The organism is Prevotella ihumii (assembly GCF_900155655.1).
GTDB lineage: Bacteria > Bacteroidota > Bacteroidia > Bacteroidales > Bacteroidaceae > Prevotella > Prevotella ihumii.
Window position 1 is genome coordinate 1,563,139 of the sequence record NZ_LT706987.1, and the last position, 207,761, is coordinate 1,770,899.

Annotated in this window: 163 protein-coding genes, 1 other RNA gene, 6 pseudogenes and 1 riboswitch; of the genes and pseudogenes, 89 read left to right on the forward strand and 81 right to left on the reverse strand. The window is 41.7% G+C overall.

The window, feature by feature from the left end; translation table 11 throughout:
* Nucleotides 1-219: 219 nt before the first annotated feature.
* Genes CZ367_RS07165 through CZ367_RS07175 form a run of 3 tightly spaced genes read right to left on the reverse strand, consistent with a single transcriptional unit; the run spans nucleotide 220 to nucleotide 2,484 of the window.
* The gene (locus tag CZ367_RS07165; RefSeq protein ID WP_077196234.1) at nucleotides 220-1,197 is read right to left on the reverse strand and encodes a hypothetical protein; all 978 of its coding nucleotides are present in this window, start codon (nucleotides 1,195-1,197) and stop codon (nucleotides 220-222) included.
* Nucleotides 1,194-1,979, reverse strand: a complete 786-nt coding sequence (locus CZ367_RS07170) for a hypothetical protein (protein ID WP_077196235.1) — start codon at nucleotides 1,977-1,979, stop codon at nucleotides 1,194-1,196. Before CZ367_RS07170 ends, CZ367_RS07165 begins: the two co-directional genes overlap by 4 nt.
* A 4-nt stretch (nucleotides 1,980-1,983) precedes the next feature.
* Entirely contained in the window at nucleotides 1,984-2,484 is a 501-nt protein-coding gene (locus CZ367_RS07175; protein ID WP_237581585.1) for an RNA polymerase sigma factor, read from the reverse strand.
* Nucleotides 2,485-2,688: 204 nt separating this feature from the next.
* Between CZ367_RS07175 and CZ367_RS07180 the strand changes: the two genes are divergently transcribed.
* The gene (locus CZ367_RS07180) at nucleotides 2,689-4,416 is read left to right on the forward strand and encodes a glycoside hydrolase family 25 protein (protein ID WP_077196237.1); all 1,728 of its coding nucleotides are present in this window, start codon (nucleotides 2,689-2,691) and stop codon (nucleotides 4,414-4,416) included.
* Between the two features lie 441 nt (nucleotides 4,417-4,857).
* On the opposite strand, the gene CZ367_RS15870 is transcribed toward CZ367_RS07180, so the two are convergent.
* Complete coding sequence (locus tag CZ367_RS15870) at nucleotides 4,858-5,049, reverse strand: hypothetical protein (protein WP_144005951.1); 192 nt, start codon at nucleotides 5,047-5,049, stop codon at nucleotides 4,858-4,860.
* Between the two features lie 6 nt (nucleotides 5,050-5,055).
* Here CZ367_RS15870 and pepT point away from each other — a divergent pair, with 6 nt between their 5' ends.
* Entirely contained in the window at nucleotides 5,056-6,279 is a 1,224-nt protein-coding gene (pepT, locus tag CZ367_RS07185; protein ID WP_077196238.1) for a peptidase T, read from the forward strand.
* A 132-nt stretch (nucleotides 6,280-6,411) separates the two neighbouring features.
* Nucleotides 6,412-8,688: a monovalent cation:proton antiporter family protein gene (locus CZ367_RS07190; RefSeq protein WP_077196239.1), complete on the forward strand. Its 2,277-nt coding sequence runs from the start codon at nucleotides 6,412-6,414 to the stop codon at nucleotides 8,686-8,688.
* A 72-nt stretch (nucleotides 8,689-8,760) separates the two neighbouring features.
* Here CZ367_RS07190 and CZ367_RS07195 read toward each other — a convergent pair whose 3' ends face one another.
* Entirely contained in the window at nucleotides 8,761-9,411 is a 651-nt protein-coding gene (locus tag CZ367_RS07195) for a SprT-like domain-containing protein (protein ID WP_077196240.1), read from the reverse strand.
* A gap of 282 nt (nucleotides 9,412-9,693) precedes the next feature.
* Nucleotides 9,694-11,184 (reverse strand): ATP-dependent DNA helicase, encoded by a 1,491-nt coding sequence (locus tag CZ367_RS07200; protein WP_077197390.1) that lies wholly within the window; start codon nucleotides 11,182-11,184, stop codon nucleotides 9,694-9,696.
* A 198-nt stretch (nucleotides 11,185-11,382) separates the two neighbouring features.
* Here CZ367_RS07200 and CZ367_RS07205 point away from each other — a divergent pair, with 198 nt between their 5' ends.
* Together CZ367_RS07205 and CZ367_RS07210 are read left to right on the forward strand one after the other, a co-directional pair.
* The gene (locus CZ367_RS07205) at nucleotides 11,383-12,195 is read left to right on the forward strand and encodes a DUF3822 family protein (RefSeq protein WP_077196241.1); all 813 of its coding nucleotides are present in this window, start codon (nucleotides 11,383-11,385) and stop codon (nucleotides 12,193-12,195) included.
* Between the two features lie 14 nt (nucleotides 12,196-12,209).
* On the forward strand, nucleotides 12,210-12,740 hold the full coding sequence (locus CZ367_RS07210) for an RsmD family RNA methyltransferase (protein ID WP_077196242.1): 531 nt from the start codon (nucleotides 12,210-12,212) through the stop codon (nucleotides 12,738-12,740).
* Between the two features lie 124 nt (nucleotides 12,741-12,864).
* Here the strand turns inward: CZ367_RS07210 and CZ367_RS07215 are convergent, their stop codons facing one another.
* Nucleotides 12,865-14,091: a transposase gene (locus CZ367_RS07215; protein ID WP_077195746.1), complete on the reverse strand. Its 1,227-nt coding sequence runs from the start codon at nucleotides 14,089-14,091 to the stop codon at nucleotides 12,865-12,867.
* Nucleotides 14,092-14,606: 515 nt separating this feature from the next.
* On the opposite strand from CZ367_RS07215, the gene CZ367_RS07220 reads away from it, so the two are divergent.
* Nucleotides 14,607-14,990, forward strand: coding sequence for a YccF domain-containing protein (locus CZ367_RS07220; RefSeq protein ID WP_077197391.1), 384 nt, complete (start codon nucleotides 14,607-14,609; stop codon nucleotides 14,988-14,990).
* Nucleotides 14,991-15,208: 218 nt separating this feature from the next.
* Here CZ367_RS07220 and tamL read toward each other — a convergent pair whose 3' ends face one another.
* The gene (gene tamL, locus CZ367_RS07225) at nucleotides 15,209-17,479 is read right to left on the reverse strand and encodes a translocation and assembly module lipoprotein TamL (RefSeq protein WP_077196243.1); all 2,271 of its coding nucleotides are present in this window, start codon (nucleotides 17,477-17,479) and stop codon (nucleotides 15,209-15,211) included.
* Nucleotides 17,480-17,562: 83 nt separating this feature from the next.
* Between tamL and CZ367_RS07230 the strand changes: the two genes are divergently transcribed.
* From CZ367_RS07230 to CZ367_RS07260, 7 genes and pseudogenes are all read left to right on the forward strand, one after another.
* Entirely contained in the window at nucleotides 17,563-18,282 is a 720-nt protein-coding gene (locus tag CZ367_RS07230; RefSeq protein WP_077196244.1) for an RNA methyltransferase, read from the forward strand.
* A gap of 5 nt (nucleotides 18,283-18,287) precedes the next feature.
* Nucleotides 18,288-18,869, forward strand: a complete 582-nt coding sequence (locus CZ367_RS07235; RefSeq protein WP_077196245.1) for a hypothetical protein — start codon at nucleotides 18,288-18,290, stop codon at nucleotides 18,867-18,869.
* A 34-nt stretch (nucleotides 18,870-18,903) separates the two neighbouring features.
* On the forward strand, nucleotides 18,904-19,950 hold the full coding sequence (locus CZ367_RS07240; RefSeq protein WP_077196246.1) for an aminotransferase class I/II-fold pyridoxal phosphate-dependent enzyme: 1,047 nt from the start codon (nucleotides 18,904-18,906) through the stop codon (nucleotides 19,948-19,950).
* 48 nt (nucleotides 19,951-19,998) lie between these two features.
* Nucleotides 19,999-20,541, forward strand: a complete 543-nt coding sequence (locus tag CZ367_RS07245; RefSeq protein ID WP_077196247.1) for an HDIG domain-containing metalloprotein — start codon at nucleotides 19,999-20,001, stop codon at nucleotides 20,539-20,541.
* A 65-nt stretch (nucleotides 20,542-20,606) separates the two neighbouring features.
* Nucleotides 20,607-23,444: a putative LPS assembly protein LptD gene (locus CZ367_RS07250; protein ID WP_077196248.1), complete on the forward strand. Its 2,838-nt coding sequence runs from the start codon at nucleotides 20,607-20,609 to the stop codon at nucleotides 23,442-23,444.
* Between the two features lie 520 nt (nucleotides 23,445-23,964).
* Nucleotides 23,965-25,116 (forward strand): hypothetical protein, encoded by a 1,152-nt coding sequence (locus CZ367_RS07255; RefSeq protein WP_077196249.1) that lies wholly within the window; start codon nucleotides 23,965-23,967, stop codon nucleotides 25,114-25,116.
* Nucleotides 25,117-25,596: 480 nt separating this feature from the next.
* Nucleotides 25,597-26,620: pseudogene (locus CZ367_RS07260) on the forward strand (porin).
* A 106-nt stretch (nucleotides 26,621-26,726) separates the two neighbouring features.
* On the opposite strand, the gene CZ367_RS07265 reads toward CZ367_RS07260, so the two are convergent.
* The 9 genes from CZ367_RS07265 to CZ367_RS07305 form a co-directional block, all read right to left on the reverse strand.
* Nucleotides 26,727-27,272 carry a TFIIB-type zinc ribbon-containing protein gene (locus tag CZ367_RS07265; protein WP_077196250.1) on the reverse strand — a complete coding sequence of 182 codons (546 nt, stop codon included), beginning with the start codon at nucleotides 27,270-27,272 and terminating at the stop codon, nucleotides 26,727-26,729.
* Between the two features lie 147 nt (nucleotides 27,273-27,419).
* The gene (locus CZ367_RS07270) at nucleotides 27,420-29,117 is read right to left on the reverse strand and encodes a putative transporter (protein ID WP_077196251.1); all 1,698 of its coding nucleotides are present in this window, start codon (nucleotides 29,115-29,117) and stop codon (nucleotides 27,420-27,422) included.
* A 248-nt stretch (nucleotides 29,118-29,365) separates the two neighbouring features.
* Nucleotides 29,366-30,772 (reverse strand): chromosomal replication initiator protein DnaA, encoded by a 1,407-nt coding sequence (gene dnaA / locus CZ367_RS07275; protein WP_077196252.1) that lies wholly within the window; start codon nucleotides 30,770-30,772, stop codon nucleotides 29,366-29,368.
* Nucleotides 30,773-31,559: 787 nt separating this feature from the next.
* On the reverse strand, nucleotides 31,560-32,540 hold the full coding sequence (locus tag CZ367_RS07280) for an MlaD family protein (RefSeq protein WP_077196253.1): 981 nt from the start codon (nucleotides 32,538-32,540) through the stop codon (nucleotides 31,560-31,562).
* 14 nt (nucleotides 32,541-32,554) lie between these two features.
* Nucleotides 32,555-33,796 carry an N-acetylmuramoyl-L-alanine amidase family protein gene (locus tag CZ367_RS07285; protein ID WP_077197392.1) on the reverse strand — a complete coding sequence of 414 codons (1,242 nt, stop codon included), beginning with the start codon at nucleotides 33,794-33,796 and terminating at the stop codon, nucleotides 32,555-32,557.
* 236 nt (nucleotides 33,797-34,032) lie between these two features.
* The gene (gene purN, locus CZ367_RS07290; protein ID WP_077196254.1) at nucleotides 34,033-34,611 is read right to left on the reverse strand and encodes a phosphoribosylglycinamide formyltransferase; all 579 of its coding nucleotides are present in this window, start codon (nucleotides 34,609-34,611) and stop codon (nucleotides 34,033-34,035) included.
* A gap of 27 nt (nucleotides 34,612-34,638) precedes the next feature.
* Complete coding sequence (locus tag CZ367_RS07295) at nucleotides 34,639-35,061, reverse strand: RNA-binding S4 domain-containing protein (RefSeq protein ID WP_077196255.1); 423 nt, start codon at nucleotides 35,059-35,061, stop codon at nucleotides 34,639-34,641.
* On the reverse strand, nucleotides 35,061-35,633 hold the full coding sequence (gene pth / locus CZ367_RS07300) for an aminoacyl-tRNA hydrolase (RefSeq protein ID WP_077196256.1): 573 nt from the start codon (nucleotides 35,631-35,633) through the stop codon (nucleotides 35,061-35,063). The genes CZ367_RS07295 and pth overlap by 1 nt, the downstream gene beginning before the upstream one ends.
* A 49-nt stretch (nucleotides 35,634-35,682) precedes the next feature.
* Nucleotides 35,683-36,273, reverse strand: coding sequence for a 50S ribosomal protein L25/general stress protein Ctc (locus CZ367_RS07305; protein WP_077196257.1), 591 nt, complete (start codon nucleotides 36,271-36,273; stop codon nucleotides 35,683-35,685).
* 264 nt (nucleotides 36,274-36,537) lie between these two features.
* On the opposite strand from CZ367_RS07305, the gene nusB reads away from it, so the two are divergent.
* The 7 genes from nusB (at nucleotide 36,538) to CZ367_RS07340 (ending at nucleotide 41,130) form a co-directional block, all read left to right on the forward strand.
* Nucleotides 36,538-37,500 carry a transcription antitermination factor NusB gene (nusB, locus tag CZ367_RS07310; RefSeq protein ID WP_077196258.1) on the forward strand — a complete coding sequence of 321 codons (963 nt, stop codon included), beginning with the start codon at nucleotides 36,538-36,540 and terminating at the stop codon, nucleotides 37,498-37,500.
* Nucleotides 37,501-37,564: 64 nt separating this feature from the next.
* Nucleotides 37,565-37,894, forward strand: a complete 330-nt coding sequence (gene yajC, locus CZ367_RS07315) for a preprotein translocase subunit YajC (RefSeq protein ID WP_077196259.1) — start codon at nucleotides 37,565-37,567, stop codon at nucleotides 37,892-37,894.
* A gap of 53 nt (nucleotides 37,895-37,947) precedes the next feature.
* Nucleotides 37,948-38,955 (forward strand): CdaR family protein, encoded by a 1,008-nt coding sequence (locus tag CZ367_RS07320; RefSeq protein WP_077196260.1) that lies wholly within the window; start codon nucleotides 37,948-37,950, stop codon nucleotides 38,953-38,955.
* Between the two features lie 39 nt (nucleotides 38,956-38,994).
* Nucleotides 38,995-39,564, forward strand: coding sequence for a dephospho-CoA kinase (gene coaE / locus CZ367_RS07325; protein WP_077196261.1), 570 nt, complete (start codon nucleotides 38,995-38,997; stop codon nucleotides 39,562-39,564).
* A 25-nt stretch (nucleotides 39,565-39,589) separates the two neighbouring features.
* Entirely contained in the window at nucleotides 39,590-40,045 is a 456-nt protein-coding gene (locus CZ367_RS07330) for a DUF5606 family protein (RefSeq protein ID WP_077196262.1), read from the forward strand.
* A 238-nt stretch (nucleotides 40,046-40,283) separates the two neighbouring features.
* The gene (tnpB, locus tag CZ367_RS07335; protein WP_077195453.1) at nucleotides 40,284-40,628 is read left to right on the forward strand and encodes an IS66 family insertion sequence element accessory protein TnpB; all 345 of its coding nucleotides are present in this window, start codon (nucleotides 40,284-40,286) and stop codon (nucleotides 40,626-40,628) included.
* Between the two features lie 145 nt (nucleotides 40,629-40,773).
* Complete coding sequence (locus tag CZ367_RS07340; RefSeq protein ID WP_077196263.1) at nucleotides 40,774-41,130, forward strand: IS66 family transposase; 357 nt, start codon at nucleotides 40,774-40,776, stop codon at nucleotides 41,128-41,130.
* Nucleotides 41,131-41,207: 77 nt separating this feature from the next.
* Here CZ367_RS07340 and CZ367_RS07345 read toward each other — a convergent pair whose 3' ends face one another.
* The 4 genes from CZ367_RS07345 to nhaD form a co-directional block, all read right to left on the reverse strand.
* The gene (locus CZ367_RS07345; RefSeq protein ID WP_077196264.1) at nucleotides 41,208-41,858 is read right to left on the reverse strand and encodes a thiamine diphosphokinase; all 651 of its coding nucleotides are present in this window, start codon (nucleotides 41,856-41,858) and stop codon (nucleotides 41,208-41,210) included.
* On the reverse strand, nucleotides 41,845-42,465 hold the full coding sequence (gene pnuC, locus CZ367_RS07350) for a nicotinamide riboside transporter PnuC (protein WP_077197393.1): 621 nt from the start codon (nucleotides 42,463-42,465) through the stop codon (nucleotides 41,845-41,847). Before pnuC ends, CZ367_RS07345 begins: the two co-directional genes overlap by 14 nt.
* A 71-nt stretch (nucleotides 42,466-42,536) precedes the next feature.
* Nucleotides 42,537-44,888 (reverse strand): TonB-dependent receptor, encoded by a 2,352-nt coding sequence (locus CZ367_RS07355; RefSeq protein ID WP_077197394.1) that lies wholly within the window; start codon nucleotides 44,886-44,888, stop codon nucleotides 42,537-42,539.
* Nucleotides 44,889-44,908: 20 nt separating this feature from the next.
* Nucleotides 44,909-45,008: riboswitch (TPP riboswitch) on the reverse strand.
* A 334-nt stretch (nucleotides 45,009-45,342) separates the two neighbouring features.
* Nucleotides 45,343-46,725 (reverse strand): sodium:proton antiporter NhaD, encoded by a 1,383-nt coding sequence (nhaD, locus tag CZ367_RS07360; protein ID WP_077196265.1) that lies wholly within the window; start codon nucleotides 46,723-46,725, stop codon nucleotides 45,343-45,345.
* 143 nt (nucleotides 46,726-46,868) lie between these two features.
* On the opposite strand from nhaD, the gene CZ367_RS07365 reads away from it, so the two are divergent.
* The 3 genes from CZ367_RS07365 (at nucleotide 46,869) to ligA (ending at nucleotide 50,175) form a co-directional block, all read left to right on the forward strand.
* Entirely contained in the window at nucleotides 46,869-47,276 is a 408-nt protein-coding gene (locus CZ367_RS07365) for a (deoxy)nucleoside triphosphate pyrophosphohydrolase (protein ID WP_077196266.1), read from the forward strand.
* Between the two features lie 110 nt (nucleotides 47,277-47,386).
* Nucleotides 47,387-48,052: a B3/B4 domain-containing protein gene (locus CZ367_RS07370; protein WP_077196267.1), complete on the forward strand. Its 666-nt coding sequence runs from the start codon at nucleotides 47,387-47,389 to the stop codon at nucleotides 48,050-48,052.
* Between the two features lie 149 nt (nucleotides 48,053-48,201).
* On the forward strand, nucleotides 48,202-50,175 hold the full coding sequence (ligA, locus tag CZ367_RS07375; protein ID WP_077196268.1) for an NAD-dependent DNA ligase LigA: 1,974 nt from the start codon (nucleotides 48,202-48,204) through the stop codon (nucleotides 50,173-50,175).
* Between the two features lie 108 nt (nucleotides 50,176-50,283).
* Here the strand turns inward: ligA and aroB are convergent, their stop codons facing one another.
* From aroB to CZ367_RS07405, 6 genes are all read right to left on the reverse strand, one after another.
* Complete coding sequence (gene aroB / locus CZ367_RS07380; protein ID WP_077196269.1) at nucleotides 50,284-51,336, reverse strand: 3-dehydroquinate synthase; 1,053 nt, start codon at nucleotides 51,334-51,336, stop codon at nucleotides 50,284-50,286.
* Nucleotides 51,337-51,884: 548 nt separating this feature from the next.
* The gene (locus tag CZ367_RS07385; protein WP_077196270.1) at nucleotides 51,885-52,547 is read right to left on the reverse strand and encodes an ABC transporter ATP-binding protein; all 663 of its coding nucleotides are present in this window, start codon (nucleotides 52,545-52,547) and stop codon (nucleotides 51,885-51,887) included.
* A gap of 54 nt (nucleotides 52,548-52,601) precedes the next feature.
* Nucleotides 52,602-54,986, reverse strand: coding sequence for an ABC transporter permease (locus CZ367_RS07390; RefSeq protein ID WP_077196271.1), 2,385 nt, complete (start codon nucleotides 54,984-54,986; stop codon nucleotides 52,602-52,604).
* 22 nt (nucleotides 54,987-55,008) lie between these two features.
* A complete protein-coding gene (locus CZ367_RS07395) occupies nucleotides 55,009-57,393 on the reverse strand; it encodes an ABC transporter permease (RefSeq protein ID WP_077196272.1) in 2,385 nt (794 codons plus the stop codon).
* 64 nt (nucleotides 57,394-57,457) lie between these two features.
* Nucleotides 57,458-58,711: an efflux RND transporter periplasmic adaptor subunit gene (locus CZ367_RS07400; RefSeq protein ID WP_077196273.1), complete on the reverse strand. Its 1,254-nt coding sequence runs from the start codon at nucleotides 58,709-58,711 to the stop codon at nucleotides 57,458-57,460.
* A complete protein-coding gene (locus tag CZ367_RS07405; protein ID WP_077196275.1) occupies nucleotides 58,696-60,021 on the reverse strand; it encodes a TolC family protein in 1,326 nt (441 codons plus the stop codon). Before CZ367_RS07405 ends, CZ367_RS07400 begins: the two co-directional genes overlap by 16 nt.
* Before the next feature lie 386 nt (nucleotides 60,022-60,407).
* Between CZ367_RS07405 and CZ367_RS07410 the strand changes: the two genes are divergently transcribed.
* Together CZ367_RS07410 and CZ367_RS07415 are read left to right on the forward strand one after the other, a co-directional pair.
* Entirely contained in the window at nucleotides 60,408-61,742 is a 1,335-nt protein-coding gene (locus tag CZ367_RS07410) for a sigma-54-dependent transcriptional regulator (protein ID WP_077196277.1), read from the forward strand.
* Nucleotides 61,743-61,746: 4 nt separating this feature from the next.
* Nucleotides 61,747-62,886, forward strand: coding sequence for a sensor histidine kinase (locus CZ367_RS07415; protein ID WP_077196278.1), 1,140 nt, complete (start codon nucleotides 61,747-61,749; stop codon nucleotides 62,884-62,886).
* Between the two features lie 258 nt (nucleotides 62,887-63,144).
* Here the strand turns inward: CZ367_RS07415 and folB are convergent, their stop codons facing one another.
* Complete coding sequence (folB, locus tag CZ367_RS07420) at nucleotides 63,145-63,513, reverse strand: dihydroneopterin aldolase (RefSeq protein WP_077196280.1); 369 nt, start codon at nucleotides 63,511-63,513, stop codon at nucleotides 63,145-63,147.
* 12 nt (nucleotides 63,514-63,525) lie between these two features.
* The gene (locus CZ367_RS07425) at nucleotides 63,526-66,120 is read right to left on the reverse strand and encodes an adenosylcobalamin-dependent ribonucleoside-diphosphate reductase (RefSeq protein ID WP_077196282.1); all 2,595 of its coding nucleotides are present in this window, start codon (nucleotides 66,118-66,120) and stop codon (nucleotides 63,526-63,528) included.
* 94 nt (nucleotides 66,121-66,214) lie between these two features.
* On the opposite strand from CZ367_RS07425, the gene CZ367_RS07430 reads away from it, so the two are divergent.
* Together CZ367_RS07430 and CZ367_RS07435 are read left to right on the forward strand one after the other, a co-directional pair.
* The gene (locus tag CZ367_RS07430) at nucleotides 66,215-66,952 is read left to right on the forward strand and encodes a nitroreductase family protein (protein WP_077196284.1); all 738 of its coding nucleotides are present in this window, start codon (nucleotides 66,215-66,217) and stop codon (nucleotides 66,950-66,952) included.
* 14 nt (nucleotides 66,953-66,966) lie between these two features.
* A complete protein-coding gene (locus CZ367_RS07435; RefSeq protein ID WP_077196286.1) occupies nucleotides 66,967-67,479 on the forward strand; it encodes a GNAT family N-acetyltransferase in 513 nt (170 codons plus the stop codon).
* A gap of 288 nt (nucleotides 67,480-67,767) precedes the next feature.
* Here CZ367_RS07435 and CZ367_RS07440 read toward each other — a convergent pair whose 3' ends face one another.
* A complete protein-coding gene (locus CZ367_RS07440; RefSeq protein ID WP_077196287.1) occupies nucleotides 67,768-69,744 on the reverse strand; it encodes a KUP/HAK/KT family potassium transporter in 1,977 nt (658 codons plus the stop codon).
* A gap of 901 nt (nucleotides 69,745-70,645) precedes the next feature.
* Between CZ367_RS07440 and CZ367_RS07445 the strand changes: the two genes are divergently transcribed.
* The gene (locus CZ367_RS07445; protein ID WP_077196289.1) at nucleotides 70,646-71,128 is read left to right on the forward strand and encodes a hypothetical protein; all 483 of its coding nucleotides are present in this window, start codon (nucleotides 70,646-70,648) and stop codon (nucleotides 71,126-71,128) included.
* Between the two features lie 286 nt (nucleotides 71,129-71,414).
* Here CZ367_RS07445 and CZ367_RS07450 read toward each other — a convergent pair whose 3' ends face one another.
* On the reverse strand, nucleotides 71,415-71,864 hold the full coding sequence (locus CZ367_RS07450) for a type I restriction enzyme HsdR N-terminal domain-containing protein (protein WP_077196291.1): 450 nt from the start codon (nucleotides 71,862-71,864) through the stop codon (nucleotides 71,415-71,417).
* Nucleotides 71,865-72,338: 474 nt separating this feature from the next.
* On the opposite strand from CZ367_RS07450, the gene holA reads away from it, so the two are divergent.
* The 8 genes from holA (at nucleotide 72,339) to CZ367_RS07490 (ending at nucleotide 81,845) form a co-directional block, all read left to right on the forward strand.
* The gene (gene holA, locus CZ367_RS07455; protein ID WP_077196292.1) at nucleotides 72,339-73,364 is read left to right on the forward strand and encodes a DNA polymerase III subunit delta; all 1,026 of its coding nucleotides are present in this window, start codon (nucleotides 72,339-72,341) and stop codon (nucleotides 73,362-73,364) included.
* Between the two features lie 839 nt (nucleotides 73,365-74,203).
* Nucleotides 74,204-74,662, forward strand: coding sequence for a helix-turn-helix domain-containing protein (locus tag CZ367_RS07460; RefSeq protein ID WP_077196293.1), 459 nt, complete (start codon nucleotides 74,204-74,206; stop codon nucleotides 74,660-74,662).
* Between the two features lie 668 nt (nucleotides 74,663-75,330).
* Nucleotides 75,331-75,741 carry a PaaI family thioesterase gene (locus CZ367_RS07465; protein WP_077196294.1) on the forward strand — a complete coding sequence of 137 codons (411 nt, stop codon included), beginning with the start codon at nucleotides 75,331-75,333 and terminating at the stop codon, nucleotides 75,739-75,741.
* A 27-nt stretch (nucleotides 75,742-75,768) separates the two neighbouring features.
* Entirely contained in the window at nucleotides 75,769-76,803 is a 1,035-nt protein-coding gene (locus CZ367_RS07470; protein WP_077197395.1) for an isochorismate synthase, read from the forward strand.
* 325 nt (nucleotides 76,804-77,128) lie between these two features.
* A complete protein-coding gene (gene menD / locus CZ367_RS07475) occupies nucleotides 77,129-78,811 on the forward strand; it encodes a 2-succinyl-5-enolpyruvyl-6-hydroxy-3-cyclohexene-1-carboxylic-acid synthase (RefSeq protein WP_077196295.1) in 1,683 nt (560 codons plus the stop codon).
* 48 nt (nucleotides 78,812-78,859) lie between these two features.
* Nucleotides 78,860-79,687, forward strand: coding sequence for a 1,4-dihydroxy-2-naphthoyl-CoA synthase (gene menB / locus CZ367_RS07480; RefSeq protein WP_077196296.1), 828 nt, complete (start codon nucleotides 78,860-78,862; stop codon nucleotides 79,685-79,687).
* Between the two features lie 54 nt (nucleotides 79,688-79,741).
* The gene (locus CZ367_RS07485) at nucleotides 79,742-80,788 is read left to right on the forward strand and encodes an o-succinylbenzoate synthase (protein WP_077196298.1); all 1,047 of its coding nucleotides are present in this window, start codon (nucleotides 79,742-79,744) and stop codon (nucleotides 80,786-80,788) included.
* A 25-nt stretch (nucleotides 80,789-80,813) separates the two neighbouring features.
* Nucleotides 80,814-81,845 (forward strand): AMP-binding protein, encoded by a 1,032-nt coding sequence (locus CZ367_RS07490; RefSeq protein WP_077196299.1) that lies wholly within the window; start codon nucleotides 80,814-80,816, stop codon nucleotides 81,843-81,845.
* Between the two features lie 143 nt (nucleotides 81,846-81,988).
* Here CZ367_RS07490 and ssrA read toward each other — a convergent pair.
* The 7 genes from ssrA to CZ367_RS07525 form a co-directional block, all read right to left on the reverse strand.
* Nucleotides 81,989-82,387, reverse strand: a transfer-messenger RNA (tmRNA) gene (gene ssrA, locus CZ367_RS07495).
* 448 nt (nucleotides 82,388-82,835) lie between these two features.
* On the reverse strand, nucleotides 82,836-84,197 hold the full coding sequence (locus CZ367_RS07500) for a dipeptidase (protein WP_077196300.1): 1,362 nt from the start codon (nucleotides 84,195-84,197) through the stop codon (nucleotides 82,836-82,838).
* Nucleotides 84,198-84,525: 328 nt separating this feature from the next.
* The gene (locus CZ367_RS07505) at nucleotides 84,526-85,791 is read right to left on the reverse strand and encodes an acyloxyacyl hydrolase (protein ID WP_077196302.1); all 1,266 of its coding nucleotides are present in this window, start codon (nucleotides 85,789-85,791) and stop codon (nucleotides 84,526-84,528) included.
* Nucleotides 85,792-85,843: 52 nt separating this feature from the next.
* A complete protein-coding gene (locus tag CZ367_RS07510) occupies nucleotides 85,844-86,614 on the reverse strand; it encodes a TatD family hydrolase (RefSeq protein ID WP_077196304.1) in 771 nt (256 codons plus the stop codon).
* A gap of 6 nt (nucleotides 86,615-86,620) precedes the next feature.
* Complete coding sequence (locus CZ367_RS07515) at nucleotides 86,621-87,319, reverse strand: hypothetical protein (RefSeq protein ID WP_077196306.1); 699 nt, start codon at nucleotides 87,317-87,319, stop codon at nucleotides 86,621-86,623.
* A gap of 63 nt (nucleotides 87,320-87,382) precedes the next feature.
* Nucleotides 87,383-88,357: a polyprenyl synthetase family protein gene (locus tag CZ367_RS07520; RefSeq protein WP_077197396.1), complete on the reverse strand. Its 975-nt coding sequence runs from the start codon at nucleotides 88,355-88,357 to the stop codon at nucleotides 87,383-87,385.
* A gap of 838 nt (nucleotides 88,358-89,195) precedes the next feature.
* The gene (locus CZ367_RS07525) at nucleotides 89,196-89,996 is read right to left on the reverse strand and encodes an energy transducer TonB (protein WP_077196307.1); all 801 of its coding nucleotides are present in this window, start codon (nucleotides 89,994-89,996) and stop codon (nucleotides 89,196-89,198) included.
* A 165-nt stretch (nucleotides 89,997-90,161) separates the two neighbouring features.
* Here CZ367_RS07525 and porQ point away from each other — a divergent pair, with 165 nt between their 5' ends.
* The 11 genes from porQ to CZ367_RS07580 all read left to right on the forward strand — a co-directional run bounded on the left by porQ (nucleotide 90,162) and on the right by CZ367_RS07580 (nucleotide 105,358).
* Nucleotides 90,162-91,106, forward strand: coding sequence for a type IX secretion system protein PorQ (gene porQ, locus CZ367_RS07530; protein WP_077196365.1), 945 nt, complete (start codon nucleotides 90,162-90,164; stop codon nucleotides 91,104-91,106).
* 114 nt (nucleotides 91,107-91,220) lie between these two features.
* Nucleotides 91,221-91,913, forward strand: a complete 693-nt coding sequence (gene cmk / locus CZ367_RS07535; protein ID WP_077196366.1) for a (d)CMP kinase — start codon at nucleotides 91,221-91,223, stop codon at nucleotides 91,911-91,913.
* Nucleotides 91,914-92,437: 524 nt separating this feature from the next.
* Nucleotides 92,438-93,943: a glutamine synthetase family protein gene (locus CZ367_RS07545; RefSeq protein WP_077196368.1), complete on the forward strand. Its 1,506-nt coding sequence runs from the start codon at nucleotides 92,438-92,440 to the stop codon at nucleotides 93,941-93,943.
* 181 nt (nucleotides 93,944-94,124) lie between these two features.
* The gene (locus tag CZ367_RS15875; RefSeq protein WP_154669301.1) at nucleotides 94,125-94,295 is read left to right on the forward strand and encodes a hypothetical protein; all 171 of its coding nucleotides are present in this window, start codon (nucleotides 94,125-94,127) and stop codon (nucleotides 94,293-94,295) included.
* Nucleotides 94,279-95,529: a nucleotide sugar dehydrogenase gene (locus CZ367_RS07550; protein ID WP_077196369.1), complete on the forward strand. Its 1,251-nt coding sequence runs from the start codon at nucleotides 94,279-94,281 to the stop codon at nucleotides 95,527-95,529. The genes CZ367_RS15875 and CZ367_RS07550 overlap by 17 nt, the downstream gene beginning before the upstream one ends.
* Nucleotides 95,530-95,561: 32 nt before the next feature.
* The gene (locus CZ367_RS07555; protein ID WP_237581589.1) at nucleotides 95,562-96,470 is read left to right on the forward strand and encodes an alpha/beta hydrolase; all 909 of its coding nucleotides are present in this window, start codon (nucleotides 95,562-95,564) and stop codon (nucleotides 96,468-96,470) included.
* Nucleotides 96,471-96,603: 133 nt separating this feature from the next.
* Nucleotides 96,604-99,333, forward strand: coding sequence for a TonB-dependent receptor (locus CZ367_RS07560; RefSeq protein WP_077196371.1), 2,730 nt, complete (start codon nucleotides 96,604-96,606; stop codon nucleotides 99,331-99,333).
* Entirely contained in the window at nucleotides 99,330-99,713 is a 384-nt protein-coding gene (locus tag CZ367_RS07565; RefSeq protein WP_077196372.1) for a hypothetical protein, read from the forward strand. Before CZ367_RS07560 ends, CZ367_RS07565 begins: the two co-directional genes overlap by 4 nt.
* A 96-nt stretch (nucleotides 99,714-99,809) precedes the next feature.
* Nucleotides 99,810-101,222: a DUF6850 family outer membrane beta-barrel protein gene (locus CZ367_RS07570; protein WP_237581591.1), complete on the forward strand. Its 1,413-nt coding sequence runs from the start codon at nucleotides 99,810-99,812 to the stop codon at nucleotides 101,220-101,222.
* A gap of 34 nt (nucleotides 101,223-101,256) precedes the next feature.
* Entirely contained in the window at nucleotides 101,257-102,489 is a 1,233-nt protein-coding gene (locus CZ367_RS07575) for a DUF4876 domain-containing protein (protein ID WP_077196374.1), read from the forward strand.
* Between the two features lie 58 nt (nucleotides 102,490-102,547).
* Nucleotides 102,548-105,358, forward strand: a complete 2,811-nt coding sequence (locus CZ367_RS07580; RefSeq protein ID WP_077196375.1) for a M16 family metallopeptidase — start codon at nucleotides 102,548-102,550, stop codon at nucleotides 105,356-105,358.
* A 252-nt stretch (nucleotides 105,359-105,610) separates the two neighbouring features.
* Here the strand turns inward: CZ367_RS07580 and mfd are convergent, their stop codons facing one another.
* The 5 genes from mfd to ftcD all read right to left on the reverse strand — a co-directional run bounded on the left by mfd (nucleotide 105,611) and on the right by ftcD (nucleotide 115,991).
* Nucleotides 105,611-109,081 carry a transcription-repair coupling factor gene (gene mfd / locus CZ367_RS07585; RefSeq protein ID WP_077197397.1) on the reverse strand — a complete coding sequence of 1,157 codons (3,471 nt, stop codon included), beginning with the start codon at nucleotides 109,079-109,081 and terminating at the stop codon, nucleotides 105,611-105,613.
* 262 nt (nucleotides 109,082-109,343) lie between these two features.
* Nucleotides 109,344-110,591 (reverse strand): imidazolonepropionase, encoded by a 1,248-nt coding sequence (hutI, locus tag CZ367_RS07590; RefSeq protein WP_077196376.1) that lies wholly within the window; start codon nucleotides 110,589-110,591, stop codon nucleotides 109,344-109,346.
* Entirely contained in the window at nucleotides 110,591-112,066 is a 1,476-nt protein-coding gene (gene hutH / locus CZ367_RS07595) for a histidine ammonia-lyase (RefSeq protein ID WP_077196377.1), read from the reverse strand. The genes hutI and hutH overlap by 1 nt, the downstream gene beginning before the upstream one ends.
* An 82-nt stretch (nucleotides 112,067-112,148) precedes the next feature.
* Nucleotides 112,149-114,146, reverse strand: coding sequence for a urocanate hydratase (locus CZ367_RS07600; protein ID WP_077196378.1), 1,998 nt, complete (start codon nucleotides 114,144-114,146; stop codon nucleotides 112,149-112,151).
* A gap of 141 nt (nucleotides 114,147-114,287) precedes the next feature.
* Nucleotides 114,288-115,991 carry a glutamate formimidoyltransferase gene (ftcD, locus tag CZ367_RS07605; protein WP_077196379.1) on the reverse strand — a complete coding sequence of 568 codons (1,704 nt, stop codon included), beginning with the start codon at nucleotides 115,989-115,991 and terminating at the stop codon, nucleotides 114,288-114,290.
* Between the two features lie 729 nt (nucleotides 115,992-116,720).
* Here ftcD and tnpC point away from each other — a divergent pair.
* The 3 genes from tnpC to CZ367_RS07620 all read left to right on the forward strand — a co-directional run bounded on the left by tnpC (nucleotide 116,721) and on the right by CZ367_RS07620 (nucleotide 120,241).
* The gene (gene tnpC, locus CZ367_RS14505) at nucleotides 116,721-118,136 is read left to right on the forward strand and encodes an IS66 family transposase (protein WP_237581593.1); all 1,416 of its coding nucleotides are present in this window, start codon (nucleotides 116,721-116,723) and stop codon (nucleotides 118,134-118,136) included.
* 196 nt (nucleotides 118,137-118,332) lie between these two features.
* Nucleotides 118,333-119,715: a hypothetical protein gene (locus CZ367_RS07615; protein ID WP_077196381.1), complete on the forward strand. Its 1,383-nt coding sequence runs from the start codon at nucleotides 118,333-118,335 to the stop codon at nucleotides 119,713-119,715.
* Between the two features lie 205 nt (nucleotides 119,716-119,920).
* Complete coding sequence (locus CZ367_RS07620) at nucleotides 119,921-120,241, forward strand: hypothetical protein (RefSeq protein ID WP_144005953.1); 321 nt, start codon at nucleotides 119,921-119,923, stop codon at nucleotides 120,239-120,241.
* Nucleotides 120,242-120,299: 58 nt separating this feature from the next.
* Here the strand turns inward: CZ367_RS07620 and CZ367_RS07625 are convergent, their stop codons facing one another.
* The 4 genes from CZ367_RS07625 to CZ367_RS07640 are packed head-to-tail and all read right to left on the reverse strand — an operon-like array spanning nucleotide 120,300 to nucleotide 122,499.
* The gene (locus tag CZ367_RS07625) at nucleotides 120,300-120,962 is read right to left on the reverse strand and encodes a tetratricopeptide repeat protein (RefSeq protein ID WP_077196383.1); all 663 of its coding nucleotides are present in this window, start codon (nucleotides 120,960-120,962) and stop codon (nucleotides 120,300-120,302) included.
* A gap of 13 nt (nucleotides 120,963-120,975) precedes the next feature.
* The gene (gene def, locus CZ367_RS07630; protein WP_144005954.1) at nucleotides 120,976-121,536 is read right to left on the reverse strand and encodes a peptide deformylase; all 561 of its coding nucleotides are present in this window, start codon (nucleotides 121,534-121,536) and stop codon (nucleotides 120,976-120,978) included.
* A 43-nt stretch (nucleotides 121,537-121,579) separates the two neighbouring features.
* Nucleotides 121,580-121,999, reverse strand: a complete 420-nt coding sequence (gene ruvX, locus CZ367_RS07635) for a Holliday junction resolvase RuvX (protein ID WP_077196385.1) — start codon at nucleotides 121,997-121,999, stop codon at nucleotides 121,580-121,582.
* Nucleotides 121,999-122,499 carry an SPOR domain-containing protein gene (locus CZ367_RS07640; RefSeq protein WP_077196386.1) on the reverse strand — a complete coding sequence of 167 codons (501 nt, stop codon included), beginning with the start codon at nucleotides 122,497-122,499 and terminating at the stop codon, nucleotides 121,999-122,001. Before CZ367_RS07640 ends, ruvX begins: the two co-directional genes overlap by 1 nt.
* A gap of 232 nt (nucleotides 122,500-122,731) precedes the next feature.
* On the opposite strand from CZ367_RS07640, the gene CZ367_RS07645 reads away from it, so the two are divergent.
* The 3 genes from CZ367_RS07645 to CZ367_RS07655 are packed head-to-tail and all read left to right on the forward strand — an operon-like array spanning nucleotide 122,732 to nucleotide 123,616.
* Entirely contained in the window at nucleotides 122,732-122,947 is a 216-nt protein-coding gene (locus CZ367_RS07645) for a YtxH domain-containing protein (protein WP_077196387.1), read from the forward strand.
* Between the two features lie 11 nt (nucleotides 122,948-122,958).
* Nucleotides 122,959-123,312 carry a phage holin family protein gene (locus tag CZ367_RS07650; RefSeq protein WP_077196388.1) on the forward strand — a complete coding sequence of 118 codons (354 nt, stop codon included), beginning with the start codon at nucleotides 122,959-122,961 and terminating at the stop codon, nucleotides 123,310-123,312.
* 4 nt (nucleotides 123,313-123,316) lie between these two features.
* On the forward strand, nucleotides 123,317-123,616 hold the full coding sequence (locus tag CZ367_RS07655; protein WP_077196389.1) for a hypothetical protein: 300 nt from the start codon (nucleotides 123,317-123,319) through the stop codon (nucleotides 123,614-123,616).
* A gap of 805 nt (nucleotides 123,617-124,421) precedes the next feature.
* Here the strand turns inward: CZ367_RS07655 and CZ367_RS16240 are convergent.
* Both CZ367_RS16240 and CZ367_RS07670 read right to left on the reverse strand, forming a co-directional pair.
* Entirely contained in the window at nucleotides 124,422-124,742 is a 321-nt protein-coding gene (locus tag CZ367_RS16240) for a hypothetical protein (RefSeq protein ID WP_237581595.1), read from the reverse strand.
* Between the two features lie 275 nt (nucleotides 124,743-125,017).
* The gene (locus CZ367_RS07670) at nucleotides 125,018-125,233 is read right to left on the reverse strand and encodes a hypothetical protein (protein WP_077196392.1); all 216 of its coding nucleotides are present in this window, start codon (nucleotides 125,231-125,233) and stop codon (nucleotides 125,018-125,020) included.
* Nucleotides 125,234-125,520: 287 nt separating this feature from the next.
* Here CZ367_RS07670 and CZ367_RS07675 point away from each other — a divergent pair, with 287 nt between their 5' ends.
* The 7 genes from CZ367_RS07675 (at nucleotide 125,521) to CZ367_RS07715 (ending at nucleotide 134,347) form a co-directional block, all read left to right on the forward strand.
* Complete coding sequence (locus CZ367_RS07675; RefSeq protein WP_077196393.1) at nucleotides 125,521-126,756, forward strand: IS4 family transposase; 1,236 nt, start codon at nucleotides 125,521-125,523, stop codon at nucleotides 126,754-126,756.
* 209 nt (nucleotides 126,757-126,965) lie between these two features.
* Entirely contained in the window at nucleotides 126,966-127,175 is a 210-nt protein-coding gene (locus tag CZ367_RS07680; RefSeq protein WP_084793495.1) for a hypothetical protein, read from the forward strand.
* Nucleotides 127,176-127,483: 308 nt separating this feature from the next.
* Nucleotides 127,484-128,689, forward strand: a complete 1,206-nt coding sequence (locus CZ367_RS07690) for a fimbrillin family protein (RefSeq protein ID WP_077196395.1) — start codon at nucleotides 127,484-127,486, stop codon at nucleotides 128,687-128,689.
* Between the two features lie 830 nt (nucleotides 128,690-129,519).
* Entirely contained in the window at nucleotides 129,520-130,812 is a 1,293-nt protein-coding gene (locus tag CZ367_RS07695; protein ID WP_077196396.1) for an O-acetylhomoserine aminocarboxypropyltransferase/cysteine synthase family protein, read from the forward strand.
* On the forward strand, nucleotides 130,809-131,822 hold the full coding sequence (locus CZ367_RS07700; RefSeq protein ID WP_077196397.1) for a homoserine O-acetyltransferase family protein: 1,014 nt from the start codon (nucleotides 130,809-130,811) through the stop codon (nucleotides 131,820-131,822). The genes CZ367_RS07695 and CZ367_RS07700 overlap by 4 nt, the downstream gene beginning before the upstream one ends.
* 7 nt (nucleotides 131,823-131,829) lie before the next feature.
* Complete coding sequence (locus tag CZ367_RS07705) at nucleotides 131,830-133,017, forward strand: homoserine dehydrogenase (protein WP_077196398.1); 1,188 nt, start codon at nucleotides 131,830-131,832, stop codon at nucleotides 133,015-133,017.
* A 463-nt stretch (nucleotides 133,018-133,480) separates the two neighbouring features.
* The gene (locus tag CZ367_RS07715) at nucleotides 133,481-134,347 is read left to right on the forward strand and encodes an IS110 family transposase (protein ID WP_237581598.1); all 867 of its coding nucleotides are present in this window, start codon (nucleotides 133,481-133,483) and stop codon (nucleotides 134,345-134,347) included.
* On the opposite strand, the gene CZ367_RS07720 is transcribed toward CZ367_RS07715, so the two are convergent.
* The 5 genes from CZ367_RS07720 to CZ367_RS16560 form a co-directional block, all read right to left on the reverse strand.
* Nucleotides 134,326-134,571, reverse strand: coding sequence for a transposase (locus CZ367_RS07720; protein WP_077196400.1), 246 nt, complete (start codon nucleotides 134,569-134,571; stop codon nucleotides 134,326-134,328). The two genes, CZ367_RS07715 and CZ367_RS07720, sit on opposite strands and share 22 nt — an antisense overlap.
* A gap of 372 nt (nucleotides 134,572-134,943) precedes the next feature.
* Nucleotides 134,944-136,248, reverse strand: a complete 1,305-nt coding sequence (locus CZ367_RS07730) for an MFS transporter (RefSeq protein WP_077196402.1) — start codon at nucleotides 136,246-136,248, stop codon at nucleotides 134,944-134,946.
* 53 nt (nucleotides 136,249-136,301) lie between these two features.
* Complete coding sequence (locus CZ367_RS07735; RefSeq protein WP_077196403.1) at nucleotides 136,302-137,630, reverse strand: SpoIID/LytB domain-containing protein; 1,329 nt, start codon at nucleotides 137,628-137,630, stop codon at nucleotides 136,302-136,304.
* 85 nt (nucleotides 137,631-137,715) lie between these two features.
* Nucleotides 137,716-138,615, reverse strand: coding sequence for a DUF4922 domain-containing protein (locus CZ367_RS16555; RefSeq protein ID WP_317041834.1), 900 nt, complete (start codon nucleotides 138,613-138,615; stop codon nucleotides 137,716-137,718).
* Between the two features lie 2 nt (nucleotides 138,616-138,617).
* Nucleotides 138,618-140,132, reverse strand: a complete 1,515-nt coding sequence (locus tag CZ367_RS16560; protein WP_317041825.1) for a glycosyltransferase family 2 protein — start codon at nucleotides 140,130-140,132, stop codon at nucleotides 138,618-138,620.
* A 913-nt stretch (nucleotides 140,133-141,045) separates the two neighbouring features.
* Here CZ367_RS16560 and CZ367_RS07750 point away from each other — a divergent pair.
* The 4 genes from CZ367_RS07750 to thrS all read left to right on the forward strand — a co-directional run bounded on the left by CZ367_RS07750 (nucleotide 141,046) and on the right by thrS (nucleotide 146,346).
* Nucleotides 141,046-141,924, forward strand: a complete 879-nt coding sequence (locus CZ367_RS07750; RefSeq protein ID WP_077196406.1) for a tetratricopeptide repeat protein — start codon at nucleotides 141,046-141,048, stop codon at nucleotides 141,922-141,924.
* A gap of 216 nt (nucleotides 141,925-142,140) precedes the next feature.
* The gene (locus CZ367_RS07755) at nucleotides 142,141-143,208 is read left to right on the forward strand and encodes a bifunctional 3-deoxy-7-phosphoheptulonate synthase/chorismate mutase type II (protein ID WP_077196407.1); all 1,068 of its coding nucleotides are present in this window, start codon (nucleotides 142,141-142,143) and stop codon (nucleotides 143,206-143,208) included.
* Between the two features lie 66 nt (nucleotides 143,209-143,274).
* Nucleotides 143,275-144,258, forward strand: a complete 984-nt coding sequence (locus tag CZ367_RS07760; RefSeq protein WP_077196408.1) for an endonuclease/exonuclease/phosphatase family protein — start codon at nucleotides 143,275-143,277, stop codon at nucleotides 144,256-144,258.
* Between the two features lie 138 nt (nucleotides 144,259-144,396).
* Nucleotides 144,397-146,346: a threonine--tRNA ligase gene (gene thrS, locus CZ367_RS07765; protein ID WP_077196409.1), complete on the forward strand. Its 1,950-nt coding sequence runs from the start codon at nucleotides 144,397-144,399 to the stop codon at nucleotides 146,344-146,346.
* A 350-nt stretch (nucleotides 146,347-146,696) separates the two neighbouring features.
* On the opposite strand, the gene CZ367_RS07770 is transcribed toward thrS, so the two are convergent.
* Nucleotides 146,697-147,593 carry a GYF domain-containing protein gene (locus tag CZ367_RS07770; RefSeq protein ID WP_077196410.1) on the reverse strand — a complete coding sequence of 299 codons (897 nt, stop codon included), beginning with the start codon at nucleotides 147,591-147,593 and terminating at the stop codon, nucleotides 146,697-146,699.
* Between the two features lie 993 nt (nucleotides 147,594-148,586).
* Between CZ367_RS07770 and ffh the strand changes: the two genes are divergently transcribed.
* The 9 genes from ffh to CZ367_RS07820 all read left to right on the forward strand — a co-directional run bounded on the left by ffh (nucleotide 148,587) and on the right by CZ367_RS07820 (nucleotide 156,400).
* Nucleotides 148,587-149,984: a signal recognition particle protein gene (gene ffh, locus CZ367_RS07775; protein ID WP_077196411.1), complete on the forward strand. Its 1,398-nt coding sequence runs from the start codon at nucleotides 148,587-148,589 to the stop codon at nucleotides 149,982-149,984.
* Nucleotides 149,985-150,023: 39 nt separating this feature from the next.
* Nucleotides 150,024-150,908 carry a bifunctional methylenetetrahydrofolate dehydrogenase/methenyltetrahydrofolate cyclohydrolase FolD gene (gene folD / locus CZ367_RS07780; protein ID WP_077196412.1) on the forward strand — a complete coding sequence of 295 codons (885 nt, stop codon included), beginning with the start codon at nucleotides 150,024-150,026 and terminating at the stop codon, nucleotides 150,906-150,908.
* A 44-nt stretch (nucleotides 150,909-150,952) separates the two neighbouring features.
* Complete coding sequence (locus CZ367_RS07785; RefSeq protein ID WP_077196413.1) at nucleotides 150,953-151,132, forward strand: tetratricopeptide repeat protein; 180 nt, start codon at nucleotides 150,953-150,955, stop codon at nucleotides 151,130-151,132.
* Nucleotides 151,133-151,146: 14 nt separating this feature from the next.
* Nucleotides 151,147-151,380 carry a 4Fe-4S dicluster domain-containing protein gene (locus tag CZ367_RS07790; protein ID WP_077196414.1) on the forward strand — a complete coding sequence of 78 codons (234 nt, stop codon included), beginning with the start codon at nucleotides 151,147-151,149 and terminating at the stop codon, nucleotides 151,378-151,380.
* A gap of 2 nt (nucleotides 151,381-151,382) precedes the next feature.
* A complete protein-coding gene (locus tag CZ367_RS07795) occupies nucleotides 151,383-152,468 on the forward strand; it encodes a 3-methyl-2-oxobutanoate dehydrogenase subunit VorB (RefSeq protein WP_077196415.1) in 1,086 nt (361 codons plus the stop codon).
* Between the two features lie 18 nt (nucleotides 152,469-152,486).
* Nucleotides 152,487-153,257, forward strand: a complete 771-nt coding sequence (locus CZ367_RS07800; RefSeq protein WP_077196416.1) for a thiamine pyrophosphate-dependent enzyme — start codon at nucleotides 152,487-152,489, stop codon at nucleotides 153,255-153,257.
* 23 nt (nucleotides 153,258-153,280) lie between these two features.
* The gene (locus tag CZ367_RS07805; RefSeq protein WP_077196417.1) at nucleotides 153,281-153,823 is read left to right on the forward strand and encodes a 2-oxoacid:acceptor oxidoreductase family protein; all 543 of its coding nucleotides are present in this window, start codon (nucleotides 153,281-153,283) and stop codon (nucleotides 153,821-153,823) included.
* Between the two features lie 531 nt (nucleotides 153,824-154,354).
* Nucleotides 154,355-155,458, forward strand: a complete 1,104-nt coding sequence (locus CZ367_RS07815) for an OmpA family protein (RefSeq protein ID WP_077196419.1) — start codon at nucleotides 154,355-154,357, stop codon at nucleotides 155,456-155,458.
* Nucleotides 155,459-155,620: 162 nt separating this feature from the next.
* The gene (locus CZ367_RS07820; protein WP_077197399.1) at nucleotides 155,621-156,400 is read left to right on the forward strand and encodes an acyl-[acyl-carrier-protein] thioesterase; all 780 of its coding nucleotides are present in this window, start codon (nucleotides 155,621-155,623) and stop codon (nucleotides 156,398-156,400) included.
* A 202-nt stretch (nucleotides 156,401-156,602) separates the two neighbouring features.
* On the opposite strand, the gene CZ367_RS07825 is transcribed toward CZ367_RS07820, so the two are convergent.
* The 5 genes from CZ367_RS07825 to trmD all read right to left on the reverse strand — a co-directional run bounded on the left by CZ367_RS07825 (nucleotide 156,603) and on the right by trmD (nucleotide 164,346).
* On the reverse strand, nucleotides 156,603-158,513 hold the full coding sequence (locus CZ367_RS07825) for a RecQ family ATP-dependent DNA helicase (RefSeq protein ID WP_077196420.1): 1,911 nt from the start codon (nucleotides 158,511-158,513) through the stop codon (nucleotides 156,603-156,605).
* Nucleotides 158,514-158,530: 17 nt separating this feature from the next.
* A complete protein-coding gene (gene recJ / locus CZ367_RS07830) occupies nucleotides 158,531-160,261 on the reverse strand; it encodes a single-stranded-DNA-specific exonuclease RecJ (protein ID WP_077196421.1) in 1,731 nt (576 codons plus the stop codon).
* A gap of 143 nt (nucleotides 160,262-160,404) precedes the next feature.
* Nucleotides 160,405-161,616, reverse strand: a complete 1,212-nt coding sequence (locus CZ367_RS07835) for a C1 family peptidase (RefSeq protein ID WP_077196422.1) — start codon at nucleotides 161,614-161,616, stop codon at nucleotides 160,405-160,407.
* Between the two features lie 89 nt (nucleotides 161,617-161,705).
* On the reverse strand, nucleotides 161,706-163,109 hold the full coding sequence (locus CZ367_RS07840; protein ID WP_077196423.1) for an aminopeptidase P family protein: 1,404 nt from the start codon (nucleotides 163,107-163,109) through the stop codon (nucleotides 161,706-161,708).
* Nucleotides 163,110-163,668: 559 nt separating this feature from the next.
* Nucleotides 163,669-164,346 (reverse strand): tRNA (guanosine(37)-N1)-methyltransferase TrmD, encoded by a 678-nt coding sequence (trmD, locus tag CZ367_RS07845; protein ID WP_077196424.1) that lies wholly within the window; start codon nucleotides 164,344-164,346, stop codon nucleotides 163,669-163,671.
* A 448-nt stretch (nucleotides 164,347-164,794) separates the two neighbouring features.
* On the opposite strand from trmD, the gene CZ367_RS07850 reads away from it, so the two are divergent.
* From CZ367_RS07850 to CZ367_RS07865, 4 genes are all read left to right on the forward strand, one after another.
* A complete protein-coding gene (locus tag CZ367_RS07850) occupies nucleotides 164,795-165,544 on the forward strand; it encodes a nucleoside-specific channel-forming Tsx family protein (protein ID WP_077196425.1) in 750 nt (249 codons plus the stop codon).
* Between the two features lie 663 nt (nucleotides 165,545-166,207).
* Complete coding sequence (locus CZ367_RS07855; RefSeq protein ID WP_008446638.1) at nucleotides 166,208-167,437, forward strand: site-specific integrase; 1,230 nt, start codon at nucleotides 166,208-166,210, stop codon at nucleotides 167,435-167,437.
* Between the two features lie 61 nt (nucleotides 167,438-167,498).
* The gene (locus CZ367_RS07860; protein WP_008446491.1) at nucleotides 167,499-168,794 is read left to right on the forward strand and encodes a site-specific integrase; all 1,296 of its coding nucleotides are present in this window, start codon (nucleotides 167,499-167,501) and stop codon (nucleotides 168,792-168,794) included.
* Between the two features lie 23 nt (nucleotides 168,795-168,817).
* A complete protein-coding gene (locus CZ367_RS07865; protein WP_008446589.1) occupies nucleotides 168,818-169,207 on the forward strand; it encodes a hypothetical protein in 390 nt (129 codons plus the stop codon).
* 181 nt (nucleotides 169,208-169,388) lie between these two features.
* On the opposite strand, the gene CZ367_RS07870 is transcribed toward CZ367_RS07865, so the two are convergent.
* From CZ367_RS07870 to CZ367_RS07900, 8 genes are all read right to left on the reverse strand, one after another.
* Entirely contained in the window at nucleotides 169,389-169,868 is a 480-nt protein-coding gene (locus CZ367_RS07870) for a hypothetical protein (RefSeq protein WP_008446501.1), read from the reverse strand.
* Nucleotides 169,869-169,886: 18 nt separating this feature from the next.
* On the reverse strand, nucleotides 169,887-172,088 hold the full coding sequence (locus CZ367_RS07875) for a peptidase domain-containing ABC transporter (RefSeq protein WP_008446692.1): 2,202 nt from the start codon (nucleotides 172,086-172,088) through the stop codon (nucleotides 169,887-169,889).
* A 56-nt stretch (nucleotides 172,089-172,144) separates the two neighbouring features.
* On the reverse strand, nucleotides 172,145-173,650 hold the full coding sequence (locus CZ367_RS07880) for a DUF6734 family protein (protein WP_009434704.1): 1,506 nt from the start codon (nucleotides 173,648-173,650) through the stop codon (nucleotides 172,145-172,147).
* Nucleotides 173,651-173,862: 212 nt separating this feature from the next.
* A complete protein-coding gene (locus tag CZ367_RS07885) occupies nucleotides 173,863-175,119 on the reverse strand; it encodes a DUF6734 family protein (RefSeq protein WP_008446699.1) in 1,257 nt (418 codons plus the stop codon).
* A 7-nt stretch (nucleotides 175,120-175,126) separates the two neighbouring features.
* The gene (locus CZ367_RS07890) at nucleotides 175,127-176,485 is read right to left on the reverse strand and encodes a radical SAM/SPASM domain-containing protein (protein WP_008446465.1); all 1,359 of its coding nucleotides are present in this window, start codon (nucleotides 176,483-176,485) and stop codon (nucleotides 175,127-175,129) included.
* A gap of 97 nt (nucleotides 176,486-176,582) precedes the next feature.
* Entirely contained in the window at nucleotides 176,583-176,738 is a 156-nt protein-coding gene (locus CZ367_RS15405; RefSeq protein ID WP_009434700.1) for a hypothetical protein, read from the reverse strand.
* Nucleotides 176,739-176,821: 83 nt separating this feature from the next.
* Nucleotides 176,822-179,116 (reverse strand): TonB-dependent receptor, encoded by a 2,295-nt coding sequence (locus tag CZ367_RS07895; protein WP_231551773.1) that lies wholly within the window; start codon nucleotides 179,114-179,116, stop codon nucleotides 176,822-176,824.
* A 178-nt stretch (nucleotides 179,117-179,294) separates the two neighbouring features.
* The gene (locus CZ367_RS07900) at nucleotides 179,295-179,924 is read right to left on the reverse strand and encodes a hypothetical protein (RefSeq protein WP_008446642.1); all 630 of its coding nucleotides are present in this window, start codon (nucleotides 179,922-179,924) and stop codon (nucleotides 179,295-179,297) included.
* A gap of 190 nt (nucleotides 179,925-180,114) precedes the next feature.
* Between CZ367_RS07900 and CZ367_RS07905 the strand changes: the two genes are divergently transcribed.
* On the forward strand, nucleotides 180,115-180,870 hold the full coding sequence (locus CZ367_RS07905) for a response regulator transcription factor (RefSeq protein WP_077196426.1): 756 nt from the start codon (nucleotides 180,115-180,117) through the stop codon (nucleotides 180,868-180,870).
* Nucleotides 180,871-180,879: 9 nt separating this feature from the next.
* Here the strand turns inward: CZ367_RS07905 and CZ367_RS07910 are convergent, their stop codons facing one another.
* The 3 genes from CZ367_RS07910 to CZ367_RS07920 form a co-directional block, all read right to left on the reverse strand.
* Complete coding sequence (locus CZ367_RS07910) at nucleotides 180,880-181,629, reverse strand: ThiF family adenylyltransferase (RefSeq protein WP_077196427.1); 750 nt, start codon at nucleotides 181,627-181,629, stop codon at nucleotides 180,880-180,882.
* A gap of 127 nt (nucleotides 181,630-181,756) precedes the next feature.
* Entirely contained in the window at nucleotides 181,757-182,047 is a 291-nt protein-coding gene (locus tag CZ367_RS07915; RefSeq protein ID WP_008446653.1) for a helix-turn-helix domain-containing protein, read from the reverse strand.
* A 27-nt stretch (nucleotides 182,048-182,074) separates the two neighbouring features.
* Nucleotides 182,075-182,362 carry a helix-turn-helix domain-containing protein gene (locus CZ367_RS07920; protein WP_007574553.1) on the reverse strand — a complete coding sequence of 96 codons (288 nt, stop codon included), beginning with the start codon at nucleotides 182,360-182,362 and terminating at the stop codon, nucleotides 182,075-182,077.
* A gap of 431 nt (nucleotides 182,363-182,793) precedes the next feature.
* Between CZ367_RS07920 and CZ367_RS07925 the strand changes: the two genes are divergently transcribed.
* The 7 genes from CZ367_RS07925 (at nucleotide 182,794) to CZ367_RS07960 (ending at nucleotide 193,141) form a co-directional block, all read left to right on the forward strand.
* Nucleotides 182,794-184,059, forward strand: coding sequence for a virulence-associated E family protein (locus CZ367_RS07925; RefSeq protein ID WP_008446599.1), 1,266 nt, complete (start codon nucleotides 182,794-182,796; stop codon nucleotides 184,057-184,059).
* A gap of 182 nt (nucleotides 184,060-184,241) precedes the next feature.
* Nucleotides 184,242-185,216 (forward strand): toprim domain-containing protein, encoded by a 975-nt coding sequence (locus CZ367_RS07930; protein ID WP_008446543.1) that lies wholly within the window; start codon nucleotides 184,242-184,244, stop codon nucleotides 185,214-185,216.
* A gap of 2 nt (nucleotides 185,217-185,218) precedes the next feature.
* On the forward strand, nucleotides 185,219-185,653 hold the full coding sequence (locus CZ367_RS07935; RefSeq protein WP_036854278.1) for a DUF3408 domain-containing protein: 435 nt from the start codon (nucleotides 185,219-185,221) through the stop codon (nucleotides 185,651-185,653).
* A gap of 338 nt (nucleotides 185,654-185,991) precedes the next feature.
* A complete protein-coding gene (locus CZ367_RS07940) occupies nucleotides 185,992-186,423 on the forward strand; it encodes a plasmid mobilization protein (protein ID WP_008446711.1) in 432 nt (143 codons plus the stop codon).
* Nucleotides 186,407-187,468 (forward strand): relaxase/mobilization nuclease domain-containing protein, encoded by a 1,062-nt coding sequence (locus CZ367_RS07945; RefSeq protein ID WP_008446581.1) that lies wholly within the window; start codon nucleotides 186,407-186,409, stop codon nucleotides 187,466-187,468. Before CZ367_RS07940 ends, CZ367_RS07945 begins: the two co-directional genes overlap by 17 nt.
* Before the next feature lie 84 nt (nucleotides 187,469-187,552).
* A complete protein-coding gene (locus CZ367_RS07950; RefSeq protein WP_023926014.1) occupies nucleotides 187,553-187,834 on the forward strand; it encodes a hypothetical protein in 282 nt (93 codons plus the stop codon).
* A gap of 837 nt (nucleotides 187,835-188,671) precedes the next feature.
* On the forward strand, nucleotides 188,672-193,141 hold the full coding sequence (locus CZ367_RS07960; RefSeq protein WP_237581603.1) for a choice-of-anchor J domain-containing protein: 4,470 nt from the start codon (nucleotides 188,672-188,674) through the stop codon (nucleotides 193,139-193,141).
* 298 nt (nucleotides 193,142-193,439) lie between these two features.
* On the opposite strand, the pseudogene CZ367_RS07965 reads toward CZ367_RS07960, so the two are convergent.
* Nucleotides 193,440-194,264 (reverse strand): annotated as a pseudogene (locus CZ367_RS07965) (IS1380 family transposase); the annotation flags it as partial.
* A 658-nt stretch (nucleotides 194,265-194,922) separates the two neighbouring features.
* On the opposite strand from CZ367_RS07965, the pseudogene CZ367_RS07975 reads away from it, so the two are divergent.
* A pseudogene (locus CZ367_RS07975) lies at nucleotides 194,923-195,261 on the forward strand (DUF5020 family protein); the annotation flags it as partial.
* Between the two features lie 89 nt (nucleotides 195,262-195,350).
* On the opposite strand, the gene tnpB (CZ367_RS07980) reads toward CZ367_RS07975, so the two are convergent.
* On the reverse strand, nucleotides 195,351-195,542 hold the full coding sequence (gene tnpB / locus CZ367_RS07980) for an IS66 family insertion sequence element accessory protein TnpB (protein WP_237581607.1): 192 nt from the start codon (nucleotides 195,540-195,542) through the stop codon (nucleotides 195,351-195,353).
* A gap of 183 nt (nucleotides 195,543-195,725) precedes the next feature.
* On the opposite strand from tnpB (CZ367_RS07980), the gene CZ367_RS07985 reads away from it, so the two are divergent.
* A complete protein-coding gene (locus tag CZ367_RS07985; RefSeq protein WP_237581609.1) occupies nucleotides 195,726-196,031 on the forward strand; it encodes an IS66 family transposase in 306 nt (101 codons plus the stop codon).
* Here the strand turns inward: CZ367_RS07985 and CZ367_RS07990 are convergent.
* The 3 genes from CZ367_RS07990 to CZ367_RS16250 all read right to left on the reverse strand — a co-directional run bounded on the left by CZ367_RS07990 (nucleotide 196,015) and on the right by CZ367_RS16250 (nucleotide 199,669).
* Nucleotides 196,015-196,515: a hypothetical protein gene (locus CZ367_RS07990; protein ID WP_144005957.1), complete on the reverse strand. Its 501-nt coding sequence runs from the start codon at nucleotides 196,513-196,515 to the stop codon at nucleotides 196,015-196,017. The genes CZ367_RS07985 and CZ367_RS07990 overlap by 17 nt on opposite strands.
* Nucleotides 196,516-196,578: 63 nt before the next feature.
* Entirely contained in the window at nucleotides 196,579-198,258 is a 1,680-nt protein-coding gene (locus CZ367_RS07995) for an ATP-dependent nuclease (RefSeq protein WP_077196430.1), read from the reverse strand.
* Between the two features lies 1 nt (nucleotide 198,259).
* Nucleotides 198,260-199,669, reverse strand: coding sequence for a restriction endonuclease subunit S (locus CZ367_RS16250; RefSeq protein WP_237581611.1), 1,410 nt, complete (start codon nucleotides 199,667-199,669; stop codon nucleotides 198,260-198,262).
* Between CZ367_RS16250 and CZ367_RS08015 the strand changes: the two genes are divergently transcribed.
* Nucleotides 199,663-200,964, forward strand: a complete 1,302-nt coding sequence (locus CZ367_RS08015; protein ID WP_077195397.1) for an IS1380 family transposase — start codon at nucleotides 199,663-199,665, stop codon at nucleotides 200,962-200,964. The two genes, CZ367_RS16250 and CZ367_RS08015, sit on opposite strands and share 7 nt — an antisense overlap.
* Nucleotides 200,965-201,212: 248 nt before the next feature.
* On the opposite strand, the gene CZ367_RS08025 is transcribed toward CZ367_RS08015, so the two are convergent.
* From CZ367_RS08025 to CZ367_RS08045, 5 genes and pseudogenes are all read right to left on the reverse strand, one after another.
* Nucleotides 201,213-203,486, reverse strand: a complete 2,274-nt coding sequence (locus CZ367_RS08025) for an N-6 DNA methylase (protein WP_004356627.1) — start codon at nucleotides 203,484-203,486, stop codon at nucleotides 201,213-201,215.
* 13 nt (nucleotides 203,487-203,499) lie between these two features.
* Nucleotides 203,500-203,703, reverse strand: a complete 204-nt coding sequence (locus CZ367_RS08030) for a helix-turn-helix transcriptional regulator (protein WP_004356629.1) — start codon at nucleotides 203,701-203,703, stop codon at nucleotides 203,500-203,502.
* 142 nt (nucleotides 203,704-203,845) lie between these two features.
* Nucleotides 203,846-204,202, reverse strand: a pseudogene (locus CZ367_RS08035) (IS30 family transposase); the annotation flags it as partial.
* Nucleotides 204,203-204,260: 58 nt separating this feature from the next.
* Nucleotides 204,261-206,139: pseudogene (locus CZ367_RS08040) on the reverse strand (IS1634 family transposase).
* Between the two features lie 206 nt (nucleotides 206,140-206,345).
* On the reverse strand, nucleotides 206,346-207,155 hold the full coding sequence (locus CZ367_RS08045; RefSeq protein WP_077197402.1) for a transporter: 810 nt from the start codon (nucleotides 207,153-207,155) through the stop codon (nucleotides 206,346-206,348).
* A 139-nt stretch (nucleotides 207,156-207,294) separates the two neighbouring features.
* Between CZ367_RS08045 and CZ367_RS15885 the strand changes: the two are divergent.
* Nucleotides 207,295-207,663: pseudogene (locus tag CZ367_RS15885) on the forward strand (IS1380 family transposase); the annotation flags it as partial.
* Between the last annotated feature and the right edge of the window lie 98 nt (nucleotides 207,664-207,761).

Genomic DNA, 207,761 nt, shown 5'->3' on the forward strand with positions numbered 1-207,761 from the left:
TGCGGCGTACCAATTGGGACAGGCGAAGAATACCCTGACGCATATCCACAGGAGTGCAACAAACCCGAAAAACATTTGTTTCGTTGAGTACAAACATAAGTTTTTCGGGCAAAGGTAGTAAAGTAAGAATGTTACACAAAGGCGGCTAATATTGGATGCTTACGCTATTACTTCTTATTGGCGGTCTCTTACAGCCTTATTAACTAAGTTGTAAAGATCCTATTTTTTGAGGTTTTGAATAGTCTTTTCAATCAGTCCGATTAAGAAATTATCCTTTAATAGTTCCTTTACGCGAACGAGTTCTTCGATGGCTAACTCCTTATCACTACTGTCCAACTTCTCTGTATGTTTAGATAAGTCGTATAACGAAGGTACATATATGCCAGCTGCAGTTTTGTTTGCATTTTTCTTTACCAATGTAACGAGATACGTAAACTCTGACAACCAACTGGCTGAAGTCAATTCTTTAGCCGATAATGTTTGTTTTCCCACTATATATTTTACGTCACCATTCATCACGATGTCCGAAATATCGTTCAGCGAAATGCCCCCTTTCTTCAGGCTTTCCTTTATTCTTTCAGCATCAACTTTAGAATATGCTTTATTCAAAGGTTGTATTACAATCTTTCTCCCTGAAGAAAAGTCTCTGCCAATGGAAGGAATAGATATTGTTTCCATTTCCTCTTGTCTTGTTTCTCTTGTGCCTTTAGGGCGTTTGGCATAACAAGAGATGAGGCGACCGCTTACTTCTTCACCCTCTTTAGGTGTGTTCCATTCTAATGCGTACGCATATCTCATTGTTGTGTCTTTAGGGTCGGAAATGCAAACCAACGTCAGATTGTCGTACAATTCTCCAACTACATAACTCACATTGCCTTGCATTGTGATGCTCGACACCCCTTGATGGTCGCCATCAGTTATATTGATAGTGTTGTACGCTTTGCTTTCTTCCTTTTCAAAAGCCTTTAATAAGGTTTCAATATCCTTGAAATCATAGTTTGAAATCTTAAACGAATACTTGTTGATGAAGTACTTAAACTTCCTTTTATTAGCTTCTGAACCTTTCAACTCTACGGCACTCACTTTGTGCTTTTTAACAAACGACTTGTAGGCACTACCCAATACGTCCTGTGCCATTGCTCCTTGCGATAGAGCAAGCAACCCCATAGCTGCGATAAAGCATTTTAACTGTTTCATAATTCTAATATATTATCTGTTTCCAATTCATTTTTTGTGTAGTAAATATCTCCATTCTCTGTGTAATTCACGCTATAACCACGTGCCTGCATCTTAGCGTTTATTACATCTATCTTGGCTCTTTGCATCTCAAGCTGCACATTTTGCAGTTCATATTCCATCTTTGCATATTCTCGAATTGCTTCTTTTATCATCTCTTCATTGGCTTTCGGCGTTTTATCATTGGATGTTGATACTATTTTCTCCGTATTTTGAGCCAATTCCGAGCCAGTTTTCGGAGCATCATACTTGCTTTTTACAGCATACATAGTTCCAATATTCTTATTCAAAACCTCCTTTTCTTCAATGCTTTGAGCCTTCTTCGTCCCTTCTTCGTCAGACTTTTGAGTCATTGTTACTTTACCTTTAGTAGGCTTGGTTTTTATTGTTTTGCTAACCGATATGGAGGTAGACTGTGCCAATTGCCTACCATCGTCTTTCGATACTACCCAAAACACGCTTCCTCCGATAAGCAACAGCAAACTTGCAGCTATGCTTATGTATTTCCACAATGCGGCTTTTCTGTTGTTATTGGCAGTCTTCGCCCCCACGGAACTAACCTCTTGATCGCCCATACCTTCATCAAAGTAAGCAAACATCTCCTTGTATTCTTCCCACTCCTTTGGTATTTGGTGCGTGGTACGGAAATATTCGGCAAGCACTTCCTCCTCTTCAAGGGTAGTTCTACCCTCCATAAAGCTATGGAGCAATTGTGCTATGTATTCCTTTGTATAATGTTTCATTTCTTCATCTCCTCCTTTTTATTTCTTCCAACAAACGTTTGCGAGCCCTTGACAACAGCGTACTCACCGATGTAGCTGCAATGCCCAACCGCTGTGCTATCTCCTCTGCACTTCGTTTCTCCACCTGTCGCATATAAAGAATGGTGTGTTCTGTTGTGGGCAATTGGCTGATACGCTCCTCTAACCACATTATAGCTTCCTTCTCCTCTAATGCTTCATCGGGCGAAAGCCTGTCATCTTGCACCTTTGCAGCCACCTTTTCACCATCTATGGCAAGCGGTTTTGACTTTCTGTGCAGATTGATAGTGAGGTGGTAAGCCATTCTACGTGCCACCGCCTCTAAAGAATGAAACCGTTCCAACTCGTCTTTCATCTGCCAAAAGCGCAACATTGCATCTTGCGCAATGTCCTCCGCCTCTGCTTCCGATGCCCCTGCACTTCTGCTGGCTTTATAGGCAGCATTGCGAAGTTGAGGTACGAGAGATATGAATGTTGCTTCTTTCACGATTTATTTATTGGTTTACACTACTAAGACACAAACCGATGGCAATCTTAAACGACGATTAACATTCTTTAGGATTAAATTTACCCGTCTGCGCCTTTTCCGTTTTTCTTCTTGACGCTAAAGTAAGCATAATATTTTGGATAACCCAACGCACAGAATAGTTTTTTTTATTATCTTTGTTCGCTGAAAGAAAAAGCAACATTGATGAACATTCATATCTCAAAAAAGCAAGTTAAAATAGGTGTTGGCCTTTGTTTCGGAATACTCATACTATTTGGCATTTACCGCCTTATTCCGCCCTCGCAAGGAGAAAAAGACCAAGCTGCAATGGTGATAGAGCAAAGTTCTTACTATCAACTTGAAGTAGATGGCAAACCTACCATCTTTTTTGCCGATTACAAAGATAATATTCTTATAGGTGGAGCTACGAACAAAGACTCCATACACACGCGACGCATAAGAATGAAAGGCTATTGGGTAAACCAAACGCCTTTCGTTCCTACCTGTTTTGGGCGCATCTTAACTACGTGGGAGAACAAGCCCGCAAAGATAGTAAACCTTACGAGCGACGACCTCCACCGCCTATTGAGACGCGAATACATTGCTACCGATGATAAATTGGCAGGACTTCAAACCCAGCGCAACGAACTTACTTACTATATGCGTGTACACAGCGTACAAGATTTCGGTTATAATAAAATAGCCGATTACCGCAGTCGTGTGATACACGAGATGGACTCCTTAGAACGAGTAATTGCCGCTTTAGAAAAGGTAGAGGAGAAGTCGAAGCTGAAAATCCGCCAAATCAATCGTTATCGAGTTTTGCGCAACGGAAAGCGTACCCCCATAGTTTGCCACAGACAAAAGGTGTTTGAAAATGGTGAACACGTACTGTTGCAAACCGCTGACGAGCATACGCCCTTCTCTGTAAATACCAAAATGAGTGTAGCAATGGCACAAGACGAACTAAAGAAGGTAACACCCCGAATGGAAAAGGTGCTGAACAAGCCCTTGCAGGTGGGAACGCCCGACTCGTTAGGCTATTACATAGGCGAACTGAAAGACGGCAAACCCAATGGTTACGGTCAGCATTACGGCACGAATGGCAGTTTCTACGATGGGCATTGGGTAGACGGCAAACGCCACGGCTTTGGTTTTTATGTTGCGCCACACGAATACTTGATGGTGGGCGAATGGAAAGACGACATCTGTAAGGGCGAACGGCTCACCCACAATGCTGAACGCATCTATGGCATCGACTTATCACGCCATCAGCACGAAATAGGTAAAAAGGTGTATGGCATAGACTGGAACAATATGTACATCACCCACTTGGGAAAGCTAAGTAACAAGAAGATAGAAGGGCGAGTGCACTATCCCGTATCGTTCCTCTACATCAAGACCACCGAAGGTACAACCGTGATGAACGCCTACTATAAGGACGACTACGAGCAAGCCCGAAAACACAACATACGTGTGGGTGCTTACCATTTCTTCTCTACCACTTCGGCAGGTGCGGCACAAGCTAAACACTTCCTTGCCAACACTATTTTCCGTAAAGGTGACCTACCCCCAGTGCTCGATGTAGAGCCTTCAGATGCACAGATAGAAAAGATGGGTGGGGCAGAAGTGATGTTTAAGCACGTGCGCGATTGGCTTACCATTGTACACAAGCGTACAGGTGTGCGTCCTGTGCTGTATATCAGCCAGATGTTTACTAAGAAGTATCTTCCCTCTGCTCCCGACATTATAGGCAATTATTTTGTGTGGATAGCTCGTTATGGAGAATACAAGCCCGATATAAAACTTACCTATTGGCAGCTTAGTCCCGATGGTAAAGTGGCAGGTGTGCAAGGCGATGTGGACATTAATGTGTTTAATGGTTATCGCAACCAATACGAAGGGTTCTTAAAACGTTATTGTGTGCGATAATATTTTCACAACCCATATAAGGCAATTCGATGAGGTCTTTTTTACTATCGAATTGCCTTTTTTCTTCTTTCCCTTATTGTTCTATTTTTTACCTTCCCACCTTTAAGAAACAAGACATCAATCTTTGAGCTGCAAAACATATATGTTTGGCATTCCCAAAGTTCAACTTTGACCGTGTAAAACATATATGTTTTGGGTGGTGAAACATATATGTTTTAGAATGGGTTTGTAATCGTTTTATTATCAGTAAGTTACACAAGCGTATTTTAAAGGTTATCCATGAATTGTTATTGTTCTGTTTTTCGGTTTGCTCTCGATTGGAGATTTAGATTTTAAAGCTGAAAATGCAAACTGAAAAAGATAAAATATAAAGAATTGGAGGTTATAAAAAATAAGTTATCAAAAAAAGAGGCTTACAAGTTTTGATATAAATCAGTTTTTTCATATCTTTGCATAAGATAGGCTGCACTCGTTTGCTTTATCATCGGACAAGTCGGACACGTCGGATAAGTCGGACAAGTCAGATAAGTCAGACAAGTCGGACTGGTCGGACTGGTCGGACTGGTCGGACGCGTCAGACAACTCAGACAAAACAACGCTCACAATTAAAAATACAGACAATAAAAACTCCAAAATATTATGGAAATAGCAGAAAGATTTATTAATTATACCAAGTTCGACACACAGTCGGCTGATGAGTCGGAAACCGTACCAAGTACTTCCAAACAACTTATCTTTGCTAAGTACTTGAAAGAAGAACTCGAAAGAGAAGGACTAAAAGATGTGGAAATGGACGAGATGGGGTACATCTACGCTACCTTGCCTGCAAATACTAAAAAGGACATTCCTACCATCGGATTTATTTCACACTACGATACAGCACTTGATGCAAGCGGTGCTAACATCAAAGCACGTATCGTAAAGAACTATGACGGAGGCGATATTCAGCTCAACGAGAATATGGTTTCGTCGCCAAAGCAGTTCCCTGAACTTTTGGAACATAAGGGCGAGGATCTCATTGTAACCGATGGTACAACATTGCTCGGTGCTGACGACAAAGCTGGTATTGCAGAAATCGTTCAGGCAATGTGCTTCTTGCGCGACCATCCAGAAATAGAACACGGTGATATTCGTGTAGGTTTCAACCCTGATGAAGAGATTGGCAAGGGCGCACACCACTTCAATGTAGAAAAGTTTGGTTGTCAGTGGGGTTACACTATTGATGGTGGCGACCTCGGTGAATTGGAATACGAAAACTTTAACGCTGCTGGTGCAAAGCTCATCTTTAAAGGTGTGAGCGTTCACCCGGGATTTGCAAAGGGCAAGATGGTAAATGCTTCTCGCCTTGCAGTAGAGTTTGCAGAGATGCTTCCTAAAGACGAAACACCTGAAACTACCGAAGGGTATGAAGGCTTCTTCCACCTCATCGCTATGGAAGGTCGTTGCGAAGAAGCTAAATTGAGCTATATTATTCGCGACCACGACCGTGAACGCTTTGAAGACCGCAAGCGTTTTATGGAGAAGTGTGTGGAACAGATGAACGAAAAGTATGGCGAAGGCACTGTGGTATTGCAGATGAACGACCAATACTACAATATGAAGGAAAAGATAGACCCAAATATGCACGTTATCGACCTTGTATTGAAGGCTATGCAGGACAGCGGCGTTGCTCCAAAGGTACGTGCTATTCGTGGCGGAACTGATGGTGCACAACTCAGTTTCAAGGGTTTGCCCTGTCCTAACATCTTCGCTGGTGGTGTAAACTTCCACGGTCCTTACGAGTTTGTTTCTATTCAAGTAATGGAAAAAGCGATGCAGGTGATTATCAATATCTGTAAGCTCACAGCACAATACAACGATTAAGCAGACTATAAGTAATGCATAAAAGAGAGTTGGAGAAGGCAATTCGCAAACCCAAAGTTGGGGGTGTGGAATGACTTCTCTAACTCTCTTTCTTTATTTTGATAAACCCATAAATTCTTATCTCTCAACACAATGGCAGAACTACATAACTTGGTAAAAGACCTTGCACTCATACTTGTTGTGGCAGGAATGGTAACCTTGCTCTTCAAAAAACTAAAACAACCCTTGGTACTTGGCTACATTGTGGCAGGCTTCTTGGTGTCGCCACATATGCCTTACATAATGAGTGTGGTGGACAAGGCTGATATTCAGACGTGGGCAGATATAGGTGTCATCTTCCTACTCTTCTCTTTAGGCTTGGATTTCTCGGTGAAGAAAATCTTGAAGATGGGAGCTTCGCCCGTGATAGCTGCCTGTACCATTGTGTTTTGTATGATGGCTTTGGGCGTAACGGTGGGGCACAGCTTTGGGTGGAAACAAATGGATTGCATCTTCTTGGGCGGAATGTTGGCAATGAGTTCTACCACCATCATTTACAAAGCTTTCTCGGATATGGGTTTGTTGCAACAAGGTTTTGCTGCCACAGTGATGAGTGTGCTTATCTTGGAAGACATCTTGGCCATCGTAATGATGGTGATGCTCAGCGCAATAGCTTCAGGCAACAGTCCTGATGGTGGGCAGCTTTTGGGCAGTGTGTTCAAAATAGGCTTTTTCCTTGTTCTATGGTTTGTTATCGGTCTGTTTGCTATTCCTTTGTTTTTGCGCAAAGTACGTAGGCTGTTGAATAGCGAAACTCTGCTTATTGTGTCGCTCGGCTTGTGTTTCTTGATGGCTGTTGTGTCTACAAAAGTAGGCTTCAGTGCTGCCTTTGGCTCGTTTATTATGGGTAGCATATTGGCTGAAACCATCGAGGCAGATAAGATTATAAAGGTGGTAGAACCTGTGAAAAATCTCTTTGGTGCAGTGTTCTTTGTCTCGGTGGGTATGTTGGTCAACCCTGCAATCCTTGTCAAATATGCCTTACCTATTGGCTTGCTTGTTGTAACTATCCTTGTTGGGCAAGCAATTTTCGGTACAATGGGCTATATGTTTGGTGGTCAGTCGCTTAAAAACGCTTTGCGGTGTGGTTTTTCTATGGCTCAAGTAGGCGAATTTGCCTTTATTATCGCCACATTAGGTTTGTCGATGAATGTTATTAGTAGCTTTCTCTACCCCGTTGTAGTGGCAGTTTCTGTAATTACAACCTTTCTTACGCCTTATATGATACGTGGCGCAGAACCTACATATACCCTTTTGCTGAAGCATTTGCCTAAGCAGTGGGTGCGAAGGTTGACCCACATAGAGACAGGGGCAGATGTTCCGCTGACGAACGATAATCTTTGGCGAAGTTTAATTCGCGCTATGGTGGCAAATACATTGGTTTATGGCATTCTTTCGGCTGCCACTATTACGATTATGTTTTCATTGGTTCTGCCCGTGATGCGTAAGTTTTCGGTCTCGCTTACAGGTACACATTGGGCAGGAAATGCCGTTTGTGGCGTGCTTACCGTGATACTTATCGCTCCTTTTTTGCGTGCTTTTGTGATGAAGAAGAACCATTCTGAAGAGTTTAAAGCACTTTGGGCAAGCAATACATTCAATCGTTTCCCATTGGTTTTCACTATCCTTGTACGTATGGTGATTGCACTTATTTTTATCTTCTATGTATGTAATTATCTTACACGCTTTACCAATGCGCTGATGATAGTTATTGCGATGGGAGCATTGGCATTGATGATTTTGTCGCGAAGTATGAAGAAACAAAGTATTTCTTTGGAACGCCTTTTTGTGCAGAATTTACGCAGTAGAGAGATTGCAGCACAGGTAAAAGGACGCAGACGTCCGCTCTTTGAGGGGCATCTTTTGGATCGTAATATTCATATTGGTGAGTTTATCGTGCCTGAAGATTCGGCTTGGACGGGTAAAACGCTCAATCAATTGCAACTTCGCAATCGGTTTGGCACACACGTAAGTAGCATTTTGAGAGGTTCGCAACGCATTAACATTCCTCGTGGCAACACGGTTGTCTTTCCTAACGATAGGATACAAGCCATTGGCAACGACCGTCAGTTGGCTGCATTTTCCACGGCTATCAGTCAGGAGTTGCAACCTGAAGACCATAACATAGAGAAACGAGAGATGGTATTGCGACAGATAATACTTACCGATGAAAGTCCGTTCATTGGAAAGACATTGGTGCAGAGTGGTATACGTGATAAGTTTAATTGTATGGTGGTGGGCATTGACGAGGGACAAACCTATATCACACTTATTAACCCTTCACGTTGTTTGCAAGAAAACGACATCTTGTGGATTGTAGGCGAAAAGGATTACGTGCAGAAAGTTGAAGCCGTAAATCAACAGAGATAGTGTTTGTGGATTGTAGGCGAAAAGGAACACGTGCAGAAAGTTGAAGCGATTAATCGGCAGAGATAGTGTTGCTTAGTTTCTGCGTGGTATCTTTTGCATCTTGGCGATCATCTCTTCATACACTTTCTTTGAAACAAAAAATCCACGAAGCGAACGTACTTGGGGCATTGTGCTGAAGTAAGGGTCGGTAGAGAGATACCAATCGTGCGCAATAATTTGAGGTGTGCGCCTTATCAGTGGTTCTAATGTGCGTATAGAAGCACGTGCTACTGAACTAAGAACGTACTTTCCATCGTTGGTTTGTAATGCAAGAACAAGGTATATTTTATCTTTTTCGGGCTGACGAACCTCGTATGTTGCCCTTCGCTCTGAAATGGTGATGTGTCTACCATATTGCTTATTAATGGCATTCATCATTCTGCAAAACACCTCACCGTGTGGTGATGTGTCTTGTATGCCCTTGTTTCTAATATAATAATGTATCATTTCGTGAATAATAACATCGTCTATTTCTTCTTGAGATAGGTTGTAATAGGTCGAAATGGCTATCGTAAAGTCGTAAAGTGTGGTTCGTCCAAAGCTTTTTTTACGCTTAAATCGCAGTTGTCCAAGCGTTGTTTTGGCTTTCGAGAGTTTAAGCGTGGGCTTTGTTAGCTCACCCTTAAAATACAAATGGTTGTACTTATCAAATGCTTCGTGTAGATAGTCTATTGTTAATTCCATTATCTTTGTTTTTTCAAATTTTAAGTTTAAAACGTAAGAGGAGTTCTTTTAGGAGTTCAAAGGCGTCTCTTTTAGGAGTTAAGGGGAGTTAGATGAAGTTAAAGGAGTTAGAGCTAACGCCTCTGTTCCTTTATATTCAAGGGCTTTATTCGTAAAGTTTCTCTAACCTCTCTTTAGTTCTAATGAACTTCTCAACTGAAGTATTGGTTCTAACTCTTTTAACTTCATCTAACTCTCCCTTAACTCCCTAAAAACTTCTCTTTGCTCCTCAAAGAACTATCTTTAAATCTCTTTCACCTGCTCTTTCCTCCAATTTACAAGATAAAGATGTTCTGTAGCACGTGTAAAAGCTGTGTAGAGCCAATGAATATAGTCGGGTGAGAGCATATCATCGGTCATATAGCCTTGATCAAGATAAATATGTGCCCATTGTCCGCCCTGTGCTTTGTGACACGTAACTGCATATCCAAACTTTATTTGCATAGCGTTGTAATATTCATCTTCACGCATTTGCTTCATACGGTCAGCCTTTAGCGGTACATCAGCATAATCTTCCATCACGTTATTAAACAACGTTTCGTTCTGTTCGTGTGTCAATGCAGGTGCTTCGCTTGTAAGTGTATCCAATACAACAGTGGTGTCTAACTCTTGTCGGTCGTAATCAGGGAACTCTAAAGTTACATCTGCAAAGCGAAAACCATACAAGGCTCGAATGTTGCGCACCCGTCTTACAACAGCTCGGTCTCCATTGGCAATGAAAGAAAGTTCAGTCTTACCCTTTTCATTTATAGAGTTATTGACTTGCTTACTAAGGTACTTATCTTTTTCATTTATCGAACTATTGGTTTGCTTATCAAAGTACTTATTCTTCACAACCATCAACAAATCGCCTGTTGTAAGTTCTTCCTCACGTCCCAATACCGCATTGCGTATGCCTTGATTGAAGATATTTGCACGCTTATTAGACCGAGTGATAACCATTGTTTCGTCCATTCCTACTGCCGAAAAGCTCGATGCAAGACTTTCTATAAGTTCATCACCGGGTACGATAGATATATCGGCAAACCCCTTGAAACGTATGCGAGGAAGTTGTGTAGTCTCATCGTGCGTAATGAGTTGGCGTATCATTGTGGCATTCCACAATATGCCTGAGTCTTGACTCTGTCGAAGTACTTCCGTCAAGTCACACTCGTACACCTTTAATCCATAATACTTTAAAACGTCGCCACGCAATGCTGGACTCTCCGCTTCACCCACAGGTGGCAGCTGTGCTTTGTCGCCTATCAAGAGCAAACGACAATTATTGCCCCCATAAACATATTGTACAAGGTCGTCTAATAGCCTGCCACTACCAAATGCAGTTGTACCTGAAGCAAGGCTAACCATAGAAGCCTCGTCCACCATAAACAACATATCACGATACAAGTTTTGATTTAAATTAAACTTACCATCGATCCCATTGAATGCCTTTTCACGATAAATGCGGCGATGAATGGTAGATGCTGCCGACCCTGCATTGAGCGAAAACACCTTAGCCGCTCTACCCGTAGGCGCAAGCAGCATAACCTTCATACGCAGTCGTTGCACCGTTCGCACAATAGCACCAGCCAATGAGGTCTTTCCCGTACCAGCACTGCCTCGCAATATCATTACCACTCGCTCGTCTCTATCGGTCATAAAGGAGGCAAAAGTGCGCAATGCATTAGCTTGGTCGGCTGTTGGAGCAAACCTAAACTCTTGTTCTATCTGGTAAATCAATTCGTCTTGTATCATCGCTATCTTCATTCCTAATGCGCTTTAGTCCTATCAAGCGCATCTATAATTTAGACTTACAAAGATAACTATTTTTTGTTTGCATATCGCTTACTTGGTTCATAATTCTTCATAAAATGCAAGTTCGTGCCAACATTTATCAAGTGTAAACACCGCCTAATCGAAAAAAAAATTGTAAGTTTGCAACATATAGAAAGTATGGCACAGACAGACAATAACATATCAGACAAGCGTATTCGCCTCACCCTTCGATTTAGCGAGGGCAGTATGTCGTTTTCAGTGGGCGACCCACAAGCCGATGACAAGATAGTGTTCGAGACTTATCCCGTAAACACTGGCATTTCCGTAGCTGCCAATTTGCGTGAAGCCTTCAAAAGTTCCGAACTCTTGCTTAGCGGATACAAACGTGCAATGGTCTTGGTAGATACTCCCGTGATGCTTGTTCCGATGGACGAGTTTCACGAGCAAGATGTAGAAACTCTTTACAAACACACCTACAAATGGCAACGCAACGAGGATATAGTGTCTAACGTGTTACCCGAACTAAATGTTGTAGCGGTGTTTAGCATCAATAAAGACCTAAAACTTGTTATCGACGACCACTTTGAAGACATTCGTTTGCAGCCTCTTATGCAATCGGTATGGGCACATCTCTTCCGTCGTAGTTTCACGGGCAACCGTGTAAAGCTCTTTGCTTACTTCCACAACAAGCGTATGGAGGTGTTCCGTTTCCAACAAAACAGATTTCACTTCAGCAACGCTTACGAGGCAAACTCTACAAAAAACAACGTGTACTACCTACTTTATATATGGAAACAATTGGGAATGAACATCGAAAACGACGAACTTTATCTTGTAGGCGATGCACCCAATAAGGACGAACTCACCACAGAGTTGCAGCGTTTCCTACACCGTGTGTACACCATCAATCCCGAAACCGACTTCCATAATGCTACGCTTAGCAAACGCAAGGATATACCTTACGACCTCAAAGCATTATACCTCACTTAAGAAACAACAAACTTATGCGCATCATAACAGGACTATATAAAGGTCGTCACTTTGATGTACCCCGTACATTCAAGGCACGCCCAACAACCGACTTTGCAAAGGAAAATATCTTCAACGTACTCAATGCTTATATCGACTTTGAGGACGCAATGGCACTCGACCTATTTTCAGGCACAGGCAGCATCACCCTCGAACTGCTCTCACGTGGTTGCAGCCAAGTGGTAAGCGTGGAAAAAGACCGCGACCACGCACGCTTTATAGCCGAATGTGTGAAGAAAATAAATGCCGAAAACCATATTCTTATCCGTGGCGACGTGTTCCGTTTCCTTAAAACGTGCCATCAGAAGTTTCACTTTATCTTTGCCGACCCACCATACGCATTGCCCGAATTGGAAACCATTCCTAACCTTGTCTTAGACAACGACCTCCTTGCAGAAGATGGCGTTCTTGTCTTTGAACACGGCAAGCAGAACGACTTCTCCGCTCATCCTCGTTTTAGAGAACACAGAAGCTATGGCAGCGTAAACTTTAGTATATTCAAGTAAATATTAGAACCAACCTATAAAGAAATAGGGAATTGCTCTTCAATGGCAATTCCCTATTATTATTTACTACTTGATATTAATCTTCTATTTATTATCAATAGTTCGTTAAAATTTGAGATAATTGCTACGCAGCTTTCCTCTGCCAGCCAAAGAGTTCTTTGATAGTATGACTAATTAACTTTCGGTTCGGTATGCTCCGACACCTGTCGAAAATTAATTTTGCAATGTATGTGCTCGCTATGAGCTCCTTGAAAGAAGCCATGGAATACGGTAGCCCGTTTTCCTTCATCATCACCTTTGCCACATTCTGTGATGCAAATGATGCGTTGTAGGAGAAGTCCAACTGATTCTTGTGCCTTGCCTGGCAATGCGCGAGTCCGGTATACTGCTTGGCATCGCGGAAGCAAAACTCGATTTGGAATCTTGAGCGGTATGTGCGCAACACTTCCTCACCTGATATGGCTGTCTTTGTAGAGAAGAAAAGTTTGTGCTTGCCGTTCGGCATCACCCAAATGACAAGACGCACTTTCTGCTTCAGTGCCTTTGAATAGGCGATGAGTGTGTAAGCTGTGCCTTCAAGTCCTTCGATATGCATCTTCGCCATACGCGTGAGGTCGAGTTTCTTGTAATTGATTTTCCCGTCAAGTGTTTTGGGACGCCCGGGCTTATTGGAACGAGGTCCCGTGTACACATAGTATAGGCTCGCCGTATCCCTGAAACGGCTGACAAGATGAAAGCCTTGCTCCTTGATTCCCTCCACAAACGGACGGATAGAGAAGAAAGCATCAGCGACAACAATATCGGTGACCTTCAACAATTCTTTCCTGTAGCGTTTGATGACGGCAATGTAATGCTGCACAAGAGTCATGCTACGCAGTTTCAACTCTCTTGTAGAAGGGGTTTGATGGGCACGAAGCATCATACAGTTGTTGGCGTAGACATCGACAAGGGCAAGTCCCATGATTTCAAGTCCGTGTTTCATGGAACCTGCACAGCCGGACCAGAAAGTACCAACATGCGGAGTCTTCTTGCCTGACTTACTGATGTAGCTCGGATCTATGGCTATAGCCAGCAGTCCGTCCATGTTCAGATAACGCTGGGAAAGGTAGAGGTTGAACTTAACCCAGTTGATGCACTTAGCCCGGCTGCGGTTGAAATTCGTTCTGTAGGTCTGCTCGCAATGGGTGCCGTAACGCTCCATTTGAGTGAAATTTATCTTTCTTTGTATCGCCATGTACAATAAGAGTATTTCCAAGAGTAGATTCTCAAAAGTTTTGCCTAATTTTGCAGATGAGCTTTTGATGGCATCTCTGCAGATTTCTGTATATTGGTCGAGTGGTTCTGATGTCATTTGCTTTATGTTTTTGCTACTATAAAGTTACTGATAATCAGCCACTTGGCCAAATTTTATTAGTTATATTAAGTTAATTAACTCTCTCATTTTCAAACGATTACATTAGAATTAACGAAGTATTGTATTATAATACGAGTTTATTATTCTTTTATTTCTAATATAATAACTGTTTGAAGATATTTGATTTAGGAAAAATAGAACAATCTGTTTTTTTAGATAATGCTATATTTTGCGATTTGTAACTTTCTGAAAATAAGAGGTTTATAAATCGTTTCTAAAACATATATGTTTCACCACCCAAAACATATATGTTTTACCCTGTCAAAGTTGAACTTTGGGAACGCCAAACATATATGTTTTGCTTTTCAAAGATTGATGTTTTGTTTGAAAAAGATACATAGGTAATAAATAGAACAATAATGGTCGACATAGTTGCTCTATCACTTTTTGATAGATTTTCTTGTAGGTATGGAATATAATTTCTATATTTGGAAAATTTTAAAGATATAGAAATGAAATTATTAGGAAATGTTCTTTGGTTACTCTTTGGTGGTTTGGAAGCTGCTTGTGGTTATTTTGTAGCAGGTTTGGGTATGATGCTTACCATTGTAGGCATACCCTTTGGCATTCAAGCCTTCAAGATAGGTGTGTATGTGTTGTGGCCCTTTGGGCAGCATGTAGAATATGACGCTGAGGCGCACGGCTGTTTGCACACGCTAATGAACATAATATGGTTTTTCATTGGTGGCATTTGGATATGGCTTACTCACATTGGTTTTGGCATATTGTTGTTTATCACCATCATAGGTATACCCTTTGCTCGTAAACAATTCGAGCTGGCAGGGCTTGCCCTCCACCCTTTCGGTCGCCGTGTGGTGATGGACGAAGGGTTTTAACCCAAATCGGTTATTAGCCCGCAGAGGCTTTTTAAAGCGTTTAGCTGTTATGCTTTTCTTCGTCTTTGCACCTTATTTTGGCTCTTTTCGTTTGTTTTTTCAGTTGTTTAGCTCGCTAAACGTCTTCAAAAACAACCAAAAATAGCTCAAAATAAGCTCGCAAATCTCGAAGAAGTCTAACGATCGATTTGGGTTTTAAGCTGTGTGCACACAATGTTTTAGAAAGGCAATCCCACTGCAAAGTGGTAATTGAAATCACGGCGAAGGTTGGGATTTATGATGGCGTAGTGTTCTTTGCTCGTGGTGTAAGCTGGGTTGATGGCTTTCATACCTACATCGAAACGTAGGATAAAATAATCGAAGTTGAGGCGCATACCTACGCCGTAAGCCACAGCTATTTGTTTGTAGAAATCCTTGAATGTAAACTGTCCACCTGTTTGTTCGGCATAGTTGCGAAGTGTCCAGATGTTACCTGCATCAATAAAGGCTGCCCCATCAAACTTCCAAAACAAGTGGGTGCGATACTCAAGATTGAGGTCTAACTTCAAATCACCCGTCTGATTGATGAAGTCGATGCGTCCGTCTGTACCACGAAATTTGCCAGGTCCCAACTCTCTTACGCTCCATCCACGTACCGAGTTTGCACCTCCTGAGATGTATCGCTTCTCAAAAGGCAACACTTTGCTGTTGCCGTAGGGCCACGCTATACCGAAGTCGCTATGCAGAATAAGGGCATTGCGTGTGTCGAACCGAAATATCTTAGTGTATGAGAAGTCGAACTTGAGGTATTGTGCGTAGGCTATGTTCAAGAACTTGTTTTGTCCTTGAGCGTTCTTTTTAAACTTAAAGATGGTGTTTGCACCCGATAGTAAGTTGCCTGCCGACTCGACTTGCGCCCGTATAGCTACATCGTTGTAGTTGTAGCTTACACCAAATCCGAGCTTCATTATAAAGAGGTCTTCATAGTTGTAACGTAGTATGGCGTTGCGATTGGATACATCGTCCAAGTAGTCTTTCTTGAACGTTTGGCTTATCCAAGGCATATACACGTAACTAAGGTCTGCTGCATCAAGGTCGAAAAGTAGATGTTTGGGTTCGTTCCTCCATCTGTAACGCCATGCAGCAGAGAATACTCGACGGTGAAACTCTGGACGGTTTTGCAAGTCCCAACTTAGGCTTGCCTCGGTTGTGGAATTGTTGCGGCGGCGAAACTTTTTACCTGTGAGAGGTGAAAGAAAGCGAGGAAACTCCAAGCGAGTTTGAACGCTGTACTCCTCGTAGTCGTGATTGTCGTAACCTTCCAATCCTGTTATGGCTTCAAAAGCTGCACGAAGTTCTACACTAAAGAGTTCGCTTCCGCGGAAGAGGTTACGATTTTGGTACGTAAACACAGCTGCTGCACCCAAGTTGCCTGCTGTATTGGTACCTTCGGGTTGGAAGGCTATGGTGTTAGGCTTGTTGTTTGATAAGCGCACGTTGGCTTCCAAATAGTTGATATGACTATCTTGCTGTGCTATATTTTTACCGATAATAAGATTTTGCAGGTTCTGCACCTCACGAAAGTCAATGTTGGTGTAACGCACTGCACCCAATCGGGCAAAGTTGTTATAAGTCTTTTGTAACTTGGTAGCTGAGAAGTAGTTGCCTTCCTCTAATAGGTTGTTGTCTTTTATTACACTTTGACGGAGATGCAAACCTGTAGAGTCGCTTCCAAACACATTCACCTTATTTATAATATAGCGTGGGTGAAGCGTTGGAATAGCCTGTCGGTTGGCACGATACTTTGTGAGATGGAGCGTTACATCTACCATTTGCGACGATTGGGTTGAGTCGGCTGTGTAGTAGATGTAATCCTTGTTGAAGCGATAATACCCCGAATCTACAAGAATTTGAGTAAGTCGTTTGCGTTGAGCATCAAGTTTTGATACTGTAAATTGGTGTGGGTGCTCCGCATCAAACTCGTGTTTTAAGTGTGGAGCAAGAATGTTTGCGATGATAGAGTCTTGAATATCATAATCAAAACGATTGATTAAGAAAGGCTCACCCGGGTGTAAGGTGTAAATAGCCTTTAGGCATTTGCCTTTTGTTTTGGTCTTTATGTCTACGTGTGCATTCATATAGCCCATATTGTTCATTGCTATACGGAGGTCTTCGCTTGAAAGTTTGGCTTGCACTGTGTCGTAAATCACGGGCTCTTCGCCTATCTTTTGCAGTGTTCGGTTTATCCATTTGGTGGTGTCGCGTCCTGCAAGCGCATACGTACCCAAAGGTATTTTGAAGAAAGAGAACCAGCGTGAGTTTCCCTTTTGGCGTACAAACTGTGCCAACTGTGAAGCATCAAAGTGTTTTTCATCAGAGCGTAGCTCCACTTCATCGAGCAAATAACTGCCATCGGCAACAAATTTTTCTGCCGAACACGAAGTGAGAATTATGCTTACTACACCTATTATATATAGCACACACGTGTATGAAACCCTTTTTTGATACATCTAATAACCTTATTTTTGGCGCAAAGATACTAAAAAGTTGAGAGTAAATTGGGCGACTGCATAGTTTTTTGTAAATTTGCGTTGTGATAACAAAGAATAAAATAAAGCTAATAAAAGCCTTAGAAACAAAGAAGGGCAGAGAAAAACAAGGACTTTTTGTGGCAGAAGGTCCAAAGGTGGTAGGCGATTTGCTTGCTGCTGGCTATGTGGCAGAAGAGGTTTTCGATGATGAGGACGATGTTCGAAAGGTTTCGTTCTTGCAGCATCCGCAGGGAAAGTTGGGTGTTTTCAGAATGAAGCGTCAACCCGATGTTTTCCCACTCGACCATTTTGTAAGCCTTGCTGCAAACGAGCTGATGCTTTGCCTTGATGGTGTGCAGGACCCTGGTAATCTTGGTACAATTATAAGATTGGCAGATTGGTTTGGCATTCACCATATTTTCTGTTCCATAGATACAGCCGACTGTTGGAATCCTAAGGTTGTTCAAGCCACAATGGGCAGTATTGCACGCGTGGAAGTTCATTATACAGACCTTGAACGCTTTATAGACGCATTGCCAAAGGATTATCCTGTTTACGGAACATTGCTTGATGGGGAAGACATCTATACACAGCAGCTGACAAAGAATGGGCTTATTGTGATGGGAAACGAGGGTAAAGGCATTACGGAGGCTATTCGTAAGAAAGTAAATAAGAAACTTTTGATACCCAATTTCTCGACCAACGAAACCAAAGCAGAGTCGCTTAATGTGGCAATTGCTACATCTATTGTATGCTCTGAATTTAGACGAAGAAAGGAATAAACGATATGGAAGAAATGGAATTGATAACGATAAGAAGTATAAGACGTTGCATTGCAGAAGGTTATCGCTATTGGCGCACACACCTAAAGACTACGTTTCAGAATACCATAACACGTCTTTTGGCTGCTTCGGCTTTGTTTTCTACCTCCTTGACTACGTTTCTGAAAGGTTCAGAATGGTACATTCCTACGCTTTTGCTTGTGCTTGCGATGGTGGCAGTTTATATTTTGAGCCAAAAAACATTTGCGATAACAGGCGAATTGGACACCATTCGCAAAGGAAAGAAGCTGCGCAAACGCCATTTGGGGTCGTACTTTTCGTTCTGTTTGTTGGTTCGTACTGCCTCGTGGACAAGTTTTACACTTCTTTGCGTTCCACTTCTTATTCTTATTCGTGCCTTTGCAGCCAATCAAGACAATATAGAAATGGGCGATGGAGATGCTCTCAGCACCACTTATTGGTTGTTGGTGGGCAGCACAACATTCGTCACAGCTTTCCTTATGCTCCTTGTTCGCACGTGGCAGACATACGCTGCGATGTTCTTGTATGGAACGATGGTAGCCAAAGACACGATGCGCAAGGCATAAAAGCGAGACCCTTAACACAATAAACATATTGCTTATGAAAAGGTTAGAACAATTGCTAAGACGACATTTGTGCAACTTTCAGGGTGTGAACGACCCACGTTCAGACCTTGATACCACAGCCGAAATAACGCTATTGGATAGGAATGAGAACCCATTCAATAAGCCTTACAACCGTTATGCTGATACCTCTCAAAGAGAATTGCGCAATGTTTTAGCCCCCAAAAAGGGACTTGATGCAGACAATATATTCATAGCTAACGGCTTAGAACAGCTGTTAGACCTTACAATACGTATATTTTGCGACCCTTGTGAGGACAATGTTGTGGTGGTAGAACCTACATATTCAGCAATCAAAAGTATAGTCGCTTTCAACAATGTGGGTTATCGTTCGGCATTATTGACTGATACTTTCCAACTCAATGCTTCCAACGTATTGACCCAATGCGACGAACATACAAAGCTTATCTTTATAGCTTCGCCCAACAATACCACGGGCAATGTGATGGATAAGGACGAACTCGTGCGCTTAATCAATGGATTTGAAGGCTTGGTAATATTAGATGAAAGCTATTCGGACTTTCATCGTGAGCCTCGCTTTAGTCAATATTTGGACCGCTTTCCCAACCTCGTTGTCATCTCAACGATGGCTCATTCGTGGGCTTCGGCTGGACTTAACATCGGCATAGCCTACACCAATAAGACCGTTATAGATATATATAATAAAGTAAGAACGTTCCATCTTGTAAGTTCTCCCGCTCAAGATTTGGGACTTAAAATGTTGCAACGTAACATTGACAAGGACGATTGGAAGAAGCTCATACTTACCGAACGCACTACTATGATGAAAGCTTTGGCAATGTTACCTTTCTGCACAGCGGTCTTTCCGAGCGATGCCAACTTCTTTATGGCTCGATTTACCGATGCTAAAGCCGTGTACGATTATCTGTTAGCGCATAAGCTGTTGGTGTGCGATGTGTCAACTTTGCCCCTTTGCAACAACTGTCTTAGAATGACAATAGGTAGTAAGACTGAAAATGCTAAGCTCATCGGTGCGCTCCGTCAGTTTGAAGGGAAATGCTAAAATGATAGACAATTGACACGAGTAAGAATAATAAAAAGTAGATAAAGAATGAATTATTTAGCAATAATAGATAAGTTTTATCCAGACGATAACACGCTGAAACACATCTTGCTGACGCATAGTAGAAGTGTGGCAGACCGAGCTTTACGCGTCGCTGAGGTACACCCCGAACTGCAATTGGATAAGCAATTTGTAGAAGAAGCTGCAATGTTGCACGACATAGGTATCTATCAATGCAACGCAGAGGGCATAGAATGTTACGGCACAGCCCCTTATATATGCCACGGACGCATAGGTGCTGAATTGCTAAGAGCTGAAGGTTATCCACGGCACGCTCGAGTTTGCGAACGCCATACAGGAGCAGGGCTAACGAAGAGCAGCATCGAAGAGCGCAAATTGCCCCTACCAGCTCAAGACTTTCTTCCAGAAACGATGGAAGAACAAGTGATATGTTATGCTGATAAGTTCTACTCTAAAACTCGTTTAGACCACGAAAAAACTTTCGAACAAGCACAAAAAAGCCTTTCAAAGTTTGGCGAAGAAGGTTTAATACGCTTCAATGCGTGGCACAGAATGTTTGAATGGAAATAGTTAAAATAGGGTAATATCCCCTTAATATCCCATTATTTGCTTAATTTTGCACGTTATATTGCACAATGAAAGCTAAGTTTCTCATATTCCTATTGTCGTTTGTCATCGTATTTGCGATGGCAAATACACCCGTTATGTCTTTTCTTTCTCCTTTGTTTGGTCAAGCCAAGGACACTACCATTGTAGTGGACACCATTTTGCAACAAATGAAAAACAGAGCAAAGACCGATACCCAGCAGATAGATACTACCAAAATGGACTCTCTTCAGAAGGCTATTTATAAACACAACAAAGCCATTGACGACTCCATCTATCGTGATAGCGTGATGAAAGCAAAGTCGAACGGAATAGAAGCCCCCGTAACTTACTCTGCTGCAGACTCACTTGTGTATGATGCAAAGACAGGTGTGGCACACCTATATGGCTCTGTTAAAGTGAATTATCAGACTATAAAGCTCAACAGCGACAAGGTTTCGCTAAACGTAGACAGCAGTTTGGTGCGTGCTACGGGTACTGCCGATAGTACAGCAGAGGGAGGAGTGAAGGGCAAACCTTCGTTTACGATGGGCAAACAAGAATACACGAGCGACTCAATGGCGTTTAATTTTAAGTCGAAGAAAGGACTTATCAAAGGCGTGTACACAGCTCAAGACGACGGATTTTTGAGTGGTGAGCGTGCCAAACGCGACTCTTCGGGCGTAATCTATCTGCAACACGGTCGCTATACTACGTGCGACAAGCCCCATCCCGACTTTTACATCGCTCTTTCGCGTGCTAAAGTGCGTCCTAACAAGGACGTTGTCTTTGGTCCAGCTTATCTTGTAGTAGCCGATGTGCCATTGCCATTGGCTATACCTTATGGTTTTTTCCCCTTCTCAAAGAAGTATTCCAGCGGATTTATTATGCCAAGTTATGGTGAAGAGCAAGATAGAGGTTTTTATCTTCGAGATGGCGGTTATTATTTTGCAATCAATGACAAATGGGACTTGAAACTTTTGGGCGAAATCTATACACGTGGCTCTTGGGGACTTAGTGCTACGAGCAATTACCGCAAGCGTTATCGTTATTCGGGCGCGTTCCTTGCAAGCTATCAAGATACAAGATTGGGCGACAAAGGATTGCCTGATTATAGCAAGCAAACCAGTTTTAAAATTCAGTGGAACCACCGTCAAGACCCTAAGTCGAGTCCTTTCAACACCCTTTCGGCAAGTGTCAACTTTGCCACATCGAGCTACGAACGCAACAATCTTAACAGTATGTACAATCCGCAAACACTCACACAGAGTACACGTACATCATCAGTAAGTTGGAGCACACAGTTTTCAAGCATAGGGTTGTCGTTAAGTGCCACAGCCAACCTATCGCAGAATATGCGCGACTCAGTCCTTAGTCTTACTTTGCCCGATTTGAACATCAATCTCAGTCGTCTTTACCCTTTCAAACGTAAACACGCAGTGGGCAAAGAACGATGGTATGAGAAAATATCAGTGAGCTATACAGGTCAACTCTCCAACTCGATAACAGCGAAAGAAGACCGACTGTTGAAAGCAAACTTTATGAAGCAATGGCGACACGGTATGCAACACACCATTCCCGTTCAAGGCAACTTCACCTTATTTAAATATATCAATCTTACACCATCGTTCAATTTCACCGATCGCACCTATACCAGCAAGGTAACACAACAGTGGGATGAGGCTAATCGTACAGCGAAAAAAGACACCGTATCAGGTTTTTACAACGTTTACAATTGGTCGTTGCAGCTCTCGGCTAATACTAAGCTCTATGGCTTTTGGCTTCCGAACAAGAAAGTATTTGGTGACAAAATTCAAGCCATACGCCACGTCATTACGCCACAGGTAAGTTTGTCTTACTCGCCTAATTTCGGTGCATCTCGTTACGGCTACTACGACAGCTATCAGTACACCGATGCAAATGGAGAAGTGAAACTTGTGGAATATTCGCCATTCGAGGGACAGCTGTATAGTGTCCCTGGTAAGACCCGCACCCAAATGATAACGTGGGACGTGAGCAACAACATAGAGATGAAGGTAAAGAGCGATAAAGACTCTACAGGTGTGCGCAAGATAAGCATTATAGATGAGCTTGGCGCATCAATGTCGTACAATGCAGCAACCGATTTCCATCGTTGGAGCGACCTTGGTGTGCGTTTGCGTTTGAAATGGTGGAAAAACTACACTTTCTCTATGAATGCCAAGTTTGCAACCTATGCTTACGAACTTGATGCTAATGGCAATCCTTTTGTAGGAAACCATACCGAATGGGGCTTTGGACGTTTACCTCGTTTCCAAGGAATGTCGCAAAACTTCTCGTTCACGCTCAATCCTGAAAAGCTGAAAAAGTGGTTTGGACACAAGGACGACGACGATAATGAGAAGCCAACATACGATGGTGAAGGTCCTGACCCTAATGTGGAATCGAATATGGACAACACAATGGAGCGGGGTAAACACGCAGCCAAGAAAAACGGAGGCAATATGGCAGACACCGATGACGATGGATATATGCGATTTAATATGCCGTGGTCGCTCACCTTTGGGTATGGTATCACGATGCGAGAGAACCGACAAGGCACATTTAACAAGAAGACAATGCGCTATCCTTACAAGTTCTCGCAGACGCTCAACGTTAGTGGTAATGTGCGTATAAGTGATGGGTGGAACATTAACTTCTCAACAGGTTACGACTTTGAAAATAAGGCAATAAGTATGACCACAGCAAGTCTTTCGCGCGACCTCCACTGCTTCAATATGAGTGCCTCTATTGTTTTAGCTCCTTACACATCGTACAACTTCAGTTTTAGAGCCAATGCGGCAACGCTTACCGATGCTTTGAAGTACGACAAGCGTAGTGGTATAAATAGCGCAATACAGTGGTATTAATCCATCCGTTATTCTGTTTTTAGTCCGCTTCTTTCAAGAGGTACTAACCGAAATATAGACCAATGCTTTTAAAAGGTATTGGTCTATATTTTTGTTTTATAACTTATTGGCTATGAGATTGTTATAACTCCGTTCTAAAACATATATGTTTTGCCTTGTCAAACATATATGTTTGACCCTCTCAAAGTTGAACTTTGGCATACCCAAACATATATGTTTCATCGCTTAAAGATTAATGTATTGTTTTTAAAAGATAGGATAAGGAAAAATAGAACAATGATACATCGTGTTATCATACGGCATAATCATACTTTTGGTTCATTGTGTTCTCCTTTGGTTGGGTTGTTGTACATAGATATAGAAAAAGCTGTATAAAATCTTTATGTTTTATTTATATTTTGTAAAATATAAATCATATATCAAGAAAATATTAGCTTAAAAGTAGTTCTTTTGGAAATATTATAGTATTTTTGCAGCACTATAACATAATTATTAACATTTATATAGACGACAAGAGAGTATGAAAAAATTTTTACTTATTGCGCTTAGTGTAGTTTTAGCAATCGGTGCAAGTGCACAGGATGTTATCAAAACAGTTCCAGCAGGTGTTCATAAGTTTTACAAACGCATAGGTAAAACTATCAATCAAGGCACAGGTCAGCCCGAAGATATTCGTTACACCACAATGGAAGTAGTAACAACTGTTTCGAACGAAGTTTATTTCAAAGATCCTATAGCCGCTGCTCATACGGGTACTTGGGTATTGGGTAAGAAAGAAGGCAACGTTATCACCGTTAAAACAGGTCAGCCTGTATTGTTTATTCCGAGTATGGGACAAGGTGTAAGCACAACATTAAAGCTTGATGTTTATGAAATGGTGGGCACAGAATATAAAAAGAGTGCCGATACTGAATTTACCTATGAAATCCAAGGCGACAACATCGTAATGAGTAGCATAGGCAAGGATGGCAAAAAAATTATAGGCTTTACCTTGGTTTATGATAGCGGTGAAGCTTGGGCAAGCAATGGTGAATTTGGGGTAGAACTTACTCCACTTGCCGAAAAGCTTACCGAAATGCCTGCAGGCGTAACAGCTAAAAACTATGTGCTCTCAGCTTCAACTCCTGACCCTGAAAGCGAAACAGGCGTAATCAAGTACGAAGGCGATATTGTTAAGGTGGCTCGTACAGGCGATGATGTTTATTTTAAAGGCATTTTCAAGTATTGTCCTGATGGCGTAATCAAGGGTAAGATGGATGCAAACAAGAACATAACCTTTGCTAAAGACCAGTACCTGGGTATGTTGCCTGCAATGATTTATCTTGAAGGTTGCTCTAAGATAATGGAGTTTATTGACGATATGGGCAATATGGCAGATGTTGTGTTTGTTTATAATGAAGCAGCCGACACCTATACTCTGAAAGAAGGCACTACGCTTGTTTTCAATCACGGTCCAGAATATCCAAACCCAATAGGGTTTTATACCTATTGTATGCTTAGCGGCAATACTGCGGGCATTAACGGCGTGATGAATAATGCGAACGAAGCAATGGAGGTTAGTTATTTCGACCTTACAGGTAAGCGCATCTCGAAGCCTACTTCTGGTATAGTTATCAAGAAAGTGAAGATGGCTAATGGTAGTTTCAAGGTTTCTAAAGTTGTAATGCAGTAAGCCAACGAAGCTATACAGCTATTTCTATAAAAGAGAGGAGATATACTCGTTACGGGTGTGTCTCCTCTTTGTTTTATGGCTGGTTCTATAAATTAGCTTTGTTAGATTTTGAGCTTATTTTTGAGGTCAAAATGCAAGAGAGTGAAGGAGTATAGCGAGCTACACGACTGAACGAACTTACATTTTGAACCAAAAACGGAGCAAGCCGAATGCAATCAAACTTGTTTGAATTGTTGAGGCGCAGCCCGTTTTATATAAAAAGAAGCCAAAAGATAACAAAACGTATTTCATAAAAATTTAATGACTATATGCGGTGGTAATTTATAGAACCAGCCTTATGTGCTATTTACGTCCTATATTTCGGTTATGATAATTGAAACATTATTTTAATATTGGTGAAATATCATTGCAGTATCACTTATCTAACTTTGCAACCAAATAGTAAACCGATAATTAATAATGAAAAAACTTTATCATTCAATGAGCATAGCCCTCGCTTTTATTGCTATTGCACCTAACCTTTGTGCACAAGAGCAGCAGACAATGGACAAAACATCTCAAATTCACGGCACTATTCGTGGAAAGTATGAATACCAAAACAGCGAAAAGAAAGGAAGATTTGAGGTGAGAAATGCTCGATTGAGTATTAATGGACGATTGTTAGAGTGGGTAGACTATAAAGCCGAAATAGACCTCTCGGACGAAGGAAAAATAAAGATGCTTGATGCCTACACACGCCTAACACCAGTTCCAAAACTCGACTTTACTATTGGACAGATGCGTGTTCCGTTTACAATAGATGCACATCGCTCGCCCCACCAACAGTATTTTGCCAATCGTTCATTTATAGCCAAACAAGTAGGCAATGTACGGCGATGTAGGGGCAACGATGGGATATTCGCTCAATATAGGATTATCAATACGAATGGAAATGGGCATCTTTAATGGGTCGGGACTTACCAACCAAAAAGACTTTTGGACAAATAATATCAATTATTCAGCTAAAATTCAAGTGGCTTTCCCAAAAGGTTTCAACCTTGTTCTCAGTACACAAAAAATAAAACCTGATAATGTTTCGGTAATGATGTATGATGTGGGCGCAAACTATCATTCGAAGAATTGGCATATAGAAGCAGAATATTTGTATAAGAAATATCGACACAAAGCCTTCCAATCCGTTCATTCGGTAAATGCATTTGTAAGCTATGACGTACCCTTACATACACAGCTGTTTACTAAAGCTTCGCCCCTCATACGCTTCGACTATATGGACGACCACAGCGACGGGCTGCGTTATAAAGATGAGAAAACTAATAACGAAGGCACATTGATAATAAACGATTATCAACGATCACGAGTTACAGGCGGAATGACATTGAGTATCGATAAGCCATTTGTATCGGATATAAGGCTCAATTATGAACAATATTTCTATCGTGATGGAGCTATTCCTAAGCCTTCTGAAAATAATAAGATAGTCTTAGAAGTGATGACACGATTTTAACTTGGAAGTTTTAAGCAGATAAGTTTTAATCTTTGGATGCTATTATTTTGATCCTTTATTCTGCAACGTTCAGTAAACTCTCCTTATAACGATTTAATCTTTGCTTTTAAAAGCCCAAGTTGTTCTTCATTTCGATATACTCTTTGAAGAGCAAATTGTGGCTTTCATAAACGAAATTTACTACTTGTGCGCAAATAAAAAGTCCTACAAAGATAAGCAAAATAAAAGCAAAGCTAAAGCCAAAGAATATCCACAGATTGCCATCACTATATTTTTCTTGGAAAGCTTGTAGCTTTGATGACGATTTAGAGAGATACTCCTCGGTGGTATTTGTAGCTGCTACAGCTATCTGACTAACGTTTTCAGTGCCTTCAACTATGCTTTGCTTCATTGCTTGCAACTTCTCTGAAGTGACTTTAGCCAATACCTTGACCTTAGCTATAGGAAGTTTTGCCTCTTGTTTTGGGCTTATAGTGCGACTATCTACCAGAGGCAATACCGAACGAGCTTTGGTTCTGAAAGGTTTGTCTTCACCCAATTGGCATAGTAACACGCTTCCACAGTAAGGACAGCGGAACTTTTGTTTGCCAGGAGTTTCGGTTTCAGCTATAAACTCTTGACCACATTGATTACAATTTACAGAGTATCTCATTGCGACCGCAAAAGTATAAAAAAAGTTTGATACAGAGAAAAGAAACCAATAAAAAAGGCCAAACTCATACGAGTTCAGCCTTTAAATTTTGTATGATTATGATTGAGAAGTTCTTAATTCAAAATAAGCTCAATCATTGATAATTTCTTATAGTCCACCACAGCAGAAGAGAACTACCAACTGTGCCACAAGGATACGTAAGAACATTGTCAATGGGTAAACAGTAGAGTAACCCAATGCAGGTGCTTCACCATTGCAAATAGAGCTTGCGTATGCCAATGCAGGAGGGTCGGTGTGTGCTCCTGCAATCATACCAATGATGGTAAAGTAGTTGAACTTGTACTTCAAGCGTGCAATAGGACCAATGATAAGAATTGGAATGATGGTGATAAGGAAACCTGTTAACACGTACAAGAGACCGTCGCCTTGAGCTACTGTGTTCCAGAATTCAGCACCTGCCTTGATACCTACCGATGCAAGGAAGAGCGCAAGTCCTATTTCGCGAACCATCATATTAGCCGATGTGGTGGTATAGGTTACAAGATGGAAACGATAACCAAAACGTCCTAAGAGGATAGCGATAATCAATGGACCACCAGCAAGACCCAATTTCAATGGTGCAGGCATACCTGGAATACTCAATGGAAGGCTTCCGAAGAGCAAACCAACAACGATTCCGATAAAGATAGTTGCAATATTTGGGTGGTTCAAACGCTTTTCAGAGTTACCAACGAGGTCGGCTACACGCTGTACGTTTTCTTCTGGACCAACAACCATAATGCGGTCGCCTACTTGGAAGCGATAGCTGCTGCTTGCAAACATATCCATTCCCTGGCGGCTGATGCGTGTAATGTTAACGCCATATACAGAAGTGAAGTTCATTTTGCCCAATGTCTTACCATTCATTGCGCTGTCTGTGATTACTACACGACGGCTAACCATCTTTTGAGGCTGCTGTTCTTCGTTCCAATCTACCTCGATTTCGGTACCAATAAATGTGCGTACAGCTTCAGCATCTGGTTCTGTGCATACTACACATATCTCGTCGCCTTTCTTGAAGACGGTGTCACGCTTAGGCACTGATACTATTCCGTTTTGCATCAATCGAGTGCAGACAACTTCGCGATTGAGGAATTTGGTCGTATCTTGCAATGTACGGCCATCGAGATATGCATTCTCAACCTTGAGGTACATAACGTGTGGTTTTGATTGTGGGTCTTCTGATTCGTTTTCGCTGAGTAGTTTGTCATCAGCTTCCATATCTACTTTGCAGATGAAGCGGATAGCAAGCGATGCACCGATGATACCTATAACGCCCAAAGGATAAGCACATGCGTAACCATTGGCGATGTCGAAGTTGAAACCGTTAGGGAAAACGGTGTTAATAGCTTCTTTAGCAGCACCAAGACCAGGAGTGTTTGTCACCGCACCATACATCGTACCAACCATCATTGGGAGGTTTGATGGGTCTTTAGAGTCGAAGAACAAGAAGTAGCAACCAAACATTACCAACACGTCGAGTGCAACAATGCAACATGCTAATAGGTTTAGTTTTAAGCCACCTTTACCGAAGTTCTCGAAGAAACCTGGTCCTACTTGGAGACCAATCATAAAGACGAACAGAATTAATCCGAAGTCTTGTAAGAAGGTAAGGGTTTCTTTTGGTCCTGTGAAGCCAATGTGGCCTGCTAAGATACCAACGAAAAGAATGAATGTAACGCCCAATGAGATGCCACCAATCTTGATTTTTCCGAGGTAGACACCCAAAGAGATTACTAAAGAGTAGAGCAATGCGATGTGCGCAATGCTGTCTTCTTTTGTGAAAAGAGTAATTAACCAATCCATAGTATAATTTTAGAAAAGTGTTTATAAGTGGGTGCAAAGTTACTTAATTAATTTTAAAAAGCACTCTTTTATACGAGTATTTTGCACTATTCTGCTTTTCCTCTTCTTTTCTCTAAGTTTTTTAGGCTTGGTCTTTCAATAATTATGGTTGGGAAGTGTTTTTTGGGGGGCAAAAGGGATAATTTTTAGGTGTTACGCTTTGTTCTTTTTATATAATGGGAAAAGGATAAAGCGTTTAAGGAAGGGAATTAAGACTTTAATTTGAACGAGTTTTCGATGGTTGAAATCTCTGCTGTAAAGCCTTTGTCCACTTGCAATCGTTTTTCTACCTGCGAGCAGCTGTGGAGTACGGTGCTATGGTCGCGACCTCCTACAAGTTTTCCGATACGGCTTGCGGGCATCTTTGTAAACTTTTGTGCCAAATACATACTTACTTGGCGTGCCACTACGATGTCGCGCTTGCGTGAGCGTGAGTTTACGGCCGCAGTAGTTACGTTGAAGTGTTCGCAAACTTTCTCTAATATTTCGTCTACTGTCAGTGGCTCATCGTCCACTTTTACGGCACGCTTGATAACTCTTTCTGCCAAGCGCATATCAATATCGCTGTTGTAAACGATACTGTAAGCCATCAATGAGTCGATAACTCCTTGAAGATTACGCACACTGCCGTTAGCTGTTTGGGCTATGTACTGCACTACATCGTTAGGAATAGACAAGCCGTCACGCTTAATTTTATTGTTCAATATGTCTACACAAAGCTGCAAATTAGGCTTTTCCAACTCGGCTATCAATCCACAAGCAAAACGTGTGAGCAAGCGGTCGTGCATACCTTTGAGGTCGACTGGTGGTCGGTCTGACGCAAGAATGATGCGTTTACCATTGCGGAAGAGGTGGTTAAAGATGTGGAAGAAGGTGTCCTGTGTCTTCTCAGAGCCTATCCACTCTTGTATATCATCGATGATGAGTACATCGATGGTTTGGTAGAAACTAATAAAGTCGTTTCGTTTGTTGTTCAATGTGGCGTATCCATATTGTACCTCAAACAAGCGAGCTGAGATATAAAGCACTCTTTTTTGTGGGTAAAGACGCTTGATGTGTAAGCCTATTGCATTGATGAGGTGAGTTTTACCACAGCCCGAAGGTCCATAAATGAACATTGGGTTGAACTGTGATGTGTTGGGGTGCTCTGCTATTGAAAGTCCTATAGAGCGTGGTAGCTTATTGCTATCACCTTCAATGTAGTTGTTGAACGACTTGTGTGGGTCCAATTGTGGGTCTAACTCTTGTGCGGCAACGTCCATTGGAGATGGTTCTTGGTTGCCACGGTTTGTAGCTCCTTGTGTTGGGAGCTTTTCTACCGAGTCAGACTGAATGTCTTGTGTCAAGTTGTGTGCCTTGTCTGTTACAACGCGATACTGCAATTGCACACCCTTTCCGTAAACACGGGTAAATACTTTGCGCAATAAGTCTACATAGTTTTCTTCCAAATACTCGTACACAAACGAACTTGGAACACGTACCAACAATGTACTTGAAGCTGTATCGTAGGCTTCAAATACAATAGGATTGAACCAAGTATTAAATTGTTGCTCGGTAACGTTCTCCTTTATAATAAGGAGACACTGCTTCCAAAGCTCATTTGCGTTTGCGTTCATATTTGTAAAATGTATCTTATTTGCGTTTCAACGATAGTATAACTATTGTGACCGACGTTCTAAATTGATAGTACAAAGGTAATAAAAAAATATATAATGTGGAAGTTTATGTTATCTATCATTTTATTCTAATGGGCTGTAAGATGCTAAATTATTGGGGCTTAGACGATAAATAGTATGTAGGACTTGTGTCTCGCTTTTGCATATATCAAACGTACTCATTATCAAATACTTAAAATGAGTTGTGAGCGTTTCACGAAGAAATGCTGGGGCTTTGTTGTTTTGCTCAGAAATGATTGATATTCACGTACGTTAGATTTTTCCTTTAAAGCGTGAAACTTTAATCTTGTTATTTATACTATATTTAAATAAGGGATAAAACGACCATCTTTTGAAAGCAAAAAAGATAGTGTGTTGATACCAACCTACTATCTTTCTATTTTCTGCTCCTTATATATAATAAGGTGTAATTCTTATTTTCTTCTGCCTTATGTTTTCCCTTTATTGTTTATGAAAAAGTGTTCTGTATTTCCTTTTGTCATCTTTGGGAGACAAGACATCTATCTTTTGTTTCTCAAACATATATGTTTGGGGAGGTGAAAGTTCAACTTTGACCGTATAAAACATATATGTTTTGGGGGCTGAAACATATATGTTTTGCAGCTCGTCTGTAAGTGCTTTACTGCCAATATGTTATAACGCTATTTCTGCGTGATATATTTTGGCGTGCTATTGGTCTATTTTTCCTTTGATGCAAAGTGCGCATCCGAGGGAACATCTGCTTATCTTACTTGTCTTTTTTGCCAAAGAGCGAGAAGTGAACATAACGCTTAGGGTGTGCCTTGAGATTGACTACCAAGCTATCTACATTGCGCATCACGTTGTTAAGGTTGTTGTACAATGTGGGGTCGTTGAGGAGCAATCCTGCTGTCCCCTTGTTGCTATTGAGTTTTGCTGTTAGCTCATTCACATTTTCTAAGGCTGCGTTTAGTTTGTTCACTGTGGCTTGCACTTCTAATGCTTCCACCTTATTATTAAGTGTAGCCATCAGTGTGTTTGCCCCTTGTACGGCTGAACGGGCGTCTGCCATACCTGCTTTTGCTCCTACCATTACACCGTTAGCATTGTCTAAAAGCAAGTTTGTCTTGCCTGCCATTGTTGGTAAAGTGCTGTTAAGCTGATAGAGTAGGGTATTGAGCTGCTTGCTCGATGTGGTGAGGTCGGCACTTATCTTGTTGGCATTGTGCAGTGTGCTTGCCATAGCTGGGTCGGATAAGAGGTTGTTCACATTCATAAGAATACTGTCAAGCTTAGGTATCATTTTTTGAACCTGTGGTATGAAGGCCTTCATTTCGCCCATTGCTCCGTTGTTGAGTGCTCCGCTGATAACGCTACCTTCAGGAAGGTATTGCGCACTATTGCCCAGTATGAGGTTTACCTGCACATCGCCCATAAGGTTGCTTACTATTTCTGCCCTTGTGTCTTCGGGTATTCGCATACTCTTATCAATGTTTGCACTTACGGTGATGCCTTTTTGCGGATTATCGAAGTCGTAAATAATGTCTTTCACTGCGCCCACTTTGTAACCATTGGCAAAGATAGGAGTGGCTGGGCTTAATCCGTTTACTTGGTCAAATTGCATTGTGTAAGCCACGTCTGATGAGAAAAGATTGAGCCCTTTGAGGAATTTCATTCCAAAAAACATAATAATGATACCCAAAACTGCTACTAAGGCAATCTTAACTTCGGGTGTGAAGGTTTTCTTCATATACTCTTTTAAATTTATTTCTTATTTTGTAAAAATTCTTTTATGGCATCATTCACATTTGTAGGTTTGCCATTTTTGAATGCTATGATATACGCTTGTGGGAAGTCTTTTAAAATCTTCTTGCGCAAGCGATATATTTCGTTATAGTTGGTGCTGCTGCCTATAGTGTATTTATATAGATTTCCATCTACAAATGAGGTGATGTCGTTGTATCCCTTAAATTGTTCGCTGCCAGGGCGCAATTGGCGATTGATGGCAAACACTTGCAATTTGAATACGGGTGCATTAGGGTTCTCCTTTGGTGTTGCTGGCTTCTTTGTTTCGGTTTTTACCTTTGTTTCTTTATTTTTCTGTGTTGTCGCAGGTGTAGCCTTACGTTGTATCTTAGGTTTCTCGCTTGGTACAACGGGGCGTGAATTTACCTTTGGGAGCACACTTGTGGCGGTGAATTGCTTGGTAGAGTTTGAGCGATAGGGAATTACGATATGGTCGTCGTATTGGTTCTTGTATTGCACAAAAGCTTCATAGATGCCTCGTGCCATAAGATTGATGCCTTGGGTGGAATTGAGAAATTCTTCTTCTTCGGGTGAGGTGATAAACCCTAACTCTATCAAACAACTGGGCATAGAGGTTTCGCGAAGAACGAGGAAACCTGCTTGGTGCACGCCTTTGTCGTTGCGGTAGGCGGTGCGGCAAACAGACCTTTGAATGTATTTGGCTAATTCTACACTTCGTGCCATATTAGCCGACTGAAGGAACTCGAACATAATGTAGCTTTCTGAGGAGCGAGGGTCGAAACCTTCATAAGTTTGTTCGTAATTCTTTTCCAACGAGATTACAGCGTTTTCACGGATAGCCACATCAAGGTTGTCTTTTGCACGGTGCATACCGAGGGTGTAAACTTGAAATCCTTGTGGGGCAACTTTTCCTACGGGAACCGAGTTGGTATGTACTGATATAAACAAGTCGGCTTTGGCTTGATTGGCTATGTCTGCACGTCCTTTCAGCGAAACAAATACATCGTTTTTGCGTGTGTATATCACTCTTACGTCCGAAAGATTGTGTTCGATATACTCTCCAAAGGCTAAAGCTATGTTGAGGTTGATGTCTTTTTCCTTTGAAAATGCTCCTATTGCTCCCGCGTCGTGACCTCCGTGTCCAGGGTCGATAACGAGTGTAAACTTTTTCTTTGCACTTACGGCGGTAAGGGCAAAGAATACAAATACCATAAAAAGGCAAAATGTCTTCTTCATCATATCCATAATACAAAAGACAAAGTTAATAATTTTCGGTTAAACTCATTCGTGTGGGATATTGTTTTTACCATTAATTAAGGATAAGCTATTGCAAATGAGCAATAAAAAGATAGAAAGAGTAGGGAAGAAAGTTAGAAGTGGAAAAACTAAGGAATAAAAAAAGATAGAACTTTCCACTCTGTCTGACTTATATATAATAGAGGTGGAAGGTTCTATCTCTTTGTGTTTGGTATTGCTTAGATGAGCTTTTCGGCTTGCAATACTCTTTCTATAATCTGTGGAAAATGTTCCATTTCTAATACGTGCTCTTTGTCGGCAATGGTGTCAGGTGTGTCGTTAGGGGTGAGCGGAGTGCGGAATTGTTCGATGATTTCACCACCGTCACACACGTTACTTACCCAGTGTACGGTCATTCCGGTTTCGGTTTCGCCTGCTGCTTTCACAGCTTCGTGAACGTGATGGCCATACATTCCCTTACCACCAAACTTAGGAAGGAGGGCAGGGTGTAGGTTTATCATTCGGCGTGGGTAGGCGTTAATGAGCCAGTCGGGTATCATTAGCAAGAAACCAGCTAAGACGATGAAATTTATCTCGTGGTTGCGCAAAAGGTTTAGCACCTCTGTTTGCTTTCCAAAATCGCTCTTGGGAATAACCACCGACTCTACATTCAGGTTCTTGGCTCTTACCAACGCATAGGCATCGGCACGATTGCTTATTACCAGCTTGATATTCACATCGTTACGATTGCTAAAGTAACGGATTATGTTCTCGCAGTTGCTGCCGCTTCCCGATACAAAAATTGCAATATTTACCATATCTGTTTTGGATTTTAAACCTTGGGGTTATACATCATCAAAATCGTCATCGAAGTCGTCAAAACCAAACATTGCAGGGTCGATAAACTCGTCCATTTGACGGCGATCCTTCTTCGTTGGTCTGCCTGTACCTTTGGCTCTGTCTACAAAACCGCTGATGCGACTCATTTCCAACAGCTCGTACTGCTTAGGGTCGGTTACGTTTTTGTACACCTCTGGTATGAGTTTCGCTCCCACACGCTTTTCTATGGGTTGCAGAATTTCGAACGAGTAAGTGATAGGAGGTTTCTTTACGCTTACCACTTCACCTGCTTTTACGGTGTGCGAAGGTTTCACGTTCACTCCTTTTATCGTAATGCGCCCATTCTTACAAGCGTCCGAAGCTATGCTACGGGTCTTGAAAATGCGAGCTGCCCATAGCCATTTGTCTATTCTTGCGACCTCGTTCATTATTTCTTACCTAATTTATTATATTGGTTCATTGTGATGTTGATGCCAGCAAGAACAAAGCTCTTGATGATGTCAACACCTAAGTCGATGCTTGGTTGGAGAGTCTTCATATCCTCTTCGGTATATCGCCCTAATACCCAATCTACCTGTCCACCCTTTGGGTAGTCGTTGCCTATACCCATACGAAGGCGTGCATAGTTTTGTCCGATGAGCTGTTGGATATGTCCCAGTCCGTTGTGCCCACCATTAGAACCGTTGGCTTTCAGGCGAAACGCTCCTAATGGGAGTGCCAATTCGTCTGAAATCACTAACAATCGGCTCTCGTCTATCTTCTCTTGATTGAGCCAATAGCGCACCGCATTGCCCGATAAGTTCATAAATGTTGTGGGTTTTAGGAGGATAATCTTTCTACCTTTGAGCATTGTTTCTGCTACAAATCCATATCGTTTGTCCTCAAAACAAATATTGGACGCTTTAGCAAAAGCGTCCAATACCATAAATCCTGTGTTGTGTCGAGTTCCCTCGTATTCGTTACCAGGGTTGCCCAATCCACAAATCAAATATTTGTCCAATGTTTCAATGTTTTTATTGAGCGGACTCAAAAAATAATTCTTTTGTTAATTACTCTTCGCTCTGAGCAGCTTGGATAGAGTTACGTGTAGCCTTGATAGAGCATACTACTACTTCCTTAGGAGTAACAAGTTCGAGACCTTCAAATGAGAGGTCAGCTACCTTGATGCTCTTACCTACGCGGAGTTCTGTAACGTCTATTTCGAGTGTTTCAGGGATTTGAGTGTAAGGAGCACGAACGTTAATCTTGCGAATTGACTTGTTCATACGACCACCATCGCGTACACCCTGTGCCAAACCTACGTGCTTAACAGGTACACCCATTACGATAGGCTTTGTTTCGTTTACTTCATAGAAGTCAACGTGGAGCACTGCGTCTGTTGTTGGGTGGAACTGGATTTCCTTCATTACAGCCAAGTGCTTCTCACCATCAATTGTAAGCTCTACAATGTAGATGTGTGGAGTGTAGATAAGCTTTCTCAACTCTGCCATAGGTGATGCGAATGAGAATGCAACAGGCTTGTTGTCCTGCTTTGCTTCACCATAAAGGTTACAAGGGATTAAACCTTCCTTGCGGAGTTCCTTAGCTGCTTTCTTACCATTAGCTTCACGCTTCTGACCTGAAATCTTAATTTCTTTCATTTTTTTTGTTTGTGTTACTCTAAATTAATATAATGTATTTAATTCGCCATCACACACTGAAAAATTCGTTTCGTTTCCAACAATAGCATTGTTAAGATGAATTTCCAATTTGCAAAAAGCGGTGCAAAGTTACGTTTTTAATATGATATAGCCAAGCTTTAGTCTAAAAAAACAAGAAAATACACATATTCTTTTGGTAGTCACAAGGAATTTAATTACATTTGCAAAACAATAGAAATTAAAAGAACACAAGTAACACATACAATGATAAATAGAGATTTAATCAGAATAAAAATAGTTCAGTTAACCTACGCTTATTATCAAAACGGAGAACGTAACATCGATAAGGCAGAAAAGGAATTGCTTTTCAGTCTATCAAAAGCCTACGGACTTTACAATTATCTCTTGTCTCTCATTGTAACAATCACGCAAGAGGAACGCCGACGTGTAGAGGTTTTGACCAACAGAGCTAAACGTGAAGGAACACAAGAACCTTCGCAAAAGTTTGCTTACAATAAGTTTGCCGTTCAATTGGAAGAGAATAAGCAACTCAACCTCTATATGGAAGGACAGCAACAACGATGGGAAGACGATATAGACGCAGTAAGAAAGCTATGCGACCAGATAGAGCAGAGTACCATATATAAAGAGTATATGGCAAGCGAAGACGACTCGTACGAGCTCGACCGTGAATTGTGGCGAAAGATATATCGTACTTTAATTCAGGAAAATGAAGACTTGGACGCTATTTTGGAGGAGAAAAGCCTTTATTGGAACGATGATAAGGAAATTGTAGATACATTCGTTATCAAGACCATCAAGCGTTTCGACCCTGCAAACAAGACCGAACAAGAGTTGTTGCCAGAATTTAAGGACGAGGAAGATTGTGAGTTTGCTACCAAGCTGTTCCGCTCTACCATTCTCAATGCCGATACTTATCAGCGTTATATGAGCGAAACAAGCCGCAATTGGGACTTCTCTCGTTTGGCTTATATGGACGTTGTGATTATGCAAATTGCAATTGCAGAGATGCTAACATTCCCAAATATTCCTGTAAGCGTTACTATCAACGAGTACGTAGAGTTGGCTAAGCTGTACAGCACACCTCGCAGTGGCGGTTACATCAATGGTATGTTGGACACCATTGCACGATTTCTTGTTGAAACCAATGCAATGTTAAAGCCTATGCCAGAGCCACGTCAACGCCGTCAACGTGACGACCGTTGACAAGGAAATCGCAACGGAGAGCAGAATTAAACCAAAGAAATAAAAATAAAAAACAAATAACGAAATGAATACAGTTATTCTATTAGCAGCTCAAGGTGCTGCATCGGGAAGCCCATTGCCAATGATTTTAATGATGGTTGCAGTATTTGCAATTATGTGGTTGTTTATGATTCGTCCACAGCAGAAGAAGCAAAAGCAGATTAGAGCTTTCCAAAACGCATTGAAAGAAGGCGACTCTGTTGTTACAGGTGGTGGTATCTTTGGCAAAGTAAAGCGTGTCGACTTGACCGTAAACAAGATTGATGTGGAAATAGCACGTGGTGTTGTCATCACTGTAGATAAAGGTTATGTATTTGCAGATGCTGAAGCAATGCGCTTAGGACAAGGCAAATAAAACGTTAAAGCCTATTATTTTTAGAAGCTAAAACCCCAAAACGTAATGTATATATGGTGGGAAAATCACTACATACATTTGAAATAATCAGGAACTTCGTGTCGAAATTCTTCAACAAGGAGTTTCTGATTTTTTTGTTTTTTCTTATTCTTAGTGGCTTCTTTTGGCTTATCAATGCCTTAGACGACTACTACGAACAAGACTTCTCCGTGGAATTAAAACTTGCTGGAGTACCCAAGAATGTGGTGATAACAGGCGAAGTTGACTCCGTTGTGAAGGTTACATTGCGTGACAAAGGGTATGTCATAGCCAACTATATAACGCAAGGCGATTTGCGTCCGCTCTATTTCGACTTTGATGCGAATAGTCATTCTGGAAGCACAGGCGAAATCCAAGTCAGTGAAATACAACGTCTTTTGGCTCAACAATTATCATCAAGCACAAAGATTGTTTCGGTAAAAGCCAATTCGTTGGTATATAGTTACAATTACGGGCGTTGCAAGAAAGTGCCTGTTCGACTTGAAGGAATGGTTCTTCCAGCCAAGGGGTATTATCTTCCACACGTACAATTCGTACCCGATAGCGTTACGGTATATGCTTCTAAGAAGCTGTTAGACAGTATAAAATATGTTTCTACACAGCGCATAGAGTTAACCAATGTTAGCGAACCTATCGTTCAAAAGGTGGGATTACAGAAGATGAAGAATGCGAAGGCATTGCCTTTGAAAGTTAAGCTGAAGCTCTATCCCGACATCTTGACCGAAGAAACGGTTGATGTACCGATAGAAACCATCAATGTACCTGCAGACAAAGTGATGCGAGTGTTCCCAGGAACGATAAAAGTAAAGTTTGCTGTTGGAGCTGAAAGAGTAAAGTCGTTGCCCAAGATAGATGGCTCAAACGAGTTGAAACACGATGGTTTTAAAGTGATAGTTGACTATAAGGAAATAGAAAACCACAAGACAGAGAAGTGTAACGTTTATGTGAAAGCAATGCCAAAGGGTATTCGCAACGCTCGTCCTGTGGTCTCTATGGTGGACTACCTCATCGAACAGCGATAATCCTCCTATTTGATAACTCATAATTAGTGAGGTAAAGCAATGATAATAGCAATAACGGGAGGAATAGGGAGCGGAAAATCATACGTTTGCAACCGACTTTCTGCCCACGGAATACAAGTGTACGACAGCGATGCAGCAGCAAAACGGCTGATGCGAACCTCCATCGAACTGCAAGAAAAGCTCTCTGCCGAAGTGGGCGAAGCGGTGTTTAAGGACGGAGCGTTGCAGAAAGCCGTATTGGCAAAGTATTTGTTGCAGAGTAGCGACAATGCCGCAGCCATCAACAACATAGTACATCCCGCTGTGGCAACCGACTTTGAACAGTCGGGCTATACGTGGATAGAGAGTGCAATCCTCTTCGATAGCGACTTCATTCATCGCACCCATATAGATAAGGTGGTGTGCGTACTCGCCCCTGAGGCTATCCGTGTAGAACGCATTATGGCACGCGATGGCATCAGCGAGGCCAAGGCGTTAGCGTGGATACATCGGCAAATGGCGCAAGAGGAAGTAGCCCAACGAAGCGACTACACCATTCTGAATGATGGCAAAGTCGATGTAAACAAGCAGATAAGCCAAATATTAGAACAATTGGAAATAAACAAATAAGAAATAAAATATAAACAAAGAAACAATGTTACAGACAATTCTTTCAATCGCAGGTAAGCCAGGTCTCTACCGATTGGTTAGCCGTGCAAAAATGAACTTGATAGTAGAAGCCCTTGATGGCACAAACAAGCGTATCCCAGCTTTTGCTACCGACCGTGTTACAAGTCTTGCTGACATCGCTATGTTTACCGAAACAGAAGATGTACCATTGATAGATGTATTGATTAACGTACGCAACAAGGAAGAAGGAAAGACAAGTTCGCTCAACTGGCGTAAGGCATCGGGCAAAGAATTGCAAGACTATTTTGCAGAAGTACTTCCTGAGTTTGACCGCGATCGCGTACACAATAGCGACATCAAGAAGCTCCTTCAGTGGTACGACATCCTTATCAATGCAGGCATTTCAAACTTTGAAGAAGTGTTGCGCCCTACCGAAGGTGATAACATTGACGACCGCCAAGAAGCTGAAACAGAAGCATAAACTTCTTTTTAACCCAAATCGGTCGTTAGACCAGTCGGACGGCCGATTGGGTTTAAAGCAATATAAAAAATACAGCCCCAACTCTTTGCTATTCGTTAAAACGATGATAACAGCACAAGAGTTGGGGCTTTTTGTTTTCCTTGATTATCCTATCCAAAACCGAGGTTATAGCGTAAGCATCCAATATTAGCCGCCTTTGTGTAACATTCTTGCTTTACTACCTTTGCCCGAAAAACTTATGTTTGTACTCAATGAAACAAATGTTTTTCGGGTTTGTTGCACTCCTGTGGACATGCGTCAGGGTATTCTTCGCCTGTCCCAATTGGTACGCAGCAATGACTTCAATCCTTCTGATGGTGTTGTCTACGTTTTCTACAATCGAGCCCGTAACCGAATTAAATTGCTGCACTGGGAACGCTGTGGTTTTGTCGTGTATCATAAACAGATGGCACAGGGTTGCCTGAGTCCTAAAATCATACGGGCGAGAGTTGGATTTTATGAACTTCGCTGGGACGAATTGGTACTCTATATTGAAGGTATAAATCCTAATTGCTACCGAAGAAAAAGATACAATAAATCTTAGTATTTTCTTGCCAGTGTCAGATATTTTTCGTAACTTTACATCGTATAAAGAACTGATAATGTGATGGATATGCCTTATAGTACAATGACATCTGACTACCATTCTCTCACTCGGGAAGCTGTTGTTAAACTTCTTGAGCAAAGGGATGCTGAGCTTAAGATTAAGGATNCAGTACACCCCAGGCGAAGCTATGGAGAAGGCACTGCGTTATGCCTTCGCCGTATGGATACGCATTGGCAGGTATGTGCAGGACGGACGCTTCAACATAGACAACAACCTTATGGAACAGGCCATCAGACCCATCACGCTTGGAAGAAAGAACTACCTGTTCTGTGGTAACAATGAGGGAGCAGAGAACAACGCCATCTTCTATACCTTTATGGCGTGTTGCAGGGAAGCAGGCATAGAGCCATACAAATGGATGAAGGAAGTTCTTTCAAGGTCCCTGCCAGATATGACGGAGGAGGAACTCACGAAAATGCTACCTTCAAACTTCAAATAACAAATAACCCTTATATGCTGCCAGACATATAAGGGTTATTTGTTGGTGTGAAAGGCGGCTAATATTGGATGCTTACGTTATAGCTTAGGTTGATGCGTTTGATATACCAAGTACGCTGCATCGCCATCAATGGTAAACGCATTGCCGATAGCTTCGTTCAGCGTACCCTGCCATAGCGCACTGAAAGGATAGATTTCCCATTTCAGCCCTTCGCTTTTCAGCTCTTTGCATCCCATTTGATAGATGCTCACTTGCTGATGTGGAAAGGCTGCAAAGGTAGTTTTCCCACTTGAAGGCATAAAGTACCCATAGTCTGTTACCATTGTTGGCTCTATCTCCAAATACTTATAATAATGTAGTAGCAGCGCAATGTTGCCCAAGGTATGGTCTTCACGTTTGCCCGTTGCCCCAAGATAGCAGAATGAGGGCTTTTTATTGAGCTGAAAATGCTGCAACGCATATTTGGTTGCCTTCGTAAGGTCGTTATCCTCTTGTTCGGCTATGGTATGCAGAATGTGTTGATACTTCGCTTTCAATGTAGGCGAAATAGAATCGCCATCGCCTACTATCACTTCGGGTATAATGCCCAATTGATCAAGTTCGTTTACAGCTCCATCGCACACCACCAAATGTTTGGCATTGCGAAGAACACGCATAGGCACAACCGATGTTGGAAAATCGCCTGCAGCAAGTATCACAACATCATATTCTGTTTTAAGTTCTTTCATACTCCTCCATCATCATTTTTTTCCATTTGTAATATCCTGCTAATGCTATCACTGCATAGAGTGCATACAGCCCTGCCGTAAACGGAATACCTTTGTACACATAGAGCGCCGCCAACTCCACATCAGCTACAATCCATATCCACCACTGTTCAATGTATTTCTTTGCCAATGCCCACAGTCCGAGAAAGCTTAGTGAGTTACCAAAGCTATCAAGTACAGGTACGGTAGAGTTGGTAAAGGTAATCAAAATAAAATAGGACAAGCCCCAAAGTGCAAAGAAAACAATGAACGAAGGCAGTAGTTTGTGTCGTGGAAACCTACTTATTTTTACCTCTTCTTGGGTTTTATGGCGTTTGCCAAACTGCCAATACAGATAACCATATACCGCTGCAAGGATATAATATATCTGCATTCCGAAGTCGGCATACAGACCTGCTTCATAATACACCACAGTGTAAACCGCAGGCATAATGATGCCCGTAAGCCACAACCATATACTGGCTTTGTACTCTTGGTAGATGTAAACGAGTCCGATTATCGTTCCCATCACATCTAATATCTGGTAAGTATCGGCTTCTTGAAAATACTGAATAATGCTATCGAACATATTTTTGTGCGTTGTTATATATAAAATAGGTGTGCCATTACTCACGGCACACCTTATTATATATAGTCCGATTAGAATTTCAAAGTAACGTTACCCATTATATTAAATCCAGCCATTGGCATAAATCCTATTTGGTAGTAGCGGTTGTCGTTGGTGTAGCCATACTTTTTGCTTACTGCGCTGTACACCCATCCGCTTGCTGCATAATGGCTGTTGAACACATTGTTGAGGCTCAACCCTAATGCCACTTCCTTCAGTCCACACACCTTTTTGCTTGTATTGAAGGTGTAATTCAAGTTGATGTTGCTTTGTGAGAACGCAGGCAATGAGCGGTCTTTGTTTTCCGAATTGTCCAAATACTGACGGCTCACATAGTTGGTGTGCCACACAGCTTGGAATGCTTTGTAATGGAAATTAACAAAACCATTGAGAATAGCCGAAGGCGAGAAAGCGAGGGTAGAATTATCGTAGTGTAGCTTCAATGGTTTTCCTTTCCAATTGTCCACATACTCGTCAAAATCTTTAATCTTGTTGATGCTCAATGCAGCATTACCTTCAAGGGTGAGCCACGATGTAGCGTCCCAACCTGCTGTAAGTTCTGCACCCATACGGTACGATTTATCTACGTTGGTGGTAAGGTTTTCGCCTATATCGCTCTGTTCGCCCGTCTGTACAAACTGGTCTTTGTAGCCCATATAGTAAAGATTAGCCCCTGCACGCCAATTGTTGGCTGCATACTGGTAGCCCAATTCTACGTCTACCAAGTGTTCTGCCTTTGGTGCTGGATATTTTCCATTGTCGGTAAAGTTGTTGCGTTCGGGTTCACGACCTGCGTATGCCACAGATGCGTAAGCCTTATGTCCATCTTTATGATAGCTTACACCAGCCTTGGGGTTGAAGAAATTGTAATTGGCATTGATGTCCAGTATTTGATTAAAGTATGTTCCGTCGGGCTGCTCGTAAAATTTGTCGTTCTTGCCTTCAGCCGAGAAATTTACGTGACGATATTGCGCATCTGCAAACAAGTCCCACGCATCGTTTACGTGGTAAGTAGCTTTGACGAAAGCACTGTAATCGCGCTTTCTGCCGTCCGAGTCGTAATACTTCAATCCCTTGAAATCCTGTACCTGTCCTTTGTTGGCAACGTAGGTGAGATAGCCAAAATGGTCGCCTACAAAGTGTTGCAAGTTGATGCCACTCAATACGTTCCACTTTTCATCCGTATAGTTTGCGTTGTACACAATACCTGCCGTATGCTGTGTGAGTCCCTTTTTGCGTACAAAGTCGCCATACTCTATCTTCTTACCATTTACATCGTTAGCCACCAAACCAAACTTCTTAAACTTGTTGTTGGGGCGGAACTCGCTGTAATAGCCGTGTCCGTAGGTGTAATGCAATGCCACGTTGTGCGACCATGAGGCGTTGGGTTTCCACGCTGCCGATAGAATGTTGTGGTTCTGATAGAAGTTGTCGGTGGTTTTGGCCCAATACGTTCCATCGTCCATTTTATAGCGGTAGGTTTGGTATTTTCCGTTCTCATTGGTTGGGAAAGCATATTTATCGTAGTCGAAAACCAATCCTTCGTACAGCGGGTTAAAACGTCCTAAACCACGGTCGTACAAGTCCTTGTAGGTCTTAATGTCTTTTCCCATCAACGATGCGTCGTTGTTGCCAGCCACAACACCATTCCACGCCTGTCCTGTTTTCTCAAAGTTGCCAATGTTCTTGTAGCGTATTTGGAACTTATCGCCTATCCACGTTAGCCCACCATAGTAAGACCCCGAGCGTCCACTTGTGCCGTGAAGATAGCCATCAGTACCTGTCTCGTGGTAAGCACCATCGAAAATGAGGTGATTCCACAGCAATCCTGTCGAAAACTTTACACCGCTATTGTAAGTGTTGTAACTTCCGTACGACCCACTCACCTCTGCCGAAGGCTTATAGCTTGGTGTAGCCGTAGCCAAAGAGATAGACCCTCCGAAAGCACCATCGCCATTGGTCGATGTACCGATACCACGCTGTATCTGCACACTACCCATCAGTGCACCGTATGAGTTCATATTTGCCCAAAACACGGTTTGGTCTTCAGGCGAATTGAGCGACACTCCATCGAGCGTAATGTTGATGCGACTACCTGCCGCACCACGAATGCGCATAGCTGCCGTACCTGTACCCAATCCGTTTTCGCCCCACGCAAACACACCAGGGGTATGTGCGAAGAGGAAAGGAAGTTCGCGACCTGTTTTAGAGAAATTAGCCAATTCGGCCTTTTTGATGTTGCTTACAGCGTAAGGCGCATTCTTTTGAGCACGTACACCTGCCACAACTACCTCTTGCAGTTCTTGGTTTTGCAGTGTGTCTACCGATTGAGCGTTTGCATTAGCTGCCGAAGCAAGCGCTGCAAGCACCAAAATATTTTTCATTCTGTTGTTTTTTTTGATAAGTAAACTTAAGGGAGTTTCCCTACGACGGCATTACCCGTATCAGGTTTATTGGGTATATTCTCAGCCTACCCAATAGAGCAAGCACCCCCTAATTATCATTTTGATAACCACTGCAAAGGTATAATAATAAGGTGGAATATACAAATTATGGGTTAAAATAGTTGTGCGCAGTAGGTGCAAGGGGCTACTCTTTATACACATCTCAATTAACTCAAACCCAAACTGGTTTAATGACCGATTTGAGTTTAATTATCAGGCTTATAAAACAAAAAAAATCCCCCTATTGCACACGCAGTAGGGGGATATTTTGTGTCGATAAAAGAGGAGTGCAATAGATGAAAAGATGGTTGCAATATAGCTTCTCTTCCCTAAATTACTAATCTTTTGAGCTTACTACACCCCTCTTAGTGAAGAGAGGTGTAGAACTATACGATTAAAGAGGTGTAGTGAAAATAAATGTACGAATAACGTAGTAGCAAGCAATACCAGCTATATAGCCTGTGAAAGCTATCCAAGTGATTTTCTTCATATACCAACCGAAAGAAATTTTCTCAAGGCCCATTACTACTACACCTGCAGCACTACCAATGATAAGCATTGAACCACCAACACCAGCGCAATAAGCTAACAACTGCCAGAAGATGCCGTCAACAGCCATATCTGTTCCAGGTTGAACAGGATACATACCCATACTTCCAGCTACCAAAGGTACATTGTCTACAATTGATGAAAGCACACCAATGATACCTGTTACAGCGTAATGGTTGCCGTCGAATACAACGTTCAAAGAGCTACCCAACTGCATAAGAACACCTATCTCTTGCAAACAAGCTACAGCCATCAATATACCAAGGAAGAAAAGGATAGTTGCCATATCAATACGGCTCAACAATGAAGTAACACGCTTTGCAAAACTTTCGCTGCCACCTTTAACTTTGTGAAGCTGACGATAGAACACTTCAGTCACAGTCCACAACATTCCCAAGACTAACATAATGCCCACAAACGGAGGAAGATGAGTTATCGACTTGAAAATAGGAACGAACATCAAGCCACCTACACCCACTGCGAAGATTATCTTACGTTGAGTGGCATTAAAGTCTTCACTGCTTTCGCCATTGTCTGCAACGTTTACGCTCTCTTCTAAGTCTCCTTTTAAGTGATATTGCAAGATAAAGGCTGGAATAAGCATAGATACAAGCGATGGAATTAATATTTCGCTGATGACACCAGCGGCAGTAATCATCCCCGCATTCCAAAGCATAATGGTTGTAACATCACCTATTGGAGAGAAAGCACCGCCCGAGTTGGCTGAAATGATAATGAGTCCAGCGTAGATAAGTCGGTCTTCACGACTTGAAACGAGCTTTCTCAAAATCATTATCATCACGATACTTGTTGTAAGGTTGTCGAGAATGGCAGATAAAAGGAAAGTCATAAAGGCGATACGCCACATCAAGCCACGCTTCGACTTGGTCTTCATTACGTCTTTCACCCAATTGAATCCACCATTCTGGTCTACAATTTCCACAATCGTCATTGCTCCCATAAGGAAGAAAAGCGTTGTGGACGTGTCGCCAAGATGCTCAATAATCACCTTGTTGACGAACTCAGGAATGTTTTCAGTCACGTGCGTAAACTCATCAGGGTGCATTAACTGAACAAAAGGAGCTGGATCAAACATATAAAGAGTCCAGCAGAACACAAACATCAACAAGGCTATGGCAGCCTTGTCAATCTTCATAAAACTTTCTGTGGCTATCGTTGCGTAGCCCAGAACAAAAACGCAAATAATAGCGATTGTTAATGTTGACATATTATAGAAATAAATTGATTGAATAAAAACGTCCGCAAAGTTAATTAAAAGTTCCGATTACCAAAGCTTTAAGGTCAATATTTTTTAAGAAAAACAGCTACTTATTTTATCTTTTATTGTATATTTGTAGAAAATAAGGTAATATGGAGAAAAAACATATAAATGTGGTTTGTGGAGTGATACGTCAAGGCGAAAAAATCTTATGTACACAGCGGTTAAGAAAAGGATTATCGTATGTAGCCGAACACTGGGAATTTCCTGGTGGAAAGGTGAATGATGGCGAGCCAATGCACGAAGCTTTGTTGCGTGAAATACGTGAGGAAATGGACTGGAAAATCTATGTAGGTCAGCTACTTGGCACTGTTTCATACGACTACCCTGACTTTTCTATTACCCTAACTGCTTACGATTGCATTGCGGAGGACTATGAATTCAAGTTGCTCGCTCATCTTGATGCTCGTTGGTTATTGCCATCAGAGTTTTCTCAGTTGGAATGGACAGCTGCTGACCAACAATTAATAAAAACGCTATGGTGCAATGATTGTAAGTGAAAAGCTAATCGTTGGAAATTTTAAGATGTAATGATTGTAAGTGAAAAAGCAATCCATAGAATTTCTAAGATGTAGTGATTGCAAGTGAAAGGTCAATTAATTAAAACCCTATGGAAGTAATTGTAAGTAAAGAAATTGAAGTTGTTTGCCCCAACTTTGTGGGTGCTTGTGTGGAAGCAAAGGTCAAGAACACACCTTACTGCCAACCTTTGTGGGATGAAATTCATCTTTTGGGCGAAAAGTTTCGAGCCGAACTCACCACAGACTCGTTGAAAGAGATGTCAGGCATTGCAGCTACACGCCGTGTGTATCGAGCTTGTGGAAAAGACCCCTCACGCTATCGCCCTGCATCAGAAGCCCTTATACGCCGTATGTTGCAAGGGAAAGCCCTTTATCAGATAGATACTTTGGTCGACTTAATCAATCTTGCGTCTATTGCATACGGATATAGTATTGGTGGATTTGATGCAGATAAGTTTGTAGGCGATACACTTACATTGGGTGTGGGCAAAAAGGGCGAGCCCTACGAAGGCATCGGACGAGGCGCAATCAATATAGAAGGACTCCCTGTTTATCGTGATGCAGAGGGCGGAGTGGGTACACCTACGTCCGACAACGAGCGAACCAAGATAGACCTCAACACCACCCATCTCGTGGTGCTTATCAATGGATACGATGGCAACGAGGATAATGTACGCCAAAACGCTGCATTTATTCAGTCGCTTGTTAAGAAGTATTGCGAAAGCGATGGCGGTAATTACTTCATTTACAGATAAGTGTAATCTTATTTAAAGACGAACGTAATCTTATTTAAAGACAAACATAATCCCATTTACAAGCAATCGATTCTCTCTTTACAAACAACATTTCTCAATTTATAAACACAGCTTTCTCTATTTAAAAGCAAAACAACAAGAACTTAGAAATGACACAAGAAGATAAAATACAATTGATGCAAAGCCTTGTAGAACGGCTCAACGAAGCATCAGACACCTACTATAATGGTAAAAGCGAACTAATGTCCGACCACGAATGGGACGCTGCTTTCGACCAATTGAAGCATTTGGAAGACGAGACAGGCATCACTTTGCCCAATTCGCCTACTGCCAATGTAAGTGCAGACACCATAGCAGGACAAAAAGAAGCTCACGAGTTTGCAACCCTTTCTTTAGCAAAGACCAAACAAACGGAAGACCTTGTAAAGTGGGCAGAGGGCAAATCAATATGGATTTCGTGGAAATTAGACGGTTTAACCCTCGTTGCCACCTACGATAACGGAAAACTTACAAAGGTTGTAACACGTGGTAATGGACACGTGGGAACAAATATCACCCACTTGGCATCAGCCATTGACGGAATTTTGCCCACCATTACCAATACAGGGCATATCGTTATTCGTGGCGAAGCCTTGATAAGTTACTCCGACTTTCAGCAGTTCAACATCGAGAGTGGGGAAGAGTATGCCAACCCACGCAACCTTGCATCGGGTTCATTGACCCTCAAAGACGTCAACGAGGTCAAAGCTCGCCACCTCCGTTGGATACCTTTCACGCTTCAGCATAGCGACGAAGACCTCACTACGTGGGGCGAACAGATGGACTTTCTCACCTCCTTGGGCTTCCAAACGGTAGAGCGTAATCGTGTGGACGTGCCTAATATTAATAATGTGAATGAGGAGATAGCCCGTTGGACCGACAAGCTCAATGCCTTCGATTACCCTGTCGACGGACTTGTTATCTGTTACGATGATGCCGAATATGCCGCTTCAGGCTCGGTTACGGGTCATCACGCCACCCGTGCTGGTTATGCCTTTAAGTGGCAGGACGAGAGCAAAGACACCGAACTGATAGAAATAGAATGGTCGTGTGCTGCATCTACCATTTCGCCCGTAGCCATCTTTAAGCCTGTCGACTTGGAAGGTACAACCGTAAAGCGTGCCAGTTTGTGCAACATTTCAGAATGCGAACGCTTGGGAATAGGCGACAAAGGCACACGCATTGCCGTAATCAAGGCAAACAAAATCATACCTAAGGTTATCAATGTGAGCGAACGCATAGGCACGCTTACCATACCTACCGAGTGTCCAGTGTGCCACGCTGCTACACAAATCATTGAAAGCGAGAGTAGTGGAACAAAGACTTTGCACTGCACCAACCCACATTGCGCAGCCAAACAATTGAAGAAGTTTGCCCGCTTTGTGTCCAAAGAGGGTGTGAATATTGACGGACTGTCCGAACAAACTTTACAGAAGTTGATCAATCTTGGGTGGGTTTCGGAATATGCCGACCTGTTCCACCTTGCCAACCACGCATCCGAATTGCGCACAATGGAAGGTTTCGGCGCAAAAAGCGTTACCAATCTGTTGAAAGCTATCGAGAAAGCGCGCAGTGTTGAGGCACGCCAATTGCTTTTTGCACTCAATATTCCGCTTGTAGGTCAGGACGTTTGCACCCGCTTACTTTCAGCCTATCCGCTTACCGAACTCATTGCGCAAGCTCGTTCAGCCGAAGACACAACCCTCTTTTCTACCATTTCGGGCATCGGACCAGAAAAGAGTACGTCGTTCGTTACTTGGATGCAAGTGCCTACGAATATAAAGATAGTAGACGATTTACTGCCCGAACTTATCATCTCAGCGCCTTCTAATGCGCCTCAAGGCGAACAATGTGCAGGCTTAACTTTTGTGGTAACGGGCGATGTACACCATTATAAGAACCGCAACGAGCTGAAAGCCTATATAGAAAGTCAAGGCGGAAAGGTTACGGGTAGCGTGTCGAAATCTACAAACTACCTTATTAATAATGATGTAACCAGCACTTCGGGCAAAAACCTTAAAGCCCAACAATTGGGAATACCCATCATTTCGGAAGATGAGTTTGTAGAAAAGTTTGTGAAGTAATCAATTTTAGTGTGCGTAAAAATCATAGTAAACGTAAAATGGTTTAACACGGCGAAGCCCATTGTTGCCCAAACTATGATTTTTACGCACTTTTTATATTCTCTCCATCTATGCGTAGCCTTCTCTGAAGAAATCTAACGCCTCTTTTGCTTCGTCTTCGCTTATGGTTTGGTTGATGTTTGCCTCGCCAATATTGCTCAATAGCGAAACATTGATATTGCCAAAACGATTTTTCTTATCGTGTTTCATCAAGTCGATAAGTTCGTCATAATCATTGCACGTAATGCCCAATACCCCATAATTCGCCTTAATAAAGTTTACTGTGGTACGCATTTTATCGGTTGGAAATCCTTTTTTCACTACCGATAAGTACAGCTCGCACACCATTCCGTATGCCACAGCCACACCGTGCAATATGGGTTTGCGGCGCAATGCCCACGCTTCAAAGGCGTGTCCAAAGGTATGCCCAAGGTTCAATGCCTTGCGTATGCCCTGTTCCAAAGGGTCTTTTGTCACAATGCGCTCCTTCACTTTCAGATTTTGGGCTATCATTTTCTTTAGTTTTTCAAGGTCTAAGGCTTCAAAATCCATTGTTACCAACTCGTTCCACATCGTGTCGTTTGCCAACAAACCGTGCTTTATCATTTCCGCATAACCGCTCAACAAGTTTTCTTTATCCAATGTTTTCAGCCAGCAAGTATCTATTATCACATACTTTGCTTCGCTGAACACACCTATTTCGTTCTTATATCCGCCAAAGTTTATTCCTGTTTTTCCGCCCACACTTGCATCAATCATTGCCAATAGCGTTGTAGGCACGTTTATGAAGTTGATGCCACGCTTGAAAGTAGAGGCAGCAAAGCCCCCTAAGTCGGTTACCATTCCTCCGCCAATGTTTATCATTAGCGAGTGGCGAGTAGCATTTCCTTGCTGCAAGGCTTCCCAAACTCCGACCACGGCTTCCAATGTTTTGTGTTCGTCGGTAGCCGCTATGGTGATGAGCTTTGCCCCTTTCAGGCAGAAAAAGGCATTGATGCTTTCCCAACAACTTGTTTTTGTTGTTTCGTCTACAAGCACAAACACTTGGTCGTGATTACATTCCGAGATGGCTGTTGCAAGTTCGCATTCAAAATGTGTTGATATGATTAGTCGTTGAGCCATATTATACAGTTAAGATTATAAGTTTATAAACAATGAACGCACAAATATAACATTTTTTTTATGAATACCATAATTTTCCAACTATATTTTTAAGGTCATTGATTTATTATGCCAAATAAAGGTTAAAACGTGATAGAAACGTGTTAAAAATACATCTTGTTTTTACGGTTTATGCAAACTTCCTTCCGCTTGTACCTAAATACGGCAAATATGCGTGTGCAATTCTAACGCTCTGATAATAAGCATATTGGTGTCATATTTCTAATTTTGTGCAATCACTTTTCAACCTTACACCCTCGTTTTACCCACTTTTTGTTCGCATACCGAACATTATTGTACAGAAAAGGGCAACTTTCTTGCTGTGAAAGTTGCCCTTTGGCGTGGTCAAACATATATGTATTGGGTTGTCAAAGTTGAACTTTGACCTTCCCAAAGTTCAACTTTGAGAAGTCTTGACTTGAAACCTCAGATTTATTACATCTATATGCTGTTTTTATACGTTCTTTTTCGCTCTTTTAAATGTTAAATACACATTCTTTAAATGTATATTATTTCACTATCTTTCCGTCAAATATCTTGATGGTGCGATGTGCTATTGCAGCATCGTGTTCGTTGTGGGTTACCATTACGATTGTTGTACCCTCTTGGTTTAATTCGGCAAGCAAGCGCATCACCTCTGCACCATTCTTAGAGTCGAGATTTCCCGTAGGCTCATCGGCAAGAATGAGTTTAGGACCGAAAACCACTGCACGGGCTATTGCCACACGCTGTTGCTGACCACCGCTCAACTGATGAGGGAAATGCTTAGCACGATGGGTAATGTTCATTCGTTGCATCATTTGGCGCACCTTCTCTTTGCGTTCCTTCTTTGGAATATTAAGATAAGTAAGCGGTAGCTCAATGTTTTCTTCCACATTCAACTCGTCAATGAGGTTGAAACTCTGAAACACAAAACCTATTTCGCCTTTTCTTACCTCGGTGCGCTGACGCTCTTTGAGGGCGGAAACTACACGACCTCCCAAGGTATATTTGCCACTTGTAGGATTGTCCAACAGTCCGAGAATGTTGAGTAGGGTAGACTTGCCACAGCCCGAAGGTCCCATTATGGCTACAAATTCGCCCTCTTCTATGTTCATGCTTACGTTGCTCAACGCTATTGTTTCCACCTCTTCGGTGCGAAACGACTTACAAAGATTTTCTACTGTAATCATATTTCTTTTCTTTTTTATTAAGTTTTCAAATGTTTATTGTTGATAGGTACGCTGTTATTCGTCCTTTAGATATTCCATAGGGTTATTGTTTGCCACTCGTCTGCTGTTTACAATCACTACCGAAACGATGAGCAGAAGAATAAGCACCACACAAAGCACGAACCACAAAGGATTGAGCTGAATACGCTCGCTAAACTGTTCTAACCACGTAAGCGATAGCATATAAGCTGCCACTGCACCAATGGTAAGCGAAGGGAGAGCCACCATAGCGATGCTGCGTACAAAGATGCGGAGTATGTCGCTTGTTTCTGCACCGTTCACCTTGCGAATGGCTATCTCTTTGCGACGGCGGTTCACCTCGTCAAGGGTGTAACCTATCAGTCCCAATAGGGCAATGAAGACTATCACAAGACCGCACACCATAATGGCGAAACGGAAGGAATTTTGTGGCTGATATTGCCCTTTTATCAATAGTTGATAGCTCTCTACGCTCACTTGTGCATTGGGTACAAGTTTTTCCATTTGGGTTTGCACCTCGCTAATGTTTTCTGATGTGATGTTGTGGAGCTTCACAATGATGTTGCCCGATGGTTGGCGATTGTAGAAAAGTATTGATGCTCGTTCTTCAGGATTGGTTATTGCTCCCACTTTGATGTTGTCGAACACGCCACAAATGGTGAATTGCTCTTTCATATTGGGGCTGTGTTCTGATATGATGACACTTTTGCCCACTACATTGTTGTCCCATTGGGCTGTTTTCTTCATCTTTTCTATAAATTTCGTGCTTACCATCACCTCTCTTAGGCTGTCGGTCTGTTCGGTAAAGTTGCGCCCTTGCACTATTTTTATCCCCATTTGTTTCAGGTATCCGTCCGATACGTTGTAAAGGTCGCATACGTTAAGCAACTCCCTGCTGTCGCCCTGTTGATAGATGTTGTTGCCGCTTCTCCACGACACAAGGTCGTTTTCGGCTGTGGTAACGCTTGCCACAGAAGGCATTGTGCGCAATGCTTTTACACACTTGTTGTAGTCTTCTGCTTTTGCACCTTTCATTTTTATTACCAATTGGTTGTCAGGATTATAGCCCAAAGGATAGTTTACCATCATTGCGTATTGTTGATGAACGGTGAGCAACATACAGCAAAACATTCCCGAAGCTATAAACTGAATGGCTAAGAGGACAAATTTCCACGAGCGGTGATGTTGAGCATAACTACGAAAGGCAGCCGTAACAGGGGTAGACGAGTAAATGTGCCCTGGTACAAGTCCGCCCACAATGAGCATAAAGGTAAGAATAGCCACTAACACTATCCAACTGCCTTCACTGAACATTAGTTCTTCTATGGGCGCAGCAAGGGTTTCTTCTATGCTGCCCTTGCACGCATAAACGAGGAGAGCTGCCAAGACGATGGAGAGAACCACGTGGAGCAACGACTCTGTAAAGATGAGCGAAACGATGTCGGTGCGTCCTGCACCAAAGCTTTTTCGCATTGCCATCTCACGTGTACGATTTATCATATTGCCAATAACGATGAGCAGATAGTTCATTACAGCAGAGAAAAGCATAATGACGGCAAGGATAGACAATATCCACGTCATTGTTTTTACATTCTCGTTGTCAGTATGGAGTTCTGAAAGCAGGCTCAAGGTATAGTCCATCTTCACTCCTGCCTTTTCCATATCTTTTAGTGGCAAGCGTTCGTTTATCATCTTTGCGATATTGGGGCGCAGCTCTTCGGCTGTGTGTCCTTCCTTTAAACGAATATAGCTGTGGTAGCAGTCGTTGCCCACCCATAGGTTGCTACCGTCAAAACCGCTATAAGATAACGACTTTAACGAGAGCAACACATCGCTATTGCGTGGAGTGGTGTTGCGTGGATAGTCTTTAAACACACCGCCGATAATAAGTGTCGAACCCTCTATTTCGGTTGTTTTTATGCGCTTGCCTACAACGTTTCCACCTAATTTTTTTGCCATTGTTTCGCTCACCATACAATAAAGTGGTTGAGTGAGCACTTCTTTGGCATTGCCGGCAATAATCTTTGTTGGGAAAATATCAAAGAAGCAGCTGTCTGCGATGAGCATACTGCCTGTTACCTGCATATTGTTTTCGGTGCTGAGGGTAGCCTCCGAACTAAGATACACATAACGTGTGGCAGCCTCCACTTGTGGCGAATAGGTCTTGATGCCGTGAGCTATTGCACCGCTGGTTTGGTCGAAATCAACCAATTCTCCGTTCTGTATTATTCGTTCGTTGATGAGATAGGTGCGATTAGCAGCAGGGAAATAGCTGTCGTAGTGCTGTTCAAAGTAGATTTGGGTGAGGAGTACTGATGATACGGCTAATCCCAACGACAAGCAAAGTATCTTAGCAATGTTGTGCTGACCACGTCGGGGCAGATTATTGACTGCGATTTTAAGGTTGCTGAATAGTGTCATAATTGGTATGTACTTATAGTTTTTATTCTTGTTTCAAATGTTTCACAGGGTTTTCGTCGCTTGCTATATAGCTTTGTATGGCAACAGCAGCGTACGAAATAACCAATACAATGATGCCCGCTACGGGTATCCAAATCCCCCACCACGTTGTGCGGTAGCTGTATGCGCTTATCCAACGGTTCATAAAGTACCACGTGAGCGGAATACTCAGTAGGAAGGCAAGCAGAATGTAGTTGAGGAAAGTGCGTATTAGCTTCCAATGCACCTGACTGCCCGTTGAGCCAAAGACTTTGCGAAGTGCTATCTCCTTGTTGCGTTGCTGAATGAAATAGGTAGACATAGCAATAAGTCCGAGGAACGAAATGAGAACGGCTATCACTGCAAAGAGGGTTATGATTTGGAACAAGCGTATCTGTTCGGTATAACCACTGCGAATAATGTCTTTGAAATATATATCTTTTTGCAGGAGATTTTCACGGAATACCTTTTTATAAAGTGCAGTCACAGCCTCTTGAGCAGCTTGTTCATCGCCTTTCACCTTAATTAATATGCTACGGCACAAATAGTTTTTCACCTCCTTCGGTTGAATATAAATAACAATAGGTCCTGATTCTAAGAAATCATCGTTGGCACTTGCCTTGAACGGCTTTACAATTCCACCTATCTTTTCTTTCATTTCAGGACTTTCATCACCATAGATTGCTATCTCACGGGCTGTTTCAGGGGTATTAAAAGCTGAGAAGACATTGCGTGTAATGTAAAGTTTTAAGTCATTATTCAGTTGATAGTCTTTCTCAACCTTGAGTCCTAAAATCTTGATAAAGTTATCGTCACCACGGAAAAATTGATAACCTACCGTCTTGCCCTTTACACGTGGCGAGTTGTTGCTGCCTCCTTGCATTGGTGCACAGGTACAAAGCGATACCATTTCTACACACGATAGCTTTTTCAATTCATCACGGAAACGTATCAAAGGGGTAACATCAGCGTCGGCAAAGCCTAAGGGCGACTCTAACTGCATAATGTGTTCGGTGTTGTAACCCAATGGTGCGTTGAGCAAATGCTTGATTTGGTGGTGAATAATCAATGAAGAGGCGATAAGCACAATTGTACAAATGCTTTGTATTACGATGAATACTTTGCTCATTCGCATTTTGGTAATGTGACGAAAAGTGCCACGTACTACCTCGATAGGTTGGGTGCGTGAAAGCAATATTGCTGGAATAATGCCCGATAAGAGGCTAATGGTGAGCAATGCTAACAGCACGTATGCGGCATTAGAGAGGGTAAGCGCTTCGGATAAAACCAACTTTGTGTTGATCAATTCTTCGATGTAAGGCACACAGAAGATGCCTAATACTACTGCCACAAGCAAAGAAACAAAGCAAAGAATAAAGCTCTCTGTTATCAGTCGGAGTACGATGTCGCTCCTTGAACAACCAAAAAGACGGTGTGTAGCCATTTCCCTTGCACGGTTATTGGCTTGAGCTACGGTGAGATTGACGTAATTGATAATGGCAAAAAGCAGAATAACCAATGCCACAAAGCCAAAGAGCTGTACCATTCCGATGTTGCCACGGCGGCTTCTACCTTTGCTTTGAGAGAGATAAACACTCTTCATTGGAACGATACGGAAGTGCATTCCAAAATCTTTGAGGAAAGGTGCAGCCTTAAATATTACTTGTTCCATTAGCTTACTCTTTTGTGTAAAGTCGCCTGATCCTTCCTTTGTTTGGATAATAATTTCACTTCCGCCCAATGAATTTGTGTAATCGGGGTCGCTTATACCGAGCTTTTCGCTCATAGGGATGGTGCAGATAATGTCTGCCGATGGAACAATGGTGTTTCCCATTGTGGCAAATGTGCCTGCAACGACTACGGAAAGCGTATCGTTGATGGATATTCGCTGTCCCATAGGATTGGCGTTTCCAAAGCGACGGCGTGCAAATTGTTCTGAAATCACTGCATTTTCGGGCGACTTTAGTACGGTTTCTTTGTTGCCTAAAGTGAGCTGATAGTCGAATACTTGATAAAGTGTGCTGTCTGCAAAGAGAATGTCTACATATTCAGACGTACCATTCTTGCTCTTAATGGTATAATCTCTTTCGTGTGCAAAACCAGTGGTAAGCTCTATTTCGGGGAAGTTTTTCTTTAAATAGTTGCCCATTTGAACGCTGTTCCCTGTAAATCGTTCCTCCTGTCCTGCTACTCCCATTCGGTTTTCGATGAGGTATAAGCGGTCGAGAGTTGCAAGGTTGCTATCTACGGAGTACTCCTGTTTCACGTATATCATCATCAAAAGCACAAACATCAATGAAAGACTAAGTCCGAAAACATTGATAACTGTGTAGGCTTTGTTCCTTGAAAGGAAGGTAAAATAGGATTTTAAATGTATGAGATATTTCATATATTGAGGTTGTTTTATTATTTTTTTAATTTTAATGCTCCATTATTTTGACTTCAAAGTTTTGCTATCTTAATTTCAATACTTCGTAGTTTTTAAAGGCTTCATATCCACTTGTGATAACCGTTTCGCCTGCTTCAAGCCCTTCTAATACCTCGTAGTACTGTTCGTTCTGTCGACCTATGCGAATGTTACGACGATAAGCCCGTTGCCCGTCTTTGTCTAACACGAATATCCAACTGCCTCCTGTAACACTATAAAATGTGCCTTTAGGAATAAGAATAGCCTTTTTAGATTGTCCTAATGTGAGGTCTACGTAATAAGTTTGTCCTGTTCTGATGTTCTTGGGACGTGCTCCTTCAAAAGTAAATTCTATCTTAAAACGACTATCCTTTACCTCTGGGAACACTTTACGTACACGGAGGCGATAAGTAGTTCCGTTTTGTTGGAATGTGGCGGTAAGTCCTACACGCACACGGTCGATATAATGCTCGTCCACCTTTGCTTCTATCTTATAATCGCTTAGGTCGTTGATAACGCCAATCTTCTGTCCGGGGGAGATGCTCTGTCCTAATTCAACATCTAATTGACCCACTTCACCATCTATTTGTGAACGCACAAGCAAACGTTCTTTTCGTTGTCGAACCATCTCCACATTGCGTACCATTGACGAAAGGTTATCGTTCATCTGCTCAACCTGTGCTTTACGCAGTTGTGCGTTCTTTCCTAATCGTTGACGGATAAGTTTATTCTTCTTCATGGCTAACTCATAGTCTTCTTTAGCTTTCAAGTAATCCTCTCGACTTATCAAGTCTTCTGCCTTCAAAGCCTTCTGATGACTGTATGCACGTGCCTTTGCTTGCTCCTCCATAGCCAACTGTACAGCTTCATTTTGATTGTTCAGCTGGTCTTGTTCCATAGATATTTGCGTGTTGCGCAACATATTTTGTTTCTCTGCAAGTTCGCTTTCGGCATTGAGAATTTCAAGATTGAGGTTGCTGTTGGTGAGTTTAACGATTACATCACCTTTCCTTACGTGTGCGCCCTCTTCAGCTATGCGCTCCAAAATAACACCCCCTTCTTCGGGAGAGATTTGTACTACCTGTATTGGAACTACACAACCATCAAGGCTAACATAGTCGTCGAACTGTGCAGAACGCACCTCTCCCATATTCAGCTTTCGTTTTTCTATCGTCATAGATGAAGCCATATTGTTTAAAGCGAGCCAAATAATAGCCCCAACAAGTAATATTCCACCTGCAATCCATAGCCAATACTTGCGTGGAATGATGTATTTAGGTTGTTTTATTTCGATGTCCATAGTGCGTCTCCTTTATAATAGTTTAATATTCGTTGCTTTATCATTGCCAACATTTGCAGCTTTAAGAGATGAATACGACTTGTCAATAGTTTCTGACCTGATGTTTGGAGGTCGAAAGTAGAAAGCATTCCCTCCTCATATTTGCGGAAAGAGAGATGATAAGCCACAGAGTCGGCAGCCACCTTACGATTCATTTGCGCTATTTCTTGTATGCAATTATCGTAGTCGATAAGTGCTTGCGCAATGTTGGCTTCAACCTTTTGGCGTGTTTCTTCCAATGCGAGTTGCGCTAAGTGCCAATTGGTTTCGGCTTTGCGTATGTTGTTCTTTATTGAAGGATTGAAAATAGGAATCGAAAGCGACACTGCCACGTATTCACCCATATTGTTTGAAAGCTGTTTGAAGAAGCCAGAGCCTTGATAACCTCCTTGGTTGAAACTCTTGAAATAGTTGGTAGAGATACCAACTGACAACGTTAAGCGAGGCAAACGTGAAGTACGCTGAATAAGATAATCATATCGTGCATTCTCAACTTCAAATTCTGCATTACGAACCTTAGGAGAAGCGGTGCTAAAACGATTGTAGAGGCTGCCTAAGGTTGGTTTTTCGTCAGATAACAATACTGTACACGTGTCCAAAACCAATGTGTCGGAAAGCGGATAATTCATCTCTGTTTTCAAAGCAAGCAATGTTGTGCGAGCCTCGTTTTGTTGATGAAGAAGTGCAAATTCATCTTCAGCCACCTGACTTTCCATTTGTACCACATCGGGGCGAGCCTTTTCGCCTAACTCGTAAAGTCGTTGAGTTTTGTAGAGCAGTGCCTTGCTGTCCGAAAGTTTTCGTTCAGCAAGGTTTACGCTCTTCCTGTTGTATATGGCTTCTACAAACTTATTCATTATCACGATGGCTTTTTCTTCGGCAAGTTTTGCCAATAAGGTTTCATTATTGGAACGGATAAGACGTGCCTGACGAAGGCTGTTAAGCAATCTGCCACCATCAAAGAGGGTCAACTCTGCCCCAATGTTATAATAATTATTAAAGGTGGTAATGGTATTATAGGTGTTTGTTTCAGGATTGATATTGCGTCCCCAACTGTACTGCCCCGACATTTGCGCTGCAATCGTAGGCAAAAAGGCTTGCTTAGCTGCTCGTTCGTCGGCTGTATGTTGAATGTTCTCAATGCGTTGACGGTGTAAAGGCGTGGAGTGCTGCACCGAATACGCTATGCAGCGGTCTATTGTCCACGCCTCTTGTGCCACTGCTGATGGGCAACAAAGCGAGAGAAATAATATGTATTTTAGTCTTTTCATATACTAAATGATATGCCAAAACCGTTCCAAAAAACACATTTGCTTGATTATCAGATGATTAAGAAGAAAGCATAAACGGATAGTTGTCTAATAATTAGACACCATTGACAAGATATTAGACAATAACCAAGGCTTTTAAGGGTTGTTTTTGGAAGGGGGAATGTCGGACGAGTCGGACGAGTCGGACAGGTCTGACGAGAATGATTGATACAACTTTTAATTATGGTAGATAGGTCAACCGTGCCTGATAGCCTCAACTTTTAAATTATGTCGGACAAGTCTGACACGTCCGACCTGTCTGACTTGTCCGACAAAACCAAAAACTTGTCTAATTATTAGACAATCATTTGAGGATTATCACAAAAAAGAATATCTTTGCAACTACAATGAAACAAGGAACAATTCTTATAGTAGACGACAACAGAAACATACTTACGACAGTGAAAATGCTACTCGAAGGTGTGTTTGAAAACATTGTTGCCATCGCTAATCCCGAAAACATACCCGCACGACTAAGAGAGTTGCACCCCGATGTGGTATTGTTGGATATGAATTTCCGCAGCGGTATCAACACAGGAAACGAAGGTTTATACTGGTTGCGTGAGATAAAGAAAAATCGTCCACAAACAGAGGTGGTGCTATTCACTGCATACGCCGATATAGAACTGGCTGTAACAGGAATAAAAGAAGGAGCTGCCGACTTTGTAGTAAAGCCTTTTGAGAATGAAAAGCTATTAGACACACTCGTAAAAGCCTACGATAAAGCCCACAAAGGCAGCACCGCAAAGCGTGATAACCATCAAGAGGGAGCTATGTTTTGGGGACAGTCGGAGGCGATGAACAACCTGCGTTATATGGTGGAAAAGGTATCACAAACCGATGCTAACATACTGATAACAGGCGAAAACGGCACAGGAAAAGAGGTTTTAGCAAACGAAATACACCGTCTTTCGGCTCGTCACGGCAAGCAAATGATGCCCATAGATATGGGAGCAATTACAGAAACACTGTTCGAAAGCGAACTATTTGGTTATGTGAAAGGGGCTTTTACCGATGCCAAAGCTGATAAAGCAGGCAAATTTGAGGTAGCTGAAGGCAGCACACTCTTTCTTGATGAGATAGGAAATCTTAGTTTTGTGTTGCAAGCCAAGCTCTTAACAGCCCTTCAGCGTAGAAGTATTGTACGTGTAGGAGGAACGAAGCAAATCCCAATAGACGTCCGCTTAATCTGTGCCACCAACTGCGACTTGCAAAAGATGGTAGATGAGGGTACATTCAGAGAAGATTTGCTCTACCGCATCAACACTATTCATTTGCATTTACCTCCCTTACGTGAGCGAAAAGGCGATGTGGCAGCCTTAGCCCTTCAGTTCTTAAAGCGTTATGCAGCAATGTATAACAAGCCCGAATTGAGTTTTACCCCCTCAGCTATCAGCAAGATAGAGGCTTTGCCTTGGTATGGCAACATCAGAGAATTGCAACACGCTGTGGAAAAGGCTGTTATACTTAGCAGTGGAGCGCAAGTAGATGCTGTCGATATTGACGGAACAAGCGAAAAGAAGGAAAAGCCTATGGACGAGGTGCAGACTTTAGACGAGATGGAGCGTAGACTGATAGAGAAGACCATTCACGAGTGTGAAGGCAACTTGTCGCAAGTGGCGTTCCGATTGGGCATTTCACGCCAGACTCTGTACAACAAACTAAAACGTTACGGACTATAAAACAATGTTTGAAGGTGAATTTTTCTTAGGTGGTTTGCTCATCATCGGGGCAGTGGCATACGTGCGTTTATGGCTTAAAAATAGGAAGAACGTGCGCAAAGTGGAGTTCTTGTTCAATGCTTTAGATAGTGGCGACTATGCTTTTTATTTCTCTGACAAAAATACAAGCGGAAGCGAACACCGCCTAAATGCTTCGCTCAATCGTGTGAAAGAAATCCTGCAACATGCCCGAGATGAACAAATAGAACGTGAAAAATACTTTGAGCTGATTTTGAACTCGGTGGACACGGGCATTTTGGTGGTTGAAGAAGAGCGAGGAATTGTGTTGAGGAGCAATAAGGCAGCGTGTGAGCTGTTGGGAATGGACGTTATCTCGCACCTTAACCGCATAAAAGACAAGCTAACAGACTTTTCGTGCCGTCAGACACATACCGAACTGAAAAGTAAAAGGGTGTGCATAATAGGTTTTAGCGATATTAAAAACGAATTGGCAAACCAAGAAACAGACAGTTGGGTGAAGCTCATAAGGGTGCTTACACACGAGATAATGAATACCGTAACGCCAATTATTTCGTTGAGCGACACCCTCTTGAAGCAGTCGAAAGGCGACAAACGAGAAGGATTGTGCGTTATCAACCAGACAAGCAAAGAACTTTTACAATTCATAGAGAACTATCGGAAGTTTACACACGTGCCTATGCCCAAACCCGAACTTTTCTATGTGCGTCCTTTCTTGGAGCGTATGATAAATTTGGCGCATCCTTTTGTTAGCACAAGTGCTACTATCCGCCTGCAAGTAATGCCCACCGACCTTTTGGTATATGCCGATGAAGGGCTGATAAGTCGTGTGGTGAGCAACGTATTGAAGAACGCTGGCGAGGCAATTGCTCAAAATGGGAACATTGAGATTAAGGCTTATAGTAACGAACAAGAACAAGTGGTGATAGACATTACCAACGATGGCGCACTGATAAGCGATGAGGAGGCTGCACACATCTTTATTCCTTTCTTTACAACCAAGAAAGAAGGCAGTGGAATAGGGCTATCTATTTCGCGTCAGATAATGCATGTAAGCAACGGAACACTGATGCTACATACCGATAAAACACAACAGCTAACCACTTTTCGAATAGCATTTGAATAGCAAGATAATATTTTTGAGAGCTGACAAATAGAACAATCGGCATTTTGACGATAAGAGTCAAAATGCCGATTGTAATCTTTTGATAATAAGACGGTTACATCTTCGTTTTTAAAACATATATGTTTTACCACCCAAAACATATATGTTTTACCCTGTCAAAGTTGAACTTTGGGAACGCCAAACATATATGTTTTGCTTTTCAAAGATTGATGTATTGAAGCTGTATGGTGGGAAGAGGAAAAACAGAACAATATTTGCTTAGCAATCAACGTGTATTTCTACACCTGCTCCGTAGCAATCTGCACCCATTGGCGGATTTAGTTTAGTGAGCTTCAGGTCGATGGCTTCGATGTCGGGGAAGGCTTTCTTTAATGCCAAAACGATGTTTTGTGCAGCGTGTTCCAATAGTTTTACGGGCTGTTGCATTACGCTTTTCACCACCTCGAAGACTTCGGCATAGTTGAGTGTATCAGCTACTTCGTCGGTCTGCATAGCTTTCTTGATAGGGTATTTTAAGCGTAGGTCGACAACATAATCGTTGCCTACCCGCCGCTCAATGTCGCCTACACCTATAAAAGCGTGAAACTTTACACCTTTTATATATATATAGGTAGATTGTATTTCCATTTCTTTAAAGTATTATCCGCAACGTGATGCGCCACAATTGGTACAAATAAGGCAACCCTCTTGATAAACCAATGTTTCTTGTCCACATACAGGGCAAGTCTGTCCCGATGCTTGCGTGCCATCAGTTACGTATTTTTTCAAAGCTCGCTCCACACCTATTTTCCACGTGTTGATGCTTTCGTTCTTTAGCTGCAATGAGCTTACAAGATGGATAACGTGGTTGATAGGCATACGATAGCGCAATACGCCCGAAATAAGTTTGGCATAATTCCAATACTCAGGATTAAACTTCTCAGACAATCCTTCAACGGTGGTTTTGTAGCCACGCTTGTTTTCAAATTGGAAGTCGTAACGATGTGTGCCGTCAAGATTGGTCTGCTTGATAATTTTACCTTTGGTTACGCTCTTCGGCAATACAATGCCCTCGTCATCATCTTGAAGACCTGTAAATATTTCGTAAGGATAACCATTGAGCAAACCTACAAAGGCTACCCACTTTTCTTTATTGTTTTGGAAGCGTACCACATCGCAATCCAACACCTGTGGGCGAACTTCTACCACTTCAGGAGGTTGACAGATGTGGGTATGTTTCTCTTCTGCCGAAACAAGATCTTTGTCTTTCTGTTCGCTTGCTTCGGCATCTTTTTTGTCTTTCTTCGATACCGAAATCATTACGCCTGAACGTGAACCGTCGCGATAGATGGTGCAACCCTTACATCCCGACCGCCAAGCCTCGACATATAGTTTGTTGACCAATGCCTCGTCTACGTTGTTGGGAAGATTGACAGTTACGGAAATAGAGTGGTCTACCCATTTTTGAATAGCTCCCTGCATACGTACCTTCATCAGCCAATCTACATCGTTGGCAGTGGCTTTATAGTAAGGCGACTGCTTAACGAGAGTATCTATCTCGTCTTGGGTATATTTCTTGGTGGTATCAATTCCGTTGATGGTCATCCATTCTAAGAACTTTTTGTGATAAACAATAAATTCTTCAAACGAATCGCCTACCTCGTCTACATAGTCGACACGCACATCGGCATCGTTAGGGTTCACCTTGCGGCGACGTGTATATACAGGCATAAATACGGGTTCGATGCCCGAAGTGGTCTGCGTCATCAAGGAGGTAGTACCCGTAGGTGCAATAGTGAGACAGGCAATATTGCGGCGGCCGTAGGCTACCATATCTGTATAAAGCTGTGCATCAGCCTCTTTGAGGCGCAACATAAATGGGTTTCGCTCCTCACGTTTCGCATCGTATATTTCAAATGCACCACGTTCTTTAGCCATTGTTACAGATGAGCGGTATGCACTCACAGCCAATGTCTTATGTACCTCTACGGCAAAGTCTGTTGCCTCTTCGGTTCCGTAGCGTAACCCCATAGCGGCAAGCATATCGCCTTCGGCAGTGATGCCCACACCTGTGCGACGTCCTTTTCCGCTCTTTTCCTTTATCTTTTCCCAAAGGTGATATTCGGCTGCCTTCACTTCCTCGTTTTGAGGGTCAGCCTTTATTTTTGCCATAATAAGGTCTATCTTTTCCATCTCAAGGTCGACAATATCGTCCATTAAGCGTTGTGCCAAGGCAGCGTGTTGCTTGAACAACTCAAAATTGAAGGTGGCTTGTGGGGTGAAAGGATTTTCAACGTAGGCAAACAAATTGATAGACAATAGGCGACAACTGTCGTACGGACACAAAGGAATTTCGCCACAAGGATTGGTTGAAACCGTTTGGAAACCTAAGTCAGCATAGCAGTCTGGGAGGCTCTCACGTATGATGGTATCCCAGAACAATACCCCCGGTTCGGCACTCTTCCAAGCGTTGTGCACAATCTTTTCCCAAAGTTTCTTTGCCGAGACTTCCTTTTTCACCTCTGGTTGAGGCGCATCTAAAGGAAATTGTTGGGTGAAAGGCTGGTCGGAGATGGCAGCTTGCATAAAGCTGTCGGTGATTTTTACAGACACGTTTGCGCCTGTAACCTTGCCTTCTTCCATCTTTGCATTGATAAAAGCTTCGGCATCAGGGTGCTGAATATTGACCGAAAGCATCAGTGCGCCACGGCGTCCGTCTTGTGCTACTTCGCGTGTGCTATTGGAATAACGTTCCATAAAAGGCACTAAACCTGTGGAAGTAAGGGCAGAATTGTTGACAGGAGTTCCCTTAGGGCGAATGTGGCTAAGGTCGTGACCTACTCCGCCACGGCGTTTCATCAGTTGCACCTGCTCTTCATCAATGCGCATAATGGCACCGTATGAGTCGGCATCGCCTTCAAGACCTATCACAAAGCAGTTGGAGAGTGAGGCTATTTGGTGATTATTGCCTATGCCTGTCATCGGACTACCTGCAGGAATGATGTAGCGGAAGTGGTCTAAGAGGTTGAAAATTTCCTGCGCACTCACCGGATTTTGGTATTTCTGCTCTATACGAGCTACCTCGTTGGCAATGCGCCAGTGCATATCAGTAGGCGTAAGTTCATAAATATTGCCAAAGCTATCCTTCATTGCGTACTTGTTGACCCATACTTTTGCTGCCAACTCGTCGCCATTAAAATAAGCTAAAGATGCCTGAAAAGCCTCTTCAAATGAATATGTTTTGTTGGTTTCCATTAATCTAAAAAATGTTTTTTATGTGTGCGAAGTTACGCAATGTTTTCTAAAATAGAAAACTTTTGAATAACTTTGTAGCCTAAAATTATCTAAAATGGAAATGATAAAAAACAGACGAACAATAAGAAAGTATGCTAAGAAAGAAGTAGGAGAAGCTTTGTTGAAGACTTTATTGACCGATGCTATGCGCACCCCGACTATGGGTAATCTGCAGCTTTATTCGGTGGTTGTAACCCGTGAAGATGAGGCTAAGGCAAGGCTCGCACCTGCTCATTTCAATCAACCGATGGTAACAGGGGCTTCGGTAGTGCTAACTTTTTGTGCCGATTTTCGTCGTACAAGTATTTGGGCGGAGAACAGAAAGGCTGTGCCAGGTTATGATAACTTTCTTTCGTTCTTAAATGCTGCGTCCGATGCGTTGCTCTATTGTCAGACGTTCACTAATCTTGCTGAGGCAGAAGGATTGGGAACTTGCTATTTGGGAACAACGATTTACAATCCTCAAGCCATTATTGATACCTTGAAACTTCCAAAACTTGTGATGCCAATAGCCACACTTACTGTGGGATACCCTGACGAAATGCCTGCACAGTGTGAACGTTTGCCCATAGAAAGCATTATTCACGAGGAAGTGTATACCGACTATACGCCAGAAAGCATTGACCGTTTTTACACCGAAAAAGAAAATACGGAGGAGAATAAGAACTTCGTATATATAAATAAGGTGGAAACCTTGGCACAAATCTTTACAGATATTCGTTATAAAAAGAGTGATAACGAAGCATTGTCAGTCAACTTTATGGACGCATTAAAGCAGCAAGGATTTCTATAAGAAGGGTGTTTGCGATGGAAATAATAAGAATTGGTGTTGAAAGCATTGACACTCTGCGAGCACTAAGCATAGAAACGTTTAAAGATACCTTCGGCGCGGAAAACTCAGAGGTCGATATGGAGAAGTATGTAAACGAAAATCTATCAAGAGAGGTGTTGACAGCAGAGATAGAAAACACAGACTCGTACTTCTTTATGGGTGTAATTGACGGAACGCCAGTGGGTTATTTGAAATTAAACAAGGGTGATGCGCAAACCGAAAAACAAGGAGCGGAGAGCATAGAAATAGAACGTATCTATGTGCGTAAACCTTGGATAGGGAAAGGAATAGGCGGACTTTTGATAGATTATGCCGTCAACTTTGCGGTTCAAAACCACTTCCCACGGTTATGGTTGGGTGTATGGGAGCGAAATGAAAGGGCAATAAAATTCTATGAAAAGAAGGGCTTTAATAGTTTTGCCGACCATATTTTCACCCTTGGAAATGATGCACAGAGAGATGTGTTGATGGAATTGAAACTGAAATAAATAGAGCTTTTCAGAACAGAAATGCCTATTCTTAAACCCAAATCGGTCGTTAGACTTCTTCGAGATTTGCGAGCTTATTTTGAGCTATTTTGGTTGTTTTTGAAGACGTTTAGCGAGCTAAACAACTGAAAAAACAAACGAAAAGAGCCAAAATAAGGTGCAAAGACGAAGAAAAGCATAACATCTAAACGCTTTAAAAAGCCTTTGCGGGCTAATGACCGATTTGGGTTAAAAACCAAAAATCGCACAAGTTTGCTTAGAATAGCTTACTTGTGCGATTGCTTTTTTTTATTTTATAGGCTCTTTTCGTTTTGGTGTCATTCTGTGTGGGTGCGAGCGGAAAGAGAGGCTAAGAGGAACATTCTCCACAATAACATTGCTTGTATCCAAGCCCCAAGCCCGTGAAATATTGATACGCATCTTGCCTATTAAGTGGTAAAGGTTCATTATAAATCGCTCACGGGTGGAGAATAGATTGAGCGACATATAGATGCGATTGATTAACACAAAAATGAAGTTGGCTGGAACATTGTGCTTCTCTAACGATGGGTAGCAACTATCGAGGGTGAACTCTCCATTTTCAACCAATTCTTCTATAATCTGGCGAAAGTAAAGGTTGACGAATGGTTGCACACGGAAACCTAATTTGAGGTTGATGCGATAAAGCGTATTGGGAACAAGGGTGAAAAATTCGTAATCCAAACTTGAAGGGTCGTCTTGATATTCTATGTGAAAGAGAATGTAATGGTCGGCACGTAGGGGGTGCTTATTGATGATAGAATAAAGTATCTTTTGTTCTATGTCGTATTTGCCTGCAAGTTTGCTGAGGAAAACCATATTGGTAGCAAACTTTGGTATGGTGGTGTCGTTCTTAATATCTGAAATGATGGCAAACGAGTCGCGAACATCTTGACGATTTACTTGTTGACTGCGGAGAAGTTTACCATTATACCACACGTACATTATGGTAAACAAAATGCCAGCAAGCAGCATTGTTACCCAACCTCCGTGCATAAATTTGAACATATTTGCAACGAAGAATACGCTTTCAATGCCTAAAAAGAAGAGGGCAAAAGGTAGAACTACGAAGCGTGAAACGTGCTTCATTTGAAGGAAAGCAAGCAATAAACAGGTGGTCATAAGCATCGTTATGGTAATGGAAAGACCGTATGCTGCCTCCATATTTTCAGAACTTTGGAAGAACAGAATTACAAGGATACACGAGATAAAGAGAGCTGAATTGATGGCAGGGATATAGAGTTGCCCTTTAAGAAGAGTAGGGTATTTAATCTTCTGACGAGGCCAAAACTTCAAGTTCATTGCTTCGCTGAAGATGGTAAACGAACCACTGATGAGTGCTTGACTGGCAATGATGGCAGCAAGGGTTGCCATAATCACGCCAAAGAACAACATTTGTTTGGGCATAATGGCGTAAAAGGGATTTATACCTGAAGGCAGATGGTGGGCATTGTTGATAATCCAAGCCCCTTGACCTAAATAGTTGAGTATCAAAGTTGTTTTCACAAAAGCCCAGCTTACGCGTATGTTCTTTGCACCACAGTGTCCAAGGTCGGAATAGAGGGCTTCTGCACCTGTTGTACATAGAAATACTGCACCCAAAATGAGGAACCATTCGGGGTTGTGGGTCAATAAATTAATGGCATAATATGGATTGAAAGCCTTCAGAATGGGCATATATTCAGCAATATGGCTTGCTCCGATAAGTCCCATCATTGAAAACCAAATGAGCATTAATGGACCAAAGAGCTTTCCAATGGTCTTTGTACCAAACTGTTGGATAAAGAATAATACCGTGATAATGCACAGACAGATGGGGATAATAGGGGTTTCGGGTTCGTAATTTTGCAATCCTTCGATAGCTGAAAGCACTGTAATAGAAGGTGTTATGACACCATCTGCCACCAATGTGCTTGCCCCAAGAATGGCAAGGATATAAAACCAACGCTTGCTTCGTTTTCTTATGAGCGCATAAAGAGCCAATATGCCACCTTCACCCTTATTGTCGGCACGAAGCGCAACAAGCACATATTTGATTGTAGTTTGCAAAGTAAGCGTCCAAATGATGCACGAAACTGCGCCAATGATGTAGTTGGCATCAACCACAGATACAGCTCTTACGATAGCTTTCATTACATACAGCGGCGAAGTACCAATGTCGCCAAACACAATACCGAGTGTTACGATGACACCCATCACGCTAAGACGATGATGATTAGCGTGTTTAATGTTAGAGTCTACTGACATATTTATTATCCAAAAATTGGTGCAAAGGTAAGAAAAAACTTTATCTATCAAAATTTAATAGCATATTATTAATGCTGTTGCTTAAAAATAAGTGAAAATAACCCTACCCATTGGCAGAATTAATTACGAGCGTATTTCATTTTTCCAACGAGTTTTGTTGTTATGCTGATTTAACATTTTAATTCCACAAATAGGATTGTTTGATACTTCTTATTATGTGTTCCAAATATCCTTTATTGACATTTGGTATTGTCAAAGTTCAACTATGACAATGCCAAACATATATGTTTTACCATCTTAATATTGATGTTTGGCGTCCTCAAAGTTCAACTTTTACCTTCTGAAATACCACTTAATAGCACTTTTATTGTTCATATTTGTCTTTTATTCGTTCTATATTACCACGAATTAAATGCTATGTTCTTGCACACTTTCTCTTATTTATTCATTACTCATTAGTAGTCAATGGTTTATAATTGCACACGCATTTATGCCACTTTTGTGAGTCATACTTCTTTTGAACGTATATACACGAATTATGACCAATGTATTTAACACTTACCCGAAGTAAAACCGAAAAACCGAAAAAGATAAGCGACAAACACGTTATCCATCGAATGAGGTAACAAAAGGTATAGTGGCTAAAAAGTAAAAATAACTCTGCCAATGGGGCATCTATATTTTATGATGTGCAAAGGTGGAGTTTGGTTTGGCTTAAGGCTGGTTCTATAAATTAGCTTTGTTAGGCTTTGGCACTTTTGCAGCAGTGAAATAAAGTGTTCTATATAGCAGTAATCTTGTTCAGAAATGATTTTTTAACACAGATAGGGTAATTGGGTAAGTGAATAATATATAACTTTGCCGAGATTAATATTAGCTCATTTAAAATAACAAAGTATTTATGAAAAAAGTTTTATTGGTTGCAATGGTTGGAATTATTAGTCTTTCAGCTTCAGCACAGTCGCTTAAAGGACACATAGAGGGAGGATATACGTTTGGCGACCACGATGGCGGACGTCTTGAATTTTTAGGTGCATTAGGCGGTAAAGTGAACAAGCATTTCTTTTTAGGTGGTGGTGTAGGTTTGAACTATTACACAACAGCTGACATCTGTACACTCCCAATCTTTGTTAATGCACGTGTTAAAATCCCTGTATCGGGCAATATTCGCCCATTTTTCGACCTTAAACCGGGTTATGGCGTATCTTTAGACAGCGATATTAATGGTGGTTTCTATTTTAATGGCACATTTGGTATCGAATTTTCTAAGGTTACAGTGGGCATAGGTTATGGCACACAAACTTTCAAGGTGTCTGATGGTTTTCATACCAGTGCCATAGGAAGCAATGGAGGTTTATCTTTGAAGCTCGGATACGAGTTTTAACCCAAATCTTGCTTTAACCCAAATCGCTCATTAGACCAGTTTAGGTACTTATTCATTTATTTACGAAACCTATGAGATGTCTTTTTGTCTTATTTTGGCTTTATTTTACCTATATCTGCTGTCACATAGCCCGCTATGCTCCTTTGATATATGCAAAATAAATCTCAAAATAAGTTCAAAAATACATTCTCATTCTAACGACCGATTTGGGTTTAATCTCCTTATAGCGATTGTCATTATATCGTCAGGTTTTATTTTATAAAGTGGTGGCTATTCATTCCTATGCTTATAATTCCTCATAGTTAGGAATGTCTTTCAGAAACTTATAGGCTTGATTTTCGTAGTCCATCTTACAAATATATGAGTCTATGCCGTTTGAAACAACAAGATAATCTACGTGGAGTAGGAGGTTGTAAACTGCAATTTGGTCAAAAACTTTTTGGGATAGCTTGATGTGTGGGGCTTTGTATTCCAATATCATTCGTGGACGGAGCTGTGTGTCGTACAATACACTATCGGCTCTGATAACCTTATCGCCTATCTGCAATGCCACCTCGTTGGCGAGTAAGGAAGTAGGGTAGTGCTTATGGTCGATGAGGAGGTGCACAAAGTGTTGGCGAACCCATTCCTCTGGGGTGAGAACGATAAACTTTCGGCGGAGTACGTCAAATATTTTGCGCTGTCCGTCTATATTTTTTATGTTTATATTGTAAGGTGGGAGATTGAGTTCAATCATCTTTTATCTCATTATTTCTAAACCTACGTATGCTTAAAACTTACGTAAAATTTTGTTGTCTGTTATTATTCGTTTATCTTTGCATAAGATATAGCTGCTTGTGGCAAACTGAAAGAATATCTTTCCTTGCGCCTTTTACAATATCTTTGTATAAGATAGGCTACCCTCGCACGGTGTAGGGGCTCGATTTATCGAGTTCCTCTGCTGCAATGAATTGGTGTTCGGACCGTGATCAATCACGCTCCTACGTTTAAACATAGCCTTGTTAGCACTATCTTTGCATAAGATAGGCTGCCCTCTCACGGTGTAGGGACTCTATTTATCGAGTTCCATATGTTGCAAAAGCTGTGTGTTGGAACGTAATAAATCACGCTCCTACATTTAAAGCATAGCCTCGTTTGCACTATCTTTATATAAGATAACAGCTTTATCTATTCAATTTATCATTCATTTACAAAGGTAAGAAAAAAGTAGATGCCAGCAAAACAAGGAACAACTTTTCAAAGTGTAATGAGCGACTTGAAGGCTCGCAAGTTTGCCCCAATCTATGTATTGATGGGCGAGGAGTCGTATTACATCGATCAAATAACGGACTATATCGCGGCTAATGTACTGCGTCCAGAGGAACAAGACTTTAATCAAACCATTTGTTTTGGCTCTGACGTCACTGCTGTGCAGGTTGCTGATATGGCTCGACGCTTCCCAATGATGTCAGAATATCAAGTGGTGATAGTAAAGGAGGCACAGAATATTCGTTCACTCGATGCGTTAGAAAAGTATCTGCGCAATCCTGTCCAATCTACAATTCTTGTGTGGTGTCATAAGAATGGAAAGATAGATGCTCGTAAGAAAGCTTTATCGTTAGCACAAAGTGTAGGTGTGGTATTTGAGAGCAAGAAATTGCGCGAGTATCAGCTGCCCGATTTTATTTTGAGTTTTCTAAAGACAAAGCAGGTTAGCATTGATCCTAAGTCGTGTCAGATGATTGCCGACCACGTAGGAGCTGACCTTAATCGCCTTACTTCTGAACTTGAAAAAGTTGTTCTATCCTTAACCAACGAGGATAAACGCATCACTCCTGAAATTGTAGAGCAAGAGATAGGCATTAGCAAAGAGTTTAATGCTTTCGAACTCCGTGATGCCATTGTCCATAGAAATGTGTTCAAAGCCAACCAAATTGTAAACTACTTTGACAAGAACCCTAAGGCAGGCTCGCTTTATTCTTTCCTCCCATTGCTCTTCACTTATTTTCAGAACCTGATGATAGTGCACTATGCGCCACAAAAAGCTTCCGAAACAGACATCGCAAAGTCATTAGATTTGAAGTCTACTTGGGGCGCAAAAGATTATTTTACTGGTCTACGAAGTTACTCAGCACGTAAAACTATGGAGATAATTTCTAAGTTTAGAGAGGTAGATGCGAAGAGTAAAGGACTTGATAATCCAAGTACAGGTGCAGGTGAACTGATGAAAGAGCTTATATTTTTCATTTTACATTAGTAAAAACGCCTATTTTGGCGAATTAAAACATCGTTTTTGGCTTGTTTTTATACCCAAAATGCCTGAGAAACGCTCATTTTAAGCATTTTTTGAGCTAAAACAAACGTCCCTCACGGGGCGTTTTTTTTGTTTAAAGTGTTCATAATAGGGGAGTTATCCGTTTTTAAGTTGTTCATATTTCTCGTATTTTTCACCAACTAAGCCCTTGTCTTTAAATACGAGAAATATGACCGAAAACAGCTTTTTGCCAAAGCTGCGATTTATTATTAATTATCATTAACGTTTAACATACTAAACATTTTATTTGTATTTGTAAAATTATAAACGTAAAGTTTTAAACATTAAGCAATATTTAAAATAATGAATAATGCACATTTAGATTTACATTTAAGAATACAAACCTAAATAAAGAAGTTTAATAATTTAAACGTTTAAATATACAGGCTCAATATGTGTAATGTAAAGCGTTAAAAACCAATAATTTAAATCAAATAATTAAATGTTTTAGGGTCGATGTTTTGTGATTTAGAAGATAAATGGTGAATATTTGTGGATTTAGCTTTGTAATCTGTTGTAACTACCTATTAATAACCAGATATATAGGTAAATTCTTTATTTTATTGCTTAAATAGGCTTTTAAGGTGTATGTTTAGATTTCTATATGTAAAGCTAAATTGCACACTGAGCCAACTTTAATAGTTTAAACTTCTAAATATTGAAATTTAAATATATGTATCTAAACTTTTTTCTTTAATATTTTGGTATGTAAAAACTTTGTTTTACCTTTGTAAAATCAAAAGGTTTATCCCATATAGGGTAAAATAAGGCACGATTAACGTATGAAGGACAGAATTAATCAGTTGATGAAGAGTCAGCACATGACCCAACAGACGTTTGCAGATTTTATAGGTATATCAACTGCATCGTTGAGTAGCATCTTTAACGGACGCACTAAACCCACCCTTAACACGGTCGAAGCTATTCGTGGAAAATTTCCTACGATAAGTCTCGATTGGTTGATGTATGGCACAGGGAGTATGTTTAACGATAGCGAGCCCACCAATAGTGATTTTACAGATGGTGGTGCTATGGCTGACGGAGGAAACTTTTTTGAAGGCGAAACTACTCCTTCCCTCCCCTTTGATAATGTAGAGCCATTACAGCAATATACCTCTGCTGCACCCAAACAAATGGTTAAGACCGAGGTGAAGTATATTGACCGTCCCCAACGTAACATCACCGAGATACGTATCTTCTTTGATGATCAAACGTGGGAGAGCTTTGTACCTAAGAAATAACGTGCAACTAAAAATATAGACTTGAGCGTATAGAAATACCGCTTGCAATAATTGTTCTATATTTCCTTATATCATATTCTTTGCAAAATCATCTATCGCTTCATAAATTGGAATGAATGGGTAGATGATTTTTTATTTTTGTTCTCTTTCCTTTCGGTGTAATTCATAGGGCATATAGATTTCTAAACACTTTTTGTTGGGCTAAAAAGCAATGAGTTTTCTGTTTTTAGGTTCTAAAACCATATCTTTTCTTCTTCCTTTATGCTATTATATACGGTTAGAAAACGCATCCTCTTTTCCTTTCTCCGCAAACTAATATGGGGTATTCTTTTGGCTAAGAAGTTTATATTTGCTAACTTTGCATAAGATAGGCTGCACTCAGCAATATTCAAGCAAGCTTGTATTGCTCTCGTTGGCACTATCTTTGCATAAGATAGGCTGCACTCTGCAATATTCAAGCAAGCTTGTATTGCTCTCGTTGGCACTATCTTTGCATAAGATAAGGCTGCACTTGGCAAATGTAGGGGTTCGATTTATCGAGTTCCTTTGCTGCAATGATTGGTGTTCGGAACGTGATAAATCACGCCCCTACATTATTTTCTTGTACTTGTTAGCACTATCGATAATAAAGAAAACATAGCCCTGTGCTATGAAGAAATGATAAGAATATGAACGTAGAAAAGCAACGGGAACTGTTAGAGAATGAAGACGGACTAAGTCGCACCTTGGGTATGCGCTTCATTTCTACTCCCGAACCCGATATGTTGATGGCTAAAATGGCTGTCGATGATAGAAATAAGCAAGTGTTCGGCTTTCTCTCTGGAGGCGCAACCTTGGCTTTAGCCGAAAATGTGGCTGGTGTTGGCTCTATGGCGTTGTGTCCCGGTAAGATGGCTTTGGGCATCAATGTTAGCGGCAACCACGTTAAGGCGATGCCATACGGTGGAACTGTAACAGCCACGGGGCGCATTGTGCATAAAGGAAAGACCCTACACGTATGGCAGATAGAAGTAACCAACGATGAGGGCGAACTCATCTCTACGGTACAAGTTACCAACTATGTAATAGCTAAAAAGTAGCGAGAAGAAAAGACACGTAAAACAATGATGAACGCATACGCCATTTATCGTTTGCCCAATGCGGAGCACTGTACCTTGATTTCGCAGTCGAGCGAGCCTTTATGTTTGGGTTCGCTTGCCGAACTCAATGGGCGTGAAGGCTTCGTTATCGCTCCTTTTAGTCCCTCCTCGTCGTGTCCTATCTTGTTGATGCAGCCCGATGAGGTGCAAACGATGGCGGTGTGCAAGGTGCAAACCAGACTTGGGCGCAATCTTCATTCGTTTCTTTCTACCGACAGCACAAAGGCTAAGACTACGTACAAGAAAGATTTTGCTTGCTTTCACGAACAATTGGTTGATGGACGATTTGATAAATTGGTGCTTTCACGCAGTATTACCGAACCGCTCAACGGAGATTTATCCCCCGAAGATGTGTTTATGCGTGCCTGTCAGCTATACCCCCATCAGTTTGTGGCATTGTTTTCTACTCCGCAAACAGGTATTTGGGTGATGGCAACCCCCGAAATACTATTAGATGGAGTCAACAATAAATGGCACACAATGGCTTTGGCAGGTACGATGCCATACGCTGAAGACGATATAATATGGTCGGAAAAGAATAAAGCCGAGCAACAATATGTGGCAAAATACATTCGTCAATGCTTGGAAACCCATTGTGCAATGGAGATAAAGGAAGAAGGACCATATACTGTACAAGCAGCCAATTTGGTGCATTTGCGCAGCGATTTCAGCTTTCAGTTGGCTTCTCCGTCTACTTTGGGCAACCTCTTAGACACCCTTCACCCCACGCCTGCCATTTGTGGTATTCCGAAAGAAGCGGCACGCACCTTTATTCTCCATCACGAAACCTCGCCACGCAGTTATTATAGTGGCTTTGTAGGCCCTTTAAATCTCCATCGTGAAACCCATCTTTATGTGTCGTTGCGCTGTATGCAGTTGATGGGCGATAGCTGCACGCTTTATGCAGGGGGCGGAATACTGCCCGAAAGCAATGCTGAAAGCGAATGGCGAGAGACTGAAGCCAAAATGGCTACAATGCGACGACTGCTGCAAATGCCATAAAGCGAGCTATCATTTAGCGTGCGGAGGGAAAAAATAAGACGAGGAAGAATAGAATAATAGATGTTTAGGGTGAGACTTTGAAATGTTAGGTTGTAACCTTTTGTTAATCAGAGGTATATAGGTGGCTTTTAAAACATATATGTTTTGCAACCCCAAACATATATGTTTAGCCCTCCCAAAGTTGAACTTTGACCACCTCAAACATATATGTTTTGGAAAGTCAAAGATGATGTTTGAGAAATGAAGAGTGGATAGTGGAAAAATAGAACAATATTCAAATTCATTCCACAGTTTGAAACAATAAAAAAAATAATACGAAAATAGAATGTTCAGCAATAAAGAAAATGTAAACATACTGACGGCTTTGCTCGTTAAGTCTGGAATAACAAAAGCTGTGGTTTGCCCAGGGTCGCGCAATTCGCCCATCGTCCACAACCTTTGCGAGTGTGCGTCGATAACGTGCTATCCCGTTACCGATGAGCGTTCGGCAGCGTTCTTCGCTATCGGACTTTGTATATCTGAAAATGACCCCGTGGTGCTTTGCGTCACGTCAGGGTCGGCTTTGCTCAATGTTGCTCCTGCCATTGCTGAAGCCTATTATCGCAATTTGCCTATCATTGTGGTGTCGGCAGACCGCCCAGTGCAATGGATAGGGCAGGCAGATGGGCAGACACTATTGCAAGCAAATGCACTTGCTCCTCACGTACGAAAGAGCGTAAACCTTCCCGAACCTACCAACGATGAAGAGCGATGGTATTGCAACCGCTTAGTAAACGAAGCTCTGTTGGAAAACAAACGCTATCAAGGTGCGCCTGTACATATCAATGTGCCCATCAGCGAACCACTTTTCGAATATACGGTGAAAGGTTTGCCCCTTCAGCGCATTATTCGTCGAGGTGAAACTGTGGGCGATCTTGATAGCTTAGACGATGTGGCAGAAGCCTTTATGAAAACCAAACGCCCTATGGTAGTGATAGGACAAATGACGACAGACGCACTTGGGATAGACCTAAGTTGTGTAGAAACCCTTCAGAAATATGCTGTTGTGTTGTACGAAAATTTGTCAGTCGACTTCTTTGACACGCCTCCTTTACACTTCGATGAAGTATTGTCTGTGGTGGAAAACGAAGAGCGTTATCGCCCCGACTTCCTAATCTATATGGGCGGAACGATAGTCAGCAAGCGTTTAAAGCGGTTTCTCCGTGGTTGTAAAGACATTCGTTCTGTGTTGATAGACGAGCGAGGCGAGGTGTGCGATACGTTTATGAACCTCACCGATGTGATTGCAGCCAATCCGTTAGATTTTTTCTCTATGATAGAAGACTTGGTGGAAGGAAAGCGACCCACAGCCTTTGCAAAGTTGTGGCAAAAGGAATTGGACAAGGCAGCACACCTTTCAGCCACCTATCAACCTGCCTATTCGCAGATGTTAGCCGTCAAACGTTTTCACGAGAAGTGTAAAGAGGTCGACTGGTTTAACACCTGTGTTTATGGAAATAGTACCGCTGTACGTTTGGGCAATATATATAGTCCTCAATATATCCATGTCAATCGTGGCGTAAATGGCATTGAGGGAACGCTCTCTACGGCTGTGGGTATGGCTGTGGCTCGTACTGATGCTATGGACGTATGCTGTGTGATAGGCGATTTGAGCTTCTTTTACGATCAAAATGCGTTGTGGAACCAGAAGTTAGGCTCAAATCTCTGTATTCTTTTGCTCAATAATGGTGGCGGAGGCATCTTCCGTCAGCTATTAGGATTGGAACAATCGCCCCACCGCAACACTGCCATTAGTGGCGAACATCACACATCGGCACAGGGAATATGCTATGCTAACGATGTGAAATATCTCTGTGCAAGAAACGAAACAGAATTGGAAACAGCCTTAGACGTATTTGTAAATGGCGAAGAAGGACCCGTTTTGCTGGAAGTGTTTACCAATGCTGACGATGATGCACAAGTGATGAAAACCTATTACGAAATGTTTGCTAAGAAAAGAGTGAACTGATTGAGAAAGAAAAAACAAGCGTAAAACAACAAAATATAAAGAAAAATTATGGCTAAAAGAGAATGGAAAACGATAGAAGGGTTCGACTTTAAAGAAATCCTTTTCGAAGAATACAATCACATTGCTAAGATTACCATCAATCGTCCTCGTTACCGCAATGCGTTTACTCCGCTTACTGTGTGGGAGATTTCGCAGGCGTTCAGTTATTGTCGTGAGGCGTTAGACATTCGTGTGGTAATTCTTACGGGTGCAGGCGATATGGCTTTCTGTGCAGGAGGTGATATGAACGTGAAAGGCCGTGGAGGTTATGTAGGTGGCGATGGTGTGCCACGACTCAATGTGTTGGACGTTCAGATGCAAATACGCCGCTTGCCCAAACCCGTTATTGCTATGGTGAATGGTTATGCTATTGGTGGTGGTCACGTGTTGCACGTGCTTTGCGATCTTACCATTGCTTCTGAAAATGCTATCTTTGGACAAACAGGTCCTAAGGTAGGCTCGTTCGATGCTGGTTTTGGAGCTTCTTATTTGGCACGTATCGTAGGACAGAAGAAGGCACGCGAGATATGGTATCTTTGCCGTCAATACAATGCAGCTGAGGCTGAACGTATGGGCTTGGTAAACAAGGTTGTGCCTTTTGACAAGTTGGAAGATGAGTGTGTAGATTGGGCAGAAACAATGATGGAACGTTCGCCCTTGGCATTGCGTATGATGAAAGCAGGCTTCAATGCAGAGTTGGACGGACAGGCAGGTATTCAAGAGTTGGCAGGCGATGCCACAATGTTGTATTACACTATGGACGAGGCTCAAGAGGGTGGAAAAGCATTCTTAGAAAAGCGCAAACCCAATTTTGACCAGTATCCACAATTCCCATAAACCGATAAAAATGTATGGTGGAGACGAGATATGCCTTGTCTCCACTTTTTGGATATGAAACGATACAAAATAGAGATTGAACCTAAAACGCTCCATTTCATCAATCCTGCAGGAACATCACGTGGCGTTTATCGCACAAGACAGAGTTATTTCCTCCGTTTAACTGATGCGCAGCGATGTGGAATTGAGGGAATAGGCGAGTGTGCGCCCCTTCTTGACCTTTCGTGCGATGCACTCCCACAGGTTGAATACGAAGAACGATTGCGCCATTTCTGCAACGAGTTTGAGCAAAAGGGCATGATTGACTATGTTGCAATGCAGGATTATCCTTCTATGCTCTTTGGTTTGGAAACGGCATTGGCGCAATTGGACGCACAAGGCAGTGTCGACTTGTTCGACACATCTTTTGGTAAGGGCAATGAAGGGATAACCATTAACGGCTTAGTATGGATGGGAACATTCGACGAGATGTTTGCTCGTTTGGAAGAAAAGATGAAGGCAGGTTTTCGCTGTGTGAAATTGAAGATTGGCGCAATTGATTTTGAACGTGAGTTAGACCTCATTCGCCATATTCGCACGACATTCTCTAAGGAGCAAATAGAGCTTCGTGTAGATGCAAACGGAGGATTTACAGCCGCAGAAGCGATGTGTCGATTGGAAGCGTTGGCAAAGTATGACCTTCATTCCATAGAACAGCCCATTCGACAATATCAATGGGAGGCAATGGCTCGATTATGTGCCAATACGCCTTTGCCCATTGCTTTGGACGAAGAACTTATTGGAGTGAACCATCGTGAACGAAAGATAGAACTTTTAGAAACGATTTGTCCGCAATACATCATCTTAAAACCAAGTTTACACGGAGGTATTGTTGGAACGCAGGAGTGGATAAGTCTTGCTCAAGAACGTGGCATCGGGTCGTGGATTACTTCGGCTTTGGAAAGCAATATTGGTTTGAACGCTATCGCACAGCTCACAGCAAAGGTATATGGAAATGATATACAGATGGCGCAAGGATTAGGCACAGGATTGCTATTTTCGGACAATGTGCCTATGCCTTTGGAGATTAGGGGCGATAAACTATGGATTGTAAAACAATAAATGCGCATCGGAAGGAACATTTGCAATGAAGACATTAGAAGCATTTCTTGAGGAATGGAATAATGATAGTGAGGTAGTATTGGTGCATACGAGTGGGTCGACAGGTAAGCCCAAACCACTTTGGGTGGAAAAACAACGTATGTTAAATTCGGCTCGTATCACGTGCGATTTTCTAAACTTAAAGGAGGGCGACACAGCCTTGCTATGTATGCCGTTAGATTATATAGCTGGTAAAATGATGGTGGTGAGGAGTTTGGAACGAAAACTTCAGCTTCTTTCTGTAAAACCATCGGGCAATCCTCTTTCTGATATTTCGCTTTCTGCATTAGAAAATCCTCATACGCCTATCACATTTGCAGCAATGGTGCCTTTGCAAGTATATAACACGCTGCAAAACTCCATTGAACGTGAACGATTGAAGCAGATAAAGCATCTTATTATTGGTGGGGGAGCAATTGACGAGGCTTTAATGAACGATCTAAAAGACTTTCCTAATGCGGTTTGGAGTACATACGGAATGACCGAAACGCTTTCGCACATCGCCCTTAGACGGCTCAATGGAAAGTCTGCAAGCCATTGGTATGAACCTTTTGATAATGTTACTTTATCGCAAACTACTGATGAATGTTTGGTGATAAATGCACCCTTGGTTTGTGCCGATACGCTTACAACAAATGATAGGGTGGAGTTTAAGATAGAAGAAAATGGTTGTGGGCAGCCGAAAACCCTCTTTCGTATCATTGGACGCAAAGATAATGTAATCAATTCGGGTGGCGTAAAGATACAAATAGAGGAAGTGGAACAAGCATTAAAACCATATTTAACAGTTCCTTTTGCTATCACGAAGCGTAAAAACCTAAAGTTTGGTGAAGAAGTAGTGCTGCTCACAGAAGCGGAAAATATTACCGAAATAGCTGAGATTTGCACAACTCATCTGCCTAAATATTGTCAACCTCGTTATTATCAATCAGTCTCTTCCGTCCCACGAACCGAAACGGGAAAGATTGCACGTGCAGCGGTATTGCGCTTGGTAGACAAATCTGAACCCTTGGAATGAAGTCAATTAGTGTTTTTCTATTGCATCATCACGATTAGTGAAGTTATCAATTTGGGACAATAGCTAATGCTCTGAATCGGAAACTCTAAAACTAAAGGAACAAGAATGTGGAGTAATTGTCCTTACATTCTTGTTCTTTCGTTTAGTGGACCTGGTGGGAGTCGAACCCACGTCCGCACAAGGAAACCATATGCTTTCTACATGCTTATTTCAGCCTTCAATTTTCGAGCATTGGCAAGACCTGAACCACCAACCAATGCCTTATCCTCTAAATTTCATCTGTGCAGCGAGGCATACACAAACTATTTCCGATTTACCTGCACCGCTTAACCCTCAGATTCGGAACAACATCCTTGGAGCAGTGTCTCGTTCAGCTATCTAATAGCCGAATAAAGCCAGTAATCTACTGTACTTCGATTAGGCAGCAAGAGCGTAATTGTTTTCGCCAATTAATTGTTTGATAACTGATATTTAGGAGCCAGCCACCGATGCTCCGCATGCTTACATACCATCTCGTCTTGCCGTCAAATCCAAACAAGCCCGATTTGATTATTATGTAGTATTTGTTCTGCAAAGGTACTACAACTTTTGTCTATTTCCAAACTTTTTTGTAATTTTTAACCCAAATCGGTCGTTAGACTTCTTTGCGATTTGTGAGCTTATTTTGAGCTATTTTTGGTTGTTTTTGAAGACGTTTAGCGAGCTAAGCAACTGAAAAAACAAACGAAAAGAGCCAAAATAAGGTGCAAAGACGAAGAAAAGCATAACATCTAAACTCGTTAAAAAGCCTTTGCGGGCTAATGAGCGATTTGGGTTTAATTTTAGAGAGGGCTATCTGAACTTTTAGAAGTATATAACAACAAAAAAGAAGACTTCACATCGTGAAATCTTCTTTTTAAGTCTTTATCGTTTAAGCGCAATGCTTATAACTTCCTTATCGTATTCCAAGTGGAAGATGATAGCTTCATTCTTATCGTTTAAAAGCAATGTTTATGCTTCCTTATCGTATTCCAAGTGGAAGTTGATAACGGTTTCGATACCTTTCTTCCAAAGGTCTACTGGCATATTTTCGTTTGGTGAGTGGATAGCGTTAGACTCCAATCCGAAGCCCATCAATACACTCTTTGAACCCAAAAGTTTCTCAAATGTAGAGATGATAGGAATACTTCCGCCAATACGAACAGGTAATGGACGCTTGCCAAATACGGCTTCAAATCCACGCTCTGCAGCCTTGTAAGCAGGGAAATCGATAGGACAAACGTAGCCATAGCCTCCGTGGAGGTTTTCTACCTTGATTTTCACGGTCTTAGGAGCAACCTTATTGAAGTAATCTACTACCAATTGACCAATCTTCTTATAGTCCTGATGTGGAACAAGGCGTGAAGAAATCTTTGCGTAAGCCTTAGATGGAATTACTGTTTTAGCACCTTCGCCTGTGTAACCGCTCCACATACCGCAAACATCGAATGATGGACGATAGCCTGTGCGTTCAATTGTGCTGTATCCTTCTTCACCGAATACTTCTTCTATATCCAACGACTTCTTATATTCGTTGATGTCGAATGGGATAGAAGCTACAAGGTCGCGTTCTTCCTTAGATGCTTCTTCTACATCGTCATAGAAGCCTGGGAAGCGAATCTTACCATCTTCTCCTGTTACATCGCCGATGAGTTTGCAAAGAACGTTAGCAGGGTTGGCAACAGCACCACCAAATGTACCAGAGTGGAGATCATGGTCAGGGCCTGTAACTTCAATCTGCCAATAAGCCAAACCACGCAAACCAGTAGTGATAGATGGTGTATCAGGGCCAATAAGTGATGTATCAGAAACAAGAATTACATCACACTTCAATAATTCTTTGTGTTCTTCGATGAATGCAGGAAGGCTACCAGAGCCAATCTCTTCCTCTCCTTCAAAGATAAACTTCATATTGTGCTTCAACAAGCCGTTCTTGTTGAGGTATTCAAATGCTTTAGCTTGAATGAACGACTGACCTTTGTCGTCGTCAGCACCACGTGCCCAAATCTTGCCGTCTTTTATAACAGGTTCGAATGGTTCAGTTTTCCAAAGGTCGAATGGTTCTGCTGGCATCACATCATAGTGTCCATACACTAAAACGGTCTTTGCGTTAGGGTCTACCATCTTTTCAGCATAAACCATAGGATTACCCTTTGATGGCATTACTTCGGCTTTGTCTACACCAGCTTCTATCAAAAGTTCCTTCCAGCGATTAGCACAACGTACCATATCTTCTTTGTGTTCAGGTTGTGCACTCACACTTGGAATGCGAATGAGGCTGAAAAGCTCTTCAAGCATTCTCGCCTCGTTTTCTTCTACATATTTCTTAATCATTTTATTTTGAGGTTTAATGTTTTCTATTTATTGTTGCATCTCTACCGAAATGCCACTGCACCGCAAATATACAAAATATATTCTGAATGTGAGCCTAAAACTGCCAATATCTTATGGTTGTAAATACTAAATATGCAAGATTAAGATTTCTCAACAGTTCACTTGCTTCTTTTCTTGCCTATGTATCTCTTTATACCGAAACCTATGAGATGTCTTTTTGCCTTATTTTGGCTTTATTTTGCCTATATCTGCAGTTACATAGCCCGCTATGCTCCTTTGATATATGCAAAATAAATCACAAAATAAGCTCAAAAAATACATTCTCATTCTAACGACCGATTTGGGTTAAACGGATAGGGTAGGTCACTACAAACTCTGTCATATCGGCTTTGGTGAGATGCGCTTTTACGTTTATACCCACCTTTAGTCCTCCTAACGATGGAAAAGCATAGTGCAATCCTACTCGCTCATAGTAGCGAGGTTCGTTGTCGGTGATGTATTGCCCCATTTGTTTGTGCAAGTAATAGCCCAACCCTAAAGCCAATGAAAGATTGTGATAGAACACCTCGTGTTTGGCTGCCAAAGCTATGGTAAACGGACTATGTTTTATTGTAATGTTCTTTTCGGCATCTAAGCTCTTTATATGTGCGCCACACTTTTCGTAGAAATAGTCAATACCTATTCCCGATGCCCATCTTCTTGCGTATCGGTACATAATGTCGGCTTGAAGCGAATACACAGCATAACGTGTAAAGTGTTCTGTGCGATAATTAGGGTCGGTAGATGGGGTTCTGAACTGTGTCTTTTGCCAATCCTCCAACAAGGTTTTAGCTCCAATACCAGCTGCAATATTGACATACCAATACTTTTTTATTGGTTCGGCTGTGAAGGTTTGTCGTCCATTCACGATGTCCGAATAGTTGTAAGGCTGATACACCACTCCTATTGATGGTCCAAGGCTGTTCGACCCTTTGTTGGGACGATAAAGTGCGCCGTTGCTATGGTGTACAAACTCTAAGCTACCTCGTATAGCCCAATGATTGTTGATGTGGTAAGTTTGGTGAATACCTGCCCCAAAATAGATAAGTACGGGCGTACCTATCAGTTCGTTGTCAACTGCCTCTTCTTTGTCATACCATTTTGAGTTGAACCCAGCTCCGCCACTTAGCGAATAAGCTGTTTCCCAATGTTGCGACCGATGAATGGAACGATAGAAAGTACCATAAAGCGAAAGCGTATTGCCAAGATGCGAATCGTAGTCTACTTCCTCTGCCAATCCCCAGTCTTCGTCTTTATTGCGATGCATTCTCACCCCTCCGTTCATTGTATAACGTGCGCCAATGGCTATAGATGGGTAGTTATAATCAGCAGCATAACTATCTTTATCGGTAGGTTGAGCTGTGCGAAATAGTTCCAAAGCGACAGAACCATTATTCGACTTTTTCATCCATTTCTTTTGATATTTGTCCAATGACACCACATTGCTGGACATACCACTTAGCGTAACTCCCCAACGGCTAACAGAGTCGGTTGGCGTAGCGTTGGTTGTTACCGTGCTATATAATAAGGTGAAAAGAAGCAATAATCGTTGCATATCATTCAGAAGTTTTTATAGGGTATGTGTTTTTTGTGTACGCTTTCTATGTTCACACGCCGAACACTCGTGCTACATTTTCCGAAGTTTGGCGTGCTATTTCGTCCTCGCTCACGCCGTATACCTCTGCCAATCGTGCTACGATGTGTACAAGAAATGCACTTTCGTTGCGCTTGCCTCGCATTGGCACAGGTGCCATATAAGGTGCATCGGTTTCAAGTACAATGCGGTTTAGCGGTACGCTCTTGAGCGTTTCGGGGAGGTTCGACTTCTTAAATGTAAGCACACCACCGATACCCAACACAAAATCAGGGAAAGCAAGCAGTTCTGCAGCCTCCTTTTCATTGCCCGTAAAGCAGTGGAACACGCCTCCGTGAAGTTTGTCTTTATACTTTTTCAAGATGTTTACCATCTCGTTTTGCGCCTTACGGCAGTGTATCATCAGTGGCAAACCTGTTTCCACAGACCATCTCACCTGCTCTTCAAAGGCAAGAAGCTGCTCCTTTTCAAACTCGCGCGACCAATAAAAGTCTAACCCCACTTCGCCCACAGCAATACAGTCTTTGCTTTCTATGATGGCGGTGTGAATGTTTTTTAGCACCTCTTCATAATCGGCTTTCACCTCTTCGGGGTGTAGTCCGAGCATAGGATAAGCATAGTTGGGAAATTGGCGACATACCGCTGCGATGCTATCAAGCGAGTTTGCGTCTATGGCAGGCAGAAAAACCTTTTCCACACCAGCCTCCTTAGCCCTCTCTACCACTGCAGAAAGGTCGTCTTTAAATTCCTCACCATCAAGGTGAATATGGGTATCTATTATCATAATTTATCAATACTTTGGGTCTTCGTGGCGACGGTGATAGTAGACGATGCCAAACTTCCTACACTCTTGAAACCTTGTTTCGGGTGGCAATTCTGCAAAGTGAGCTTCTATCACGTTCCACAGTTCTAACAATAATTCGTCTATCTCAGGACGAAGTTTCGACATATCCTGCAACGTCTTTTGTGTACGTTGCTGCATACGTTTTTGTGCTGTATAAGCCTCGCTAAATATATCGAAATGGGTAGAAACCATACCTATGGAAGGATTATAAATGGGTCGCCCACCTTTTTTTAGCCGAGCCTTTTCGCCCTCTACTATCTTTGTTCCCCATTCCATTAATCCCTCTGCCGATTTCAGATTAGGGAGGGCTGTGGCTTCTTCGCTCAGTCCGTATAGAGCCAATTGGCTACGTTTTATTTCGCCACGCTCTACCGACATCAGCAGCACCTGTATGAAATGGCTAAGATACATTACGGCTCTGCGCTGCAACCCGTCCATCTTTTTGGCATTGCGCACCTGCGACGCCATCGAAATACGATACTGTTCGGTGGCTGTCAACAAGCGGTCGTGCAAGGGTTGGGCGCGATTGAGCAACTTCCAATCGATAAATCTATTTCTTACGGTGTAGATTTCGCTATTGTCCAACAGCGTTCTAATCGACTTTAAGCGTGCGGCATCGGTTTTGGGAAGTCGGCGATAAGGCATCTTTTACGAACTTTTTACATCATTCTTTGGGTACTTTCGAAACTAAAGGAAAGAAACCAAACTTTACTTCTGGCGTTTCATCATTGCTGCCGCATAAGCCTTTAGCTCCTCTTTTCTATCTTCGGCAATAGCCACAGCGTCAAGATATTTCTTGCTCTGCTCGTAGTAGAAGTCCATTTTCTCTTTGGCCATGCGGTCTATGCCTATATCGTTGTAGAGTTTGGTTACGGCTGCAATCTTTTCTTCGGTATCAAAATCCTTCTTTCCAATCCACGTTTCCAATTCCTTGCGCTGCACCTCGTTAGCTTCGTTAAAGGCTGTGATGAGCATATAGGTTTTCTTGTTGGAAGTAATATCTCCACCTATCTTTTTTCCAAACACCTTTGCATCGCCATACACGTCCAAATAATCGTCCTGCAATTGGAACGCCAAGCCTATCTGCTCGCCAAATTTATAAAGGTTGTCGGCATCTTCCTTGCTTGCATCGGCTAATATAGCCCCCATCTTCATAGCACAAGCAAGAAGCACACTTGTCTTTAAGCGTATCATTTCGATATACTCCTCCACGGTTACGTCCGAACGATTTTCAAATGCCATATCGTATTGTTGTCCTTCGCCTATTTGCAATGCCGTCTCTGTAAACAAAGCCAAACAAGCCTCAAGGTGCTTGCTGTCGCATTTAGCCAAACGTTCGTAAGCCAATACGAGCATCGAGTCGCCCGAAAGAATAGCTTGATTGTCGTTCCATTTCTTATGCACTGTCTGCTGACCACGGCGCAAAGGAGCTTCGTCCATTAGGTCGTCGTGCAACAAGGTGTAGTTGTGATAAGTTTCTAAGGCGCAAGCCGACGAAAGTATCGCTTCGGGATTGTCCTTATAAAGATTATAGCTAAGCATCATAAGGATAGGGCGAATACGCTTTCCACCCAAATCGAGCACGTACTTTATAGGCTCGTACAGGGTTGAGGGCTTACGGGTGTAAGGTAGACTATCCAAATAATGGTTTACGATTTTGAGAAGTTCGTCTGATGTCAGCATATTATATTCGGTATTGATATTTCGCTTTTTAAAATTTCTGTTTTCCCAATTAAACGGCATATAAGCCAATGTCTAATTGTGGGTTTTATTTATAACGAAAATCTTTTTATAATATTGTACGCTTATATAAAAAAGGTGTGATGGTTTTTATGCTGCTCGTTCTATTTTGCTGATTTGCAAGCTGTTGTTCTTAGTGATAAGTTTTGGGTTGATGTAACTTGTTTTAGCAGTTGTGCGTTTTAACATTTAAATCTGCGAAACAGCATTGTTTTATTATTCTCTTATATGGTTCTGAAAGTCCGATTTTAAGGTTTGCTATTGTCAAAGTTTATCTTTGACAATGTCAAACATATATGTATTGCGGTGTCAAAGTTCAACTTTGAGCTGCTTAGCATTGAACTTTGGACTGCTGAAATATCAAGAAAAGGCTCTTTTTCTGTTTGTTTCTGCTTTTTTATAGTTCTATATTTACTTGATTTAAAAGTCTTATTTTTGCACACTTTCGCTTACTATTGTATAACAATAAGTGTATCAATAAGTTACAGTTGCACGTAAAAAGAGGCTCTATTCTCGTACAAAATCTTTTTAGTTGGTAAATACGCAAAATATGAAGGGTGAATTTAACAATTAGGAAAGCTATTTGGTAAAAATAGAAAAGAATAAGTGAGAAATAGATAAAGGTTGTAAGCGGTTACGCAACTACTCTTTATACACAACTCTGTTTAACCCAAATCGGTCGTCCGACCCGTCTGACTTGTCTGACACGTCCGACTCGTCTAACGACCGATTTGGGTTAAACAGAGATGTGTATAAAGAGTAGATTATGCAAGGAGATAGCTTATGCTATTTGGAACACAATAGGTATTTCTACGAGCGACCTACAAGGTTTATTGTGTTCCTTTGCGGGTTTCCATCTGCCCATTGTGCGTACCACACGTAACACTTCTAAGTCGAAGGCGGTGTTTTTGGCCTTCTTCACCTTTACATCACTCACTGTGCCGTCGGCATTGATGATGAATGTAACGTTAACAACGCCCTGTTGGTTTGCCTTTATGGCAGTGGGTGGATATTTTATAGTTTTGGTAAGCCACACAACAAAGTTGCTCCAACCACCTGGCGGAGTAGGGGTTTGCGAAAGAATGTGTTTGTTTACTTTATCGTCCACTCGTTCCACCTTTTCTTCTGCATCATCATCGGTAAACTTGTTTTTCACCTCTTTGGCTATTTCCTCTATGGGTTTAGGAGGGTCGGGCAGGGCAGCAGTGTTGGTTGTGGTTAAGGCTACATCTCTCACTTGTGGTGCAGTGGTCTTTTCATCGTTCGATGTGGTGTTGCCCACCTCGTGTGGTGTAACCTTTTGCGGTGTGTCGCTGCGCTTTAGGTTTAGCATATCCTCCATAGTGGGCTTTTCGTCTTTCTGTTCCTTTGCAAGGTCTTGTTCGTCTATGGCAGGCATCATATCTTGGTTGTTTAAGACGAGTTCTTTTTTCAAGTCCATAGCCTTATCGTCCTCACTGTCGCCCCCTATTGAATATTCCATCGCTACATAAAAGATGGACGAGGCTACAATGAGACCCAAAACAAAGCCTATCCAGCGTTTGTTTTCTAAATCTGCACTTTTTGATTTCTTTATTTCCACGCTTAAACACTAAATATTGTCATTTCTCGTTATTAATGAGAAACAAGCAGTAAATATGAGCTTGCCGATAGCAGAAGTTCGTTGAAAAACTGCACAATCGGTAGACAAAATTAATAAGATATTCGGAAAAAGATGTATCTTTGCCGATAAATTAAAGTACATTAAATGAAAAAGCTCCTTTTCTCTCTCCTCCTTACAGGATATTCGGCTATGACTTTGGCACAAGAAAGTCAGACTGAATACAACTTCTTGCGCTTGCCCATTAGTGCACACGCAGCTGCTTTGGGTGGCGAAAACATAACCATCATAGAAGACGATCCAGCGCTGATGTTCTCTAACCCTGCTTTGGCAGCATCGGTAAGCGATATGACCATAGGGCTAAGTTATATGAACTATATGAAGGGAGCCAACTATATGGGCGCATCGTTCACAAAGGCTATTAAAGAAAAGATAACTGTGGGCGGAGGCATACAATATATGAACTATGGCAAGATGAAGGAGGTAGACGCCAACAATGTGCAGACAGGCGAGTTTAGTGCGAGTGAAATAGCGGTGGAAGGCGTTTTTTCGTACACCTTGGCACGCAATCTTGTGGGCGGTATCACTGCAAAATTCATCACTTCGTATCTCGGTTCGTACAACAGTATGGCGGTGGGTGTAGACTTGGGGTTGAATTATTACGATGAGGATAAAGAACTGTCAATATCTGCTGTGGCAAAGAATTTGGGTGGACAGGTTAAGGCGTATAAAGACGACTTTGGCAAAATGCCGTTAGATGTTCAGGTAGGTATGAGCAAAACGTTGGCTGCTCTCCCTGTGCGTGTGTCGCTCACCTTAGTAGACCTTACCCATTACGACTACCGCTTTATCAATCACCTCAACCTCGGTGCGGATATACTGCTTTCGGAAAGCATTTGGATAGGCGGTGGGTATAACTTCCGCAAGGCTGACGAAATGAAAATAGGGCGAGGATATGAGGAGAGTACACACGGAGCTGGTTTTAGCTTCGGTGCAGGATTGAATCTTGAACGTTTCAAACTAAACCTTGCATACGGTAAATATCACGCAGCAAGCAACTCTATATTGGTAAATTTGGCTTACACACTTTAAAATATGGGGGGTAATAGTTTTGTCTGACAAGTCGGACGGGTCTGACAAGTCTGACTTGTCCGACCATTCCGACAATGCTAATCATCTGCTTATCCCTCTTTAAAAATCAGAACAATGAAGAAAATAATAATAGCTATAGATGGCCATTCATCGTGTGGAAAAAGCACAATGGCAAAGGATTTGGCACGTGAGATAGGTTATATTTATGTAGACACGGGAGCAATGTATCGCTCGGTAACGCTCTATGCTATGCGCAACGGTCTGTTCAACGAAGATGGAAGCATCAAGTTGGACGAACTTGAAGCAAGCATCAAAGACATAAACATCGGTTTCCAACTCAACCAAGAAACGAGCAAGCCCGATACTTATCTCAATGACGAAAATGTAGAACAGGCTATCCGCACGATGGAAGTTTCGGCACACGTTAGTCCTATTGCAGCTGTGCCTTTTGTGCGTACAGCCTTGGTGGCTCAACAACAAAAGATGGGTGAGGCAAAAGGTATCGTTATGGACGGCAGAGACATAGGTACGGTGGTTTTCCCTAATGCCGAACTCAAGGTCTTTGTTACAGCTTCTGCCGAAGTACGTGCGCGCCGCCGCTATGACGAGTTATGTGCTAAGGGTATGGAAGCCAATTTTGCTGACATCTTAAAGAATGTAGAAGAGCGCGACTATATCGACTCGCATCGTGAAACCTCTCCACTCAGACAGGCTGACGATGCCATCGTTCTTGACAATAGCAACGTAACGATAGCCGAGCAAAAAGAATGGCTGCTGAACCAATATTTAAGAGTGGTGGCAGAATAGATTACATTGAACTATAGAAAAGATATACGGAAAGGCAGCTTAACCCAAATAGGTCATTAGCCCGCAAAGGCTTTTTAAAGCGTTTAGCTGTTATGCTTTTCTTCGTCTTTGCACCTTATTTTGGCTCTTTTCGTTTGTTTTTTCAGTTGTTTAGCTCGCTAAACGTCTTCAAAAACAAACGAAAAGAGCTCAAAATAAGCTCGCAAATCTCGAAGAAGTCTAACGACCGATTTGGGTTTAAGCAATTTAAAGTTGCCTTTTATTTCTGCGTTATGAGTTTGAAGATAGGTTAATGAGCTACGTTGTTTTTACCCATTAATTCCTATTTCTATAACCATTTTGTAATACAACTCACCTATATATACATTAAAATAGGTATAGTATGCTTTCTATATGCTTTTTGAAAGAAAAAAGCAAATAGTTTCAAATCTTCTAAAAAATCCATCGAAAAAATTAGGTTGTAATAAATATATTTCCTAAATTTGCAAAAGATAATAACTGAAAACTTAAATGTACTATCAATTATGGAAAATCACTCATTTGTGATCTATGCTAACAAGTTAGAAGCACAATTAAAGAAATCTTCTAAAGAGTTTACAAAGGCTGATATTATGCAGTTGGTTCAAGAACTTGACATCAAGATGGTTAAGTTTATGTACCCTGCTGGTGACGGTCGTTTGAAGACTTTGAACTTTATGCTCAACTCGGTTGAGTATCTCGAAACTATCCTCACTTCAGGTGAGCGTGTAGACGGTTCTTCACTCTTCAGCTTTATTCAGGCTAGTAGCAGCGACCTCTATGTAATGCCACGTTTCTCAACAGCATTTATGGACCCATTCGAAGAAATACCAACATTGTGTATGCTTTGTTCTTTCTTCAACCGCGATGGTCAGCCATTAGAGTCAGCTCCTGAATACACATTGCGCAAGGCTATGAAGTCTTTCACAGATGTTACAGGTATGGAGTTCCAAGCTATGGGCGAGTTGGAATACTACGTTATCAGCCCAGAAGAAGACGTATTTGAAGCTACAGACCAGAAGGGTTATCACGAAAGCGCACCATTTGCTAAGGCTAACGACTTCCGTACACGCTGTATGAAGCTCATCGCTGAATGTGGTGGTCAGATTAAGTACGGTCACTCTGAGGTAGGTACTTTCTTTGAAGAAGGTAAGTGCTTCGAGCAGAACGAAATAGAGTTCTTACCAGTTGCAGCTAACGATTGCGCTGACCAATTGCTCATCGCTAAGTGGATTATCCGTAACCTCGCTTACCTTGAAGGCTACGATATTACATTCGCTCCAAAGATTACAGTGGGCAAGGCTGGTTCTGGTATGCACATTCACATGCGCATTATGAAGGACGGCAAGAACCTTATGCTCGATGGCAACAAGCTTTCTGAAAACGCACGCCGCGCTATTGCAGGTATGATGAAGTTGGCTGAAAGTATCACTGCCTTTGGTAACAAGAACCCTACTTCTTACTTCCGTCTCGTTCCTCATCAGGAAGCTCCTACAAACGTATGTTGGGGTATGAGCAATCGTTCTGTACTCGTTCGTGTACCTCTCGGTTGGACATCAGGCGAAGATATGTGCCATAAGGCTAACCCAATCGAAGCTGAAACAGCTCGCGATTATAGCATCAAGCAGACTGTTGAAATGCGTTCACCAGACGCTTCTGCTGACGTTTATCAGCTCTTGGCAGGTCTTTGTGTTGCTTGCCGTCACGGTTTCGAAATCGAAGATGCACTCGAAGTGGCTGATGCTACATTCGCTGATGGAGACATCCACGACGCTAAGAATGCAGAGCGTTACGCTAAGTTGGCTCAGTTGCCAGATAGCTGTGTTGCATCTGCTGACTGCTTGGAACGCCAACGTGCAGTTTACGAGAAGTACAATGTATTCTCTCCAGCTATGATTGATGGTATCATCGCTGAATTGCGCAAGTTTGATGACCGCACTCTCCGTGAAGAATTGAAGAACAACGAGAAGGGTGTGTTCGAACTCGTTAAGCGTTTCTATCACTGCGGTTAATACGCACTGACATAAAAATAAGATAATAAAACCTGTATACAGACCTCTTTTGAGTTTCAAGAGGGGGACTGTATATAGGTTTTTATGTTATTATTAAGCAAGGTTTAAAGATTTTGTGTACCTTTGCATAGGGCAATGGTTGCTCTTCTTAACTTAAGAATTAAGGCAGAGTTTTACGAACTTGTCAGCTTTATCAGACTTGTCCGACCAGTCCGACCAGTCCGATCAGTCCGACCAGTCTGACCAGTCTGACTTGTCCGACTCGTCCGACTTGTCTGACCAATACAACTTGCCCAAAAAGGCTTACAACCCCCAACTTACATTGGCTAAAAGATATGGAAAACGACATTAAAATAGCAGTTGCAGGTACAGGCTACGTGGGACTGAGCATAGCTACTCTTTTGAGTCAGCACCACGAAGTTGTGGCAGTAGATGTGGTGAAAGAAAAGGTGGAAATGATAAACAATCGGGTTTCACCTATACAAGACGACTATATTGAGGCGTATTTAGCTGAAAAAGAACTGCATCTAACGGCTACTTTAGACGGTGAAACGGCATACAAAGATGCTGATTTCGTTGTGATTGCCACACCTACCAACTATGATGCGGTGAAGAACTATTTTGATACAACACACGTTGAAGAGGTGATTGAAATGGTGATGCGTGTCAATCCGAGGGCAGTGATGGTAATCAAGTCGACCATTCCTGTGGGCTATACAGAGAGCGTTCGCCAAAAGTATAATTGTCAGAACATTATCTTTGCACCCGAATTTCTGCGCGAAAGTAAGGCGTTATACGACAACTTGTACCCCAATCGTATTATTGTAGGTTGCCCTAAAGGTGACGAACGATTGGACAAGGCTGCCCACGATTTTGCTGCCTTATTGCAAGAAGGAGCTATAAAGCAAGATATTCCTACGCTTTTTATGGGCTTGACCGAGGCTGAAGCCGTTAAACTCTTTGCCAATACCTATCTTGCGTTGCGTGTGAGCTATTTTAACGAGTTGGACACCTACGCCGAAGTGAAGGGTTTGAACACGTCGGACATTATTCAAGGTGTGTGTTTAGATAATCGCATAGGTTCGTTTTACAATAATCCTTCTTTTGGTTATGGTGGTTATTGCTTGCCAAAAGACACGAAACAGCTGCTTGCCAATTACTCTGATGTGCCTGAAAACTTAATTCAAGCCATTGTGGAAAGCAACCGTACACGCAAAGACTTCATTGCCGATCAAGTGTTGCATAAGGCTGGTTATTACGACTATTATGAGCAAGGCAACTACAACCCCAAGGTAGAAAAAGAATGTGTGATAGGTGTTTACAGACTTACAATGAAGTCGAACAGCGACAACTTCCGACAGAGTTCCATACAAGGTGTGATGAAACGCATCAAGGCTAAGGGCGCAAAGGTGATAATCTATGAGCCAACGCTTGAGGACGGTACAACGTTTTTTGGAAGTGTGGTGGTGAACGACCTCAATAAGTTTAAAGCCGATAGTGATGAGATTATTGCCAACAGATACGATGAAGCGTTGGCAGATGTGAAAGAAAAGGTTTATACACGTGACATCTTCCAATGCGATTAGAATAGAAAGTAGACGAGAGAAAAGGAATGGTTATGATTGAAAAGATTGAAGAGGAAGGCGAACATTTTAAAGGATTGATGCGAGTAGAGGTAACACAGCCTCGCATAGACCTAATAAATGAAGTGGTGTATGCGCAATATTTTGGCAATGGCACACGCTCACTCCGTATGACAATCTTTATGCCTAACACCAAAGACCCAAAACCTTGTGTTGTGTATTTCCCTGGTGGAGGCTTCACAACATCAGATTATGGCAAGTGGAGTAGAGTGCGTATGGCACTTGCTTTGCAAGGTTTTGTGGTGGCAGCGGTGGAATATCGTCCTTTGCCTTTTGCTTTTCCGTCTATGCTCATTGATGGAAAGGCTGCTATTCGTTATCTGCGCGCCCACGCTGAGCAGTTTGGTATAGATACAAACAGAATAGGTGTGATGGGCAATTCGGCAGGTGGCTACTTGGCACAATTGGTTACGATGACTGCCAACGAACGAGAGTTTGATGTTGGCGACTTCTTAGAATATTCGTCTGAAGTTCAGGCTTGTTGCGATATATTCGGTCCTTACAATTTTGAAACAATCAGTGAAGGATATTCAAAAGAAGTGCAGACGTGGCATAACTCGCCAGCTGCCTCTGAAGCATTGTTGGTGGGTGGAATTACATACGGCACAGAGCCAGCTGCAAGCATTCCTAATAATGCTATGAAAGCGTTGTGGGCAAGTCCTAAAGGACATCTGCACGCCAATCTTCCACCTTTTCTTATTATGCACGGAACAGCGGACAAGATGGTGTCGAAATATCAAAGCGAACATCTCTACAAAGCCCTTAAACAGCTTAATGTACCTGCAGAGTTCTATTTGTTGGAAGGTGCAGGACACGGTGATGACCCTTGGTTTCAACAGCCAGTTATCGACTTGATTGTAGGTTGGTTCAAAAAACATTTGTAGTTTGTTTCCGACATAACCTCTATTTTTGTGTGTTCTGCTTTCGCTTGGTAAGTCGAATAATTTACTTACTTTTGAGTATTGCAGCACGCTAAAAAGCATTGTAATTTTGTAGTCTTAAAAGATTGACTACAAAATGAAACAAACAAGGAGCATTCTTTTTATATTGTTTCTTTTCTGTACTACCATTGCTTGGGCGCAGGAAGTTACGAGTGGACTTGTTTTGGAAAGCATAAGTCGTCAGCCTGTTATGGGAGCTGCCATTGTGATAGACAGTAGCAAAAATGTGGTAGCCATAACTGATATGAATGGACGGTTTCAGGCTAAAAATATTCAAGGGAAAACTATCCGAATTAGTTATATCGGCTTTAAGCCATTGGTGGTGAAAGCTCAAAATAACAATACCTATTATTTAGTAGAAGACACAAATGCGTTGGCTGAAGTAGTAGTTACGGCACAGGAGTCGAAAGGACTCTCTGCTGCATCTACAATAGGCAAGCAAGCAATAGAACATTTGCAGCCGTCAAGTTTTTCAGATTTGTTGGAATTATTACCAGGTGGACGCTCTGTTGACCCTTCACTCAATGCTCCAAATAATATTCGGCTACGTGAAGCAACGCCTACTAATAGTGCTAATTATGCTACTTCTTCTTTAGGAACGAGCTTTGTGATTGATGGTGCTCCAGTTTTTGCTAACGCTAATAAAGAATATCTTTCTGGAGCGTGGGAAGCAAAAGTTACCCAACGCGACTTTACAAATCAGGGTGTTGATATGCGAGCTTTATCAACCGATGATATAGAAAAAGTAGAAATAGTACGTGGTATTCCTTCTGTGGAGTATGGCGATTTAACGAGTGGTCTTGTAAAGATAGAACGTCGCAGAGGTGGTCATAATTTGAATGCACGCTTTAAAGCTGATATGAGCAGCAAGCTTTTCTATCTTTCTAAAGGAATTGAGTTTGGAAAAGGTTGGACGCTTAATCTTAGTGCTGATTATTTAGATGCCAACCGCGATCCTCGCAATACATTGGAACGTTATTCCCGTATCACGTTTTCTGCACGAACAAGTGCGTTGTGGAAGAGAAATACTTATACTATAAAATGGATAAATAATGCTGATTATGGAGGTTCGTTTGATGATGAAAAGCTCGACCCTGACCTTAATCAAGGAAAACTCGACACTTATAAATCACGTTATAATCGCCTTGCATTCAACTCGTCTTTAGATGTTTCGTTTAAGCAGAATGCGTGGCTTAAATTTATTGGAGCGACTTTCTCTACAAGTTATCAGCACGATGTGGTTTCACGCTTACGCTTGGTGCAACTTTCACGTATGATGCCTGCACTTACCACTACTGAAGCGGGTGAACACACAGTTGATATTTTGCCTTATACCTATTATGGGCAACACGATGTGGAGGGTAGACCCTTTAATCTGTTTGCACGTGTGAAAGCTAAGTTGCAAGTTCCTTCAGCAAGAATTTCTAACACATTGCTTTTGGGTACTGACTTCTCATTAGACAAGAATTACGGTGATGGGCAGCGTTTTAACCCCTTAGCACCTCTTTATACAGGTACTTCGGTGCGTCCTCGCAGGTTTTCTGTTATACCTGCAATGAATACGCTTGCTTTTTATGCTGAAGAACGGTTATTACTGCCTATTGGTCGATACAGATTAGAACTGAATGGCGGTATTAGAATGAATCAGATGCTAAATTTACCCACTCACTATGCTATGCACGGACATTGGTATGTTGATCCTCGTGTAAAAATAGGGTGGACATTTCCACAATTTCGTATCGGTAAATGGGCTACCCATATACGATTACAGGGTGGTGTAGGACAGCATACAAAGTTTCCTACGATGGATTATATTTACCCAGAGCCACGTTATTTGGACATAGTTCAGCTTAGCTATTATCACCCTGTGGAGGCTTTCCGCACTATCAATGTGCGTACTTATGTGCTTGATGTTGTTAATAAAAATATTTCTCCGGCACGCAATCTGAAGTGGGAAGTAGGTACAGATGTAACTTTTGCAGGTAACCATCTATCTGTAACGCTTTTCCGTGAAGATATGCAGTCGGGTTTTCGTACCAATACGGTGTATCAGTCATTTCGTTTTAAGCAATTCGACACTTCAGGTATCAATGCTAATAGTCTTGTTGCCCCTCCTGATGTACAAACCTTGCCCTATGCTATGGTGCAAGAATTGTTTGGCTCAACAACCTATTCAAATGGTAGTCGCACACTGAAACGAGGGTTAGAATATAATTTTTCTACTCGTCGTTTTTCATCACTGCATACTCGTCTTACGATTAACGGTGCATGGTTTCGTACGCTCTACCACAATTCGCAAGTGGTAGCCTATCGTCCCACAGCAGTTCTGGATGGAAAACAAATACAGTATGTCGGGCTTTATCGTGATAACGATGGATTGAGAACAGAAATGGCAAATACCAACTTCATATTTGATACCGACATTCCAAAACTCCGTTTGGGTTTTTCTGTATCGGCACAATGTCTTTGGTTTACTTCTTCTCAGCGTCTGCCACTCAGCAATGAACCTGATAAGTATATATCGCCCGATGGCGCATTGCACGATTGGAAAGCAGAGGACGCAAATGATACTTACTTGCGTTTCCTTGTACGTGATCATACACCAAAAGAGTATATTAAATATAATGTGCCATTCTCAATGAACTTGAATCTTAAAGTAACAAAGAAATTGCTGAACGACCATTTAAATATAGCAATGTTTTGTAATAGACTTTTAGATTATACACCTAACTACACCCAAAATGGAATTATTATCCGACGAAGCGTAAGACCTTATTTTGGGTTGGAAATAAATATTAAATTATGAAGCAATATTTTTTAATAATAGTTTTAGTCTTTATGTCTTTATGTCTTGCATCGTGTCATAACGATGTGGAAAACTATATGGTAGAAACTTCTATCACTCTAAATAGTGCAGATGCAACACAGATAGACAGAGTTCAAGCCACGGCAACCTTTACGAATTTAAATACAAAGCAGGTTATAAGCTCTACAAATTTTTATGGTAATAAACTTACAGAAAAAGTTTTACGAGGGGCTTATCAAATCTCGATAGATGGTATAATACGTTATACGGATAAAAACAATGAAGTTAAAGTGCGGTCGTTTCGTAGTAAAACCGACTTTGTAAGCCTTGTAAATAGTAAAGAGCAGTCCATAGAGATGCAACCTATTTTTATAGACTAAAAAATGAATAGTTACCGATTTCTATATATAATAATAACTTTATTTTGTGCAGACTTTAGCTTTGCACAAGATACAGCATACATTGAACGTGTTACAATGGCACGCATTATAGAGAAAGAAACTTGGAGTAATCCAGCTTCTTATGGACGTGCTTTTCGATTTAACCATTCGGAGCTCTCACTCACTGCCGATAGAGAAAATGCTAACGTTCCGTTTATACTTGAGAAAGGAAAGGGACATAAATCTATTGAAGCTATGGCAACATCGTATATTCGACTCTCAAAGTATACCACGGTCTGGGGTAGTGCAGCATATCTCACAGGGCAAACCACAGGAATACGTTGGAATTCTACAACAGACTATGACTTGCTTGCGCCTTATTTGCTTGCAGATACCGTAGGAGGTGATACTGAACGAGAAAGGTATCAATTTTCAGGTGGATATACTACAAAAGTGGGACGTTGGGATGTAGGTACGGAATTACAATTCCGTGCCGAACAAGAATGGAGACGAAAAGACCCACGTATGAAAGGAGTAGTTTCTGATTTGAAACTGAAAGTAGGTGCAACTTACCCAGTAGCTTCTTATCGCTTTGGAGTAGCCTTGCAAGGAAATATTTATAAGCAATCGAACGATGTAGATATATATAATGAATTAGGAGGTGCTACTGAATATATCTTTACGGGATTAGGTACATACTACAAACGATTTTCAGGTGCGAATACAGATGTGAACTATAAAGGCAAAGGCATAGCAACTTCGATTTTTATGATACCACTTGCAAATTATGGCATCTTTGCTAATGCAACATTTGAAAAGCAAAGTTATGAACGAATATCTGCTGAGTACAATTCGCTACCTTTAACTACGCTTTCCAACAATAAAGCTTCAATATCTGTGGGGTATCGTTGGCAGGGAATACAGCATGTCTTTACGCTTTTGGGACATTATAAGATATTGAGTCAACACGGCATAGAACACGTTGCAGGCGATGCTGTGGCAGGAGTTTATCCTGTGATAGCCAACCTTACCATGTATAAACACTATGAGACGAAGACTTGCGTTGAAGCAAATTATATTAGTCGTAAGAAGATTGAATGGAGTATTGGAACGAAAGTTGGTCTTATTTCTAATCAATCAAAGTATATATATTCATATAGAGAAATGAATTTTTCACACATCTTTGGAGAAATAACAATGCAGATATTACGGCCTCTAAGTAAAAGATGGTGGCTTGATGGCGATTTTACAGCAACTTATTTAGGACGGACAAAAGCCAATATTACAATGCCTTATGCAGATATGGAACCCTATTTCGTCCAGTATGTAAATCACAACTTTGCGCAACAAAAAGGCAGTTGTGTAGAAGTGAAAGCTCATCTTCGTACTGATTATAAATTGAGCGATTCACGCTATGGCGTATTTGCTGAACTTTCAGGAGGTATGATAGCCAATGATGCACATACAAAACGATTGGGCGTTAAGATTACATTAGGTTTTGTATTTTAAGAAAATTAAATTAGTAACAATAAATTAAGAGAAAATGAAAAAGAAAATTTTGATGAGCATTAGTATGCTCTTAGCTATGTGTTTTGCATTTGTTTCTTGTTCAGAAGACAAGAACGATGTGCCAGAAACAAAAACATCGGTAGTGATAAACCTTGAAACACCTATTAATATTGGTGAAAATACTTTGACAGACGGTGTGGTGTTGCTTGTAAACAAATGGGGGTGTACTTACACCTACACCATTAAAGAGTTTGAAAAAACAGAAAAAGGCTATAAAGCAGTGGTGAAAGATATTCCTGTAGGAACTTATGGCGTTATTGCACAAGGAAAATTAAAATACCAGTCTGGTGGAAAAGAAATCACTACCGACGTGAAAGCTACTAATGATAATGTGCAATTAGTAGAGGATATGAATAAAAACTCGATTAGTCTTTTACTACATGTTTTCACAGGTAAAGAAGGTTTTGTTATTTCAGAAGTTTTCTTCCGTGGTACAAAAACTCCTCAAGGAAAACAATATATAGCAGATCAATACATAAAGATTGCTAACAATACAAACGAAATATTATATGCCGATGGATTGGTTATTATGCAATCGGTATTTATAAATGGAAATAAGCATAATTATCTAAAAGATTATAGAAACGAAGGCTTTGCAGCCGATGCTGTTTATATGATTCCTGGTGATGGTGATGATGTTCCTGTAAAGCCAGGAGCAAGTTTGCTTTTAGCATTGAATGCAAAAAATCACAAGACAGTTAATCCTAATTCTTTTGATTTGAGCAAGGCTGATTTTGAGTTTTATGATGTCTCAACTAACAATTATAAAGACGAACAAAATCCAGGTGTAAGAGATCTTGAACGTATTTTTTGTAGTTCAGCTTCGATTCTTGTATTGAATATGCAAGGCAACAAGGCATATGCAATTGGTAAAATTCAAGGAACAAAAAAAGCGTTTTTGAAGCACAATTATTACGAAGCTCAGTATCATAATGAAATAAATGGTAAGTTGATTACCCAAAAGGCTTATTTCTTACCAAGTTCTTGGATTATTGATGCTGTCAATATTGATATGCAGGATAACCCGCACGACTGGAATATTTTGCCTATTTCTATGGACAAAGGCTATACTTATTGCATAGCAAATACTAAGGACGCAACAGGCGTTGGTAAAGCTGTTGTACGTAAAATGCAGAACGGAAAGTATGTTGACACCAACAATTCAACAGAAGACTTTACACCAAAAGCTACACCAACTGTAAAATAAATTCTTTTTACCTCCTCCAACAATGCAGTTGGAGGAGGTTTACTATAATTGAAATATTATGAATAAACTTTTTACAAAGTGTCTTGTTATGCTCCTTTTGCCACTTTCTGTGGCTGCACAAAAGGTAGAAACTGATAAATCTTACAAAATAGGAAAATTAAAAAATGGGCTAACTTATTATATAAAGCACAATGCGAAAGAACCTGGGTTAGCCGACTTCTTCATTGCACAACGTGTAGGTTCTATTCTTGAAGAACCTCGCCAACGTGGATTAGCCCACTTTTTGGAACATATGGCATTCAATGGTACAAAACATTTCCAAGGAAAAGGAAATTCATTGGGTATTGTACCTTGGTGTGAAACCATAGGTGTGAAGTTTGGTACTAACCTCAATGCTTATACAAGTGTGGACCAAACTGTTTACAATGTATCAGCAGTGCCTATAAAGCGTGAAGGAATTATTGATTCTACTTTACTTATATTACATGATTGGAGTCATTTCTTATTGCTTAATGAAGATGAAATAGACAAAGAACGTGGAGTTATTCATGAAGAATGGCGTACACGTCGTGCAGGAATGGCTGTGCAACGTATGATGGAGCGTGTAATGCCCGTTGTTTATAGAGGTACGAAGTATGTAGACTGCTTGCCCATTGGTTCAATGGATATTGTAGATAATTTCCCTTATCAAGACCTACGTGATTATTATCAGAAATGGTATCGCCCCGATTTACAGGCTATTATTGTTGTTGGTGATATTGATGTAGACAAGATGGAGCAGAAGATTATTAATGTTTTTGCCGATGTTCAAAAACCGAGAAATCCTGCTGAAAGAGTTTATTATCCTGTACCCGACAACGATAAAATGGTGGTAGCTATCGACAAAGACAGCGAACAACCCATAATGCTTGTAAACCTTTATATGAAGCAAGAAGCTACTCCTGATATCGAAAAGCCACTTGTTGCAACGGTACGTAAAAGTTATATAGTTTCGCTTATTACAAATATGCTCAATGGTCGTTTGGGCGATATAAAGAAGCAACCTATCGCACCTTTCCATAGTGCTTCAGTGGGTGTTGGACAATTCTTAGTTTCAAAGACTAAGGACGCTTTCTCCTTATCATTTGGTTGTTTGCAAGAAAATGTAAAAGGTTCGTTTGATGCTGCCATCGGTGAAGTAGAGCGTGCTCGTCAATATGGTTTTACAGCGAGTGAACTAAGCCGAGCTAAAGTAAAGCTCTTAAAAGCAGCTGAACGTCGTTATATAGGGCGTAACGACCGACGCAATCGTTTTCTTGTTAAATTGGCTTTACAAAACTTTTTAAATAACGAACCTATTACTTCTGCTGAATATGATTTCCAATTGACGAAAGAGTTTGATAAGAATGTAACATTGGCAGAGGTAAACAAAGAGGTTGCTGAACTTATTTCGAATAAGAATCAAGTATTGACAGTTTATGCGCCTGATAAAGCTGATTTTCCAATAGCCGATGAAGCTACATTTGAAAAATATGTACTTGATGCACAGGCAAAACAATACAAACCTTATAAAGAGGAAAATATACAGGCAGAACTTATTGCTAAATTGCCTAAAAAAGGTAAGATACTACGCGAGTTGGATTGGGACAAGTTTGGAGTAAAGAAGCTCGTCTTGAGCAATGGTGTTGAGGTATATATAAAGAATACCGACTTTGCTAAAGATGAAGTAAGTATGCGTTTCTTTGGAGAAGGTGGAACATCACTTTACGCTGATAAGGATGCCATAAACTTCTCAATGATTTCAAGTGCTATCACAGATGCTGGTGTAGGACACTTTAATAAAGTACAGTTGGATAGAATGCTTACAGGAAAAACGGTTCGTGTAAGTCCAAGTATCGGCAATGAAACACAAGCCATTAATGGTGGCTCTTCAGCAAAGGATTTGAAAACAATGTTGCAGCTTACCTATCTTTACTTTACTGAGCCTCGCAAAGATGCTGAGAAGTTTAAAGGAAATATAGAAACAATGCGCTCATTTCTGAAAAATCGTGAGGCTAATCCGCAGGTGGCTTATAACGATTCTGTTTCTGCCATTCTTTATGGCAATCACCCACGTTTGCAACCTTTAAAGCGAAGCAATCTTGATAATGTTTCTTACGAACGAATTTGGGAAATTTATAATGAACGCTTTAGTGATGCAACTGGCTTCAAAATGATATTGGTAGGTAATATAGATATGGCAGCATTACGCCCCTTGCTTTGCCAATATATCGCAACATTGCCTGCAAAAGGTAGAAAGGAAGTTGTAAAAGGCTCTTATCCTAATGTGCGCAACGTAAACGAAACGCACCTCTTTAAAAAGAAAATGAATACACCCTCAACATTAGTAAATGTCTTTTATACTTTTGATGAGCCATTTACGGCTAAGACCGACCTTGCCATTGACGTCTTTAAGCGTGTACTGACCATTGCTTATACCGACTCTGTGCGTGAAGAAAAAGGAGGAACTTATGGAGTGGGTGTACAAAGCCAACTTGACAAGACTTCCGAACCAAGTGCTCTTGTGAAAATAAGTTTTCGTACCGACCCTGCAAAATACGAAATGTTAATGCCTATCATTTACAAGCAAATTGAGCATATTGCTAAGAATGGGCCTTTGTTGGAAAGTATGGATAAAGTAAAAAAATACTTGCTAAAGGCTTATCAACAGAGTATTATCACGAATGGATATTGGGATTATGTCATTTACAACCATTTGCGCCATAGTGTTGATTTCTACACCAATTATGAAGCGCTTGTAAAGGCTTTAACTCCTCAAGATATACAGCAAATAGCAAAAGATATATTAAATTCAAATCGTAGAATTGAAATCACAATGATGTCAGAATAAATCAACTTAGAAAGAGAGTTAAGTAATTGATTTCTAAGATTTATTCCAATATTTATCCCAAATCGGTCGTTAGAATGAGAATGTATTTTTTGAGCTTATTTTGTGATTTATTTTGCATATATCAAAGGAGCATAGCGGGCTATGTGACTACAGATATAGGCAAAATAAAGCCAAAATAAGGCAAAAAGACATCTCATAAGTTTCAATAATAATTGAAGGGACAACTAAACTGGTCTAACGACCGTTTTGGGGTTATCCTTTCTCTATATCCCTCAGCACAAATACGGCATCGCCAACGCTTTTTACTTGACTGATAACCATTGAGCGTTTGCCGTTTTTCTCTTTCAGATTGCAGCGGCGAGTTTGTTTGGTGAGGTACGAAATCACCTTGCCAAAGGCTTGACTCTTGTAGTAAGGGCTTTGCTCGTTAGAGATGAATTGCATTTGGAGTGTACCTTGCTTCAAGATAAGCTTCTCACAGCCCAATCGTTTGCCCACTCTGCGGAGTGCTACTACCTGCATAAGTTCGATACCTTGGCGAGGTACAGGACCGAAACGGTCTTCCAATCTTTTACGATAAGCATCAAGGTCGGCATCGTTTTCTATGTTATCAAGTTCACGATAGAGTAACATTCGTTCCGAACTACCGGGTACATAGGTGTCGGGAAAGTACATTTCAAGGTCGCTTTCCACAGCGCAATCGTCAATGAAGTCATCGCCTGTAAGCTCTTTACCCTCTGCCATTTCCTCCGCATAAAGGTCTTGAAACTCGTCATTCTTGAGCTCGGTTACGGCTTGATTTAATATTTTCTGATACGTTTCATAGCCCAAGTCTTCCATAAATCCACTTTGTTCAGCTCCAAGAAGATTGCCCGCACCACGAATATCAAGGTCCTGCATAGCGAGATTGAACCCACTTCCAAGGTCGGAGAAGGTTTCCAACGCCTCCAGTCGTCGACGTGCATCAGGATTGAGGGCTGCCAATGGCGGTGCAAGAAGGTAACAAAAGGCTTTCTTGTTAGAACGTCCCACACGTCCACGCATCTGGTGAAGATCCGACAGACCGAACTTGTGCGCATCGTTGATAATAATAGTGTTGGCATTGGATATGTCGATACCATTTTCTACAATAGTGGTAGAGAGCAGCACATCGTAGTCGTGGTTCATAAACCCTATGATGATTTCTTCCAACTCTTCAGGTTTCATCTGCCCGTGACCGATAGCAACACGACAATCGGGTATGTATTTCTTGATAAGGTTTGCCAGTTCGGGCAAGTTGGCTATGCGGTCGTTCACGAAGAACACTTGTCCGTTGCGGCTCATCTCAAAGTTGATGGCATCAGCAATTACTTCAGAGGAGAACGAACTTATTTCTGTCTGAATGGGGTATCGGTTTGGTGGAGGCGTACGCATAATGCTCATATCCCTTGCTCCCATCAGCGAGAATTGTAAGGTACGTGGAATAGGTGTTGCCGACATCGTAAGGGTGTCGATATTGCTTTTTAGCTGGCGCAATTTCTCCTTGGTAGACACGCCAAATTTCTGTTCCTCGTCAATGATAAGCAAACCTATATCTTTCCATTTCACACTCTTACTAATGAGCTTATGCGTTCCTACAAGAATATCAATCTTTCCTTCGGCTAAGTCGGCTAACACTTGCTTGGTTTGCTTGGCGGTTCTTGCACGCGAAAGATAATCCACACGTGCAGGCATATCCTTTAGACGCTTCTTAAAAGTTTGATAATGCTGAAATGCCAGCACCGTTGTAGGCACGAGCACAGCCACTTGTTTTCCATCGGTAGCTGCCTTAAATGCTGCCCTCACAGCCACTTCCGTCTTGCCAAAGCCCACATCACCGCATATCAATCGGTCCATCGGGCGACTGCTTTCCATATCTTGTTTCAAGTCTTGCGTAGCCTTCAGCTGGTCGGGCGTATCCTCATAGAGGAATGAAACTTCTAATTCGTGTTGCATAAACGAGTCGGGCGAGAAGGCAAAACCCTTTTCGTGTCGACGCTTAGCATAAAGTTTTATCAAGTCGCGTGCAATGTCTTTGATGCGTTTCTTAGCCTTTTCTTTCAGTCTGTCCCACGCCCCAGAACCGAGAACTGACAGTCGAGGCGCACCATCGGCACTGTCGCCACGGCGATACTTGCTGATTTTGTAGAGCGAATGAATAGAAACGTCTACAATATCGTTATGCTGATAAACCAAACGTATCATCTCTTGATATGACTCGCCTGTAGGAACACGCACCAAACCTGCAAACTTGCCAATACCAAAGTCTACGTGTACAAGGAAATCGCCAGGTTCCATCTCTTGCAACTCCTTCATTGTGAGTGCCATCTTGCCTTGGCGAGCCTTGTCCGACTTGAGGCTATACTTATGGAAGCGGTCGAATATCTGATGGTCGGTAAAGAAACATACCTTTAAATCGTTGTCTACAAAGCCCTCGTGTAGGGTTCTGTTTACAGGCATAAAGGGGATATTGTCTGCCACGGAGGTAGTTTCGGCTGTGCTGTCTGTCTCCATCGAGTCGAATATGTCGCGCAGTCGTGCTGTTTGTTTCTCACTGTCGGCAAGAATATACAGCTTGTAGCCCTGTAATAAATAGTCTTTTAACGATTGTGTCAGCAGATCGAAATTCTTGTGAAACAGCGGTTGAGGCGAAATATTAAAGCGTATCGTAGCTTGCGAATTTGCCTCATTGGCACGATTAGCCCCAAACTCTATGCGCTTAAAGTTTACAGCATCTTCGGTGAACTGGTGTGCGGTGATGAGCTGAAGATTGGCTTGCAATTGTTTGCGTAGTTCGTTTTGTTCTGCCTCGGTCTTACCTTCCAATTGCTCGGTTAAGGCTTGGGCAGTAAATCCCTCTTTGTATATTCGCTCAATGGTGTCGTGAATATACAGCAAGTCTTTCATTATCAGGATGGTATCTTTAGGCAGAAATTGCAAAAAGGGTACTTTTTCTTCTGCTAAAGTTGCCAATTCGGGTACTATTTCCACCTTCTCTTTCTTGTCCTTGGACAATTGTGTTTCCACCTCAAAGGTGCGAATGGTGTCTACATCGTTGCCGAAAAAGTCGATGCGGTAAGGTAGTTCGCTCGAAAAAGAATAGACATCAAGAATGCTGCCACGAACGGCAAATTGCCCGGGTTCGTACACATAGTCCACTTGTTGGAAACCATACGAACGCAAAGTCTTTTCTATTTCGGTTAAGTCCATCGTTGCACCCACGTTTACCGACAAGGTTCGCTCGTCCAACTTGTGCTTGGCTACCACCAATTCTGCCAATGCCGAAGGTTCGGTAACGATGCAAAGGGGTAGGGCAGACTTCTTTTCGCCTTCGCCAACTGTTGATAGGCGCGACAATACCTCAGTACGGAGAATTTCGTTACCTGCGTCACGCTGACCATACTTTACAGCTCGGCGATATGACGATGGGAAGAATAGCACCTCTGCCACTTCTCCTTCGCCACCTTCGGGCATCGCAATGGTTTTCAAGTCGTTGTAGAAATAACCTGCCTCATCGTTATCGTTGAGGACGAAAAGCATCGTTTTTTGCCATCGTTCTGCTATCGAAGCAAAAAACAGAGGTGTGGCAGAAGCCAATAATCCCTGAAGAAAAACCGTGCGTACCGCCTTTTCTTCTATTGTTTTCATCAAAGCACCGCCCTGTGGCAAGACGGCATATAGTTCGTTAATTTCCTGTATCTTCATCACCTTATTACGTTCCAACAAGCTGTTGGAAGCTGTCTTTTGAACTACAAAGATACAATTTTTACCTTATATATAACCTTTCCTTTTCTTTCTTTTAGCAGTTTTGTGCGTTTTCTTTTCCTCATTCTTCATAACTTTGTGCTATTCTACATCTTTAACCCAAATCGGTAAAAAGAATTGGAGATAGAGATGTAAAGAAAACAATACAGCCCCACTGCGTTATTGGCAATGGGGCTGCATTTGTATTGTTAGAGAGAGGGAATTATAAACCCTTATATTCTTCGCCTTTGAGGAATACTCGGCGAATAATAGGTGTGGTGTATGCGTAAGGGATAAAATCGATAGAAGGAATTGGGTCGGTAATGTAGAAGTTGGCTACCTTACCTACGGTGATAGAACCATATTCTTCGCTCAATCCCATTGCGCAAGCTGAGTTCAAGGTTGCAGCATTGATGGCTTCGGCAGGCATCAGACGCATCTTAATACAAGCTAACGAAACGGCAAACTTCATATCGCCCGATGGCGTAGAACCTGGGTTGTAGTCGGAAGCAATAGCCATAGCAAGTCCTGAATCAATCATCTTTCGTCCCGGTGCGAATGGCATATTGAGGAAGAATGATGTACCTGGAAGTGCGGTTGGTATTGTTTCGGCATCTTTTAAGAGTTCTATATCGTGGTCGTCCATTGCCTCAAGGTGGTCAACAGAGAGTGCGTTACATTCCACACCTACCTCTACACCACCGGAGACAGCGAGTTCTTCACCGTGTATTTTACCACGAAGACCATACTTAGCACCTGCTTGGAGCAAGCGACGAGTCTCGTCAGGGGTGAAGAAACCTTCATCGCAGAATACGTCTATAAAGTCGGCAAGTTCTTCTTTGGCTACGGTAGGAAGCATATCGTTGATGATGTGGTCAACGTATTGGCTCTGTCTGCCAGTATACTCACGACCTACAGCGTGCGCACCGAGGAAGTTGGCAACTACCTTTACAGGAGCTGTTTGCTTAATGCGGCGAATAACACGCAACATCTTTAGCTCGTCTTCAAGGTTGAGACCATATCCGCTCTTGATTTCCATTGCACCCGTACCCTTGCGAATGACTTCGTCTACTCGCTTCATAGCTTGCTCGTAGAGTTCGTCTTCTGAGAGTTCGTGCAGACGGTCTGCAGAGTTGAGGATACCACCACCACGTTTAGCGATTTCAGCATAGCTCAAACCACGTATCTTGTCTACAAACTCGCCTTCACGGCTGCCTGCATAAACCACGTGTGTGTGAGAGTCGCAGAACGATGGCATAACTGTGCCACCTTCAGCATCTACCACTAATGTGTTTCTGTCTACCTGTGGCATATCAACACGTGAACCGTACGCTACGATACGACCACCCTCTACATAGAGATAAGCGTTCTCTATGGTGTTGAGCTGAGACATTTCAGCCCCTCGCAAGCATCGTTTACCATCGTGCCCGACGCCTGCGAGTATGCCAATATTTGTGATTAAAAGTTTCATTACTTGCGGAGGAATTCTACAGACTTAGCAATATGAGGTGCCATAAACTGGTCGTTTTCAACGAATGGTACAACCTTGCGGTAAGCCTCAAAAATAGCTTCGATTGCTGGAGATGACTTCAATGGGCGACGGAACTCAAGTGCCTGTGCTGCATTGAAGAGCTCGATAGCAAGTACACGTTCTGTGTTCAATACTACTTGATAGAGCTTTGTAGCTGCGTTAGCACCCATACTTACGTGGTCTTCCTGACCCTGTGAAGAAGGAATACTATCGGCAGAAGCTGGTGTACAATACATCTTGCTTTGGCTTACGATAGAAGCTGCAGTGTATTGAGGTATCATAAAGCCGCTGTTGACACCTGGTTTAGCTACCAAGAAGCTTGGAAGGTCGCGTGTGCCAGATACGAGCTTGTAAATACGACGTTCGGAGATGTTGCTGAGTTCGCAAAGTGCAATAGCAAGGAAGTCCATTGGCTGTGCGATTGGTTCGCCGTGGAAATTACCTGCAGAGATAACCAAGTCTTCGTCAGGACAAACTGTTGGGTTGTCAGTAGCTGCATTCACTTCGATGTCGATTACAGATTTCACGTAGCGGATAGTATCCTTAGATGCACCGTGAACCTGTGGCATACAACGGAAAGAGTAAGGGTCTTGTACGTTTACCTTAGGTTGCTTGATGAGTTCGCTGCCTTCGAGCAATTCACGGATACGTGCAGCGGTTTCAATCTGTCCTTGGTGAGGACGAACAGCGTGTACAGCGTGTGTAAATGGTTCGATACGACCATCGTAAGCTTCCAATGACATTGTACCAATCTTGTCTGCCCACTCGCTCAAACGTTCTGCCTGAAGCATACACCAAACTGCAAATGAGTTCATATTTTGTGTACCGTTGAGAAGTGCAAGACCTTCCTTAGATACGAGCTGGATAGGCTGCCAGTTCATCTTCTTCAACATCTCTTCGCCAGAAATAACCTCACCGTTCATTTCCACACTACCGATACCTAAGAGTGGCAAACATAGGTGAGCCAATGGTACAAGGTCGCCTGATGCACCGAGTGAACCCTGCATATAAACTACTGGGTAAATATCGTTGTTGAAGAAGTCGATCAAGCGTTCAACAGTTACCAACTGGCAACCAGAGAAGCCATAGCTCAAAGACTGAATCTTGAGCAACAACATAATCTTCACAATTTCGTTAGGCACTCTGTCGCCCACACCACAAGCGTGAGACATCATCAAGTTCTTCTGAAGGTCAGAGAGCTGTTGTTTGTCGATAGAAATCTTGCACAATGAACCGAAACCAGTAGTAACGCCATAGATAGGCTTGTCTGATGTTTCAATCTTCTTATCCAAGTACTCACGGCAACGAACGATGCGATTACGAGCGTCATCAGAAAGTTCAAGCTTAATATTGTTGTTGATAATTTCACCAATTCTTTCAATAGAGAGGTGTTCTGCACTTATCTTATGTTTCATAATTGTGTCTTAAAAGTTAACTTGTTTATAATAAAAAAAATCACAGACAGAACCTTTTTGGCTCTATCTGTGATATTGTTAATTACTTGTATGCTTCGTTGATAATGTTGTCATCAACAAGGTTTGGCAAGGTTACGCAAAGTCCTGGAGTACGTTCCATTTCACGCTTGATAGCGTCCATAGAACCTTCGTTGCGTGCCCAGCTACGGCGTGAGATACCATTGTTTACGTCCCAAAGGAGCATTTGGCGGATATGGCGTTCTGAGTCCTCGCTACCATCGATTACCATACCGAAACCACCGTTCATAACTTCTCCCCAGCCTACGCCGCCACCATTGTGGATAGACACCCAAGTTGCACCACGGAAAGAGTCACCAATAACGTTCTGAACTGCCATATCAGCACAGAATTGTGAACCATCGTAGATGTTACTTGTTTCACGGAATGGAGAGTCGGTACCTGATACGTCGTGGTGGTCACGACCAAGTACTACAGGACGGCTAATTTCGCCACGTTTGATAGCTTCGTTGAATGCCAAAGCAATCTTTGTACGACCTTCTGAATCTGCATAAAGGATACGAGCCTGTGAACCCACAACGAGCTTGTTCTTACCTGCTTCCTTAATCCAATGAATGTTGTCGTCCATCTGACCAACGATGTCAGGTGTAGAAACCTTGCGCAAGTCTTCAAGTACCTGTGCTGCAATGCGGTCTGTTGCTTCCAAATCCTTAGGATCGCCAGATGTACATACCCAACGGAAAGGACCGAAACCATAGTCGAAGAACATAGGACCCATAATGTCCTGAACGTATGAAGGATAACGGAACTTACCGTTTTCGCCCATAATATCAGCACCTGCACGGCTTGATTCCAAAAGGAATGCGTTACCATAGTCGAAGAAGTACATACCGTTGGCTGTGAGCTTGTTGATAGCTGCAACCTGACGACGTAAAGAAGCTTGTACCTTTTCCTTGAACAGTTCAGGCTCTTCTGCCATCATACGATTGCTTTCTTCCAATGACAAACCTACTGGGTAGTAACCACCAGCCCAAGGGTTGTGAAGTGAAGTTTGGTCAGAACCGAGGTCAACACGGATATTCTCTTCAGCCAAACGTTCCCAAAGGTCTACAACGTTGCCTACGTATGCCATAGAAACAACACGCTTTTCTTCTACTGCCTTGCGGATAGCAGGTATCAATTCGTCAAGGTTTTCGTGCAATTCGTCCACCCAACCTTGTTCGTGACGCTTGCGAGCTGCCAATGGATTGATTTCGGCAGTTACACTTACTACACCTGCAATGTTACCTGCCTTAGGCTGTGCGCCCGACATACCACCAAGACCTGCTGTAACGAAGAGCTTCATATTGTTGCCACCTACCTTACGAGCTGCGTTCAATACGGTAATAGTAGTTCCGTGAACGATGCCTTGAGGACCGATATACATATAAGAGCCAGCTGTCATCTGACCGTACTGGCTTACACCCAATGCGTTGAAACGTTCCCAATCGTCAGGTTTAGAATAGTTAGGGATAACCATACCATTGGTAACAACCACACGTGGTGCGTTCTTATGTGATGGGAAAAGACCAAGAGGATGACCAGAGTACATTACGAGTGTTTGTTCGTCAGTCATCTCGCTCAAGTACTTCATCACCAAACGATACTGTGCCCAGTTTTGGAACACTGCGCCATTACCACCGTATGTTATCAATTCGTGAGGATGCTGAGCAACCGCCTTATCGAGGTTGTTCTGAATCATCATCATAATAGCAGCAGCCTGCTGTGAGTTGTGTGGATACTCGTCAATTGGGCGTGCGTACATCTCGTATGTAGGGCGGAAGCGATACATATAGATGCGTCCGTATGTTTCAAGCTCATTAGCAAATTCAGGTGCTAATGTAGCGTGGAATTTCTTTGGAAAATAACGCAATGCGTTGCGGAGAGCCAACTTCTTTTCCTCTGCTGTAAGTATTTCCTTACGCTTAGGTGCGTGGTTGATGTTGGTGTCGTAAGCCTGAAGTTCAGGCAAAGTGTCAGGAATACCAGCACGAATGTCTGCAATAAACTGTTCTTTAGTCATTTCTTTTTATTGTTTTTATGGTAATCAAAAAAGTCTGATGGAGTTAGAGGAGCATTAAGTTTCACCTATTTATATATGTGTCCTTAATCACCTTACCACTGTATGCTTCAACTCCTCTAACTTCTCTGACTTCCTTTTTATTTATAATTTTGCTTCTACAATCTTCATTATCTCTGCTTCAGCCTCATTCGCCATCTTGATAAGCTCGTTAGCTTCTGCAACGAGCTTATCAGCAGTTTCACGGTCTTTTAGTCCTGAAGCGTTAATCTTAACGTTCAAGCCTGCACCCAATACTGCCGCACGAGCTGCCAATACGCCAACGCCTGCATCAGAAACACTATTAGGATTGCCCTCTTCAGCCATAGCCTTGCAAAGTTCGAATACCTTAGCTGAAGCCTGCATTGTGTGCAAAGGCACTTCGGTGGCAAACAAGGTTGCAGCCTGAATAGCAGCAGAGCGAGCTGCCTTTTCTTCGTCTGTACCCTTTGGCAAACCGAATGCTTCCATAATGCGGTTGAAAGCCTCTGTGTCTTCGTCAACGAGTACCATCAATTCTGCTTGAAGCTTTTGTCCCTTGTCTGCCCAGTTGCTAAACTCTTCCCAACGAGCGTCCCAACCTGCCTTGTGGCTTGAAAGGTTGGCAACCATTGTACCGAGTGCAGCACCTAACGCACCCATATAAGCTGAGATAGTACCACCACCAGGAGCTGGAGATTCGCGTGATGTTTCTTCTGCAAAGCCCTTTACTGTAAGGTCAATGAGCTTAGCACTCTTATCTTCGTCTTCCAAGAGATATTCGATAACCTTTTCACGTGGATTGAATTCCTTCAAATCGTCCAAGCCCATTGACTTGATAGCAATTTGCAAAATGTCAGCTTCAGGAATACCAGTAGAACGATTTTGCTTTTTCAGGAAGTACTTACCTGCATCTACCAATGTACGCTTAGGTATCAAACCTACGATTTCAGTACCTGTAACACGGATACCACGATTTTGTGCGCAACGGCATACTTCGTCAAATGCAACGTGCAATGGAGTTACATTGATGTCGGTAATGTTCATTGAAACCTGTGCAATGCCATATTCATCGATGTACCAACCGATAGCCTTTGTGCTTTTCAATGTGCCAGGAATATAGATGTTCTTGCCATTTTCGTCCTTCATAATCTTGCCTACTGGTGAACCGCCTTCACGTTGTGGGCGACCCTTTTCGCGTACGTCGAATGCAATAGCATTAGCACGGCGAGTAGAAGTAGTATTCAAGTTGAAGTTGGTAGCAATCAAGAAATCGCGAGCACCTACTGCTGTACAACCTGTGCGAGCTACACCTTCGTCCCACGCACGAGCACCAAAGTCAGGAGCTTCAGCTTCAACAGTCATTCTTTCTTGCAATCCTTCGTATTCACCCTTACGGCAAATAGCGAGGTTCTTACGTTCAGGAGTTCTTGCAGCTGCTTCGTAGCAGTAGCAAGGTACTTGTAATTCAGTAGCAATGCGCTCTGCCAACTTGCGTGCCAATTCTGCACACTCTTCAAGTGTGATGCCTGCCACAGGGATTAATGGGCAAACGTCAGTAGCACCCATACGTGGGTGAGCACCGTGGTGCTGGCGCATATCAATAAGTTGAGCAGCTTTCTTTACACAGCGGAAAGCAGCTTCAACAACAACATCTGGAGTGCCAACAAATGTGATAACAGTGCGGTTTGTAGCTTCACCCGGGTCAACGTCTAAGAGCTTAATGCCTTTTACAGCTTCAATCTCGTCAGTAACTTGCTTAATAATCTCCTTGTTACGTCCCTCACTAATGTTAGGAACACACTCAACGATTTGTTTTTCTTGTACCATTTTATATTATATGTTTCTAAATTTAAGCTTTAGTTTATTTTGGTGTAAAAGTAGTCAATCGGCACAACATATCAAAATATTTCATATTAAACTATTTAAATAAGGTGTCGAATTTCAGAATTTCTTACTTTTTCTCAGTTTATAGATACACTTCCCATAGTATATTTTTCAACTCTTGTATAGTTTAGTTCTTCTTTACCACTTTTTCCTTACACTCGTTTAGTTTATAGTGTCAAAACAATTGTGTTCAACAAATTGCACTGCAAAGGTACAACATATAAAAAGCGAAGCCAAAAAAAATGATAATTTTCTTTTGATAAATATCAATTTCAGCTTATCACTAACAATAGTTTGATTTTACTAAGAAATAGAATAAAATAGAGAAAAACTGATTTTTTAAAATAATTAGTAACTACTCAGTACCCCTATGGTAAATCCATCAGAGAGTAATCCGAAGTGTTAAAACTAACCGCTCCAAATAGTAAACGAACGGCTGCCCGAGAGGATGGGAAATACCTTTTGATGGTAGCAAAAGTACGCTTATTCGCCTATGTATCAGTGTCTTGTATCTATTTTCGGAGACTCAACATAGTCCCCTACACGCCTTGGGGTAGGCTTTGTTAAAAGTCGCCATATTACATTTAACAGTCTGTATCTCAACTGTTTAAGTTTTCTAATACTCTTGCAGGAAATGAATTTACGTAGTATATTTGCAGCGTGAATGAGCAAGTGACAGACAAGGCAGATGTACTCCAGACGATAGAAAACAGATTTGCTTCGTTGGAGAAGAAGGTATCCGACCAGGATACCGAAATAAGCCGTCTCAACCGTCTCGTAAACCAGAAGGATAAAACCATACGGGATCTGAGGCAACGCCTGTCAAAGTATGAGGAACCACCAAAGGACAGTAGCAACAGTAGTATTCCGCCCACCCAAGACTCAATAGGAAACCAGATTGTTCGTCACACTAAGTCGCTCAGGAAGAAGAGCGACAGGAAGACAGGCGGTCAGCCCGGGCATGAGGGGCATTTCCTTGAGACCAATGAAGATCCAGATTTTATTGTCCACCACCATCCTGATGATGTGTGCGAGTGTTGTGGCGAGTCACTCGCTGATGTGGAGGCCGAGGTGATTGGCAAGTCGCAGGTTGTCGACATTCCCTCCATACAACCCACCACTACGGAGCACGTGCTGCTCGGCAAACGCTGCAAATGCGGGCACACGAACAAGTGCAGAGCCTCAAAGAAGTATACCAGCCGCATTTCATACGGCCCTAATCTAAACGCCATAATTGCTTACTTCGGACATTCCCAGTACATCCCCTTTGCAAGGCTGTGCGAGATGTTGCGCGATGTATTCCATCTTCATATCAGCCAGGGAACGGTGCAGAACATACTGACCCGGATGGGAAAGAAATCGGAGAATGCCTATAGGGAAATACGCGACCGTATCGAAGAGGCCGAAGTCGCTGGCGCCGACGAGACTGGGCTGTACGTCGGTGGGGAGCACCATTGGGCATGGGTCTTCCAGAACGACAATCTCACCTATCTCTTCCAGGACAAATCCCGCGGCAAGGCCGCAACGAGGAAGCATTTCCCCAACGACCTTCCTGATGTCACGCTCGTGACGGACAGGCACAGTACCTATTTCAGGCTGAACGTCAAAGGACATCAGGTATGCATTGCGCATCTATTGAGGAACATACAATATCTCACAGACCTGGATAAGAACCAGACATGGTCAACGAGACTTACGGAGTTGTTGCAGGATGCGATTCACCTAAGGAAAAGCAAGACGATGGAGAAAGTCAAAAAGGCTGCAGCCGGTTTCTACGAAAGGCTCGACAGACTGCTTGAAGAAAGCACCAATCACTTACACAAGGACTTCAACGCCTTGAAAAAAGGACTCTACAAATGCCATGACTACATCTTCACCTTCCTCACCGATAAGCGAGTTCCATATGACAACAATGCCAGTGAGAGAGGCGTGAGGAACATAAAAGTCAAGCAGAAAGTAAGTGGTTGCTTCAGAACAGACGCTGGTGCTAACATCTACATGAAACTGCATTCGGTGACTGACACCGCCAAGAAAAACGGCAATTCCAAATTTGACGTACTGCTCGCCCTTGCTAATTTGCAAGGGTAAAGGCAGCATACCTATTTCTATAGGGGTACTGAGTAGTTACAATAATTATTTTGTGCTCTTAAAAAATGTTTTGTATATTTGCAGTGACTGAAGAAGATATGACAAAAAGAGCTAATTATTAGAGAGATAAATCGCATAAGCTCTACGATAAAAATAACATAAGATTGACTAATATACATATTAAAACCCTACGATTATGAAGAAAACATTTATCTTATCTGCACTCCTATTGTCTGGAATTTGGGCAAATGGACATTGTGCTACTATTAGCAATGGCATGAATAGCCAAAGCGAAATGAAGCAAACTTATAGTGAAACACGTATTGGATTGAGCAATCTGAGTTGTGATGCTAAGGGAACATCTGGTGGTAAACTTAACTTTAAGCTCGATATCAGTGTAGACCGCACTGCTTATAATAGTAAAGCATGGTTGGAGTTTGATATAGATGGTAAACCAATCGACTATGATGAAATTTCATTGAGCAACTATTATTACAATCATGGTTATTCATTCTCACTTGCTTTGCCTGCAACTTTGACAGATGGAACCAAGACGCTTAAGGTAAAAGTGTATTCTATTGATGGTTACGAACCCTATTCTGAAGTAGCGTGTTCAGCTCAGTTTACCGTTGGCAACAGCGGTGGTGGCGGTGGTGAAGACCCTGTAAAACCTGTTGACCCAGACAACGAACCTGATGTAGACAGTCATGGTAATAAGACTTTTAAGAAGCGTCAGTACCACTTGTTAGAACTCTTTACTGCAACTTGGTGTCGTAATTGTCCTGCTGCTGCAAGCAAGATTGCTGCTGCAGAGGCGCGGTATGGCGATTTGGCTGTAGCTGCTTTCCACGGCGACGATCAGTTGGTATTCACCTATACTAACTATATGAAGTCTGTTTTTGGTCTTGATGGTTATCCAAGCATTAACTACAACCGTGATTATAAAGATTTTAAAAACAGCAGAATTCCTTATTCCTACTATGATGACAATAGCAATGGACAAGTGTTGCACAACAACATTGTAAAGTCGGCTATGCCTTCAGTAGTGTCAATTGCAATTGCGCCAAAGTATGATTCGTATTACAAAACGCTTTCAATGGACGTTAATATGAGCTGTTCAAGTTTCATAGACGAATATCTTAACAATCCTGCACTCTATGTGCTCCTCGTTGAAGACATTGGTCGCTACAAGTGGACAGTACGTGCTATGTTGAGCCCAGACAATAGCAATGCTGCTTTCTATGGCAACCCTATCAAGTTTAATAAAAGAAAGGCTAAGTTGAGTTTTAAAACACAATTGGCTTCAGATTGGAAGGCTGATAATATGCGTATCATAGCTTTCGTTGGTGAGCGCATTACAAGCAATAAATTGACTTCTGCGCCACGTGTAACCAACTGTGAAATGGTAGACTTGACAGGTCCTGGTACACCTACTGCTATTCAGAATGTTAATGCAAGCGGCTCATTGCAAGAGATAGCACGTTACAACCTTAAAGGCGAACGCCTAAGTATTCCTGTTAAGGGTATCAATATCGTGAAGTATGCTGACGGAAGCATACGTAAAGAAATTGTGAAGTAAAGAATTGTAAAAGGCAAATAGTAAATATTAGGTTTAACATTAGATGATGAGATTGCAATACCAACTGTCTTGACGAGGCATACAAGACAGTGTGTTGCAATCTTTTTTTGTGCTTGTATTAGGATAAGTTATTAGGACGAAAAGTTTGGAGAGAGGGTATATGGTGAGCTAAGAATTGGGCGAAAGAAGGATAAAAAACAAAATTGTGGATTATTTGAACAGTTTTTCAACCTTAAACCCAAATCGCTCGTCGGACCAGTCGGACTTGTCTGACACGTCTGACTGGTCCGACTGGTCCGACGAGCGATTTGGGTTTAAGCCAATAGATTATCCTCATTATGTGAGCAACACAGAGATGGTAGACCTTCTCCAAACCCCTACGGGCATAACCTCTGTGGGTGAGAAGATTGCGCCAAAGGAGATGGAACGTTATGATTTGCAAGGCGAACGACTAAACGTTCCTACACGGGGTATCAATATTGTGCGTTATTCGGATGGAACTATACGTAAAGAAATAGTGAAGTAGGGGAGCATTTGCTTGATAATAAATTTATGTTTAGTTGATATATAAAAAGGTGAAGCCGTTAGTACAGCTTCACCTTTATTTGTTTATTCTCCGCTTTGGGTTTACCTTCTTTGTCCATTCGTTGCATCAACCACGCCCCTTTGTTGAGCAAACTCAACTTCATTATGTTGCTTTTGGCTGCGGTAGATTGGTTTGTCTTGGGCTTTCTACCAGCCTTTACTTCCTCTTCGAGTGTCTTTGCTTGTTCAAACATTGGCCACCGCTTGCGAATATATGCCAATTGGGTGGCTGCCTCTTTACGGTTGTCGGTCATATATAGACAGTAAGCACGATTAAACCAATACTCTTGGTTGTCGGGATTGATGTCTAATGCCTTTGTATATGCCTCTATTGCGTTCGGAAACTTCTCTTCACGAATACAAGTCATACCATATAGCTCGAAAATATCAGCTATATAAGGTTGCAAAGCTAAAGCCTTCACACACGCATCGTCAGCCCCTTTGTAGTCTTCAAGGTGATATTTGGCAAGTGCCATCAGATACCACGCCTCGTAAAGTTTAGGTTTGAGCGACACTATGCGGTGGAATATCTGCATCGACGCTACGTATGCACCTGCGTCCAACGAATTTCTACCTTCCTCCATCAATCGTTTGATGTTGTATTGAGCAAAGGAAGGCAATGTGAGGGATAAGAGTAGGACAATCGTAAGGTGACGCAACATGATGCAATGGACTTTACTTTGTGGCAGGTTTCACCTTGTAGCGACAGTTGAAACGCCCTGTACTAAGTTGCTTCATCTTCTTTGCAATCATCTGTCTGCGGAAAGGAGAGATGCGGTCGGTGAATACTTTACCTTCAATATGGTCGAACTCGTGTTGGATAACGCGTGCCAAATAACCATCAATCCATTCGTCGTGTGCCTCTAAGTTTTCGTCCACATATTGCACGTGAATACGCTTTGGGCGTGTCACCTTTTCATGAATACCTGGCAAAGACAAGCAACCCTCTTCTAAAGTTTCTGTTTCGCTATCGTCCACTTCAATTATGTGACCGTTAATAAAGGCGTGACGGAAGTCTTTGTACTCTGGAAAGCTGTCAGAGATGACGTCTAAGTCGATGACAACCAAACGTATGGCTTTACCGATTTGAGGTGCTGCAAGTCCAATGCCATCACTGGCAGTGCAAGTTTCGAACATATCTTGTATCAGCTCTTGTAGATTAGGGTAGTCCAATGGAATATCTTCAGCTACTTTGCGCAACACAGGTTGTCCAAGTGTATAAATTGGTAATATCATTTCTTTTGTTTTTTGCTTTATAAAATCAAGGAAGTATAATGCTTTAAAGACCTTTTGAACGCATATAGTCCTGTAGAATAATCGTTGCAGATACTTCGTCTACCAATCCCTTGTCCTCTCTACGTGTCTTTTTCTTCACGCCACCAGCCATAATAGCTTGATGTGCCAAAGCCGAAGTAAAGCGTTCGTCGTAATACTCGATGGGTATAGCAGGCATAGCCTTGCGCCATCTGTTTACAAATTGCTCCACTCGTACAAGGTTTTCGCTTGGTAGTCCGTTGAGCTGTGTGGGCTTTCCGATTACGATACGTTCCACTCCTTCACGCTGAACATAGTCTTTTAGGAAATCGAAGAGGTCAGATGTGGCAACAGTCACCAATCCATTGGCAATAATTTGCAATGGATCGGTGACTGCTAAACCTGTTCTTTTCTTTCCGTAGTCTACTGAAAGTATTCTGCCCATTACTTAGAAAGCAACCAAGCGTCAGCATATTGAGCACGCAATTGGTTGCGGCTCTGTACAGCAGAAGCCTTGCTATCGAAAGTAGAAGCTACTACGCGATACATATTGTTGCCAGAGTTGTAAGCTATCTGTGCATTGTATCCAGCACCTTTCAAACGTTGTTGCAAACCTTCAGCATTAGCCTTAACGCTGAACGAGCCTACTACAACGCTGAACATCTTAAGACCTGCACCATTTACTACTGATACGTTTTCACGACGAACAGTCTCGTTTTCGTAGTTATCAACAACAGGAGTTTCTACTACGGGTTGAGTCTCTACTGGTGCAACTGTTGGTGTTTCAGTTACTTCAGCTGGAGTTTCTTCCTGCTGTGCATAGCCTGAACGTTCTTGCGACTTAGCCTTTTCGTAAGCTTTCTTATATGCACTTTCGCTCGATTTGCAACCTGTAAACGACAAAGCCACACAAGCTACTGCGCCTAACATCATCAATTTCTTCATAATCCTTTACTCGTTATTTGTTGATATTATATTTTTTATAATTCGTATTTCAATTCTGCGAAGTTACAAATTAAGCTGCAAACATTCGAAAAATGTCAATCTAAAGTTTGTTAAATAAGGTATTTCCAAATCTTTTAACATAAAATAAATTCCATTTGAACCATAATCAAGAATTTATAGTTATATTTGCGTATTGAACAAATTTAAGTATAACAATTTAAAACAATAGGTTATGAAGACATTAGGTTATATCGGCGCATTCCTCGGTGGCGCAATTGCAGGTGCAGCATTAGGACTTTTGATGGCTCCTGAAAAAGGTTCAGAAACACGTACAAAGATTTCTGACGCAGTAGACGACTTCTGCAGCAAGCACGACATTAAGCTCAGCCGTAAAGAAGCTGAAGAGTTTGTTGACGATATTAAGGACGCTGCATCAGACATTCTCTAAACTTTTAGAAGATGTTCTCAAACGACAACAACGTAGAGACCATAGGGCAACTCGTTGAAAGGTTGAAACGTTACATCGGGCTTCAGGCAGAATACGTGAAGCTCGATGTGATTGAGAAAGTTGTGCGTCTACTTACAGTGCTTATTTTAGCTACTGTGTTCGTAGGAACGCTTACTTTAGCCCTCATCTACTTTTCGTTTGCAGCTGCCTTTGCACTACAACAGCTTGTAGGGTCATTGGTCTTAGGCTTCCTTATTGTTGGTAGTTTCTATTTATTCATTCTTGTTTTGCTCGTATTACTTCGCCACAGACTTATCGAACGTCTGTTGGTAAAGTTCTTAGCAAGTTTTTTAATGTCAAAGTAAGCCTATGTTTAACGATTCAAATGCTAACGAACCAATATACAGAACTTTAAGCGACATTCGTCTGCGTAAAGCTCAGTTGCTTACAGAAATTACGAAAGAGAGCAATTCGATGAATGTTTTGTGGAGCAGCTTGTTCCAAAAGCCAAACAATTCAGCTACACCTTCTAAGCGTTTTTCGGGGGTTATGGCTACAGGAGTAGGTGTTGTCGATGCTGTAATCCTTGGTTGGAAATTGTATCGCAAGTTCTCTGGAAAGCCAAAACAAAAAGGAATGTTTAGTTTCTTTGGAAAGAAACGGAAATAAATAGTGTAAAAATGAAATAGAAAGATAGTCTTAGCAGACTATAAGGAGATAAGAAAGCGGAAGACAAGTAACATTGATTTCCGCTTTTTTGTTAATCTTTTATCCCAAATCGGTCGTTAGAATGAGAATGTATTTTGCGATTATTTTGAGCTTTATTTTGCATATATCAAGGGAGCATAGCGGGCTATGTGAGTGCAGATATAGGTAAAATAAAGCCAAAATAATCCAAAAGACATTCTCATAAGTTTCAAAAATAATTATTGCTGTCCGGTAAAACTTTTTGGTGGCTATCTGTGTTAGTAAAAATAGACTTAAACTTATTATTTCTTAGAATTATCGGTTATTATAGGTCTTTTCTTGTTAAAATAAGTGCATTTTATAATGCTTACAGTTTGAAACTGAAAACCAAGCCCCTGGATGAGTAAAACGGCTGCAATACCGATGGATAAAGAGATACAGAGCTTTCAGTTTATTTTTACCGGACAGCAATAAAATGCGAACAATTCTCCCAATAGATTGTCTAAGATAGAGTCGTTTAGAATCTTATCTTCTGACAATTGTATACGAGTTGGAGTTATCCAACGTCTAAAAAACACGACACTTACCTCTTTTGTGAGGTTTACGCCATTGCAGAATATACATCCGTCCTTATAGACTATGGTGTTGCTACCAAATAAAAGGCTCTCACCTGTAAGTATTATGTAGTTAGCCTTGAAACATTCTAGCCAATCAATCACTTCTATATGTGATTGATCCCCTGCTTCCGTAGTTAGTATTAAAATCATATATAGATAGAACAATAGCACTAATACACAAATAGGCTGTCCGGAAGCACTGGTAGACCTAAGTCTTGTCTGAGACTGTCAGACAGTGCCTGATCTCTCTTTTGAGGATAGGGCTGTTGTAGCCACTTTCGAAACCCCGAAAAGTATAATGTGCGTTTCTCTTTCATCACATAATACTTATCAAGCAAGGTGGCTACAAATTCGGCAGGTAGTCTACCTGCTTCCACCTCTCGCTTCAATAGGTTATAAGTGTGTGGCTCTATCAACCTTTGAGGATTATGTAGTAAAACTGCGGGCAGAGCTTCCAATAGGTATCTGAAAGAGTCGTTGTACTTTCCCAAATTGTTGATATACCCATAACGCTCGATGACCCAAATAGCTTTTGAGAAGCAGAGGCTATCCGTGTGAAGATTAAAAGCCCGACTGTTTGCGAAGTAAAGACTGGAGTTGTCTCTAATACCTTGATCTAGTGCTCTAATCTCAGCTAGTATTATCGCAATACTATCCAATCGTGTGATCTCTGAGTCAAGCTTTCTCTGAGGATTTGAATTGGTCGCAACAGGAGCACACGCTGTCAGGAGACAAGCGATGACAGTAAATGTAAATTTAATATGCTTCATATAGCCTGTGATAAATCTTTAGGTTGATCAAGCAGAGGCTTGGGGTTAATAGGAACCTGTACAACGATAGGCTCAACCTTGCCTATTTGATCCTCGCTTAAGTACTCATTTTCTGTCACGGTAGGGACATCCGACACACCTACTTCAATCATAATAGTGATAGAAGTTCCTCCCATCATCTGTAACAGCTTCGACTGTTTTAATTCTTTCATAAGCCTTTTTTGTCACGTTGAATTACTATCTTCACCCGCAAAGGTAGACAATTATTTTGGCATATCCAAATAATCTCCATGCTTTTCCGCACCCGTACATTCCACCGCAATAGAAATCACAAAAATGAAACCACCAAATCTTGGGCGAATTTTCTTTTTCATCACTTCCTTTCCTTATTATTGCTGTCCGGTAAAACTTTATTAAACAAAATAATTTAGGGCTGACACTTCTCACGAGGTGTCAGCCCTTTTGGTTATCTTTGTTTTTACTAAAATAAAACATAACCATGAGCAAAGATAGTCATTTTACCGGACAGCCGGTCTATAGTCAAGTATTAAAGTTACTTGACAAGGAGAAAATTCTTAAAATAAGCCATGAAACCAAAGGAAGCGAGTCTTATGTGAAGCGTTTTGACGGTTACCAACATCTCGTCGTAATGTTGTTCGGCATACTCAAACACTTTGATTCTCTGCGCGAAGTTGAGATAGGCATGAAGGCGGAGGCTCACAAGCTTGGACACCTCGGAATGAACTATCTGGTTCGTCGCAGTACGCTTGCAGAAGCCAATATACGCCGCCCGCAGGAATTCTTTGCAAGTGTTTATGCATATCTACTGGAGAAGTATGCGAAGTTTTTAGCGGACAGCCGCCCTGCCAAGAGTTATAAGGGGCAGACGCACGAACCTAAAGACTGGGAGAAGCTGCTTTACATGATGGATTCCGCCACAATAACGCTCTTTGATAACATACTTAAAGGGGGTGGTCGGCATCCGAAATCAGGCAAGAAGAAAGGTGGCATGAAAGTGCATACGGTTATGAAATATCATGTGGGCGTGCCGATGGTGGTGCAACTCACATCCACCGCTAAACACGACCATTACCTGCTAAAAGAGGTGCATCTGCCAAAAGATTCCACTTTGGCAATGGATCGTGGTTATGTCGACATAGCACAATTCCAACGTCTTACAGAAGAAGGCGTTTGCTACGTGACCAAAATGAAGAAAAACCTTAAGTATGATGTACTTGAGTCCGTTATGTATGTCAATACAGAGGGGCTTGTGGCACATATTGACCAAAAAGTACGTTTTACAAGAGGGGAACTCATCCATGAGGCACGAAGGGTGGAGATATTTTATGCGAACAAGAAACCAGTTGTGCTATTGACCAACAACTTTGACTTTACGGTTGAGGATATTGCTGAAATTTACCGCTTAAGATGGGCTATCGAATCATTATACAAGCAACTTAAACAGAACTTCCCACTTCATTTCTTCTATGGAGATAGCGTAAACGCCATACAAATACAGACATGGGTTGTTCTGATAGCCAATCTGCTGATAACGGTTCTGTCGAGAAGTAGCAATAGGCATTGTGCGTTCTCGCAAGTTGTTACCATGGTACGGCTTATGCTTATGTACTACGTCGATTTTATCGCATTTATGGAAAATCCCGAAAAAACTTGGAATGATTTCCTTGCAAAGGAGATGCAAAAAGCGCCACCAGAACCTTCGCTTTTCGATTAGGGGGGGGGCTTACTTTTGGAAAAAAGAAGTCCGAAGCCTAATTTTAATGGGGCTTCGGACAGGGTTATTATGCTCGTTTAAGTTTTACCGGACAGCAATAATTCAAAATTTATTGTAACGTTATGAGCAAAACAGAAACCGGTGTCTCAGTGGTAAGAGGACAATTCTTAAATACTTTATTCGTAATAACCATTGATTATTAAATAAATATGAAGAAAAAGAAATTGCAATTAAAACGATTGTATGAGAAACCAGAATGTGGAATGTTGGCTTTATGGGCATCTGTGAGCATCTTGGCGGGAAGCGGTCCTGACTCTAATGTCGGTCTCGATGTGGACCCATGGGATGTGCAGGAACCCGAAACCCCTGGCGGAACATCGGAAGAACAAGACGACTTGCCAGATTGGTTGAAACCTTGAGCCGGAACAGGTACGAAGAACGGATAAATAAACATTAAGGAGAAAACAGCAATGAAAATATTTCTGAACAGACAAAAGCTGATGATGCTTGCTGCGACAGGCGTCTTGATGCTGACGACATCTTGCTCGCAAGATATAGAAAACCTGGACACTGACGGCATGTCGGGTGAGAATACAAGCAGTGAGGTGAGGCTGCAATTTGCCACTAGTCCGGTCACACGTGAAACCATGTATGACAAGACAGATGTCATGCCGAATGACTCGAAGTTCAGCGTTTACGGTTATTCGTGTAAGGGGGCTTCGAACAGATGAGCAACACACCTAACTTCATCGCCAACGGTGAGGCTGCAAAAGACGGCACCGTTACGGTGAACGGAGTGGCTCAGCACTATAAGAAGACAGAGCCTTATGTACAGTTGGTAGGCGTGTATCCGTATTTGCAAGGAAACAACAGCCTTGAGAAAACGGGTATTGATAAATACACGTTAACCTACGACCTCGGCGCTGCCGATGACGCAACGCTGCACAAGGATCTCATGATTGGAAAGACAAACGTGGTAGTCAACGAGCAAGAGCAACAACCGGCAGCCACCATCAAGTTGCACCATGCCCTCACGGGCATCAACTTCGCCATTGGCGACAAATGTCCCACCGGCTACAAGATTGTGGGCATCGAAATGCAGGGATTGGCTGCCAAAGGTACTTGCGATGTAACCTTCAGCGGAAATATACCCACTTTCAACTGGACACCTTCTGAAACAAAGGAGTCCATTCGTCTCAAATTCCCAGAGCCTATCATCACGACCCAGATAAATAGGACTATCATCACAGGAAAGGATACCAATGGGCAGCGCGACAACCTCACTATCTTCATGGTGCCGCAGCAACTTGGTTCGGATGCAAAGGCTATTATATGGTTGAAGAAGGATGACGAAACATTTAAAAGAACAAAACCTGTAAATGATACAGACTTTAGATCAGCCGTCAAGAAACTGGACATCAATCTCAATGCTGCCAAAGCGTGGAAGCCTGGACAGGCAGTTGTTTACAACATCGACGAAGAACTCAAAGATGCTGATTTACGGTATAGGTTTAGCCTAAACTCATCAACCAATGAAGCCCAACCTGGCGAAGATGGTCTTTCTACGGCCAAATTTAATTTAAATAGTTATAGATATACATATAATGGTCAGTTGTCCAAATTTAGAATCGATATTTATGCTGCTTTGCAGACCTTTCAAATCGTCAAATACGCATACGAGGATGAAGCAGGTCCGCATGAAGTCGTCTCGGATATGTTGCCGGATTGGATTAGGCTGACAGTAACTTCAGTAATTCCCAGACTGAGAGGGACTGGAAAACCAACTTTCAAAATGGAATTAAAGGTAGATCATACCAATCCAAATTATCCAGAGGGCATCAAAAAACTATTCATAACCTTCAAGCAGGATGGAAACGAAATGCCTGAGTGTACGGTAGAAATCACCAACTTGCAGCCCAAGGCAAGCAAATAAGCCTCGGTTTGGTTGCATGACTCGAAATAATCTGAAGGAAAAGAGCATGTAAAAAGAACAGAATCCAGAAAGTTAGACAAAATACTTTCGGGATTCTGTTCTTTTGTTTGTCCTCCTTGTGATTACTTTAATTCATAATGGAAGAAAATAACCATATTATGAAGAAAAACATTATTCCAAACCAGTCGTTGGAAAAAGCTTCTTGGCATTTTCTACTGACCGATTTTGGTTTAAGATGCCTCAGGTCGTAGGTTCGAGATGAGCATAACGTTTCTTTTTTTTATGTCTTGTGTCTCTAAGGAATAGGTTGCAAAGACAGTGTTTTTCGTCGTAATGGAAATTTGGAGCTTTTTCAGCCTACCAAATGTCCATTACGCCGATTTTTACGCATTTTATCGGGGATAATTTCTCTCAACGCTACAAATTTCTGCAAAAACTGTTGTTTTTTCTTGTTATTCTAAAAAATATCCGTACCTTTGCCTCCGTTAAGCAATAAGAATATTGAGAAAATTTAGTAAAAATATCGTTTTTTGTTCAACATTCATGATGCGAATGTGCCGGTAGGCACTTGTAGATTCTACAGGTGACTGCGTGTCGCCTTGTGCATAAAAGAATGCACTAAAATCCTCCCATATCATTTATTTTTTTTCATTCAATTTTTTCTTCGATTTGGCTCTGACAAGCTTCTTATTTGGAGTATTTCCCCATAGGTAAGTCTGTCCCATGCTATTTTCCATAGCGCGTACCGACACCATAGGTCATTTTAGAAGAAATCCAAACAATAAACTATATGCGACGCAGTCATGCGCCACATCCAATAACGAACCATTATGACAAATAATACAAACAAACTTCATTTTGCCACAAGACAAATCCATGGTGGCTATCACATTGATGAAACTTGCGCAAGGGGTATCGCCATCCACCCTACTGCAGCTTTCCATTTCAAGTCGTGCGACACCGCTGCCAACCTTTTCAGCCTGAGTGAGGCAGGGAACATCTATACCCGATTGAACAATCCCACGAATACCGATTTTGAAAATCGCGTAGCATCCCTTTATGGAGGGGTGGGGGCATTGGCTGTGTCGTCGGGGATGGCTGCCATTACGGTGATTGTCACATCCTTGGCAAGTAGGGGCGACAACATCGTGGCTTCGCCCTATCTTTATGGCGGAACATACAACTCGTTTAGAATCACATTGCGAAACCTCGGCATTGAGTGCAGAATAGCCGAAGACGACAGTAACGAATCAATAGAGAAATTGATCGACCGGAATACCAAGTTGATTTATCTTGAGAGCATGGGAAACCCAACGTGCGATGTTGTGGATATAGAGGGAATCAGTAAGATTGCCAAGCATTATGACTTACCACTTGTCGTTGACAATACCTTTGGCGGATGCGGATATTTGTGCAACCCGTTTGATTGGGGAGCGAATATCGTATTGGAATCGGCAACCAAATGGATAAACGGTCATGGCACGGCCATTGGTGGAGTGATAGTAGATGGTGGAAACTACAACTGGGGCAACGGCAAGTACCCACAGATAGACGGTCCGTCGGAAGGTTACCACGGATTAAACCTTTGGGAAGCTTTTGGCCCTTCGGCATTTATTGTCAAGGCGAGGGTAGATGGTTTGCGCGACTTGGGATGTAGTCCCTCCCCCTTCGACACGTATCTTCATCTCATTGGTTTGGAAACTCTCTCGCTCCGCATTGAGCATCAGGTGGCCGCTACGCGCCGTTTGGCGGAATACTGTCGCACAAGTCCGTTTGTAAAGAAGGTGAGTTATGTGGGATTTGAAAATCACCGAAGCTATGCCAATGCCCGTAAATATTTCAAGCATGGGGCTTCAGGAGTGCTCAATATTGAGCTGAAAGGCGATGTGGAGAGTACGGTGAGGTTTGTTGAGGCTCTACAGCTTTGCGCCAACATGGTGATGATAGGCGATTCCATCACCGTGGTTACCCACCCGGCATCCACCACCCATAAGCAGTTGAGCGATGCCGACTTGAAAGCGGCAGGAGTTACTCCTACCTTGCTGAGAATTTCGCTCGGACTAGAAGATGTGGAGGACATTATAAGCGATTTTGAGCAGGCGTTTAAAAAGACAGAGAAATGAAAGAATATCATTACGAACATCCTTTTGAGCTGGAAAGCGGAGCTTCGCTGCCCGGTCTGACAATTGCCTACGACACCTATGGCACGCTGAATGCCAATGCTGACAATGTGGTGTGGGTGTGCCATGCTCTCACTGCCAATTCAGATGTGGCGGACTGGTGGCCACACACGGTGGAGAGGGGGCGCTTCCTCGATCCGGAGAAGTATTTCATCGTCTGTGCCAACTTCCTCGGATCGCATTACGGGACTACGGGACCGCTCCACATTAACCCACAGACAGGGAGCCCTTGGTACAACGATTTTCCACCATTCACCATTCGCGACATGGTTCAGGCACACCGCTTGTTGGCGCACCACCTCGGCATCAGCCAAGTGGAACTGCTTGTCGGTAGCAGCATCGGGGGATTTCAGTGTATCGAGTGGTGCGTCATTGACCCCACCTTTGCACGCCATACCGCCCTCATCGCCACCGCCGAGTGCGTGTCACCGTGGGTGTCGGCCTTCAATGAGTCGCAGCGTATGGCTATCAAGGCAGACAAGACGTTTGGAATGCCCTCGCCCACAGCAGGTGCAGAAGGATTGGCAGTGGCAAGAAGTATTGCCATGCTCAGCTATAGAGGTGAGGCTGCCTACAACCTCACCCAGACCGACAGCTTTTTCGCCGGCGAGCTTTTCCGCCGACGCGTACATTCTTACCAACAACACCAGGGAGAAAAGTTGAAAAACCGGTTCAATGCCTATTCATATTTCAGAATAACGCAGGCAATGGAATCACATCACGTGGGACGAGGTCGTGGTGGAATAGAGAAGGCTCTGGCGACCATTCTGGCAAAATGCCTCGTCGTGGCTATATCGTCCGACATTCTTTTCCCGCCAGAAAGCCATTCGGTGATGGTGGAAAATATTCCTAACGTTGAGTATAAGGTGATTGACTCTTCCTTCGGACACGATGGCTTCTTGGTGGAGAGTGACAAGTTAGACCGCATTATCCAATCTTTTCTTAATAAATAGAACAATTATGAAACAGAAAAAAATCAATATCGGACTTTTTGGCTTTGGTACAGTGGGCAAAGGACTTTACGATGTGCTGCAGCGCATCCGGCCGCAGAATGTGAAAATCGTCAGCGTTTGCGTGGAGGACATCACCAAAAAGCGCGATGCCGACATTCCGTTCACCAACCGTGCCGACGATATTTTTAACAATAAGGACATCAATTTCATCGTGGAGCTCATCAACGATGCTGAAGCTGCTTACAAAATTGTCAAGCGTGCGCTTGTTGCAGGCATACCGGTGGTAAGTGGCAACAAACGGATGCTGGCATACCACATCATGGAGCTGATAAAGCTGCAAGAGCAGTACAACACACCTTTATTGTACGATGCATCGGCTTGCGGTAGTATTCCCGTCATCAGAAACTTAGAGGAATACTATGACAACGACCTACTCATCTCCATCAAGGGAATTCTTAACGGCTCATCCAACTTCATCCTATCCAAGATTTTCAACGAGGGGATGAACTACGACGACTCTCTGCGGCTGGCACAGGAACTGGGCTTTGCCGAAAGCAATCCCACCTTTGATATTGAGGGATGGGACTCGCTTTTCAAACTCATCATTATCACCATTCATGCATTCGGAGTGTATGTTCCACCGAAGGATGTGCTGAACGTGGGTATCGGTCACATGAACAGCTACGACATCCGGTTTGCTAACGAGAAAGGCAGGAGAATCAAATTGGTGGGGAGTGCGGAGAAAATGGACGACAAGCTCGTACTCTCAGTAATGCCGCAGCTGATCTCCCGACAGAAATACATTTACAGTGTAGAGGATGAATTTAACGGTGTGGTGATAAAAGGCCTGTTCTATTACAAGCAGTTCATGTTCGGACAAGGGGCCGGAGGGCATCCAACGGGATCAGCTGTACTGAGCGACATCACCGCCCAATTGTATGATTACAAGTACGAATATAAAAAGTTGAACAGCCCCCATCACCCGTACTATACCACCGACATAACTTTTCGCATTTATTTCCGTTTTACCAACGAAGAAGACCAGTCGCTGTTGGATTTCGAGAGCATCGGCGAGCGTTATCTCTCTGCGAATTATAAATATGTGGTGGGAGACATATCACTCGCCCAACTCATAGAAAAAGTAGATGTGTTAAGAGAAAAAGATGTGTTCATCGCTGCTTACCCCCACGACTGATACGGTTTGGAATTATCCAACCCGCCACTTGCGGGCGGTCTCACTTCTCTAAACACTGGAAGTAAGGTTTCGGGAGGCGAAAGTTCACCTTTAGCCATGCAAAAGGTCAGCTTTTGTATGGTCAAGACTCACCTTTTGAAAAGCGACCCATAAAACAGATAATTCATTATTGCTGTCCGCTAAAACTTTTTTTGAACATAAAATTAGAGCCGGATTCCTCGCATGGAATTCAGCCCTTTTGTTACCTTTGTTCATGGTTATATTTTTCCAAAACAAATTTACATAAAAATCGCGATATATAAGCCAGTGGAAATAAAAAACGGGAAATAAATTCCCGAATCGCCTTCCCATTTGACGGAAAAGTGTCAAGGCCAGCATAAATTCTTTGTCCTAAATGCGTGCTCTAAGTCACAATATGTATTATCTTTGAGCAAAAAAATTAATAATCCTCAAATGTAGGCTTATGAGAATCGTATGTGGCCTTGACGTGCACAAAGATAGCATTTATCTTTGTATTTTAAGCAGCACGGGCGAAATTATTGAGAAAGTTTTTGGTGTGTTGACCCTCGAACTGTACGAAATGCGTGATTTGTTGCTCAAATATCACGTACAGGAAGTCGGGATGGAAAGCACGAGTGTTTATTGGATTCCCGTATGGCGCGTGCTTGAGCCGCACTTCCGCCTGAAGCTCATCAACCCTTATTTCATCAAGCAGCTTCCCGGACACAAGAGTGATGTCAAGGATGCCCAATGGATAGCGGAGTGTATGCTCAAGGAACTGGTCCGTGGAAGTTTCGTCCCGCCGGAGCGCATCCAGCAGTTGCGGCAGTACGACCGTCGAATCTACGACCTTGATGACGAGATTGTGCGTAAGCTCAGCAAACTTGACGCTGCGGTGCAGCGCTGCAACATACGGCTCAGCAACTACGTCTCGAGTACGGACAGCAAGAGTTACAAGAACGTGATCGGCAAAATATGCGAGGGGGAAACAGATCCCGAGACGCTCGTCAGAGAAGTCCACGGGCGGATTATCAAACACCATGGCATTGAGGTCATCATAGCCTCGCTCACAGGATGCATCACGGCATGCGACATTGACATCATGCGCCAGCTCAAGGCCGAGATAGACATGGCAGAGCAGCACAAGCAGGAATGTATGGACAGGATGCAGGAAATCTGCGAGAACGAATACGCCGAAGCCCTTCACAATCTTCACCCAAGTTTAACACCTATCATCGTAGAATCTTGCTATTATTATACTTTTTCAGTTTTGGCTATGGACTCTGTGTCCTACAAATTTTTATGGGTCTATAACGTTTCATGTGGGTAATCGAGTTTTAATCCACCTGTTACGAAGTAGACCATATACTTAAAGTTTTCTGTATTGACAAATCCTCTTGCCCTCTTTTTAGCGAGTTGTATTTGTGAGTTAAGTCCCTCAAGGATTCCATTATTGACCTCCCTCATTGCAAAGAGATTCTTTATGCCGAACATGTGCGATCTGACCATCGCCACAAAGTCTGTCATGGGCTTGATGGCAGATTCCTCTACCATCTTGNGTCGCCAACCTTGATGCGGGGAACACTGGCATGAAGGTAGCAAAGATGCTCGAAGAAATTTAAGTGGCGCCAAGTCTTGTCTATGGTGTCATAGGCTGTAGCCTCTGCCTCACCGACTTTGAAACGATGACCACGAGGGAAACTTAGCCATATATGAAGCTCCTTGGCGGAATGCTCGCCATCAATAAACTCAATCTTGGATACTGTCCAAGGTTCTGACAGGCCTAATGCCATTGTAAATATCTCGGTACTATTCATTTTGCAAAGGTAACATTTTGACGAGAAATATTCGATACCTACCCACACGATTCGTTATAGAGCCATAATCTATGATGCTCCGTAGTGGTGTTTCTCCTATTCGTTGGGCTTAATTTATCTGCCCCATTGTCTTCCCTGTTTTCTTGTCAATGTGAATGATTGCTGTTACAACGAAGGGCAGAATGTTTGCAACAGATACAATTACGAAGAAATGGCGATAGCCTACATACTCTTGTAAGATGCCAGTAAACCATCCCGAAGCCATAAGCGAGAAGGCTGTAACGGCTGTAACGAGCGACAAACGAAAGGTGGAATACTTGCCAATGGAGAGATGGAAAAGCAAATAAATGTATGCCATAACACCAAAACCGAAACAGAATTGCTCTACAAATACTACCACGTTAATGACAGAAAGGGTAGAAACAAAATTGTAACTGAGGTAGATATAAAGCATTTTTGGAAAGGTTATGGCACACACCATCCACCAAATACAACGTTTTAACCCCCACTTATGTATCGCTTTGATGCCTAAAATGCAACCCCAAATCACAGCAAACGCACCCACAGAACCTTGCGCTAAAGCCAATTCTTGCGGCGAAAGGCTCAAGCCACCATTGCTTTCGGGGTCAATAAGAAACAAGGGGGCAATGCGAAAGAACATTCCTTCAGGTATCAAGAATAAGAGTAGAAAAAAGAGAATGGAAAGCGAATACGGCAATTGCATAAAGCTATTTTTCGTTTCGTTCCACCATCGCCGAGTTAAGCCCGAACCTACACGCATCGAAGGTTTATCGGTAGGTCTTGGAAGCATTATTAAATGGTAGACAAAGAGAACAAAAAAGGCAAGAGCAAGCAAGTTGAAAGTTGTTATCCACGATGTTGTAACCCTGCGATTGAGTACTTCCAAATTGCCTGCAACCATTATTGGAATACCTAACCCAAAAACAATGGAGAGAAACATAAAAACAATGTTGCTCCCAGCATAAACAGTATGCTGGCGAGGCACTACCAACTTGTAAAAACGAGATATAGCCACATCGTGGATAACAGCTGCCGAAGCGGTGAAAAACAAGAGCAACATAGACAACAGAAACCAACTCGAGCTTGTCAACGATTTGGCTATCCCCATCATACATAGCCCTAAAGCAAGTTCCATTGTAAGCACCCAGAATCGTTTGGTGCTAAAACTTGACACAAAGCGTCCAAGCACAGGACGCAAAATGAAAGGTATGAAGAACGAAGAAGTACTCAACGTAATAGCTCCGTTGCTTTCGCCCATACGATTGTAGAACACTAACGACACAAGAAACACTATCACGTAAGGCAATCCGCCCGTGAAATGCAACGATGGAAGCCACCACCCATACCGCTTGGGTAATGGTTCTTTGCTTGAATATAAGGTTTCTTGTTCCATATATTTTGCTCTCTTGGTTTCTGCCAGTAGCTCTTTTACCTTACTGATTGCTATTATTTGTGCAGTTTTACTATCTCTGCGCCACGATAGTAATGCAGCAATATTTCGTTGTAGTTATACCTACGTTCGCCCATTACTGCCGCACCTATTTGACAAAGTCCAACACCGTGTCCCCAACCTTTACCCTTGATGGTGAAAAGTTGTGGTATGCCGTCCTCGTTATTGGTTTTCTCAACAATAAAAGCCGAGCTATACAAGTGGGTTTTGCTAAGTGTGCGACGTATTTCGAGTTCTTTACCAATTATAAAACTACGCTCTGAACCCACAATCCTCAAACGATAGATGCGCCCACTTTTGCCTCTTGAAAGTGGAACAAGGTCGATTATCTTGCCCAACTTCATGCCGCACTTTTCTTCTATCAAACTACGGATTTCGTCTTGTGTATAAATTTGAGTCCATCGATAGAAGTCTTGTGTTTCTTGGTCGTAATTATTGAGAATTTGTTTCAGCACCTTTGCCTCTTTTGTGTTGCAGAAAACATCTTCCGAGGTTTGTATCCATTGGCGTGCATTGTCCTCATTGGTGAGGTCTAACGATGGCGCATTGTCCTGCGGTGCATCAACCAATGTGGTGAGATAAGGCTTGCGAATATTCTCCCAACAATACTGAAACTCCTCCACAACTCCTCCACAACACTTGCTAAAACGTGCATCGCACAACGTTCCATTGTACATCAATATTTCGCCTCTTGTTTGTTTTATAGCTTCCGTTACGTGTATGTTGGTTGCTTTGGTTATGCCTTGATAGCGTTGACAGTGGTCGTCTGCACACACATCAAATAGGCTGTGGTCATCTCTGTCGTACCATCTTGTAAGTTCTGTCTCGGTCTTTGTGCAACTGCACATTGATGCCGTTGTTGCCTTGACTTTTGCTTTTCTGTTCTCAATCTGTGCCAATAGCCAACTGCGCGATATAACTGCGTGTGCTTTCAGTAGTTCTAACGATGATGTAGCATTCATTTCGCTTGAGATAACACTCGTTAGATAGGTTTCGATAGGTAGCTCGTTGATGGCGCAAATGCTATCATTTGCCACTACAAAATGAAGTTTGCCCAAGAAAGTTTGCGCCTCTTTGCGCTCCCAATGAAAGTTTACACCGATGGTAACGTCCTCCAATGTAAACGATGCGTGGTCGGTTGTGGGTACAAAGGTTAATTCTTGATAGTCTTTGCCTTGCCACTGAATAGCCCCATCTACAAGTTCTACTTCTTGTCGACCCTCACACACCTTCTCTTCTATGGTATATGCGCCATTCAGCGTGAAACACAAGCGTGCTGCACTCACTATGCCTACTGTTACTTTGGGTTCTTCTTGCATCATCATTTCTATATCTTTTTTACATCAAACTATCTTGTTTTTTTATATCAAACCACCTTCTCTTTCAGGTCTGACCACGTTCTTTCTCGCCTTACAGTTGCCCCTTTACACCTAAGACTATCTTCTTTTTCACCTCGTCTATTTGCGTTGGTGTCAGTATGATTTCACTCATAATCTCCAAAACCTTAGTTTTGGTGAGCCTATCAAAGTCTTCTTGGCGAGGCAGTATCAATAATCCACCCATATCCAATGCACCCGGGCTAATCATATATTGTGCTTTGCCTTCAGCCGAGTAGCACGTTGGGCGATGCTTTCTTCGTGGGAACACTACCGAAACATAGGCGTCTTCCTCCTTCCAAGCTACAATGTTCATCATAGGTTCTATATCGTCTTGTTGCATAGGAAGTGCATCGTAAAGGCGATTGAACATAGCGCAATGAATGGCTTCCGACTTGCTTTGCAGAACAATAGCTGGAAAAACAAAATCCTTAACTAAAGCTATTTGTTCGCCTTCGCCATAACTCACCCACGTTTCAAGATGGTTTGCTAACTGTTTCCATTGCTGCTGAATGGGCAGTAAACCCTTGCTACCAGCCTGCAAGTGTAGATGGTCGGGCGCACTTGCCCCACATTTTGGCCCATTGTAAAACACCATAAACTCTGGATATAGTTCCAACAAGCGGTGTATCTTGGCATAACTTTGCTTTATCTTTTGCAGTTGATGCGTGCGTGATGGTATGGTAAAATGGATAGGCAGAATGGGGAATGGATTGATAAGAATTTCAAATTCCTCATCAAAGGGTTTTACTATCTGCACCTCTGGTCGGTTCTTTTCGCATAAGAAACACGGACGTTTGGCAATAGTAGCCTTGTCCACTTTAGCCCCACTACTTACCATTCGGGCAGGGTTAAACTGTAAGGTTATTCCGCCCAAATCTCTTGTCTTTATGAGCTGTAAGTCGTGAAAATGTTTTTCAGCGTCCTTCCACAGACTTAGTTGACGATAAAAAAAGCCGACATACTGTCTGCGCCCTCCTTGTCGCTACCTCGGTTTTGTCGTTGTCGAGCCACCAGCTCTATTGTGCGCAACCTATCTTTATAAAGGTTATTTGCATTTACCTTTTCTACACTCAATGCCGCATCGCTGTTTCCTCCCCATCTACGACAGAGGTACAACTCATTGTACAATCTGCCAATACGAAATCTGCGACTAAAGGCTAATCCCATAGCATAATCCTCGCCATAGCTTGTGTTAGGGAATTTCACCTCACGCGCCAAAGGCGTATAGAAGGCACGTGGCGCACCCAATCCGTTGATGCGTAGGGCGTTGTTACACCCATTGTCTTCTGTCCATTCGCTATGGTCTATCAACCCCGGGGGAAGGGTGTTCAGTTCGAAGTCGCACATACGATATGCCCCAATTATCATTGCAGCCTTTTGTTCGTGGAACGCATCAACGATTTGTTGCAAGGTTTGGTCTGACGAATAGAGGTCGTCGCTATCCAACTGTACTGCAAATCGTCCACAATATTTGCTCTCTATGGCATAGTTCCAACAACCTCCGATGCCCAAATCTTTGCGTTCGGGAACGAGGTGTATCAAGCGAGGATTCTCCTTAGCTATCTCGTTGAGTATCTGTGTTGTACCATCGGTAGAATGATTGTCAACTACGATAACATTATAATCGAATTTTGCCACTTGTGCCAACGCCGATTGCACCGCATCACGTATGGTCTTCTCACGATTGAATACAGGGATAACCACCGAAGCCTCCAACTCGAAACCATCATTGTCAAAGTTGGGTTGCTCGTAGTTGTGTGTATCTATCAGTGCCCCCACAGCTTTGAGGTGAGCCGTAGCCACCTTTTCCATTTCTATCTGCACCTCACGATTGCGAGGGTTCACATAGTCGAATTGCTTCTCACCACTTGCACGCAAATCATCTTCCTCTTCAGTGTATAAATACTCGTTGAGATGGAAGATAGCAGCCTTACGACTAAAGAACAAACGAAGGTTGTACCACCCTGCAAATTGGTATTCTGAAGAAGCCATTTCTTGCAGATAAGCCTTTAAAAGGCGGGTATTTAGAAGTACTAATGAACCAAAATCGAAATCATCACGTATGCTTCCTACTTGGTAGTCTATCACAGGATGTTTTACTACCACCCCTTGTTCCACCGAATAGCGGTCTGCATAGACGATGCCTGCCCTCGTGTTTTCAGCTACCTGCACCATACGTTCTAAAGCCTGATAACCTATGGTGATAGGTGATGACTTCATATAAAACAAAGCGTAGTCGGCATTAGCGTGTTCGGCAAGGGTACGCATCGTGTTGTCAGATAGCAAATTGTTTACCGCTACTGCCTTTACATTGCAAGGCAAGACAGTATCTATGGTGTGTGAGGTAAGCAAGCAAATTTGCCCAACGAGTGGGTTGTTGGCAAATTGTGCTATCGTTTCGTTCATCTTCTGAATATCTTCGCAAGGAAGAAAACAGTCTATTTTCATATCTTGGTTCATTGTTATTTTATTTTCTTATTTGGCTTTGTCGGACCAGTCGGACCAGTCGGACAGGTCAGACGAGTCCGACTGATCCGATAATAGCAGCCTATCTTATGCAAAGATATAACAGAATTGCGAAAAAGACGAAATTTTGAACCTATATTTCACGTTTAATAGCAGTGTGCTTTGAACCTTTTTACGCCTTAGCATATTGTTCTGTTTTTCGGTTGTCGAACTTTCAAAAATTAAACATCAATCTTTGAGCTGCAAAACATATATGTTTGGCGTTGTCAAAGTTCAACTTTGAGGCGGTAAAACATATATGTTTGAGAGGGTAAAACATATATGTTTTGCAATGCTCTTGTAAGGGTTTGATAATCAAAGATTTATGAATGACTTTTTAAAAGGTAGTCTTGTTTTTATGATTGTTCTATTCTTCTTTTTTCAAGATTAGTGTTTTATCCCAAATCGTTCGTTAGACTTCTTCGAGATTTGCGAGCTTATTTTGAGCTATTTTTGGTTGTTTTTGAAGACGTTTAGCGAGCTAAACAACTGAAAAAACAAACGAAAAGAGCCAAAATAAGGTGCAAAGACGAAGAAAAGCATAACATCTAAACGCTTTAAAAAGCCTTTGCGGGCTAATGATCGATTTGGGTTTATGCTCAAAACTATTCTTTACAAGGCGAGAAAAATGAAGAAAAAGCGTTGCGATGATACGTTTCGAATAGATAAAAGCTGTATCAACACTTGCAAATTTCTAATCCACAACGTGGCATAAGTCGAAAAAAATGCGTAAGTTTGCAGATACTTACACTTGAAAACAATAAGAACGTGCTGCTTTTCCACCTTATATATAATATACGGAGTGGAGAGTGCATAACACAAAAATAATCTTTCACAAAAGAAATACATATAGCGTATGAACTTTTTTCAGAAACTTTTTGGAGGTAAAGAAGAAACCAAAGAAGAAGTAAAGGTGCAGAACGAAGCGAAAAACTTCGAGATGTTTAAATATGACGGTGTGCGTGCAATGAAGACAGGCGAGGTGGAATATGCTGTGAAATGCTTCAAACGAGCTTTAGAAATACAAGACGATTTGGAGATACACGACCATCTTTCGGTACTTTTTGCACATCAAGGACAGCTTACCGAAGCATACGACGAACTCCAACTATTGAGCGAAGCACAGCCCGATAACATTCAGATATATGTGCGAATGGCAAATATTGCTTATATGATGGAGAATTATGGGACGATGGCAACAGCGTGCGAAAAAGCCATACTGATAGACAAGGACAATGCCGAAGCACATTATTTATACGCACAAGCCAGCAAAGGGCAGGGCGATGATGTAAATACGGTGGCTATGGCTACGAAGGCAATATCGTTAAACGAAAAATATGGCGATGCCTACTTGCTCCGTGGCGAAACCTACCTACGTATGGAGCAGTTGGACGATGCTACGGCGGATGCCAACTGGTTGTTGGAACATACTGCAGACAATGAAGACGTGTTGTTGCTCAAGGCGCATATAGAACGTGCTTTGCCGCATAACGAGGAAGCCATTGCGTGGTTTGGCAAAGTGATAGATGCTAATCCTTTCTCTGCACAGGCTTATAAAGAGCGTGGCGAAGTGTATGCAGAAATGGGTAAGGATAGTGAAGCGGCAGCCGATGCAGCAAAGGCGGCAGAGTTGATGCCTGTGGGAGGCGATAACGAAGGTGATGGGGCATCGTCACAAGATATTGCCACCCAAATGGAAAAGAAATATAAAGAGATGAATCCCTATGGCTTTTAAACCCAAATCGCTCATTAGACTGGTCGGACTGGTCGGACTGGTCGGACTGGTCGGACTTGTCTGACGGGTCTGGATGGTCTGACTGGTCGGACGACCGATTTGGGTTAAATTGTCAAACTGATTTAAAGCGGTGTAGGGGATCGATTTATCGAGTTCCATAAGCCAACGGAACTCGATAAATCGAGCCCCTACATAATAAGGAAAATATAGTATAAGATGGAATTAGAACTATTGCCATTGGGGCTATCACAGCAAGACAATCAGCCCATAATTATAGCTGGTCCTTGTTCGGCAGAGACCGAAGAGCAGGTGATGACAACGGCACGGCAGTTGGCAGATAAAGGTTGCAAAAACTTTAGAGCAGGTGTGTGGAAACCACGCACTAAACCAGGCTGTTTTGAGGGTAATGGCGAAAAAGCATTGCCTTGGTTGAAGCGAGTGAAAGACGAGACTGGTATGTTGGTCTCAACTGAAGTGGCAACCCCCGAACACGTAGAACTGGCATTAAAATATGGCATTGATTTCTTTTGGATAGGTGCTCGCACTACTGCCAATCCTTTTGCGATGCAGGCTTTGGCTGACGCTTTAGCAGATGCAAAAGATTGTGCTGTGTTGGTGAAAAATCCCGTTAATCCCGACCTTGAGTTGTGGATAGGAGCACTGCAACGCCTTAATCAAGCTGGTATAAAGCGATTGGGGGCTATTCATCGTGGATTTTCTACTTACGAACAGAAACTTTATCGCAATCTTCCGATGTGGCAAATCCCTATCGAACTTCAGCGTCGTATCCCTTCATTGCCCATCATTGGCGACCCAAGTCATATAGGTGGGCGAAGAGAGTTGATAGCCCCTTTGTGTCAACAAGGTTTAGATTTGGGTTTCGATGGTTTAATTGTGGAGAGTCATTGCAAACCCGATGAGGCGTGGAGCGATGCTGCACAGCAAGTAACTCCCGAACTGTTAGACTATATACTTTCGTTGCTTGTGGTGCGTGATAAGAAAACCACACGTGAAGAATTGAGCAGATTGCGCTCGTTGATTGACGAAATGGACAATAATTTGATAGACTTATTGGCTAAACGTTTTCAGCTTTGTAGGAAGATAGGTAAGTTTAAGAAAGCGCATAACATGACCGTTCTTCAGTCTACACGCTACAATGAGATGATGGAAAAATGTAGTGCGCAAGGCAGCTTGTGTGGTATCGACCCTGTCTTTTCCAAACATCTGTTCGAGTTGATACACGAAGAGAGCGTGCGACAGCAGCTTAATATCATTAATCAATAATATTCTACGAGGCTGAAATAAGGAGTTAAACTCTTTGTTGCAGCCTCTTTAGTTTTTAATCAATATATGAGGCATTTACTAATTCTTATCTTTATTCTTCTTCCTTTTAGACTTTCGGCACAAGAGCGGTTAAGGATTGTAGAGTGGAACGTGGAAAATCTTTTCGATACGCTTCACGATTCGCTGAAAAACGATACAGAGTTTATGCCCAATTCGCCACGCCATTGGACACGCACAAAGTATTGGGAGAAACTTAATAAGGTAGGGCAGGGTATTATAGCTTGCGGAATGGACTCAACAACGTGCCGACTTCCCGACCTGATAGGGCTTTGCGAGGTGGAAAACGATAGTACAATGATTTATCTCACACAACGTTCATTACTTAGGAAAGCACACTATGAATATGTTATGACAGCTTCGCCCGACGAACGAGGTATAGATGTGGCATTGCTTTATTCGCCGTTTGCTTTCCGACTTATCAAAGCCGATACGCTCCGTATTCCACCTTTGAAAGATATGCGACCTACGAGAGACATTTTGCACGTTGAGGGCGAGGTTATTACGGGCGATACTTTACACGTGTTTCTGTTGCACGCACCAAGTAGACGAGGAGGCGAATTGGCTTCACAACCTTATCGATTGCACGTTGCCGACCATCTTTGTGCAGCCATAGATTTGCTTCGTAAGGCTCACACTTCGCCTATGATTATCGTAATGGGAGACTTTAACGATTATACGAACAATCTTTCTTTGCAGTGCATTTATGCTCACGGAATGACAGATGTATCTGCACAAGCCACAGGGCGTAATGGTGCGAAAGCCACCTATCGATATAAAGGAGAATGGGGAAGCTTAGATCACATCTTGATGAGTAATAATTTGTGTGCAAAGGTTCAAACGTGCTATATCAACGACCAACGCTTCTTTGTGGAAGAAGACAAGAAATACGGTGGCATACGTCCCTCTCACTTTTACAATGGGATGCGCTATAATGGTGGGGTGAGTGACCATTTGCCTTTGATATTAGACCTCCAATTATCCGAAGAATAACCTAAAACGTCCTTTCTCTCAAGCTTAAACCATAAGAAAAGTGAGGTTTCAATCACAAAACATCAATATTATAGAGCTATATTCACGATAATGTTGTACCTTTGTTGCAATATTGATTTATAAAAACTAATTTGTATTATGGTTAAAATCACTTTCCCAGACGGTTCTGTACGTGAATACGAACAGGGCGTAACTGGTCTTCAAATCGCAGAGAGCATATCACCTGCTCTCGCTCGCAACGTTGTATCTTGCGGGGTTAATGGTGTTACAACTGAGTTGAATCGTCCTATTAACGAGGACGCCACTATAGCTCTCTATAAGTTTGAGGACGAAGAAGGCAAGCATACTTTCTGGCATTCGTCTGCTCACTTGCTTGCAGAGGCATTAAAAGAACTCTATCCAGGCATACAGTTTGGCTTCGGTCCTGCATTGGAGAATGGTTTCTTCTATGATGTTCAGACAGCTAATGGCGAAGTAATATCAGAGAATGACTTCCCAAAGATTGAGGCTAAGATGCTTGAATTGGCAAAGAAAGACTCACCTATCGTGCGCCGTGACGTGGCAAAGAGCGATGCCGTGAAAGAGTTTACTGAAGATGGACAGGCTTACAAGGTGGAACATATCGTGGAAGACCTTGAAGACGGAACAATCTCAACTTACTCGCAAGGCAACTTTACCGACCTTTGTCGTGGCCCTCACTTGATGTCGACAGGTGCTATAAAGGCAGTAAAACTTACCAGTGTTGCGGGGGCTTTCTGGCGTGGAGATGCTGAAAGCGACCAACTTACACGCATCTATGGTATCACCTTCCCTAAAAAGAAGATGCTTGATGAGTATCTCGTTATGTTGGAAGAGGCTAAGAAGCGCGACCACAGAAAGATAGGCAAGGAGATGGAACTCTTTATGTTCTCAGACAAGGTGGGTAAAGGGCTTCCTATCTGGTTGCCCAAGGGAACCCAGCTTCGCCTTCGTTTACAAGAAGTGTTGCGTAAGTTGCAGAAGCCTTACGGATACCAAGAAGTTATCACCCCGGGTATTGGTGGAAAGAACCTCTATGTAACTTCGGGTCACTATGCGCATTATAGCAAAGACGCTTTCCGCCCAATCACAACTCCTGAAGAAGGTGAAGAGTATATGTTGAAGCCTATGAACTGTCCTCACCACTGCGAGGTGTTTGCACATAAACCACGTTCTTACAAAGACCTTCCATTGCGTATTGCTGAATTTGGTACAGTGTTCCGCTATGAAAAGAGTGGTGAATTGCACGGTTTAACACGTGTACGTACCTTTACACAAGACGATGCTCACCTCTTTGTACGTCCTGAACAGGTGAAGAAAGAGTTCAAAGATGTTATTGACATCATTCAAAAAGTGTTTGCAACCTTCGGATTTGAAAACTACGAAGCGCAGATTTCTCTCCGTGACCCAGCTGATAAAGAGAAGTATATCGGTTCAGATGAGATATGGGAAGAGAGCGAAAGAGCGATTAAAGAAGCTTGTAAAGAAAAGGGAATGGTAGCAAGAACCGAAATAGGCGAAGCTGCTTTCTATGGTCCTAAGCTCGACTTTATGGTGAAAGATGCTATTGGTCGTCGTTGGCAGTTGGGTACTATTCAGGTAGACTATAACTTGCCTAACCGCTTCAAGTTGGAATATACAGCTGAAGACAACTCAAAGCAGACCCCTGTGATGATACACCGTGCGCCATTCGGCTCGTTGGAACGCTTTACAGCCGTATTGATTGAACACACCGCAGGTCACTTCCCATTGTGGTTGACACCAGACCAAGTAGCTATTCTTCCTATTTCTGAGAAGTATAACGACTATGCACAAGAGGTGAAAAAGTTCCTTGAAGCAAGCGATGTACGTGCTTTAGTAGACGACAGAAACGAAAAGATAGGTCGTAAGATACGTGATAACGAGTTGAAGCGTATTCCTTATATGGTTATTGTAGGCGAAAAAGAAATGGCAGACGGCTTAGTTTCTATGCGTCAGCAAGGTGGTGGCGAACAGGCTACAATGAGCAAGGAAGACTTTGCAAAGCGTATTCAAGCTGAAGTAGCTGACCAACTTAAGAGCTTAGATTAAACTCGTTTGTTCCTTTGATTGCAAGCACAAGCAAGGGAACATTGATAATAAAGACATAACCCCCAATCGGTCATTAGCCCGCAAAGGCTTTTTAAAGCGTTTAGCTGTTATGCTTTTCTTCGTCTTTGCACCTTATTTTGGCTCTTTTTGGTTGTTTTTTCAGTTATTTAGCTCGCTAAACGTCTTCAAAAACAACCAAAAATAGCTCAAAATAAGCTTGCAAATCTCGAAGAAGTCTAACGACCGATTTGGGATAAAAGAAGTGCAATACTTCCATCACGAGTAAAGTGTTGGGGTATTGCACTTCTTTTGTTTTGCACCCTTCAGTGCGTTTGATAAAGCGATTTGGGTTAAATCGAATCGATTTCCATATCTACTTCTGCATCACTATTATTGCCTGAACCCAAGCCCAAATCCTCTAATAAGCCGTTGATAGCCGAACCCATCATACCCTTAATGGCATCAGTAGCAGGATTGATAACATTCTCTCGCAAAGCGTCTTCGGCTTGTTTTCGGAGGTCAGCCTCCACCTTTAGTTCAGCTTCATTGTAATATTTTTCAGCTGCTTTCTTGAGCGTATTCTTGTCAGTGGTGAAGATATGCTTCAATGCACCTACCGATACCACTTTGTCTTGATTGGCGTAATGCACCTTGCCCACTGAGAAAAAGAAATAATTGTCTACTGTGATAAGATTGTCAACTGCTGCATCAATCACCTTACCTGTAAAGGCTTTGCTGATGGCTTGGAAAGCTTTGCCCAGCCAATCATCGTGAATGCTGTCTGTGGTTTGCTGTACTTCCTCGTTTACGGTTGCCGTAATGACATCCGAAAGTGCATCTTTATGGTCTTGCGTATCGGGGCAAGTAAATACCAACAACGCCAATACCACCACTACCGATACGATGAAAGCCGTGAGACATCCCCAATGACTTTTTTTAGGTTCGGGTGCGGTATAGGGTGGGGGCGTAATGGGTTGCGCTTCTACGTATGGCATATCGTTTACAGGTTTGCCAACTGCAGGTTCTTCCTCCTCTTTTTGCGGTTCAGCAATGGGCTTTTCTGCAACAACCTGTTGTGTTTCTTTTCCCATCAACACGTTTCTTAGCTCCTCTATTTGCCAAGCTGGAGTCCACTGTTCGCTATCGGTGGGCATCACAAGCGTTGTAGCATCAATGCCACGCTCTGCCAACTCGTTGAGGTTGTAAGGTCCTCTTTTCTCGTTATTAATGCTAATGTAGTATTCCATATTTCTACGTTCTAAACCTTTCGTTTGTTCAAAATAGGTTGCGAATATAGCGATTATTTCGCAAGCACCAAAAGTTTTTTAGAATTTTAATGATTTATGAAGGATTAGAAAAATACTCATCAGTGCTGTCGGTTGCTATTCTCACAATGAAAAAAACAGCGACTATGTCGTTATTTCTTGTGCAATGCTGCCATAAAAATAGTTGTTCTATTTATCCTCAATCGGTCATTAGCCCGCAAAGGCTTTTTAAAGCGTTTAGCTGTTATGCTTTTCTTCGTCTTTGCACCTTATTTTGGCTCTTTTCGTTTGTTTTTTCAGTTGTTTAGCTCGCTAAACGTCTTCAAAAACAACCAAAAATAGCTCAAAATAAGCTCGCAAATCTCGAAGAAGTCTAACGACCGATTTGGGTTTATCCTCTTCCCATCTTTTGTTTTTAAGACCCCAATCTATGGAAGGCAAAACGTATATGTTTGGCGTTCCCAAAGTTGAACTTTGACAAGGTAAAACATATATGTTTGACTATCCCAAACATATATATATTGTAGTGCAGGTGTAATATTTTGATAATCAATGTGTTATAAAAATATGTTTGCGGCTTTGCTTGCTTGTTGGCATTGTTCTATATTTCCACTATCAGATTGTGTCGTTACTCCTTTTTGATAGTTTGATTTACGCATTAGAGCGCAAATGGTAAAAGTATTTCTCGAACTTTTATTAGTTGAGCATAGAGAAGTTTATTACATTTCTGTTTAATCATACAAAAACTGAAATGTTAAGTCTATCTCTTCTTATGAATTTACACCTTATTTATCTATAGGGATTTATTTTGCCTAAAAAACAAAAAAAAACTTACTTTTAGTTTGTTATTATATTACATATTTATTATCTTTGCATTAGATAGACTTCTTAATGCACATATTAGAGAGATTTCTATTGCATTTGTAAGTACTATTGGAAAAATAAATATCATTAAAACTACATAGGAAACAATAAATGTTTGAGAATTTAAGTGACCGCCTTGATCGTTCCTTTAAGATACTGAAAGGTGAGGGAAAGATTACAGAAATTAATGTTGCTGAAACGTTGAAAGACGTGCGCAGAGCATTATTAGATGCCGACGTAAACTATAAGGTAGCAAAATCGTTTACCGATACCGTGAAGCAAAAGGCTTTGGGTATGAACGTATTAACAGCAGTGAAGCCTGGACAATTGATGGTGAAGATAGTTCACGATGAATTGGCTGAACTGATGGGAGGCGAGACCGTAGGAATGAAATTGGAGGGTCGTCCTGCTATTATCTTGATGAGTGGTTTGCAAGGTTCGGGTAAGACAACTTTCTCTGGTAAGTTGGCTAACTTGCTTAAAACAAAAGAACATAAAAATCCGTTGCTTGTAGCGTGCGACGTATATCGCCCTGCTGCTATCGAACAGTTGAAGGTAGTGGGCGAGTCGGTTGGCGTACCTGTGTACAGCGAACCTGAAAGCAAGAACGTGAATAGCATTGCAGAAAACGCTATTAAAGAAGCAAAAGCAAAAGGAAACGATGTCGTTATCATCGATACCGCTGGCCGTTTGGCAGTAGATGCGGAGATGATGGACGAGATAGAGAGCTTGAAACATCACGTAAACCCTGACGAAATATTGTTTGTTGTCGACTCGATGACAGGTCAGGATGCGGTGAATACAGCTAAGGAATTTAATGACAGATTGGATTTCGATGGTGTAGTATTGACCAAACTCGACGGTGATACACGTGGCGGTGCGGCACTCTCAATCCGTACGGTAGTAACAAAGCCTATCAAGTTTATCGGTACTGGCGAAAAGATGGAGGCGTTGGACGTGTTCCACCCTGCACGTATGGCAGACCGTATTTTGGGTATGGGTGACGTAGTTTCGCTTGTTGAACGTGCGCAAGAGCAGTTTGACGAAGAAGAAGCTAAGAAACTGCAAAAGAAAATTCAGAAAAATCAGTTCGATTTCAACGACTTCTACAACCAGATACAACAAATCAAGAAGATGGGTAACCTAAAAGACCTCGCTTCGATGATACCTGGTGTAGGCAAAGCTATTCGCGACGTTGATATTGACGACAACGCATTTAAGGGAATTGAGGCTATCATCCTCAGTATGACACCAAAGGAACGCACCAATCCACAACTATTGAACAATGCTCGCCGTCAGCGCATTGCAAAGGGTTCGGGTACAAGCATTCAGGAGGTGAACCGCCTTATAAAGCAATTCGACCAGACACGTAAGATGATGAAGATGGTAACGGGTTCGAAAATGGCAGGTATGATGAACAGAATGAAGAATATGCCAAATATGAAAGATATGGAGGGAATGCCAGATCTTTCTAAGATGCCAAATATGCCTAAAATGCCTAAATTGTAAATAATAAATCTATATATTGCCAAAAACCAATTTAACCTTATGGAATATAAACTTATAGACGGTAAAGCTACTGCAACTGCCATTAAGGCAGAAATTGCAGAAGAAGTAAAAGCTATTATGGCTGCGGGCGGCAAGCAACCTCACTTAGCTGCAGTGCTCGTAGGTCACGATGGCGGTAGCGAAACTTATGTGAAAAACAAAGTGTTAGCTTGTGAACAATGTGGATTTAAATCTACACTTATTCGTTATGAAGACGATGTAACAGAAGAGGAACTCCTCGCTTGTGTTGATCGTTTGAACAAGGACGAAGATGTAGATGGCTACATTATGCAGCTACCATTGCCAAAGCACATTGATGAGCAGAAAGTTATTATGGCTGTGGACTACAGAAAGGACGTGGACGGTTTCCACCCCATTAACGTAGGTCGTATGGCTATCGGTTTGCCTTGCTTCATTTCAGCAACTCCTTATGGTATCCTCACCTTGTTGCGCCATTACAACATTCCTACATCAGGAAAGAAGTGTGTAATCTTGGGACGTAGCAATATCGTGGGCAAGCCTATGGCTTCGTTGATGATGCAAAAGTGCTATGGCGATGCAACAGTAACAGTTTGTCACTCTCGTTCTGTAACATTGAAGGAAGAATGTCGTGAAGCTGACATCGTGATTGCAGCAATCGGTATTCCTGAATTTGTTACAGCAGATATGGTAAAAGAAGGTGCGGTAGTAATCGACGTGGGTACAACACGTGTGAAGGACGAAACACGCAAGAGCGGCTTCCGCCTCTCAGGTGATGTTAAGTTCGATGAGGTTGCTCCTAAGTGTTCTTACATTACCCCTGTTCCTGGTGGCGTTGGTCCGATGACCATTTGTTCTTTGATGAAGAACACATTGGCAGCAGGTAAGAAGGAATACTACAAGTAAACCTTACCGACACCAACAACAAACCAACACAAAAACTAAACATTATGACAGCAGAGGAATTTTTAAAGAAGGGAAATGAATACAGGAGAAACGGAGACTTTAAGAATGCAATGAACTGCTACTTAGAGGCTATCGAGTTAGACCCAAATTCTCCTGCCGTGGAAGCGAAGAATATGTTAGAGAACATATTTAATTTTTATAATAAAGACGCGTATAATCCTTAAAAAATACAAAAACTATGAGCAAGATGAAAGGAGCTATAGTCGTGAACACCGACAGATGCAAAGGATGCCAATTGTGCATTGTTGCATGTCCAAAGGATGTTATCGCACTGGCTCAAAAGAAAGTGAATGTACATGGATACCCATACGTAGAACCTGCTCAGGCAGATTTATGTATCGGTTGTGTAGCGTGTGCTACTGTGTGTCCAGACGGGTGTATTACAGTTTATCGTAAAAAAGTGGAGGCATAACTATGGCAGAAAAAGAAGTAATGTTAATGAAAGGCAATGAGGCAATTGCCCATGCTGCTATTCGCTGTGGTACAGATGGCTATTTTGGTTATCCTATTACTCCACAAAGTGAAATAATTGAAACCTTGGCAGAATTGAAGCCTTGGGAAACTACTGGTATGGTTGTATTGCAGGCAGAGAGCGAAACAGCATCTATCAATATGATTTATGGCGGTGCTGGAGCAGGTAAGCGTGTGCTTACATCATCATCTTCACCAGGTATCGCATTGATGCAGGAGGGTATTAGCTATATGGCTGGTGCTGAACTCCCTGGAGTATTTATTAATGTACAGCGTGGTGGCCCTGGTTTGGGAACTATTCAGCCCAGTCAGAGCGACTACTTCCAAGCTACACGTGGTGGTGGTAACGGCGACTACAACGTGATAGTGCTTGCGCCAAACTCTGTGCAGGAAATGGCAGACTTTGTTGACTTGGCTTTCGAGTTGGCATTCAAGTATCGCAATCCTGCAATGATTTTGTCGGATGGTGTGATTGGTCAGATGATGGAGAAGATTATCTTGCCTCCAATGAAACCACGTCGCACAGAAGAAGAAATACGCAAGGAATGTCCTTGGGCTGCTATGGGCAGAAAAGCTGACCGCAACCCAAATATTATTACCTCATTGGAATTGAAGTCGGAGGTGATGGAACAACGCAACATTCACTTGCAGGAAAAGTATAAGACTATTCGTGAAAACGAGGTGCGTTACGAAACCCGTAATTGCGAAGATGCTGATTATATCATTGTAAGTTTCGGTAGTGCTGCTCGTATTGGCGAGAAGGCTGTGGAACTTGCACGTGAACAAGGAATTAAGGTTGGACTCTTCCGTCCTATTACACTTTGGCCATTCCCAAGCAAGGAAATCCTTGAGTTGGCAAAGAGTAAGAAGGGTGTATTGGTAAGCGAAATTAATGCTGGACAAATGGTTCAGGATGTTCGCCTTGCTGTTAATGGTGCTGTGCCTGTAGAGCACTTCGGTCGTTTGGGTGGTATCGTGCCTGATCCAGAAGAAATAGTAGAAGCACTAAAGGAAAAACTTATTAAATAAGAAAAGGAGGAAAGCCTTATGGCAGTAAATGATATAATCGCACCAGAGAACCTGGTGTACCAAAAACCAAAATTGATGAACGACACGACAATGCATTATTGTCCTGGTTGTTCGCACGGAGTTGTCCATAAACTCGTAGCGGAAGTAATTGCCGATATGGAAATGGAAGAAAAAACAGTTGGTGTATGTCCTGTAGGTTGTGCTGTATTTGCATACCGCTATTTAGATATTGACTGGCAGGAAGCTGCTCATGGTCGTGCGCCAGCAGTGGCAACAGGTGTTAAGCGTATGTGGCCAGATCGCTTGGTATTTACTTACCAAGGCGATGGCGACTTGGCTTGTATCGGTACAGCTGAAACCATTCATGCATTGAACCGTGGAGAGAATATTACAATCATCTTCATCAACAATGCAATCTATGGTATGACAGGTGGACAGATGGCACCAACAACGCTGATTGGACAGAAGACAGCCACTTGTCCGTATGGTCGTAATCCAGACATCCACGGCTATCCATTGAATATGACCGACCTTGCAAGTCGTTTGGAAGGTACTTGTTTTGTAACACGCCAAAGTGTTGACACGGTGGCTTCTATCACAAAAGCGAAGAAGGCTATTCGTAAAGCATTCGAAGCAAGTATGCAAGGCAAAGGCAGCTCGCTTGTAGAAATTGTAGCTACTTGCAATAGCGGTTGGAAGCTCACACCTGCACAGGCGAATGAGTGGATGCGTGAGAATATGTTCCCACATTATGTTAAGGGAGACCTTAAAGACACAACGGGAATTTAGTTTATCATTAATAAGGACGACACATGAAAACAGAAATTATTATTAGTGGTTTCGGAGGTCAAGGCGTACTCTCTATGGGTAAAATTCTTGCATACTCTGGGCTGATGGAAGATAAGGAAGTTACATGGATGCCAGCTTATGGACCAGAACAAAGAGGTGGTACAGCCAATGTGACAGTAATTGTTAGTGATGACCCAGTTTCTTCACCTATCTTAAGTAAATATGATGTAGCAATCGTGCTTAACCAACCTTCACTTGAGAAGTTTGAACCAAAGGTTAAGCCAGGCGGTATCTTGATTTACGATGGATTTGGAGTAATCAATCCACCAACACGTTCAGACATCAAAGTTTATCGCATTGATGCTATGGATAAGGCGGCAGAGATGAAGAACTCGAAAGTGTTTAATATGATTGTTCTTGGAGGTTTGCTTCAGGTATGCCCTGTTGTTAGCCTTGATGGTTTGAAGAAGGCATTGACTAAGACCTTGCCTGAACGCCACCACCACCTTATTCCATTAAATATGGAAGCTGTGGAGGAAGGGAAGAAGATTATTAAGCAACTATAAGAATGTAGTAAGCAGTTGAATATCAATTGCATTATTGCCATTAAATAAGGTTTATTATAAATAAACATATTTTTATAACTCTCTAATTTGTTTCAGGAGGTCTTAAGCAGTGATGTTACAAGACCTCCATTTTTCTTTTATTATCAGTTCTTTAAACCCAGATCGGTCGTTAGCCCGCAAAGGCTTTTTAAAGCGTTTAGCTGTTATGCTTTTCTTCGTCTTTGCACCTTATTTTGGCTCTTTTCGTTTGTTTTTTCAGTTGTTTAGCTCGCTGAACGTCTTCAAAAACAACCAAAAATAGCTCAAAATAAGCTCGCAAATCTCGAAGAAGTCTAACGACCGATTTGGGTTAAAACATTTCAATTAGCTGTTTTTATAGCTTTTTATGCTAAATATTGTTGAAGAATGAGCAAATATAAAGGTTTACTGCACTTTTTAGTGAAAATATTTGGCTATATGGGTATTTTTTTATTACTTTGCACCCATAAATAGAACAAAAATTATTTTAAATATTAATTAAATCAGAGAGACATGAAAAAGTTAGTTTTATTGTTTGCTGCCGCAACTATGGCAGTTTCTGTATCAGCTCAGACTGTTGCAGAGAGCAAAACATTCGATAACATCTACGTTGGCATCAACGGTGGTGTTGCTACAAAGACAACAGGTCACAAGTGGTTGAGCGATCTTAATCCTAACGCTGGCCTCCGTATCGGTCGTTACTTCACTCCTGTATTTGGATTGGCAGTTGAGAGCAATGCATACTTCTCTAACAAGCCTTATAAGTCTTTAGGTACAGCTGTTCGCTTCATCAATACTTCTTTGCTCGGTACAATCAATTTGAGCAATTGGTTTGGTGGTTACAAGGGTGAACCACGTGCTTTCGAAGTAAGCGCACTTTATGGTCTCGGTTGGGGTCATACATTTAATAACAAGGGTTTGAAGAACGCTAATAATGCAACTTCTAAGGCTGCTCTTGATTTCGCTTTCAACTTCGGTTCACAGAAGCAATGGCAGATTTATATTGAGCCATCTATCACTTGGGCTTTGAATGCAGAAGAAGGTAGCTTCTTTATGGAAAAGAAAGGTGCAGATGTTTATCGTACTTCTACAGCATACCAAGGCATCAGCGATGTTAAGTATGATGTAAATCGTTCTATGGTTCAGTTGAACGCTGGTATCGTTTACAAGTTCAAGAACACTAACGGTACACACAACTTCACAATCGTTACTCCACGTGATCAAGCTGAAATTGATGCTCTTAACGCACAGATTAACGAACTTCGTAACCGTAAGCCAGAGGTTATCACTAAGGAAGTTGAAGTTATCAAGGAAGTTCCAGCTGTTAAGGAATTCACAGTTTCTGACCTCGTATTCGTAACATTCGCACAAGGCAAGTACGCTCTTACTAAGGAAGCTAAGGCAGCTCTTGATAACATCAAGGAAGGTTGCCACGTACAAGTTGTTGGTACTGCATCTCCAGAAGGTAGCGCAGCTTTCAACCAGCGTTTGTCTGAAAACCGTGCTAAGGTTGTTGCTGAATACCTCTCAGGTCGTGGTGTAGTTGTTGACGAAGCTACAGGTAAGGGTGTACAGGGTACAACTTCTAACCGTCTTGCAGTTGTTTACGTTAAGTAATCAATTCCAAACAGATAGTAATTTTTAAATTACGATAATTATATCCCCGATGCATTTTTGCATTGGGGATATTTTATTTTATGGCGGACAGCTATGTTTTGATATTTCTGAGTTTACGATTTACTTTTTATAGTTGACGTTGTATATTTAATGTTTATGTATATGAGTAATTTACCTTCGATTGGCAGTTATCCTTTTCTTGCCGAACCTTTCCATTGTGATTGTTCCAAACGCTTGTTTATTGGGCATTTGGGCAACCATCTTTTGAATGCAGCCGATTACCATAGCAGCGAACGTGGTTATGGAATGAATTATCTGAATACGATTAATGCAACGTGGGTATTAAGCAGACTTGCAATAGAGTTAGGTGAAGTTCCACTGATGTACGACAAGTTTAATGTTGAAACTTGGGTTGAGAGTGTAATGCGGTATTTTACTAATCGTAATTTCAAAATTCTTGGCAGCAACGGAAAAGTTTATGGTTATGGCAGTAGCATTTGGGCTATGATAAATACTGAAAGCCGACAGCCTGTTGATATTTTAGATGTTAAAGATGGTGCGATAAACAATTGTGTAGAGAAAGAATACCTTTGTCCAATTGCTTCTTGCTCTCGTGTTAGGATAGGAACAGATATTCCATTGGTTCAAACTATTGATACGACCTATCACGACGTTGATGTAAATGGGCACATCAATTCTATAAAGTATATCGAACACGCATTAAACCTATGGTCTTTAGATTGGCATAAGCAGCATTTTGTAAAGCGAATAGAGGTTGCTTATGTTGCTGAAACCTACATTGGTGACAAGTTGAACTTCTATAAAATGGAAAGTTCTAATGCTACTTGTACTGAAGCATTGATACGTATTACGAAAACAAATATCGATGGAGAAGCTGAAGTTTGTAGAATAAAAATAGTTTTTAACCAAAAAATTGAATAAATTTATATTTTTATTTTGCTATTTGTTATCAATTTGTTATCTTTGTGGTGTGATTATTTATTAATAAGTATAATTTAGAGTTGAAGTTCAGAGATAACTTCATTGAGTTGAAGCGAAACTCAAGACAGTTGATTTAACAACTATTTTTTCTCGTACATAATGAAGAAAGGAGTTCTCTGGTAGAAGAGAGCTCCTTTTCGTTTTATTGCTTTTTGATGATATAACTACCTTCCATATAGACTTCCTCTTCTGCTAAGAGTTTTGTGAGGGCGTTTTTTAGTTCATCTTGATTGGTTATGCAATCGTTATTTTTTATTGTGTTTAGTTCTGTTATATGATGCTTTTTCCCATCCTCTAACAATTCTAAGATTGCTTCTTTTAGGCTTTTCACTTCCTCTTTGTTTTCTCCTTTGTGCGCTAAACATACATCGCATTGTCCACAATCCTTTGATGATGTTTCGCCAAAATAGCGCAGCAATTGTCTACTTCTACACACATTGTCGTTCTGTGCGTAATTTATCATTGCCAAGATGCGTTCCTCAAACTTTTCTTTTCTATCCTCGTAGGCTTCTTTCCCTATAACAACTTTCTCGCCATCCACTCTGTTGCGTGTATATCTGATGAGTGGAATATTTTTGCGAGGTATAAAGTTAATAATGCGCTTCTTGCTTAATTCAACAAAAATCGAATACGTTTGGTTTTTATCTAATCCTATTTCCTTTCCTATAAAGCCTTCGTCTATGTAGCTATAATCGGTAAATAAGCCACCATAGTTTCTAAGTAGGGCTGTTATCAAATTGTTTTCAAATCCCGAAAGTTCGTCTAATCTGTACAAATCGTTTCTACTCAAGAGAAATTTAACTCTTGCTTTTGTATCTGGGTCTTGCTCATACTCTATATATCCAGCCTTTTGCAAGATGCTTAATGCCGAGTTTACACGGATAGGGTGGTGTTTGAATGCAACACAAAACTGCTCAATAGGAAATTCATACGTTACATCTTGCCCACTTTCCACTCCTAATTGGTAGAAGTAGGCCAAGTGTTCGTAAACCTCTCTTACATATTCTTTTTCAGGGAAAGTATCTGCAATACGCTTTCTTAATGTGTTTTCATCGTGCCTAATGGTGTGTAACAGAATGGCATACGACTTCTTCCCATCTCTTCCAGCACGTCCTGCCTCTTGAAAATAAGCCTCTGGAGAACTTGGAAAATCTATATGGATTACGGTGCGTACATCAGGTTTGTCAATACCCATACCGAAAGCGTTGGTTGCTACCATTATTCTATATTTGTTAGCTTGCCAATCGCTTTGTCGTTCGTCCTTTACCATTGGGTCTAATCCTGCGTGATACCACGTAGCCGACTCCCCGTTTTCTATCAAGTATTTTGCTACATCCTTAGTGCGTTTTCTGCTTCTGCAATACACTATGGCTGTGCCCTTTACAGCTTGCAAAATATGTAACATTTCACCAAACTTATCCTCTGTATTGCGTAAGACGTATGCAAGATTTTTGCGCTCGAAGCTCATTCGGAACACATTTTCGTGTTCAAAACCCAATTTGTTTTGAATATCCGTTATAACTTCTGGTGTTGCTGTGGCTGTGAGTGCAAGGATAGGAACATCAGGTACAAGCATTCTTATCTTTATAATTTCAAGATAAGAAGGGCGAAAATCGTATCCCCATTGACTTATGCAGTGAGCTTCGTCCACTGTTATAAAGCTCACTTTCATATGTTTTAGTTTAACTTGGAAAAGCTCAGACGATAGTCTTTCGGGCGATACATATAGAAGTTTTATTCCTCCAAAAATACAATTTTCTAACGTTGTAAGTATCTCGTCGTGCCTTAAACCTGAATAAATGGCAGCTGCCTTTATATGTTTGCTGCGCAAATTATCCACTTGGTCTTTCATCAGCGATATGAGCGGCGTAATAACAATACACACTCCTTCTTTTGCCAATGCAGGTACTTGAAACGTGATAGATTTTCCACCACCTGTAGGCATTAGTCCGAGCGTATCTTTTCCCGTTCCGATGCTTTCAATCACTTCTGCTTGAATGCCTCGGAAATCAGGATACCCCCAATATTTTTGAAGGATAGCTTTATAGTCCATCGTCCTTTTTGCCCTCTTTACGCTTGCTCTGCTTCTGAAGGTTTAATGCCTTCAATCTGCAATTGCACCAATCCTCTTTTGAAAACGTTGTCTTCTATGGTATAAGTAATGTCAAACGAACGCTTCGACTTGATATACCTTGCAGATGCGCTTTGACCGAAGGCAATACCATTCATAACGTTGTTCGATTTAGAGTCTACCAATTCCAATTTTATGTGTTCTTGGTTTCGTCCTACAACCTTACTTGTTCCAAAGTCGAACACCTCTTTTGTACAGAATAATGGTTTGGGGTTTTCAGGGCCGAAAGGTGCAAACTTCTTTAAGTCGTTGTGAAACTTTTTGCTTATTTCCTTGAAGTCTACTACTGCGTCAATGTTTAGCATAGCTTCCATTTGTTCAGGCTGAATATGCTCGTCCACATACTTCTGAAAGCGTGTTCTAAACTCTTTTACGTCCTCCCATTTCAGCGTAAGTCCTGTGGCATAAGTATGTCCACCGAAATTAATGAGCAAGTCTCTGCAACTCTTTATGGCTGCATAAAGGTCGAACCCTGCTACGCTACGTGCTGAACCTGTAGCCAAATCGCCTTCTTTTGTGATTACAACCGTTGGGCGATAATATATTTCTGCCAACCGCGAAGCCACGATGCCGATAATACCCTTCTTCCAATTTTCATCATACAGCACAATGCTATGTTGGTGCTTCTGACTTTCCAACATCTCCACTATATTGTTGGCCTCATCGGTCATTTGTCGGTCAACGTCCTTTCGTTGGTCGTTATATTTGTCAATGTGTTTTGCTTCGATAATAGCTGAAGCCAAATCACGTTCTACAAGGAGGTCAACGCTTTCTCTTCCTTTTTCCATTCGTCCGCTGGCATTGATGCGAGGCCCTATTTTGAATATGATGTCGCTCATTGCAAGCTCACGCCCAGTCAGTCCACAAACATCAATAATAGCTTGTAGACCTACCGAAGGATTTTGGTTGAGCTGCTTCAGTCCGTGGAAAGCCAATATGCGGTTTTCGTCTACTACAGGTACAAGGTCGGCAGCAATGCTTACCGCACAGAAGTCGAGTAGGGGAATAAGTCGTGAGAAAGGTATGTTGTTGTTCTTTGCAAAGGCTTGCATAAACTTGAAGCCTACACCACAGCCACAAAGGTTCTTAAACGGATAAGTGTCGTCCTCTCGTTTTGGATTGAGAATAGCTACAGCAGGTGGCAACTCCTTATCGGGCACGTGGTGGTCGCAAATAATAAAGTCTATGCCTTGTTCTTTGGCATAGCTTATCTCTTCGAATGCTTTTATTCCGCAGTCGAGTATGATGATGAGTTTCACTCCAGTCTCTTTGGCATAGTCTATTCCTTTTTTGCTTACTCCATAGCCTTCGTCGTAGCGGTCGGGTATGTAGTATTCAATGTTGGAATAGAACTGTCTGAGAAATTTATACACCAATGCTACAGCTGTGCAGCCGTCCACATCGTAGTCTCCATAAACCAATATTCCTTCTTTTCGTCCCATTGCATCGTTTAGACGGTCTACAGCGATATCCATATCCTTCATCAGGAAAGGGTTGATAAGGTCGGAAAGTTGTGGTCTAAAGAAACGTTTAGCAGCACTTTCTGTCGTTATTCCACGACGGATAAGTAGTGATGCCAATGTCGGACTTATGTTTAGTTTTGTTCCTAATTCATTGGCGGCGTTGCTTTGTGCAGATGTAGGAGGTGTGTAGTTCCATTTCAAATGCATTTTTATTGTTTTTTATTTGCTTGTAAAGTTACAAAAAAAAAGCGTAACTCTATTTAAGAATTACGCTTTTTTATATTATTGTAGGTTGATGTTGCCTATGTTAAAATAGTTGTCTGCTTCATCAAGCCTACTGCAACTTTTTATTAGATGCCCATCTTTTTGCGGATGTGAGCAGGGATTGCATTCTTGTTAACGATGTAATCCATTGTGTTAGCTGCGATGAAGTTCTTGGTCATGTACCAAATGCCTTTGTAAGCACCTGTTTCACCCCAAGAGTTCTTTACCATATAGTATTCCTTACCGAATTGGTCCTTAGCAATACCGAAGATATGCATACCGTGGTCGTCAGTAAGTTCCCAGTTGTCGAAACGCTCTTGACGCATCTCTTGTGTAGGAGTTACTTCAGGAACCTTAGCACCGAGTTCAGCAATGATGTCCTTCTTCTTTGCAGCAGACATACCCAACCAACGTGCCATATCGCTACCTTGGAGGCTTTGTGCAGCAGCCTTACCGTCTACCATATAAGCCAAACCTTCGCGTGTGAAACCTGGTTCGCTAACGTCGCCACCCCAACCGATGGTGTAGCCGTTCATAATAGCGTTGTCGATGATTTCCATCATTTCGTTCATTGGCAAGTTCCAAGATTGTGGGAAACGCCAGTTGTCTTGTACTTCAACAGCGAAAGTCTTGTAGAATGGGTGGTGTGTGTAAGAAGTGATAGTTACGTAGTCGCCCCAGTTCAAACCGAAGCTGTCAGCGAATGAGCGTGGAGTGTATTCCTTGCCTTCGTACATAAACTTCTCTGGGCACTTACCGAGGTAAGCATCGAGTACACCTTGTATACCCACTTTCCATTGGTTAGAGATCTTGTTTTGCTTGCTCTTTGCAACAGCGTCAACGATAGGGCTGAGTACTGAGAAGAACTCGTTGTAGTTGTTGAGTGAGTCGCCATAGAGTGAACCTGGGAAAGGCATTGCGTTTTCAGGGCAGATACCATAGTTTTCCAAGCAGTAGAATGGGTCTTCGGCAGAACCACCCTGTGCAAACTGGCAGTCACCGTGGAAACGTACTACCTGAATAGCGCGATCCATATAAGTCTTGTTTGTAACGAAGCTTTCGCAAAGGTCTACTTCCTTACCTGTCTTCTTCAAGATTTCAGACTCGAAGAAGCTCAATGTTGAGTAAGCCCAACAAGTACCTGAACGGCTTTGGTTCTTGATGCTTGTGATAGGGTTTTGCTTCACTACAGTGAAAACTGGTTTGTTTGTATCTGCCTTAGGAGTAGTTTTTTTCTTTCCTGCAGATACGCTTGTAGCAACCATTGCTGCCACAGCCAATACTAAAAATTTTCTCATAATAGTTTTAATGTTTTGCCTAATTTACAGTATTGTAGACTGATTTCGGTTCAACTGGTTTAATTAATTATTTTAATTTATACTCTTTTTTATCTATTTTTAGCAATGTAGTCCTCTACGTCATTTGCCTTATAAGGTATGAGCTCTTTACCGAGGAAGCGGCAACCTTCTTTTGTAATGAGTATGTCGTCTTCGATGCGGATACCTCCAAAGTTCTTGTATTCGTCAAGCTTGTCGAAGTTGAGGAAGTCAGCACAATGCTTCTTAGCTCTCCATTCATCAATAAGAGCAGGAATGAAGTAGATACCTGGTTCGTCAGTAACAACAAAACCTTCTTGCAAACGACGACCCATACGCAAGCAGTTTGTACCAAACTGGTCGAGGTTAGGGCGAGTTTCAGCATCGAAACCCACGTAGATTTGTCCCAAAGCCTCCATATCGTGTACATCAAGACCCATCATATGGCCTAAGCCGTGAGGCAGGAACATAGCGTGTGCACCTGCTGCCAACGCATCGTCGGTATTGCCCTTGGCCAAACCTATTTCCTTCATTCGGTCGAAGATAACACGGCAAGCTGCAAAGTGTACTTCCTTGTAGGTGATACCTGGTCTTGAGAGTTCCAAAGCCTTGTCGTGTGCCTCTACTACTGCATTGTAAATGTCCAACTGCTGTGAGGTAAATTTGCCATTGATAGGGAAGGTACGTGTGTTGTCAGAGCAGTAATGGTTCATATTTTCTGCACCGCAGTCGCACAATACCAAGCGACCATCTTCCAACTCCTTCATTGAAGGACCACCGTGCATAATTTCGCCGTGCTGTGAGAAGATAATAGGGAACGAAACCATTGACCCATACGAGTTGGCAATGCCTTCGATCTGACCTGCTACAAACTTCTCTGTTACGCCTGGGCGTGCTATGCGCATAGCTGTGGTGTGCATCTTGTAGCCAATTTCAGCAGCAGCTTCCAATTCTGCTATTTCTTCTTCGGTCTTTACTGAGCGCATTTCTACAACAGCGTTGATAAGTTCTAAGCTTGCTGCTTCCTTTTGCTTGTAAGGGTGAATACCGAGAAGATCCAATATCTGAATTTGAATGTCGTGGCGGTAAGGAGGGAGGAAGTGTATCTTTCTGCCTGCCTTTTGTGCCTTGTCGCAGATGTTTTTAAGTTCTGCCATTGGCGCAGCGTGGTCAACACCTACCTGTGCAGCCAAATCTTTCACTGCATCAACGCTACCAAACCACACAATGTCTTCTATGTCAATATCGTTACCGATAAGAATTTCTTTGTCCTCATCTATGTCAATTATACCTACAAGACCATCTCTTTTCTGTCCGAAATAGTAGAGAAATGATGAGTCCTGACGGAATGGTGCATAACTATTAGCTGGCCCGTTTACGGGTGCTTCGTTGTTGCCAAAAAGCACTATGATACCGCTTTTTATCAACTTCTTAAGTTGAGCTCTACGGCTTGTATAAGTTTCTTTCTTAAACATAATTGTTTTCTGTATTAGTTTTGCTGCAAAGATAAGAAATTTTTCTAATAAAACCCTAATTTTTTATGCAGAATTTATATCTTTTTTCCATTTCGTTTTGTTATCTATTTGTCTTTTTTATTCCAATGTTACTCATTTGTACTTTCCTTTTGATTGCTTATTACATTATATATGTTGCAAAGTAGACATAATATAAATAAGGTATGCAAGCTTTCATTTTGATTGTTCCGTAATATTTTCATTAGCGTTGGAACTACTTGTTTTTCTCCTCACATTTAACCCAAATCGGTCATTAAACCAGTTTCGGGCTTGTCTATCTATTTACCGAAACTTATGAGTTGTCTTTTTGCCTTATTTTGGCTTTATTTTGCTTATATCTACAGTTACATAGCCCGCTATGCTCCTTTGATATATGCAAAATAAATCACAAAATAAGCTCAAAAAATACATTCTCATTCTAACGACCGATTTAGGTTAATAAGGTGAGAATACTTTGAGTTATGCAATAAAAAAATAGGAACAAGCCGTGGCTCATTCCTATTTGTATGTGATGTAAGATTTATTTTTCTAACAAGTCGGGGCGTAAGCGTTGGGTGCGTTCCATTGCTTGGTCAAACTCCCATTGCTTTATCTTTGCTTCGTTGCCACTAAGGAGTATTTCGGGAACGTCCCACCCCTTGTAGCTGCGTGGGCGAGTATAGATGGGGGCTGACAACATATCATCTTGGAAACAGTCGGAGAGTGCACTTTGCTCATCACCTATTACGCCTGGCACAATGCGTACCACGGCATCGGCAATGATGGCTGCGGGCAATTCGCCACCTGTGAGAACAAAGTCGCCCACAGATATTTCACGTGTTATGAGATGCTCGCGCACACGTTGGTCTACACCTTTGTAATGACCTGCCAATATAATAAGGTTGCCTCCCATTGAGAGGTCGTTGGCTATTTTCTGGTTGAAAGGCTCTCCATCGGGCGATGTAAATATCACTTCGTCGTAATCTCTTTCAGCTTTTAATGCGCTGATACAGCGGTCTATAGGTTCTATCTGCATCACCATACCAGCCTGTCCACCAAATGGATAGTCGTCTACTCGCTTCCATTTGTTGGTGCTATAATCGCGTAGGTTGTGCAGTCGTACCTCTGCTAATCCCTTCTTTTCTGCTCGTGCCAAAATGCTTTCGTGTACAAAGCCTTCAAGCATTTCGGGCAATACTGTGATAATGTCAATTCTCATAATTGGCACAAAGTTAGCAATTATTTTATTAGCTTAGGACGATGAACGTAGGTTTTTTATGTTTGAAATGGAATAAGGCTGGTTCTATAAATTAGCTTTGTTAGATTTTGAGCTTATTTTTGAGGTCAAAATGAAAGAGAGTGAAAGAGTGTAGCGAGCTACACGACTGAACGAACTTACATTTTGAACCAAAAACGGAGCAAGCCGAATGCAATCAAACTTGTTTGAATTGTTGAGGCGCAGCCTGTTTTATATAAAAAGAAGCCAAAAGATAACAAAACGTATTTCATAACAATTTAATGACGATATGCGGTGGTAATTTATAGAACCAGCCATAAACTTATTAAAAGTATGGAGCAGCGAGAAGATGTTTCTTGAATACTTCTTGTATAAGTCGTGGTTTTTACATAACTTTGCACCCAATTAATAATGTTAACTTAAAAGACCAATGAAAAAGTTTTTATCCCTTGCCATATTTTCAATGGCAGCTTTTGCAGGTGTTCAGGCACAAAATGTGCAGGTACATTACGACCTTGGAAAGACAATGTACGATGATTTAAATTCGCGTCCTGCGCTCACCACAACGGTAGAAATGTTTAAGCCCGATAGTTGGGGTTCTACCTTTCTTTTCACCGATATTGACTATAAGAACGACGGTACGGTGGGTGCATATTGGGAAATAGCTCGCGAGTTTAATCTTACCAAGAACAAACAATGGGCGGCACACGTAGAGTATAATGGCGGTGTAGGCACAGGCGAGCTTCCAGAAGGTTATTATGGCAATCGTTATCAGCACGCTTTCTTGGCTGGTGGTGCGTGGAATTGGGCTAATTCTGATTTCTCTAAAACTTTCTCTGTGCAGTTGATGTACAAATACTATTTCAAGAATGGTCATACGGGTGCTCGTCCTTTTAGTGGTTTCCAACTTACAGAGGTTTGGGGATTGCAGTTGGCTAAGGGTCTTTGTTCGTTCAATGGGTTCTGCGACTTGTGGTATGATCCTAATTGCAATGGCAAATTGATATTGCTTAGCGAACCCCAATTCTGGGTGAATATGAATAAGTTGAAGGGAATGGATAAGGTAAATCTTTCGTTGGGTACAGAGGTTGAAATCAGTAACAACTTTGTATGGAACAACAAGGCACAGCACAATAAGTTCTATGCTATTCCTACGATAGCTGCCAAATGGACATTCTAAATTAAGAAGATAGTATAACAAAATGCTGCAAGTGAAGAGGACTTGCAGCATTTTGTTATGCTTCATCAATAAACCCAAATCGGTCATTAGCCCGCAAAGGCTTTTTAAAGCGTTTAGATGTTATGCTTTTCTTCGTCTTTGCACCTTATTTTGGCGCTTTGCGTTTGTTTTTTCAGTTGTTTAGCTCGCTAAACGTCTTCAAAAACAACCAAAAATAGCTCAAAATAAGCTCGCAAATCTCGAAGAAGTCTAACGACCGATTTGGGTTAAAGCAATGATTTTGTAAAGATTATTTCGTTGAAAAACGGTAATTTCGATTTGGCGTTGCGAAAGCGGCTGTTTTGCAACGCAAAACCTACGCTTTTGAGTGGCAACTAATCCTTGAAAAGGAAGAAAAATCGAAGTTGGTGTAAACTGACTGATAATGAGGAAGAAACGAAACGATTTGCGTAGAAGTGCTCTTTTCAAAAAGGGCAGGAATATGCAGATTTAGGCAGAAGTTCAGTTACCAAAGCATTACCTGATTTTGAGATAGGTAACGATGAAGTAATGTTCGGTAACTGAATTATTTTCGCTCGTGTGGCTGTTGCTGCGGTCGGCAGTTTTCTGCATAAGTGAGGAACGCTTTAATTCGGGTAACTTTGCCCATAAAAATTAAAGCGTATGAAACAAGAGAAAATGAAGGTGTTGCTCTACCTCAAAAAGAGCGGTCTTGACAAGTCGGGCAAGGCTCCCATCATGGGGCGTATTACACTTGGAAGGAGTATTGCACAGTTCAGTTGTAAACTCTCCTGCAACCCCGACTTGTGGAATCCACGAGAGAGCAGAATGGATGGTAAGAGTCGTGAGGCGGTGGAGATAAACGGTAAATTGGAAAATCTGCTGTTGTCTGTTCAGTCGGCTTATCAATCTCTGCTATCCAAAGGTTGCCTATTTGATGCAGCCGATGTGAAAGAGCTGTTCCAAGGGAGCGTACAGACACGATGCATGCTCATTGAAAGGCTGGATATGCTCATTAAGGAGAAGGAAAGCCATGTTGGTATAGACATCAAGGAAGGAGCCATACACGGCTATCACTCTACCCGAATTCATTTGCAGAAGTTTATTCAACGGAAATACAAGGTGACAGACTTGGCTTTCTCACAGCTCACAGAGAACTTTATCTATGAGTTTGGGCAGTATTTCTTAGGTGAGTGCGGTTTTCAAGAAAGCACATTCTATAATGCAGCCACGCATTTGAAGACGGTATGCAGGTTGGCTTACCGTGAGGGATTGGCTGATGTACTTCTATTTGACAAAGCCAAAATTAGCAAGGGCGACAAGAGACTGCCCAAAGCACTTGACAGAGGGGCATTTGAGAAGTTAAAGACTCTTCAATTTGAGGACTTGGAGGAGGAAATGGAAACGGCAAGGGATATTTTCCTCTTTGCCTGTTATACAGGTGCTGCATATTGCGATTTGATGGAACTGAACAAGTCCCATCTTGTGCGTGATGATGAGGGTTGCCTTTGGCTGAAGTTCAACCGTCAGAAGACAGGTGTGCCTTGTCGTGTCAAACTGCTGCCCGAAGCCATACGGCTGATGGAGAAGCTCCACAGCGATGAAAGGGAAACATTGCTCCCTTTCATGGGATATGCCACTTACCAATCTTATTTGAAAGCCCTGCGGCTTCGTGCAGGCATCTCGTTTCCTTTTACCACACATACGGCAAGGCACACCTTTGCCACATTCATCACGCTTGAACAGGGTGTACCTATTGAGACCGTGAGTAAGATGCTGGGACATTCCAACGTGAGCATGACCGAGCGTTATGCAAAGGTAACGCCACAGAAACTCTTTGAGGAATTCGACCGTTTCCTTTCTTTCACCGAAGAGATGCAGTTGGCTATCTAATCCTTATTAAGTCATTTGATTTCTTATCTATTCATTTAATTAACTTCAAACCACCAAGACAATGAGAAGTACATTCAAGATACTGTTCTATATCAACAGACAGAAAACAAGGGCAGACGGCAACACCGCCATTCTCTGCCGTATCACCATAGACGGAAAGAGCACCGCCATTACCACAGGAGAAGAGTGTAAAGTCTCCGAGTGGAACTCCAAACAGGGTTTGACAACCAATAGGAAGACCAACCAAAGAATCAATGAGTTCAGGGAATTGATAGAAAAAACCTATCGGGACATACTGACGATGGAAGGAGTGGTAAGTGTGGAACTTATCAAGAACAGTTTGCAAGGCATTGCCACCAATCCCACCACGCTCCTTGCAATGAGCAAGGCGGAACTGCAAGCCGTCAAGGAAAGCGTTGGAAAGTCAAGGGCAGAGGGGACTTATCTGAACCTTTACTATTCTGATAAAAATCTCCGAGATTTTATCGAAAACAAAGGAGTACAAGACATATCTATCGTCACCATTACGGAGAGTTTGTTCGAGGAATACCGTTTCTTCCTGAAAAAGCGTGGACTGAAAGCATCGACTGTCAATACCAATCTATGTTGGCTGAGCCGACTGATGTTTCGTGCGGTGAGCAGCAGGATTATCCGCTGCAATTCCTTTGAGAACGCCAAGTATGAGAAGGAGGAAAAGAAGATACGCTTCTTGCAAAAGGGCGATGTAATGAAACTCATGGCAATGACGATGAACGACAGAGAATCGGAATTGGCTCGGCTGATGTTCGTCTTCTCCTGCTTCACAGGTATGGCTATCGCTGATATGGAAACGTTGCAATATAGGCATATCCAAACGGCAGCGGATGGACAGAGGTATATCCGCAAAGAGAGACAGAAGACAAAGGTCGAGTTCATCGTACCACTGCATCCCGTAGCTGAAGCCATCATCAGCCATTGCAGGAACGAGCAGGCAAGAAACGAAGAACAGCAGACGGTGAAAGAAAAAGGCGACAGCCTTGTCTTTCAACCTCATTGCAGCCGTAGCGTGATGGGCAAGAACCTGAGCATCGTGGGTAAGGCTTGCGGTATCCGTCAAAGACTTTCGTACCACATGGCAAGACATACGTTTGGTACGATGTGTCTAAGCGCAGGTATTCCTATTGAGAGCATAGCCAAGATGATGGGGCATACCTCCATATCAAGCACGCAGATTTATGCGCAGGTAACGGACAACAAGATTTCAAAGGATATGGACAGGCTTATAGCCAAACAATCGGCAAATGAGAAAGAAATAGCGGAGAGAGAGACTTGTGAATCTTCGGATATTGTAACCTGTAAAATGGAAGAAACGGCATGAATACGAACTATAAACAAAGGACAATGACTAGCACGGAGAATCATCGTAGCTATTTTGATTGGGGCTGCAATATGCAGGTCATTCGCAAGGGAAATGGAGGGATAGCCATGACAGAGAGTGAACTTGTGAGGTTCTTCGGGGTAACATGGAGGAAACTCAACCATAGGATGCAAACGATAATAAAATCCTCCAACCTATATCTCGATGAGAGGATTGCAGGTGAGGAAGATATTTATGCAAACGAACAACTAAAAGGTTATGCTCCGCTCTATCCGCTTCCTGTCATCATCGCCCTGTCTTTTCAGTTGGACAGCACGGAAGCCCATTTATTTAGAGAGTATCTCTGTGAGAGATTGCAGAAACCTGCATCCGTGATAACACCGATATTTCTGCTCGGTAACACGAATAACTAATGATTATTTCTTATCTTTCCTTTTTCTTTCACCGATTATATCTTACTACATTACTACAATAGGAGTTAAAGCGGTGAAAGAAAAAGGATTAACGTGTAGTAAAATACCCGAAACAATGGTACTACGCAGTAACTACAACTGCCCTTCTTCTTTCACCGCTTGATTACGATTAAAAAGGAAATTATATGATGTTTGTTATTTGCCTGACAATCCTCTGAAGTATGCTTTCATTGCTTACAAGTATAGATGCGGTGCCTGTCATTCCGCTGATGAGATTATACTTGCAATCTGTTATCCTTACCTGTGCCGTGAACACGTTGCCTTCTGCCGTTTGTAAGGGTATATGCGATGTGGCTGTTATTACACCATTTGCAACTCCGTAGGTTTCTGCATCGTAACCCTCAAATTCGATGTTTACCGTCATTCCTCTCGCTAACGTATTTACGTATTTATAGGGAACGGCGATTGTGCCTTGACGGGCATTTGTCATCTGTACCTTTGCACTGATGGTTTCAGGATAAGGTATAAAGTATGCACCTGCCAGTAGTCCTAATATTACAATAGTGATAATCATGATGCCATAGCGTACAATTTTTGACGGTATCTCGCCAATGATGTGCCTTACCTTCTCGCTGCGGAGTTCTATCTTGTCGTCTACCATAGTTGTTTTTCCTTTACGTTAGTTTCCTAACTCCAATTGATTCTTTACAAGATTGTAGTATGCACCACGCTTTGCCGTGAGTTCCTCGTGGTTGCCAATCTCGACCACCTTGCCTTTATCCAGTACCACTATTTGGTCAGCATTCTTCACCGTGCTTAGTCGGTGTGCTACGATAACTACCGTCTTGCCTTTGTAGAACTCATCCAGATGCTCCACAATCATGCGCTCGTTATTGGCATCGAGCGAGTTGGTGGCTTCATCAAGGAAAATATAATCGGGGTTCTTGTATACAGCTCTTGCTATCAAGATACGCTGTTTCTGTCCTTGACTCAAGCCAACGCCATCGCGACCAATCTTAGTGTTGTATTTTAAGGGAAGTCCCATTACATAGTCATGAATACAAGCTATTTCGGCTGCCCTTTGCAATCGCTCCTTGTCAATCTCACCATCATCTACGGCTATATTCCTTGCTATACTCTCGGAGAATATCACACCGTCTTGCATCACCACGCCACACTGTCTGCGCCACCACTTCTTATTTAGCGTATTTACACCTGTTCCGCCTATGGTGATTTGTCCTCCCAATACGGGATAATAGCCCAACATCAGTTTGATGAGGGTGGTCTTTCCGCTACCCGACGCTCCGACAATGGCAGTTACCTTACCTTTGGGGATTGTGAGGCTTACATCATCAATGATGGTTTTCAATGCGTGAGAATCGTACTTGAAGTTTACGGCTTCAAGGTCTATGCCTTGATTTTTTTCTTTCACTGCCATTTCCAATCCTTGCTTTCCGTTCTCATCATCCATGCGGTGGATTTCATTGATACGCTCAAGACTTATCTTCACATCCTGCACCGAATAGAAGAAACTCATCAACTGCTCGACAGGTGAGTTGAGTTGCCCAATGATATACTGCACGGCAAGCATCATACCCAGCGTGAGCTGTCCGTGAATGACGGCTGTGGCTGCCACCACGGTGATTACGATGTTTTTCAGTTCGTTGATGAATATGCTACCAGCCTCTTGTGTCTGTTGGAGTTTAAGGGATTTCATCTGCACTCCAAAGAGGTCTGCCTGCACGTCCTCCCATTCCCAACGACGACGTTGTTCACAATCTTGGAGTTTTATCTCCTGCATAGAGGTGATAAACTCGTAGGTCTTGTTGTTGTTGATGGCTTGCTGCTCGAAGAGTTCGTAATCAAGTACTTTTCTGCGCCTGAGGAAGAGTGCAAGCCAACCGCCATAGAGCAGACTACCGAGCATGAAGATGGTAAAGACAAGCCAATTATAGGATAGCAGCACGATGCTGAACACCACAAAGGTAAAGAGGGAGAACACGATGCTAAGTGTCTTTTGAGTTAAGAACGTGTTCACCCTACTATGGTCACCCATACGCTGCATAAGGTCGCCCATCAGTTTAGTGTCGAAGAACGACATCGGCAGTTTGAGCAGCTTGATGAAGAAGTCACTCACAAGAGAAATATTGATCCGCATAGAGATATGCAGTAAGAGCCAACGACGGATAAAATCAATGGCAGTACGGCTCATGGTAAGGACAAGTTGTCCCAAGAGTATTAACCAAATAAAACCGATGTTCTGGTTTTTGATTCCCACATCCACAATTGATTGCGTGAGGAAAGGCAGGATAAGTTGCAGCAGACTGCCCACAAGTAAGCCTAAGACTATCTGCCCAAAGTGCTTTCCGTATTTTTTGACATAACCGAAAAGAAACTTGAGTGAGCGTTCTTCTTTCAGCTTGGATTCTTCTTTAATATTATTGTTATCAAGTAACTGAGTAGTACTGCAAAGCATAGCGATTCCTTGCTCTTTATCTTTCAATCTTGTACTAATCCAATGACTCTTAAATTCCTCTAAATTATATTTAATTAATCCTTTACTAGGATCTGCTATATAAAATCTCTTGTCTCTTCTTATTTTATATAGTATTACAAAATGATTCTGATTCCAATGGAGAATACAAGGTAACGGATATTTGGATAAATTGGTAATATCTATCTGGGTACAAATCGTATCAAAGCCTAGGTAATTTGCAGCTTTACTTAGTCCCAATAAAGAAATTCCTTCTGTAGTTGGCGTACATAGTTTTTCTAAAAAAGATAAAGAGTATCTTTTTCCATAATATTCGCATATCATTTGTAAGCATGTAATACCACATTGCATAGAATCGTATTGATGTAAGAAACGAATATGTTTCATTAAACTGTGAGCTTTAGCATTAATATTTCAATAATAGTCAAAAATAAAACTGGACGTTAGATATTCGATATTGTTAAAATACAGTTTTCTATCATCCGGTAAATAATTCTTTCTACATATCTTAAATTAGCTTCATACTCTTCTTTACCATATTTGTTTTGTGATAGTGCACAAACATTATCTATTATATCGGAGGCTGTTGCTGTATGCTCCTGTAGGAGATAGTCTATAATAGTTTCAACCGTTCCACGAGCAACTACTTCATAAACTGTTTGACGAAAAGCATCTGGTATAGTTACAACTTTATACATTTTATTTTCAATTTTTTGATTTTTTGTAATATACATCAATGTTTCTGATGATATATCTGTCAAGCTAATAAAAGGATTTAAAATAAACTGACAATTACTCTCATATAATCTCTCATTTTCCCAAAAGCTATTAATGCAAGTATACTGCTTTTTAAAAAATTCCTTCTTATTATCTTCTAGTTGTTTCTCAACTTTGATGCACGTGTTGTCCAGTTTCTTAATTTCGGTATAGATTCTTTCTTTCATTATTTTTCCTATATCATAATTTTTAGAAACTTTAAAACTACGTGACCTTTCTAATATTTCGTTGGAAGTCCTGTAATGATGGATATAAGGAGTATCTATAAAATTCAGATAATTAGATATTGGGATACCGCCATGCTGGATATATGTATTGATTATATGATGATGTAAAGCAGGATCTATTTTTTCTAGAAGCCTTGATGCAAAAATTTGTGCATCATTTCTTTTTTTTATATTTCCAAGCATATGACAATAGCCGTGTTTTTTCAAACACGACATATCAAGATTCATCCAATCAAACAAAGTACTTAATTTTTCACCTTCAGTGCAGTAGCTTATAGTTTTATTATATTTTTGAGCTAGGCAATAAAAGAAAAGTTGCTCGTAAACAGAATTTATAAAACCGTCATGATTAAGTTTCAAAATCCTATCATTGTTATATATAAATCTATATGCTTGTTCTGTGTAGTATTGAATGAATTTCACATCATTTCCTCCGAGTACGCCTGCATTAGCCACACTAATAATCTTATTTTTAAGCTCTATATCTGCAAAATTGGGAATTTTTCCTCCAACTTGTATGAAACGATCTATGCACTTACGATTATACAATTGATCGTCATACTCAATATTTTGTGCGAATAAGTCTGCTTTCCAAAAGGAATCTGGTAAGCTGTCATACAACAAAAAATCACAATCTACATGTAAAAATGGTTCATGCTGTTCACTGTATGTATATAATTTTGGCAAAGCCCATAATTCATAGCCAGAATACCCTTCCATAATATTCGGAATTGTTACTATCTGATCATAAGGAATACACAATTCTTCAACAACTTTTTTAGCTGTGGAATTGCAATACAGCGTAACATGACCATAATGCTGCTTTAGTAAAAGGCAACTAATAGCCATAGTTATCCAATGAAATTCAGGTGAGAGAAATCCTGCTTTATCGAACATAGGATCTTCATCTGTGGAGAAACTGTAATATGTCTGTAAAAACCTCATGTATGCAATAATATTAATAAAACAAAATCTTTTTCTAAAAATACCTTTAAGCTACTAACAAAAACCTTAATTTTAGGTTGTATAAGTATTAAACCTTCTGAGTGTATATGACTATATAATTAGTACACTTAAAATACATTAGTGTAGCATTATGCTCATGCCACCAAAGTATTAATTATAAAGTATGCACTATGTTTTGTTATTTTATGGTGTCATATAATTAATACATTATCAAATAATCCCTTGCGAATACTTGTAATTAAATATTCTTGTTGAAAGGGATTCAAGTCTGTTATTATTTCGTTTAACCGAATAGGCTTCCTAAATATTTTAAGTAGATTTGTCATAACAGAGTCGTATTTTATATACACATTCTGCGCAAGATATGTATTGTATGTTTTTAGATATCCCTCCTGTTTGCATTCCTTTTTATCAGGTAATGTTGAAACTTTTTTATTACTTATGAATTTAACATCAGGAGAAATTGAAATTATAGAGTTTAATAAGTCTCCATTAGATATTTTTTCATATTCTATTGCTCTTTTCTCATACTCACTATTTGCAATACCTTTTAGTGTGATTTTTTGACAAATATCATTTTTATGGCATACATAGAGTATTCGGTCAAAATACTCTGGATACTTCCTATACATTTGCCTAATGATATAGCTATTACAGCGTGGATGACTTTTGTAATTCATTATGTGAATATAAGGATGATTGTTAGCTTCCACTACTTGGTCAGGGACTGTTCCCCAAGGCATAACAAAATCCTTAACAACACCCTTAATAAATGTTTCAACCTTGATTCTTTTTGTATGTGCTAAGGCATAAAAAATCCATTGTTCAAAAACAACATTATAAAGAAACTTCTTGTCTGACTTTCTTATACTATTAGCATTGCTTGATAAAAAATCTTTAACATATTCAATGTACTCTTTCCAAAAGAACACATTATTACCACCCAATACCCCTGCATTATATGAATGTATATTATTTTCACCGAAACATACTCTCATGTAATCAGGAATTATCGCATTGCATGATTTCAAATGGTTTAGTACTAACATGTAGAAATTTGAATCGTTTTCTTCATGCTGGGCTACTAAGTCTGCTGTTAATAAGCGCTTCTTGAGCGCTTCCTTGCAAAACACATCACAGTCTATATGCAAAAAGGGAGCATTTTGCATACTATATGTTTGAATTTTAGGGTAACAGTAAAAATCCCTATACTCATTCTTGATGTCATCCAATATGAAGTATGTATCATATGGCAATAGAAACAAATCTTTAAATATATGTTTTAACTCAAAATTTGTATACATACAAAGGGGTATTTGTGGGTTATACTCTTTTAAGAGTAATCCACTCAATGCTATTGATAGCCAATTGACTAGTGGAGATAAATAACCTCCGCAAAAGTTCAGTCCATAACTTCTTAACTGACTATATGTTTGAATTATATGCATTATGTTATTATTTTATATGGTTAAGTCTGTATATAGCATTTATTAGCATGCGATCCTCTATATTATATATAAACATAGGGCATCTAGGTTCTTTCTCATATAATGCAAGTGGACATAATCCTCCACATAAAGGATAATACTTACAATCTTTACACTGTTTAATCTGACCACTTAACAACATGTGGGGAATGGTCGCTAAGGCACTATTTTTGCGCTTATTACCTCGGTTATGTATATTGCCCAAATGCAATGGACCTCCTAAATATCTTGTAGAATAGGCTGTCTCCGAACAGTCGTAAATATTACCATAAGCATCATACATTAAGGACTCTTTCATTGTCCCAATACATATATAAGGCCCACTTCTGTGCGGAAGAATCTCTGTTCTAAAACCATGCGTTAGCATATAAAGTATATACTCTGTAGACTTTTTCCCAATTATCTTCCATGTCTTGGCATCACCAGCACCATTGTTTGCCCATGAAACAACACATGCACAATAAAAACGAATTTTATCCTGCATCCCATCATTGTACAGTTTATGTAAAAGTGGAATAACACCATCTATATTACTTTGATCAATATTACATCGAATGGTTATCATGCATTTAGTCTTATCATAGTATGGGCTTGAGACTATAGACTTTAAATTGTTGTATAATTTAACAAAAGTTCCTTTACCGCTACACGTGAAACGGTGCTTGTCATGGAATTCCTTATCTCCATCTATTGTTATTTCTATCCTCCTGCAATTAAATTGTTCCTTTAACTCTCTATATACATCTGGCGTGAGTATATAGCCATTTGTAGTTATATGAGATAGATTTTTAATCTTATGCTTATTTGTCAGAATTTTTATATGCTTATTGATTATACGCATTTTATCTAAGGCGCATAACGGTTCTCCTCCAAACCATCCTATTTCCATGTCCTGATAATCATGTGCAGATAATTTAATATCAATCTGTTTGATGAGACATTCTATGGTATCTATACTGATTTCTGCATGGTTGTGCTCTTGACCACAATAGTTACAAGCAAATTGACATTTATCAGTTGGTTGAATGGACATATATAGGTGCTCACTATGGTACTGTCTTTGCTTCTTTAAAATCTTTTGGTTTTCTATGTTTATTGATCTAAACTCGTCTTCTTCCTTTGGAACAAGCACCTTTGCTTTAATTAATAACTCCATTGTATTTTTGTCTATATGCCTAAAATCTTCATTGATGACAGAATTATAGGTGTTAGCTGATACAAAAATGTTTTTTGCTGTTCTTCCAGAAAAGAAGAGACCTAATTGATGTCTCTTAATGTGATATAAATTCTTAAATAAATATGCTGAGAGTTTAAGTTTATTTTCCATTTTCTATGTTATAATATTAGAAAAAAGGGAATGCTATTGTCGGAGTAAAACTCACGCTCCAGAGTTAGCATCCCCTAATACTCATTTTGTAACTGTCTTAGTGACAATTACCGAATGAACAGTTACCATAGTAACCCCATTCTGCTCCTCCGTATAATTCGTCGGCCTGCTCTTCGTTCAAAATAATGCAATCTTGATCGATTTCTTTCAACATGGACTCATCAAGGAGCTTTTTTAAATTAATTTCTGCCATAAGGCTAAAAGTATTTAATAACGTCTACTCTTTTAAAGATTTTCGACATCCTCTTTATCTGTACGTGAATTTATATTTATCTGCTACTTCGTTGTTGGCACAATACCTGCATCAGTATCAGAGTTATGAATACGTTGGTTCACCTCAGAACCGTGCTTTCCAAAGTTCAGGTTGAAATGAAAGTCTATGCCAAAAACCTTACATAGATTTTTCGACCATACCATTTGATTATAAGGAGCAAGATGGGAAAGATTTTCTACAGACATTTCATAACGTGAACTGAAGATGTTCTGCAACTGGAGTTCTACACCCCATTTTTCTCTATTGTACCCAAAAACTATACTATGTGATTTCTCATCTTTGTTAAGTGTCTCCCCCCACAGTCTATGAAAACTTGTCTCAAGATTGGCGCCTACATACCAATTCTTGTACATTCCCATTAAGTTGGCACGCAAGCCCCAGTTAGTATGTGTATGCGTATAGGTATTGCCATTGCTGATATAGCGATTGACAAATGGGGTAAATTGGATGGACATATAATCCCTCCAAGGTTGTACTTTTAGGTTTATTTGAGAGTTCAGACGATGGAAGCCTCTTTGATTGGCATAACTCCTAACATAGAAGCCATTCGAATAGGTTGTTTCTTCCATATATGGTTTATCATCATAGCTATAACGAGTAAACCATTCTGCACTAATATATTTTGTTCCTACGCTAATTGATAGTTCATTAGAGAAAAATCTGACCGCCTGTAGATTTGGATTTCCACGGCGTATTTGGTAAATGTCTATGTGTTGTTCAACATCGCTTAATTCGGCAAGTGAGGGTGCGTAGCCTCCCATGTAGGCTTTGTAGCGTATTGACAGATAATTGTTGAAACGGTACCCCAGCTGAATAGTTGGACGAAATATATATTTTACCTGTTTGGCATTTCCTTGGCTAACATAGGTTCTCATAGCACCTACACCTACCATATAATCCAGTTTTCCTAACTTTGAAGCCCATTCTCCAAAACCATAACTCTCACCTGTATTCATCTTTACGCTTGAGGATGTGTTTCCATCATATGCGTTTTTTGTGTACATCTGCTGATGTCGCAGACCGAATGACAACCGCGAATCCTTGATTTTCTGCTCGTAAATAACTTCAGCTATGGTCGAATATTTATTGCCATTGACATGGGAAGTTATTTCCTGCACAGCATTCCCCAGAGATTGGCGATATAAACGGTCGTTTTTAGTATTGATATATGTTCCTATCAGGTCAAAGAACAGATGCCGATCCTTGGTAAACTCATGCTGATAATAAATATCTAACGATGGATTGTTGCTCCTTGACTTGGTGCGGTCCTTGATATCGAATGTATTGCTATCCTGAATAAGTTTGGAATTTCTATCAGATACCGCATGAGGCGTATTGTTATATAAATCACGAAAAGTAACACTCAATATGTTTCCGCTATTTATGTAATCGTATCCTATGGATAGATTGATGTTGTCATATCGTGCCTTTGTCTTTTGCCCTATCTCATAGTTACTGATACTGGGGGTCGTTGCATGGAAAGCCTCCATGTTTTCACGTAACCAGTTTACATCACGTCGATTCCAGTTTACAGATGCCTTGAAGTTTGACTTACCTACATGATAATTACCCGATAACTGATAATCTCCTATACCTAAGGGATTGATAGTGTTCATAAACTCTCCGGAGATGCTTCCACCATTCTTCTTTTCTTTTAAGATAATGTCAATTACGGCAGCTACATTTCCGTATCTTAGACCAGGATTATCATGATATTCTATTCTCAATACGTCTGCCGGCAAGAGAGCCTTCACCTCCTGTATCTCTGCCTTTACACCATTAATACGTAACTCTACGGCATCCCCCATAGTGGTAGTCACCTTACTGTCAAGCGTATTTACAGAGATTCGTGAAAGCTGAAGATGCTGCAACAAACTTAAACCATTGCTTGATGTTTTTTGCTGAAGCAGATTAGGGATAATTATTTGGCGGTCAGCTTTTTGTATTACGTTGTTGGCGATCACTGTAACGTCATTAAGCTGCTTACTTTCTGGTTCCAACATGATTGTACCCACCGAAAGGTGCTTAGAAATGTTTTGGCATTTAATTTCCTGCGTAGAATACCCAACAAAAGATATCCTTATTCTATAGTTCTCTCCTTCATGCGTATTCAGTTCAAAGCCGCCATTCATATCAGTTACTACTCCACTAATCATCTTATTTTCGCTTTCACGAAACAACGAAACCGTTGCAGCTGGTAATGGTTGCTTGTTTTCATCTACGACCGTTCCCGTAGTTTGTGCAGCAAGAATACCATAGCAGCCAGACATGAGCAACGTGAGAATTTTCTTTTTCATAAACATTATATTATTTATTATATGTATTGTCTTATTATAATTTTGGAGTCAACATCATGATATGCCGACAACTTTTCTTGTCTTTCGATGTTGCAAATGTATTGGTTTCTCCAAATTATATCGTTACACTTTTGTGTAATTCTGAATTTGTTGTCTGAAATATTACACAAAAGTGTAATCATGCAGCCTTGCAAAGTTCACCATACTTTGAAAAGAACCCCATTATACCTCTCTTACTGGAACATACAGGAACAGTTTCCGATGTCAGGTAATCTATGGATTTCCCTATTTGACGTGTGCCAAATCCCAAGCCCTTCATTACTTTCAATAGTTTGCTGTCAATCTCTGCTATCATATAGCTGTACTTGTCCTCTACTATCGGTTTTACTGCCAATGCCATTAGCCGCTTGAACAATGTCAATGTGGATATTCCCGAATCCTTTGCAACGGCAAAGCGCCCGATATGCCAAAAACTATATTTACTTTCCCCGTGAATAGCATTCAGTGGATTTATTCCGTATATTTTTTCAATAGGAAGAGTCTTGTGTTTATCCCAATGGAAACTCCTGATGCAGCCAATTATATTCCCAAAGGCATCCCTTGCAATATAAATATGAGATTTGTTATCATACAGATATTCCTCTTCTTCAAGCACTGATTTGATATCTTCATTTACTTCTTTCTCTGTAAATGAAGATAAGTGATGGGAGTAATTTTCCTTGACCACAAACTGTGCTATTTCCAACAGACTCGTTTTGTCTGCCATGAAGATAGCGTAGTCCTTAAATGTTGCAATCTGTTTTTCCATAATGCTTTTTGTTTCTTGATTTATATGGCAAAAATACTTCTTATGCAAATATCACCTATTACACTTTTGTGTAAATCTTCATTTCTCTCTTTGTTTTTTACACTTTTGTGTAATCTTTTTGCGGTATTTCGCATTAAAAATGTACTTTTGTAGTGAAATATATCAGAGAATCTTAGCACGTTTAGCATATATGACAGACATAAAAGATTTCTTTATAGCATCGAACACCGTGCGTAATGCACCAGATTACGATTCAAATGTATTGTCAACATTGATTCATACAGTAGAGTCCTTTGCACGTGTAACCTATCAGAGCATTTATTTGATAGACTATTATAAGCAGGAGTTTCTTTATGTATCAGATAATCCTTTGTTTCTTTGTGGTCATACAGCAAAGGAGGTGAAGGAATTGGGGTATAGTTTTTATTTGAAATATGTACCAGAGGAAGAACTAAAAATGCTTGTTGAGCTGAATAAAAGTGGGTTTAAGTTCTTTGATACTTTCGACAATGTTGATAAATACCAATGTTCCATGTCATATCATTTTCATCTGAAGAGTGGAACAAAAAGTAAGTTGATTAATCACCAGCTTACTCCCATTCTATTGACAGATGAAGGCAATATATGGATTGGTATGTGTGTCGTATCACTATCTTCACATAAAACAGTGGGACATGTAGAGTTTCACAAAAAGGGTAATCTTAACTATTGGAAATATTCTTTCGAAGGGCATCGGTGGAAAGAACGTGATGGAATATCACTCAAAGAAGAAGAACTTGAAGTGCTACGGTTATCAGCAGCAGGGCTTACCATGACGGAAATTGCGAACAGAATGTGCCGCTCGTTAGATTCTATCAAAACCTATAAACGCCACGCCTTTGACAAATTAGGCGTGACGAATATCACCGAAGCTATTTCAAGAGCTACCTTAAACAAACTCTTCTGAAAAAATAACTTACGGCAAAAGCGAAGAGAGATAGAATTTAGGAAAATAGTTCACAGGTTTTCCTGTAGCAAGATTGTACATTGCCGTTGTACACAAGCCTGCTGCAATCCATGATGCTATGGACAGTTGTAGAGGTGGAAGCATTTCGCTTTCCTTTTTATATTGGGTTACAATTTTGTCTAACCACTCTTTAGGTTGATTCCAAAAAGCCCCGTGTCCAGTAACATACTCAGCTACCTTTAATTCAAATCCCTTTGGCTCTTCAGTCAGTTCAGATAAAGAATGCCCCAATGGGTCTACAACCGTAACAAAGCCAGCCCAACCAAAGTTGTATGGGTGCAGTACTGGGATTTTTCTTTCTTTGCAAATTTCATCAAAGACGAATGGAGTTTTATCCTTAAAGTCCAATGCATTGATGGCTACATTATGCCCATTCAGCATCTCTTCGATGTTATCAGGGTTAAGGAACTCTGTATGGTAATCTATCTGTGCATCAGGATTGATGCTTAGCAAACGCTCAGCCAAGCACTCAGCCTTGTATCTGCCAATATCATTCTCTGTATAGTTCTGCCTGTTCAGGTTGCTTTGCTCTACCTTATCGCCATCAACAATGGTAATATGCTCGAAGCCAAACCGCAAGGCACATTCTGCCACAATGCTGCCGATACCTGCACCACCAAGGAATATCTTATAATCCTTTATCACACTTTGCTCTTTCTCACTCATATAGAGCCTGTTTCTGCTGTATCTTTCTTCCATAATGAAACAATTATTTTAGGCAAAAGTAGATGTAATAAAGCATATATACATTACACAAAAGTGTAATAATCAATCACATTGTTGATTATTTTAGATTTTATAACATATTCAGAAGAGAACATGTTTGCTACTCCTTATAGTTATCCTCCAACAACCTTTCCAAATCCGACTCCTTATAGAGTATCTTCCCTGCAAACTGAGTGTAGGGGATAATTCCCCTATCCCGATAGTCCTGCAAGGTGCGAGGACTGATATACAGCCTCTCGCATACTTCTTTACCTGTGAGGAAATGTTCTCCACCAAACAGCGGTTTGTGGGTCTGTGCTACTTCCTTTATCCTTCTACTTACACTGCTGATAGCGGACAGCACCACCTGCATATCGTCAGCCTCCGTGTTTAAGTCCCTTACCTGTTCCATCGTTCTCTTGTCTTATTTCTCGTTCTTTTATTTGTCTGTTTTTGATTTCTCCGATTTTGTCTGTAACAGCCATTCTACATCCTCACGCTTGTAGTAGCACTTATGCCCGATTTGGGCAAAGGGCAAGACACCCGTATCACGATAGTGCTGTAAGGTACGCTTGCTGATGTTGAGCAGCCTGCACACATCCCCGTTGTGCAGCCAATCGGTATGCCTGCTTTGTTCCCCGAATGCCTTGTGGCATGTCTCGGCAAGGCTGAGTATCTCGTTCCTCAGCTTTGCCCAGTTTGAATCCGTAATGATAAAATATCCCATAATTTTATTGTTGTTTTGTTTGTAATTCCTTTTTGTATTGCGCCTTAATGCACGTTTCTGTCTGCAAAAGTATGATGTGTTTGCCATACTTCAAAGCACGAGAGAGCAGCAAGGAAATACAGGGAAAAACAAGGAAAAGACAAAGGGATTGTCGCTCTCTTTCTTTGCCTCCATACTCCATTTTATCATATCCGTTTTATCTGACGCAATGCTATTCGGATTGGAGCAAATAAACACATTCCTTTCTTGCATCATTTCTATACTTGTCCTCTTGTTTGGGGCTTAAATCCATGCTTTCCGACAGTTTCCTACCTGAAATCCGTGAGAAATTCATTGCCAATGTGCGCAACATTATGCAAGCACTCTCCGAATGCTTGGCACTTTCCTGTTCTCTTCATAACTTCACTCTTTGAAACCAAACCAATCATATAATGAAGAAGAATGCAGATAAAGGCAAATCTGAGGGCGGAAACAGCGAATTTCATACAAGAAGGAAGTTTTCCAAGAACTCGGAGATAGAAGCCTATCTCTCCTCTCGCTATGAGTTCAGATACAACACGGTATTGGGACGAACCGAATACCGCAGAATGAATAGCAGCGATTTCACAAAGGTGGGGCGCTATGAAATCAACACGCTCCGCAGGGAACTTGACAACGATGTGGGGATTATCACATCTTCCGACAACCTCTATTCAATTATCGAGAGCAGCTTCTCTCCACGTATCAATCCCATACAGGAGTATTTCAAGGGATTGCCATTGGTGGATGTAAGCAGTAGTTCTCCCTTTTCATTGAAAGCGATTCCCGATTTGGCAAGCTGCGTTGTTGTCCGTAATTCTAACAAATGGTTGCCGTATCTTACCAAATGGCTTGTGGCGGTGGTCGCCAATGCGATGGACGACCGTGAGTGCCGTAATCATACCTGCCTTGTGTTGACAGGTGAGCAGGGAAAGTTCAAGACCACGTTCCTTGATCTGCTCTGTCCCCCAGCACTGCACGGTTACAGTTACACAGGAAAAATATATCCGCAGGAGAAAGACACACTCACTTATATCGGTCAGAACCTTATCGTAAACATAGACGACCAGCTAAAAGCCCTCAATAAGCGGGATGAGAACGAACTGAAGAACCTCATTACCTGCCCGATGGTCAAATACCGTATGCCATACGACAAGTATGTGGAGGAACATCCCCACTTGGCAAGCTTTGTGGCATCGGTGAACGGCAACGATTTTCTTACCGACCCGACAGGCAGCAGACGGTTCCTGCCCTTTGAAGTGCTTTCCATAGATATTGAGAGAGCAAAAGCTATCTCGATGGACAATATCTATGCGGAAGCTAAAGCCTTGTTGAATATGGGCTTCCGCTATTGGTTTGATGATGATGAGATTGCCGAACTATACAGAGAGAGTGAGGACTTTCAAGTACAAACTGCAGAGATGGAGCTTTTGTTGCGTTGTTTTGAAAAGCCAACGGAGGATGAAAGATATTCGTTAATGACCACTACGGAGATACTTACCTATCTGGGTATTTATACCCACCAGCCACTTGTTGCCAAGCGGATGGGCGAAGCCTTGAAGAAAGCAGGATACATAAAGGTGAGCAAACGAAGAAATGGTGGTAGCCCCATCTATGTCTACAAGATTAGGAAAATCTTGCCATGCCCGCTCCTTCACACTTGTAGTAGCCAAATGTAGTAGAATGTGTAGTATTGTCTTATACTACAAAGTAACACTGATTATCAATCACTTATCACAGAATAGTATGTAGTAAGAAGAAAGATGAAAAAGTTTGGAGGGGAAAAACTTTGGAAAAGGTAAAACCATAAACACAGACAAACATAAATAATTATCATTCAACCCATTAAAGTATCAAAACAATGAAAGAAGAAGATTTATCACGTATCAAACGATACCCCATCGTGGAGTATCTCGAAAGGAAAGGTATCAAACCTGTCCGCAAAACACCGACCTATGCCATGTACCGTTCACCGCTCAGGGAGGAAACGCATCCGAGTTTTAAGGTGGACACTGAGAAGAACCTTTGGATAGATTATGGCGAAGGTAGGGGCGGAAGCATCATCGACCTCTGTATGCGTATGGAGGGCTGCACGCTATCTGAAGCTATCCGCCATTTGGGGCAGAACGCTCCCGATAATGGCACATATAGTTCTCGTAATGGCTTCGCACCAAACAACACCCAGCCTGTAATGGCTGTAAATGGAGCAAGGAGACTGATAGAAATATCAGACACCCTACCACCACATTTTCAGGAGTACCTTACAAAGGTGCGTTGCATCAACTTGGAAAAGGCTATGCCATTCCTCAAATGTATCAGCTATGAGGTAAGGGGCAGGCGCTATCAAGCCATCGGCTTTACCAATCTCTCTAGCGGCTATGAGCTTCGGGACGACATGACGTTCAAGGGAACGATAGCCCCGAAGGACATTACTCCGATATTCACGGACAGAGCGGAGCCAGTATGTATCTTTGAAGGCTTCATGGACTTCCTCTCCTTCCTTTCAATGAAAGAAGAGATTACCAACCACTGCCTTGTGATGAACTCCGTGAGCAACGTGGCAAGGACTATCCGCTATTTGAATGACCGACACCTCACCCATATCCGTTCCTTCCTTGACAATGACGAAGCAGGACGGAGGGCTGTTCAAGATTTCATAAAGGCAGGCTTCCATGTTGAGGACATGAACATACATTACAAAGACTTCAAGGATCTCAACGAATATCATGTCAGCCGTGCCCGTGAGCAGCAGAAACGGAAAGCGCAGGAACAGACACACATATCAATTACAGGACAAAACAAGAAATCAAAACAAGTCAAACTTAAAATGAAATAGAAATGGAAAAGAAAACTATGATGAGCGACAAAGACCTTTCATGGTTCTTGGGCGTGGAAGATGAAGCAGAGGACGATTCTACTTCACAAGAAGCGACTGCGGTTCCTGAAAGAGAAAGACCAACAAACAAGCAGGACACAGAGAATACCATGCACTCCGACCCTGCACGGAACACTGAGAGTGCAACTGTTCAAAGACGTATCAGTGCCAAGATGAGAAAGAAAACACTCGAAGCCTACAAGCAAGCCTATCTTGTGCCGACCAAGTTAAACAACCGTAAGGCAGTCTATCTGAGTAGGGAAACACAGGAGCGTGCCGACTTCATTGTGCGTAGATTAGGCGACAGGGGCAGCAACCTTTCAAGCTTCGTTGAGAACATCGTTCGTCAGCATCTGGAGGAATATGGTGAGGACATAGAGAAATGGAGAAGACTGTAAGCCGTAAGAAAAGGTAGACGGTTTTCTGGAAAAAGGTCTACCCCTTCTTCAAAATAGGTCTACCTTTTCTTCTTCGGTTTAGTTCTCTGTGAGAATGCCACGAATGCAGTTAGTCATAGAATGCACGGCATTCGTTTTTAAGCTATAAAACGTTTTAAGCGTAAATGGTTTGTTCGGTAGCATTGCAAGACGTCAGTTTGTACCCACAAACTGCGCCCAGCTCCCCTCGTCAGACTATCGGGGAGATAAGACCGTAATCACTCCGTTCTCATCGGTCAGCATTCAAGAATTAAGAGACAATGAATCATCTATAATGATTAACTTTCAAAGAAGCATATATGAACAGATATAATAAAAAGACTGCCAAATGGCAGCAACAGAATAAGGAAGAGCAGAAGATGAACAAGACAGAGTTCATCAAGGTTAGATGCACCTTAGAGGAAAAGCAGCGTATCAAGTCAAAGGCGGAAAGTGCGGGGCGTAAGTTCTCCGATTACTGTCGTGAGATACTCCTAAATGGAGAGGTGGCAGCCGTTCCTAGGATGACCGACAATGAAATGGAAGCCATTTGTATACTTCAGCATACAGGACGGTTCTATGGGCAGATTTCCAACCTCATCAAGGTAAAGGATGAAAGGTGGGTACATATCACTAAGAACCTTTCGCTATGTGCCAAAGAAGCATTTAAGCGGTTTTACGACCCTCATTTTCGTGTGGATGATGAGATATATAAGGTCTTAAATATGACAAGAGATGATAGGAAAGTGTAAGGCAATAGCGCACGGCAGCAATGCGCTGGAGTATATTTTTCGGGAGGGCAAGCTTGGCAATCGGCTTGCCTTCCACAACCTTTGCAGCAGGGAACCGAAGGCTATCTACGAGGAAATGAAAGTGGTCAGCGATTACAACACACGATGCAGAAACAAGTTCCTCCGCATCGAAATCGGTATCGCACCACAAGACGAAAGAAAGCTACCTGTGTCAGAACTTATGGGAATAGCCCATTTGTTTGCCAAGCGAATGGGACTTGACAACCACCAATGGGTGGCGGTAACGCACAAGGACACCGACAACAGACATATTCACATTATTGCCAACCGTATCAGTCTGTACGGAGAGGTCTATGATACCACCTTTGTAAGCAACAAGGCAGCGAGGGTAGCGGAGGAAATAAGCAGGGAGAAAAACTTGACTATCGCAAAAGAAGTCAAGGCAGAAAGAAAACACCCAAAGGCAAAAGCCAATCCAACAAGAGAGCAGACAAAGCATCAAATACAGAATGTTTGCTATACCCTGCTTGAGAAGTATAAAGGAACAGGCATCACGGGACACTCCATGTTCCTCTATGAACTGAATAAGAACGGCATTTCCATAGAGCGTATGAAGAACAAGCAGGGCAAGGTCTATGGTTTGAAGTTCTCATTTGGCGGACAATCTTTCAAGGCATCGGAAGTGGGCAGGGAGTTTGGCTACCATTCCTTGCAAAAGAATTTCGAGGCAAGTCAGAAAGCCGAGACGAATGTATCTGCCCAAGTAATACGCAAATCGTCAGAGCATACAGATACTAAGGATGCTGGCTATCAACTCGTACCCCCAAGACTTTCATACAGCCCACGAGCAACGGAGGATACTCCACAAATCGCACAGGCTATAAGAGCGATGGCAGATACAGCTATCAGCGCAGCCGATGAATTGGTGGAGGGAGTAGGTGGAATGATTACGCCAATGACACATGGCGAGGACTATGCCGAGACCGCATGGCAACGTAAGCTCAGATACCAAGCCAATAGGAAAAAGAAAGGACGAAGGCTGTAGAAAATTTGAATAACAATACTTTCATTGTTGGCACATTATTTGCTAGTTGACAATAAGAATTTATTAACTATTAATACAAACAATATGGAAAGAACATACAATGTGCTGTTAACCTACGATATAGATAGCAGACATACCGAAGTTAGGAATACATTAATTGAAGAGTATGGTTTTAAGGATATAATCATAGGTAATAATGGCACGAGGTGTTATTTGCCGAATACCACATTACTAAAGAGAAATACCACCAAGGAGGATGTCCATAATATAATAAAGAACGTATGTAAGATGCTTAATGCAAATCTAAAAAGGACTATTTCCTCAGAATGTTCAAACTGGATAGCATTACAAGGTGAAAAGTTTTAGATTTGTAAGTAGAAACTATAAGTCCAACCACTTGTTTCATTCAAGCTGGTAAAATTATGTGTGTTTTTCATCAAGAACGCTTGTTATTCGGTAACAAAGTATTATCTTTGCAGATAGAATAACAAGCGTTCTTTGTTAGGTAGAAAACAGCAACTTGAAGTAGCTCGCTCGTTTCCAAATCGTTACCTGTTTAGTTATACCAACAAGGTAACTTCTTTATTTTCAATTAGATACAATTTTATAATTATATTGCAGTGCAAAACAATAGGTTTTGCAACACGTTGATATATAGATAGTTATACAAGATATACACTTGCGAAAAATATTTACACTGTTTGTGCGCATTTTGAACAGCAGCAGTAGATACTTGGACTTGCCTATAAAGCGTGCTATCCTCGCAGCAGGCTCTGTCAGAGTAATGTTCTCACCCATTAGCAGTTTTCCTTTGTTATCGTATAACGAATTGGCAGAATGTTGAAAAATATCACGATTTTTCTTCTTTTCGTTTGTGTAGTTAAAATAATATTTTTATTTTTGCAAAAATTAGTAGATATTTACCAATAAGAAAAGATAATTAAAAACCATACATAGCCTTATACCTTAATTTATACAGAGGTAGGGCAGGGAACGTTACAATCAGTAATCTGAAAGAAAAATAGCAATCTTCAGGCAGGTCGGCACGTAGCTTTGACGCAAGACAGCTACACCGTGCGCACTGCCAACGCCACACATTTGGTGGTAGAGAAGTAAGGTTGGGCAGCCGTATGCAGGCACGAAATGAAAAAAAATATCTTTGTCATCATCGTAGTAACATTTTAAATACTAAATTTATTGCTTATGGAAAAGAAGTCAAACTTTATGTTTGCTGGCTTTTTAGCCTTTTTGCTGTGTTTGCCGTTGGGAATAATGGCACAGAGCAACAGCCAGCGTGAGAGTAAATTGAGAGATGCCTTGTCAAGCAGACGAGGCGGTTTGGTGTTGGGTTCAACACTGAATATGCCTGTCGGTTCATTTCTTAATACAGATAGTCCGCTATTGCAAGTAGCGGGTGCACCATTGCAGAAGCCATTTGGTGCGCCTATAATGAAAGACCCTGCAACGGGAACTGTTCTTTGGGGCAATGTTATCCGCCAAGAAAACTGGAAGCCGGGTTCAACCGCTTATGGTATGTATTCTGTGGGCACGACGCTTCCTATTCAAGTCAATCCATTGGTTATACGAGAGTTTATGGAGGTAAACTCGGGCTGTGGCATTGTGGGCGATGTTTTCCACGCAATGTATTTGGATTTTATGGCGTATGCGGAAGGTCGGTTCGTAATACATCATTCCACCTACGATATTGACACTTGGGAACAGCTGTCTGACGATGATTTGGGCGAAGACGGATTGTCTTTGTGTGCTATGGAAACGGCACAAGACCGCAATACAGGCAAAATCTATGGCGTGTTCTGGGACGACAGCGGTACAAACTTGCAATGGGGAGTAATTGACTATACCAAAATGAAGCGCGAGTTCATCGGTTGGGCGGAACACCAGTATGTGGCTCTCGGCATCAGCAAGGAGGGAACGCTCTATGGAATATCGCTCGAGGGCGACCTATACTCTATCAGTACTGCCGACGGAAAGGAGACACTCGTAGGTTCGACCGGTGTTACCGTGAAGGATTCGTATGGCAAATATTACCAGCAAAGTGGCGAAATAGACCAGAAAACCAACACGTTCTATTGGGCAAGCATAGACCAAGACGGAAATTCGGTGCTCTATACTGTAGACCTTGCTACGGGACGTGCCAACAAAATTGGCGATATGCCTGCCGAAACGCAGGTGTTGGCACTGACTATTCCTGCGAATACGGCAGCTCCAGAAGCTCCTGCACGCATCGAAGACCTCAAGTTTGTATTCGACAAAGGTAATACTACGGGTCGCATACAGTTTACTGCACCAAGCAAGAAGATGAACGGTGAAAGTCTTTCGGGCAACCTTACCTACTATGTTGTTGCCAACAACGACACCATAAAGAAAGGCGTTGCAGTGGCAGGTTCGAAGGTAGATGCAGAGATAACCGTTGCTGGTGGCGATACAAAGTTCCTCGTTACCACTGCCAACGATGCAGGCTCGTCGCCCAAGGTCAGACATTCTCTATGGGTAGGCTACGATATTCCTGCTGATATAGAGCGAGTGAAGTTCAGCTACGACGGTGCAACCGCTGTCGTTACATGGGCTGCCGTAACGAAAGGCGAGCATGGCGGATATGTAGGCGATGTGAAATATGACGTGAAGCGAATGCCTGACGGTGCACAAGTGCAGACCGATGTTGCAGGCACAAGTCTGTCAGTAGCATTCACAGCTACCGAATTAAAGAAGTATAGCTTTGTTGTTACACCGAAAGCGGGCAACCGCAAGGGTAAGGGCATTGCATCTAACGGAATCGTTATCGGCAATGCGCTCACGCCACCGTTCAAGGAGAGCTTCTACGACGAGGAGTCTTTCAATAACTTTACAGCAGTAGATGCCAACGACGACAACCAGACATGGGATTGGGGATTGGCTGACGACTGGAAGGGACGCGCACAATCGGGCTACAATCCTAAGGGTGCAGCAGACGATTGGCTTATGTCGCCACCGTTTGAACTGAAAGCCGACCGACTCTACACCGTTTCGCTCGAGGCTTACAATACGCTTGCAGGAGAGTACAAGGAGGTGATGGAGGTTGCCTATGGCGAAGGCTACAATCCTGCAACCTATACGAAAGTGGGTCAGCCAGTAGTCGTTCCGAAAGCGCAGACAAAGTTCGCTTACGAAATTAGAGTACCGAAAAACGGCACATATCGTTTGGCTATTCACGACAGAAGCCCTTATGCACAATGGCGTTTCTATGTTCGCAACTTCCAATTGGCACTCGGTTCGCTCTTGACGGCACCCGATGCATCGACCGATTTCAGCGTAACCGTAGACCAAACAGGTGCGGAAAAAGCCACATTGAACTTTACTCTGCCTACAAAAACCATCGGTGGCAACGCACTTGCTGCACAGTTGGATTCGGCAGTGATATACCGCGACAATGTTAAACTCGGTGTAATGAAGCAACTGACAAGCGGTAAGCGGGTGAGCTATCAAGACAACAACGTTGCAAAGGGCGCACATATATATAAGGTAGTAGCCTATAATACGGCAGGAGCGGGACGCGAAGCAGTAGCGAAAGCCTTTGTCGGACCCGATATGCCAGCTGCACCAACAGGCTTGAAGGCATTGGACAAGGGCACAATGGCTACCCTGTCGTGGGACAAGATTTCTACAGTCGGAGCCAATGGTGGCGTTGTCTTCCCCGAAGAGGTTACCTATAATGTAATTTCGATGAAGAATGCGAAGGAACCTACCGATACTTTGGCATCGTTCAAGAACAACACCAACTTCGATGTAACGTCTATCAACCTCAACGATGGCGAGCAACAACGCTTCGTTTATTGGGGTGTTTCAGCGCAAAACCAGTTGGGAAGCAGTAGCATAGCTACCACCCGACTCATTGCTGGTAAGGCTTATAACGTGCCATTCAAGGAGAGTTTTGCCAATGCATCGCTCTCTTCATTAGTTTGGTTGGCTGATACGAAGGGCACATCATGGAAGATTAAACGTGGCGTAGCTTACGACAACGACGGTGGCGCACTCTGCTTTGAGCCTACAAATGCAGGCGATGAAAGTACTTTAGGTACAGGAAAGATTTCGTTAATGGGTACTACTGCCCCGAGATTGATATTCAACTACGGGCGTAAAGATTTCCCCGACACCAAGCTTGTTGTGTTTGCACAGCGTCCTGACGGCACACGCACCGAACTGAAGACCATTGATTACTCTAAAATAAATGGGAACGAAGCATGGCTGACCGAAGTTTTGTCATTGGAAGGATTTGAAAACGAACGCTACATATTCGTTGGTTTCAAAGCCATTGGCGGCGATAACCGTGCGCCAATCTTCGTCGATAACATTCGCATAATGGAGGTTCAGCAATACAACTTGGCTGTTACCGTATCTGGAACAGGAAAGGTTATCAAGGGACGCAATGCCAAACTGAATGTGAAAGTTGAAAACATCGGCGAGCGCAGTGCTGAAGAGTTCACCATACGCATAAAGTCTGCTGATAAGGAAATTGCTTCTTCCGAGCAGACAGAGGCAATCGCATCGTTCAATAATCGCACGCTGACCTTCGATGTCCCTACATCTGCCATCATCGCAGAAGCGAAAGAGATGAAGGTAGTGGCAGAAGTTGAATACGATAAGGACTTGGATAACACCGACAACAAAGCCGAGTTTATCATCAGACTCGAAGATTCTGAAAAACCAAAGGTTCGGGATTTGCGTGGAGTAAGGGAACAATCGAAAGTCTCTCTTATATGGAGAGCTCCAAGTATAGAGCCACAGACCGTAACGGAAGACTTCGAACGCTACGACGCATGGTCTACGGAGTTCGGCGATTGGACTCTGGTGGACGGCAACAAGGGCTATGCAGGCGGTTTCTTCAACGACCTTTGGTATCCTAACCAGTTCACGCAGTTTGCTTACATCATCTTCAATCCGTATGTCTTGGGCGAAGATGTGCCACGCCTTAATCCGTGGTTGCTGCCGTCCTCGGGCAAGCAATACGCTGCTGTTCCTTACGAACTCGATGCCACTGGACAGACTTATGTGAACAGCGATAACTGGATTATCAGTCCGAAACTCTCTGGGCAGGCGCAAACCATCTCGTTCTATGTGCACAATATGATGGTGAACAACGTTGCTTATATTGAGAATTACGACGTGCTTTGTTCGACAACAGGCAACGAGATTGCCCATTTCACCAACACTGTTGTTAAGAACCGAGAAGCCGTTTCGGGCGAATGGGAAAAGATAACCATTGACGTGCCCGCAGGTACGACCTACTTTGCAATCCATCAGACGACACCGCAGACTGGTCTTATGTTCGGTATCGACGACGTAACTTTCATTAAAGCGACGCCTGTGCCTACGCACTATGGCATCTATCGTGAGGGAGAGCGTATCGACAAGGTAACAGCTAAACAGTTCTATTATGTAGACAATGCTGCAGGAAGCAATAATCGCTATGCCGTAACAGCAATTTATGCCGACGGAACAGAGTCTGCTCCGGTTGAAGTCAATATTCCTACGGGAATCGACAGCGTTGTCATAGACGGAAAACCTGTAGATGTTTATACTATCGACGGCAAACTTGTGCGTCGCCAGACAACCACACTTCGTGGTCTGCGCAAGGGCGTATATGTTGTTGGAAACAAGAAAGTAGTAGTAGAATAGACAATTTTTTGTCGGTGTCTTCGTTCTTATCAGTCGGGGACACCGACATTTCTCTAACCATAAGGTAATGGAAAAGTCGAGCAGCAAATGCAGTTCGTTTCCCCACCTGATATTCATTTTTTAAAACACCTTAATTCCGCAGTATTTTTTCTTGTGAGAAAATTTTATATGTTGAGATGTCTTTTTGGGCTCTATATGTTGATATGAGGTGCTTCGGTGTTTTTTTTGGGTCTTTTTTAAGCATAAAATCCCCCACCCAAACCAATGGGGAAGTATGAAAAACCACAAAAAATGATGTTTATTCAATGAAGACCTCAGAGTAGTAGATTTTATTTGTATATAGGTTCAGAACGTTCCGCCTTCCAGTGCGCACCCATTTTGCTGGCACGCTGACAAAATGCAGGATAAAGGCTTTCAGCCTGCTTGTCTTTTTCAATGGCTTGACCTTATCGCTGATATGACGGACGAGATAGAGATAGAAGTTCTTCAGCATGGCGGTAACCATCATGAAAACCATGTTCTCAGCCATAAAGGAAAAGGGCAGATGTGACCATCCGAAGTCATTGTTCTGTATGTCGAAGTTCTTTTCGCTTGCTCCACGCTCATTATAAAATGTAATGATGTCTTTCTCAGTAGATGTCCAGTTATTGGTGAGGATACAGCGGTATGTGTATATTACTCCGAACATATCCGTCTGTTGCTTGCCATCCTTGTCTTTCAAAGGACTACGCTGTACGACAAGCCTGTATGACTTTCCTTCTATTAAGTTGTCTATGCTGATGGATGTGACATCGCATTTCTCATAACCAACCTCAACACTCTTCCATTCTTTCAGCTGGCGGAAGTCCTCGTGTCGGCTGCCGCAGTTGACTGCACGTATATAGAACGTGTTGCAGCGCTGCTCTACGGTTTGGATAATTTCCTTTGAGAACGATCCGCAATCAGCACGGAAACGCTCTATTACCACACCAAGTTCTGAGGTTACACGGTCCATAATGCGACGGAGCGTGTCTTCTTGATGGAATCTCACATTGGTGTTTCCGTCACGATTCTCACCTCCGACTATGATTCCCCCAATGGAAGCCCAACCAGGGAAATAGCCAAAATCCTGCTTGTAAGAATANCCTACGATAGCTGCCAAATGGACATTCTAAATTAAGAAGATAGTATAACAAAATGCTGCAAGTGAAGAGGACTTGCAGCATTTTGTTATGCTTCATCAATAATCCCAAATCGGTCGTTAGACGTAAGCATCCAATATTAGCCGACTTTCACACCAACAAATAACCCTTATATGTCTGGCAGCATATAAGGGTTATTTGTTATTTGAAGTTTGAAGGTAGCATTTTCGTGAGTTCCTCCTCCGTCATGTCCGGCAGGGGCCTTGAAAGAACTTCCTTCATCCATTTGTATGGCTCTANTAAATTAGCTTTGTTAGATTTTGAGCTTATTTTTGAGGTCAAAATGCAAGAGCGTGAAGGAGTGTAGCGAGCTACACGACTGAACGAACTTACATTTTGAACCAAAACGGAGCAAGCCGAATGCAATCAAACTTGTTTGAATTGTTGAGGTGCAGCCTGTTTTATATAATAAGAAGCCAAAAGATAACAAAACGTATTTCATAACAATTTAATGACGATATGCGGTGGTAATTTATAGAACCAGCCATAAACTTATTAAAAGTATGGAGCAGCGAGAAGATGTTTCTTGAATACTTCTTGTATAAGTCGTGGTTTTTACATAACTTTGCACCTAATTAATAATGTTAACTTAAAAGACCAATGAAAAAGTTTTTATCCCTTGCCATATTTTCAATGGCAGCTTTTGCAGGTGTTCAGGCGCAAAATGTGCAGGTACATTACGACCTTGGAAAGACAATGTACGATGATTTAAATTCGCGTCCTGCACTCACCACAACGGTAGAAATGTTTAAGCCCGATAGTTGGGGTTCTACCTTTCTTTTCACCGATATTGACTATAAGAACGACGGTACGGTGGGTGCATATTGGGAAATAGCTCGCGAGTTTAATCTTACCAAGAACAAACAATGGGCGGCACACGTAGAGTATAATGGCGGTGTANGTAAGCATCCAATATTAGCCGCCTTTCACACCAACAAATAACCCTTATATGGTAAGCATCCAATATTAGCCGACTTTCACACCAACAAATAACCCTTATATGTCTGGCAGCATATAAGGGTTATTTGTTATTTGAAGTTTGAAGGTAGCATTTTCGTGAGTTCCTCCTCCGTCNCTCGATTGTAGAAAACGTAGACAACACCATCAGAAGGATTGAAGTCATTGCGGCGTACCAATTGGGACAGGCGAACAATACCCTGACGCATATCCACAGGAGTGCAACAAACCCGAAAAACATTTGTTTCGTTGAGTACAAACATAAGTTTTTCGGGCAAAGGTAGTAAAGCAAGAATGTTACACAAAGGCGGCTAATATTGGATGCTTACCGCATATCCACAGGAGTGCAACAAACCCGAAAAACATTTGTTTCGTTGAGTACAAACATAAGTTTTTCGGGCAAAAGTAGTAAAGCAAGAATGTTACACAAAGGCGGCTAATATTGGATGCTTACACTGCTTGAAGAAAGCACCAATCACTTACACAAGGACTTCAACGCCTTGAAAAAAGGACTCTACAAATGCCATGACTACATCTTCACCTTCCTCACCGATAAGCGAGTTCCATATGACAACAATGCCAGTGAGAGAGGCGTGAGGAACATAAAAGTCAAGCAGAAAGTAAGTGGTTGCTTCAGAACAGACGCTGGTGCTGACATCTACATGAAACTGCATTCGGTGACTGACACCGCCAAGAAAAACGGCAATTCCAAATTTGACGTACTGCTCGCCCTTGCTAATTTGCAAGGGTAAAGGCAGCATACCTATTTCTATAGGGGTACTGAGTAGTTACGATATTATTTAATAGCCTGTTGTTTATTAGTGAAGAGAAATCCTCTGATTTAAAATAAAAAGATTTATCGAAAGGACATATTCCCTCCTTACATTGTTTTTTACATGAAATTAGTTCATCAGACAGATTTGATTCCAAGACTTTTCTCTTTTGATCAACAATTTCGTTAAATCCAAAAGTAACTCCTACTGCATTTTCTTTCAGAAGAGCTTTACAGTATTGTTTGTTATTACCCCTTGCCTCTTGAAATAAAATTATTGGAGAACCAGGATTCATAACAGAATCTTTACCACTACCAGCAAACATATCATAAACATATATATGCGATATATATGGATTGTGAACAAATACCGGATACCATTCTCGGAAGCATTGCCGAAATATATCCAATTTCAATTTTGTTCCTTCTGAAAATTCATGTTTGTTTATGTCTTTCTTTGCCATAATATAAAACATTATTAAACTCTCTATTCCATTAATCTTTCTGTAAATATTAAGCCATATAACTTAAAAATTAAATTCAGAAATCAGTTGATCAATAAAGTTTAGGAAACCCTTATAATCTTCAGGCGAGAAAGAATTCTCTTTTTTTTTCTTTTGAATCTTATTTTTAATACTATTAGCCCACATCGACCCTTTTTTAAATTCTGCATATGAAGGGACTCCATTGAATGTAGGTAATGTAATCTCATGATATACATTCGGTTCAAAAAAGTCTTCTAAATAAAAATCTGTTTGAGGTTTTTCTGGCACAGGATATGTTTTATAATAAAAGATATAATGAAACTTTTTATTTCCACTATCTATAAGCTTTTTTACCATTTTCGCACCTTCTCTACCTTCTTCGTCAAAATCAAAGACAAATACTATCGCTTCCATAATATCATATAGTGGCTTGAGAATTTCCTCATTATAATTGTTAACTTCTTTTGCACCTCCCATAAAAAGGAAGGATACATTATTCAAATTGTCATATTTTTCTCCTTGAGAGGAAAAAAAGTCAATTGCAGACTTTATATGATAGATGTCATCGGGGCCTTCCGCAACAATAAGGTATTTTGAAGATACAACACATGCACTATCAATAATATTGAGTTCATTATTGGCTATTTTACTAATCAATTTCCGCTTATCCTGAGATAGAAGTCTTCCCTCCTGCATAGGAAATATATTGGATTCTTTCATTTGATTGACAAATAGAGGAGAATGAGTTGTCAGAACGGTCTGACCTTCAAATCCTCCAAAACTATTAAGAATCTCTTTCTTTAAGGCTATATGCACATAAGCATCAGGCTCGTCAAGTAATAATAAAGAACTATTATCTCCAAGAATTCTTGTAATACACTCTATAAGAATTAGTTTTTTGTGCCCTTCACTAAAACTAAACAATGAAATTCCCTTATTGAAAATACGAATCCTCGTAATGTATTTGTCAATAGTATTTCCTTTCTTTGTATTTTTCTTCGGTTGAGAAAGTAAATACAGATAATGAAAAATAGTCCTTTCTTTTGTTTGGTTAGGGAGTAAAGGAACGTCGTACGAAAGAAAAGACTTCAATGTCGTTTTTCCTTCTTTGTCAAGACATTCTTCTTTTATACGGTTAATCCATTTAAGGGCTGCGTGGCTTTTGAAATTTTCAACTTCTGCAAATTCAATTAAAATATCAACCTTATTTAAATCATCAATATTAAGATTCTCTTTCAGAAAGGTTTTTACTTTATCATTCGCTGAACCCATCAGAGCGATTAATGCAATACTCCAACAATACTTATTAAGATAGATAAGATTGGGAGTTGAGCGCTTACCATCAATTGCATCCTTAAAATAATGCATGTGGTAATCTTCAAATGCCATATGCCACAATCTTAGTTCTTCCCCACTATAGCATGCTATTATCGATGAAGGATAAAACATTTCTGATGTTTTGACCTTCTTCTCATCTATATAGGCTTCCCTTTTTTTTCGTGTGTAGTTCTTTCCATCATGTTCATACTTTATTTCATATTCGAAAGGTATCTTTTTTTTGTTTAAGATACCATTAAAAATGAGTGCTATAGCTTCAATGAGGTTACTCTTACCTGAACCATTCAGCCCGATAAAGGCAATATAACCAGTATTATTGGAGAAATCAAAGGTCTGCTCTTTGATATTCTTATACTCTTGTATATATAAAGATTTCAATCTCATATTACTCAAATATTTCGTTTTCAAACTCTATTAATGCTTCTGCCCTCATTGTTTGAGCAAGCTGTCTCAAGGTGTTAATTTCATCTTTTTGTTTGCCTACATATTCAACAATCTTACTTTGTACATCCAATGAAGGTAGAATAATAGGAGAATCCAAATATTGTTGACTATTGATATTTGGTTGTGCTGAAACTCTCATATTTCCTTTTATCCATTCTTTGTATAGTGCGCATTTGGTGTAAGCCAATAAATATTCTGGGATTACTTTTGTTTCATCTAACTTAAAGCGAATTAAATAGCCTGCAAATATAGCCTTACCAAACTTATTTTTATAAAGAAAAGTTTTGCCGACGGTGTTTCCAGAGCGGGCGATTAAGAAGTCATTTTCTTTTAATAAATAATGGTCTGAATAGCCTTTTGCAGAAACCTTCTCTTCATTAAGAGAGCCATCTTCGTTTATATCAGTGATTCTGATATATCTCATTTTTCCGTCAAATACTTGGGAACTATATGCCGCTCCATATTGAGGCTTATCAATAACCACATTGAGAAGGTTTGTGTGTTTGTACAATCTGCTTTTCACGATAGACTTTTCATTATACACATCCCATCTACTTATATTCTTTCGGTGCACAAAACGCATATATTTATAAGCATTTGACAATATATCCTCACCATCTTCATTCCCTTTACCAATATCCAACACATCTAATAAATAGGAATTTATGGCTTGCTCTGCTTGTTCTGCTTTTGACGCTGAGTTTTCTGCATTTTCCATTTTCGCTTTATACAAAGCCACTATCTTCCTCTGCTCTTTTAAGGTTGGCAGTGGTATAGAAAAAGAACCAATAAAGTTATATCCAGATTCGTTTTTAATACCCTGCGCCTTTTTACCTGATATAATAGACAAGAAGTAAGAAGAACGCAATACCATAACGAGAAACTCTGGATCAACTTTATTCAAGTTGATACTATATGGTTGATAATGTGTAGATGCTGCTATCTCACCAAAAGTATTTAATGCAGTTGCACCTTGATGGAAATTGATATTAGAGATAAGCAAATCGCCCTGCTGTAAAGAATATAGATTCATACCTGTTGCCTTCTTATCTCGAAATACTACTTTTCCTGTTTTGAATACAATTTTTTCAACAATTGGCAGTAAACCATCGTACTCTTCCTTTTTGATAACATTTTTCTTAGGAGCTATAAGTTCTCGAAGTGGCACAAGAGAATATCTTGAATGAATTTTACTTTCATTCGTATAATACCTTAATTCCGCAGCATAAATTCTTGTAAGAACTCCAAGTGCCTGAGAAACAAAGTTCTCAAAACACTTGGATATGTCAGAAATTTCACCTATCTTGGTGCTGTAAACATAACAAGTAAGCAAAAAAAACTGATATGGCAAAGGTAGCAATTAAAAACGAGAATATCACTTCTTTCGGTGGAATTTATCATATTATGGACGTTTTCTCAAAGTTGGGCTTTGAAAAACTTACCGAATCTGTATTGGGCAAACGTGGAAGTAGCGGCAAAGCATTCTGTTATGGAAGTATTTTTGGATCTCTCTTCTTCAGTTACCTTTGTGGTGGAGAATGCCTTGAGGACATCAATGCGCTTATTGGGCAGTTCAAGCAAAGACCTGATACGCTGTTACCCGGTGCCGACACTGTGGGGCGCGGACTAAAGGAGCTTACCGAGAAAAATATTGTCTATAAGAGCAAGACCTCCGACAAGTCGTATAGTTTCAACACAGCAGAAAAGTTGAATACCTTACTTTTACGGATGATACGAAGAATGGGGCTTATAAAGGTGGGCAGTCATGTTGACTTAGACTTTGATCACCAGTTTATTCCAGCCCACAAGTTCGATGCAAAATATTCTTACAAGCAGGATTTTGGCTATTTCCCTGGTTGGGCTTCCATTGGGGGAATCATAGTCGGAGGTGAGAATCGTGACGGAAACACCAATGTGAGATTCCATCAAGAAGACACGCTCCGTCGCATTATGGACCGTGTAACCTCAGAACTTGGTGTGGTAATAGAGCGTTTCCGTGCTGATTGCGGATCGTTCTCAAAGGAAATTATCCAAACCGTAGAGCAGCGCTGCAACACGTTCTATATACGTGCTGCCAACTGCGGCAGCCGACACGAGGACTTCCGCCAGCTGAAAGAATGGAAGAGTGTTGAGGTTGATTATGAGAGATGCGATGTCACCTCCGTCAGCATAGACAACTTAATAGAAGGAAAGTCATACAGGCTTGTCGTACAGCGTAGTCCTTTGAAAGACAAGGATGGCAAGCAACAGACAGATATGTTCGGAGTAATATACACATACCGCTGTATCCTCACCAATAACTGGATGTCTACCGAGAAAGACATCATTACATTTTATAATGAGCGTGGAGCAAGCGAAAAGAACTTCGACATACAGAACAATGACTTCGGATGGTCACATCTGCCCTTTTCCTTTATGGCTGAGAATATGGTTTTTATGATGGTTACCGCCATGCTGAAGAACTTCTATCTCTATCTCGTCCGTCATATCAGCGATAAGGTCAAGCCGTTGAAAAAGACAAGCAGGCTGAAAGCCTTTATCCTCCATTTTGTCAACGTACCAGCAAAATGGGTGCGCACTGGAAGGCAGAACGTTCTGAACCTATATACAAATAAAAACTACTACGCTGAGGTCTTTATTGAATAAACATCATTTTTTGTGGTTTTTCATACTTCCCCATTGGTTTGGGTGGGGGATTTTATGCTTAGAAAAGACCCCAAAAACACCGAAGCACCTCATATCAACATATAGAGCCCCAAAAAGACATCTCAACATATAAAATTTTCTCACAAGAAAAAATACTGCGGAATTAAGGTAATATTTTACATACCATTGGGAAACTTCCTTAAAGGATATGAAATTCAGATATTTATATTTAGTCTGCTCCATATCCATCACTTCTTTACATTGTAAAACGATTCTGGCTCGGACACTATATCCTCTGTTTCTCTGTAACGGAACGCATTGCCGTCTTCGTCTGTTTGGTATTTGATCGCTTTGAAAGGTACATCCCACAGTTTGTTTTCAATGCGGTAGGGCGTAAATTCCTTTACCAATGGTATCAGCTCGTTTTCTATTTCTGTTCCTGTCGTGCTGATTCCTGCCTTTTGTATTTCTGCAATAGGTATTTCGTAGTCAAACTTTTCTTTGACTATTGTTTTCACCTCCGCCTCTATCTTTTCTTGCAGGGCTTTTAACTTTGCCCTGTAAATCTTCTTTTCTTCTTTTGAAGGAGCTTCATTTCCTCTCTGTTTCAGTTTTTCTTTAAGGTTCTCGACCTCCTTCTGATACCTCAAAGCAAACTCTGATTGCGCCTGATTCTGTATTTGAGAATATGTGGTAGCTTCTTCTTCTGTAAATTTCTTAAAAAACAGCAGACTTGGCTTTACAGTTGCCCCCGAAGCAATAAATACATCCTGCGGAATAGAAACTATCAGTAATATCTTTGCTTTCCCCTCCACGAAATCACGAGCCTTTTGCAAATTGGGATTATTCAGCACGCCTTCGGGCAATACTATACCCATTCTGCCACCCGGCTTCAGGAGATTCAGGCAGCGCTCTATAAACAACACTTCCGTTAGGCTGCTATCAATTTTATAAAGGCTGAGCAACGATTTGTTTATATTATCATTGACCTGTCGCAATGCCTTATTATATGCTTCTCCATACCGCTCTACGTAGGATGAGATTTTAGCCTTGTCCGTGAACCTGTCAGCTTCTGATATTTTCAAGTCTTTTTCAACTCTTGCCCCAAAGGGGGGATTGGTAAGAATAATGTCAAAACGATTTTCGAAAATGCCATTCACATTGAGCAGGCCATCGTGATGATGTACTCCTCCATGCCCATCGCCATGCATAATCATATTCATTTTAGCGGTGCGTGCCATTCGGGGATTGGCGTCCGTTCCATAGATACAGTCGAATGACAATGAGCGCAATCGCCCTTTTTCATTATTGATATTCAGTTCTTCATTCAAATAAGAAAAAGTTTGTGCAACTTCTGCTTCTATTTTTTGTTTCTTTTTATCTGGCAGCTTGTCATAATCATCGCCATAATACTTTGCTTTTATAGTTTCTTTTTGCTGTTCTATCTCTTTTTCTATCTTCTCACGAACATACTCAAAGGTCTTGATTAAAAAACCACCACTTCCGCAGCAAGGGTCACAAACCAACTCACCTTCCTGTGGATCAAGTACAGACACCATAAAATCCACCACTGTTCGAGGAGTGAAGAACTGCCCCAACTCTCCTCTAAACGTTTTGCCAAGGAATTTTTCAAAAGCAATACCCTTCACATCGTCAGAAGTAGTAGAGAGATTATAAATCTCCAGTTCCTTTACAATCTGCTCAAAACTATTTTCTCGTATTTCTATTTTAGCATTATCATCAAAGAGATGGTCGTTGGCAAATTGCTGTTTTGTCTTTTCAAACAGATTCTGATAGAAGGGAATAGCATTTGTTACTCCCATTTCCTTATTTAATTTCTCATACGCCTTTCTGTTTGCAACAAATCTTTCTTTTGAAAAAATTTGTCCCTCATCGTTTTCACGCTCATAACGTATTTTTATAAAAAGAATTTTGCTAATCTCATCAAAAGCTGCTTCTGGTGAGAGCTTGTCATTGTTTCGGATGATATTGTGACATTTGAACAATAGTTTTGAGAACTCATCACGTGTAAAAGCTTTTGTTTGCTTCAACAGCTTCTCTACTTCCTTTTGGTTACCAGCTTGCTCTGCATTAGGAATATCTACAATTTCATCCAATTTGTCTGGTATTTGTCCTTTTACAACCTTAAAGATACGAGTTTCTTTTAAGTTGGTAGTTACAAAGAAATCAGCATGTGCCCATGAGGCATAGTTCATCCCTTGATAATAATCTTCTTTGTGTATCGTTACAGACTCTGCTTTACACTCCACAACTATCAAAGGGTACTTATTTGCATCTTTGTCCTCTTTACTTCTCCAAACCACAATATCAGCACGTGCAGCTCCTTGCCCACGTTGAGAATTGGAAACTTGTATTTCTTGGTCCATTTGGCTAATAGTATAGCCATAACTATCCACCAACCGCTTAATGTATGTCTGCCTAACCTCTTCCTCTGGCTTCAGTACGAGCCATCTGGCTTTTAGAGGAGCGTATATCTTATTATCTTTTATTTGTATTTCCATATATAGTTTTTCTTTATTCTGTCCACAACAAATCATCAACTCTCACACCCAATATCTTTGCCAACTGGATGAACATTTCAACATTGGGCTGAGCAACATTTGTAACCCACTTTGATATAACCGCAGGGTCTTTATCCAAGATTTCTGCCAGTTGCTTATTTGTCATTCCTTTTGCGGCAAGTACCACCTTTAGGCGATTGATTTTCTTCCGTTCCATGCTTATGTAACTTGATTACGCTATAAAATTACTCATTATTTTTCAGAATGTCTCTCTTTTGGGTAAAAAGATGGTCGTTTATAGTCAAGAAAATGTTTTTTAATTCATTTTTCTTGCGTGAATTCAATAAGCAAGTGCAAATTTACTTAATTAGTTCGTAAAAGCACTCATGTGGTGTTCTAAATTCTAATTTCTTTCTTGGTCTCATGTTAATTTTCTTTGAATACTTTGTTATTTGTTGATGACTGATATGCTCAAACGTTTCTTTTTTTGGCACGTATTGTCTAATCAGTCCGTTAGCATTTTCTATAGCCCCTTTCTGCCATGAAGCGTATGGGTCAGCAAAATAGACGGTGACACCAAGGCTTTTGCTTATCATTTCATGGCAAGCGAATTCTGTGCCGTTGTCCGTTGTAATAGACTTGACATACTCTTTGAATGGAGATAGCAAATGTATTACAGTGCGTGCTAACTCCTTGGCATTCTTTCCCTTTTTAACCCAAGTTTAACACCTATCATCGTAGCATCTTGCTATTATTATACTTTTTCAGTTTTGGCTATGGACTCTGTGTCCTACAAATTTTTATTTTTCTGAATGGTGCATATTTCAGTTTTAATTTATCGTATATAGCAGTTGCCTGCTTTGAGGGATTGCTGCATTGTCGCATCTGTACGATGTCTCCTAACGGGTTCCTACCTTCCGTGGTTACAAGTTTCTGGGTGCTCATCCTCCGCACGATTTCGGTCCAATAGCAGGATTCGCCTTCTCGCTTCAATTGGCAGCGGATGGTATTTACCACCCAGTAGGCAAGCAGACCGAAGAAAAGATGCGCATCGCTCCGGTCATCGGTCTGATGATATATAGGACGGAGGTTCAGGTCGGTCTTCAACTGCCTGTTGGTACATTCGATTTCTCGTATGAGGTTGTAATAGTCCCATGTGGTACGCTCGTCGAGTGTTTCTACATTGGTCCGTAGGAAGTATACGCCGTGTCCGGACTCGATGGCTGAGAGGTCTTTGAGATTCCAGTCTACACGTAGCATTTCCTTTGGTTTTTCTTCGTTTCTAATGTAGTCTATCGCATAGTATCTTGCGATAGAAGGATATTTCTGTATGGCTCGTCCCGTACGCTCTACAACCTTCTCGTAGAGTTTCGTTCCACCTTTCTTTGCAATACCATCATTTATCTTCTTCAGCTCTGTCTCAAATCTTTCACGCCAAAGTTTGTTCATTGACGATTCGGTCATAGCCTTAGATGGAGAGGTTATCTCAAGATAGTAGTCTTCACCTTCGGTGTGTACCTTGTTGAGCGTTATCGTTTGCTTTCGGGCGTCTTTTACCATCACACTCTTATGGTCCTCACTGAGCGTGTAATCTTTCAGCTTGGTGCGGGATACGCAGAGATAGTTGTAACCCTTTGCCTTAATAAGATTTAGATTCTCTTCGGTTGCAATACCTGCATCCATCACAATAAGCGATTTTTCTTTTTGTACAGGATTCCTGTCTGCCAGCGTATCTATCATATCAGGCAGTGATTTAGGGTCAGCCGTATTGCCTTCCAGGATAGAAGAATAGCGTATGAAGCCCTCCTTATTGATACACAGGGCCAGGACGAGAAGTTTACAATCAGATCGCTTCTCTTTCGACCTACCAAACTGTGCCTTCTTGCTTTCACGCTTACTACCCTCAAAGTAGAAGTTTGTCAAGTCAAAGAGCATCAGCTTGTTATCTATATTAAAAAGGTTATCTGTTACATTGCACAAGTGACGTTCTATCTTCTCTTTAAGTTCATAGAGTTTGTCCGTTACCTTGTACAGGGCATTGATACCCGGAGTCCAGTCTTGCGACCCAGTGTAAAGTTCGGCGGCAGCCGAATTATCCCTGAGATAATAATACGAGGAACGTTCAGACACGGCATACACAGTCCGGATGATGAGCGCAGAGAGTGCGGTGTGGATAGAATGGTTGCTCCATCCTTGGGCACGCAGGAACTCTTCCAGTCCCAGCTTATCAATGGTCTGCTTACAGAGCCATTCTGCACCAACATTCCTTGCGTCAGTATGTTCTGCCGTAGCAAGATCGATATAACGTTCAGAATCCTTTCTTGCCTTCTGTTCCTTCTTATCGAATCTATCAATTCCACCTTCCTCTTTCATCCGTTGCCACCACTCATCCGCCTTAGCCTGTTCTATTTCAGTAAGCCCCTCCAAATGCTTGCCAAATAAAGAATTAGTTCCTCTGTTCTTAAAAACGCTCTGTAAGTGCAAAAGCAATTCTTCTCACCTGCAAGGCTGTGAGAGAAGGTTCAAAACCAATATTGAGTAGGATGAGCGAATGTACGTGTCCAGCCACGTCACGATACGACTCTTTTAGTCTATAATAAAGAGCCTTTTCACCAGTTGCCGGATTAAAACGTGTCTGTACATTTGCGTGCATAGGTGCAAAGTAACAAAAAAAAATTGATATGCTGGTGTCCTACAAATCAGATTTAGTCCGTATTCAGAAAACGCTACGGCTGATTATTAAGTACTTAGCAAACCTGAAACCCTCAAAACACACTGAAAATTTATGAAAAATAATTATGCCCGTTAAACTTGGGTTAAATAAAGATAATATCTGAAATATACAACTATCGGTTTCTTTTAGTTCAGCAACCACGCCATACCTAAACCTATATTGGCGTATTTCGACGGCTCGTTAAGGTTGATGTCGCCATACAAATTTACTTGCAATCGTGGTGAAACCATATATGCAGCTCCAATTTCACTCATACAATTGAAATGACTGGCACACCCTGGCTTTGCCCAATCGTCCTGCTTCTGCGAGTTATACAGGTTGTAACTCTCTATGAAGAAACTCAATTTATCGGTAGCCTGGTAGTTCAGACAGACACCGAAGAAGATGTTGGGATTGTCTGTATCGCCGCTCCACTCGGCACCAATGTCGTAGCCTAAACTGAAAGAATTGCTGAGTTCGTTCTCAAAAAGCAAGTGTGTCTGTATGCCAACGTGTTGCGGAAGATAGTGGGAACGACTGCCACCAGGAAGAAGAAGCATTCCGAGGAACGACATCTTGGGTAGCGCACCATTGCCGTCAGTTATCTTAATCTTGGATCCAATGGCAGCTACCGAAATTCCAGTGTAGTTGTTCTCAGGCGTATGTGTTGTACTCTCATCTATCTGAAAACGAAGTTCAGCATTAGGTGTTACACCCATTCGGAAAGTGGAAGTGTTGATAACCCACGTGCGTTCGTGCACTCCGTTCCTGCGGTTCCATTCGTGTGAGAAGCCTGTTTCCCAGTCAATCTTCCACAGAGGCATAATGTCTGGCCCCGTGGTAGCCCCAGGACAATCGGGCGAGAAAGTGTTATCGTCCTGTGCGTTCGCTCCGACAGCAGGGAGGAACAGCAACAACAGGCAAATAATAATCTTGTAGTTTGTTTTCCTTTTCATCTTATACCTTATTTCCGCAGCGTTTTTGCTTGCAAGAAATGCAAGTGCCTGATACATAAAAGTATTCAAACACTTGCGTATGTCAGAAAATTCACTTATCTTAGTGCTACTAAACATATAAAACAATAAATCAACTGACATAACAAAGGTAGCAATAAAATCTGACAAAATAACCTCTTTTGGTGGAATTTTTCACGTAATGGATGTTTTTTCCAAACTTGGACTCAATCAAGTCATTGATTCCTCGCTTGGTCAGCGTGGCAGTACAGGTACGGCATTCCAATATAGTGATATTATTTCATCGCTGTGTTATAGCTATTTGTGCGGTGCTGATTGCTTAGAAGATATTAACACGCTCGTTGCTCAGTTTTCATTATCTTCCAAATGTACACTTCCTGGGGCAGACACCGTTGGTCGTGGTTTGAAAGAACTTAAGGAAGCAAATGTGGTTTACACTTGTGATAAATCCAAGCACGCCTATAAGTTCAATAAGGCTGAGAAATTAAACCAACGATTTCGTTAAGCCAGACGAAGCATGCAAATGAGCAAAGCGAAATTTGTACATGCTCGTGGCGAGAAATCGCACTTTGAAAAAGAACTTCTTCT

Excerpts from the sequence above, each read along its gene's own strand:
- CZ367_RS07165 (WP_077196234.1), bottom strand. The coding sequence starts at position 1,197 with ATGAAACAGTTAAAATGCTTTATCGCAGCTATGGGGTTGCTTGCTCTA.
- CZ367_RS07170 (WP_077196235.1), bottom strand. The coding sequence starts at position 1,979 with ATGAAACATTATACAAAGGAATACATAGCACAATTGCTCCATAGCTTT.
- CZ367_RS07180 (WP_077196237.1), top strand. The coding sequence starts at position 2,689 with ATGAACATTCATATCTCAAAAAAGCAAGTTAAAATAGGTGTTGGCCTT.
- pepT (WP_077196238.1), top strand. The coding sequence starts at position 5,056 with ATGGAAATAGCAGAAAGATTTATTAATTATACCAAGTTCGACACACAG.
- CZ367_RS07190 (WP_077196239.1), top strand. The coding sequence starts at position 6,412 with ATGGCAGAACTACATAACTTGGTAAAAGACCTTGCACTCATACTTGTT.
- CZ367_RS07195 (WP_077196240.1), bottom strand. The coding sequence starts at position 9,411 with ATGGAATTAACAATAGACTATCTACACGAAGCATTTGATAAGTACAAC.
- CZ367_RS07200 (WP_077197390.1), bottom strand. The coding sequence starts at position 11,184 with ATGATACAAGACGAATTGATTTACCAGATAGAACAAGAGTTTAGGTTT.
- CZ367_RS07205 (WP_077196241.1), top strand. The coding sequence starts at position 11,383 with ATGGCACAGACAGACAATAACATATCAGACAAGCGTATTCGCCTCACC.
- CZ367_RS07210 (WP_077196242.1), top strand. The coding sequence starts at position 12,210 with ATGCGCATCATAACAGGACTATATAAAGGTCGTCACTTTGATGTACCC.
- CZ367_RS07215 (WP_077195746.1), bottom strand. The coding sequence starts at position 14,091 with ATGACATCAGAACCACTCGACCAATATACAGAAATCTGCAGAGATGCC.
- CZ367_RS07220 (WP_077197391.1), top strand. The coding sequence starts at position 14,607 with ATGAAATTATTAGGAAATGTTCTTTGGTTACTCTTTGGTGGTTTGGAA.
- tamL (WP_077196243.1), bottom strand. The coding sequence starts at position 17,479 with ATGTATCAAAAAAGGGTTTCATACACGTGTGTGCTATATATAATAGGT.
- CZ367_RS07235 (WP_077196245.1), top strand. The coding sequence starts at position 18,288 with ATGGAAGAAATGGAATTGATAACGATAAGAAGTATAAGACGTTGCATT.
- CZ367_RS07240 (WP_077196246.1), top strand. The coding sequence starts at position 18,904 with ATGAAAAGGTTAGAACAATTGCTAAGACGACATTTGTGCAACTTTCAG.
- CZ367_RS07245 (WP_077196247.1), top strand. The coding sequence starts at position 19,999 with ATGAATTATTTAGCAATAATAGATAAGTTTTATCCAGACGATAACACG.
- CZ367_RS07250 (WP_077196248.1), top strand. The coding sequence starts at position 20,607 with ATGAAAGCTAAGTTTCTCATATTCCTATTGTCGTTTGTCATCGTATTT.
- CZ367_RS07255 (WP_077196249.1), top strand. The coding sequence starts at position 23,965 with ATGAAAAAATTTTTACTTATTGCGCTTAGTGTAGTTTTAGCAATCGGT.
- CZ367_RS07265 (WP_077196250.1), bottom strand. The coding sequence starts at position 27,272 with ATGAGATACTCTGTAAATTGTAATCAATGTGGTCAAGAGTTTATAGCT.
- CZ367_RS07270 (WP_077196251.1), bottom strand. The coding sequence starts at position 29,117 with ATGGATTGGTTAATTACTCTTTTCACAAAAGAAGACAGCATTGCGCAC.
- dnaA (WP_077196252.1), bottom strand. The coding sequence starts at position 30,772 with ATGAACGCAAACGCAAATGAGCTTTGGAAGCAGTGTCTCCTTATTATA.
- CZ367_RS07280 (WP_077196253.1), bottom strand. The coding sequence starts at position 32,540 with ATGAAGAAAACCTTCACACCCGAAGTTAAGATTGCCTTAGTAGCAGTT.
- CZ367_RS07285 (WP_077197392.1), bottom strand. The coding sequence starts at position 33,796 with ATGATGAAGAAGACATTTTGCCTTTTTATGGTATTTGTATTCTTTGCC.
- purN (WP_077196254.1), bottom strand. The coding sequence starts at position 34,611 with ATGGTAAATATTGCAATTTTTGTATCGGGAAGCGGCAGCAACTGCGAG.
- CZ367_RS07295 (WP_077196255.1), bottom strand. The coding sequence starts at position 35,061 with ATGAACGAGGTCGCAAGAATAGACAAATGGCTATGGGCAGCTCGCATT.
- CZ367_RS07305 (WP_077196257.1), bottom strand. The coding sequence starts at position 36,273 with ATGAAAGAAATTAAGATTTCAGGTCAGAAGCGTGAAGCTAATGGTAAG.
- nusB (WP_077196258.1), top strand. The coding sequence starts at position 36,538 with ATGATAAATAGAGATTTAATCAGAATAAAAATAGTTCAGTTAACCTAC.
- yajC (WP_077196259.1), top strand. The coding sequence starts at position 37,565 with ATGAATACAGTTATTCTATTAGCAGCTCAAGGTGCTGCATCGGGAAGC.
- CZ367_RS07320 (WP_077196260.1), top strand. The coding sequence starts at position 37,948 with ATGGTGGGAAAATCACTACATACATTTGAAATAATCAGGAACTTCGTG.
- coaE (WP_077196261.1), top strand. The coding sequence starts at position 38,995 with ATGATAATAGCAATAACGGGAGGAATAGGGAGCGGAAAATCATACGTT.
- CZ367_RS07330 (WP_077196262.1), top strand. The coding sequence starts at position 39,590 with ATGTTACAGACAATTCTTTCAATCGCAGGTAAGCCAGGTCTCTACCGA.
- tnpB (WP_077195453.1), top strand. The coding sequence starts at position 40,284 with ATGTTTGTACTCAATGAAACAAATGTTTTTCGGGTTTGTTGCACTCCT.
- CZ367_RS07345 (WP_077196264.1), bottom strand. The coding sequence starts at position 41,858 with ATGAAAGAACTTAAAACAGAATATGATGTTGTGATACTTGCTGCAGGC.
- pnuC (WP_077197393.1), bottom strand. The coding sequence starts at position 42,465 with ATGTTCGATAGCATTATTCAGTATTTTCAAGAAGCCGATACTTACCAG.
- CZ367_RS07355 (WP_077197394.1), bottom strand. The coding sequence starts at position 44,888 with ATGAAAAATATTTTGGTGCTTGCAGCGCTTGCTTCGGCAGCTAATGCA.
- nhaD (WP_077196265.1), bottom strand. The coding sequence starts at position 46,725 with ATGTCAACATTAACAATCGCTATTATTTGCGTTTTTGTTCTGGGCTAC.
- CZ367_RS07365 (WP_077196266.1), top strand. The coding sequence starts at position 46,869 with ATGGAGAAAAAACATATAAATGTGGTTTGTGGAGTGATACGTCAAGGC.
- CZ367_RS07370 (WP_077196267.1), top strand. The coding sequence starts at position 47,387 with ATGGAAGTAATTGTAAGTAAAGAAATTGAAGTTGTTTGCCCCAACTTT.
- ligA (WP_077196268.1), top strand. The coding sequence starts at position 48,202 with ATGACACAAGAAGATAAAATACAATTGATGCAAAGCCTTGTAGAACGG.
- aroB (WP_077196269.1), bottom strand. The coding sequence starts at position 51,336 with ATGGCTCAACGACTAATCATATCAACACATTTTGAATGCGAACTTGCA.
- CZ367_RS07385 (WP_077196270.1), bottom strand. The coding sequence starts at position 52,547 with ATGATTACAGTAGAAAATCTTTGTAAGTCGTTTCGCACCGAAGAGGTG.
- CZ367_RS07390 (WP_077196271.1), bottom strand. The coding sequence starts at position 54,986 with ATGACACTATTCAGCAACCTTAAAATCGCAGTCAATAATCTGCCCCGA.
- CZ367_RS07395 (WP_077196272.1), bottom strand. The coding sequence starts at position 57,393 with ATGAAATATCTCATACATTTAAAATCCTATTTTACCTTCCTTTCAAGG.
- CZ367_RS07400 (WP_077196273.1), bottom strand. The coding sequence starts at position 58,711 with ATGGACATCGAAATAAAACAACCTAAATACATCATTCCACGCAAGTAT.
- CZ367_RS07405 (WP_077196275.1), bottom strand. The coding sequence starts at position 60,021 with ATGAAAAGACTAAAATACATATTATTTCTCTCGCTTTGTTGCCCATCA.
- CZ367_RS07410 (WP_077196277.1), top strand. The coding sequence starts at position 60,408 with ATGAAACAAGGAACAATTCTTATAGTAGACGACAACAGAAACATACTT.
- CZ367_RS07415 (WP_077196278.1), top strand. The coding sequence starts at position 61,747 with ATGTTTGAAGGTGAATTTTTCTTAGGTGGTTTGCTCATCATCGGGGCA.
- folB (WP_077196280.1), bottom strand. The coding sequence starts at position 63,513 with ATGGAAATACAATCTACCTATATATATATAAAAGGTGTAAAGTTTCAC.
- CZ367_RS07425 (WP_077196282.1), bottom strand. The coding sequence starts at position 66,120 with ATGGAAACCAACAAAACATATTCATTTGAAGAGGCTTTTCAGGCATCT.
- CZ367_RS07430 (WP_077196284.1), top strand. The coding sequence starts at position 66,215 with ATGGAAATGATAAAAAACAGACGAACAATAAGAAAGTATGCTAAGAAA.
- CZ367_RS07435 (WP_077196286.1), top strand. The coding sequence starts at position 66,967 with ATGGAAATAATAAGAATTGGTGTTGAAAGCATTGACACTCTGCGAGCA.
- CZ367_RS07440 (WP_077196287.1), bottom strand. The coding sequence starts at position 69,744 with ATGTCAGTAGACTCTAACATTAAACACGCTAATCATCATCGTCTTAGC.
- CZ367_RS07445 (WP_077196289.1), top strand. The coding sequence starts at position 70,646 with ATGAAAAAAGTTTTATTGGTTGCAATGGTTGGAATTATTAGTCTTTCA.
- CZ367_RS07450 (WP_077196291.1), bottom strand. The coding sequence starts at position 71,864 with ATGATTGAACTCAATCTCCCACCTTACAATATAAACATAAAAAATATA.
- holA (WP_077196292.1), top strand. The coding sequence starts at position 72,339 with ATGCCAGCAAAACAAGGAACAACTTTTCAAAGTGTAATGAGCGACTTG.
- CZ367_RS07460 (WP_077196293.1), top strand. The coding sequence starts at position 74,204 with ATGAAGGACAGAATTAATCAGTTGATGAAGAGTCAGCACATGACCCAA.
- CZ367_RS07465 (WP_077196294.1), top strand. The coding sequence starts at position 75,331 with ATGAACGTAGAAAAGCAACGGGAACTGTTAGAGAATGAAGACGGACTA.
- CZ367_RS07470 (WP_077197395.1), top strand. The coding sequence starts at position 75,769 with ATGAACGCATACGCCATTTATCGTTTGCCCAATGCGGAGCACTGTACC.
- menD (WP_077196295.1), top strand. The coding sequence starts at position 77,129 with ATGTTCAGCAATAAAGAAAATGTAAACATACTGACGGCTTTGCTCGTT.
- menB (WP_077196296.1), top strand. The coding sequence starts at position 78,860 with ATGGCTAAAAGAGAATGGAAAACGATAGAAGGGTTCGACTTTAAAGAA.
- CZ367_RS07485 (WP_077196298.1), top strand. The coding sequence starts at position 79,742 with ATGAAACGATACAAAATAGAGATTGAACCTAAAACGCTCCATTTCATC.
- CZ367_RS07490 (WP_077196299.1), top strand. The coding sequence starts at position 80,814 with ATGAAGACATTAGAAGCATTTCTTGAGGAATGGAATAATGATAGTGAG.
- CZ367_RS07500 (WP_077196300.1), bottom strand. The coding sequence starts at position 84,197 with ATGATTAAGAAATATGTAGAAGAAAACGAGGCGAGAATGCTTGAAGAG.
- CZ367_RS07505 (WP_077196302.1), bottom strand. The coding sequence starts at position 85,791 with ATGCAACGATTATTGCTTCTTTTCACCTTATTATATAGCACGGTAACA.
- CZ367_RS07510 (WP_077196304.1), bottom strand. The coding sequence starts at position 86,614 with ATGATAATAGATACCCATATTCACCTTGATGGTGAGGAATTTAAAGAC.
- CZ367_RS07515 (WP_077196306.1), bottom strand. The coding sequence starts at position 87,319 with ATGCCTTATCGCCGACTTCCCAAAACCGATGCCGCACGCTTAAAGTCG.
- CZ367_RS07520 (WP_077197396.1), bottom strand. The coding sequence starts at position 88,357 with ATGCTGACATCAGACGAACTTCTCAAAATCGTAAACCATTATTTGGAT.
- porQ (WP_077196365.1), top strand. The coding sequence starts at position 90,162 with ATGAAAAAGCTCCTTTTCTCTCTCCTCCTTACAGGATATTCGGCTATG.
- cmk (WP_077196366.1), top strand. The coding sequence starts at position 91,221 with ATGAAGAAAATAATAATAGCTATAGATGGCCATTCATCGTGTGGAAAA.
- CZ367_RS07545 (WP_077196368.1), top strand. The coding sequence starts at position 92,438 with ATGGAAAATCACTCATTTGTGATCTATGCTAACAAGTTAGAAGCACAA.
- CZ367_RS07550 (WP_077196369.1), top strand. The coding sequence starts at position 94,279 with ATGGAAAACGACATTAAAATAGCAGTTGCAGGTACAGGCTACGTGGGA.
- CZ367_RS07555 (WP_237581589.1), top strand. The coding sequence starts at position 95,562 with ATGATTGAAAAGATTGAAGAGGAAGGCGAACATTTTAAAGGATTGATG.
- CZ367_RS07560 (WP_077196371.1), top strand. The coding sequence starts at position 96,604 with ATGAAACAAACAAGGAGCATTCTTTTTATATTGTTTCTTTTCTGTACT.
- CZ367_RS07565 (WP_077196372.1), top strand. The coding sequence starts at position 99,330 with ATGAAGCAATATTTTTTAATAATAGTTTTAGTCTTTATGTCTTTATGT.
- CZ367_RS07570 (WP_237581591.1), top strand. The coding sequence starts at position 99,810 with ATGGCACGCATTATAGAGAAAGAAACTTGGAGTAATCCAGCTTCTTAT.
- CZ367_RS07575 (WP_077196374.1), top strand. The coding sequence starts at position 101,257 with ATGAAAAAGAAAATTTTGATGAGCATTAGTATGCTCTTAGCTATGTGT.
- CZ367_RS07580 (WP_077196375.1), top strand. The coding sequence starts at position 102,548 with ATGAATAAACTTTTTACAAAGTGTCTTGTTATGCTCCTTTTGCCACTT.
- mfd (WP_077197397.1), bottom strand. The coding sequence starts at position 109,081 with ATGAAGATACAGGAAATTAACGAACTATATGCCGTCTTGCCACAGGGC.
- hutI (WP_077196376.1), bottom strand. The coding sequence starts at position 110,591 with ATGAAACTTTTAATCACAAATATTGGCATACTCGCAGGCGTCGGGCAC.
- hutH (WP_077196377.1), bottom strand. The coding sequence starts at position 112,066 with ATGAAACATAAGATAAGTGCAGAACACCTCTCTATTGAAAGAATTGGT.
- CZ367_RS07600 (WP_077196378.1), bottom strand. The coding sequence starts at position 114,146 with ATGACTAAAGAACAGTTTATTGCAGACATTCGTGCTGGTATTCCTGAC.
- ftcD (WP_077196379.1), bottom strand. The coding sequence starts at position 115,991 with ATGGTACAAGAAAAACAAATCGTTGAGTGTGTTCCTAACATTAGTGAG.
- CZ367_RS07615 (WP_077196381.1), top strand. The coding sequence starts at position 118,333 with ATGAAGAAAACATTTATCTTATCTGCACTCCTATTGTCTGGAATTTGG.
- CZ367_RS07625 (WP_077196383.1), bottom strand. The coding sequence starts at position 120,962 with ATGTTGCGTCACCTTACGATTGTCCTACTCTTATCCCTCACATTGCCT.
- def (WP_144005954.1), bottom strand. The coding sequence starts at position 121,536 with ATGATATTACCAATTTATACACTTGGACAACCTGTGTTGCGCAAAGTA.
- ruvX (WP_077196385.1), bottom strand. The coding sequence starts at position 121,999 with ATGGGCAGAATACTTTCAGTAGACTACGGAAAGAAAAGAACAGGTTTA.
- CZ367_RS07640 (WP_077196386.1), bottom strand. The coding sequence starts at position 122,499 with ATGAAGAAATTGATGATGTTAGGCGCAGTAGCTTGTGTGGCTTTGTCG.
- CZ367_RS07645 (WP_077196387.1), top strand. The coding sequence starts at position 122,732 with ATGAAGACATTAGGTTATATCGGCGCATTCCTCGGTGGCGCAATTGCA.
- CZ367_RS07650 (WP_077196388.1), top strand. The coding sequence starts at position 122,959 with ATGTTCTCAAACGACAACAACGTAGAGACCATAGGGCAACTCGTTGAA.
- CZ367_RS07655 (WP_077196389.1), top strand. The coding sequence starts at position 123,317 with ATGTTTAACGATTCAAATGCTAACGAACCAATATACAGAACTTTAAGC.
- CZ367_RS07670 (WP_077196392.1), bottom strand. The coding sequence starts at position 125,233 with ATGAAAGAATTAAAACAGTCGAAGCTGTTACAGATGATGGGAGGAACT.
- CZ367_RS07675 (WP_077196393.1), top strand. The coding sequence starts at position 125,521 with ATGAGCAAAGATAGTCATTTTACCGGACAGCCGGTCTATAGTCAAGTA.
- CZ367_RS07680 (WP_084793495.1), top strand. The coding sequence starts at position 126,966 with ATGAAGAAAAAGAAATTGCAATTAAAACGATTGTATGAGAAACCAGAA.
- CZ367_RS07690 (WP_077196395.1), top strand. The coding sequence starts at position 127,484 with ATGAGCAACACACCTAACTTCATCGCCAACGGTGAGGCTGCAAAAGAC.
- CZ367_RS07695 (WP_077196396.1), top strand. The coding sequence starts at position 129,520 with ATGACAAATAATACAAACAAACTTCATTTTGCCACAAGACAAATCCAT.
- CZ367_RS07700 (WP_077196397.1), top strand. The coding sequence starts at position 130,809 with ATGAAAGAATATCATTACGAACATCCTTTTGAGCTGGAAAGCGGAGCT.
- CZ367_RS07705 (WP_077196398.1), top strand. The coding sequence starts at position 131,830 with ATGAAACAGAAAAAAATCAATATCGGACTTTTTGGCTTTGGTACAGTG.
- CZ367_RS07715 (WP_237581598.1), top strand. The coding sequence starts at position 133,481 with ATGAGAATCGTATGTGGCCTTGACGTGCACAAAGATAGCATTTATCTT.
- CZ367_RS07720 (WP_077196400.1), bottom strand. The coding sequence starts at position 134,571 with ATGGTAGAGGAATCTGCCATCAAGCCCATGACAGACTTTGTGGCGATG.
- CZ367_RS07730 (WP_077196402.1), bottom strand. The coding sequence starts at position 136,248 with ATGGAACAAGAAACCTTATATTCAAGCAAAGAACCATTACCCAAGCGG.
- CZ367_RS07735 (WP_077196403.1), bottom strand. The coding sequence starts at position 137,630 with ATGATGATGCAAGAAGAACCCAAAGTAACAGTAGGCATAGTGAGTGCA.
- CZ367_RS16560 (WP_317041825.1), bottom strand. The coding sequence starts at position 140,132 with ATGAAAATAGACTGTTTTCTTCCTTGCGAAGATATTCAGAAGATGAAC.
- CZ367_RS07750 (WP_077196406.1), top strand. The coding sequence starts at position 141,046 with ATGAACTTTTTTCAGAAACTTTTTGGAGGTAAAGAAGAAACCAAAGAA.
- CZ367_RS07755 (WP_077196407.1), top strand. The coding sequence starts at position 142,141 with ATGGAATTAGAACTATTGCCATTGGGGCTATCACAGCAAGACAATCAG.
- CZ367_RS07760 (WP_077196408.1), top strand. The coding sequence starts at position 143,275 with ATGAGGCATTTACTAATTCTTATCTTTATTCTTCTTCCTTTTAGACTT.
- thrS (WP_077196409.1), top strand. The coding sequence starts at position 144,397 with ATGGTTAAAATCACTTTCCCAGACGGTTCTGTACGTGAATACGAACAG.
- CZ367_RS07770 (WP_077196410.1), bottom strand. The coding sequence starts at position 147,593 with ATGGAATACTACATTAGCATTAATAACGAGAAAAGAGGACCTTACAAC.
- ffh (WP_077196411.1), top strand. The coding sequence starts at position 148,587 with ATGTTTGAGAATTTAAGTGACCGCCTTGATCGTTCCTTTAAGATACTG.
- folD (WP_077196412.1), top strand. The coding sequence starts at position 150,024 with ATGGAATATAAACTTATAGACGGTAAAGCTACTGCAACTGCCATTAAG.
- CZ367_RS07785 (WP_077196413.1), top strand. The coding sequence starts at position 150,953 with ATGACAGCAGAGGAATTTTTAAAGAAGGGAAATGAATACAGGAGAAAC.
- CZ367_RS07790 (WP_077196414.1), top strand. The coding sequence starts at position 151,147 with ATGAGCAAGATGAAAGGAGCTATAGTCGTGAACACCGACAGATGCAAA.
- CZ367_RS07795 (WP_077196415.1), top strand. The coding sequence starts at position 151,383 with ATGGCAGAAAAAGAAGTAATGTTAATGAAAGGCAATGAGGCAATTGCC.
- CZ367_RS07800 (WP_077196416.1), top strand. The coding sequence starts at position 152,487 with ATGGCAGTAAATGATATAATCGCACCAGAGAACCTGGTGTACCAAAAA.
- CZ367_RS07805 (WP_077196417.1), top strand. The coding sequence starts at position 153,281 with ATGAAAACAGAAATTATTATTAGTGGTTTCGGAGGTCAAGGCGTACTC.
- CZ367_RS07815 (WP_077196419.1), top strand. The coding sequence starts at position 154,355 with ATGAAAAAGTTAGTTTTATTGTTTGCTGCCGCAACTATGGCAGTTTCT.
- CZ367_RS07820 (WP_077197399.1), top strand. The coding sequence starts at position 155,621 with ATGAGTAATTTACCTTCGATTGGCAGTTATCCTTTTCTTGCCGAACCT.
- CZ367_RS07825 (WP_077196420.1), bottom strand. The coding sequence starts at position 158,513 with ATGGACTATAAAGCTATCCTTCAAAAATATTGGGGGTATCCTGATTTC.
- recJ (WP_077196421.1), bottom strand. The coding sequence starts at position 160,261 with ATGCATTTGAAATGGAACTACACACCTCCTACATCTGCACAAAGCAAC.
- CZ367_RS07835 (WP_077196422.1), bottom strand. The coding sequence starts at position 161,616 with ATGAGAAAATTTTTAGTATTGGCTGTGGCAGCAATGGTTGCTACAAGC.
- CZ367_RS07840 (WP_077196423.1), bottom strand. The coding sequence starts at position 163,109 with ATGTTTAAGAAAGAAACTTATACAAGCCGTAGAGCTCAACTTAAGAAG.
- trmD (WP_077196424.1), bottom strand. The coding sequence starts at position 164,346 with ATGAGAATTGACATTATCACAGTATTGCCCGAAATGCTTGAAGGCTTT.
- CZ367_RS07850 (WP_077196425.1), top strand. The coding sequence starts at position 164,795 with ATGAAAAAGTTTTTATCCCTTGCCATATTTTCAATGGCAGCTTTTGCA.
- CZ367_RS07855 (WP_008446638.1), top strand. The coding sequence starts at position 166,208 with ATGAAACAAGAGAAAATGAAGGTGTTGCTCTACCTCAAAAAGAGCGGT.
- CZ367_RS07860 (WP_008446491.1), top strand. The coding sequence starts at position 167,499 with ATGAGAAGTACATTCAAGATACTGTTCTATATCAACAGACAGAAAACA.
- CZ367_RS07865 (WP_008446589.1), top strand. The coding sequence starts at position 168,818 with ATGACTAGCACGGAGAATCATCGTAGCTATTTTGATTGGGGCTGCAAT.
- CZ367_RS07870 (WP_008446501.1), bottom strand. The coding sequence starts at position 169,868 with ATGGTAGACGACAAGATAGAACTCCGCAGCGAGAAGGTAAGGCACATC.
- CZ367_RS07875 (WP_008446692.1), bottom strand. The coding sequence starts at position 172,088 with ATGAAACATATTCGTTTCTTACATCAATACGATTCTATGCAATGTGGT.
- CZ367_RS07880 (WP_009434704.1), bottom strand. The coding sequence starts at position 173,650 with ATGAGGTTTTTACAGACATATTACAGTTTCTCCACAGATGAAGATCCT.
- CZ367_RS07885 (WP_008446699.1), bottom strand. The coding sequence starts at position 175,119 with ATGCATATAATTCAAACATATAGTCAGTTAAGAAGTTATGGACTGAAC.
- CZ367_RS07890 (WP_008446465.1), bottom strand. The coding sequence starts at position 176,485 with ATGGAAAATAAACTTAAACTCTCAGCATATTTATTTAAGAATTTATAT.
- CZ367_RS15405 (WP_009434700.1), bottom strand. The coding sequence starts at position 176,738 with ATGGCAGAAATTAATTTAAAAAAGCTCCTTGATGAGTCCATGTTGAAA.
- CZ367_RS07895 (WP_231551773.1), bottom strand. The coding sequence starts at position 179,116 with ATGAAAAAGAAAATTCTCACGTTGCTCATGTCTGGCTGCTATGGTATT.
- CZ367_RS07900 (WP_008446642.1), bottom strand. The coding sequence starts at position 179,924 with ATGGAAAAACAGATTGCAACATTTAAGGACTACGCTATCTTCATGGCA.
- CZ367_RS07905 (WP_077196426.1), top strand. The coding sequence starts at position 180,115 with ATGACAGACATAAAAGATTTCTTTATAGCATCGAACACCGTGCGTAAT.
- CZ367_RS07910 (WP_077196427.1), bottom strand. The coding sequence starts at position 181,629 with ATGGAAGAAAGATACAGCAGAAACAGGCTCTATATGAGTGAGAAAGAG.
- CZ367_RS07915 (WP_008446653.1), bottom strand. The coding sequence starts at position 182,047 with ATGGAACAGGTAAGGGACTTAAACACGGAGGCTGACGATATGCAGGTG.
- CZ367_RS07920 (WP_007574553.1), bottom strand. The coding sequence starts at position 182,362 with ATGGGATATTTTATCATTACGGATTCAAACTGGGCAAAGCTGAGGAAC.
- CZ367_RS07925 (WP_008446599.1), top strand. The coding sequence starts at position 182,794 with ATGAAGAAGAATGCAGATAAAGGCAAATCTGAGGGCGGAAACAGCGAA.
- CZ367_RS07930 (WP_008446543.1), top strand. The coding sequence starts at position 184,242 with ATGAAAGAAGAAGATTTATCACGTATCAAACGATACCCCATCGTGGAG.
- CZ367_RS07935 (WP_036854278.1), top strand. The coding sequence starts at position 185,219 with ATGGAAAAGAAAACTATGATGAGCGACAAAGACCTTTCATGGTTCTTG.
- CZ367_RS07940 (WP_008446711.1), top strand. The coding sequence starts at position 185,992 with ATGAACAGATATAATAAAAAGACTGCCAAATGGCAGCAACAGAATAAG.
- CZ367_RS07945 (WP_008446581.1), top strand. The coding sequence starts at position 186,407 with ATGATAGGAAAGTGTAAGGCAATAGCGCACGGCAGCAATGCGCTGGAG.
- CZ367_RS07950 (WP_023926014.1), top strand. The coding sequence starts at position 187,553 with ATGGAAAGAACATACAATGTGCTGTTAACCTACGATATAGATAGCAGA.
- CZ367_RS07960 (WP_237581603.1), top strand. The coding sequence starts at position 188,672 with ATGGAAAAGAAGTCAAACTTTATGTTTGCTGGCTTTTTAGCCTTTTTG.
- CZ367_RS07985 (WP_237581609.1), top strand. The coding sequence starts at position 195,726 with ATGCTTACACTGCTTGAAGAAAGCACCAATCACTTACACAAGGACTTC.
- CZ367_RS07990 (WP_144005957.1), bottom strand. The coding sequence starts at position 196,515 with ATGGCAAAGAAAGACATAAACAAACATGAATTTTCAGAAGGAACAAAA.
- CZ367_RS07995 (WP_077196430.1), bottom strand. The coding sequence starts at position 198,258 with ATGAGATTGAAATCTTTATATATACAAGAGTATAAGAATATCAAAGAG.
- CZ367_RS08015 (WP_077195397.1), top strand. The coding sequence starts at position 199,663 with ATGGCAAAGGTAGCAATTAAAAACGAGAATATCACTTCTTTCGGTGGA.
- CZ367_RS08025 (WP_004356627.1), bottom strand. The coding sequence starts at position 203,486 with ATGGAAATACAAATAAAAGATAATAAGATATACGCTCCTCTAAAAGCC.
- CZ367_RS08030 (WP_004356629.1), bottom strand. The coding sequence starts at position 203,703 with ATGGAACGGAAGAAAATCAATCGCCTAAAGGTGGTACTTGCCGCAAAA.
- CZ367_RS08045 (WP_077197402.1), bottom strand. The coding sequence starts at position 207,155 with ATGAAAAGGAAAACAAACTACAAGATTATTATTTGCCTGTTGTTGCTG.